Below are 230,686 nucleotides of genomic sequence, written 5' to 3' on the forward strand. Positions count from 1 at the left end.
TATGCACAGGGCGTCCTGGAGCTGTCCCGGGGTTCGGAGACATACGAGTTCGAGGACGAGGAGTCCGAGCGCCTGGCCGCCCACGACATCATCGACGCCGAGCGGATGGCCGAGCGACAGGAGGAGACCGATCACCGGAGCGCGGCCGAGCGGGCCGCCGCCGACCGGACCTGGGCGTTCGGCCACATCATCGTCGACGAGGCGCAGGAACTGTCGCCGATGGCGTGGCGGCTGCTGATGCGCCGGTCACCGACCCGCTCGCTGACCCTGGTCGGTGATCCGGCGCAGACCTCCGAGGAGGCGGGCGTCGGCTCGTGGGAGAGGATCCTGGAGCCGTACGTCGGCGACCGTTTCGAGCATGTGAGGCTGGGGGTCAACTACCGTACGCCTGCGGAGATCATGGAGCTGGCCGCCAGGGTCGTACGGGCTCAGGACCCCTCGTTCGAGCCGCCCGCGTCGGTGCGGTCCACCGGCGAGACGCCGTGGACGCGGGATGCCGGTGCGGATCTGGCGGGCGCGGTGGCGCGGGCCGTCGCGGAGCTGACGCCCGAGGAGGGGCGCCTCGCGGTGATCGCACCGCGAGCGCTGCACGAGGAGATCGCGGCCCCGCTCGACGGAGTCACGGCCGGCGCTGAACCCGACCTCACCCGTCCCGTGGTGCTGCTCGGCCCGCGTGAGGCCAAGGGGCTCGAATTCGACCATGTCCTGGTCGTGGAGCCGGGGCGGTTCGGGACCAGTGACCTGTACGTGGCGCTGACCCGTGCGACGCAGCGCCTGGGCATCGTCCACCGGGAAGAACTGCCCGAGTCGTTGCGCTGACCGCTGCGGCGCCGGGAGCATGAGGGTCGGTTCGACCCCGACGGAGGGTGTCGGTGAAACAGTGGCCCGAGGGCCCCTCAGCTGACCCGGAAGCAGCGTGGGAGCGGTACGACTCCGGTATGCGGGCGTTGCGAGAGGTGATCAGGGCCGACGTGCGCGCCGCGCACGTCGGCCTGGGAATCGTCATCGTCGCGAGTGTGATCGTAGGCGCGTTCGCGGGGCCCGTGGCCGGAGCCCTCGTGGCAGCGGCCTTTCCCGTCGTGTTCCTTGTGGCGCTGGCGGTCATGTTCCTTCGGGGACAGCCGTTCGGCAGCATCATTCGGCCGGCTTGAGTGGGTGGTATCTCGGCTTTTTGCCCGGCCAGCGGTGGGAGATGAACGGCGGGCGGTCGATCCACTCGAAACAGCGCAGGATGAATTCGGTGAAGGTGCCGGCGGTCTCGAACCACCCCCCGCTTTCGCCCTGGACGATGATGCGCCAGTCATCGGGGTCCGGTTCCAGCGCCAGGAAGAAGTACGAGTTGCCCTGCTCGTCGGATCCCCACTCGATCAGGCCGCCCTCCTCGGGGTGGAACGGCCACGGAAGCAGTTCGGGATCGGCTTCCTTCGGCCCTCTCTTGGGCCAGAGCCGCTCCGCTTCCTCCGCAGTGCCGTCCATCGGCCGGTCCAGCCACAGGTAACCGTCGACGGCGCCGGGGCCATAGAGGTCAAGGAACGCCTTGTAGTCCGACGGCAGCGCCAGCCCCAGGTGTGCCTCCGACGCTTCCCACAACGTCGGCCTCGCCCCCCAGGTTTCCGGTTCGCCCAGCCGCGCCCTCAACCGCTCCAGAGCCGTGACAGCCATGCCCTTCACTCCACTCCTTGTCGATGCTCAGCGCATCCTGTCCTCCCCGATCGGCCCGGGCCAACTGCCGAACGCCACCCGTCTTCGACAGGTACGGGCCGGCTCCACCCACGTGTGCGGGGTCCCCACCGTTCGCCGAACTTGAATCCGGTGCCCCGGGCGACGTTCGCGCAGCTTGCCGATGCCACCCTTGACCGTCGACGGACTCGCGTATGCCACCACCGGCCCCACCAGGCCGCGGCCGATGTCGAGAGTCTGGCGGGCCTCTGGCCGTCTCACTGCCTGGAACGCGGTCGAACACCACTCCCAGGCCGAATCGCGCTGTCAGAGCGCTTCATCGACGGCAGGGGATTCCGGCAGGGCCTGCTCCACCCAGATGGTCTTGCCGGTGGGCGTGTAGCGCGTGCCCCACTGCTGTGCGATCTGGGCGACGATGAACAGGCCGCGGCCGCTCTCGTCGTCAGCGGCGGCGTGGCGCAGATGGGGTGAGGTGTGCCCGGTGTCGGCGACCTCGCAGATGAGGGTCTGGTCGCGGATGAGCCGGACGTGGATCGGCCCCGCGGCGTAGCGGATGGCGTTGGTGACCAGCTCACTGACGATGAGTTCGGTGGTGAACGACAGTTCGTCGAGTCCCCACGCTCCGAGTTGCCCCATGGCCATGGCGCGGGCCTTGCCGACCATCGCGGGTTCCGCGGTCAGTTCCCACACCGCCACCTGATGCTCGCCGAGCATCCGTGTGCGTACGAGGAGCAGGACCGCGTCATCGTTCGCCGGCCCCGGCACCAGGGTCGCGACTGCGCGGTCACAGAGTTCTTCCAGGGAACGCCGGTGCTGGACGAGGGTTTCGGCGAGCAGGCCGAGGCCGACGTCGAGGTCGTCGGCGGCCGCCTGGACGAGGCCGTCCGTGAAAAGGGCGACAAGGCTGCCCTGCGGCAGCTGGAATTCCGTGGTCTCGTAGGGCAGACCCCCCAGTCCCAGCGGAGGGCCCGCCGGGAGTTCCGGGTAGGTGGTGACGCCGCTGTCCGGCAGGACGACCGCAGCCAGTGAGTGGCCGGCACGCGCCATGCTGCACTGTCCTGACACCGGGTCGTACACCGCGTACAGGCACGTCAATCCCAGGGCTGTGTCCTTCCTGGGCCGCGTGCGGCCCGCACCATGAACGGCCGCCCGCTCCTCGGCGGTCTGCTCGGCCAGGTCGTCCAGGCGCGACAGGAGCTCGTCCGGGGCGAGGTCGAGGCGGGCGAGGACACGTACACCGGTACGCAGGCGCCCCATGGTGGCGGCGGCGAGCAGTCCGTAGCCGGTCACCTCCCCGACGACCAGGCCGACACGCGTTCCCGACAGGGGGATGACGTCGAACCAGTCGCCGCCCACCCCGGACCGGCTGTCGGCGGGCACATAGCGGCTCGCCATCTCGACAGCGGTCCGCTGTGGCAGCCGGTGGGGCAGCATGCTGCGTTGAAGCCTGAGGGCCGCGGTGTGCTCGCGCGTGACGATGAGCATCAGCACGACACCGAGCAGCAGGGCTCCGAGGCCCATGACGGTCACCCCGCCCGTCCGTCCGATGAACGGCAGGTCGATGGAGGTCTCACCGTAGCCGGGGTCGGCGTAGACGTCGAAGGCGGCGTAGCAGAAGAGGAAGAGCATCATCAGCCCGCCCAGACCTGGCAGCAGCCCCTTGCACAGGAAGTCTCTGAGGCTGCGGGTGAGGACGCTGCGGAAGTACCAGACACAGGCGAAGCCGGTGAGGCCGTAGTAGAACGCGATCGCGAGGCCGACCGACTCGACGGAGTCGGCAAGGACGTTGCGGCTGACCGCCGTCAGGAGGACGTAGAAGCCGATGGAGGCCAGGCCCAAGCTGATCGTCGACCAGGTCGGGGTGAGAAATCTGCGGTGCAGCCGGGCGAATCGGGAGGGCACGGCCTTGTGCGCGGCCATGGAGAAGACGGTGCGGGCCATCGGGAGGATGGTGGTCTGGGTGGAGGCCACCGCGGAGGTCAGCACCATGAGGATCAGCAGTTTGGCAAAAAGGGGCCCCAGGCCGTTGCTGCCGAAGACGGCGTTGCCCAGGCCCGAGAGCACGTCGCCCGCGTTGTCCCTGTTGCCCAGCCCGATTCCGGTGGAGCCGACTCCGGCGAAGGCCTGCGCCGAGGTGGTGACCAGGACATAGATGATCAGCAGCAGCACAACGGAGATGACGGCGGCGCGCCCCGGGATGCGCGTGCTGTCCGCGGTCTCCTCGTTGACCGTGACGGCGGTGTCCCAGCCCCAGTAGATGAAGACGGCGGCGAGGATGCCCGTGGTCAGCGCTTCGACCGATGGCACGTGGAGGGGGTTGAACCAGGACGCGGAGACATGGATCGCCATCTCGGGATTACCGGTGTAGACCTTGACCAGGGCGGTGACGGCGAACAGCACCAGTACGGCCACCTCGAAGAACAGGAGCCAGCGCTGAACGGCAGCCGAGATCTCGATGCCGATGTAGCAGATCGCGGTCATCACGATGATCCAGACGACGCCCGCGATCGTGACCCACACCCTGTTTCCCGTGAGTGAGTCGTAGCCCAGGAGCCGGAAGCCGTAGATGCCGGCGATCTCGGCGAGGTTCGCCATGACGATGATGTCGGCGACGATGATGCCCCAGCCGCCCATCCAGCCGGTGCGCGGGCCGAAGGCACGGGTCGCCCAGGTGAAGGTGGTCCCGCAGTCGGCGTTGCTCGCGTTGAGTTCCTTGTAGGCGTACGCGATCAGGAGCATCGGGATGAAGGCCAGGATCGTGATGATCGGGGCCTGCAGGCCGACCCCCGCCACGATGAGGCCGAGCGTGGCCGCGATGCTGTACGCCGGGGCGGTGGACGCCAGGCCGATGGCAACGGAGGAACACAGTCCCAGGGCACCGGATTTGAGTCCTTTCCTGCCTGCGCCCGGGCCGAGCGCCAGAGGCGCGTCGGACGCCGCAGGCCTACGGGAGAGCTTCACACCGGATGCCAACCTCCTCATTTGCCTTCCGCCCACCATTTTCGCCGCAGGTGATGAGGCCTGCCACGGGAAACCGGCTGGATGACCTACGCGGCTGTCAGCAGGACCAGTGGGGGCGGATTGGCGACTGGCCCGTCCGGCGGGACGGCGGTCATACCGTTGGTGAGCGCGCCGGACCCCGGTCGTCGGCGGCCGCAGGGGTCGGCGGTAAGGCCCGCAGCGCAGAGGGCAGGTGGGTGCTCAGGACGGCCAGGACCGCGAGCGCGAAGGGGATGCCGGTGCCCATCGGCACCGCCGAGCCGTCCAGGCTTCCTTCGCCGACCGTGGCGGTGGCTGCGGAGACGGATGCCCGGACCGCCACGCCGGGCACACGGCGGCGATGACCGGCAGGGCTGCGGTGGCCGGCTACGGAGTTGGTCGACGACAAGTTCCCGATTCAGCTCGATCCGCGCGACCAGGAAGAACCCCCGTCACGGGCAGCCGCAGGCCGGGTAGCGCCTGCTGTCCGTAAGGCGAGGCCTCTCCGGTCTGCCAACCGTCTTGCGCTGGGATGACGACGGGGCCAGGGGGAGTATGGGGGTATCCGGAGCAGCAAGGAGACCGGCGCAGCCGAAGGCCGGCAGGAGGCCCGCGTCGGTTGGCAGGCGGAGGGAGTGCCTTGCATGAACAGCATCGAATCCTTCCCGGCCGACATCAGTCGGCTGCGCCCCGGGCGTTCACGCCCGGGTGGGCTGCTGGATCTGCTGACTGTCGCCGCGGTGGTGCTGGACGCCGACGGGCGGATCGCTTTCTGGAGCCCGCAGGCCGAGGAGCTGTTCGGCTATACCGCCCAGGAGGCTCTTGGCCAGTACGCGGCACGCCTGATGGTCCACGAGGAGCACCTGGATCTGGTGATCAAGCTGTTCGCCGAGGTGATGGACACGGGCCAGAGCTGGGCCGGTGCTTTCCCTATCCGGAACAAGGACGGCAGCACCCGGCTGGTCGAGTTCCGCAACATGCGGCTGCTGGACCCCCTCGGCGACGTATACGCCTTGAGTATCGCGGCCGACCACACCACCCTCCAGCAGGTCGAAACCGAGCTCGCGCTCTCCGAGCGGCTGGTCTCGCAGTCTCCGATCGGGCTCAAGGTCATGGACACCGACCTGCGGTACGTGACCGTCAACCCAGCCCTGGCCCACATCAACGGCCTGCCCGCCGCCGACCACATCGGCCGGAACGTCCATGAAGCCCTGCCCTTCCTGGACACCAAGGCCATCGAGTCCGTGATGCGCCAGGTCCTGGCAACCGGCATCCCCGTCCTGGACCGGTACGTCGTCGGACGCACCCCCGCCGAACCCGAGACCGAGCACGCGTGGTCCACCTCGTATTTCCGGCTGGAGGACCGCGTCGGGCGGGTGCTCGGTGTGGCTGCCTCGGTGGTGGACATCACAGAGCGGCACCGTGCGGCCACCGAGGCCGCACGGGCTCGCCGGCGCCTTGCCCTCATCGCCAAAGCCTCCGCTCGCGTCGGCACGACCCTGGAGGTGGACCAGACCGCCCAGGAGCTGGCCGAGGCCACGGTGCCGGACCTCGCCGACGTCGTCGCGGTGGACGTCCTCGACTCCGTCCTGGCCCTGCGCCGCTCGGCCGCGCCCGCGACCGGCCCGGAACTCTTCCGCGCCCTCGCCGTCGTAGCCGCCTATCCCACCGAGGTCGTCCGCGCCGCCGACAGGCCCGGAGACCTTGCCACCTATGGTGCTGACCGCCTGGTCACGCAGTGCGTACACACTGGTCGGCCGGTGCTGGTGCCGCACGCAACCGATCAGGATCTGCCCCGCATCGCCCGCGACCCGGCTGCCGCCGCCCTTCTGGCCCAGGCCGGCGTGCACTCGTATCTCGCGGTCCCACTGATCGCCCGCGGCGAAGTCCTGGGCGCCGTGGACTTCATACGTGCTCGCAATCCGCTGCCCTTCGACGAGGACGATGCCACCCTGGCCGGTGAGCTCGCCGGTCGCGCCGCGGTGTGCATCGACAATGCGCGTTGGTTCCAGAGCGTGCGCAACATCGCGGTCACCCTCCAACGCAGCCTGCTCCCGGATCACCCTCCGCACCACGCGGGCCTGGACGTCGCCTCCCGCTATGAACCCGCAGGAGCTGCCAGTGAGGTCGGCGGGGATTGGTTCGACGTCATCTCCCTGGACGGCGACAAGACCGCCTTGGTGGTAGGTGACGTGATGGGCAGCGGCATAGACGCCGCCGCGACCATGGGCCGACTGCGCACCGCGACGTGCACGCTGGCCGATCTCGACCTCGACCCGGCACAGGTGCTCCGACAGCTCGACAAGACCACCGCACGCCTGGAGCACTACATCGCCACCTGCGTCTACGCCGTCTACGACCCTCGCCGCTCGGAGTGCCACATTGCCACAGCAGGACACATGCCTCCCGTCCTCGTACGCACAGGCCATCCACCGGAACTGGTCGACCTGCCCACCGGCGTCCCCCTCGGCGTCGGCGGCGTCCCCTTCGAAGCCGGCACCGTCCGATTGGGGCACGGAGATCTGCTCGTCCTCTATACCGACGGACTGGTCGAAACCCGCGAACGTCCCATCGACGAGCGCCTGAAGACACTGCTCCAGCTGCTGGAAGGCCCCCAGCGCCCCTTGGAGGAGACATGCGACCGGCTCCTCAGTGCACTGCGCGACCCGGAGCACCACGACGACGTGGCTCTGCTCATCGCGCGTCCTCAGGCATAGCCGGTTGCGCGTCCGCCGTGTTGAATCACCCGGCGATCGGATCTCATACGACTCCGGCCGTCCTGCACGGCGTCGCCCGGCAGTGGCACTGCCGTCGCCGGACGCCATCCCCGACGCGCCGCTGACCTCCAACACGCCGGCCAAGCCTCGATGGCCGCGGCCGGCACCGCCGCTCCCAGGCCGCGTTCGGCTACGGATCCAGGACTCCGGTCCGCCTCGTGCCGCTGCAACGCAATCGCTCTGTCCCGCGCGAGCACCTCCTTCACCGAGACGGCCGCGCGCACGGCTTCGCCGAGCAGGTCCATCCGTCCCGTGAAGTAAGGGAGTTGGCGGGATTTCCGCAGAGAGCCGCCGTCGGACAGAGGAGTTGGAGGACGGTCCGTCGCGCGGCCCGGCTACAAGCGGGTGCTCAGCGGTTGCCCAGACCTGCTCAGTTGATCCCCTCACCCACCTCTGCGTGATCTTGTCCGGCGTGCCGGGGCGAGCCCGTCACGTCCGCCAACAGCCAGCGGATAATTTTGCCGCGAAGGAAAGATTGCCATTTCGGTAAGTTTTGCTACAGTGGCTGACATGACACAGGGAGACGACGCTCGCATCGGGCTGCGGGAGCGCAAGAAGCGGGAGACCCGCGTCGCGCTGAGCCAGGCCACGATCCGTCTGTGTGTACAGCGCGGGTGGGACAACGTGACAGTCGAGGACATCGCCGCCGCGGCGAATGTGTCTGTGCGCACCTTCCGCAACTACTTCTCCGGTAAGGCCGAGGCGATCGCAGCCAGTCATCTGGAGCGCATGCTGCGGATCGCCGACGAGCTACGCACACGGCCGGTCGCCGAGCCCTTGTGGGACTCGATCGTTCACGTCGTACAGGCCCAGTTCGCACAGGGAGACGAATCAGGCGCAAGGTCGTCCCACGACCAGCGCTGGAGGGACGGGCTCCGGCTCATGCTGGCCGAACCGGCGCTGCAGGGGGAGGTCGTCAAGGCGAACGCGGCCGCAGAAGAGGAACTGGCCAAGGCGATCGCCGAGCGGACCGGTACCGACGTGGCCCGTGACGTGTACCCGAAACTGGTTGCCGCGATGGTCGGCGCGGGCAGTGCCGTGGCCGTGGAGCACTGCCTGCGTACGGATCCGCCCGCCCCGCTCGTCCCGGTGTTGCGCGAGGTCTTCGACCGGATCGCCACAGGCCTTCATGTTCCCTAGCAAAACCGTGTAACCGATCCTGCCGGGCCGCTGTCGGGCCGATCCGTCCTGCTCTTCTTCGTCCACGCAAAAGGGGACACGTTCGTGATCAAGGATGTCGTCATCGTCGGAGGCGGCCCGAACGGGCTGATGCTTGCTTGTGAACTGGCCTTGGCCGGGGCACGGCCAGTCATTTTGGAGAGTCTTCCCGCGCCGAGCACGGAGCCGAAAGCGAACGGGCTGCTCGGCCAGGTTGTGAGAATGATCGACCGCCGGGGCCTGTACGAGCGCCTGAGCGGTACCCCGGGGCCGCCGCAGCCGAACTCCGCGTACTTCATGTTCGCCGCGATGGGCCTGAACCTGAGCCTGCTGGAGGACAGCCCGGTCTACGGCCTGCCGGCGCCGCAGCACCGCATCGTGCAGGTCCTGGAGGAGCGAGCCACTGAACTGGGCGTCGAAATCCGGCGGGGACACAAGCTCGTCGGCCTGTCGCAGGACGACGAGGTCACCCTGGACGTCGCGGACATGGACCGGGCCTACCGGCTGCGGGCCCGTTACGTCGTCGGCGCGGACGGAGCACACAGCATCACGCGCAAGCTGTCCGGCATAAATTTTCCCGGCATCACCTACGACCGGCGGACCAACCGGACAGCACACGCCACGGTCCCCACGGAGTGGGTGGAGCCCGAGACCGGCGCGTTGAGCGTGCCCGGCTACGGGACGATCCTGCCGTTCCTGCCCCACCGCACCGAGCATGGAGGGTTCTCGTACGCGCCGTTCCCCGGCCACCCGCCGCTGGTCAGCACTACAGAGTGGGACCAGCACCGGACAGAGGCTCCCATGAGCCTTGACGAGCTGCGGGCGAGCATCCGCCGCGTGCTCGGCGCCGACCTGCCGCTCGGCCCGCCGACCGGCGAGGGGCCCCACGTGCTGCGCAGGCTGAGCGGCGGGAACACCCGAGTGGCCGAACGATTCCGGGACCGCCGGGTGTTCCTGGTCGGCGATGCCGCCCATGTGTATACCTCAGGGGGCGGGCCCGGGCTCAACCTCGGCCTGCAGGACGCGATCAACCTCGGCTGGAAACTCGCCGCCGAGATCCGCGGCAGCGCCCCACCCGGACTGCTCGACAGCTACGAGACCGAACGCCGGCAAGCCGCTCACCGGATGGTCATGTACGCCCAGGCGCAGGCCGCGCTGACCGCGCCGGGCAGTGATGTCACCGCGCTGCGCGAGCTGTTCAACGAACTGCTCGGCCACCGGAACACCGTCCAGCACCTCGCCGACCTCACCGCCGGCACCGACATCCGTTACGACATGGGCTGCCACCACACGCACCCCCTGGTCGGACGGTTCGCACCGGACATGGAACTGCACACCCCGACCGGGGCGGTTCGGCTGACGGAACTGACCAGAACCGCGCGGCCATTGCTGCTCGACCTGACCGAAGACGCATCGGTTGCCGGGGCGCTGTCCGAGTGGCACGACCAGGTGGACATCGTCACCGCACAGCCCCAGCCGACCGCGTCTGCAGCCACCGCCCTGCTGCTTCGTCCCGACTGCTACGTGGCATGGGCATCGGCGTCATCCCGCCCGGACTCAGCAGACCTGGATGCGCTCCAGGCAGCCATGCAGCGGTGGTTCCGGCCTACGGAAACCCTCACAGCGGGCGAGGAAACGCAGAGGGACCTCAACCTCATTGAGCCGTCAATCACATGAGGAATCTGAGCACCCCTGGGGAACATCACGGATCAACCGACCTGCGGCAGGCCCTGAAGGCTTGAAGTGTGCTGTGGCCACGCGAACTGAGCGCTGCACTTGGCGACACAGGCCAAGTGCAGTGCGCAGTCACACCCGTTCGCGTGTCGCGGTCAACCCTGGCCATCCGCTGATCTGTCTCGCTCGACCGCGGAAGAGTATCCCGGCCGAGCCGGGGCCACTGGGCGGACGGCGTCCATCTGCGGATACGCCTGGAGGAAGCGAAGCCGCGGCCCGGGTGCTGAAGGGCGTACGCGCCGACGGCACGAAGGAACTGATCGCGATGACCGACGGACGGCTACCGCGAGTCGTCCGAGGCGTGGGCGGGCCCGCTGCGGGACTGCGCTCGCCGGGGCATGCGAGCCCCGTTCCTGGCCGTCGGCGACGGCGCGCTCAACGACGGGCACCGGATGATCACGGTCCGTACCAAGGACGCGGTCACCTTGTACGCCCGGTGCGGGATTGAATGCTCAGGCGGCCATGGCAGTGAGTTTCGACGGGTTCATCATCCACAGCACTCGGTCGATACCGTCTGCGGTGACGCTCACCGTGACAACGGCGAACACGCTCCCGTCACGGTACAGACGCACCGCAGCCCGGCCATTGGTCTCGACCGGCTCCACCGAGACACCAGACCAGAAGCTCTCGGCGAACGCGTGGATATATTTCGCCACACGGTGAGGGCCCACGACGGGGAACTTCGACGCCCGGACGGCGCCCCCGCCGTCCGAATACGAGACGACGTCCTTCGCGAACAGCTCCTCCAGTGCGGTCACATTCCCTGTCTGTGCGGCCGCCACGAACGCGGTCAGGAACCGCTGGTGCTCGGGGGCCGCGACACTTGCACGTTTCCCCGCGGCCAGATGCTTTCGCGCCCGGCTCACCAGCTGGCGCACGTTCTCATGCGTCTGACCGATGATCTCCGCGATCTGCTCATACGGGTAGTCGAACGCCTCCCGAAGCACGTACGCCGCCCGTTGCGTGGGAGTGAGTTTCTCCAGCAGCATCAGCACCGCGACCTCCAGAGCCTCCCCGCGCTCCGCTCCCAGTGCCGGGTCACTGCTGGTGTCGACCGGCTCCGGCAGCCAAGGGCCGACATAGGTCTCACGGCGGACCCTCGCGGATTGCAGGACGTTGATCGCGATCCTCGTCGTGGTCGTCGCGAGAAACGCCTGCGCGTTCTGCACCGTGGACCGGTCGTAGGTCTGCCAGCGGATCCAGACCTCCTGGAGGATGTCTTCTGCGTCGCTGACGCTGCCCAGCATCCGGTAGGCGATCCCGAACATGCGACCGCGGGCACCGCGGAACACCGCCTCTGCTTCCTGAAGGTTCTCGGCGTCTTCCGCTGGATCGTTCTTCGACGGCACTCTTCGAAACCCTTGCTACTCGACAAGCTTGCCGACGGTAGAGACCTTACGCATGAGCGCCGCGATGCCGTCGGGGATCGGCGGGACAGCCTCCCGTTCCACCAGCCCTGGACTGGACCACACCAGGTTGACCTGCAGCGATGGGTCGAGCTCCGGGTGGTCGGACCGTTGTGGCAGCCGCGGGCCGCGCGACGCTCGAGTGCGGCCTCGATCGTCGCGCGCGCCGCGAGCACCGCGGACTTCAAGTCGACGTCGTGGGCGATGTCCTGGAAGCCCGCGATGCCCGGGTGCATATCGGCGTCGGGCTGGACGCGGTGGAGTCGTCGGACGGGAGGTCGACACGGCCGAGCACTGGGGGTCGCGGCTGGTTCAGGAGAGCCAGTCGGTGTAGTGGGTGGGGGCGATGCGGGCGTCGTTCCGGGCGGTGAGGACATCACCGTGGACCGCGGCGAACATGCCGGCGGTGTCATCGGTGACGACGGAGCGCCCGTCGCCCTTGGCGGTGAGAGTGAGCCGGCCGAGTTCGTCGAGGGGATGGACGTCGGGGCCTGCGATGTGGAGTACGCCGTTGAGCGGGGTGCCGGCGGCGACTTCGGCGACGACGCGGGCGACATCCACGGCGGCGATCGGCTGGAGTGGCGTACGCGGCAGGCGGACGGTCTCGCCTTCGGTGGTCTCGGACATGACCGCGTCGATGAACTCCATGAATTGCGTGGCGCGGACGATGGAGTACGGGAGAGGGCCGGCCTTGAGGATGTCTTCCTGGAGCACCTTCGCCCGGTAGTAGTCCAGGTCGGGCACCTGATCCACGCCGACGATGGAGAGGATGACGAAGTGCCCGACGCGGCCCTTCTCACTCGCGGCGAGGAGGTTGTCCATCGACGTCCGGAAGAAGGCAGGCGAGGCGTCGTCGAAGGTTGGTGAATTCGTCAGGTTGATGACGGTGTCGGCGCCCGCCACGGCATCATCCAGACCCTGGCCGGTGATGATGTCCACGCCTGTGGACAGGGAATGCGGGACGGCCTGGTGGCCGGCCGTGTTCAGGTTCTTCACGACCAGCGACCCGATCAGCCCGGTTCCGCCGATGACTGCGAACTTCATTGCATGGTCCTCTCGTCGATGACGATGTCCGATATATGCCTTGGTGGCGCTAACTTCACCCAGGCCGCGCGGCCGACGCAACCGCACGGCTTCTCGCCCGCCTTTCTCGTCGAGCAGCGCCCAGCCGTATCGCGCGCCGGGCTCGTTCCGTCGTCGAAGCAGTTGACTGGCCGGCCCTCTGTGGCGTAGCCGGCGCGCTGGATGCCGGGCCGCGCCGCGATGACGAGACAGGCGCCGCACCGGCCATGCGAGTGCGATGCCTGTCCGGGGTGCCGTTCATGCGCGCCACCGGCAGTGATCTCGCAGGATCGGCGGGCGGGATGCGCGGCCGCCTGCGCTGTCAGAGGTTGGAGAAGCGGCCTGCCTGGGCGAGGATCTGCTCGGGGTCGTCGACCGGCGGGTAGATCCACAGCGTATTGATGTTCCGCTTGAGGGCCTTGGCGTCCTTGCCGGTCATCAGGACCGTGCGGTCCCAGCCCTGTGTGACCACGGCGCCGGCCGGACCGAGATCCAGGCAGGTGCTGTAGGGATCGGGGGTGAAGGGCAGCGGATCGGTTCCCAGGAGGTCGGCGGCCACGTTGTGTCCGGCGAATTTCCCCATCGGCTGGGCGTGCTGGCAGCTCTGCGTCGTGTAGTGCCCTTCCTCCGCGAGGGCGACGGCGGTGTCGCCGGCGGCGTAGACGTCAGGGACTCCCGTCACTCGCAGATAGGCGTCCACGCTCAGCCGTCCCAGCCGGTCGCGTTCTCCCGGGATCTGTGCCGTCAGAGAACTGGCGACCATTCCGGCCGTCCACACGACGGTGGCTGTGGGGATCACCTCAGCTGCTCGCCTGCTCGCCTGCTCGCCCGACGGCCCGCACAGTACGGGCCCCGGTGTCGATACCGGTCACAGTCGCCGTGACCCGGCGTACGCCGATGGGCCCGAGAACACGGTCCAGAGGCACCCGCTTGCTCTCCGGGTCCTCTTCGTAGAGACGGGGACGCACGACCACATCGTCACCACCGCTGACCAGAGTCACCCGCACCTCCTCACCTGCCTCACGCGTGGCTCGCACGGCTCCTGCCGCGCTCCACACGCCGGCGAATCCTCCACCGATGACAAGGATGTCCTTCATTCGTTCTCCTGTGCCGTGTTGACGTTTACGCACCATTGACAAGACGGCCGGGCAGAGTGTGACAGGAAGGAGAGTGTGACGTGCGTCCCCGAGTGGTCGGTCAGAACTGTGGCGGCGCCTTGCAAGGGCCCCAGTAGTGACGGTGCCGTGCGCGCCCCAGTCCCCGCGCGGGGTGATGTACTGGGCGGTGATCCCTCGCCGGAGGATCAGACGCCGGCCGCGTGCGCGTCGTGCTCGCGCGGCATCCGCATCACGGTTGCCGGGGACGGATGTTGGCCCTCTTCTTGCTGGTGGTGATGACGAGGGCTTGGCGATGTCGCGCAGGCTCATGTCCTGCTCGCGCAGGTGCAGTGCCATCCCTGTTCTTGCGTGGGTATCCCCGGCTTCAGCCGGGGAGGGAAACGCGTCCTAAGCCCGGAGGCGCGAAGCGCCGGAGTTCGCTCCGCCTCTGTCGTTGCGGTCAGATAGGCCGCTTCTGGCCTTCGATGTACTGGCGGATCACGGTCAGCGGTGCACCGCCGCATGATCCTGCGAAGTAGGAGCGGGACCAGAACACTGACCCCATGCCGATCCGGTTGATGCGGCCGGTGTACTCGGCCCGCAGGTACCGGGAGCTTACGCCCTTGAGGGAGTTGATCAGTTTAGACAGGGCGACTTTCGGCGGGTAGTGCACCAACAGGTGCACGTGATCCGCCTCGCCGTTGAACTCGCGTAGCTCTGTCCCGAAGCTGGCGCAGACCTCTCGCATGATCTCCTCGCACCGTTTGAGCATGGCGTCATCGAAGATGTCACGCCGGTACTTGGTGACGAACACCAAGTGTGCGTGGAGGGTGTAGGTGACGTGCCGTCCGGTGCGGATATCGGAATTTGGCTTCCAGCGTGGTGACATACGCCAAGCGTAGTATGATCAAGCGAGCCAACGTGGAAGGGGGTGGGTCGGATGATGCGAGCGTACAAGTTCCTTATGCGGCCCACCGTGGGCCAGACGATCGCACTGGGCGAGATGCTGCGCGATCACTGCTCCCTCTACAACGGTGCCTTGCAGGAACGCCGTGACGCGTACCGGCACGTATCGAAGACGAGCATCAAGTACGGGATGCAGTCCGCGCAGCTCAAGGAGATCCGGGTGCACGACCCGGAGCGTCAGGGCCGGTGGTCCTTCTCCTCCCAGCAGGCGACGCTTCGCCGTCTCGGCAAGGCATTCGCCGCGTTCTTCCGCCGCGTCAAGGCGGGGAAACGCCGGGCTACCCGCGCTTCCGTGGCGTGAACTGGTTCGACACGGTCGACTTCCCCAAGGACGGGGACGGCTGCCGCTGGGACTCCACTCCGCACGACCCGGTCACCCGCGTCCGCTTCCAAGGTGTCGGGCACGTCAAGGTCAACCAGCACCGGCCGGTGGTCGGCAAGGTCAAGACCGTGTCCCTCAAGCGTGAGGGCAAGCGCTGGTACGTGATCCTGACCGCCGAGCAGACCGCGCCTAAGCCGCTTCCCGCGACCGGCTCTGTGGTCGGCATCGACATGGGCATAGCCAACTTCCTTGCCGACTCGGGCGGCGAGTTCATCGAGAACCCCCGGCACGGGCGGAAGGCCGCCGCGAAGCTCGAAGCGGCACAGCAGGCTGTCGCTCGGTGCAAGCGCCGCAGCAACCGGCGTAAGAAGGCCGTCCAGAAGGTTGCGGACCTGCACCGAAAGGTCCGCCGTCAGCGCCTCGATCATGCACACAAGACCGCGTGGGGCCTGGTCCGCGAACACGACTTCATCGCGCACGAAGACCTTAAGATCCGCAACATGGTCAAGGCCCCCGCACCGAGGCCCGACCCCGACCGGCCGGGCAGCTTCCTGCCCAACGGGGCCGCCGCAAAGGCCGGACTCAACCACTCGATCTCGGATGCCGGATGGGGGGTGTTCCTGACGATCCTGCACGCCAAGGCTGAAAGTGCCGGACGAGACGTGATCGCTGTGGACCCCCGCAACACCTCCCGGACCTGCCCCGAATGCGGGCACGTCGCAGCGGAGAACCGGCCCACACAGGAGAAGTTCCACTGCGTCTCGTGCGACCACAGCGCGCACGCGGACACGGTGGGCGCCCTGAACGTTCTACGGGCCGGGCTGGTCCGTCGCGAAGCCGCACCGGCATAGCGAGAAGCCCCCTCGTTCACGAGGGGGAGGAGTCACGGGAAGCATGGACTCGTCTGCGACGCCGGCGCCGCCGCGATCGACGGCCATCACACAGGCGACCACCTATGAAACGCTGCCCGGTTCCCGTGCGCCGTACGGTGGGCCAACGGGTCGGTTCAGCCCCGGATCGGTTCTCGTGGTTCTCCGGCTCGTCCCCGAGGAAGGCGTCCAGGGACCTGGCCCACTGGAGCGCCACCGATGTGCCCCTTTCCCGAGCCGGCATGAGACGGTGCTGTGCCGTCGTACGTGAACCGCGTCCAGGCGAGTGATCACGCAGGCCCATGCCGCTGGTCGCCTTGCGTTGGGGTGAGGCCGGGCACAGCCTCGTAACGTCCAGGAAAGATGCCCAACACAGCGCGAGGAGCAATCGGCCATGGCGGTATGTGAAGTCTGTAGCAATGACTACGAGAAGGCATTCGAGGTGCGTGCGGCAGGGGTTGTTCACATCTTCGACAGCTTTGAGTGCGCCGCCCAACGGCTCGCTCCGTCCTGCGAGAACTGTCAATGTCGGATCCTGGGGCATGGCCTCCAGACAAACGGCCAGTTCTTCTGCTGCGCCCACTGCGCACGCCAGAAAGGCCACGCACAACTGGTTGACCACGCTTGAGCCAACGCCAGATTCCTGCCTGCAGCAGGTCGCCTCGGTGTTCGGTTGCAGACCGCCGCGCCACGAATCGTCATGGGCAGCCGAAGCCGCCCGTGACTTCGTTGAGTTGCAGCGGCGGTGACCGGTGGCCTGCTGTCCGTCGGACGGTCCCGACGGCGCGGGCTGAACCGTGGCCCATCGTGCCGTTACACCGATCCGCCGGCACGACCGGACGGCACCGCCCCGGGTCGGCCTGCCACCCGTCGAGGTCCTCGCCGGAAGCCATCCCACGCTGCGAGCGATGCCGCCGGCCAGATCCATGAAGTTCAGTAGTCGGGCGGCGAACTCCTCGGGGGCGGGTGTCTCTCGCCTGCCCGCAGTGACTGCGGTCAGCCGCTCGGACGCTGCGCGGCCCGGAAACCGCGAGCCGCTGGCCGGATACGCCCTTCATCGCCCTCGAGCCCGCGGGTTACTGCATCCAGCTGTCGGCGCCGGGGTCGCCGCCCTCCGCGCGTACGGCGAGCCGCTCGACGTAGTGCTTCCAGCCTTCCTCGTGCGCGGCGCAGGACTCCGGGGTGGGCAGGCCGCTGTGGACCAGCCGCAGCAACGTGCCGTCCGGAGTGGGTTCGAGGGTGATCTCCACGGTGCTGGACCCGGGCGCCACGGGCATGCCGCCCTCCTCCCAACCCCAGGTGAAGACAAGCCGGTTGGGTGGGTCGACCGAGAGGAAACGACCGGAGGCGACGTTCTCCCCGGTGACTCGCGTGCGGTAGGCGCCGCCCGGCTCGAAGGAGAACGTGCCGTCGGCGCCCATCCAGGACAGCCACTTCTCGCGGTCGGTGAAGAAGCCGAAGACGGTCTCCGGGCGGGCGGCGATGTGCCGCTCGAGCGTGACCGTGTCCGTGGGGGTGTTCATGGTGTGTTCTCGTTCCGTTCGGCCGCTTCGGCGAGACTGGCCAGGGCGTCGAGCTTGGCGCCCCACATCGCCTGGAGATAGTCGGCGAGCGGGCCCAGAGCCTCGCGGTCCGCCCGGTAGAACCTTTTGGTCCCGTCCTTCCGCAGCGTAACCAGGCCGGCGTCCCGCAGCACTTTCAGATGCTGGGAGACCGCGCCGAAGGTGACCTCGAAGCGGGCTGCGATGTCCCCGGCGGGCAGCTCGTCGTCCCAGATCAGCCGCAGAATCTCGCGCCGTCTGGGCTCGGCGATGACTTGTACCGCGTCCATGTTCCGAATTTTAGTCGACGCTTCAGTTTGCTATCCGGGGAGGGCTTATTTTAGTGTGAACTCAAATAGATCGCTTCCGCCGTACGACGGACGCATCACCCTTCAGGAGCTCCTCATGGCCGAGATCAACTTCCAGACCGACATCGCCGCCGATCGCGGCCGCGTACTGGCGGCGCTCAACACCCACGACGGCCTCACCGGCTGGTGGACCAACGATGTGAACCGCAAGGATGAGGTCCTGTTCTTCAACTTCCCCGGCGTTCCCGAGCCCTTCCAGCTCCGCCGCGAGAAGGCCGACGAGGACAGCGTCGTCTGGGTGAATATCGGCACTTTCCCTCCGCACTGGGCCGGCACCACCATTACCTGGGAACTGACCACGGGCCCCGACGGCGTCGGTACCCGCGTGGCCTTCTCGCACTCCGGCTTCACGGAGGGCGAATCCGAGCTGCCGATGATCAGTGACACCTGGGGTCAGCTGATGACCCGACTCAAGGGCTTCATCGAGACCGGCAAGCCCACTCCCTTCTTCACCGTCTGACCTGCCCGCACGAGACCAAAGACCAGGAGCCCGCCATGGATGCCGCACTCAACGAACTCGCCACCGCCTTTGCCGGTGTGGCCCGCGCCGTACACCCCGATCAGCTCGAAACACGCACCCCCTGCGAGAAGTTCACCGTCGCCGAGCTTCTCGGCCACCTCGCCGGAGTGCTGGCCGGCTCCGAGCGCGCCGCCCGCAAGCAGCCGCAGACTCCCGAGACCACGGCCGCCGAGCCCGCGGCCGTCGCCGATCTCGCCCTCAAGGCAGCCGCGGCCTGGGCCGAACCCGCCGCGTACGAAGGCATGACCGCCTTCGGCCCCGGCGAGATGCCCGCCCAGTTCGCTGCCGCGATCACTCTGCAGGAACTCGCTCTGCACGGCTGGGACCTGAGCCGAGCGATCGGCCGCACCTTCACCGTCAGCGAGGAGACCGCCGAGGTCACCTTGACTGTCGTCGAGCAGCTGGCCGAACAGGCCCGCGCCAATGGTTCGTACGGCCCGGCCCTCGAAGCGTCGGCCGACGGCCCCGCCTTCGACCGCGCCCTCGCGGCCAGTGGCCGCAACCCCGCGTGGGCGTAAAACCGCACGCCCTCCGCCCTTCCTTGCCTCCGGCCGTCCCGGTCGACCGCCGACCGGGACGGCCGGATCGGCGCAGCAACGGCCCCCATCGGTGACATCGCTGCTGCTCCAGGGGTGCGCCTCAAGCCGCGGTGAGGTGTCCGTGTGGGAGGTCGACCAGCAGGCTGGGGCTTCCGTCGCTCCTGTCGCGGCAGCAGCCCGGTGACGCGTGGCGCCGGCCCTTGGCGTGTGATCGACGCCTGCGAGCGCTGGGACGAAGTCGATGCCCAGCCCCCGTACGACGGATCCAGCTCCCCTTCCCCTCGGTCGCCCCGGACGCGCCGAGACGTTCGTGACGCGGGGCCGCCGGGGGGAGAGATCGGCATCCTGTGCCGGTCGGCACGCAGGAGGAGGCCATGCATCGGGGCTGTGCACGACTGCGGTCGACGTGCCGTTTCACGAGGGCCTCCCGGTCGCACCTGGTCATCTCGAGGCGTGCGCGGCAGCGGCCGCACCGCTGACCGGGGCCGGCCGGCCGCTCACTCCTGCACGCATCCGCGGCCATGCAGAATTCGCAGCGAGGCCGATCAACGATTCGTGCCACGCGCACGACGGACAACCGTGCGAAAGCCATCGCCCGGAGCGCCTGAATCGGTCTGTACCGCACGGTTCCGGTTCCGTCTGCGGGGCGCAGGGCCGGCATGGCTCGATGGCTGGTGAAGTCGTGCTGCGCCCTGTCCAGATCGCACTCGACGCGGTGGCACCTGCACCCCGGCGACACGCAAAGGGCCCTGCCTGATCGCTACAGGTAGGGGACCGCCCGAGCAGATTCGTCGGCACGAGCCGTCCGGGTTTCGCTGATGGTCGACGGACGGACGTCTGCTTCTGCGGGCAGTGCGTCATCCCGTTGGCAGTCGTGGCTCGTTCCGACCGGGACGCGGAGCTTCGTCCGACAGCCACGCCATGCCCGCATCAGAGGATTGTGGACCTGTTTCCTCGGTTCATCAGCCTTCAATCGGGCGAGCAGTTCTGTTCGGTCCAGATGGTCTTGCCGTTCTGGCTGTAGCGGGTGCCCCAGTGGTGGGCGAGTTGGGAGACGATGAACAGCCCTCGACCGCTTTCGTCCACGACCCGGGCGTGCCGCAGATGGGGTGCGGAGTCGCCGGCGTCCGTCATCTCGCAGGTGAGTGTGCGCTCCAGGATGAGGCGCAGTTGCAGGGGAGGGGCTCCGTAGCGCAAGGCATTGGTGGCCAGTTCACTGACGATCAGCTCCGCGGTGAAGGCCGTTTCCTCATCCAGGTTCCATTGGGCCAATTGGCGCCGGACAAGCGCCCGGGCTTCGCCGGCGGCTGTCGCGTCGGGGGTGAGTTGCCAGGTGGCCACGTGGCCGGAGGCGATGTCGGAGGTCCGTGCCAGGAGAAGGGCGGCGTCGCCTCGTGGGCGCTCGTTCCCCAGTGCGTAGACGACGTCGTCGCACAGGGACTGCAAGGAGCGGTCGGATCGACCCAGGACGCTCCGGAGCAGGCCGGGATCCGTCTCCGTCTCCGTCTCCGTCTCCGTCTCCGTCTCCGCCTCCGGGAGCAGGGCTGACGTGTAGAAGGCGAGGGTGCTGCCCTCGGCGAGTTCGAGGCTCGCGGAAGCCCTGGGCATGTTCTGGGTGCATCCCAGCGGGGGGCCTGCCGGAACATCGCAGACGCGGGTCGTGCCGTCGGGATGCACGACGATCGGTGCGGGGTGACCCGCACGGGCGATGGTGCAGATGCGGGTGAGGGGGTCGTAGACCCCGTAGACGCAGCTTGCCGTGAGCGTCTCCTTGTGGAGCGGGTCGGCGCACGGGAGCGCCGCGCGTTCCTCGGCGAGACGATCGGTCGTGTCGTGCAGTCTGGCGAGGAGTTCGTCGGGTTCCAGGTCGAGGGCGGCCAGCGCGTGGATGGCGGTGCGCAGTTGCCCCATGGTGGTGGCGGCGGAGATTCCGTTCCCGGACGCATGGCCGGTGACCAGAGCCGTGCGGGCGCCAGGCAGGACGATGGTGTCGAACCAGCTCGCGCCCCGGTCTGCGGGGAGGTGGAGCCACGCTGTGTCGAGGGCTGTTTGCGGAGAGGGGTTCTGGGGCAGGAGTCGGCGCTGGGTTGTGGCGGCGATGGTCCGCTCGCGGGTGAAGCGGCGGGCATTGTCGATGCACAGCGCGGTGTGGGCGGCCAGTTCGAGTGCGAGGCCGACGTCGTCCTCGCCGAAGGATTCGGTCTGCCCGCAGCGGTACAGGCTCATCAGCCCCAGCACCGTGCCGCGGAGCGTCAACGGTGCCGTGATGAGCGAATGTGCTCCCGCCGCGCGGATGGCCGCGGCCCGTGCCGGGTCCGCAGCCAACCACGCACTCTCGGCAGTCAGTTCCAGGAGCCGGGGGCGCAGGTCGGACAGAGCCCGTCCGAAGGGGGTCCCGTACGGAACGTTGCGTACATCGCCGAGCGGATGCACGGGCTCCGCGGCACGGCTGCGGAAGGCGGCACGCCGTAGGGGCACATCCCGGCTGAGCGGACCGAGTGGGGGGTCCTCACCCCGTACGACTTCGTCCACCACCTCGACCACGAGAATGTCTGCATACCTGGGCACCAGGACATCCGCTGCCTCCTGGCAGGTGGCAACCACATCGAGGGTCCGGCCGACGCATTCGCGAACATCGGCGAGGACAGAGGCGTGTGCGTGCGCCCGCTCCCGGTGGGTGACATCGACGGTGAAGATCGCAAGCCCGAGGACCGTACCTTGGTCGTTCCGAAGTCGGAAGGCGGATACGGAGAACACTCGCCCCCCGCCGTGATCAGCATCAAAATGAACGCGCACCAAGCGGTCGAGCGCCGGCAGGCCTTGCTCAAGTACTCGGCGGGCCATGGCTTCCTCGGCCGCAGGGTCCGCAAAGGGGTACGCCTCCGCGAGTGGCCGGCCCAGTACGCTTTCGGCCGTTACTCCGTGCATGGCCAGTGTGGCCGTATTGATGCGCACGACCCGGAGCTCGGGGTCGAGGATGTGCAAGCCGATGGGTGACTGGTTGAAAAGGGCCTCGATCCCACCGGCACTGATGCTGCTTGCACTGGTCCCGCCCGCGGGTTCCGCCGGCTGTCGCCCGATTTCCCAGGCCACAGCGCCGTCTCTCAGTACCGGCCGCACTCGCAACTCACACGTTGCCATGGGGCCGTCCCGGCAGCTCAGCCGTACCTCTTCCTCGCCGATACCGCCCTTGCAGACCGTGAAGAGCCCCGTTGCCGGAGAGCCCAGTACCTGGGACGCAGGCAGGCCCAGCAAGGACTCGGCCTCGTGGCTCCACTCCATGATCACGCCGGAACCATCGATGATCATGAGTGCGTCGCCTCTCACGGCCAAGGCACCTCCGTCGCCGTCGGGGCAATCACCCACCCTCACGGCGGTTGACCGCCCCGACCCTCGATGATCCCGCAGATGAGGCGCTGATCCCCATCTGCTGTTCTCAGTGTGCCGCGATGCGCCCGACGCGGCGATGTCGAGTCGCACCAGGTCACGACAGCCGTTGAGCCCGGACCGGTAATGGATCACTTACGTTGCGTGACCTGAGAACGGGCGGCTCGGAGCCGACCTGGCGCCGCCGCGGCGAGCACGGTTGTGTCGGCCGGTGCCGTCTCGGCCTGTCCGCCGCAGGGTGTCCGCGGTGCGACGGACGGCGTGCGCGGAGGCCGGGCCGCCTCACGCGGTGACCATGGGCGCAGGTCGACGCGGCCAACGAGTCCGACGTCGAGGGCTACCTCGCCGAGGTGGCCGGTCGGGCGGGGCGCCGGACGTGGTGCTGAACGCGATCGGTATCCAGGCCGTACAGGGCGTTCCGCTGCTCGAACTTTTCCTTACCGACTTCGTGTCCCCGACCACGGCCTGGGCGTCGTCGCAATTCCTCACCTCGCGCATCGCCGGACGACACATGGTCCAGCGTGGTTCGGGCGCCATTCTCACGCTCTCCGCGTCGCCGGCCACGCCGGCCATCGCGGGGACCGGTGGATTCGCGGTCGCCTGCGCGAGCGTCGAGGCGCTCAGCCGGACGCTCGCGGCCGATACTTGGGACCTGACGGCGTGCGGGTCGTCTGTTTAGGCCCCACCGCATCGCCGAGACGTTCATCGCGCCGGACCTGGACATGCCCGATGCCGAATTCCGTGCCTTTTGAAGGAATGACACTGTCGGCGTCGGGCCTGCCCCAGCACTCGCGGCGACGCGTTCCGCAGCCGACGAGGCCTGGTGTCAGGAGCCGTTGTCGTACCGGGTGGTTCTTCCGGTGGTCGAGCGGGGAATCCTGGTCGGATGGTCTCCCGGTGGCCGGACATGGAGATGACCAGGCATCCACGGTGGCGGTGAACGCCGGTTTCGCCCTCAGGTGCCCTCGTTCACCTCCAGCAGCGGCGTTTGTCGTTGAGTTCCAGCAGGTTAGTGGGGGCACCGGCTCGTGCACGTTCACGAGAGGTGACGGCAGTACGGTGTCGTCCTCGTCGGAACCCGGCGTCCACGTCCCGGACTTGGTGCTGAGTACCGGTACTCATGCGAGGTCCACCGCTCGAACCCCACACTGCGGCCATGACACAGATTTTCAAGAGGGGCACCCGCATGGGGTGCACCCGGGGGCGGTCCCACGTCTGGCGCGGCGCGGCACTGGCGGCGCTGTGCGCACTCGCGCTTACCGCCTGTGGTGCCGAGCGAGCGGGCGGCGGGGACCGTATCGAGGCCGGCCGCGGTGCTGCGGAGCCCGGTGCCCCCGAGCCCGGCGACTCCGAGTTCCTTGCGTTCATGGAACTCCTCCTCTCCGTCGCCGAACCGTGTCAGGCGGACCTTCCGAGCCAGGCGCCGCCGGTGGAGCCGGCTCCAACAGCGCCGCCCACCGCGCCCTTGCCCGAGCTCCCCCTCCCGGCTGAACCGCCGCCCACGGGTGAGCCCCGGACCGATGAAACGGCCAAGGGGAAAGTCGAGCTGGACTCCGTCGAGAAGTGCGAGGCACCCCTCCACGCCCGTCGCATCACCAAGGCGCTCAACCGCATGCCCGACCCGACGCCCTCGCGCGTCCGGGAGGCCCTGCGTGGTCTCGGCTACATCGACGAGCGGATCCACGGCCCGCAACGCTCCGGCGAAACCGTGGAGTTCATTCTCGACCTGCGGGTGATGGGCGGCCAACTGTGTCTGTCCGGCAGCGTCAGCGGTGCGAGGACCGCCATCGAACCGTATGGCGCCTCCCCGGAGGTCGGCTGCCCGGACGTACGACGCCGCGGATGAACAGCGGAGGACAGGCACCGCCGCCCGGCCGCGGCAGGAGCATCCCGATGCTGCCCTGGCAAGGACCCTGGTGACTTCAAGGCTGGGGTTCTGCGAAACTTCCGTGACGGTTCACCCTGCGTAGTCAGACGTTGAAGGCTTCATCGCTGGTGTGCGACATGGGACGAATCGTCAATCCGTCCGGCGGTTCCTCAGGAGGTTGAGCGTCTCAAGCGAGACGTCCCAGTCGTCGTCCCAGCTGTCGAGCAAGATGGCGCAGTGGACGATGGGTTGCAGTTCGTCGGGGTTTCCCAGGCTATCGGCGACTTCAGCCCAAATGAGGCAGGCGCCCGCAGTCGCGTCGCCCGAGGCCGGCCAGCAGCCAATCAAGACATGCTGCCGTTGCGGCCGTGCTCCGGGCCCCGACGCTTTTCGCCTCGTCGTTCATGTCCACCGACCCGCCCGTGGATCTGGGCGCCTCCCGAACACAACCGACTTCACAACCCGTGAATGAATCCGCTCAGGGGCTGGTTGCCGCTCGGGCCAGCCCTGAGGTGAACTCATCTGCGGTGAGGATGGCGTGGGCATAGGTCGGAGCGTTGAGCTCGAACGTCGCTTGCATCTCCTCAGGGCGGAAGGCGGCGATGGCGTCCTTGATCAGCGTGACGTGATAGCCGAGCTCCTGGGCGAATCGCGCAGTGGTTTCGATGCAGGTGTTCGCCCGCATGCCGATCAGCACGATCCTTGAGACGTGATGCTGTTTCAGCAGGAAGTCCAGGTCGGTGTTGGCGAAGCCGCTGGCGGACCAGTGTTCGTGCACGCGAAGTTCTCCCTCGCGCGGCTGGAAGTCCGGGTGGAACTCTCCGCCCCACGTACCCGCGGCGAAGACCTGCCCTTTGCGCGTTGCGTCCTGCGAGGCGGACAGATACGCCCACGTGTCGTAATCGCCTGGAGAAGTCCGTCGGTGGGGCACGAACAAGACGCGCATACGGGAGGCACGGGCGGCCGCCAGGACCTGACGCATGTGGCCGAGGAGGCCCACCTGCTCGGCAACTGCCTTTGTTCGCGGCCACAGCTTCCCGCCCTCGGACAAGAAGTCGTTGTACGGGTCAACCACAAGCAGTGCGGTCGTCGCGCCGGCGTATCCGGGGTCGTTCATACCAAGGCTCCCCTCGCGGGTGGTTCTGGACGGTGGCGGAACAATCGTCCATGAGGCACGGACGCGTCGCCCGGCCGGAGGTGGGTGGCGGTCAGCCCTTGAGGAAGTCCAGCAGTTCCGCGTTGAAGGCCTTCTCGTGCTCGCCGACCAGGCCGTGCGGGGCGCCGGAGTGGACGATGAGGGTCGAGTCCTTGATGAGTTCGGCGGACTTGGGCGCCGAGGCGACGAAGGGCACGATCTGGTCGTCGTCACCGTGCACGATCAGCGTCGGAACGTCGAAGCGCCTGAGGTCCTCGGTGAAGTCCTGCTCCGAGAATTGCTCGATGCAGTCGTATGCGCCCTTGAGGCCGACCTGCATGCTCCACATCCAAAAGGCCCGGCGCACCCCGTCCGAGCCGGTGGCCCCTGGCCTGTTGAAGCCGTAGAAGGGATCCGCGAGCTCCCAGTAGAACTGGGAGCGGTCGCCGGTGACACCCTCGCGAATGGCGTCGAACGCCTCGATCGGCAGGCCCTCCGGGTTGGTCTCGGTCTTGAGCATCAGTGGAGGCACCGCACCCAGCAGCACAGCCCCGGCGACGCGGCCGGTGCCGTGGCGGCCGATGTAGCGGGCCACCTCCCCGCCGCCGGTGGAGTGGCCGACCAGGACGGCGTCGCGCAGGTCGAGGGTGTCGATCAGCTGCGCAAGGTTGTCGGCGTAGGTGTCCATGTGGTTGCCGTTCCACGGCTGGCCCGAGCGGCCGTGCCCGCGCCGGTCGTGGGCGATGGCCCGGTAGCCGTTTTCCGCGACCAGGCGGAGCTGGCCGTCCCATGCGTCGGCGTTGAGAGGCCAGCCGTGGCTGAACACGACCGGCTGCCCACTGCCCCAGTCCTTGTAGAAGATCTCTGTCCCGTCAGCAGTGGTGAACGTGCTCATCGTTGGTTCCTCCCAGCTGACTTTCCCGAGCTGTCACACCGGCGACGGTCCCCGTCCCGCTCACGACCATGTATGTGCGGGTCCAGCTCCTGGGACGCTTCACCGATCGCACCCACCGCCACGGACGCTGCTCACGCTCCGCTCCGCCAGTCAGTTTCGACCATAGAACGCCACAGATCGGGGCGCCACGTTGAGCCGGATGGGGGGAGTGCCCCTCTGCCGACGGGCCGGCGCCGAGCAGTGGATCAGGGCCGTGCGCTGAAGGGGATGCAGACGGGCAGGTCATCGTTGATGGTGTAGTCGGTGCTGTGCCGTCTGCTGTCGGAGACGGAGGAGACGGTCACCCTGCGTGCTCGCGTCCGTCCCGCGGGCCGAAGGCTTCGAGAGCGTCTGCGTCGGTTGCGCGCGCGTGCAGAAAATAGTCGGCCCACTCCGCGATTTCGGGGTACGAGGAGTCCTGGCTGACCTGGGTGACGGCGGCCTCGATGTCGAAGTCGGTGACGCGCAGGTCGACGCCAGGGCCCAGGATGGCCCAGTGGGCTCCGCTTCGTCCGTAGGGCATGCCCACGCTGCCGGGGTTGATCACCAGCCGGCCGTGGGCCAGGCGGACGAATGGCATGTGGGTATGGCCGCAGACGACGGTGCGGATGTCGGTGTCGAGCCCACTGAACACTTCCTTCCAGCGATCGAGGCGCGAGTCGACCAGGACGACCTCTTCGTCGTCCCGGGGGGTGGCGTGGCAGAACAGCACCTTGCCCAGGCCGTGCACGGACAGGGAGAGTGATTGCGGCAGCCGGCCGAGGAGGTCGAGGTGGTCCTCGCGCAGCTGTTCGGCAGCCCAGGGGGCGATCGGATCGGGGATCGAGTGGCGCTGCCCGCGGCGGTACTCCAGAAGTTCGCGGTCGGCGTTGCCACTGATCCAGGTGACCCGGTCGCCGAGGCTGGTCAACAGGTCCAGGACCTGGGTCGGTTGCGGACCTGCGGTGATGTCGCCGGTGAGCACGATCTGATCAGCGGCGCTCACCTCCGGCTCGGCCAACACGGCCTCGAGCGCGGGCAGGACTTCGTGAATGTCGGAAAGGACGGCTACTCGGTTCAGCATGGTCACCACTGTGAGGTGAAGACAGCTGGGAAGTGAGAGCGTTCGCCTGACGCGAAGGACGAGGAGGGGCTGCTTCACCGTGCACGGTCACTGGAGGCGTAGTTTTTGTGAGCGCCTCTTACGAGGCGGAGAGTTCCGCTCACTGCGTCGCGTCCGCCCTGCTCAAGGCGTGGAAGGCACGATGTTGAGTACGTCGCCCGAGGAGAAGGCCGGGTCGACGATGCCGTTGGTCTGCGCGTCGGCGGTCGACTGGACCTCCGCGTCGTCGCGCCCCGGCAGGAAGTGGAACAGGTCGCCGGGGGAGGTGCGCTCCAGCCGGGCCCAGCGCTGTTCCGCCAGGGATGACGGGACGACCCTCAGCCGGGGAGATCGTCGCCCGTGATGGGACCCATGCCGACGATCACCCTTGCTCACCGGAAACGGTCCGGTGGAGTCTCCGCGGTGGCACGCTGACCGGCTGTACCTTTCCGACGGGACCTCTGGCGAGGTGATCGCCGCGCCGGGCCGGCCGGGGCGAGACGACTGCTCACCTCGGTGGCCCTGGACACCGGGACCGCCGATCCTGTGAGGACGGCGGCCGCGGGACCACATCACTGGTTGCGGCGATCGCCATGCCGACTGTGCGGTGGTGCCATCGCCGGTCTCCCGGTATCGGTCACACCGGTTCCTGGTCGGCTGTGGCCATCGGCCCGGCGAGTACTGATCTGGTGCACACGGTGAAGAGGGCGCCGCCGGGGTCGCTGATGACGGATTCGGTCCCGCCGCCGGGCGAGGGGGCCACGGCGGTTGCGGTTCCTCCTGCCGCGCGTGCTGCGACGATGGCCGATTCCACGTCGTCGACCTGGAAGTGCACGTGCCAGCGCGGCCGCACGCGGGGGTCGGGAGATTCCCCGACGCCGCCTCCGCGCAGGGTGGCCACAGTGTTCTTGCCCTGGCGGACGGTGACGGTGTCCTGCTCGTAGGCGTAGGTGACCTCGCAGCTGCCGGGTTCGCCGGAGGCCCAGTCGAAGATCTCGGCGTAGAAGATGGCGGCGTCGAACGCGTCACGGGTGCGCAGCTCGAGAAAGGCCGGTGCGTTGCCGCGGCCGGCCGACCAGGGTAGGGCGCGGCCTTCCCAGAAGCCGAATACGGCCCCGTCGCGGTCTGCTGCCATCACGCCCCGGCCCAGGCCGAAGCGCATCGGGCCGACGGCGATGGTGCCGCCGCGCTCACGGGCCCGGGCTGCGGTGACGTCCGCGTCCGCCACGGCGAAGTACGGGGTCCACGCCCCGGCCACCGGCAGGCCGGGCGCCACCTCAGCCAGCCCGGCCACCGGTCGCCCCTGAACAGAGGCGACCGAGAAACCCGTTCCCAGGCTGCCCGGGCGAAACTCCCATCCCAGAACGGTCGTGTAGAAGTCCTGCGTGGCGCGCAGGTCGCGGGTCATGAGGTTGACCCAGCACGGTGTACCGCACACCGGAGTGACGTGACGTGCAGGCGTCATCAGGATTCGTCTCCTCGCCCCCGCACGAGGGGCTGTCAGCGGCCGAGTGCCTCGCGCAGCTCCTGTTTGTTCATCGTCGAGCGGCCCTCGACGTTCTTCTTCTTCGCCTCTTCGTAGAGCTGGTCCTTGGTGGGTCCCTGCGCTCCGCGATGGGACCGTTCACCGCCACGCTGCGAGGCGGATTTCGGATCGCGCAGGGATGCCCTGCTCGCCGTTTTCGCCTCTCCCGAGCGGGCCCGCTCCTTGTTGACGGTGCGCGCGGCGATTTCCTTCGCACGCTCCTCGGAGACACCGCGCGTCTCGGCACTCTCCTTGATGTGCTCGTACTGCCGCTCCCGCTTACGACTGGATCCTGCCGGCATCACACCGCACCTTTCCTCCTGTCCGACCTGTGCGCGGCAGCTCGGGTGGCGATTCGAGCGCCCGCACCATCCCGTACCGGGCCACCCCATGCACTCCACGCATACGCCCACTACGCCCCGCACGCCACCCGGGACAGCGCCGGATTTCCCCGGACGGGCCCCGAGGGAAGGCCGCCCTGCGAGCCGCCATGGCTGGTGGGTGCTGCCGGCGGGTTCCCCTCGCTGCGCGACAGCCCGGAGTCGGCGCAGACTGGGGGTATGAACCCCTACGAGGGGCTGGCAACGGTGGAGCGCAGCGACGGGACCCTGGTCCGTGTGTGGGCCGAGGTCACCGTCGCCCAAGAGCACAGCGTGGCAGACCCTGACCGGCCCTGGACGGCCCGGCTGACCGCGCCCGGCGGCGAAGGCCTGCTGCTGCGGGGCGCCGTCAGCTTGATCCTCGAATCCGGGACCCGCTGGCCCGCCGAGGTCACCTACACCCAGCTGTCATCCGGCCCGCACTCCCCGAGCTGGACCGAGATCCAGGGCACCGGGCCCGCTGTGACCGTGCCCGGCGTGATCTCCGGCGACCATGCCCGGGACGACGCGCCAAAGCCCGGCGTGACGGGTCCCGGCGAGCGGCGAGGAACGGTTCTCCGGCCCGAACCGGACCCCGACCACGACGGAACCGTTCCTAACCAGTGTGCGTAAGTGAGTCTTGGACCCACTGTTGCGTGCTGGGCGCATCCCGAACGGTGTTGGATGCGCTGGGTTCCCGCGTTCGCTTCCCGCTCGGCGACGGTCCTCCAGGGGGTCGGTCCGTTGTGGGTGGGCGGGTTCCCTCACGCCCCCGGTGACCTGGTTCGGCCTGGACGGTCCGATGCCCCGCACGATCACTCCGGTCGTGTGGGGGCGGTGCCGTCCGACGCCGGATCGGATGTCCGAGGGCGCGTCGTCCGATCGCGATGCCGGCGGCATCGTGACGGGACATCTTTCGGTGGGGGGTGGTCAGCGGTTTCTGCCAGTGCTGGGCACCCCACATGCTGGTGTAGGCGGGGTCGACCGCGACGATCGCAAGCCCGTGTTCGGCGGCCATCGACACCAGCCGGGCCTTGAGCCTGCCGGTCGGGATGCCGGAGACGAGCTGCCGGAACCGTTTCCTGCGGCCGTGCTTCTCGCGGGTCTTCTCGGTGGTGAAGTCGAGGTCTTCGATGCCGATCGCGGCGACCCCGGCACGCACCGCCCAGTTAATCAACCGGGTCAGGGCGTGGCGGATCTGGGCGTCCCGGTGGCTGGCCGACCCGGACAGGTCGTAGCCGAAGCGGTGCGGCTCACCGACCGGGTTGCCGTGCCGGTCGAGGCGGTAGGCGGCGAAGTGGTCGGCGTTGGTGTCGACGCCGATCATGCCCCGGGCGCGGGCGGTCTCCAACGGGATGGTCTTCACGGCGGGGTGTTGCCAGGATGCGGTGAGGTACCAGCGGCCTCGCTCCGTGTCGAGGTGGATGCGGTAGGCGACGGCCCGGTGCGCGGTGATGCGGTCGGCCCATTCCGCGCCTCGGTGCGCGAACGCCACGGTGGAGGTGAGGGTGTACCGGCCGTGCTGGGCGTTGGCCAGGTGCGCGAGCGGGGCAGGCAGCCTGATCGACACCTCGCCGTCCGGGGTGACACGGATCGTCTCGTTCCCGAACCGCTTCCCCGACTCACCGTCGGCGGCAAGGAACCAGCGTTCCGCCTCCCACCGTTGCCGCCACCGGTCTTCGGTGAACTGGGCCTGGGTGAGGTGGTGGCGGGTGTTGAGGAGACGTTTCCCGCCCCGCACCACCCGGACCCGCCCGGCCTGCCAGTCGGCAACAGCCGCCGTGTGCCGCGCTTCCAGCATCGCAAGGCGGCGGGACTTGCGGAACCACTCGCCCTTGGAACGGTAGCCGCCCGCGGCCCGCCTCGTTCCGGGCTCCCCGAGCGGGAGGGACAGGCGGTGCCGCAACGTCCTGATCCCGGCCGCCAGCTTCTGGATGTGCGCCGCCTGGCAACGGCGCGCGAGCGCCCACTGACCGTGCGTGGCCTTGGTGATTGCACCCGCGATCCGCGACGACGACACCCCGGTCAGCTCCCGCTTACGCGCCGCCCAGGTCTCCGCACCGTGCTCCAGACCATCCGCACAGCGGGCCTTGAGATCACCGGAAGCCAGCGCGCCTTGATGCGCACCGACAGCACGCAGCACCCTCTCGTCCTCGACGGTCAGGTGCTTGAGACGATCCCGGACCGCCACCCCGCAAGGCCCGGGCACCACGAAGGAGGCCGTCAGCTTCCGTAGACCACCCACCACATCACCCCCTCCCCGGCCGGACACCTGCCACCGGACCCAACGAGCAGCAGCCACCAGGGTCACCCATTCGGCCCCGGAACCCCCGTTCCCACCCCCGCGAATGCACCGCCAGGACTCACTCCTGCTCACCACCACTCACTTCGACTCAGCAAACCGACAGCAGCTCACAACCCCCTGAAGACCTGGGCTCATGCCGCCTGGAGTGGCAAGGGCGACTATGTGTGAGGGGTGAGTTTGCGGGCTCCGGACCAGCTTCGCCGTGCGTCAGTGGCCTCGCGGCCCCATTGAGCCCTGCTCGTCACCATGCCCACTCGCTCTCCGCGGTCGATCATGCCGATTCCCGCTGGTTCCGTCGTGCGACGGACAGGCACATCCGCGACGCGGTGCAGGGCAAGGCGTGCGGTTTGCGGTCGTCCGAGGTGGGCGGATACTGAGATTCTCTCCCGCGACGACCTCGTACGGACCTTCGGCGCCTGGCGCCCCGGGCGGCTCACGGACGCGGGGGCCGCAGCCGAGTCCGTGCTCACCGACACGGGACTGCCGGCACAGATCGAGCGCTCCACACCGGCTGGTGCCGCGGCGGGTGCTGTCCGTCGAACCGGATGACCGACCTCGACTGCGAGCGCTGAGAGTCGAGGAGCACGGCCCTGATGCTGCCGGCCGATCGTTGAACTCCGTTGGATTCCTTGAACTCCGTTGAACCCCTTGCGAGTTGAACCATCGAGGCATTGTCGACCCGGAATCGTCAGGCCGACTGGACGCCCGAGTGGCGGTCCGCTTTGCAATGAAACAGGATGAATCTCCCCCCGGCCGGATCAGCTGCGCCAGTAGTTGTTCGCGGCTGCGATGGTGGCGAACTCCACGGCCACCACATGGGATGCCGCGATGAGGCTCTCGGGGGTCGTCGCGTAGTCCTGACGGCCGCCCTTGAGTACGTCAAGGTCCGGCTGAATATTGTGGATGGTGTGACGGGCGATCAGAAAGGCCAGTTCACGGCCCTCTTCGGGAGTCTGGGTGATCAAGCTGTTGCCGGGGACCTTGGTCAGCCCCTCGTCCGGGACTCGATTCATCATGATGTCGATCTATCGCATGTGCGGGGTGGTGAGCGGTCGGCACTCGGCCGCCCGCACGGTCGTCCCGTTCGGTGCTGCGGCATGTCCGGGGCGGCCGCGGCGGATGCGCCGGCGCGGCGGTGTGCAGGGGGTTCTACGGCCGATCAACGACCGGACCGCCGGGGTGTGTCCGGGGCGTCGTAGGGCGATGGCGAGCCCCGTTCAGTGCAGGTCCACTTCGAAAGGATGGCGACGGTCGGCGGGGCAGACGAAGATCCGCAGGTCGCCCCATCGCCCTACGATGACTCCCGTTTCGTCATCGCTGGCCACGGTGAACAGCAGTGTCATATCGGTCTCGCACGTGCGGCAACGGAAGACCATCGGGTGCGTCAGGTGCCAGGTCGGCCAGCCCCCGAGTTTCCAGCCCGCGAGACGAGTGATCACGTCGCCGCCGTTGCCGGTCCGGCGTACCAGCTCCTGCAGCGCAGGACGGATCTCCGACGGCAGTTGCTCTCGAAACGGGAAGTCGGTCAGCGACTCGCCGGTGAGGATGCACGGCTCCGGCAGATAACCGTCCTCGGAGTGCCGTGAGGGCGAGGGAGGGGCCTCCAGTGGGGTGTCGACGTCCGCGGCTCGCCGCCATCGCACCTCCACGATGGGGCTGACGTCGGCTTGTTGCGCGGGGGGATCCCAGTGTTCGTTGGGGCACCACAGAATCTGCAGGAGATCGCGGTCGGAGGGCCACCACGGCCCCGGCATGTCCCGCTCGAATATCTGGGCTACCGGCACCATGGCCGTAGCGGGGAGGCCCGCAGGTTCGATTTCGTCGGGCACGGCGCACGTAGGCCAGGGTTCGTCGCGCGGCCAGAGCAGTGGGCCGCCGATCGAACTGTTCTCCGGACCCGGTTCTCCCCGCTGGGGGTGCAGCACGATGGCTTCGCGCGCAAAAGGCGCAAGGCCCGGCAGAGCATGGAGTATCGCTTCGGTCGAAGGTCTCGGGAGGTATGTCATCGTGCCTTCTCGTCGCTGGCGAATGATCGCTCGTAACGTACAGGTCGGCAGTGACAGTGGTTCCCGACAGCGGGTCGTGGCCGGAGACGCACGGGTGGTGCTGAAGCGGTCGGCTGCACTTCCACCAGGGATGCCGGGATCGCACCTCGGACATGACCAGGTGGGTCGGGCTCGCGACGCCGAAACGACGGAGAGCGGGGGCGGACACCGGTCGTGACCGCGGTGGAGTACCGGCCCCGTGCGTGAGGTGCCCCGTGCGCGCCTGGCCCGACGGGGCTCTTCGCTGTCCGCGGCGCGCGGGGACGAGGAACTGCGCAGCACCCTGGAGCGTTTCGAGCGTCGTCTCAATGAAGCACTGTCGACCGCGATGCGACGGCTCGTCGGTGACGTGGCCGACCTTCGGCGGCAGGGGCAGGTCATGATGGGTACTGCCGTGTTGATCACCACCTCAGGAGCGCCGATGGCGAGTCGGGTCCACCAGCCGCTGGAGAACGCTGAGTTCGATTTTGTTCTGGCCAGGGCCGACGCACCAGTGCTTGCGTACTTCTGCGGGACCTGGGCGAAGGTGGCTGAAGTGTGCAGGGAGATGGATTCCCTCGTGCGCGAGATGGCCGACGCGTACGGGGAGCGGCTGACCGTCGTCAGGACCGACATGGTCCGGTGCGCGGAACCGACCCGACGCTACGGGGTCACCGGCGCGCCCTCGTTTCTCCTGATCAAGCAGGGGGAAGTGACAGCGACTCGGACCGGACCCATGAACCGGACGCAGTTGAGGGAGTTCCTGGACGCCAACCTCTGAATACTCCGCAACTCCTGACACGGAGTTGTACCGCGGCGCGCACGCGGACGCGCGGGGGTGCAGTCGGTTCAGCGCGTCCGAACGTGGAAGCTGTAGGGGTGAATACCTCAACCGGCGACGGCTCACCAGAACGCGCCGGCTACCGGCGATCGGCGGGGTCGCCGCGCGGCGAGGCCCGGCGCCGCGAACTGCTCGAACGGGTCACCGACGACCTCATGGTCAACGGGCTCGTGGGCTTCTCGCTCCGGCGTGCTGCGCGGGCCGCCGGCACCACACACAAGGTGTTGCTCTATTACTTCGACGGAGCCGACGACCTGCTCCGACAGGCGGTCCCGGGGCTGCGCGAGCGGCGCATCGGCAAGGCGTTCGCCACTGCCGCACAAGGGCCGGGCGGCGGGACGCTGGCGGACCGGGTGCGTGCCATGTGGCAGAACCTCGACGAAGAGGATGTGGGGCTGCGGCGGGTGCTCGACCAGCTCATCGGTCTGGCGATGTACGACCCGGTCCGCTATGCCGAGCTCGGCCGGGAGGCCTCGCAGCAGTATCTGCCCGCCCTGCTGTCCATTTGTCCCGAGGACTGGTCCGACCGACGCAGGCACGAGGTCGCGGAGATGATCCTCGCGACCCTCCGGGGCTTCCTGGTGGAGCGGGTGACCAGCGGCGGCACCGCAGGGGTCGCCGCGGGGTTCACAACTGCTGGGCAGACACGTCGTTTTGGCGAACATGGGCACGATTGGGTGAACGGTCTGACGATCTGCGGGTATGCCTGGCGGGTTGTGCGTAATGTTCTCGGTGCGATCTGGGACGCCGGGTGTGGCGTCAGCAGTCGGGGCCCCCGTGTCACCAGCGAGATGGTTCGGGGCCTCCCCGTCGCCTCTGGCCGCACCCATATGGCCAGGTCGTAGGGATTCCGCCCGCCCGGGACGGACCGCATACGGGATATGCGTCGCCGACCGGGACGCGAAAGCGGAGGACCAGTGCGCCCAAGACCGTTCGGGGCGTGCCGGTGAGCCAGGACTCACTCCTGCTCACTGCCCAGGAACGGTTCGAGGCGCTGATCCGTGCGCTGGAACGCGAGGAGGCCGCCGACCGATAGCTGACCCGTGCCGGAAAGCCGTGGTCAGGGTCTGCCTTGTGGAAAGGGTTGAGTGAATCTGTGTGCGGTGGCGGCCCTTGGGCGGTCCGCTTAGCGTTGCCGATGCAAGCAGACCCCCCGGCGAGAGGGAAATGGTGCACACGCCATGGCTGACAAACCCGCCGTAGTTCTGGTCCACGGCTTCTGGGGAGGCGCCGCCCACTGGGGCAAGGTCATCACCGAGCTGCACAGACGTGGCTTCGGCTCCCTGCACGCCGTGGAGATTCCGCTGACCTCGCTGGCCGACGACGCCGCACGCACGCGCAAGATGGTCCAGCAGATCGACGGGCCCGTGCTCCTGGTCGGGCACTCCTATGGAGGCGCCGTCATCAGCGAGGCCGGAGATCTGCCCAACGTGAAGGGTCTCGTCTACATCGCCGCGTTCGCCCCGGACGCCGGGGAGAGTCCCGGTGCGATCAGCCAGGAGATGCCGCCGGCCGCTGAGGAGAACCTCGCCCCGGACTCCGACGGTTACCTGTGGATCAAGCAGGACAAGTTCCACGAGAGTTTTGCGCAGGACCTGCCGGCCGACGAGACGCTGGTCATGGCCGTGACGCAGAAGGCTCCGCTGGTATCGACGTTCGGCGACAATGTCACCTCGGCGGCCTGGCGTGCGAAGCCGAGCTGGTACCAGGTCTCCACCGCGGACCGCATGATCCACCCCGACAACGAACGTCGCATGGCCCAGCGCATGAATCCGCGCAAGACCATTGAACTGGTTGCGGGGCACGCCTCGTTGGCCTCCCAGCCCGGCCCGGTCACGGACTTCATCGAAGAGGCGGCCGCAGGCTGATCACGGATACCGAAGGCGGGGGAGACGGGCAGTGCCTGCCTCCCCCGCCTTTCCCGCGTGGCTGTGCCACTGCACGACCAGCGACGGGCGACGGCTCCGAGCCGGTGAGCAGACGTGTCGTGCCGAACCGCCGCACGACACTCTGCACGGGGATCAGCCCTTGCGGGAGTTGACTTCTTCGGTGAGCTGGGGGACGACCTGGAAGAGGTCGCCGACGATGCCGTAGTCGACGAGGTCGAAGATCGGGGCCTCGGCGTCCTTGTTGATCGCGACGATGGTCTTGGAGGTCTGCATGCCGGCCCGGTGCTGGATCGCGCCGGAGATACCGGAGGCGATGTAGAGCTGCGGGGAGACGGACTTGCCGGTCTGGCCGACCTGGTTGGAGTGCGGGTACCAGCCCGCGTCGACCGCGGCGCGCGAGGCACCCACGGCCGCGCCGAGGGAGTCGGCGAGCGCCTCGATGAGTCCGAAGTTCTCCGCACCGTTGACCCCGCGGCCGCCGGAGACCACGATCGCGGCCTCGGTCAGCTCCGGGCGCCCGGTCGACTCACGCGGGGTGCGGGAGAGGACCTTCGTGCCGGTGGCCTGCGCGGAGAACGAGACCGCCAGGGTCTCGACCGCACCCGCGGCCGGGGCCGGCTCGACCGGCGCCGAGTTCGGCTTGACCGTGATGACCGGGATGCCGCGCGAGACACGCGACTTGGTGGTGAACGACGCCGCGAACGCGGACTGGGTGGCGACCGGACCCAGCTCACCGGCCTCCAGGTCCACCGCGTCCGTGATGATCCCGGACCCGATCCGGACCGCGAGCCGGGCCGCGATCTCCTTGCCCTCCGCGGACGACGGCACCAGCACCGCGGCCGGGGACACCGCATCGAACGCGGCCTGCAGCGCGTCGACCTTCGGCACGACCAGGTAATCGGCGAACTCCGGCGCCTCGGCGGTCAGGACCCTGACCGCACCGTGCTCGGCGAGCACCCCGGCGGTACCGGCCGCACCACTGCCCAGCGCGACCGCGACCGGCTCACCGATCCGGCGGGCCAGCGTCAACAGCTCCAGGGTGGGCTTGCGGACGGCACCGTCCACGTGGTCGACATAGACGAGAACTTCAGCCATGGGACTTCAATCTCCTGCGCAAACGAGGGTGAGAGGAACGTACGGGGCCGAACAGGCCGACAGGTCAGATGAACTTCTGGCCCGCGAGGAACTCGGCCAGCTGCTTGCCGCCCTCGCCCTCGTCCTTGACGATCGTGCCCGCCGTGCGGGCCGGACGCTGCGCCGCGGAATCGACCGCGGTCCACGCACCCGCCAGACCGACCTCGTCCGCGTCGATCTCCAGGTCCTCCAGGTCCAGGGACTGAACCGGCTTCTTCTTCGCCGCCATGATCCCCTTGAACGACGGATACCGGGCCTCACCGGACTGGTCCGTCACCGACACCACCGCCGGCAGCGACGCCTGCAGCTGCTCACTGGCACTGTCACCGTCCCGACGCCCGGTCACCGTGCCGCCCTCGACCTTCACCTCGGACAGCAGCGTGACCTGCGGAACACCCAGACGCTCCGCCAGCACCGCCGGCAGCACACCCATCGCGGCGTCCGTCGACGCCATACCGCAGATCACCAGGTCGTAACCCGTCTTCTCGACCGCCTTCGCCAGCACCAGCGACGTACCGATCACATCCGTACCGTGCAGACCGTCGTCCTCGACATGAACGGCCTTGTCCGCACCCATCGACAGCGCCTTGCGCAACGCGTCCTTGGCATCCTCCGGACCCACCGTCACCACAGTGATCTCCGCGTCGTCCGCCTCATCGGCGATCTGCAGCGCCTGCTCCACCGCGTACTCGTCGAGCTCCGACAACAGACCGTCCACATCCTCACGGTCCAGCGTCAGGTCATCGGCGAAGTGCCGGTCACCCGTGGCGTCGGGCACATACTTCACACAGACAACGATCCTCAAGCTCACGCCGGCTCTCCTACTTGGGTGTGGGTCCTGAGATGACCATATGGTACTCAGTACCCTCTGTAAAGGTACGTAGTGTCGAACGGTCGGTATTGGTGTTAGGTTCCGGGCATGACCGAGGCACGCAGACCAGTGAAGAAACCCCCCATGCGGGAGGTGCTCGCCGAAGCGGCGTTCCAGCTCTTCCTGGAACGGGGCTTCGAGCGGACCACCGTGGACGACATCGTTGCGCGGGCCGGGGTCGGACGGCGTTCGTTCTTCCGGTACTTCCCCTCCAAGGAGGACGTGGTCTTCCCCGACCACGAGCGCTGCCTCGCCGACATGACCGCGCTTCTGGAGGCGGCCGACGAAGGCGACCCGGTGAGCACGGTGTGCGATGCGGCCCGGCTCGTCCTGCGGATGTATGCGGCGAATCCGGAGTTCTCGGTCCAGCGCTACCGCCTCACGCGGGAGGTTCCCGGCCTGCGTACCTACGAGCTGTCCGTGGTGCGCCGCTACGAACGGACGATGGCCGAATACCTGCGGGGCCGCTACGTCGGCACGCCGGACGGCCCGCTGCATGCCGAGGTGATCGCCGCTGCCGTGGTTGCCGCGCACAACAACGGCCTGCGCTCGTGGCTGCGTTCGGGTGGCGAGGGTGACGCCGAGGCCGCGGTGGACCATGCCCTCGGTGTCGTGCAGGAAGTCTGGGGGGCGAAGGCCGCGGGCGCCGCAGGGTCGACCGCGGACGACGACGAGGTCGTCGTGGTGGTCGCCTCCAAGAGCACGCCGATGTGGCGTGTGGTGCAGAGGATCGAGTCGGCTCTCGCCGAGGACTGACCACAGAGAAGGAACTCAGTACCTTTACGTCTCGGCACTCAGTGCCATATGGTGCGTGTGCGTCTGTGTCGAGTCACGACGCTGACGCACCGAGCCGAGTTCAGGGGGTCGAGACGTGTCCCACTCCGTTTCAGAGATCGGTGCCGCACCAGCGGCGCAGGGTGAAGCCGGACTGATCTATCAGCTCTGCCGCTGGTGCGGCACCGCGTCCTTCAGGCGGCTTCTGTGCCCTGTGTGCGCGTCGAGCGATCTGGATTCCGTACGCAGTGACGGCCTCGGCGTCGTCGTGCGGACCAGCGTGGTGCACCGCTACACAGAGGCGGCACGTAATGAGTCCCTCGTCCGGCTGCCCGAAGGCTTCGTGTTCCGGTGCCGTGTCGTGGGCGCCGCGCCGCACCTGGTGCACGTCGGCGCGCGGGTGCGCCCTGTGGCGGAAGCTGCCCCGGAGACGGGCGAGATCGTCCTCGAACTCTGCGACCCCGGCGCGTATGCCGAATGGCAGTAGGCCGGTCCCCGAGGCAACCGGATGCCCCCGGACCCCTACGGCGGCTAGGGCTGTCTGTAAGTCCGGGCGCGGCTTCTACGCCTACGGCGACTGATCTCGCACTCGGTTGGCGATTGTGGGCCCGGGGCCGCCGTGGTCTTCCACGCTCTGCTCGCCGATGCCGGCCATCGCCGCATGGGCCGGGCACGGGCCTGCACGGTAGATCGGGGGTTGTCCGGCCATGATCCACCAGGCGATCCCTGGGGGCGTGTTCGGGAGGTCCTGTCCGCCTGCTCGCTGTACGGCGCTATCCCTCGAACGCTCCGTCGGCGCAGCTCGGGTTCTCCACCAGTACCGCTGTGTCCAGCGCTGCCGTGAGGCGGTTGAGGCGGGCCTGAAGATCGGTGATTTCGTCGAGACCGAAGCCGGTTGCCGCGGCGATCCGGCGGGGGACGGCGAGCGCCCGCTCGCGCAGTGCGGCGCCCTCGTCGGTGAGGTCGATGTGCACCGAGCGCTCGTCCTGGGCGCTGCGCTCGCGCCGTACCAGGCCCGCCGCCTCCAAGCGCTTCAGCAGCGGCGACAGCGTGCCGGAGTCCAGCCGCAGATACTTGCCCAGCTTCTTCACCGGCAGTTCGCCGTGCTCCCAGAGTGCCAGCATCACCAGGTACTGAGGGTAGGTGAGCCCGAGGTCCTTGAGCAGGACGCGGTAGATGCCGCCGAAGGCGCGTGAGGCGGCGTTCAGGGAGAAGCAGATCTGCTGGTCGAGGCGGAGGTAGTCGGCCTCGGACGGGGCTTCGCGGCTCGGGCCGGGCGTGAAGGTCATGAATCCAGCGTACCCCTGCAGGCCATTCAGTTGTGCACAACTTAATTGTGTGCTTTCCTGATGGGGAGGCGGCCGGACAGCGCCGCTGGAACATGACTTTCGAGAGGGATGGTTTCCATGGAAGCGCTCTACACCGCCGTCGCCACCGCCACCCACGGCCGCGAGGGCCGCGCCGTCACCCCCGACGGCAAGCTGGATCTGCAGCTGGCCATTCCGGTGGAGATGGGTGGGAGCGGCCAGGGCACGAACCCTGAGCAGCTGTTTGCCGCCGGTTATGCGGCCTGCTTCGCCAGCGCCCTGGGCCTCGTCGGCCGGCAGGCCAAAGTCGACGTCAGCGACGCCGCCGTGACCGGCGAAGTCGGCATCGGCAAGCTGGGGGAGGGTTTCGGTCTCGCGGTCACGCTGCGCGTGGAGCTGCCCGGGACCGTCGACGAGACCACCGGCCGCAAGCTGGTCGAGCAGGCTCACCAGGTCTGCCCCTATTCCAACGCGACTCGCGGCAACATCCCGGTCGAGCTCGTCATCGAGTAGTGGACTCCGGGCGGCGCAGGGCCGACGTCTGGGGCCGGGCCCCCTCCGCCGGCTCCACGTCTCACCCCGCCGCCTCCTCGGGCGGAGCGCGGTGCTTGCCTCGGGTCGCCGCCGCGACCCGAGGGTGGCCCTCCAGGTCGGGGCTGGAGAGGCGGGCCCGCCGGCCGACGTCGATCCGCCGGGCACCCTCCGAGGCGGGTTGACGCCCTGTATGGGCAGACGCTGACCGTTCGTCATCGACCTCGCCCGTACCTGCCCGCTTTCGCGTGCTGCTCAGCCGCGTATCCGGGGCCGGCGGGTCTGCTGGACCGGCCGGTGACCCGACCCCCGCCCGCCACTGACCGCGGGCCCTCCCGGGGAACCCAGGCGTGCCGCCATCCCCCGCCCCGGGGTGGCGGCACGCCACTCGCACGCTCACCGGCCTTGTTGCGGGGTGAGCCGCGCCGGGGCAGCGCGGACCGGACATGCAGAGGGGCCCTGTGGGAACGGGACGGCCTCCCGCTCCGGCCGGTAACGGATCGGATGGTCGACGTGGGTCTACGCGGGGAACATGTCGCTTTCGGTGGCGATCATGGCGACTTCGGCCAGGTCGTGCCGAACGACCTCCGCAGCAGTTCGGTGCTCGTAGGGGCCTGGCGGCTCGTCCCCGCATGGAGGGCAGTGCAGAGGCGCAGGCCTGCCGATGCTGTGCTGAACGTCCGTGGCCACACACCAGAAATTCCGTGTCATTTACATGTATATAATTGCGGAGGTCGCCGGGAAGCCGGGCAGGCAACTACGGAGAGGGCCAGGTAAGGGACGGTGCCGGACGCAGGAGACAACAGTGCCGGCCGGACGGAATCCTCTCCCGGATCCCGAACGGCCAGGACTTTTGCCGAGGCCCTGTGGTTTCCGGCGGCTCTGTTCCTCGGCTTCCTGTTCTGCTTTGCGCCTGCCCTGCACGCACCCCAGCTCCACCATGCGAAGGTGGCGATATCCGACTCGGCAACGGCGCGTCAGGTCGATGCTGCTCTGCAGCGGCAGTACCCCGGGGGCTTCGACATCGCCACCGTGTCGGGCCGGGAGGAGGCCCGTGATGCCGTACTCGACCGGACCGCTGTGGCCGGCTTCGTCGGGAGCCCGCGTGCGGAGCTGTTCGTGGCCCAGGGCAACGGGGCGTCCCTCGCGCAGGCGCTGACCAAGGACTTCACCACCGTCGCGGCCGGGCAGGGCCGGCAGCTCACAGTCCACGATGTGGCGCCCACGGAGAGCAAGGATCCCATGGGCACGACCGTCGTCTACTTCGGTATTGCCTGGAGCGTGCCCGGCTACATCCTCGCAACGACACTCCTGCGCGCTGTGACGTTCGACCGCCGCAGGAAGCTGCTGTCGATCGCAGGGGTAGCAGCCCTCTTCGCCATCGTCGGCTTCCTCGTCGGTGTGGGCCTGGGATACTTCCCCAACGACCCGGCGATCATGGCCATTGCGTTCCTGCTCACCACGTCCGTGGCCACCTTCGCCTCGGGGCTGGCGCCCTTTGCCAGGCACTTCTTCCCCGCGTTGGGCATGGGCCTGTTCATCGTGCTGAGCATCCCCACCAGCGGCGGCGTGGCCCCCGCCCCGCTGCTGCCGCCGTTCTTCCACTACGCCCATGCGGTCATGCCCCTCGCCAACGCGGTGGACGCCCTGCGCGGAGTGCTCTACTTCGACGGCGCGGGACTGCTCAAGCCCGTCCTCGTGCTGTGTGCCTGGATCACAGCGGGCGTGGTCCTGCTCGGTCTCGATGCCTGGCGGCACCACCACAAGGCGTCCCGTCGGCAGTCCGCGGCACGAGAAGATGTCGCTGAGCCACCAATGGACGATCCTTCCGTGGAAACGCCGACGCCCACCGCCCTGCCGGTCCACGCCCGCCACTTCGGCGAGACGGTGCCTGATCTGACGGGCACCGTTTGCGATGCCGAGCAGCGGCCGATACACCGTGCCTCGGTGACCGTCATGGACACCTCCGGCCGGCAGCTCGTGTCCACCACGACGAACGCACAGGGGCACTACGCCATCGCCGGCCTGCAGGAGGGCTACCTCAGCATCGTCGTCACTTCCGTCGGCCGGAACCCCGCGGTCCATCAGCGGGAACTGCGCTCCGGAGCAGTCGTCCGTGCCGATTTCGCCCTGCACGAAAGGGTTGGCACGCCTTCCCCGACTGCCATGGCCTAGACCAGTTCTTCGAAGCGGCCGATCGGCGCACCTTCGAGATGCTCGGCGATGAGAGAATTTCCGCCCGCTCGGAGCAGGCGTTGTTGAGGTCGAACAGGGGAGGCTTGCCCGAGTTCGCGTTGAAAACATCCGGCCCTGACTCGCCCTCGGCCCAGGTGACTCTGGACCGGATCGACGAAGCCATCCACGCCCAGCTCGGCGCCCCGTCGAGGGCACCCCTCTGGTCGTCGAGGTCGGGCATCGACACCCTGCCCACTCACCTCTGTCCGGGTCGCGTCGTGGGCAGCAATGGATGCTCACGGAAGCCGAGTTGGGGAGTGTGACATCGACGACACCGGATGCCCCGCAGGCGGTGACGCCGGTGCCGCCGGATGCCGGAGCGCACGCGGCTGCGAACGCCCCGGCCGCCCCTTGGTACCGCTGGGTCCATGGCTGATCCGGACCGGACACCGTGGCGGTTCAGCGCACCCTGATGGGTGAATGTCACGCCATGGTGGGCGCCGGGCAGCCCACGTCGGTCCCGTGGCTGGTTTGCTGCACCAGGAGACTGGCGCGACGCGCCGGGGGGACCTGCCGGCCGCCCCGGTGGGAGCGGCGCCCCGCCGGGTGCCGAGTCCACCCGCGAAGGACCGATCGAAGGAGCGTCGCAGTGACGACGATGGGCACAGCTGGGGCGGACGAGGCAGACGAGTCGTACGCGAACGAGCTGCCGGTACGGAGCAAGGAACCGGGCAATGTGGTCGTCAGGTGGATGACCACCACCGATCACAAGACGATCGGCACGTTGTACCTGGTCACCTCGTTCGCGTTCTTCGTCGTCGGCGGCGTGATGGCACTCATCATGCGTGCCGAGCTGGCCCGCCCCGGCACGCAGATCATCTCGAACGAGCAGTTCAACCAGTTGTTCACGATGCACGGCACGATCATGCTGCTGATGTTCGCGACGCCGCTGTTCGCCGGGTTCACGAACTGGATCATGCCGCTGCAGATCGGCGCGCCCGATGTGGCGTTTCCGCGGCTGAACATGTTCGCGTACTGGCTGTACCTCTTCGGCTCGATCATCGCCGTGGCCGGCTTCCTGACTCCGGCGGGGGCGGCGGACTTCGGCTGGTTCGCCTACTCCCCGCTGACCGACGCGGTCCATTCGCCCAGCATCGGCAGCGATTTGTGGATCATGGGCCTGGCCTTCTCCGGATTCGGCACGATCCTCGGTTCGGTCAACTTCATCACCACGATCATCTGCATGCGCGCACCCGGCATGACGATGTTCCGGATGCCCATCTTCGTGTGGAACGTTCTGCTGACCGCTGTGCTGGTCCTGCTGGCCTTCCCGGTGCTGGCAGCGGCCCTTCTGGTGCTGGAGGCGGACCGCAAGTTCGGGGCGCGGGTCTTCGAGGCGGCCAATGGCGGCGCACTGCTCTGGCAGCACCTCTTCTGGTTCTTCGGCCATCCGGAGGTGTACATCATCGCGCTGCCGTTCTTCGGCATCGTCACCGAGATCATCCCCGTCTTCAGCCGTAAGCCGGTCTTCGGCTACATCGGTCTGATCAGCGCCACCATCGCCATCGCGGGCCTGTCGATTACCGTGTGGGCGCACCACATGTTCGTCACCGGTGGTGTGTTGTTGCCGTTCTTCTCCTTCATGACGTTCCTGATCGCGGTACCGACCGGGGTGAAGTTCTTCAACTGGATCGGCACGATGTGGAAGGGATCACTGTCCTTCGAGACACCGATGCTCTGGTCCATCGGCTTTCTGGTGACCTTCGTCTTCGGTGGTCTGACCGGCGTCATCCTGGCCTCGCCGCCGATGGACTTCCATGTCTCGGACTCGTACTTCGTCGTCGCGCACTTCCACTACGTGGTGTTCGGCACCGTGGTCTTCGCGATGTTCGCCGGATTCCATTTCTGGTGGCCGAAGTTCACCGGCAAGATGCTGGACGAGCGGCTCGGCAAGATCACGTTCTGGACGCTGTTCGTGGGCTTCCACGGCACGTTCCTGGTGCAGCACTGGCTCGGCGCGGAGGGCATGCCGCGCCGGTACGCGGACTATCTCGCGGCCGACGGCTTCACCGCGCTGAACACGATCTCGACGATCTCCTCGTTCCTGCTCGGACTGTCGCTGCTGCCGTTCTTCTACAACGTGTGGAAGACCGCCAAGTACGGCAAGCCGGTCGAGGTCGACGATCCGTGGGGTTACGGCCGTTCGCTGGAGTGGGCGACCTCATGCCCGCCCCCGCGGCACAACTTCCTCACCCTGCCACGGATCCGCTCCGAATCCCCGGCGTTCGACCTGCACCACCCCGCCGTGCGCACCCTCGACGAGGCGCAGAACCACTCGCACACCGCCCCCGGGGGTCCGGGGCGGAATCCGGCGTGACGGAGCCCCGGCGAAAGGAGGACGAATGGACGACGACAAGGACAGTACCGCCCGCGGCCTGGCGCAGATGGAGGGCTACCTGCTGTGGAACGCCGAGGTCGAGGAGGCGCGCAGACGGGCTGCCCGGTTCACCGGCGAGCTGCCCTGGCTCACCACGGCCCAGCGTGAGGACGTGGAACGCGTCTACACGGCGGAGCGGGTTGCCGCATCCCGGGCGATGCTGTCCCGGATCTCGGCCCGCGCCATGGAACTGCGCGGCGAGTACAACGACCGCTACCGCGCGCTCAGAGCACGCTGCGTCGCGACCGCCGTCGTCACCGCATGCGCGGTCAGCTGCACCTGCACGGCCCTCACCCTGCTGACCCGCTGACCCCTGCCGTCGTCCGTTCCGCCGCCCGATCAGAGGTCACCCGAGAGGCTCTCAGCGGGCGAAGTCGGCCGCGGTTCGTGAGGATGAGGGGTGATGGGCGCGTGTGACCGGGCAGGAGTACGGGCGACCGCGCAGACCCGAGAAGGGACGAACACCGTGGCACGACCCAGGATTCTCGTCGTCGGCGCCGGATTTGGCGGGGTCGAGTGCGTACGCCGTCTGGAGCGCGGACTCAACCTCGGCGAGGCGGACATCGCGCTCGTCGCCCCGTTCTCTTACCAGCTCTACCTACCACTGCTGCCCCAGGTGGCCGCGGGCGTCCTCACCCCGCAATCGGTCGCGGTGTCGCTGCGCCGCAGCCGCCGGCACCGCACCCGGATCATCCCCGGCGGAGCGATCGGCGTGGACCCGAAGGCGAAGATCTGCGTCATCCGTAAGATCACCGACGAGATCGTCGACGAACCGTACGACTACATCGTCCTCGCCCCCGGCAGCGTCACCCGTACATTCGACATCCCGGGGCTGCTCGACAACGCCCGTGGCATGAAGACGCTGGCCGAGGCCGCCTATGTACGCGACCATGTGATCGCCCAGCTGGACCTGGCGGACGCCAGCCACGACGAGGAGGAACGGGCCTCCCGGCTGCAGTTCGTCGTCGTCGGCGGCGGCTACGCGGGCACCGAGACCGCGGCGTGTCTGCAGCGGATCACCATGAACGCCGTAAGGCAGTACCCCCGGCTCGACCCGAAGCTCATCAAGTGGCACCTGGTGGACATCGCCCCGAAACTGATGCCCGAGCTGGGGGACAAGCTCGGGCTCAGCGCCCTGGCAGTCCTGCGCGAGCGCGGCATCGAGGTATCGCTCGGCGTTTCCGTCGCCGAAGCCGGACCGGACAAGGTGACACTCACCGACGGCCGCGTACTGCCCTGCCGCACCTTGATCTGGACGGCCGGTGTCACCGCGAGCCCGCTGGTCGCCACCTTCGACGCCGAAACGGTACGGGGCCGGCTGGCAGTGACACCCGAGATGACCCTGCCGGGGTTCGACGGCGTCTTCGCGCTCGGCGATGCCGCCGCCGTCCCGGACCTGATCAAGGGTGACGGCGCGGTCTGCCCGCCCACCGCGCAGCACGCCATGCGCCAGGGACGCAGGCTCGCCGACAACCTGATCGCGACTCTGCGCCACCAGCCGCTGAAGCCGTACGCCCACAGGGACCTCGGGCTCGTCGTGGACCTCGGCGGCAAGGACGCGGTCTCCAAGCCGCTCGGTATCGAGCTGCACGGCATCACCGCGCAGGCCGTGGCCCGTGGCTATCACTGGTCGGCACTGCGCACCAATGTGGCCAAGGCCCGGGTCATGACCAACTGGATGCTCAACGCGATCGCCGGTGACGACTTCGTACGCACCGGATTCCAGGCCAGGCATCCCGCCACGCTGCGCGACTTCGAGTACACGGACGCCTATCTCACGCCGGCACAGGTCCGTGAGCACACGGCGTCGATGACCGCCCGCGGCTGATTTCGGAACTCCTCATCGGGTCCGGTCACATTCCTCCGGCGGCGCGTGTCATAGCACCGACGGACGGAGTTCCGTCGCTGTGACCGGCAGCAGAACACGCGACACGAGGAGCACGCCATGACCGCAGGCATCAAGACGATCATCTACCCCGTCAAGGACCTGTCCGGGGCAAAGTCCCTGTTCAACACCTTGCTGGGGGCGGAGCCCGTGATGGACGAGCCGTACTACGTCGGCTACCGGGTCGCCGGTCAGGACATCGGTCTGGATCCCCACGGCCACAGCAAGGGGATGACCGGTCCGCTCGCCTACTGGCACGTGGACGACATCGAGGCCGACGTGAAGAAGCTCCTCGAAGCGGGTGCGGAGACCGTGCAGGCGATCCAGGACGTCGGCGGAGGCAAGCTCACCGCCTCGCTGAAGGACGCGGACGGCAATGCGATCGGCCTCATCCAGCCCGCCTGAGTCCCGAGGTCCCGTCGCCGAACCGCTTCTGCGGGCGACGACGGATGTTCGGCGACAGGAGCTGGGCCCGCTGCTCCGTCGGAGCAGCGGGCCCAGCCGGCTGCGCGCTCAGGCGTCGAGGATCCGCACATCCAGCCGGCCGAGGTGATCGGCGTCGGCGAGGAGGTCGATCGAGACGATCCTGCCGTCCTCGACGGTGAAGTCGAAGACCACCCGCGGTTGCCCACCCGAAGTCCAGACGGCGCCCGGAACACCGTCGATCAGCGCCGACTGCGCCGCCTTGGCACGCCCCGAGAACGTGTCGGCGACCGCCTGGGCCCCGACGGCCGCGGCCGCGCCCGACAGGGCGGCCGCTGCGTCGACGCGCAGGACGACGTCGGGGTCGAGCAGGGCCAGCAGCGCCTCGAAGTCGCCCTCGCGCGACGCGGCCAGGAACGCGTCGACGACTTCGCGACGGCGGGCGGGATCCGACCCGGGGGCCGGCATCGGCACGGTGCTCTGGACGCGTCGGCGCGCACGGCTGGCGAGCTGGCGGGTCGCGGCGGGGGTGCGTTCCACAATGGGGGCGATCTCGTCGAACGGCACGGCGAACATGTCGTGCAGCACGAACGCCAGGCGCTCCGCCGGCGACAGCGTGTCGAGCACCACGAGCATCGCCAGGCCGACCGACTCGGTGAGCTCCGCCTGTTGTTCGGGACCGGTGCCGTCCTGGTGTCCCACGGCAGGTTCCGGCCGGTGCGTCTCCCAGGGGTCCTCACGCCGGGTGTCGCGGGCGCGCAGCATATTGAGCGACACGCGGGCGATCACCGTCGTGAGCCACCCACCGAGGTTCTCGACCGCTTCGGCGTCGGTGCGGGTGAGCCGCAGCCAGGTTTCCTGGACGGCGTCGTCCGCCTCGGCCGCCGATCCGAGCATCCGGTAGGCCACCGCCCTGAGCCGGGGCCGGTGCTGCTCGAAGCGCCCCGCCAGAAGTTCCTGTTCGTCCATCGGTCACGTTCCTTACGTCGCGCAGTGTCGTACGTGTGACCCATGGGACCAGCATGTTGTGACCGGGGGCGCACGCCGACACGCCGTCGGAACGCCCCGGACGGGGAGAGCAGGTTCACCCGGACGGTGTGCCCAGTCCTCCCCGTCGCGGGTGACCGGTCGTCGACTCAGTCGTTGCCCCCGTGGCCCGCGGTCAGCGCCGGGTTCCGTTCCACCACCGGCTCCAGAACGTCGTCGATGGCCTTGAGGAGGTCCGCGTCGAACGTCACGCCCGCCGCCTTCGCGTTCTCCGTGACCTGCTCGGGCCGGGAGGCGCCGATGATCGCGGCGGAGACGTTGGAGTTCTGCAGCACCCAGGCGACGGCCAGCTGCGCAAGGCTCAGACCGGCTTCGTCGGCGAGCGGCCGCAACTGCTGGACGCGCTCCAGGACGTCGTCGCGGAGCCACCCGGCGACGAAGTCCGCACCGCCCTTCTCATCGGTCGCCCGAGAACCGGCCGGAGGCGGCGCCCCCGGCTTGTACTTGCCCGTCAGCACGCCCTGGGCGATCGGCGACCAGACGATCTGACCGATGCCGAGCTCCTCGGAGGTGGGCACCACTTCGGCCTCGATGACCCGCCACAGCGCCGAATACTGCGGCTGGTTGGAGATGAACGGAACGTTCAGCTCGCGGGCCAGCCGGTGCCCGGCGCGCAGCTGGTCGGCCGTCCACTCGGAGACGCCGATGTAGAGGGCCTTGCCGGAGCGGACCACGTCGGCGAACGCCTCCATGGTCTCCTCCAGCGGCGTGGAGTGGTCGTAGCGGTGCGCCTGGTACAGGTCCACGTAGTCGGTCTGCAGTCGACGCAGGGAGTTGTCGATCGATTCGAGGATGTGCTTGCGGCCCAGGCCGCGGTCGTTCTGTCCTGGGCCGGTCGGGAAGTAGACCTTGGTGAACACCTCGATGCTCTCGCGGCGCTGGTCCTTGAGCGCCCGGCCGAGGACGGCCTCGGCGCGGGTCTCGGCGTAGACGTCCGCCGTGTCGAAAGTGGTGATTCCGGCGTCCAGGGCGGCGCGGATACAGGCGACGGCCGCGTCCTCCTCCACCTGGGAGCCGTGGGTGATCCAATTCCCGTAGGCGATCTCACTGATCGTCAGACCGCTGCGGCCGAGTCGGCGGAATTCCATATGCCTGCTCTCCCTGTGCTGATACGTGAACACGTCATGCTATGCCGAGGGTTCTGCTTCCGCCGGGAAGGTTCAGGCAGCGGGGACGGTGCCGCGGATGCGGCGGAGGAATGTCGCGTTGTCGGGGGTCTGCCGGATCCTGTCCAGCAGCACTTCGAGGGTCGCCTGCGCGTCCCGGGTGTGCAGTGCGCCCCGGAGACCTCGGACGGCGGTCAGTTCGGCGGCAGGGAGCAGCAGTTCCTCGCGGCGGGTGCCGGACTGCGGAATGTGCACGGCCGGGTAGACCCGCTTGTCCGCCAGCGTGCGGTCCAGCCGGAGTTCCATGTTCCCGGTGCTCTTGAGTTCTTCGAAGAAGAAGTCGTCGGCGCGGGAACCGGTGTCCACCAACGCCGTGGCGAGGATGGTCAGCGAGCCGCCCTCCTCGGTGAGCCGGGCGGCGCCGAAGAGCTGCTTGGGGCCGAGCAGGGCAGTGGCGTCGACGCCACCGCTGAGGGTGCGGCCACCGGCGGTGGCGGCGTTGTTGTGGGCCCGGCAGAGCCGGGTCAGCGAGTCGAGCAGGATCACGACGTCCTGCCCCTGCTCGACGAGCCGCTTCGCACGCTCCACCGCGAGTCCGGCGAGTGCGATGTGCTCCTTCGCGGGCCGGTCGAAGGTCGACGCGAGCACGTCACCCCGCACGGAACGGCGCATGTCGGTGACCTCCTCGGGGCGTTCGTCGAGCAGCACCACCATCAGATGGCACTCGGGGTGGTTGGCCGCGACGGCGGCGGCGATCTGCTGCAACAGCACGGTCTTTCCGGTCCTGGGCGGGGCGACGATCAGCCCGCGCTGTCCCTTGCCGACCGGGGCGACGAGATCGACGACGCGCGTCGCCGGACTGCCGCCGGGCGTCTCCAGGCGCAGCCGCTGCCGGGGGTGGAGGGGGGTGAGATCGGCGAAGTGCGGCCGGTCGCGCAGCGCCTGCGGGGTGCGTCCGTTCACGCGCTCGACCGCTGTGAGGGAGCGGGCCCGGTCGCAGGGTCCCTGGACGAGATCGCCCCTGCGCAGGCCGTACCGGCGGACGAGGCCGGCGGACACCTGCACGTCGACGGGGGACGGGTGGCCGCCGTCGGTGCGCAGGGCGCCGTGCCCCTGGCGCGTGATGTCCAGGACACCGGTGACGGTGGTGGGGGTCGGTTGCTGGTCGAGGGAGCGTTCGAGTGTGGTGGTCATGCGGGGTGGTCCTTTCGCGGACATGGCGAATGAGGGGCCCGGCGGGTGTGAGGGGCGGTGTGATCACGCCCCGGACGACGGGCAGGAAAGTCCGTACCGGACTGAAAGAAGGTGGTGCGGAAGGCTGCGCCGCCGGCCGGGAAGGACGGGAGGAACAGCATCAGAAAGGAGAACCGGCACCGGCGCCCGAAACTGGGGCGTACACACGTGCCATTTGCACTGTACCACCCGCCGGACGCGAATCGCGCCGGGAATACAGGAGGGGCGGTGGCCGACCCGCAGCCACCGCCCCTGACCTGCTCACCCGCGCCGACCGCGGTCAGCCGCCGAGCGCATGCACCTCGTTGAGGATCGCCCGCATCTGCGGTCCCGACTTCTGCGCGTAGTCGCCGCCCGTGTACCCCCACCAGTCCCAGCAGCCCTGCGGGTTGCCGCGCAGCAGGCTGATGTCGGTCTGCGGGTACAGGATCACCAGTTTGTTGGTGTCCGCGTACTCGTTGAGATGGGACTCGCGGGCGAACCGGTCACCGACGAACGTGTTGTCGCTGAGGCAGCCGTGCAGCGCGACGACCAGCTTGCACGCGGCCCCGGCCGCACAGGAGTCCGGCGTGTAGAGGAAGCTGCTGCTGCCCATGCTGTACCACTGGGCCAGCCCGCCCGGCACGTACCGGTTCTGGTCGTGCCTGCTGACGGTGCCCGACTGCGTGGCGGCGGGTGCGTTCACCTGTCCCAGCCAGTGGCCGAGCATCTCGCCCTGCGGGTCGTTCCCGCAGTTGATCAGGAACGGGTAGAACGTGGTGCCGCAGCTCAGGGGGGCGTTCGGAGTGGGCCAGCCGTGCCCCGCGGGGTCGGTGTCGTGGTACGCGGTCCGGGCGCCGAAGTCCCGGTAGAACTGCACCCCTTCATCGCTCACCGACGTCCGCACGAGGGGGTCCTTCGTGCCGTGGTACGTGTAGACGGGCTTGCCCGCGAGGTTCGACACCGGGTCGATCCGGCCCTCCGCCGACCAGCGCCGCGCGATCTGTTCGATGCCTTCCGGGTCGGTGGAGATCAAGCCCGTACCGCAGGCGACCAGGCCGACGACGATGCCGCCCTTGCCGCAGTAGTACGGGCCTGCGGCGACAATGCCCGCGCCCTTGAACGTGCCCGAGTAGGCGACCTGCAGCTGCGAGGCCATGAAGCCGCCGGAGGAGATCCCGGTGACATAGGTGTCGGTGATGTCGAGGCGGGGGAGGCCCGGTTCACCCGCATGGGCGGGGGCGGTGAGTCCCAGGGCCGCGGCCAGTGCGGCCGCGAGGGTGACGGCGGCGGCTCGCAGGGAGCGGAATTTCATCGTGCGCTCTCCTTCACTGTGGGGGGTCCGTTCGGGGAACGGAGACGGACGGGGCCATGGTTGGCCGTGCATCGCCCTCCGGGAAATGGAGGTGAGCCACGCCGTCGGCGCCCGATGAGTGGAGATTTTCTCCGTCGCGCGGGGGTCACTGCCGGAACGCTGCGGTATCACTGGCCGGGTGACGACGACTCGTACGACTGCCACCGCCGTTCTGCTCCGCCTGCTGTGCGAGGAAGCCGACGAGGCGGCGTTCCGCACGGTCGGCGCCGAACCGGAACTGGTCGGCGAAGCCCTGGAGATACGGTCCCGGCTTGCCGCTCACCGCCGCCGCGAGGCCGCGCTCGCCGGGCTCTACGAGACTGCCGGCGACCTTGCCTCGCTGCGCGATCTTGAGGACGTCCTGCAGGCCATCGTGCGCCGCGCCCGCACCCTCGTCGGCACCGACGTCGCGTACCTGCTGCTCTCCGACCCGGAGGAGGGAGACACGTACGTACGCGTCACCGACGGCATCACGACGGACGGCTTCAAGACCGGGAGACTCGCCGCAGGCACCGGTCTCGGCGGACTTGTCGCCGCGACCGCCGTGCCCTACCACACGGCCGACTACCCCAACGACGCCCGCTTCGAGCACACCCCGTACGTGGACGGCGTCATCGGCGCCGAGGGGCTGGTGGCCATCCAGGGCGTGCCGCTGAAATTCGGTGATCAGGTGTACGGCGTGCTGTTCGCCGCCAACCGCAGGGTGCGGCCGTTCTCACCCGACGAGGTCGACCTGCTCATTTCCCTCGCCAACCACGCCGCCCTCGCCATCGAGAACGCCACCCTCTTCGAGGAGGTCCGCAAGACCGCCGCCGTCCATGAACGGCTCACCGCCGTCGCCCTCGACGGCGGCGGACCGACGGGACTGGCCAAGGCGCTCGCCGAGGTGCTGCGCGGCAGCGTCCTCGTCCTCGACGCACAGGACCGGCCGCTCGCCGCAGCCGGCGTCGCACCACCCGAACGGGCAGCTCTCGTGGCGGAGATGGCACAGGCACGCGAGCGTCGCAGCTCCGCCGTACGCGGAACCTCCTGTGTCACACCGATCGTCGCCGCCGACGAGCACCTCGGCACGCTGCTGTTCGTACGCGGCGGACTCGACGCCTCCGACATCCACGCCCTCGAACGGGCCGCGCAGGCCGCCGCGTTGATGCTGCTCGGCGAGCGCACGGTCGCCGAGGCGGAGCACCGGCTGCGCGGCGAGATACTCGACGACCTGCTCGGCGCCCCGCACCGTGACCCCGAAGGGCTGGGCCGCCGGGCCGCGCTCGTCGGCCTCGACCTGGAGCGCGGCCACGCGGTGCTGGTGGCCCGTGGCGGGGACCACGGCCGACGCCGCCGCATCACGGAACTGGCGGGCGGTCATGCGGCCAGGTCCGGCGGTGTCGCGGGCGAGTACGGCGGCAACACCGTTGTGCTGCTGCCGGGCGCCGACGATCCCGGCGGCGCCGCCCGCACCCTCGCCGAAGCCCTGACCACCGCGACCGGACACCCCGTCACGGTCGGCGCGGAGCGGGCCGCACCCGGCGCCGCGGCTGTCGTCGAGGCACACCGCGACGCGGCTCGCTGTCTGGACGTACTGATCGCCCTGGACCGCGCCGGCGAGGGAGCGTGCCGCGAGGACCTCGGCATTCACGGCATCCTGCTGGGCCCCGCGGGCCGCGACGAACTCGACCGGTTCGTCCGCCGTACGATCGGCCCGCTGGTCGACCACGACGCGACCCGCGGCAGCGATCTCGTGCGGACCGCGCTCACCTACTTCACCTGCGACGGCAATCTCGGTCGTACCGCCACCGCTCTGTACGTCCACGTCAACACGCTCTACCAGCGCATCGACCGGATCTCGGCACTCCTCGGCCCGCAGTGGCGCCACGGCGACCACGGGCTCCAGGTCCACCTGGCCCTCACCATGCACCGCACGGCGGGGTGAGGGCCGAGGAACCGCGGATCAGCCGTCGCGCGCCTCGCCCCGGAACGCGGCGAGGATCTCCTCGGCGGCGAGTGTCGCCGTCAACTCTCCGTCGCGCACGCGCTGTTCGAGAGCCGGCGTGAGGGCGCGGACTTCGGGATGGCTGCGCAGACTGTCCAGCAGCTCGTCCCGGACCATCGTCCAGGTCCAGTCGACCTGCTGCTCGCGCCGCTTCGCGGCGAGCCGCCCCGTCGAGTCCAGCAGCGCACGGTGCTGCTCCAGCCGCTCCCACAGGGTGTCGAGACCGGTCGATTCACGGGCGCTGCACGTCAGCACGGGGGGAGTCCACGCGGCGTCGGCCGGGTGCATCAGCCGCAGTGCGCCCGCCAGTTCACGGGCCGCCGCACGCGCGTCCCGCTCGTGCGGACCGTCGGCCTTGTTCACCGCGATGGCGTCCGCCAGCTCCAGGACACCCTTCTTGATGCCCTGCAGCTGGTCACCGGTACGGGCCAGCGTGAGCAGCAGAAAGGTGTCGACCATCTGGGCCACGGCCGTCTCCGACTGGCCCACGCCGACCGTCTCCACCAGCACCACGTCGTAACCCGCGGCTTCCATCACCACGATGGACTCCCGGGTCGCCTTGGCCACCCCGCCCAGTGTCCCGGCGGTGGGGGAGGGGCGTACGAACGCCGCCGGATCGACTGCGAGCCGCTCCATCCTGGTCTTGTCGCCCAGGATGGAACCGCCAGTACGGCTGGAGGACGGATCGACCGCCAGCACCGCGACCCGGTGCCCGAGCCCGGTGAGCATCGTGCCGAGTGCGTCGATGAAAGTGGACTTCCCGACGCCGGGCACCCCGCTGATGCCGATGCGCCGGGCGTTGCCGGACTGCGGCAGCAGCTCGCGGAGCAACTGCTGAGCCAGCGCCCGGTGATCGGGGCGGGTGGACTCGACGAGAGTGATGGCGCGCGCGATGTGCGCCCGCTTCCCGTCGAGCACTCCCTTCACATAGCTGTCGATATCGATCGTCGGAGCCATCGGGTCAGCGGCTCACAGCTCATGGCCGAGCGCGGCACCGAGCCGCGTCACCAGATCGAAGGCGGCGTCGGGGATCACCGTGCCGGGCGGGAACACGGCCGTCGCACCCGCCTCGTGCAGCGCCTCGACGTCCTGCGGCGGGATCACCCCGCCCACGACGATCATGATGTCGTCGCGGCCTTCGGCGGCCAGCTCCTCACGGAGCGCCGGCACGAGGGTGAGATGTCCGGCCGCCAGCGAGGAGACACCCACGATGTGAACGTCCGCCTCGACCGCCTGCCGCGCCACCTCCGCCGGCGTCTGGAACAGCGGGCCGACGTCGACGTCGAAGCCCAGGTCGGCGAAGGCCGTCGAGATCACTTTCTGACCCCGGTCGTGGCCGTCCTGGCCCATCTTGGCGACCAGGATGCGCGGACGGCGCCCCTCCGCCTCCTCGAACCGGTCGACCAGCGTCCGGGTACGGTCCACGGAAGGTGACTCCCCAGCCTCGTTGCGGTACACACCGGAGATCGTACGGATCTGGCCGGCGTGCCTTCCATACGCCTTCTCCAGAGCGTCCGAGATCTCGCCGACCGTGGCCATCGCGCGGGCCGCGTCGACCGCGAGCGCCAGCAGATTGCCGTCGAGGCCCTGGCCGGGACCGCGCTCGGCAGCCGCCGTCAGTGCTCGCAGCGACGCCTCGCAGACCTCCTCGTCGCGCTCCGCGCGCAGCCGCCGCAGCTTCTCGATCTGCTGGGCGCGCACCGAGGAGTTGTCGACCTTGAGCACATCGATCTGCTCATCGGTCTCCACCCGGTACTTGTTGACCCCGATCACCGGCTGCCGCCCGGAGTCGATCCGGGCCTGCGTGCGGGCCGCGGCCTCCTCCACCCGGAGCTTCGGGATGCCCGCGTCGATGGCCTGCGCCATCCCGCCCGCCGCCTCGACCTCCTCGATGTGCTGCCACGCCCGTCGCGCCAGGTCGTACGTCAGCTTCTCGACGTACGCGCTGCCGCCCCACGGGTCGATGACCCGGCCGGTACCCGACTCCTGCTGCAGCAGCAGCTGGGTGTTCCGGGCGATCCGCGCCGAGAAGTCCGTCGGCAACGCGAGGGCCTCGTCGAGGGCGTTGGTGTGCAGCGACTGCGTGTGCCCCTGGGTGGCGGCCATCGCCTCCACACAGGTCCGTGTGACGTTGTTGAACACGTCCTGCGCGGTGAGCGACCATCCCGATGTCTGCGAATGGGTGCGCAGCGACAGGGACTTGGCGTTCTTCGGCTCGAACTCCTTGACCAGCTTCGCCCAGAGCAGCCGGGCCGCCCGCAGCTTCGCGATCTCCATGAAGAAGTTCATGCCGATGGCCCAGAAGAAGGACAGCCGCGGTGCGAACGCGTCGACATCGAGACCGGCGTCCCGCCCGGCCCTCAGATACTCCACCCCGTCCGCGAGGGTGTACGCCAGCTCCAGGTCGGCCGTCGCACCCGCTTCCTGGATGTGATAGCCGGAGATGGAGATCGAGTTGTAGCGTGGCATCTTCTGCGAGGTGTACGCGAAGATGTCGGAGATGATCCGCATCGAGGGCTTCGGCGGATAGATGTAGGTGTTGCGGACCATGAACTCCTTGAGGATGTCGTTCTGAATGGTCCCGGCCAGCTTCTCGGGCGGTACGCCCTGCTCCTCGGCGGCCACGATGTACAGCGCGAGTACGGGGAGCACCGCGCCGTTCATCGTCATCGACACCGTCATACGGTCCAGCGGAATGCCGTCGAACAGCTGGCGCATGTCGTAGATCGAGTCGATCGCCACGCCCGCCATGCCGACATCGCCGGTCACCCGCGGATGGTCGCTGTCGTAGCCGCGGTGGGTCGGCAGGTCGAAGGCGACGGAGAGTCCCTTCTGCCCGGCCGCGAGATTGCGGCGGTAGAAGGCGTTGGACTCCTCAGCCGTGGAGAAGCCCGCGTACTGTCGGATCGTCCAGGGCTGGTTGACGTACATCGTCGGGTAGGGACCGCGCAGATACGGGGCCATACCGGGGTAGGTGCCGAGGAAGTCGAGCCCTTCCAGGTCACGCCCGGTGTACAGCGGCTTGACCGAGATGCCCTCCGGCGTCTCCCACAGCAGATCGCCTTCGGGGTCGCCGGTGGACTCCTTCACCGCTGTGCGCCACTGGTCCTCGGACCCCTCGGCGCCGGTGCCCGGCCCGAGTTCGATGTCGGAGAAGTCGGGGATCCGCATTACGCCACACCCATACGGTCGAGAACGGAGGAGAGTACGGCCACCACATCGCAGCCCGCGAAGACGTACGCGTCGACATCGGGATACTCGGCGGGCCGGCCCGCGAGGAAGACCCGCTGCGCACCGGCCGCGCGCAGCGCCGAGGCCACGGCACCGGCCTGCTCGGCGTAGAGCGCGTCGCTGGAACAGAGCACCGCCAGACCTGCCCCACTGGCGGCGAAGGCTCCGGCGGCCGTCGACGCGTCCACCGACACCGGGTCGTGCACGGGCTCGATCCCGCCCGCCTGGAACAGGTTGGCGGCGAACGTGGCTCGCGCGGTGTGCGCCGACGCGGGTCCGAGCGCGGCGAGGAACACCCGTGGGCGGCTGCCCGTCGCCGCCAGATGGGCGTCCGACCGCGCGCGAAGCGCCTCGAACGCCTCGTCACGACGGACCACGGGCAGGCCGCCCGACGCGCCACCGGCGCCGGGAGCCGTCTCGCGCTCCACCGGACGCTCCGCCAGCTGAGGGAACTCACTGACCCCGGTGATCGGCTCCTTGCGTCGCGCCAAATCCTTGCTGCGCTCCGCCCAGGTGGCCGCCAGCCGCTCACCGACCAGGCCGGAGCCCAGCGCCGGGGCCTGGCCGCCCGCACGCTCGATCTCCTGGAAGAACGCCCAGGCTGCGTCGGCGAGTTCGGATGTCAGTCGCTCCACGTACCACGAGCCGCCCGCCGGGTCGATGACCCGGGCCAGATGCGACTCCTCCAGCAGGATCGTCGACGTATTGCGGGCGATGCGCCGGGCGAACGCGTCCGGCAGACCCAGCGCGTGATCGAACGGCAGCACCGTGACCGAGTCGGCCCCGCCGACTCCCGCGCCCAGACACGCCAGCGTTGTCCGCAGCATGTTCACCCACGGATCGCGCCGCGTCATCATCACCGGCGACGTCACCGCGTGCTGACGCTGCGCACCGGCGCCCGGAGCCCCGCACACCTCGGCCACCCGCGCCCACAGCCGACGTGCCGCCCGCAGCTTGGCGATGGTCAGGAACTGGTCGGCCGTCGCCGCGTACCGGAACTCCACCTGCGCGCAGGCCGCCTCGACGGAGAGCCCCGCCCCGGTCAGCGCACGCAGATAGGCCACACCCGTGGCCAGCGAACTGCCCAGTTCCTGGGCGGCCGAGCCACCGGCCTCGTGGTACGGCAGCGCGTCCACCGTCAGAGCCCGCAGCCCGGGGTACTCCTTCGCGCACCGCTCCGCCCAGTGCACGGCGGCCGTCAGATCCGGAGCATCGCCGCTGCGCGCCGCCTGCCCCAGCGGATCCGCGCCGAGACTGCCGCGCACCGATGCCGCGGCAACCCCGCGCGCCTGATACAGCCGGAGCAGTTCCGTTGCCGCGGCGTCGAGTTCACCGCCCGCGTCGATCGCGAGGGGAGCCAGATCGAGGTAGACACCGTCCAGCGCCCGCGCCAGACCGGACACCGGCACACCCGAGGTACCGCCGACCGTCAGCCACAGCGACGTGACACCGTTCTCCAGATCCGCGAGCACGGCCTCGTTCAGCCGGGCCGGATCCGTCAGGCTGTGCCGCTGCCTTACGTCCCAGCCGCCCGCCACGTTCCCCGCGGCCTTGCTGCCGCGGGTGAAGGGAGCGAAGCCCGGATATCCGGCATCGGGCGCGTCATCGCGCGAGGTGTAGAGAGGGCGGGTGATGAGCCCGTCCTCCACCGTGGTGGACAACGCTTCCTCGGCGGCCGAACCCGCGACATCCTTGCCCGACTTGCGCAGCACACCTTCGACAAGGCTCTGCCACTGCTCATGGGCTGGATCAGGGAACTCGGCGGCCAACGAAAGCCCGTCAGCAGGCAGGACCGTCATGCCTGGATGCTAGGCGAAGGCTCAGATGAGCAGCAGGGGGACCGCCTGTGACCTTGCCCTCTCCCAACGCGCTTGATCCAGTACGGACAGTGGCGTAGTCGGAGAGCCGTCGAGACCTTGGCGTTTCCTCAACCCGTGCCGGGATGTGCTCCACGGATCTGCCGCCTGCATCGCAGTTGCGAGATCATTCTCAATATCTTGTCGCATATGCGGTCCCGCGCGTGTGGGCGGGCGGTGCGCCTGCCGGGGGCCCTGATACGGCCCGCCGCTGGGTGACGCCGGAAGGGGCGCGACCCATCGCGCCGAAGGCGGATGACGTCTCACCGGCGGCCGGGACCTGGCACGTTCTCCATCGGGGCCGGTCAGGCAGGGAACGGCGAGGATGGAACGTGTGGCCTCATCCCGCGCGCGCCGGGGCCGCGCTCCGCCTCGGCGTCACCTCGCCGGCCCCGCACCGTCGCGGTGCCGCCTGGGCGGCCCGGAACGGCGCACTCTTTCGGCACCGGAGCCACCTGTCCAACACGGCGTATGGCCCCCGCACCCATGACGTCGCCCGGGGCGAGGCCCGCCGCGAGGCGCAGCAGCGGCTCGACGGGCCCGGGGTCGGCCACCCCGCCCACCGGTCGTCGTGGGTGGCGCGGATGCTCGGGCGCAACGCCTGGCCCGGTACCGGCGCGCCCGACGGGAGTCCCGCGCTCGCGGACGGTGGCGTCGTCGCCGACGAGGTAACGGAAGGGAAGCGGAGCCTCGTGATCATTGCCTCGGAGGCCACCCCCGTCGCGCTCCGCCCGTGGCGGCCGCAGAGGTCGCCGCCACGGGCAAATTGTCACAGTGCGGCGGTAAATAACCGAAGTTATGCTGCTGACATTCCATCCCTCACGAGAGGAAACGCCCGTGACTGTGGGACCAGTGGAGTACCTCGTCGTCGCATTCCCCGGCAGTCATTTCACCGGGGCCATCGCGCCGGCGCTGGCGGACGCGGTCGCCTCGAAGGCGGTGCGGATTCTCGACCTCACGTTTGTGTACCGCGCCGAGGACGGCACGCTCGACATGGTCGAACTGGAGGACCTGGACCCTGATGACCTGGTGTCCTTCGAGCCGGTCGAGGGAGTGGTCAGCGGCCTGCTGAACAGCGAGGACATCCGCGCCCTCGGAGAGAGCGTGCCGCGGGGCAGCTCCGCCGCGCTGATCGTGTGGGAGGACCTGTGGGCGGTACCGCTCACGGAGGCCGTTCGTGCCTCGGGCGGCCGGCTGGTGGCCCATGAGCGGATCCCGGCCGACGTCGCGGAAGCGGCAGTGGCCGCCTCCGGTTCCGCCGGCTGAACCCGCCCCGCCCGCCAACTGTCGTCATCACCGCATCGCACTGGAAGGGGCGCACATCATGCCGATTTTCCGAGGACCGGGCATGAACCGCCGCGGACCGGGACTGCTGGGCACGGTCGCGCGCACAGCCGTCGTCGCCGGAACCGCATCGGCGGTCGGTGGACGGGTCCAGAGGCGTCAGCAGGGGAAGTGGGGAGCCCAGGAGGTGGTCGCACAGCAACAGGTGGAGGAACAGCGGGCCGTACAACAGCAACAGTCCATGCAACAGCAGATGGCGCCGTCCGCGCCTGCGGCGGACGGCCTCCTCGACCGACTGGAACGGCTGGCCGAGCTGAAGAAGCAAGGCGTTCTGACCGAAGCCGAGTTCGAGGCGCAGAAGGCGAAGATTCTGGCAGGCTGACCCGGCCGCCGCCCACCGCCCCGTTCCCGGCGTTTTCCTTTGTCGATCTCCCGGCAGCCTGCGAGTTGATTCGGCCGAGCCGAATCAATTCATCAGCCGTGTCCGGAGTAAGGGGAAGTCCATCGTGCAGACCGCCAGGCCCGTTCCGGCAGCCACCGTCATCAATATGCGCGACCTCGGCGGCATTTCGTTGGGTCCCGACCGCCGCGTCCGGCCCGGTGCTGTAGTGCGCTCCGGTCAGCTCAGTGAGCTCGACACGGTGCACGACCCGGCAGTGACCGCCCTCGGTATCCGCACGGTCGTCGACCTGCGGACCGCGGATGAGCGCACGGCGGCCCCGGACCGTCTGCCGCCGGGAGCCCGGCTGTTCGTCGCCGACGTCCTCGGTGACAAGCCGGGCGTGGCACCCGCCCGGCTGCGCGCGCTGCTCGCCGACCGGGTGGCCGCGGACGAATTGCTCGGGGGCGGAAAGGCCGAGGAACTGTTCGCGCAGACATACCGGCAGATGGTGCTGTCGCCGGGCGCCTCGGCCGCGTACCGGGCCTTCGTCGAGACGGCCGCGGACGACGGGGCCCGTCCGGTGCTCTTCCACTGCACGGCGGGCAAGGACCGCACCGGCTGGGCCACCGCATTGCTCCTGCTGATGGTCGGGGCGTCGCGCGAGGTCGTACGTGCCGAGTTCCTTGCCGTGAACCCGGTGGTGCGGACCGCCTTCCGTCCGTATGTGCAGGGCTTCCTGGACGCAGGGGGCGACCCGGAGATCGCCGCCGCGATCATCGAGGTCCGCCCCCGCTATCTCGACGTCGCCCTGGATGCCATGGACGAGCGGTGGGGCGGACTCGACGGATATGTGCGTGACGGGCTGCGGATCCCCGAGCCCGTGGTGGAGCGGCTGCGAAGCCGGCTGGTGGTCTCCAACTGATCCCGGAACCGGTCGTCGACAGGGGATCCGCGGGTTGACTTGATACCCCTAGGGGGTATGTTGTTGGCCTGTCGGAAGCGCCCGCTTCCCCGTCGATGGAGGCCGTCATGAACAACGGACTGAAGATCACCGTCTTTGCCGCCGCGCTTGCCGCGACCTTCGGGACGGCGTACGGCGTCGGCAAGGGGGCCGACCCGCTGGTCTCCACCGGCGCTCACGCGCCGCAGCAGCACAGCGGCCACGGCGCCACCGGGCGGGACGGCGCCGCCGAGCACGGGCCCGGCGGACTGCAGATATCCGAGGACGGCTACACGCTGGCGCTCGACACGCCCGCGGTCGCCGCGGGCGGCCGAACCGGGATCCGGTTCGCGATCGAGGACGACGCCGGTCGCAAGGTCACCGCCTTCCGGCGCGAACACGGCAAGGAACTGCATTTCATCCTCGCCTCGCGCGACCTCACCGAGTACCGGCATCTGCACCCCGTCCGCGCGGCCGACGGCACCTGGTCGACCTCCGTCGATCTGCCGAAAGCCGGTGACTACCGGGTATTCGCGGACTTCACCCCGGCCGCCGAAGGCGCCGAGAACCTCACGCTGGGCGCGGATCTCCCGGTCTCCGGCACCTACCGCCCCGCCGCTCCGCCCGTCGCCCGCACCACGGCCGAGGTCGAGGGCTACCGGGTCGCCCTCGGTGGCGAACTCCGGGCCGGCCGGGAGAGCGAACTCGAACTGACCATCAGCCGCAACGGAAAGCCGGTCACCGATCTGCAGCCCTATCTCGGCGCTTACGGGCACCTGGTCGCCCTGCGCTCGGGCGACCTCGCCTATCTGCACGTCCACCCGAACGACGGCGGTCCCGGACCGGCGGTCTCCTTCACGGCGACGGCGCCCAGCGCGGGCACGTACCGCCTGTTCCTCGACTTCCAGCACGAGGGGAAGGTCCGCACCGCCGCCTTCACGGTCGAGGTGGAACCCTCGGTGAGGACCCGGATCGGGGCGAACAGCGGGCACCAGCACTGAGGGGTCGGCCCTCGGTATCGTGGGGGGACGGGATCATGGGTTCTCCGAGAGGGGCGTACGGTGACCGAGCGAAAACCCCCGGGCGTCAGCTTCGAATCATGGGTCGACAAGCAGATCCGCGATTCCGAGGAGCGCGGCGACTTCTCCCAACTGCCGGGTTTCGGCAAGCCGCTGTCCGATATCGACCGCCCGTACGACGAAGCCTGGTGGATCAAGGCGAAGATGCAGCGCGAAGGCGTATCGGTGCTCCCGCCGGCCCTGGCCCTGCGTAAGGAGGCGGAGGATGTGCGCGAGGCGGTGTCCGGAGCCCGTTCGGAGGCCGAGGTGCGCCGGATGCTCACCGAGGTCAACGAGAAGATCGAGGCGGCGATCCGGCGGCCGCCGCCGGGGCCGCTGCTGAATCTGCGCCCGTTCGACATCGACGCGGTGGTCGGGGAGTGGCGTGCCGGACGCGGCTCGGTGTAGCTAGGGCGGCGGTCCGTCCATTGATACGTAATACTCCCTCTATGAGATCGAGTGTTACGCCGTCGAGTGGCGAGGTGGGTCGCGGAGCGGTGCGGGTCCGGCAGGCGACGGTGAGCGACGCGAAGCGTCTCACCCGACTGGTCAGGAACTCCCGTGCCTACGAGGGGCCTTACGCGCCCATGGTCGCCGGATACCGGGTGGGAGCCGACTACATCGAGGCTCATCGGGTGTTCGTCGCCGTCGAGTCGGCAGAGTCCGGTTCCGGCCGCCTGCTCGGCTTCTACTCGCTGATCCTCGACCCCCCGGAACTGGACCTCATGTTCGTCGCCGACGACGCCCAGGGCCTCGGGATCGGCCGCCTGCTCATCGGGCATCTGTGCGGCGAGGCGCGGAATGCCGGACTCACCGGCGTCCGCATCGTCTCGCATCCGCCTGCTGAGGGCTTCTACCGCAGTGTGGGTGCCCGGCGGACCGGCACCGAGACGGCCCGTCCGCCCGCCGTGATGTGGGACCGGCCCGAGCTGATGCTCCCGGTCGGCTGACGGACCGCAGAGGGGTCCGGCCGGGACCCGGATACCCGGTCCCGGCCGAACACCTCGTGTGCCGGGCCCCGCTACGAGGCGAAGCCGCCGTAAGGACGCGTGATGATCTCCATGGCGTGGCCGGCGGGATCGAGGAAGTAGATGCCCCGTCCACCGTCATTGTGGTTGATCTCGCTCGGATGCTTCCGGTGCGGATCGGCCCAGTAGGTGATCCCGAGCTCCTTGATGCGGGCGTACGCCGTGTCGAACTCCGCCTCCGAGGTCAGGAAGGCGTAATGCTGTGCGGTGATCGATTCGGTGGGAATGGTCGCGAAATCCAGCGTGACCCCGTTCGCGGTGGCGACCGGGATGAACGGACCCCATTCCGCGCCGATTTCCAGACCAAGGATGTTCGCCAGGAATTCGGCGGATTCCCGGTTGTCCCGGGCGTGAATGATGGTGTGATTCAACTCGACTGACACTGTGGAATGCCTCCAACGGGCATCTCACGGGCACCTCCACGCCTCACCCGGCCGGTGACCGACGCGCGATGCCGTACCCAAGATCGTAGGCGAGCGGCGCCGGGCCGTCGAGTGAGTACGGCGGGAAGGGATACGGAACAGTTCCTTCCCAGCCGGTCTATGCGCCCTCCGCCACCTCCTCCACCTCCGTGACCTCCACGATCTCCGCAGTCGGGTTCCGGACGTCCGTGACCGTGAACAGTCCACCGTCCGGATCCAGCAGCGTGGCCTCGCTGCCCTCGGTCGTCGACCGCTCCTCGACGACCGAGCCGCCGTGCTCGCGCGCCGTGGACACCGCCGCCGCCACATCGTCCACCGGGAAGTGGACCTGCCAGTGCGGACGGATCAGCGGATCGGGTGCCGCCTCGACCGCCCCGGAGCTGATGCGGGCGAGCTGCCTGCCGCCGCACTCCACGATGACCTCGTCCTTTGCGTACGACACCTCGCAGCAGCCGGGGCGTCCGGTCGCCCAGTCGAGGACCTCACCGTAGAAGATCGCCGCTTCGAAGGCGCTCCTGGTGCGCAGCCGGAGCCATGCGTGCGAGTAGTTGTCCGGCGCCGGGGGAGAGGTCGCCGGCTCCGTGCGCTCCCAGAAGCCGAACACGGCGCCGTCGCGATCCGCCGCCAGAGCCCCGCGCCCCTTGCCGAGGGCCAGCGGCCCCACCGCGACCGTTCCGCTGCGTTCGCGGATGCGTGAGGCGGTCACGTCCGCGTCCGGAACGGCGAAGTAGGGCGTCCAGGCGACCGCGACCTGATAGGCGGTCGCCACCGCGGCGATGCCGGCCACGGGCACGTCGTCGCGGCGCGCCACGGAGAACTCCTGGCCCAGCTTGCCCGCACGGAAGGTCCAGCCCAGGACGGCGCTGTAGAACCCCTGCGCCGATTCCAGGTCGCGGGTCATGAGGTTGACCCAGCAGGGAGCAGCCGACCCTGTGAGCGCAGCCGGCGCGGACACCGTCCTGGGTTTGCTTCCGGTCATGGTCCCACTGCCTTCATCGGGTCTGCGGCATGCGTGTGCCGGTGGCCGTCGGGCCTCTACCAGCCTCACTTCGGTCGCCCGCTCCCGCAACACGCATCGGCGCGCGGGCCGCAGAAGCTCGCGGAGCTGTTCGGCGGTCGGACCGGGGACCGGAACGAGACACTCGTGGGGATCCGCCGACGGGCCGGGCAGGACAGTGGGCCCGGGCTTCCCCCGGTCACAGGGACGGAGTCGGTCGCGCCGGATTCCGCTTCAGTCGCGTGGCTCGTCCTTCTCCCGCGGAATGGGCTCGTTCCCGTGCTCCCGGGGAATGGGCTCGTTCCCGTGGTCACCGAGTTCGTAGGGCCAAAGTCCCCGTCCGTCGGCCGGGAAGCTGTCGTCACCGTGGATGTCGCGCTCTTCCAGGTGGGTCCGGTGGTCCGGCCGCGGCGGCTGCTCGTCGGGCCGGGGCGGCGGCAGTTCCTGGTCCCGGCGCCGCATTCCCAGCCAGAAAGCACCGATCAGCACGGCCACCAGGGCCACTCCGACAATCGGCATCACCACCCCGGTCGCGCCCCGTCCGTCCGCAAGGGGCAGGGCCAGGGCCAGGGGACTGAGGGCTCCGTTCGAAACGTCCATGCATGCCGAATACCCCGACACGAGGATGTCACTCGGCAATGTCTGTCAATTCATGTTTTAAGTGGACATAGGTTGAAAAAAGTTTCGTTGCTCAGTGGCCCGATGGCCGAGCGGTGGACATGCTTGTTCCTCCCTCTGGCGGAGCGGTCTGCCCGGACGTCGTTTCCCGTCGGGTTCGGCGGCGCGGGCTTCACCGCTGCCGCGCACATCCGCCGCCGTCCTTCTCGTGTCGCCGACACTCAGCCGTGGGGTGAGCCTGGAGAGGGTTCCCGATTCACCGATCAGTCCGTGGCGCGGCGCCGCGGAGCGGCCGTGCTCGGGAACCGCCGGGGCGGCCGCCGTCGGCGCCGGTCTCGCGCTGCTCGCGGGTTCGGCCCGCGCACGCTTCGGGATCTTCGCGACCGGCATCGCGTCCGCCGAGGATCCGGTCCACACCGCAGGTCCCCGGCGCGGCAACCTGCGGCAGAACTCCGAGCGGAAGGAACCCCGGTGAACAGCACACAGTCGCAGACGGAGGAGTATCGGCACGGAAAGGAGGTGTCGGTCGCCATCAGCGGATGCGCGAAGGATGACGCACGAACGGTCTTCGACGTCCTGCGGGCCGCCTTCGCCACTGACCGGGCTTTGGTGGACGTGCCGCAGGACCTGGCGGGAAAGCGCCCCACGGTATGGACCATGACCGTCGACGTGTCCGAGGCGCGGGTGGTCTCGGGTCCCGTCGTGCTGGGCGAGCCCGTGAAGGTCGATGTGCAGGGCGGTTACTGGGCGGTCGAGGAGCTCAGGAAACACCTGGCGGACGCCTTCACGGTGCAGGTCGTCGGAACGGTCTCCGGTGACCAGGAGGAGGAGGTGCGCCTGCGGCTGGAGAGCCGGTAGGGCGCAGAACTGTACCGGCGTGGGGGCGATGAACCCGAAAAGCCGATGCGCATCTGGTACAAAGCACGCAAAGTCACATTGATGAGAGGTGTGAGCGCGTGGATCCCACCAGCGAGCGGGAGAACAGTTCCGGACAGCTGGGGGAGACCCGCCACCGTTCCGCCGTGGCGCTGCACATCAACGGCACGCCACGGACCCTGACACTCGATCACCGCACGACCGTCCTGGACGCGCTGCGCGAACATCTGGGCCTCACCGGCGCCAAGAAGGGCTGTGACCACGGTCAGTGCGGGGCGTGCACCGTCATTGTCGACGGCCGGCGCGCCAACAGCTGTCTGCTGCTCGCCGTCGCGCACGACGGGGCCCGCATCACGACTGTCGAGGGCCTCGCCGACGGTGACCGGCTGCATCCCGTCCAGGAGGCATTCCTGGCCAGGGACGCCCTGCAGTGCGGCTACTGCACACCCGGTCAGATCTGCTCGGCCGTCGGCATGCTCGGTGAAGCGGCGGACGGCTTCCCGTCCCACGTCACCGAGGACGGCGGGGACGGTTCCGCCCCGGCGCGGCTCACCGCCCCCGAGATCCGGGAGCGGATGAGCGGCAACCTGTGCCGCTGCGGCGCCTACCCGCGCATCGTCGAAGCGATCGAGGACGTGGCGTCGTGAAACCGTTCGGATATCTGCGCGCCCGCACCACTGACGAGGCGGTCAGCGCGATGACCCGCCACCCGGGGGCCGTCTTCCTCGGCGGGGGCACCAATCTGATCGACCTGATGAAACTCGGTGTGGCGACCCCGGATCTCCTCGTCGACGTCAGGGGGCTGCCCCTGGACCAGGTGGCGGACACCTCCGACGGAGGTCTGCGCATCGGTGCGACCGTACGCAACAGTGACCTCGCCGCCCACCACGCCGTGCGCACCCGCTACCCCGCCCTGTCGCAGGCGCTGCTCTCCGGAGCCTCCGGGCAGCTCCGCAACACCGCCACGACCGGCGGAAACCTGTTGCAGCGCACCCGATGTCCGTACTTTCAGGACATCTCGAAGCCGTGCAACAAACGGGTACCGGGCATCGGCTGCCCCGCTCGTGAAGGCACCCACCGCGACCTGGCGGTCATCGGCCACTCCGAGGCATGTGTCGCCACCCATCCGTCGGACATGGCCGTCGCCCTGGCCGCCCTCGACGCCACGGTCCAGCTGTACGGGCCGGACGGCGAGCGGAGCGTACCCGTCACCGACTTCCACCGCCTGCCGGGAGACACTCCCGACCGCGACACCGTGATCCGGCCGGGCGAGCTGATCACCGAGGTGCTGCTGCCGCCGCGTCCCGAGGGCGCCGTCTCCGTCTACCGCAAGGCCCGCGACCGTGCCTCCTACGCCTTCGCGCTCGCCTCCGTCGCCGCGGTCGTCACCGCCCGCGACGGCCGCATCGAGCACGCAGCACTGGCCTTCGGCGGGCTCGCCCACCGCCCCTGGCGCGCCCGCGCCGCGGAAGAGATCCTCCGGGGCGCCGCCACCACCGACGACACCTTCACCCGGGCCGTGGACGCCGAACTGGCGGCCGCCCGGCCGCTGCGCGACAACGCATTCAAGGTGGAGCTCGCCCGCAGCCTGGCCGTCGACGCGCTGGCCGCACTCACCACCCGCAACTGAGGAAGTGGACTTCCCACCATGAGCGACGCGCCCCAGCCGCTGGGCAGCCCTGTGGTCCGCCTCGAAGGCCGGGACAAGGTCGTCGGCGCCGCCCGCTACGCCGCCGAGCACACTCCGCCGGGCTGTCTGTACGCCTGGCCCGTACCGGCCACCGTCGTACGCGGCCGGATCACGGCGATCCACACCGACGAGGCACTCGCCCTGCCCGGCGTGCACACCGTCCTCACCCATGAGAACGCCCCGAAGCTGAAGCAGCCGGACGACCCGGTCCTCGCCGTCCTCCAGGACGCCTGGGTCCCGCACCGGGGCCGGCACGTTGCGCTCGTGGTGGCCGACACCCTCGAATCGGCCCGCGCCGGAGCCGAGGCCGTCCGGATCGAGTACGAGAGTGCCGGGCACGATGTCCTGCTCGACGAGGACCACCCGGGCCTGTACACACCGCAGACGGTGAACGGTGGATACCCCGCCGTTCGCGAACGGGGCGACTTCGACCGCGCCTTCGCCGTGTCCCCCGTACAGATCGACGCCACATACACGCTCGGGCCCCTCCACAACCACCCCATGGAACCGCACGCCGCCACCGCCCATTGGACGGACGACGGGCAGCTGACCGTGTACGACTCCAGCCAGGGCACCGGAACGGTTCGCGACGCCCTGGCCACCGTGTTCGGGCTCCGGCCCGAACAGGTCACGGTCGTGTCCGAACACGTCGGCGGCGGCTTCGGCTCCAAGGGCACCGCGCGCCCGCAGGCGGTGCTGGCCGCCATGGCCGCGCGCCACACCGGACGCCCCGTCAAGCTCGCCCTGCCGCGGCGCGAACTGCCCGCCGTCGTGGGCCACCGAGCCCCCACCGTGCAGCGCGTCAGACTCGGCGCGGAACTCGACGGCACCCTCACCTCGCTCGCCCACGAGATCATCACCCACACCTCCACGGTCAAGGAGTTCGTGGAACAGGCGGCCGTACCGGCCCGCACGATGTACTCGTCCGAGCACAGCCGCACCGCCCACCGGGTGACCGCCCTGGACGTGCCCAGCCCCTCGTGGATGCGGGCACCCGGCGAGGCCCCCGGCATGTACGCGCTGGAGTCGGCCATGGACGAGCTGGCCGTGGCCCTCGGTATCGACCCCGTCGAACTGCGCCTGCGCAACGACCCCGCGTACGAACCCGACACCGGCCGCCCCTTCAGCAGCCGCGGCCTCGCCGCCTGCCTGGAGGAGGGCGCCGCACGCTTCGGCTGGTACGACCGCGATCCGAGCCCCGCGGTCCGAATGGAAGGCCCACTGCTGCTCGGTACGGGCGTCGCCTCCGCCACGTACCCCGTATACATCGCCGGCTCCAGCGCCTCGGCACACGCCGCCGCCGATGGCACCTACCGCATCAGGATCAATGCCACCGACATCGGCACCGGCGCCCGCACCGTCCTCGCGCAGATCGCGGCGTCCGCGCTGGACACCCCCGTGACCGACGTCCGGATCGACATCGGCAGCAGCGCGCTGCCCGAAGCGCCCCTGGCCGGCGGTTCCGCGGGTACGGCCTCCTGGGGCTGGGCCGTGCACAAGGCATCCACCGCCCTGGCACGCCACCTGCGGGAGCGCACCGGACCCCTGCCCGACGAGGGCGTCACGGTCACCGCCGACACCGCCCAGGACGCAGCGGTGGAATCCCCGTACGCACGGCATGCGTTCGGTGCGCACTTCGCCGAAGTCGCCGTCGACACCCGCACCGGTGAGGTCCGGGTGCGGCGCATGCTCGGTGTCTTCGCCGCCGGACGCATCCTCAACTCCCGTACCGCACGCTCCCAGTTCATCGGCGGCATGATCATGGGGCTCGGCATGGCACTGACCGAGGGCAGCACGATCGACCCCGTCTTCGGCGACTTCACGCAGAACGACCTCGCCTCCTACCACGTGCCCGTCTGCGCCGACGTCCCGGAGATCGAGGCGCACTGGATCGACGAGGACGACCCGCATCTCAACCCGATGGGCAGCAAGGGCATCGGCGAGATCGGCATCGTCGGGGCCGCGGCCGCCATCGGCAACGCGGTGCGGCACGCCACCGGAGCCCGGCTGCGCAACCTCCCGCTCACTCCGGACAAGCTGCTGCCGTATCTGCCCTGACGCCCGGTGAAGCGCGGGTGGACCACTGGTGGCCGCGTTCGACGCCGACTGGAAGCCGCAGGGCGGCCGGAGCGTGGGCATCGTGCTGGTCGGCGCCCCGGTGGCGCTCGGACTCGCGGCACTGATCTCGCTGCTGACCGTGGGCCGTACTCGCCTGCTCCTGGCGGTACTTCGAGGAGCCGCACCGACGGCACGCCGGGTCGTTCCCCGCCTCGGGGGCCGGCGGGGCTGCCGGCCGTCGCGCTCGGCGCCCATGCCGTAGGGCGCCCCGCGGCATGGGCGGCAGACCGGTGGACGGAGCCGCTGCGGCGCCTTCACTCGGGGCACATCGGCAACTACGTGACCTGTGCGCTCATGGGCATGACACTGCTCGCCACACTGGCCCTGCCCGCCCTCTTCCAGGGCCGAGCAGGCTTCCGGGGACAGCCTCCCGCCCCGTGGCCACGGCCCCGTCGGCCGACGTGTTGCGCAACCGGTCCTACCGGGTCACCCTAAGGAGTGACCTAACAGTGACATCTGCTCACTCTTTGTGTTCGGGGGGTCGTTGGTTCAACGAGCGAAGCAGGTGGGCCTCGATGTGAGGAGCCTCGACGATGACCGTTCCACTCGACCGGCACTATCTGGTCGAACTCCAGGTATCGGCAGAGCGCGTTACCCAGGTGCGACGGATCGTCGCCGCGCATCTGCGCCACTGGAGCCTCGAACTCCACATCCGGCCGGTGTGCCGGGGTGTGGAGGAGTTGCTGACCAACGTCCACCGGCACGTCGGTGACGACAACCATTGCGTCGTCGAACTCCGCTGGTCCGGACGGCACCTCACGGTCTCCGTCGCGGACAACAGTTCGGAGATGCCGCGGCTGCTCAGCACCGGCGGCGGTGGTCTCAGCCGTGTGATGGCCCTGAGCCACAGCTGGGGCACCTGCCGGACTCTCGACGGCAAGGTCGTCTGGTTCACCCGCTACGCCGAGGCGCCGCGGAGTACCGATCTGCTGCCCCGCACGCCGCTGCCCGGGGTACGCGAGTTCCTGCTGCCGCCCGTCTCCGAGCCCGCCCTCGTCTGACGCGGCCGCCGCTGCCGGCCCCACGAAACAGGCAGCGCGCATTCCGATCCGGACCGGTACGCGGGTCCGTACGCGAAGAAGACCGCCCTGCCCACCGGCGCGGATGACGTGCTCACAGCACACATGGTCCGCGCCGGTCGGGTATCCGCACGAGGGTCCGCGTTGCGCGACGGGGCGTGGCGAGGCACGGTCGAAGAACCGAGGCAAGGAGGCCACAGTCATGCCCATCGCGACGGTCAACCCCGCGAACGGCGAGACCCTCAAGACGTTCGACGCACTGGGAGCCGCGGAGATCGAACGCAGGCTCGCGGCCGCGGACACCACGTTCCGGGAGTACCGCACGACCGGGTTCGGCGAACGGGCCCGCCTGCTGAACCGGGCCGCCGACCTCCTCGACGAGGACCAGCAGGACATCGCCCGCACCATGACCACCGAAATGGGCAAGCCCGTCAGGGCGGCCCGTGCGGAGGCCGCGAAATGCGCCAAGGCCATGCGCTGGTACGCGGCCGCCGCCGAGGAACTTCTCGCGGACGAGCACCCGTCGGCCGGCGATGTGAGCGATGCCGGAGCCTCCCGGGCCTATGTCCACTACCGTCCGCTGGGCCCCGTCCTCGCCGTGATGCCGTGGAACTTCCCGCTCTGGCAGGTCGTACGGTTCGCGGCCCCCGCGCTCATGGCGGGCAACGTCGGCCTGCTCAAGCACGCGTCGAACGTCCCGCAGACCGCCTTGTACCTGGAGGACCTGTTCCGCCGGGCAGGTTTCCCGGCAGGCTGCTTCCAGACGCTGCTGGTCGGGTCCGGGGCGGTCGAGTCCATCCTGCGTGACCCCCGGGTCGTCGCCGCCACCCTCACCGGGAGCGAGCCGGCCGGCCGCGCGGTCGCGGCGATCGCGGGCGACGAGGTGAAACACACCGTGCTGGAACTGGGCGGCAGCGACCCGTTTCTCGTCCTTCCCTCGGCCGACGTGCGGCAGGCCGCCCGTACAGCGGTGACCGCCCGCGTGCAGAACAACGGCCAGTCCTGCATCGCCGCCAAACGGTTCATCGTGCACACCGATGTGTACGACGAGTTCGCCGAGGAGTTCACCGCAGGAATGCGCGCTCTGAAGGTCGGCGACCCGCAGCAGGAGTCCACTGACATCGGCCCCCTCGCCAGCGAACAGGGCCGCACCGACATCGAGGAGCTGGTGGACGACGCCGTAGGGCAGGGAGCGACCGTGCTCTGCGGTGGCAGCCGGCCCACCGGTCTGGGCGCGAGGCTGGACCGCGGCTGGTTCTATGCCCCCACTGTCCTCAGCGCGATCACCCCGGCCATGCGGATCCACCGCGAGGAAACCTTCGGCCCCGTCGCCACGCTGTACCGGGCCGCCGACCTGGGCGAAGCCGTGGCCCTGGCCAACGACAGCCCCTTCGGTCTCAGCTCCAACGTATGGACACGTGACCCCGACGAAAGCCGTCAGTGCGTGCGTGATCTGCAGGCGGGTGGTGTCTTCTTCAACGGCATGACGGCCTCCCACCCCGCACTGCCCTTCGGTGGAGTGAAGCGCTCCGGCTACGGGCGGGAGCTCGCCGGGCACGGGATTCGCGAGTTCTGCAATGCCACGACGGTCTGGTACGGACCCGAGGCGGACGAAAGCCGGTCCGCATAGCTGCCCCGTGACGCCGGCCCGTACTGCTTGCGACCCTGTCGAGGAGACGCACATGAGCGACGCCCGCACGCCTCACACCCGCACGGACGACGCCCGTGCACCGGACGCCTCTGCTCCGGCAGGGGCGTCCGGCCTGTCCGACGTCGAGGTATCGGCTCTTGACGCGCACTGGCGCGCCGCCAACTACCTCGCCGTCGGCCAGATCTATCTGATGTCCAACCCGCTCCTGAAGGAGCCGCTCGCCCCGGAGCACATCAAGCCCCGACTGCTCGGTCACTGGGGCACTTCTCCCGGACTCAACCTGGTCCACACCCACCTCAACCGTGTCATCAAGGCCCGCTCCATCCAGGCGCTCTGTGTTTGGGGCCCCGGCCACGGTGGTCCCGCCGTCCTCGCCAACGCGTGGCTGGAGGGCAGCTACTCCGACACATACCCCGATGTCAGCCGTGACGCGGCCGGCATGGGGCTGCTGTTCAGACAGTTCTCCTTCCCCGGCGGGGTACCGAGCCATGTCGCACCGGAGACACCAGGCTCCATCCACGAGGGCGGGGAACTCGGCTACGCCCTCACCCATGCCTACGGCGCCGCGTTCGACCACCCGGACCTGCTCGTCACCTGCGTCATCGGCGACGGTGAAGCGGAGACGGGCCCGCTCGCCGCGTCCTGGCACTCCAACAAATTCCTCGACCCCGTGCACGACGGGGCCGTCCTTCCGGTGCTCCACCTCAACGGCTACAAGATCGCCAACCCGACGGTGCTCGCCCGTCTCCCCGAGACGGAACTGGACGCACTGCTGCGCGGCTACGGGCACGAGCCGCTGTACGTCGGCGGAGACGATCCCTTCACCGTCCACCGGGCGATGGCCGACGCGATGGACAGGGCCGTCGACCGCATCGGGGAACTCCAGAGCGCCGCACGCACCGGCGGCGACACCGGCCGTCCCGCCTGGCCCATGATCGTGCTGCGCACCCCCAAGGGCTGGACCGGCCCCCGGGAGGTCGACGGGCTGCCCGTCGAAGGCACCTGGCGCGCCCACCAGGTTCCGCTGTCCGGCGTCCGGGACAACCCCGAACACCTGCGGCAGCTGGAGGCCTGGCTGCGCTCCTACCGGCCCGACGAGCTCTTCGACAGCGAGGGCAGGCCGACCCCGCAGGTCCTCGACTGCGTACCCGAGGGGACGGCACGCCTCGGCGCCACCCCGTACGCCAACGGCGGGCTGCTCCTGCGCGATCTGCCGGTGCCACCCCTTGAGGAACACGCCGTCGAGGTCGCCGAACCCGGCACCGTCCAGCACGAGCCGACGCGGGTGCTCGGCGGGCTCCTCGAAGATGTCATGGCCGCCACCGCCGGACGCCGCGACTTCCGCCTCGTCGGCCCCGACGAGACCGCGTCGAACCGGCTCGACGCGGTGTACGAGGCCACCGGCAAGGCCTGGCAGGCGCGGACGCTCCCCACCGACGAGCATCTTGCCCGCGACGGCCGTGTCATGGAGGTCCTCTCCGAGCACCTGTGCCAGGGATGGCTGGAGGGCTATCTCCTCACCGGCCGGCACGGACTCTTCTCCTGCTACGAGGCGTTCGCCCACATCATCGACTCGATGGTCAACCAGCACATCAAATGGCTGCGCACCTCACGCCGGCTGCCCTGGCGCCGCCCCGTCGCCTCCCTCAACTATCTGCTCACCTCGCACGTCTGGCGTCAGGACCACAACGGCTTCTCGCACCAGGACCCCGGGTTCGTCGACCACATCCTCAACAAGAGCCCCGAAGTCGTTCGGGTCTACCTGCCGCCGGACGCCAACACCCTGCTGTCCGTCGCCGACCACGCCCTGCGCAGCCGCGACTACGTCAATGTGATCGTGGCGGGCAAACAGCCCGGTTTCGACTGGCTCACCCTCGACGAGGCCCGGGCGCACTGCGCGCGCGGGGTCGGCGTCTGGGAATGGGCGGGTACGGAGGACGGCAGCCGTGAACCCGATGTCGTGCTGGCCTGCGCCGGGGACGTACCCACGCTGGAGACCGTCGCGGCGGCCGGGCTGCTCCGCCGCCATGTGCCGGAACTCGCTGTGCGTGTCGTGAACGTGGTCGACATGACGAAGCTGCTGCCGCAGAGCGAGCATCCCCATGGCATGCCCGACGCCGAGTACGACGCCGTCTTCACCCGGGACAAGCCGGTGATCTTCGCCTACCACGGCTATCCCTGGCTGATCCACCGGCTCGCCTACCGGCGGACCGGGCACGCCCACCTGCACGTGCGGGGCTACAAGGAGGAGGGTACGACCACCACGCCGTTCGACATGGTCGTCCGGAACGACCTCGACCGCTACCGGCTGGCCATGGACGTCATCGACCGGGTGCCCGGACTCGGCGTCCGTGCCGTGGCCGTGCGCCAGGCGATGGCGGATGTCCGCACCCGCCATCACGCGTGGATCCGTGAACACGGCACAGACCTGCCCGAGGTGGCCGACTGGACCTGGGACGGCTGACAACGCCCTGTCCGGACGGACCCCGAGGTGGATGTGGACCGACGGGGGCGAGCGCTCAGCGGCCGACCGCCCTGGCCAGTTGGGACTTCGTCATGTTCGAGCGTCCCTTGATGTTCTTCTTCCTGGCCTCTTCGTAGAGCTGGTCGCGGGTGGGGCCTTCGGCTCCGCTGCGGGGGCCCGGACTGCCGCCGCGCTGCGCGGACGAGAGGTCATGGACGAACAGATCGCTCGCGGTCCTCGACTCGCCGGAGCGAGCACGCTCCATGTGCACCGTGCGCGCCGCGATCTCCTCGGCCCGCTCCTCACTCACTCCGCGCTCCTGCGCACTCTCCTTGATGTGTTCGTACTGCCGCACACGGTTGGTACTGGATCCGGGTGGCATGGTGCGGTCACTTCCTCTCCCGGGGGCTGTGTCTTGTGCGGGACGGGGATCCGGGGCGCCCTCTCCAGTGTCCCAGCGGCTCCAGGGGCACGCATCGGATCGCCGCCCGTACGGGGCCTCGCGGCCGCCCGGGCAGCCGCGCAGCCGCCCTGGTCCTCATCCGCCCTCGAAGTGGCGAGGGCGCCGCGGCCCGCCGTCCGGAGGCTGTCCGCCGTCCTGCGTACCGCCGCACCCGCTCCGGCCCTGTTCACATGGGGTGCTTCCGCTGCGCAGAGACTCCTGCTCAGTAGCGCAGAGCTGCCGCGATCCGCCCGTGCTCCGCCAGCGAGTCGTCGGCGAGGAACACCACATCGGCGCCGCTGTCCAACGCCGCCTCGACGAGCTCGTCGACGATGTCCTCGCGGATCGTCCCGTCGGCGGTGCCCACGGTGCCCGCGGGCACGGGCTCCAGGTGCTCGTCCGTGACCCGCACGGTCTGCTGGAACTGCTCCTCCACCGCGACGAGAGCGGCCCGCCCCTCCCGCACGGCTGCCCACACCTCGTCGAGACCACCTGCGTAGGCACGGCGGCCGCGGGCGTCGTCGAGCCTGGACGCGACCTCCGCGGCGGCCTCTGTCCGGCGTTGGCCGAGAGCGGGTGCGAGTTCCTTGAGGAAGCCGCTCGGCGACAGATCGGCCGGCACCCCCTTCGTGACCCGGCCGACCGCCGGCTTGGTGGTCCCGCCGACCTCGTCCAGCAGGGCGAGGGCCGGGGCGAGACCGACCAGGTACACCGGTCGCGGATCGGCGGCCAGGACGGCACGCAACTTCTCGTCGACGGAGCGCAGGAAGATGCGCGTCTCCTCGTCGGAGAACGTGCTCGGCGTGTCCCCGATCTGCTCTTTGCGCTGCGGGTTCGGTTTCTCCTGCGGAACCGTCAGCGGGAACCCGCCAGTCTGCTCCTGGCGCACGGAGTCGGCCGTTCCGCTCCACAGTGTCGCGTGGTCGGCCGCGACGGTGAGTGCCCAGTACGGTTCGGCCAGGGCCTTCGAGGCCACCAGGTTCCGGGTCAGATAGGTGTCACTCAGGACCACCCGTTCGGGCGCCGTACGGGGAAGCAGCCAGATCTGATGCTCGTCCGCCGTGGCCAGGACGAGCAGACCGTCGAGCCTGCGGCGTGTATCGACCTCGTCGATCGCGCGGGCCAGCTGCGTCTTGATGGCCGCCCTGGCCTCCCGGGACACCGCGGGATCGGCGTCGAGCCGCCGTTCGGCTTCGGAGAGCAGGTTGCGCAGCCGTACGGCGTCCTGGGCGTTGTCCGGAGCCTGTCGGTGCGTCGGCATGGTCAGGGACACAGCCGGATAGGGCTTGGGCGCTCGCAGCTCCTGCAGCAGGCCGGCGGTCAGGGCGTCCGTATCCATAGTTCCCTCCGGAGGATTGCGCCCACTCCCGTGCAGAGCGGACGACTTCGACGAGTCAATTCATACCTTTTGATCCTAATATGAGCGAATTGCTTGACCTTGCCTCAGGAGGGATGTGCGATGTCCACGCTCACCGTGTGGAAGCCAGTCGGCCGAGGGCGCGGAGGACGTGGAGACCACGCTCAAGTCCCTGCAGAAGGAGGGGCTGATCAAGATCCTGGACGCCGCGGTGGTCAGCTGGCCGGCCGACAAGTCGAAGCCGAAGACCAAGCAGCTGCTCAACCTGGTCGGCGCGGGCGCCTTGAGCGGCACGTTCTGGGGAATGCTCTTCGGGCTGATCTTCCTGATGCCGCTGCTGGGCGCGGCCATCGGCGCGGCGGCCGGGGCGCTGGGTGGCAAGCTGGCCGACGTCGGCATCGACGACGACTTCATCGACGAGGTCAAGAAGCAGGTGACGCCCGGCACTTCGGCCCTGTTCCTCCTGACCACGAACGAGGTTCCGGACCGGATCAGCGGCGCGCTCCCCGGTGGGGGCGCCGAGCTCCTCCACAGCAACCTGGACACCCTCAGCGAGGCGCGGCTCCGTGAGGTCTTCGGCGACGACGCCGCGTGACCCGAGTGGAGGAGCCCGGTGGATCCGGGTTCGCCCGGTGCGTCCCCCGTCCTGCCGTATGCCGTCGACCCACTTTCCCGAGCAGACCCGGAGTGTCCGTGAACCAGTCCCGCCCCCTGCGGCGCACCCTCGGCGGCCGCACCGCCCGCCGCCTGACCCCCGCCCTGTTGGCCGCGGTGATCGTCGCCGGCACCGCCGCCTGCAACGGCTCCGGCACCACCGCGCCGGGCACGGCCAGGAGCACCCGTACGGTGTCCCCGGGCACGGCCGAGTCGCCGTCCGCGAGCGCCTCGCCGCGCACCCAGGAGGAGTTCGCGGCCTCGGTCTCCGCCGAGGTCGAACGCAACAGGCAGCGCGCGACCAAGCAGCTCGCAGGGGTGCAGGGTCAGGGGAACGCCGTGAAGGACGTCTCGGTGACCGGGCTGCCGGTCGCCAAGTCCGAGCAGTTCCGAAGCGCCCTGGTCCGCGTCACCAACCCCACCGACAAGCCGGCGTTCTACGCGGTCCGGGTGGAGTTCGTCGACGCGTCGGGGAAGGTCCTCGATTCCGTGGTGCTCGGCTTCGCGGACGCCCCGCCCGGCAGGACGGTCAGTGAACACGCGAACAGCCGTAAGGCAGCGGGCGTCAAGTCGTTCCCCCGGATCGCCCAGGCCGAGCGCAGCTGACGACGGGGGCGAGGTGAGCGCCGCCGCCGACGCAGTGACGGACGTCCTGCGGGAACTGCGCAGCCGGTTCATGGGGGAGAGGGCCGGAGAACTCATCGACTACATCCCCCAGTTGGCGCTGGCCGACCCGGACGCCTTCGGGCTGGCGCTGATCAGCATGGACGGCCACCGCTACAGCACCGGTGAGGCCGATGCCCCGTTCACCATGCAGTCCGTGTCGAAGCCATTCGTCTATGCCCTCGCGCTGTCCGTCCTCGGACTCGACGAGGTGTGCCGCTGGGTGAATGCCGAGCCCAGTGGCGAGGCGTTCAACGCCATCAGCCTGGAACGGGCGACCGGACGTCCGGCCAACGCCATGGTCAACGCCGGTGCGATCGTCACCACCGCGCTGATCCCGGACACCGCCGACGCTCCGAGGTTCGACCGCATCCTGGACTGCCTGAGCCGTTTCGCCGGACGGCAGTTGGACGTCGACGAGGCGGTGTACGCCTCCGAGGTCGCCACCGGCGACCGCAACCGCGCCCTCGCCTACCTGATCCGCAGCACCGGTCTGCTGCCCGTCGACCCGGTGGCGTCGGTCGAGACCTACTTCCGGCAGTGCGCGGTGCGGGTCACGGCCCTCGACCTCGCCGCGATGGCTGCGACGCTCGCGCACGGCGGGGTGAACCCGCTCACCGGTGAGGCGGTCGTCGAGGAAACGGTCGCCGCGCAGGTGCTCGCCGTGATGGCGACGTGCGGCATGTACGACGCCTCGGGCGACTGGCTGCTGCGAGTGGGGCTGCCCGCCAAGAGCGGGGTGTCGGGTGGTCTGATCGCAGCGGGACCGGCCCGGTTCGGCCTGGCGACGTACAGTCCGCCCCTCGATCCGACCGGCACCTCGGTGCGCGGACGCCGAGCGCTGGGGGCGCTCTCGGAGCGGCTCGGTCTGCACCTGATGCACAACCCGGCACTCGCCGGTTCGACCGTCACTCTGGTCACCACCGCCGACGACCTGCCGTCCGCCCCGACGGGGGAGCAGGAGCGTGCTCTGCGGGAGCAGGTGTCGGTCGTGGCCGCGCAGGGGGCGCTCGACTTCACCGCGGTGGAACGGGTGCTGTACGCGCTCGACGAGTCGCGGACGCAGGAAACCGCGTCCGTGGTGCTGGATCTGCGACAGGTGACAGGGGTGGACACCGTGGCCCTGGCGATGCTGCGGTCCGGACTGGAGCGGCTCGCGGAGGGCGGCCGGCGGACGGCGGTGGTCGACCCGGCGGGCCACTTGGCAGCAGTGTCCGCCGGCGAAGGTCCGACGGCGCCCCAGCGGTTCACCTCACGCGACGAGGCCGTCGAACGCGTTGCTCATGACCTGGAGCCCTAGGGGCGACCGGGGCGCCGACACCGGCGAGGGTACGGGCGAGGGTCCGGCCGGCCGTGCCCGTCATGCCTGCCGTACGCGCCGTCCGCTCGTCCGCGGTCACGTCGTCGGGCGGTTCGCCCGACGACGTGACCGCGTGCTGGACGAATCGGCCGTTCTACCAAATGGATTCGACCCATTCCGGGTGGTCGATGAACGGGTTCCTGTTGTGCTGGTACTGGTCGAATATGACGTCGTTGCGTCGCTTCTCGAAGGTGTCCGGCGGGTCTTCCTGGCTCCACTGCTTCAGCACGGAGAGCCTGCCGATGTTCGGCGCGGAGCCGTTGTTCACCTTCTCGTTCGGTTCGAGGTCGGCGAAGGCGTCGTCGCCCTCGTAGCGCACCGCCATGTAGAGGATCATGCGAGCGACATCGCCCTTGGCCGCATCGCGCGGCTCGAAGGAGTCGCTGTCGGTGTAGTTGCCCGGTGCCCCGCTCACCGCGCTGCCGCCGTTGTCGAAGTCCTTGTTGCCGCGGATGGAGTTGACGGTGACATCCTCCGGGCGAAGGTGGTGGATGTCGGTGCCGGGTCCGGTGGTGGTGCCGAAGTCGCCGTGCGACTTGGCCCAGACGTGCTCACGGTTCCACTGGCCGACCGAGCCCCCGTTGTCGCTCTTCGGCTCGGAGCGCCCGGAGTAGATCAGGATGACGTTCGAGGAGTTGGCGGGGTCCTGGTCGGTGTTCTTGAGCGCGTCCCAGACCTGGCTGTACGAGATCTTGGACTGGACGCTGATGATCGAGTGCAAGGCGCTCTTGAGCTGGGTGCCGGTCTTGCCGATCGCGCTCTGGTAGTACGTGTCGTCGAGCGTGGTGAGCGGCGTCGCGGCCGCCGGTGCGGTCCGGGGCGCGGCAGGTGCCGCCGGTGCGGCGGCGGCCGTGCCGGCGAGAACCGCGAAGGCGGCGAGGGTGGCGAGCAATGGGCGCCGGTGGTGATGGCGGCGACGGGACATGTGGGGTGTCCTCTCCGGGGCATGCGGCACCGCGACGCCGTCACGGGGTGGGGGACGGCGCCGTGGTGGTTGTGTGGTACGTGGTCAGCGGGAGCCTTCCACACGCACCGTGATCACGGTGTGAACGCTGCGTACTTATCATGTGCAGGTCAAGTGAACGCTTCGGATGCGCTCCTGGAGCCGCAGGGCGAGAATTGCCGCAAGGACGAGGAGGCGGCATGAGCGAAGACCCCGAATCCGTATCCGCATCCCTGGCCCGGGGGGTGACCCCGGACAGCCTCTTGCACACCGGCGGGAGCGACAATGCGTCGGCAGAGGACCTGGTGCTCGCCTCCGGGCGGGACCTGACTCCGCAGAATCTGGAGTGGGCACAGCGCCGGCTGGCACGAGAGGGCCGGGCGGCAATCGAAAAGCAGTTGCCTTAGAGGAACTCACAGTGGGCGGCCGGCGCGGCGGGGAGTGTGTGGGCGCTCCCCGCCGCTCGGCTAGCCTGAAGGCACAATGAACCGTTTGACGACGTCAAAGGGCGAGTACGAGCTCGCCCGCTACCCCGAGCACCCGCGCGACCCGTTCCGCGCCTGGGACGCTGCCGACGAATATCTGCTCCAGCAGCTGGAGGGGACCGACGGTGCGACCCCGGTCGAGCTGACCGGCACCGTGGTCGTGGTGGGTGACCGCTGGGGCGCCCTGAGTACGGTGCTGGCCGGGCACCACCCCGTACAGATCACCGACTCGTACCTCGCCCAGCGTGCGACGCTGGCGAACCTCGTCCGCAACGGCCACGACGAGGACGCCGTACGTCTCCTGTCGGCCAGGGACACCCCGCCGGACCGGATCGACGTCCTTCTCGTGCGGGTTCCCAAGAGCCTCGCGCTTCTGGAGGATCAGCTGCACCGGCTCGCGCCCGCCGTGCACGCCGGAACCGTCGTCATCGGCACCGGCATGGTGAAGGAGATCCACACCTCCACCCTCAAACTGTTCGAGCGGATCATCGGCCCCACCCGCACCTCGCTCGCGGTGAAGAAGGCTCGGCTGATCTTCTGCACCCCGGACCCGGCGCTGGCCCGTACCCCCAGCCCCTGGCCGTACCGGTACGAGCTGCCCGGCGACGTCGGCGCGGTCTCCGGCCGGACCGTGGTCAACCACGCCGGGATCTTCTGTGCCGAGCGCCTCGACATCGGCACCCGCTTCTTCCTGAACCATCTTCCCGAGCGCACCGGCCACGACCGCGTCGTGGACCTGGGCTGCGGCAACGGGGTCGTCGGCACCTCCGCCGCGCTCGCCAACCCCGGAGCGGCGGTCACCTTCGTCGACGAGTCCTACCAGGCGGTCGCGTCCGCCGAGGCGACCTTCTGTGCCAATGTCGGCGCGGACGCCGAGGCACGCTTCCTGGTCGGTGACGGGACGGCGGACCTGGTCCCGGGCAGCGTGGACCTGGTGCTCAACAACCCACCGTTCCACTCGCATCTGGCGACCACCGACGCCACCGCCCGGAACATGTTCCACGGGGCGCGGACCGTGCTGCGGCAGGGCGGCGAGCTGTGGGTCGTCGGCAACCGGCACCTCGGGTACCACACGCAGCTGCGCCGGATCTTCGGCAACTGCGCCACCGTCGCCGGCGACCCGAAGTTCGTCGTGCTGCGCGCCGTCAAGCGCTGACACCCCGGGTGCGGTTCCGCGGCCCTTCCGGATTCTTGCAACACGTTCTACTGTGTGCGCCGCCGCACACGGACGACGCGACCGCGAGACTCCTGGAGGGGCCGTGCACCTCGAATACACGCCTGAGCAGCAGCAGTTGCGCGCCGAGCTGCGCACGTACTTCGCCGGACTCGTTCCCGACAACGCCTACGCCAGATACGACGACCCCACCGTCCAGAAACGCTTCTACCGCGAGACGATCCGACGCCTCGGCGCCGACGGCTGGCTCGGCGTCGGCTGGCCCACGGAGTTCGGCGGACGCGGCCTGTCCCCGATGGAACAGTTCATCTTCTTCGACGAAGCGGCCCAGGCGGGCGTACCGCTGCCCCTGATGGCGCTCAACACCGTCGGCCCGACGATCATGCAGTTCGGTACCGACGAACAGAAGGCGTACTTCCTGCCGAAGATCCTGGCAGGCGAGATCGACTTCGCGATCGGCTACAGCGAACCCGACGCGGGCACCGACCTCGCGGCCCTCAAGACCCGCGCCGTACGCGACGGCGACACATATGTGGTCAACGGGCAGAAGATCTGGACGACCAACGGCGACACCGCCGACTGGGTGTGGCTCGCCGTCCGCACCGATCCCGACGCCCCGCCGCACAAGGGCATCACCATGCTGCTCGTCCCCACGAGCGACCCCGGCTACTCCTGCACCCTGATCAACACCCTCGCCTCGCACGACACCACTGCAAGCTACTACGAGAACATCCGCGTCCCCCTCTCCCGTCGCGTCGGCGACGAGAACAAGGGATGGCGGCTCATCACCAACCAGCTCAATCACGAGCGCGTCACCCTCGCCGCCCACGGCACCATGGCCATCCGCGCCCTCCACAACGTGCAGCGCTGGGCCGCCGGCACCGAGCTCGCCGACGGGCGCCGGGTCATCGACCTCGGCTGGGTCCGTGCCCTCCTCGCCCGGACCCACACCCGGCTCGACGCCATGAAGCTTCTCAACTGGCAGATGGTCTCCGCCGTCCAGCGGTCCACCCTCACCCCGCAGGACGCCTCCGCCGTCAAGGTCTTTGGCTCCGAGGCGCGACGCGACGCCTACGCCTGGCTGATGCAGATCCTCGGCTCGGCCGGACCGCTCAAGGAAGGCTCGGCGGGCGCCGTCCTGCACGGCGAACTCGAACGGGGATACCGGTCCGCGGTCATCTTCACCTTCGGTGGTGGCAACAACGAGATACAGCGGGAAATCATCTCGTGGATCGGCCTGGGGATGCCGCGCGTACGCCGCTGAGGGTTTGTGACCAGGCTCTTTAGTTGACACAAAAGCAGGCTAGTTGGCACCGAATATTGCGGCCGTTCCAAGGGATGTCCCGCAACTGATCTTGGCATGAAGGTTGGTTGTCAGGACTGGATCCTGGGGACCACTGGGGCGCTCCGTCGCCACGGTCGCGTCGTTCTCGCGGACTGTCCGGTTTGGTCACTTGGTGTCCAAGGTGACCCAGGGCGCGACGGGTGGCGGGCGGATCTGTCTGGGGAAATGGGCGGCAGAGTCCGCCTGCTATGGTGCGCCGATGTCAACGATCAAGAGGTTCCAAGTCACCTTTGACTGCGCAGAACCTGAGCGCCTCGCTCGTTTCTGGTGCGAGGTGTTGGGGTATGTCATACCGCCGCCACCGGAGGGGTTCGCCACCTGGGACGATTTCAACCGTACCCTGCCTCCTGAGGAGCAGGGTTCATGGTTCGCCTGCAGTGATCCCTCAGGCGTGGGCCCGCGCCTGTACTTCCAGCGCGTCCCCGAAGGCAAGATCGTCAAGAATCGGGTGCATCTCGACGTCCGGGTCGGCACCGGGCTCGTGGGGGACGAGCGCCTCGCCACGCTCGAAGCTGAGTGCGCACGGCTGGTCGCGCTCGGCGCCACCCATGTGCAAACGCTGTATGCCGATGAGGAAAACGAGTCGTGCATCCCAATGCTGGACATCGAGGGCAACGAATTCTGTATCGACTGAGCATTCTCCGAGCAGGGGAGGCGGGGAGCCGCCTCCCCGGGGCCGCTCTGGTCTCGTATGGGGCGGGAGTTACCCCGTGAGGGCGAGGTTGTGCAGCCGGGCGATGCCGAGCATGGCGGTGTGAACGCCGTCGCCTTTCAGACGGCAGTCACGAAGGATCTTCCATGCCTTCATCCGCGCGAAGGCGTGCTCGACGCGGGCCCGGACCTTGCGGTGGGAAGTGTTGTGCTCCTCTTTCCAAGCTGGCAGTTCGGTCTGGCCGCGTTCACGGCGGTGCGGGATGAGCAGGCCGGTGCCCCGATAGCCGCCGTCCGCGATGACCGTGGCCCGGCCGACGGCAGCCTTCGCACCAGAAAGTTCCCACGCCTTGCAATCGTTGCGGTTGCCCGTGACCGGTCGGCCGACGGCGACGACGAGTCGGGTATCGGCGTCGATGACGACCTGGTGGTTGGTCGAGTACCGGTAGTTCTTCGACTGCTCGGCAACCTGCGAGCAGGGGCGCCCGCACGGGGCCGTAACGAGCAGGCCCCGGTCAGCGGGGGCACTCGATGAGCTGCTCGGACCAGATCGTCTTGCGGTTCTGGCCATGGCGGCAGCCCCAGCGCTGGCCGAGTTGGGCGACGAGGAACAAACCGCGTCCTCCCTCGTCGGTGGTGTGGGCGCGCCGCAGGCGAGGCTGGGTGCCGCTGGAGTCGGTGACCTCGCACACCAGGACGTCGTGGCGAATCAGACGAAGTTCCGCAGGCGGACGACCGTAGCGGATGGCGTTGGTGACCAGTTCGCTGACGATGAGTTCGGTGGTGAAGGCGAGGTCCTCGAGGCCCCACGCGGTGAGTTGGCGGGTTGTCCATTCTCGGGCTTTGGAGACAGCGGCAGGGTCGGCCGGGATTTCCCAGTGAGCGGTGTCCTCCGCCGGGATGGCGCGGGTGCGTGCGAGGAGCAGCGTCGCGTCGTCGCGCGGCGCTTGGTCTGTCAGGTCGGCGAGGAGAGCCCGACCGGTTTCGTCCAGAGCGCGATCCGGACGGCAGGACGCGGCGAGGGCATCCGTCAGGCGCCGCAGGCCTTGGTCGATGTCGCGGTCGCGCTGTTCGACCAGGCCGTCGGTGCAGAGAGCGAGGACGCTGCCCGGCTCGAGGTCGATCACGGTGGTCTCATACGGCATGCCGCAGACGGCGAGTGGTGGCCCCGGGGAGATCGCGACGACTTCGGCGGTTCCGTCGGGCCGGACCAGGACGGGTGGCGGGTGCCCGGCACTGGCTATGGCGCATCGTTGGGTGACCGGGTCGTAGACCGCGTACAGGCATGTGCCGCCGATGATGTCGTGGTCGCCGAGTGGGGCTTCGGCCGCGAGGCGCTGGACCAGGTCCGCGATCCGGGTGAGCAGCTCGTCCGGTTCGAGTTCCAGGTCCGCGAGCGTCTGGATGGCGGCGCGCAGGCGGCCCATGGTGGCGCTCGCGGACATGCCGTGGCCGACGACGTCCCCAGCGACGAGAGCCAGCCGGAGAGAGGGGAGAGCGATGGCGTCGTACCAGTCGCCGCGGATTTCCGCTCCGTCGCCTGCGGGCAGGTAGACGCCGGCGGTCTCGGCTGCAGGGCTGTCGGTTGTGGCCGGGGGAAGGAGGCGCTGCTGCAGCACTACGGCCGCCCGGTGCTCGCGCGTGTAACGGCGGGCGTTGTCGATGGCGAGCGCACCCCGTGAGGCGATCTGTCTCATGAGATCCGCCTCGTCTTCGGTGAAGGGGTCGGATCGGCCGCATCGCCAGGCCGATATGGCGCCGAGCGTGAGTCCGCGGGCATGCAACGGTGCCACCATCACCGAATGGGCGTCCTTCGGGACGAGATACTCGACCAGCTGCGGGTCGCTGACCATGGCGATGAAGTCGTCGAGGCCGAAGACGACTGTCTCGCCGTGTCGGAAGCTGCGCAGGAGGGGGTGGTCGGGAAGGGGCGGGACGGGGTCGCCGCGCTTGATGCCGGCCGGCCACACTGCGGTGGCCGGCGCAAGCGCCGCGTTGTCCATGTCTCCACCGCACAGCTGCTTCGAGGGCTCTTCCCCGTCGAAAACGGAGCGCGCAAGGTCGACTGCGGCGAGATCTCCGAACGCGGGTACGAGAACGTCTGCAAGGTCCTGCGCGGTGCGCACGACGTCCAGGGAGCCTCCCACCTGCTCGGCCACCTCGCGGGCGAGATCCAGATGACGGCGGGCACGCAGATCGTCGGCACTGTCGATGTACAGGGCTGCGACCCTCGTGGGGCGTCGTCGCGCGTCCTCCAGACGGAAGGCGGACAGAGACAGCGCGTGCTGCCGCGCCGGATCGTGCCGCCAGCTCACTTGCAGGTTCCTGCGGACCACCGGGACACCGATTTCGAGCACTTGGCGCAGTACTGCCTCGAGGTTCTCGGCGTCCTCGGCACGAAGCACGTCGCGCAGCCGAGTGCCGGGTGCCACTGGACGGCCGTCGAGAGTGCCCGGCGTGGCGTTTGTTTGCAGGGTGGTGAGATCCGTGTCGTGCAGAGCGATCGTGATCCGGTTCTGTGCGGACAGTGCGCGCAAGAGCGTTGCGCCCTGCTCGTGGGCGGCGACGTGGTGTGTGGGTGCGACCAGGACGAGGACCTCCGCCGAGCCCTCCACCTTTGTGGTCCGGAAAGTGACATCGATGGTGTTGCCGCACTGGTGCCACAGCCGTACGCGGCCGGATTCCGGCATCTTCGTGGCGCCGCGCAGGTCGTCCGGGAGGTCGGCCACCAGTTCCTGCGCGGGGCGGCCGCGGACCTAATGGGCAATGAAGAGATGCCCGCTCCTCGCATAACCGGCCCGCCAGACTTGGACCGAGAGAGCGGAGTCACGCTTCGACGCAGGGAAGGCAGAGGACGGTACTGGGGGAACCGCACCGTAGACCAGGGGCTCGACCCCTGAGATGAGACTCGGTCCCCCGTATCGCCGTCTGCCCCGCCCTCTCGGCCGCGGTGCCGGACGCCGACGTCGGCGCGACGCCTACCGAACACCTGGGCTCAAGCCTCGAAGAAGACCGGCGGGTGCCGACGCTCGCGGCCGGCACCGTGACCGAGCACATGATCGGACCGTTGATGCTTGTGGTCCGAGCCGCCCGCAGGGAGCACCTCTTCCGTGTTCGGGAGCCGCCGAGCTCTCGCCAAGACCGAGGACCCTGCGGGTCGCTGGGGTCACGAACGGCTAATCGGATGACGGGCCATCGAGCCCTGCCATTAGGGAGACGCGTGCCCCGCACGGCTGTGACCAGCCACGGCAAGCAATTCGACCGAGAGGACGTGAACCGCTTTGAAGGTGTCCTGCGGCATCGACTGGGCCAGCGACCATCACGACGCCGCCATAGTCGACAACACCGGATCGTTACTGGCCAAGGCCCGGATCGACGACACCGCCGAGGGACTCGCCGAGCTCCTGCAGCTCCTCGCCGAGCACGGCGACACCGCCGAGGCCCCCGTCCCGGTGGCCATCGAGACCTCCCGCGGTCTGCTGGTCGCCTGCCTGCGCGCGGCCGGCCGCCCCGTCTACGCGATCAACCCGATGGCCGCCGCCCGCTACCGCGACCGCCACACCGCCGCCCAGCGCAACCTCTTCAACCGCATGCTCGGCTGCCTCCACCACTGCCTCACCCGCCGCGTCTGCTACAGCGAGACAGTCGCCTTCCCTGCACCCTCAGACGCTCAACTCACGGAGGCCGCTTGACAGATCTTCCGCATCGGATGTCTCGTCGCCCGCGATCCAGCCCACGCGGTGCCCAGCATCGAGGAACCGGCCGATCATGCGGACGGCCGGCTCCGGCTTGGTTGAGTGAGACGGGCCAACTGAGCGCTGTAGTTGGCCCGTGGGCGTTCTGGTTGGCCTCGCTGAGCGCCGCTGTCGGCCTGTAGCGCTGCGAGGCCCGGTGGCCTTCGGTGTCAGTGGCCCCGCGTACGGTCTGCGCATGGCTGATCAGGATTCTCCCTTGCCCTCGGTGCACGACTTCGCGACCTGGGAGCCCGTGCTGCGGCTTCTGCGGGACAGCGGCGCGAAGGAGCAAGCTGCCCCGTCCATCCGCGTGGCGGGTCGCATCGGCCGACAGGGATGGAGTCTGCCTCTGCGACGACAGCTGCCCCCGCCCGGTCGGGCCGCCCAGGTCGAGGACATGCGGGACGAGATCGAGGCGGTGGAGCGGGTGCATCACGCGCTCGCGGACGCCGGTGTCGATGACGTCTCGTTCACAGCGGAGATATCGCCGGCCGGGAAGACCGTGCTCCGTCTGCTCGGGCCCAGCCCCGCGGTGGAGCCCGGCATCGGCACCCCGCACCCTGGGGCGCTCATTCTGGTTGAGGGCGCCATTCCTCAGCCCTGGCGCTGTCTTCCCGATCCGGTGCCCGGGGCGGTGCCGGCCCCTTCGGCGGATCCGGCGTTGCTGGAGCGGACGCTCCGCGAGCGGTTGCCCGACGCCATCGGCGCGACGGAGGCGGAGATCGCCGCTGCGGAAGCGCGCCTCGGCGTCACCCTGCCCGAGGAGCTCAAGGCGCTCTACCGGGTGACACGGTCACGGTCGGAGGACTGGGGCGACGACTACGAGGCAGCGGAACGTGAATGCATGGCGGTCGGCTGCGAACTCTTCGCGTTGGACGACCTGTACATCGCCGACGCGTCGTCCCGCCACTGTCTTTGGAAGTTCGCGGCGAAGGAAGCGGTCGTCACCCCGCCCGACGCCGCGGTGCAGGGCCTGGTCGGCTCACCCGGTTGGATCGCCTTCGGGGACAACGGCGGTGGCGACCGGCTGGCGGTCGATCTGACACCCGGCCCGCGCGGACACGCCGGGCAGATCATCATCCTCAGCCACGAGGAGAACATCGGCGCCTGCCTGGTCGCCGACTCGCTCACCGACCTGGTGATGAACCAGCGCAGCAAGCGACGTGGCGGTGCGGGCGGAGACCAGCCGCCGACCGTGGCCCACGTCAATATCCGAAGGCTGCCAAGCATCGAGGTCGCCGCACACCCCGGCTTGGAGGTCCTGTCCATCGGCGTATGGGATGCTGAGCCACTCAGCCTTGCTCCGGTCACCGAGCTGCCCCGCCTGCGGACCCTTGCCGCCTACCCCGGCACGCTCGCCGATCCCCTGGAGATCGCCGAGCTCACCACACTGGAGTACCTGGAGCTCGGCCCGGATGAATGGCGCGTCCTCCTCGACGCGGGAGCCGTCCCGCACAGCCTGTCGGCCGCCGCCATCATGGTGAACGGCAACCAGGACCCCCTGCCCATCGTGGCCATCGCCAACGAAATCCTGGCCCTCTGGGACCGGCCCCAGATCATCCAGACCGTTCTCGAAGGCAACCTCGGCCCCATGTCTTAGCCGGCGGTGGCAAGCACCGCGTCGCACAGGACAACACGGGCGGCGTACGCTCCGCCGCCACGAGGCGCCCGCCCGGCGCGACGTCGACGGCGGCCGGGTCGGCGTCGCGGTCCTCGCCGGGTGCGACCGAGCCGGAGCGGGGCCTGGAGCATCAGCCCGGTCGCAGCGCATCCTGTGGGTGCAGACGCCATACGTGCGTACGCGGCCGAGCGGGAGGTACGAGCAGTGATGGTGGAAGCCGACCCGGGGCTCTTCGGTCCCGAATCCGTCACCTGGCAGTTGCACGGCGACCCGATGATGTGGATCGCCGGGGTGCGTGCCCTCTACCTCCAGGCGCTGCACCCGCGCGCCGTCCGCGGCGTCATGCAGAACTCCGATTTCCGCAAGGACGCCTGGGGGCGGCTGATGCGCACCGCCGGCTTCGTCGGCACCATCACCTACGGCACCACCGAAGCCGCCGAGAAGGCGGGCGCCCGCGTCCGCCGGATCCATCGGCTGCTCAAGGCCACCGACCCGGCGACCGGCGAGACGTACGGCGTCGACGAACCGGAGCTGCTGCTCTGGGTGCACTGCGCCGAGGTCGACTCCTACCTCCAGGTGCAGCTCCGCTCCGGCCAGAGGCTCAGCGCCGCCCAGGCCGACCGTTACATCGACGAACACCGCACCAGCGCCCGCCTGGTGGGCCTCGATCCCGACAGCGTACCCGCGACCACCGCCCAGCTCGCCGCCTACTTCGACCGGGTGCGCCCCGAACTCGCCGCAGGAGCCGAGGCGTTCGACGTCGACTCCTTCCTCCGCCGACCGCCCGTCCACGCCCTGTTGGTACCGGCGCGCGAACTCCTCTGGCGGCGCGTCGCAGCACTCGCCTACCAGTCACTTCCCCCTTACGCCCATGAGCTCTACGGGAGGGCCGCGCCGCCCCCGCACGCCGTCGACCGGCGGCTGCGTGCCACCGGCACCGCCCTGCGCTGCATCCCCTCACGGCTGCGCTGGCAACTCCCGCCCGGCCACATTGTGAAGGCGATGGAACGACTCGGTCCCGGCAGCCGCCCTACCCCCTCCAAACTCCGCAGCCGGGCAGCCATACTGAACGGGCCGGGGAGGGCGCAGCAGTAGGCGAAGCGACGGGGGCGACAGCACGCGATGGCGGACACCAGGCTGATCCAGAGCCGGTACCGGCTGCTCGATCTGATCGGGCGCGGGGGCATGGGCGAGGTGTGGCGCGCCCGCGACGAGTCGCTGGGCCGCCACGTGGCCGTCAAATGCCTCAAGCCGGTGGGGCCCCAGCATGATCAGTCGTTCACCCGGATCCTGCGCGAACGGTTCCGTCGAGAGGCACGGGTGGCCGCCGCCCTCCAGCACCGCGGTGTCACCGTCGTCCATGACTTCGGCGAGTACGAAGGCGTTCTCTACCTGGTGATGGAGCTCCTCGACGGGCGCAACCTCAGCCAGCTCCTGGAGGACAACAAGCAGCATCCGCTGCCGGTCCCGGACGTCGTCGACATCGCCGAACAGGTCGCCGACGCCCTCGGCTACACCCACCAGCAGGGCATCGTGCACCGCGACCTCAAGCCCGCCAACATCATGCGGCTGGCCGACGGCACGGTGAAGATCTGCGACTTCGGCATCGCCCGGCTCGGGCACGACATCGGCTTCACCTCCCGCCTGACCGGTACGGGCATCGCCATGGGTACCCCGCACTACATGTCGCCCGAGCAGATCAGCGGTGGCCAGGTCGACCACCGCAGCGACCTCTACTCGCTGGGCTGCGTCCTCTACGAGATCGCCACAGGGGTTCCGCCCTTCGACCTCGACGACGCCTGGGCCGTTCTCGTCGGACACCGCGACACCCAGCCGGAACCGCTCCGCACCCACCGCGCCGAACTCCCTGGCTTCTTCGACCGCGTCGTCCTGGAGCTGCTGGCGAAGACCCCGGAGGAGCGGCCCGCAGACGCGGGCGACCTGCGGCAGCGGATCGCCGTCGGACGCACCGGCGAACAGCGGCATCTTCCGGCGTCCGGACCTCCACGGCCGTCGGGACGCGTCCGGCTCGCCCCGCCGGTCCCCGTCGTACGCCCGGGACAGCAGCCGCCCGACGGCGAACCCCGGCTGCCGTCCTGGACCCGGGGCATGACCACCGGACACAAGGCGTCCGGCGCGATGCAACTCGGTCTCGCCCCGCCCGACCACTCCGCGGGCCTGACCGGCGAGTGGACCACCGGCACCGACCTGAGGGCCCTGACCGCGGGGCTGCCGTCCGCCCGGCCCGAGCGGCCCACCCCCTCCCCGGAGCTCCTCTCCACTCTCGCCAACCGGCACAGCGCGGGCCTCAACCTGGGCCGGCTCGGTCACTGGGAGGAGGCCGGCGAGGTGCACCGCGCGGTCGCCGCCGAACGCGAGCACGCCCTGGGCCCCGACCACCCCGACACCCTCTCCAGCCGGTACGAGGTGGGGTTCACCCTCAGCCGCACCGGGCGCGCCGCCGACGCGCTGCGCGAATTCGGGCGCGTCGCCCAGGGCCGCGAACGCACTCTCGGCCCCGACCACCCGGAGACCCTCGCCGCCCGGCAGGAGATGGCATACGTACTCGGCCAGCTCGGCCGTCACTTCGAAGCCCACCAGGTGTACGCCGCGGTGCTCGCCTCCCGGGAAAGGTCGATGGGCCCCGACCACCCCGACACCCTCCGCTGCCGCCACAACCTCGCGTTCAACCTCAGCAGGCTCGGGCGCCTGGAGGACTCGTACCGGATGTCCCGCGACGTGGCGCATGCCCGCACCCGGTTGCTCGGCGCGAGCCACCCCGACACCCTGGTCACCCTCTATGAGGTCGCGTACACCCTCGGCCAGTTGGGGCGCTGGACGGATGCACTGCAGACCTACCGGGAAGTCGCTCAGGGGCGCGTGCGAACCCTCGGCGCCGACCACCCCGACACGCTTTCGGCCCGCTACGAGGTCGGCATCAGTCTCGGCAGACTCGGCCGCAGCGCGGAGGCCCTGGAGCTCTACCGCGCCCTCGTCGACGACCGGACCCGGGTGAACGGCCCCGCCGACCCCGAGACGCTCCGGGCCCGCCACGGCCTCGGCGTCAACCTGGGGCGGCTCGCCCGCTGGGAGGAAGCCCTCGCCGAAGCACGCGACGTGTGCGCGATCCGGGAACGGGTCCTGGGCCCCGACCACCCCGACACTCTCATCAGCCGCCGCGAGGTCGCCGTCGGCCTCGGCTGGCTCGGCCGCTGGGCCGAAGCCCTCACCGTCTACCGGACGGTTGCCGAGGCCCGCGAACACGTCCTCGGAGCCGATCACCCCGACGCGCTCGCCAGTCGCAACGACGAGGCGCACTGCCTCGAACAGCTCGGCCGGGGCACGGAGGCCGTCGAGCTGTACCGCAGGGTCGCGGCGCTGCGCCAGCAGCGGGGCGTGCCCCCGCACTGACTGTGGACTCCCTGGGCCACGGCCTCTGGCCAGTGGCGATCATCCTGTGTTACCAAGGGCCATGCCCGCACCTGACACCTATGACGCAGTGATCGTGGGCGGCGGCCACAACGGTCTGGTCGCCGCCGCCTACCTCGCCCGCGCAGGACAGTCCGTCCTGGTCCTCGAACGCCTCGGGACCACCGGGGGAGCGGCCGTCTCGACCCGTCCCTTCGACGGGATCGACGCACGGCTGTCGCGCTACTCCTATCTGGTGTCCCTGCTGCCGCAGAAGATCGTCCGCGATCTGGGGCTGGACTTCGCCGTACGGAAGCGGACCGTCTCCTCGTACACCCCGACCGTCCGTGGCGGGCGAGCCACCGGACTGCTCGTCGGCGGGGACCGCACCCGGGAGTCCTTCGCCGCCCTCACCGGCGGGGAGCGCGAGTACGAGGCCTGGCAGCGCTTCTACGCCATGACGCGGCAGGTCGCCGAGAGGGTCTTCCCGACACTCACCGAACCGCTGCCCACCCGGGACGCGCTCCGCGACCGGATCGGTGACCCAGACGCCTGGCGGATGCTCTTCGAGGAACCGATCGGTGTGGCCGTCGAGGAGAACTTCGCCGACGATCTCGTACGCGGAGTCGTGCTGACCGACGCCCTGATCGGCACCTTCGCAGATGCGCACGACCCGTCGCTGCTCCAGAACCGCTGCTTCCTCTACCACGTGATCGGCGGCGGCACCGGCGACTGGGACGTCCCCGTCGGCGGCATGGGCGCGCTCACCGACGCCCTCGCGCAGGCTGCCCGGACGGCGGGGGCCGAGATCCGGGTCCACCACGAGGCGACCCGGATCGAGACCGACGGGACACGGGCCGAGGTCACCGTCGGCTCAGCCGAGGGCGAGCGGACGGTCGCCGCCCGCCGGGTCCTCGTGAACGCTTCGCCGCAGGCCCTGGCCGCACTTCTCGGCGACGAACAGCCGGCTCCTGCCGAGGGCGCCCAGCTGAAGGTGAACATGCTGCTGCGCCGGCTGCCCCGGCTGCGCGACCGTTCCGTCGACCCTCGCCAGGCGTTCGCCGGGACGTTTCACATCGCGGAGGGGTACGGGCAGCTGGCCGACGCCTACCGGGACGCGGCTGCGGGCCGGCTGCCCACGGCCCCGCCGTCGGAGATCTACTGCCACTCGCTGACCGACCCGTCGATCCTCGGTCCCGACCTCGCCGCGCGCGGCTACCAGACCCTCACCCTCTTCGGTCTGCACACGCCCGCCCGGCTCTTCGCCGCGGACAACGAGGCGACGCGCGCCGCCCTCCTCAAGGCCACGCTCGCCGAACTCGACGCGCATCTCGACGAGCCGATCGCCGACTGTCTGGCCGTCGACGGGAACGGCGAACCGTGCATCGAGGCGAAGACCCCGCTCGACCTCGAACAGGATCTGCGGCTGCCCGGCGGCCATATCTTCCACCGGGACCTCGCCTTCCCGTTCGCCACGGAGTCCACCGGCCGGTGGGGCGTCGAGACGGAGCACGCCAACGTCCTGCTGTGCGGGGCGGGCGCGGTGCGCGGCGGCGGGGTCAGCGGGGTCCCCGGCCACAACGCCGCGATGGCGGCGCTGGGCCGGTGACCCGTTCCCGTACCTACGGACCGAGGACGCCGCGCAGTGCGCCGAGCTTGCGCGGCAGGTCGTATTCCGCGCCGCCCTCGTGTCCGTTGTACGTGAACACCTCGATCTCGGCCGGACCCGCATAGCGGTGGTAGGCGGCGAACACCGTCGACGACGGGCAGATCTTGTCCATCAGCCCGACCGAGAACCACGCCGGAGCGGTCGCCCGTGCCGCGAAGTTGACGCCGTCGAAGTAGGACAGCGTCTCCATCGCCTCGTCGATCCGGAAGCGGTGCCCGGACAGCCAGCGGGCGATCTCCGCGTACGGACCCGCGTCCGTGATCTGCGAGGCGCGCCGGTAGTGGCAGAGGAACGGCACATCGGCGACAGCCGCCACCACGTCGTCCCGCAGCCCGGCGACGGCGAGGGCGAGACCGCCGCCCTGGCTGCCGCCGAGCACCGCGACCCGTGACGCGTCGACGGCCTCATGGGCCTGGGCCGCGTCGACGGCCCGCACCGCGTCGGTGATCAGCCGCCGGTAGTAGTGCCGGTACGGATCCTCGATGCCGCGGGTGAGGAAGCCCGGGGACGAGGAGCCATGGCCGTCGGGGCCGATGTCCGGGGTGTCCGCGGTGTTCTTGCCACCGCCGCCCTGTCCCCGGTTGTCCATGACCAGATGCGCGTAGCCGAGGGCGCTCCAGGTCAGCCAGGAGTACGGGATGCCCCGGCCGCCGTTGTAGCCGATGTACTGCACCACGGCGGGCAGCGGGCCCGAGCGGACGCGCGGCAGCATCAGCCACGCCTTCACCGGCTGCCCGCCCCAGCCGCGGAACGTCACGTCGAACACGTCGACGGTCGCGAACCCGGCGTCGTACGGGACGAACTCGGCGTCCAGGCCGTGGCGGCCGGTCTCGGTGAGCGTCTTCGCCCAGAACGCGTCGAAGTCCGCGGGTTCCTCAGGCTCCGGCCGGTAATCGCGCAGCCGCTCCAGGGGCATGTCGAACAACAAGGTCTAGCTCCTCTTCAGGGTGAGCGTGAGGGTTGCACCGTGGAGTTCAGTGGTGTCGGCCGTGATCCGGATGCCCTTGGCGGTGGACACGGCGCTCACGCCGGGATCGGCGGAGACGACGGACAGACCGCGCCGGCCGAGATCCAGCACGACAGCGGACCTCAGCTGGGTGGGATCGGACAGCGAGACCGTGACCGTCTTCCCCTCGGGCCGCACCAGCACCGACGCCGGCCCGTCCGAGGTGAGGTCCTGCGCGGTGCCCGCGGTCCAGAAGTTCGCCGCGAACAGGCCGTCCGCGCAGCGGCGTACCGCGTGCACGGCCGTGGAGTCGGCGACCAGCTTCACCGGCGGCGCGGCCGACCACAGCCTGGTGCGTTCGGCGGATGCGGCCGGCGCCTGAAGCCAGAAGTAGCCGGCCCCGTCCGGCGCGGTTCCGTGGTCCTGCCACAGCGTCAGATACGGGCGGGTGACAGGGGTGTCGGTGCCGTACTTGAGGTTGATCTCGCGCCAGGTCGCGGTGCGGTCCTCGCGCACGCCATTGACCTGGGCGGGCTCGGGGAAGATGTAGCCACCGGTTCCGGCGAGATGCAGCCAGCGGACCCGGTCGAGCCGGTCCGACCAGCCCGCGTCGGCGGGTACGGCCGTGCCGTTGACGAGGAGGGCGGCCCGCGGGTCGCGCAGCTTCCGGTTCTCCACAACCGTCTCGGCGGTGCCTGCGCCGGCGGTGATGCCGGAGCCGACGCAGGCGATCACGTCGTCCAGGCAGAACCAGCTCTTGAGGCCGTGCAGCGAACTCCCGAACGCGCGCAGCTCCATGCCGTACGCACCGAGTGTCGTTCCGGGCAGCGCGGCGCCGCCCGCCCAGTCGGCCGTGCTGGTGGTGCGCTGGCCGGCCGCGTCGGCGGGGCGGCCGGCGAGGACGGTGGTGCCGGACAGCCGGGTCGGGTCGACGGTCGGCCAGTAGTCCTCGCTGTAATGCCCGAGGTCGTCGGTGTAGAGCAGGACCATGCCGTCGGAGAGGTGCCAGGCGTGCAGGTTCTCGTTCTGGATGGACTCGTAGTTGTAGATCCTCGTCGAGTACGCCGAGATGCCGAGTGCGAACGAGGGCCGGTGGTGGGCCGCCTTGTCCATCCGCGGGTGCTGCTTGTGGGCGACCAGCGGGCCTCGCGCCGGGACGGGCGAGGCGATGATCTGCCGGGCGGCGATGAGCGTCGCCAGGTCGGTCGCGGCGAGGAAGTCCCGGTAGGTGTCCTCGGCGATCCACTGCTTGACCAGGGCGGTGAACCGGTCGGCGGTCTCTCCGGGAAAGCTCGGAATCAGCCGCACCACCGCTTCGATCACCGTCTGCGCCGAGACGTGGCCCTGCTTGCTGGGGCGGGCGATCTCGCGCCCGCAGACGGACGCCATGACATCGCCGCGGGCGATGAGCGGGTCGAAACCGTCGTCGACCCAATGCCGGACGTTGTCGAGATCGGGGTCGGTGACCGTCCATGCCGTACCGGCGAGCAGGTTCAGCAGCCGGGAGAGGTTGCTCAGGAGTTCCTTGCCGTAGCCACCGTTGTACGGGTGCTTGTAGTGCTGGAGGAACGAGCCGTCGGAGTAGAACCCCTCGCCGGTGCCCTCCGCGGCGGTGCTGGTGTCGTTGAACGCCAGCACACTGTTGGCGCCCGAACCCTCGACGTCCGACAGGGCGTCACGGACGCGGAGGAGATCGTCGCCGTTGTCGCGCAGCACCGCGTTGACAGCGACGACGGTGGAGATCCACACCCGATTGGCACCGGTCGCGATCTGCCGGTCGGCCCGCCACAGATTGGGGTCGGGCGTGTAGTGCCGGACTGCCGTGTTGATGAGGGTCAGCCGTTCCGTACCGAGCGCGTCGTACAGCAGGACGGTCGCGTCGTTGAGGGCGAGCGCGGAGCCGATCTCCCAGTCCCAGTCGTTGTCGAACCTGGTGTGCCCGGGGCCGTAGCGGTTCGTCAGCATCCAGTCGATGCCGGCCAGCAGCAGATCGCGCAGTGCGGTGTCGCCGTACTGGGGAGTGCCGGGGACGGCCCACGCGGTCGCGACCGTGGCGAGGCGCTTGAACGACGTGGTGACGTGGTTGGAGAGCGTGGTGCTGGTCAGATCGGGGAACAGACCGTCGGCTCGGGTCGGGTCGAGGCCCTTGGCGGAGGTGGTCGCGGCTTTACCGATCCGGGCCACCGTCGCCGCGATCTGCGAGTCCGTGAGGTCGAGTCCGGGGCCGCCGGTGAGCAGGGTGTGCCAGCGGGTGCGGAGCGCGGCGGCGCCTTCGGCGGCTTCCGCGGCGTGTGCCGTACCCGTGGTCGGGGTCAGGGGCAGCGCGGCGGCTGCGCCGAGCGCCGCCGCTCCCGTGAGAACGGTGCGTCGGGTGGTGCCTCGGTTCATGATGCGGGCCCTCACAGGAGGTGTCGTCGGTCGACGGCCGCGGCGAGCGCCGCATGGCCGGAGGGGTTGGGGTGCAGTCCGTCGCCGCTGTCGTGCGCGGGCAGCATCCGCGAGGGGCGGTCCGGGTCGCGGACCGCGGCGTCGAAGTCGGCGACGGCGTCGAAGACCCGCCCCGTGCGCACGGCCGCGTTGATCCGCTGCCGGACCGCTTCGAGCTCGGGCGTCCAGCGGGTCCAGCCCTCGAACGGGGTGATGGTCGCGCCGACGGCCCGCAGCCCAGCGTTCCGGGCGCGCAGGACGAGCTGTCGGTAGCCGGCCAGGAGGAGTGCCGGGTCGGTCTGGCTGGGCGGCTGCTGAAGGTCGTTGACCCCGAGATGGACGAGGACGGTGCGCAGCCCCGGCAGGGACAGCACATCGCGGTCGAAGCGGGCCTGACCGCCCGGCCCGAACCGGGCGTCGTCGAGCAGCACCCGGTTGCCGCTGATGCCGAGATTGGCGACGGCGGATCCGGGCAGCCGTCGCGCCAGCTGGTCCGGCCAGCGCAGATCGGCGTCGTCCGGCGTGCCGACGCCCTCCGCGATGGAGTCGCCGAGCACCGCGATCACCGGCCCGTGTGCGCCCGTCACTTCGACGCCCGTCAGCAGGAACACGGAGGTCGTGCGGGTTCCGTCGACGCTGTGCGAGGCATGCGTGTTGCGGTGGAAGGAGAGCGGTCCGGTGGGGCCGGGCAGCCGGGTCTCCACGGTCAGCCGGGCTGCGTCGGGGGTACGGAGACCGGCGACCGGATCACTCGTCAGGGAGGCGCCGGCGGCGACCCACGCCTGCTGGCGTCCGCCGAACGTCACCGGCTGCCCGCCCGCCGTCACCGGGCCGATCAGGACGGGTACGGTGCCGAACGCGTGCCCGTACCGCAGCCGGACCTGTCCGCCGGCCGACAGCCGCACGGTGGCGGTGAACGTCCCGTCGGTCAGTCCGGCGCTCGCCACGGCGTCGGTGGCGGTCGGCGCGGTCTGCGCCGTCGCCCAGGACGTCGTCCAGCGTGACCTGCCCACGCCGCTCCTCGGTGCCTCGGCGGCCTGCGCAGCCGGCGCCGTCGCGGCCGCCGCGGCGAGCCCTGCCGCAGCTGCCGTCAGTACCCCGCGTCTCGCGGGTCCCCGGCCGGTCACCGGGGGCACGCACCCGTCGGGGCGTACTCGCTGCCATAGGTGCCGACCGCGTCGCCGCCGGTGTTCCCGCTCATCGTGTTGGTGCAGACCGGTCCCTGCGGGGTGCGCATGAACTTGATGCCGCCGCCCGCGTTGCCGGTGATGGTGTTGCCGTAGACGCTGGTGCCGATTCCGTCCGTGGCGGTGTCGCCACCGAGCCGGATGCCCGCGCCGACGTTGTCGTGAATGGTGTTGTAGCGGAAGATGTTGCCGCTGCCGCGCGCGTCGAGCCCCCCGGAGCTGGAGTCCTTCTGACCGCTGCAGTCGTTGTACTCCACGTAGTTGTTGGTCGAGTTCTCCTTCACGTCGACGCACTCATTGCCCTGGGTGGCGATGGTGTTGTGGTGGATGCGGTTGTTCTTGCTGATGTCGGGGGCGGCGTCCGGGGCCCCGTTGGCGCCTTGCTGCTCGGGGGCCGTGCCGAGGTAGATGCCCTCACCGTTCTTGCCACCGCCGCCGAACTCGAAGTCGGCGACGCCGCAGTGGGTGATGGTGTTGCCCGAGATGTCGGCTCCGGTGACGAGATAGCGCACCCGCAGGCATTCGTCGGCGGCGTTCTTCAGCGTCATACCGGTGATGCGCAGCGCGCCCACACCATTGCCCGGAGTCGTGCTCATGACATATATGAGCTTGAGGCGGTACCCCGAGACATCGGTGGACGACCCGTGCAGCCCGTCCACGGTGAACCCGCTCAGTGTGGTCGAGTCGTGCTGCACCTGAATGATCCGGGCGTCCCCCGCCCCCTTCACCACGGCGGTCGAGGGGCCGGTGATCGTGACGCCGGAGCGCCTGGTCACCACGTCCTGCTTGTACGTACCGGCAGCGAGGTTCACCACCGCGCCCGTGGGCGCCAGGTCCACGGCCTTCTGGATCGTGGCGAGCGGGGCACCTGCCGACGTGCCCGCGTTCGAGTCGTTGCCCGACGGCGACACGTAGTACGCGGTCGCCGCCTCCGCCGCGACGGACGGCGGCGGGCAGGCGAGCGGAGCTGCCGCGGCGAGCGCGGCGACGAGAGTGGTGCGTAATACACGGCTCATGGGGTGTTCCTCCTGGGATCGGCGAAGGACAGAGCGAGCAGTACGGGAATGCTCGGGCCGAGAAGCAGCGGCCCCAGCGGTACGACGAGTGAGAGCAGCACGGCGGAGATCACCGCGCCGAGCAGTGCGGTGCCACGGGCGGCCGAGCCGAAGCCGAGCACCAGCGCACCGCGCGACCAGTCGCGGACGCGTCCGCGGGGCGTACGGCCCGCCTCGGCCGCCAGCGCCACATGGTGGATGACCGCTGCCGCCGCGATGCCCACCTGCGCGGCGAGCACCACGAACGTCCAGGGCTCCGAACGGCCCAGCAGATGGACGATGTTGGCCGCGAGGACGAGCGCCGCGGCGGTGGACGCCAGCGAGTGCCGCCACAGCGCGCGCCAGTACTGCGGGAATGCGGTGAACACCTGCGTGAAGCAGCGGCTGTCGCCCTCCGCGCGCCACCGCTGGAGAGCGTGTCCCATCGCGGCGAGCGCGGGCAGCCAGGTCACGACGCCGAGCGACAGCACCGCGAACGCGGCCCCGGCAGCGGCGGGATAGGCCACGAACTCCAGCCGGCGCAGCAGTGTCGGCCAGCCGGACAGGGCGCCGGCCCGCGGCTTCCGGGTCGAGAGGGTTGCCTGCATGATCAGCCGACCTTTCCTGTGTACGGCTCCGCGACATCGAGGAGCACGCGGCCGTTCAGCCGCAGCCGCGTGGCCGCGACCACGTACGGGGCGCTGTCACCGTCGCCGAGCAGCACGGCGGCCGCGTCGGCAACGACGTCGGCGGTACGGATCCGGCGGGCGACGGGGGCGAGCAGCACCGTTTCGCCGTCGAAGGCGACTCCGTGTCCCTCCACGCACGCGGCGTGCTCGCCCGGGCCGGACGCACCGGGCGTGATCGTGGTGAGGAACAGCCCGGAGACCGACCGCGCGGTCGTCGACCGCAGTGTGTGCAGCGTCCGGGTGAGACGCAGCTCCGGTGTGCTGGACGTCGGATTGGCCTCCACCTCGGTGACATCCGAGGTGACCGATGCGTCGTGGGGCGCGAACTGCCCCACCCGGGCCACGGCGGCGCCGGACCGGATCAGCCGTGTACCGTCCGGCTGCGGCTCGGTCGGCCGGTCGGTCTGGAGGAGGAACGTCCACTCCCGCTCCGTATCCGCCTCGGCGAGGTCCAGGAGCACCAGCCGCCCCGACGGGGTGAACACCAACGTCCGGTCGAGTCGCCGCACCCCGAGCTCCGGGTCGTACATCGCGGCGATCTCCGCCGTGGCGTGCGCCCAGCCGCAGTCGTCGTCGAGGAGCACATCGCGCTGCCGCGCCTGCCGCTCGAACGGGATGTCCTGGTAGACGTGGTAGCGGTCCTCGTCCGCGTAACCCTGCCCGTCCACCAGCAGCAGGTTGTGGTGCGCGGCCCGCTTCCGGTTGCTGTACCCCTCGTCCACCGCGAGGAATTCGCCCTGCGAGACCAGCACGAACGAACCCGAGTCGGGGTGGTGGTGCCCCTGGTTGAGCGTCTCCCAACCCCTCTCGGCCCGGTGCTTCGCGGAGGTCTCCCACGCCTTGTGACCGCCGCCCGGGCTTGCCTTGACGGAGACGAGCGTGGCGTCGTCGTCCCATCCCGTACGCGCCGCGAGCAAACCCAGATCCGGGAAGAACGCCCGGGTCGCGGTGGGCCGTGCGGCCGGGACGGACGGGTCGTACCAGAGGTATTCGAGGTACGCCTCCGGCAGGATCCCCGGCCGCACCCCGCTCTCCGACGCCTCCTTCCACAGGAGTTCGCCCGACGCCAGATCGCCCATCCACTGCGCCTCCGGGATGCCGTACTGGGCAGCGAGGCGGTAGTACAGGCCCGCGCTGTGCCCGCTGCGCCGGTCGTGGCAGTCGCCGTGGTCGACATTGCGGGCGAAGCCGGGGGCGGTCTGGTGCAGCCGATAGCGGAACGTACGGGAGAGGAAACCGCCGCGGTCCCACCAGTCGATGCCCTCCGCCTCCTGGAGGAGGTCCAGTTGGATCGCCAGGAACGGCACACCGTAGCGCCAGTAGACGACGCCCTCGGCGTGCGAACCGTCCTCCGGCATCAGATCGAGGACCGTACCGAGATTGTCCTTGGCGCGCCCGGTCCATTCCTCCTTGCCCAGCACGTAACCGGCCGTCGCGAGCCCTGCGTAGCAGATCCAGTTGTGGTTCTGCCAGTACGACGACGACCACCAGCCGCCCTCGCTCGCCACCGCAAACTCGTACATCCGCCGCCCCTGGAGCAGCAGCTTGTACCGCAGCAGCGCCCGCACCCCGTCCGGCAGATCGTCACCGATCCACCGGTAGGTGAGCGAGAGATGATGCAGCAGCCAGCCGGCGTCCAGATCGTGGTCCGGCATATGGGCCTTGCCCCAGTGCGGCAGCCGTACCGCCGCCTCGATCCAGCGACGACTCTCAGCCAGATGGGCCCGGTCGCCGCCGACCCGGTAGGCCAGCGCCGGGTTGGAGGCGGCGGGACCCAGCCAGGTGATGCTGGCCAGGGGATGCGTACGGGGCGGGGTCAGCCCGCGGTGGCGGGCGGCCTCCTCGTACAACCGCACCTCCTGCGCGGGACGCGGGCCGGGCGGCGGGGTCGCCGAGAGCAACAAGGGTCAGTCCTCCGTCCGGAACCGTGCCGTACTGCCGTCGGCCAGGCCGACCGTCAGTCCGTCACCGTCCAGCTGTACGTCGGTGACGGCGGGGCCTGCCGACGACGCCTGGTACACGGAGGCGAACACGACCCGCTGCGCGTCGGCGGTGAAGTCGACGCGGGTACGCATCCGTTGCGGATCGTCCGCCGGGCCCGGCCCCGGCCGGGTGACCGGACGGACCGGCACGCCGTCGGTGTGCGTGTGCCAGCCGTGCAGCGTCTCGTCGCCGTACCACGTGGTGCGCACGGGACCGACTCCCTGCAGCTGGACGTCCAGCGCGACGCCGGGGCGCAGCTGCGCGGTGAACTGCCGGGTGTCCTCGGCGGTCAGCGTCAGCAGGTCGACGAGAAAGCTGTCGCCGAACGCGATCCGTCGCACCGCCCGGACACCCTCGTACGCCTGGGTCACCTCGGCCGTGACGGAGGAACCGTCCGAAGCGAGCAGCTTCCCGGTGCACTCCGCCTGCTCGGCGCGGTCCGCCCGGAAGGCGGGATGTACCTCTGTGGACGCGTACAGATCACGGAACTCCGCGTGCGCATAGGGAACTTGGCCGGGGTCGGGCTGCCATGGAGTGGTGTCCCCGTAGAGATACAGCGACAGCTTGTCGCGATGGCCGTGCGAGCCGCCGTGCGGACCGAAGTCCAGCAGTGCGTGGATCCCCGCACCGTGCAGCACCGCATATCCGGCCTCGCCGAACACCGTGACCGGACCGGCCGCAGGGCGTACCGGCAGCGGCGGGCCCATGAACCAGCCGCCCAGTTCCCGGTCCAGCCCGTCGTCGTGTGCGCCGAGCTCGGCCCGGGCCCGCTCCGCCACCGCATCCAGGACGGGGGACGGAACCAACTGCTGGGCCAGCGCCACCAGTTCGAGCCACTCCAGGGCGAGAGGGCGACGCAGATACGGGCCGTCGTGCAGTGCGGGAAGAATGCCGCCCGGCGTGGCGATCGCCGCCAGTACATCCGTCATCCCGGCCAGCACTCCGATCACGTCGGACGGAACGGCCGCCGGGTCGGTCGAGCGCAGCGCCAGCAGCGCGGCCCGCAGTACGAACCCGTGGTAGTAGGTGCTGCCCTCCCACTCCCAGCCGTCGTCGGCGACCGCGACGCGCAGATGCGCGTACAGCCCGTGCTCGCCGTCGAGCCATACCTTCGCGCCGTCCCATTCCTCGCCGCGGGCCGCGGCGGCACCACGACTCGCCGCCACACCGGCGGCGTTGAGCCACGCGGTGTAGTTGGAAGCGAGATGCCCCTGGCCGGTCAGCACATCCCGGGCGTCCAGCGCGGCCCGTTCCAGATCGTCGAGGAGCGGCAGCACCGCGCCCAGACCGTCCGTGGACTCCTCGGCGAGCGTGATGACGGTGTGCCCGATGCCGACCGCCCAGATGGCATCGGTAAGGGCCTGGTGGAAGAGCCGGCCGCGCAGCATCCAGGTCTGCGCCTCGCCGTGCCGCTCGATAGCGAGCTCCGCGTACAGACCGGCGTACTCGACGAGCCGCGCCACCGCCTCCGCCCGCTCGCCCCGGTGGGCCAGCACCCGCAGATGCCGCGCCCACGCCTGGTGCGACAGCACCAGCCAGGCGCCGCGCACCGCCTCGTCGTCCACCCGGCAGCCGTACGAGCAGCGCGCACCGCCGTCCGGGAAGACCCCGGAGAGCAGATCACCGTGATCGAGCTCGACCCCGTGCGCCGGGCAGACGTACGCGTGCCACCAGCCGCCGCGCTCCCGCGCGATCCGCCTCAACGCGGCCATACGCCACCGTCGATGTCCACCGTGGTGGCGGTGAGGAAGCCGGACGACGGCGACGCCAGGTGGACGACGGCCGCTGCGACATCCTCCGGCGTGCCGGCCCGGCCCACCGGGATGCCTGCCTCCATCGCCTGCTGCGCCTCGGGCGCGGTGAACGTGTCGTGGAAGGCGGTGCCCTTGATGAAGCCGGGTGCGACGGTGTTGACCGTGATCCCGGTACCGCCGAGCTCCTTGGCCAGCCCCTTGGTGAAGCCGCGGATACCGGCCTTGGCCGCCGCGTACGCCACCGAGCCGGGACCGCCACCGTTGTGCGCGGCCAGCGACGACATGGTGATGACGCGCCCGGCGGGGGACTGCGTCAGGTGCGGCAGTGCGGCCCGCACGGTACGGAACGTCGACGTCAGGTTGGTCGAGATCACCTGGTCGAAGTGGTCGTCGGTCATTTCGGCGATCGTGGCGCGGCCGATCAGATGGCCCGCGTTGCAGACCAGGACGTCCAGACCGCCGAGGAATCCGGCCGCCTCCTCGACGACCCGGTCGACGTCCGCCGTCACGGTCACATCGGCCTGGAACGCCTTCGCCCTGCGGCCCAGAGCCTCGATCGCGGAGACCGTCTTCGCGGCCTCGTCGGCGGAGGAGTGGTAGTGGACGGCGACATCGGCGCCGGCCTCGGCGAGAGCGACGGCGATGGCGCGGCCGATGCCATGGCCCGCCCCTGTCACCAGTGCGCGGGAGCCGTTGAGATCAGCAGACATGGGGGTAACCCTTTCGATGACCGGCCGCTCGGGACCGGAACCGGTCACTTGAGACCGGCAGTTGCGAAGCCCTGCACGAAATAGCGCTGGCCGATGAGGAAGAGCACGACCATGGGGAGGGTGGCGAGCGTGGTGCCCGCCATCAGGAAGTGCCACTGGGGGCCGTTCTCCGTCTTGAAGACGGAGAGCCCCACCTGGATCACCCGCAGACTGTCCGTGCGGGTCACCAGCAGCGGCCAGAGGAAGTTGTTCCACGACGACTCGAAGGTCAGCAGCGCCACCGTGGTGAGCGCGGGCTTGACCTGCGGCGTCATGATCCGGGCGTAGATCCGGAACTCGCCCAGACCGTCGAGCCTGGCCGCCTCCTCCAGTTCCACCGGAAGGTCCAGATAGAACTGCCGGAAGAGGAAGACCGCGAACGGGGTGACGGCACCGGGAATGATCAGCGCCCACCAGGAGTCCAGCCAGCCGCTGCCGCCCTGGCCGAAGATGTCGTTCCCGCCGGCCAGCGGCATGAAGCGGACGATCAGGAACTCCGGCAGCACCTTGGTGTACGTGGGGATCATCAGTGCGGCGATGAAGAGGTAGAAGATGACCTCGCTGCCCCGGAACTTGATCCGCGCCAGCGCGTACCCGGCCATCGACGCCACGACCACGTTGATGAGGGTGTGGCTGAACGCGATGATGAAGCTGTTGCGCGCGTACGTCGCGAACGGCGCCGCCTTCAGCGCGTCGACATAGTTCCCGAACTCCCAGTGTTCCGGGAGCAGTCCGGCGTCCTGGGAGGCGATCTCCACCGGGGTCTTGAGCGAGGTGAGCACCATCCAGACGAATGGGGCCACCATCAGCAGTGAGACGACGGTGAGCGTCAGATAGAGCGCGATCCGGCCGACGGAGAGCGGCTTGCCCTTCGTCCGGGGCCGGGCCTTCTCCACAACCCCGGGCCTGTGAAGCTCAGTTGTGGCCACGGGTGCCTCCCATGATCCGCCGGTTGACCAGGGTGAAGCCCATCAGCAGCACGAACAGCACCAGTGACTGCGCGGAGGCGTAGCCGATGCGGAACTCCCGGAAGGCGGACTTGTAGATCTCGAACGTCATCATCGTGGTGCTGTTGGCCGGGCCGCCGTCGGTCAGGATGTAGATCTGGTCGAACGACTGGAACGCGCTGATCATCGACGTGATGAGCACGAAGAACGTCGCGGGCTTCAGCAGCGGCAGGGTGATCGAGAAGAACTGCCGCACCTTGGACGCACCGTCCACCGAAGCCGCCTCGTACAGCTCCTTCGGCAGGGACTGCAGCGCGGCCAAGTAGATGAGCATCTTCATGCCGATGCCCTGCCAGATGCCGACCAGGATCACCGAAGGCATCGCCCATGATGTCGACGACAGCCAAGCCGGGCCTTGGATCCCGAGGAACGACAGGAGTGTGTTCAGCAGCCCGTTGCCCGGGTTGTAGATCCACAGCCAGACCAGGGCGATCGCGACGGTCGCCGTCACCTGGGGAATGAAGACCGCGGTACGGAAGATGCCCCGCGCCTTCAGCCCGGTGTGCAGCGCCAGGGCCACGAGCAGCCCCAGCATCATGCCGAACGGAACGGTGAAGAAGGTGTAGATGACGGTGTTGACGATGGACTTGCGGAACACCGCGTCGTCCAGCATGTCCCGGAAGTTGTCCAGGCCCACGAACTGCGGCGCCGTCAGCACGTCGTACTTCGTGAAGGCCAGAACCACCGACGCGACGACCGGCAGGCCGATCCAGAGCGAGGCGTGCAGCAGCGCGGGCGCCACCATCAGCATGCCGGCGCGTTGCCTGCGGCGCCCCGGGCCGGTGGGTGCCCGGCCGGTGCGTTTCTTCGCGACCGTGTGCTCGGTCGGGGAAGGCGGCCGCGCGGGCCTCGCCTTCAATACGGATGTCGCTCCCACAGTGACGGGTCCTTACATCCGGCCGATGGCGGCCTCGGCTAGCCGGCCGAGTTCCGCGATGGCGTCCTTCGCTGACTGGTTGCCCACGATGGCGGGCTCCAGCGTGGGCTTGATCTTTTCGCGGATCTCCATCCAGGCAGCGGTGCCGCCCTCCGAACACGCGTCACCCATGCTCTGCAGGGAGAGATCGACGAACTTGTTCTCCTTCACATAGCTGGAGTCGCTGAGATCCTTCAGCCCGGGAACCGATCCTCGCTGCTTGGCCGCACCGAGGATCGACTCGGGCGTCGCGAGGTACTCGACGAGCGCACGGGCCGCCGCGGGGTGCTTGGAACTGGCGGACTGGGTGACCAGCGTGCCGCCCTGGAGCATCGCGGGCTTGCGGTTGGCGAGGACGAACGCCCCGAGCTTGTCGTCCTTGAGGAGTTCCGGATTCTGTTCCCCGACCTGCTTCCACAGGGCACTGCTCGTCATCATCATCGACGCCTTGCCGGTCTGTACGTTGGTCGGGGCCCCGAGGTCCGTCTTCTTGGCGTAGACGGCGGAGCCGTCCTTGATCAGGTCCTTGAAGAACTGCAGCGCCTCGACCCCGCGGGCGTCGGTGAACAGCACCTTCTTGCCATCGGCGCTGAACAACTGGCCGCCGTTGGCGAAGAGGAAGGTCTCCCAGCACTGGCGCAGATGGATGGAGAACGGGTCGAATCCGAACCGGCCGTTCTTGGTCAGCTGCTTGGCCACGGCGCGCAGTTCGGCCCAGTTCGCCGGGGTCTTCTTGATGCCGGCCTCGGCGAAGTGGTCCTTGCGGTAGACGACGATGCGGGTGTCGAGGACGACCGGCAGCGCGTACAGCTTCCCGTCGTACCGGGACGGCTCCAGGACCCGCTTCTCGTAGTCGTGCGCGGTGGCGAACTTCTCCGGCAGCTCGGCGATCGCCTTCTTCGCGGCGAACGGCGGGATCCAGCCCACGCCCATCATCAGCACGTCGGGCAGCAGACCGCCCGCGAGCCCCGTGGTGATCTTCTCGTTGAGCTGTTCGTACGTGGTGTAGTCCACGTTGACCTTGACGTCCGGGTACTTCTTCCGGAAGCCGCCGAGTATCTCCTTCTCCAACAGCGTCTTGCCGTCGGCGCCTTCGTAGATCGGGGTGAGCAGAGTGATCTCACCCTCGGCGGGGCCGTCGGCGGAGCCGCCCGCCGAAGTGCCGGTGCCGCACGCACTGAGGGCGGCGGCAGCGGTACCCGCGCCGATGGCAGCAAGCAACGACCGTCTTTTGAGTTCCATGGGACACCCCTTTTGAGGTGGAGACTGTGGATCGATCCAGCAATGACATCCCAACTATGGCTGGGAAACGCTGGTAAATCGATGCACTGATGCTAGGAACGCCTCAAGAGGGACGTCAACAGCTGATGCTCAAGAATTTTCGGGGAAGTTAACAGGTGTACCGGTGAAGAGAGTTCAGTAAATCGGTACACTAGTCTGGTGGAACGCGTTCCGAACCGGAGGTGGCATGAGCGGGGTAACGATCCATCAGGTCGCGGAGGCTGCGGGGGTCTCCGCGAGCACGGTCTCGAATGTCCTCAACGGGCGTACGGACCGTATGCAGGCGACCACCCTGGCCCGTGTCGAGCAGGCGATTGAGCAGCTCAGCTACCGGCCGAACCGTGCGGCACGGATGCTGCGCACCGGCCGGATCAAGGTCATCGGTCTGATCGTGCCGTCGGTGGCCAACCCCTTCTGGGGGGCGCTCGCCCGCGAGTTGGAGGCCATTGCGCTCGCCGAGGGCTACCACGTGCTGCTCTGCAACAGCGAGCGCGATCCGGCGCGTGAACTCAAGTACAGCGAGGAGCTGCTGGCCGACGGGGTGAGCGGAGTGGTGCTCTGCTCCTCACTGCCGTCGCTCGACCATGTGGCGCCGTTGCTCAGCCGCGGTCTGAAGATGGTCGCCTTCGACCGCACCGCCCAGGCGGGTGACCCCCCGTCGCTGGCCAGCATCAGCGTGGACAACGCGATGGGCGCCGAGCTCGCCACGCGTCATCTCATCGAACTGGGCCACCGGCGCCTCGCGTTCGTCTCCGGCTCGGTCAACAGCGTCAACCGTCGTGAGCGACTGCGCGGCTTCCGCGCGGCCCTGGAGTCCGCGGGGCTCGACCCGGCCGACGCGGTGGTCTGGCCGGGCGCCGACACCACCGAGTTCGGCGACAAGGACGCCGCCGAGCTGGGCCGTAACGCCGCCCGGGAGCTGCTGTCCGGACCGCGCCCGCCCACCGCGTTCGTCGCCATCAACGACATGTGCGCGATCGGGATCTGCCGGGGCGCGAAGGACGCCGGGCGCACCGCCGGACAGGACGTCTCGGTGGTCGGCTTCGACGACATCCTGCTCGCCGACCTCTTCGAACCGCCACTCACCACGGTCCGCCAGCCGCTTCCGGAGATGGCTGCCGAGACGTTTCAGCAGCTGAGGGCCCGGATCGACTCGGCGCCGGTGGCCGGGCGCTCGCTGCTCATCCGGCCGCGCCTGGTCGTACGGGAGTCGACGGCGACGGCGCCGGCCGCTGTGCCTGCCCCCGCATCCGCCTGAGCCGGACAGCGGGCAGGGCTGCGAGGAACGGCGAGGTCCGGGCAGCCGCGCCGGCCGGGAACGGACGGAGCAGGGCGCGACGATCCGGAGATCGCCACGCCCCGCGGCAAGCGGTGATGGATGCTCAGGAGGCGGTGCACACACGGATGGAGGGCGTCGCCGAGCTTCCGTTCGTCATGACGCTGAACCCGAAGGTCGTCGAGGCTCCCGCCGCCAGACTGCCGTTGCCGTTCGGCTTCATGGTCCTGATGTTGCCGCTGGTGTCCCAGCTGGGAGCGCCGTTCCAGGTCGTGGAGACTGTCTGCGGCGCGGTCCTGGTGTTCGGCAGGCGGCCGAGTGCGGCGCCGACGGCGTCGATGGCTCGGAGCTGGAAGCCGACTCGGGCGTGGGCACAGACGGTGTCGGTGACACCGATGGAGGCGAGCCGACGCGCGCGACGCGGCTCAGGCGCGCTGGTCGAGACCGGCGCTGAGCGGCGGCTGCGGCGCGTCGAGCAGCGAGGTGTCCACCTCACCGACGCCCCAGCCGTACGCGAGTTTGTGCACTTCCAGCACGAAGAACGAGTCGGTCGAGACGACTCCGTCGATGTGATGCAGTCTGCGGTTCATCAGGTCGGTGAAGTGGTTGGTGTCGCGGCAGATCACCTCCGCCATCACGTCGTAGGTGCCTGCCGTCATGATGACGTACGAGGTCTCGGGCAGCTCCCGCAGTCTTCGGCAGACCTCCTGGGCGCTGCCCGGCCTGACCCGGATGCCGACCATGGCGAACCGGTCGAAGCCGATGGTGAGCGGGTTTGCGATGCCGACGATCTGGAGGGTGCCGTTCTCCTCCATGCGCTGGACGCGGTATCGCACGGAGGAGGCGGGGATGTCCAGTTCTTCGGCGATCTGGCTGTACGGGCGGCGGCCGTCCGCTTGGAGTGCGGCGATGATCTGGCGGTCGGTGTCGTCCAGGGGGCTGCCACCCAGCGTGCTCATGCTGTTGCTCCGGCTCTCATGTACGGTCCGCCACGGTGTGCGGGCCTGGATCTTTGGTCGTACGGGCCTATCCTGCCCGGCTCAGGAGTCGAAGCCGAGGCCGAGTCGGTCCAGGGTGCGCAGCCACAGGTTGCGATGGCCGTACGTGTCCTCGCGGGCCATGGACCACCGGGTGGCCTCGACGCCGAGATGCCGGACCGGCTCCGGGGGAAGGGCACCGGAGGGCGGCGGATCATGGCGGGCCGGAGCCGTTCCGTGCGCCCGCCGGAGAGCAGGTCCAGCATGACCTGGGCGGGTACCTCGTTGCCGGCTCGGTGGGGCAGTGCGGGGCCGGGGCCCCGATGCTGTCGGGGCCCCGGTCGGCGGACGTTCGGATGAGCGGGGAGCTCAGAGACTGATGACGCCGGTACGGGTGTCGGTCATGTCCATCAGCGTCCACTTGCCGCCGATGCGGCCCCAGCCGGTGGAGCGGCTGCCGGCGCCGCCGAAAGGCATGTTGATGTCCCACCAGTTGTTGCTCTCGTTCACGACGACCTGGCCGACGGCCATTTCCTCGATGAAGCGGAAGGCGGAGGTCATGCTGCGGGTGAAGACGGCACCCTGAAGGCCCAGTTTGTCGTCGTTGGCGATGCGCAGAAGGTCGTCCTCGTCCTGCCCGGTGATGATCGGGACGACCGGGCCGAAGGACTCCTCGCGGGACAGCAGGCTGTCCTCGGGCACCCCGTCGACCACGGTGAACTCGTAGTAGAGGTCGGTGGGGTGCCCTGAAGCGCGCTTGCCGCCGAGCAGGATGCGCGCGCCGCGCTCGCGGGCGTCGGCCATGTGGCGGTCCATCTTGGCCGCGACGCCCTCGTTGTTGAGGGGGCCGAGAACCGTCTTGGGGTCGAACGGGTCGCCGAGGGTGATGCGCTGGGCCTCGCGGAGCACGGCCTCGACGAACTCGTCGTGGATGTCCGCGTGCACGATGACGCGTTCGGTGGCGCAGCAGACCTGTCCGGCGCACGGATAGGCACCGTCGACAGCGGCCTTGGCGGCGGCCTCGACATCGGCGTCGGCGAGGACGACGAGCGGCCCGTTGCCCGAGCACTCCATGATGGAGCGCTTGAGTCCGGCGGCGGACTGGATCTTCGCGCCGGTCGCGGTGGAGCCGATGAACCCGATCGCGTGGATGCCCTCGTGGCGTACCAGCGCATCGCCGGTGTCGCCCTCTCCGGGCACGATGTTGACGAGGCCGTCGGGCAGTCCGGCGGCGACGAACGCCTCCATCGCCTTGAGGACGGTGAGCGGGGTGTTGGCCGGCGGCTTGACGACATGGGCGTTGCCGGTGGCGAGACCGGGGGCGACGAACTCCGCGAGCATCAGCAGCGGGAAGTTCCACGGCGTGATGATGCCCCAAGTGCCCACCGGGCGCTGGAAGGTGAACATCCGCTTGGTGTTGTCGGTGGAGGGCAGCGTCTCGCCGTGCAGTCGTACGGCGTCCTCGGCGTGCAGGTGGAAAAGTTTGGCCGCCTCCTCGATGTCGGCGACGGACTCGGCGAGCGGCTTGCCCTGCTCCAGGGACTGGAGGTGGGCGAGTTCGTCCACGCGCTTGCCGAGTTCCGTACCGATGCGGTGGCAGAGCTCGGCACGGGTCCACACATTGGTCGCGGCCCAGGCGGGCTGGGCCTCGTTGGCGGCACGCACCGCGGCGTCGACGTCGGCGGCCGCGGGCAGCGGGAAGGTGCCCACGCGTTCGCCCGTCGCGGGGCTGATGACCTCGTGGGTGGTCCCGGAAGTGCCTTCGGTGTACGCGCCGTTGATGAAGAGCTGGTGCCGGTCGGCGGTCGGGGTGGTCATGCGTTGGCCTCTCTGTCCTGTCCTGACCGGGAAAGGGTGCATCGGCTCTGGGCCGCGCCGGCCCGGGTCCGGTGCGATGACTGGAGACTCGCTGGGCAATCAAGGACTGTCAAGACTGCTGAATGAGCAAAAGTGGAAGTCGATCATTGCTTTTTCGTGAGTATTGACAGGCATTTTTCGCCTCCTCTATAACGAGGCCTCATCGACTGTCATGTCTGCGCCCACTCTGAGGGGAACGCCATGTCATCCCAGCCACAGATCCCAGCCCCGTCCTCGTCGGACCCTTCGGACCCTTCGGACTCCTCGGGATCGGCGGGTGCGTCCGCCCCGGCACTGCCGAAAAAGATGAGCTGGTTCGACGGATTCGCGATGTCGCTGACCATGCCGGCGGCGCTCATCGCCTCGCTCGGCGCCTCCATCGGCGGACTCGGCGCCTGGGGTGCGATCGCCCTGTGGACGGCCTCGATGGTGCTGGCCACCGCGACGAACTGGATCTACACCGAGATGGCCGCGATGTTCCCCGATTCCTCTGGAGGGATCGCGCACTATGCGACCGAGGGCTGGAAGAAGCGGGCGCCTGTGGTGGGTCCGATCGCGAGCATCGGCTACTGGTTCCCCTGGACGACGGCCCTCGCCGTCTACTCCGGACTCATCGGCTCGTTCGTCCAAGCCCAGTGGTTCCCCGGCCAGGACTGGAGCGTGGAGTTCGGGCCGGTGAAGGTGGACTTCCCCATAGCCGTGGGCCTGCTCGTGATGCTGCTGCTGTTCGGCGCGGCGATGATCGGCCTGCACGTCGCCATGTGGGTCGTCTACGTCACCGGCGGTGCGCTGCTCGTGCCGCTCGCTGTGTTCATCGTCCTGCCGCTGTTCTCCGGTGACTGGAGCGCGCAGGGCCTGCACTGGAATCTGCACGGCGCCGCGGGGCTGCGCGAGGCGCTGGTGTGGCTGTACGTCATGGCGTGGACGTCGTTCGGTGTGGAGGTGTGCGCGACCTTCGCCCCCGAGTACAAGGACACGGTGCGCGACACCTCCCGGGCCCTGCGCGCCGGTGTGTTGTTCTCCCTCGGTGTGTTCATCCTGCTGCCACTGACCCTGTCGGGGTACGTCGGCGAGAAGGCCATCGGCGAGGAGCCCACCACCTTCTTCATCGGAGCCTTCCAGGACCTGGTGGGCGGCGCCTCCGACCTCATGGTGGTCTTCCTCGTCGCCTCGCTGCTGCTCATCATGATCACCGGTCTCGCGGACGGTTCCCGCGTGCTGTACGAGATGGGCAAGTCGGGGCTCACCATCAGGCAGGTGGGGGTGCTGAACAAGCGCGGTGTGCCGGCCCGGGCGCTGCTGGTGGCCCTGGTGCTCAATGTCTTCGTGCTGACGGTGCTTCAGACCCCGCTGGCCATCATCGTCACGGGCAACCTGGGATACATCCTCGTCCATGTGCTGGCGGTCTCCGGCTTCGCGCTGCTGCGAAAGGACCGTCCGGACGCCGTGCGTCCCATCAGGCTGCCCCGGTTCTTCGTGCCCCTGGCCTGGACGCTGGCCGGGTTCCTCACCGTGGTGCTGGTGGTGGGCGCGACCGGCTTCTCCATCACCGGATACGGCGGCTACACAGAACTGGGAGTGGCACTCGCCGTTCTGGTCGTGGCGGTACTGCTGTGGCTGTACCGGACCAAGGTGCAGGATCGGCACCTCACCGACGACCGCCCGGCCTGACCCGGCCGGCGCACAGGCTTCGGGCAAGCCGCCGGAAGCAGGCGTGAAGCGGACCCGCTGGCCGCGGAATCATCGCGATGGTGCTGTCGGACGCCCCGCTCTCACTGGGTTCACCGTTCCTCACCAGTGTGCGTGAGTGAGTGGTGGACCCACTGTTGCGTGCTGGGCGCATCCCGAACGGTGTTGGATGCGCTGGGTTCCCACTTTCGCTTCCCGCTCGGCGACGGTCCTCCAGGGGGCCGGTCCGTTGTGGGTGGGCGGGTTCCCTCGCGCCCGCGCCCGCGCCGCCGGCCCCGCCCGCGCGGGCGGGTGGGGCCGGCGGCTGCCGCGGTCGACGGCCTGGCGTTGCGGGCGACGCCTGTTACAGATCGATTGATGTTGCCGCGATCTGAAACGCGAGCAGCTCTGAGTCGGTTGTTCACGAGGCTGCCCTGACCGGGGGCCATCTGCGGATCAGTGAGTGCGTCGCCTCGCAGCGTGTCGTTATCGACATGTAATAAGCGTTACAGTAGAGCGCAATCCTTCGCCGTGTGTAACGTGCGGGACGTCCGTCGGCGGTGAATTCCAACCGCACGACAGTTCCGCGAGAGGGGCCCGTGTTGCACACTCACCCGATCCGCCGCGCCGTTGCGGCCGGTGCACTGTTGATCACATCGGCCATGACCGTGTCCGCATGCGGCAGCGGCAGCACCGACAGCGAGTCCGCCGCTCCCGCGGTCGACGCCACCGTCGCCGGTGTGCACATCACCAGGGATACGAAGCTCCATGCCGCGCTCCCTGCCGACGTCAGGTCCGCCGGCAAGGTCAGAGTCGCCACCGACGTCCCTTACGCGCCGTTCGTGATGTTCGTGACCGAGGGCAAGCCCGAGCTCACCGGCCTCGACTACGACCTGGGGCAGGCGCTCGGAGCCAAACTGGGGGTGCGATTCGCCTTCACCGCCCAGAAGTTCGACGGCATCGTTCCGGCCATTCAGGCCGGCAAGTTCGACGCGGTCATGTCGGCCATGACCGACACCAAGGAGCGCCAGCAGGTCCTGGACTTCGTGGACTACTCCGTGTCCGGCTCGGGCATCCTCGTCACGAAAGGGAACCCGGACCACATCTCCCGACTCGACGACCTGTGTGGCAGGAAGGTCGGTGCGGAGGCCGCCACCCATCAGCTGGACGTACTCAAGGCCCACCAGCCCGCGTGTGCGAAGGCGGGCAAGGGCCCCATCTCCATCCAGACATTCCCGAAGGATTCAGACGCCCAACTCGCCCTGCGATCACGGAAAGTAGCAGCCGACCTGCTGACCAAGCCGGCCGCGGGCTGGACCGCCAAGACTGCCGACGGCGGCCGGGCCTTCGCAGTCGTCAATGACCCCGCGGCGGCCGGCGGCTACGAGGCCACCCCCAACGGGATCGGCGTCACCAAACGCCTGCCCGGGCTCACCGACGCCATCCAGAAGGCCGTGCAGGCGCTCATCGACGACGGGACGCTCCGCAAGATCTGCGCCAAGTACGGTGTCGAGTCCATCGCGGTGAACGAAGCCACCAAGAACGCGGCGGTGTCCTGACATGACAGCCATGACCCCCGCCGGGACCATGAAGAGCGTTCCCGCACCGACCGCGCCCGCCCCGGACACCCTGACCGCCGTGCCGGTCCGGCACTGGGGCCGGTGGCTGGCCGCAGCGGCAGCCGTCACCGCCCTCATCGGACTCATCGGTTCCCTGGCCGGCAACAAGAATCTGCACTGGGACATCGTCGGACGCTACGTCTTCGCCGACCTCGTCTTCAGCGGACTGGTCACCACCTTGTGGCTCACCGCGGCCGCCATGGCGATCGGGCTCGGCCTCGGCGTCCTCGTCGCGGTGATGCGGCTGTCGTCCAACCCCGTACTCCGCGCCCTGGGAACCACCTTCGTCTGGGTCTTCCGCTCCACGCCCCTTCTCGTCCAGATCATCTTCTGGGGATACGCGGGCGCGCTCTACCAACAGGTGCTGATCGGCATCCCGTTCACCCACATCACGTTGCTGCAGGCCGACACCAACGCCCTGCTCACGCCCACGGTAGCCGCGCTCCTGGCGCTGGGGCTGAACGAGGCGGCGTACGCGAGCGAGATCGTCCGCGCCGGCATCCAGTCCGTCGACCCGGGACAGACGGAGGCCGCGCACTCGCTCGGCATGAGCCCGTCCCTCACCACCCGGCGCATCGTGCTGCCCCAGGCCATGCGGGTCATCATCCCGCCACTGGGCAACGAGACCATCAACATGCTCAAGATGACCGCGCTGGTCTCGGTGATCTCCGCCCACGACCTGATGTCCAACATCCAGGACGTGTACGCGCAGAACTACCAGGTCATCCCCATGCTCGTCGTCGCCTCCATCTGGTACCTGATACTCGTCACGGCCCTGAGCCTGCCGCAGTCCTGGCTGGAACGCAGGTACGGGCGCGGCATGGCCCCCGCCGCTGCCGTCGGCCCACTGCAACGCCTCGTCGCCGGAGCCCGGCTGAGCCTGTCCCGTACCACCCCCGCACCGACCGGACCGAAGGGATGAAGACAGTGGAGACGCCGATGGTGCACGCCGAGGGCGTGCGCAAACACTTCGGGAAGGTCGCCGTGCTCCAGGGCATCGACCTGACGGTGGAACGCGGCCAGGTCTGCTGCCTGCTGGGCCCCTCCGGCTCCGGGAAGTCCACGTTCCTGCGCTGCATCAACCACCTGGAGAAGCTCGACGGGGGCAGGCTGTCCGTCGACGGTGCGCCGGTGGGCTACCGGCAGCAGGGCAACCGGCTCCACGAGCTGAAGGAGCGCGAGATCGCCCGCAGCCGCCGGGACATCGGGATGGTGTTCCAGCGGTTCAATCTCTTCCCCCACATGACGGCGGTGCAGAACGTCATGGAGGCACCCGTGAAGGTCGCGGGCGCCACCAGGGCCGAGGCCCGCGAGGACGCCCTGCGCCTGCTGGACCGCGTCGGCCTCGCCGATCGCGCCGACCGATACCCTGCCCAGCTGTCCGGCGGCCAGCAGCAGCGTGTTGCCATCGCACGGGCCCTGGCGATGAAACCCAAACTGATGCTTTTCGACGAACCGACGTCCGCCCTGGACCCGGAGCTGGTCGGAGAAGTTCTCGACGTCATGCGTCAACTGGCCTCGGAAGGAATGACGATGGTGGTCGTCACCCACGAAATCGGGTTCGCCCGCGAAGTCGCGGACACGGCCGTCTTCATGGACGGTGGCGTCGTGGTCGAAGCGGGCGCCCCGCGGCAGGTACTCGGCGACCCGCGGCAGGAACGCACCCGTGCCTTCCTGTCGAAGGTCCTGTGAGCGCCCCCGTGCGGCAGCAGGGCACAGCGGCACGCACCGCGGCCCTGCTGCTCCCCGGCGCCGTCGCCCTGCACGACCGCTATCTGGCGGAGCTGGAGCACCTCGTCTCCATCGACTCCGGCTCGTACAGCCCCGACGGAGTCAATCAGGTCGCGGCATGGACCGTGCGACGCCTGACGTCCTTGGGCTTCGCGGTGGACCGTGTCCCCGTCACCGCCGAAGGCCGCGACACCCGTTTCGGTGACCTGGTCGTGGGCCGGTTGCGCGGACAACTGCCTGTGGAGCGTGGCGGAAGGTGCATCCTGCTCGCCGGGCACATGGACACCGTGTTCGACGACGGAACCGCGGCGGACCGGCCTTTCCGCCGAAGCGGGCCACTCGCCCACGGCCCCGGGGTCAGCGACGACAAGGGAGGACTCCTGGCCGGGCTCACCGCCGTGGAACTCCTGCTGCGCCGAGGGATGCTGGACTTCGCGGAGCTCGTCTTCCTGGCCACCCCCGACGAGGAGGTCGGCTCCCCGGCCAGCCGTCCGGTGACCGTGTCCCTCAGCCATGGCATCCACTACGCGCTGGGCCTGGAATGCGCCCGGGAGAACGGCGACCTCGTCGTCGCCCGCAAGGGCGTGGCGGACTTCGTGATCACCGTGACGGGGCGGGCCGCGCATGCCGGAATCGAACCGGAGCGCGGAGCGAACGCCGCACTGGCCGCCGCACATCTCCTCATCGAATGCCAGCAGATGAACGGGCGCTGGGGCGACGTCACCGTCAACGTGGGCATGATCAGGGCGGGCAGCCGCATCAACATCGTCTGTCCCGAGGCGGAGCTTCATGTGGAGGTACGGTCGTCGACGGATGCCGGCATCCGACACGCCCGTCAGGCGATCGAAGCGGCCGCCGCGAGCCTCTCCGTACCCGGCGCCACCGCCACCGTCCGGCAGACCGAAGCGATTCCGGCGATGGAGGACACCCCAGCGGCTCGTGCCATGCTCACCCATGCCCTGGAGGCCGGGAGGGAACTCGCCATCGACCTGGGTGCCGCAGCCACCGGCGGCGTCGGCGACGCCAACACCATCGCCGGAGCCGGTGTCCCCACCCTCGACGGCCTCGGTCCGGTCGGCGGCGGCGACCACGGCCCGGACGAGTGGCTCGACGTCACGACCGTTCCGCGCCGTGTGGCTCTGCTGGCAGCCCTGATCGTGGCGCTCGGCGACGCCGGAGGCCACTGACCGGCCCCCCGGATGCGGCCCGTCGTCCGTGCGGACACAGCTCGGGGCCGGGCGCCGCGTAATCTGAACCCCTTTGGAAAGGTGGCCCGGCCCATGTCCTCACTTGCCGAAGAGATCCGGCACCGCATCGGTGACCTCAGTCCCGCCGAACGCAAAGTTGCCCGGGTGCTGCTCGCGGGCTATCCGTCGGCAGGCTTCGAGACCGTGGCCACGCTCGCGGAACGGGCCGGCGTGAGCGCCCCCACGGTGATCCGATTCGTGAACAGACTCGGCTACAAGGGTTTCCCCGACTTCCAGGCGGCCCTGCGGGAGGAGCTCGACGAGCGCAGCGCCTCGCCGCTGGCTCTGTACAGCACCCGCGGGTACGGCACCACCCCGCCCCTGGTGCAGGAGGACGACGGCTCCGGAACGGCGCGTGCCGGCAGTGGCCAGGACGTCTTCAGTGCCGAGGTGGCCCGTACCCTGCGCGAGCTTCCCCCGCACGACGTGGAGGCCGCAGTGGCACTGCTCAGCCACCCCAAACGTCGGATCGTCCTCGTCGGCGGCCGGTTCACCCACCTGCTGGCGCAGTATCTCGGCCTGCATCTGATGCAGTTGCGGGGTGAGGTGGTGATCCTGCCGGACCGGGACGTGGAGAGGACCGCCGTGCTCGCGGGGCTGGGCAGGCAGGACGTCCTCGTGGTGTTCGACTACCGCCGTTACGAACCGGACAAGATCGTCATCACGGAGATGGCCAGGCAGTGCGGCAGCAAGATCGTCCTCTTCACCGATGCCTGGCTGTCGCCGGTGACCCATCTCGCCGATGTCGTCCTGCCCAGCCGGGTTGCGGAGCCGTCGCCGTACGACAGCATGGTGCCGACGCTGGCCACGGTCGAGACGGTTCTCGCGGGCGTGCTCGCCCAGCTCGGCGAGCAGGGGCGTGTCCACCTGGAGCACAGCGAGAACGTCGCCCGGCAGGCCGGGATCCAGCCGGTCGACCCCAAGCCGGAGGCCCCGGAGGCGGCCGGGAAATGACAAATAGTCACATGCCAATTCCGGGCCAGGAGCTGGATCACGAGGCGCTGGTGGTCCCCAGTTTTCGAAGCAGCCATCCGGCGCCTGTACCGTGGTCGGCGGGGGAGCGGAGGCCTGGATCGGCCGGCCCATTGAGGGCAGCCGCAGGACGGCCGACTTCCCCCTCTTCTCGCCGCCGCGGTGGAACGTCACATGGTGCGGCCCGCATTGACTGCTGCCGGGCTGCAACCATGTGCTGCTGAGATTGTTCGCCGGCCCCGAGAGGGCGGGCCCGTCCCCCATGGCCCCGGTGGGAAACGGGGACGGTCCGGGCAACGACTACGGATGCGCCGGTTTGCGGACCATGAGGAACGCCTGGGGGCCTGCGTCGTTCCAGCCGGCCTCGCGCACGAGCCTGGCGTCCACGAGGAGTCCGGCCCGACTCAGGAGCTCGGCCACACGCTCGGGTTCCAGCCAGTAGACGTCGAGCGCCAGTGCATGGCCGTACGCGTGGTCCAGATGCCGGATCTCGTCCCCGGCCTTGAAGGCCAGCAGCAAATGGCCGCCCGGGGCCAGCACCCGGTGGAATTCGGCGAACACCTCGGGCAACAGCTCGGGCGGCGTGTGGATGATGGAGTACCAGGCGACGATGCCGCCGAGACTGTCGTCGTCCAGGTCGAGGGCATTCATCGAACCCACGTCGAAACGCAGGTCCGGGTACGTCTTACGGGCCACCGCGACCATCTCGGGCGAGAGGTCGATGCCCCGTGCGGTCAGTCCCAGGGACTGCAGGTGTCCTGTCACCCGCCCGGGACCGCAGCCGATGTCGGCGACCGGTCCGGCATCGGAGGCCTGTACGAGTTCGACGAACGCGGCGAGCATCGCCCGGTCCAGCGGCCTGCGTCCGAGTTCCGTTCTCAAGAGCTCGGCGTAGTCGGCCGCGACGGTGTCGTAGGACGCCCGGGTGGTACGTACGTAGGTGGGTTCGGTCATGACGAAGGAGCGTAATGGCTCGGGAGCGGCCCCACATCAACGGATCGCAGTACGGAGTCCCCATGCCGATGCGGCCGCACGCCCGAAAAAGAAATGGGTTGCTCCCGCTCCCGCACGGCCCCACCATCTGCTCATGAACTCGATCACCGCCCTCCTGCCGACGACCCCTGCCACTCGACCGGTGCGGGTCCAGCAGCAGTCCGGCCGGTCACGGAGGCCGATTCCTCTCCCCGCGTGAGCGCCGCCCTGGTCGCGGGGCTGCTGGCCGGCTTCGGCATTGCCATGCCGGTCGGAGCGGTCGCGACCTATCTGGTGGCTCTCACCGCACGGACCTCCCTCGGAACCGGCGTCGCCGCCGCGCTCGGAGTCGCGACGGCCGACGGCCTCTATGCGCTGATCGCGGTCGTCGGAGGCTCCTCACTCACCCGTGTCATCGAGCCGGTCGCCCTGCCGCTGCGCTGGGCCTCGGCCCTGGTGCTCGTCGTCCTGGCGCTACGGAGCGCCACTACCGCGATCGGCCAATACCGCAAGCGGCACTCGGTGTCCGGGTCCGACCGGACCCCGCTCAGCCCCGCGCGCGCCTATCTGGGGCTGACGGGGATGACCCTCCTGAACCCCACGACCGTCGTCTACTTCACGGCGTTGGTGCTGGGCAGCCGGGCGACCGCCGCCGCCCCGGACCGACTGGAACAGTCCGTGTTCGTCCTCGCGGCGTTCGCCGCGTCAGCCGGCTGGCAGTTGCTGCTGGCCGGCGGGGGAGCGCTGCTCGGTCGCGTACTGACCGGCGGCCGGGGGCGGCTCGTCACCGCCCTGGCGTCCTCCGTGCTGATCTCAGCGCTCGCCGTCCATCTGCTCGTACCGGCGTCCTGACGCGCAACCAACCCGTCGAACCAGCGGCTGCCGGCCGGTCCGAACCGGCCGGCAGCAGCCGCTCTCAGTCGGCGGACACCGTCCACCCGTTCGCCTCGATGCGCCCGGCGTCGCCCGACCTGCCGTCGTCGAAGACGGTCCGGCCGTCGTCCTCGACCCGGATGCCGTCCACATACGCCCCGCGCCCGACGTACAGCTGATCGGTGGTGTACCGCCACCGCAGACGCACCTCCTTGCCCCGCCAGGCGGCCAGGTCCGCGTCGAGACGGTGCCAGACCCGGCCCGACCAGCCGGAGACGGAGCCCGCCGGATGCGGTTCCGGCTCCACCCGGTGGGAGCCGGACGTCGTCGCTGCGGTGGTGAAGGGCACCGGCTGCCAGGTCGTCCCGGCGTCCGACGAGGCCTCCAGGAAGAGGTAGTCGGAGCCCGGCTCGGTGTCCCACCACACCGCGCAGCTCAGCGCGGCACGCGAGGACGCCGGACGCAGAGCGGGCAGTGCGAGCGTGGCGGAGGCGGCGCTCGCCATGCCGGAGAACCAGGCGGTACGGCCCCGGGCGGGGCGCACCGCCACCGCACGCGCCATCTGGTTCGCGGTGGCGACCCGAGGTGCACTGCCGGAGCGCCATGTGCGAACCGGATGAACGGAGTTGCCGAGCACGATCAGGAACGAGTCGGTCGTCGGATCGAGGACCAGGCTCGTCCCGGTGAAGCCGGTGTGGCCCGCTGTGCTCGGGGTGGCCATCGCCCCCATGTACCAGTGCTGGTAGAGCTCGAAGCCGAGCCCATGGGCATCTCCGGGGAACGCGGTGTTGAAGTCGGTGAACAGGAGGTCCACCGAATCCTGGGAGAGGATCCTCGCGCGTCCGTAGACGCCGCCGTTGAGCAGCGTACGGGCGAGGATCGCGAGGTCCCAGGCGCAGGAGAACACTCCGGCGTGGCCCGCCACCCCGTCCAGGCTGTACGCGTTCTCGTCGTGCACCTCGCCCCAGACCAGTCCGCGGTCCAGGCCGGACCAGGGCAGCCGGGCGTCCTCGGTGGCCGCGATCTTCGGCTTCCAGGCGGCGGGCGGGTTGTAACGAGTGCGGTGCATTCCGAGCGGCGCGGTGATCTCCTCGCGGAGCAGCACATCCTGGGTGCGTCCGGTGATCTTTTCCAGGACCAGCTGCAGCGAGATGAGATTGAGGTCGGAGTAGAGATACACCGTGCCCGGCGGATTGGCCGGGACCTCGTTCCACAGCAGCCGCAGCTTCCCCTCCCGGGTCGGCTCCTTGTAGAGCGGGATCCAGGCACGGAACCCCGAGGTGTGCGTGAGCAGCTGACGGATCGTGACGTCCTGTTTGCCGCCTCCCGCGAAGTCGGGCAGATACGAGGCGACCTTCGCCTCCAGTTCCAGTGCCCCGCGCTCGATCTGCTGCACGGCCAGGATCGAGGTGAAGAGCTTGGACACCGACGCCAGGTCGAAGACCGTGTCCTCGGCCATCGCGATCTGCTGGTCCGCCGGGAACTCCACTCCGGTGTCGGTCTTGGCGTCGTACGCCGCGTACCGCACCGCCTTGCCGATCGGCCGGTGCAGCGCCACCGTGCCACCGCGCCCGGCGAGCAGCACCGCGCCCGCGTACCACGGGTGTTTGGGGGAAGCGGAGAGGAACCGTTCCGCCTCTGTGACCAGTTGGTCCAGTGGTCCCTGCAACAGCCCGGCGCGGGCGGCGGAACCGCGCCGCAGCGTCGGCCGCCCGTCGGCAGCCACATCCGAAGCGTCCACGGCGCTTGCTCCCGACGCCCCCGACGTTCCCGCCCCCGATTCCATGGCCGACGCCGTCTCCGCGAAAGGAATCGGTGCCAGGGCGAGTGCTCCGCCCAGTGCGAGCATCCCACCGCTCAGCCTGCGTCGGCTGATCCCTCTGCCGGTCGCGTCCTCGGTCATCCGGAACCCCTTCCTACCGGTTGAAAGTAACTTTCGTCATCCAGTCCTACGATGAAACTTCCTGCCGCCGCAGAGATTACTGTCACCCCTGCCGTCCCGGAGGTCCCCGGCGCCACAAAGAATCTGACACTGCATCAGAAAATCTCTTCCTTCGAATGTCCGACTGCGGCATCCTGCCGCCCATGGAGACGGAGCTGAGCAAGAAACTGGGAGTCGAGCACGCCATCTTCGGCTTCACGCCCTTCCCGGCAGTGGCCGCGGCGATCACCCGGGCCGGCGGATTCGGCGTACTCGGCGCGGTCCGCTACACGGCCCCCGACGACCTGGCACGTGACCTCGACTGGATGCAGGAGCACACCGACGGCAAGCCGTACGGCCTCGACGTCGTCATGCCCGCGAAGAAGGTGGAAGGGGTGACGGAGGCCGATGTGGAGGCGATGATCCCGGCCGGACACCGCCAGTTCGTCCAGGACACCCTCGCCACATACGGCGTCCCCGAACTCGCCGAGGGCGAGGCATCCGGCTGGCGCATCACCGGGTGGATGGAGGAGGTCGCCCGCAACCAGCTCGACGTCGCCTTCGACTACCCCATCAGGCTCCTCGCCAACGCCCTCGGCTCGCCCCCCGCGGACGTCGTGCAACGTGCCCACGACCGGAACGTCCTCGTGGCCGCCCTCGCCGGAAGCGCCAAGCACGCCCGGCACCACGCCGACGCGGGCATCGACATCGTCGTCGCCCAGGGGTACGAAGCGGGCGGTCACACCGGAGAGATCGCCTCCATGGTCCTCGTCCCCGACGTCGTCGACGCCGTGGGACCTCTCCCCGTCCTCGCCGCCGGAGGCATCGGCAGCGGACAGCAGATCGCCGCCGGGCTCGCCCTCGGCGCCCAGGGCGTCTGGCTCGGCTCGCTCTGGCTGACCACCGAGGAGGCCGACCTCCACTCCCGCGCACTGACCCGCAAACTCCTTGCCGCGGGCTCCGGCGACACCGTCCGCTCGCGCGCCCTGACGGGCAAACCCGCACGCCAGCTCCGTACCGAATGGACCGACGCCTGGGACGACCCGTCCGGCCCCGGCCCCCTGCCCATGCCGCTGCAGGGACTGCTGGTCGCCGAGGCCGTCTCCCGTATCCAGAAGTACGAGACCGGCGCACTGCTGGGAACCCCCGTCGGCCAGATCGTCGGAAGGATGAACACCGAACGCAGCGTGCAGGCCGTCTTCGACGACCTGACCCGCGGCTTCGAACGCGCCGTGGACCGGATCAACCGCATCGCCGGACGGAGCGCCGCATGAACCAGCCGCCCAACGGCTTCTGGGCCCAGGCCACCGCCGCCCCCGACCGTACGATCCTCGTCGCCCCCGACGGCGAGACCTGGACCGCAGGCCGGCTGCACGCCGCGGCGAACCGCCTGGTCCACGGGCTGCGCGCGGCCGGTCTCCGGCAGGGCGACGCGTTCGCCGTGGTCCTCCCCAACGGCGTCGAGTTCTTCACCGCGTACCTCGCCGCCTGCCAGGCGGGGTTCTATCTCGTCCCCGTCAACCACCACCTCGTCGGCCCCGAGATCGCCTGGATCGTCTCCGACTCCGGCGCCAAGGTGCTGATCGCGCACGAGCGGTACACCGACGCAGCGACATCCGCCGCCGACGAGGCGGAACTGCCCGTGAGCCACCGCTACGCCGTCGGCGCGGTCGACGGCTTCCGCCCGTACGCGGAACTGCTCGCGGAACAGTCCGACGCACCGCCCGAGGACCGAAGCCTCGGCTGGGTCATGAACTACACCTCGGGCACCACAGGACGCCCGCGCGGCATCCGCCGCCCGCTCTCCGGCAAGCTCCCCGAGGAGAGCCATCTCGGCGGCTTCCTCGGCATCTTCGGCATCAAGCCGTTCGACGACAACGTCCATCTGGTCTGCTCGCCGCTCTACCACACCGCCGTACTCCAGTTCGCGGGCGCCGCCCTGCACATCGGGCACCGCCTCGTTCTGATGGACAAGTGGGCGCCGCAGGAGATGCTGCGGGTCATCGACGCGCACCGCTGCACCCACACGCACATGGTCCCCACCCAGTTCCACCGCCTCCTCGCCCTCCCCGACAAGGTGAAGGAGCGGTACGACGTCACCTCGATGCGGCATGCCATCCATGGCGCGGCCCCCTGCCCCGACCACGTCAAACGCGCCATGATCGACTGGTGGGGCCGGTGCGTCGAGGAGTACTACGCGGCCAGCGAGGGCGGCGGCGCGTTCGCCACCGCCGAGGACTGGCTGAAGAAGCCCGGTACGGTCGGGAAGGCCTGGCCGATCAGTGAACTCGCCGTCTTCGACGACGACGGCAACCGCCTCCCGCCCGGCGAGCTCGGCACCGTCTACATGAAGATGAGCACCGGCGGCTTCAGCTACCACAAGGACCGGACCAAGACGGAGAAGAACCGCATCGGAGACTTCTTCACCGTCGGCGATCTGGGCGTCCTCGACGAGGACGGCTATCTCTTCCTCCGCGACCGCAAGATCGACATGATCATCTCGGGAGGGGTGAACATCTACCCCGCCGAGATCGAGGCCGCGCTCCTCAGCCACCCCGCGGTCGCCGATGCCGCCGTCTTCGGCATCCCGCACGCCGACTGGGGCGAGGAGGTCAAGGCGGTCGTCGAACCGGCCGAAGGACACCCCCCGGGCGACGGGTTGGCCGCCGAGATCCTCACCCACTGCGCCGAGCGGCTCGCCGGGTACAAACGCCCCAAGAGCGTCGACTTCATCGACACGATGCCGCGCGACCCCAACGGCAAGCTGTACAAGCGGCGACTGCGCGACCCGTACTGGGAGGGGCACCACAGAGCCCTCTGAGCGCCGGCGGCCCCGCACCGTCCGCCGAGCGCGCCCCGGTCACCTCTGGCAGCGTGTGGCTCATGAAAACGAGCGCGACGGTCCGGTCCCTGGCTACCCAGTGGACCGTGGTTGTGCCGATCGTCGCGGCGGTAGCGCTGGTGTTCAGCTGGGGGCGGGTGCTGCCGCCCTTCGCCGTCGCCGTCGTCGCGCTCTGTCTCGCGGGCGCCGTGCTCGCCGCCGTCCACCATGCCGAGGTGATCGCCCACCGGGTCGGCGAACCGTTCGGCTCGCTCGTCCTGGCCGTCGCCGTGACCATCATCGAGGTGGCCCTGATCGTCACCCTGATGGTGGACGGCGGCCCCAAGACGTCCGCGCTCGCCCGCGACACCGTCTTCGCCGCCGTGATGATCACCTGCAACGGCATCGTCGGACTGTCCCTGCTGGTGGGCGCGGTGCGTTCCCGCGTCGCTGTGTTCAACGCCGAAGGTTCCGGCGCCGCCCTCGCCACCGTCGCCACCCTCGCCACCCTCAGTCTGGTGCTGCCGACCTTCACCATCGGCAGACCGGGCCCCGAGTTCTCCACCGCACAGCTCGCCTTCGCCGCTGTCGCGTCCCTCCTCCTGTACGGGCTGTTCGTCGCCGTACAGACCGTCCGGCACCGCGAGTACTTCCTGCCGCTCACCCAGGACGGCCGGCTCAAGGAGGACGAGCAGCAAGCGGCGCTGCCCGGCCGGGGCGCCACCGCGCTCAGCGTCGCCATGCTGCTGATCGCGCTGGTCGCCGTCGTCGGCGACGCCAAGTCCGTCTCGCCGACCATCGAGTCCGGCGTGGAGGCGGCCGGGCTGCCGCAGGCGGTGGTCGGTGTCGTCATCGCCCTGCTGGTGCTGCTGCCCGAGACCCTCGCCGCGGTCCGGGCCGCCCACCGCGAACGCGTGCAGACCAGCCTCAACCTCGCCCTCGGGTCGGCCATGGCCAGCATCGGGCTGACCATCCCGGCCATCGCCCTGGCCTCCATCTGGCTGCCCGGACCGCTTCATCTCGGCCTCGGCGCCACCCATATGGTGCTGCTCGCGCTGACCGTGGTGGTCGGCGCGCTGACCGTCGTACCGGGACGGGCCACGTTGCTCCAGGGCGGCGTCCACCTGGCGATCTTCGCAGCGTTCGTCGTCCTCGCGATCAGCCCCTGACCGCATGCGATGACCGGCCCCTGACCGTCGGCAGCGATCGGCCCCTGGCCGCCCGGAAACGGTCAGGGGCCGATGTGCCCGCGGAGTGTGCTACCGGTGCTCGCGCACCCGCACCACCCGCAGCGCCGGCGAGCGCGCGATGTCCTTCTCGCAGAACCGGGATGTCACCCAGCGCTCACCCGAGAAGAGCTCGGTCTGGTCGCTGTAGTGCGGTGAGTTCGGGTTCGAGGACTGGGAGTACGTGAGCAGGGTGCGGGCCACCGGGCACGAGGAGCCGTCCCAGCCGACCGCCTGGATGTAGCTGGAGCCGGCCGAGACCTCGGTGTACCCGCCGGCCGTGGCGTCCCACACCGGTTCGGTCTTGTTCCAGACACCGAGGGATTCCGTACCACCGCCGACCGGGATGCGCTTCCCGTTCCGCACGACCGCCTGGTTCGCACCCAGCGGCGCGTCCGGAGCGATCCCGGCCGCCCGCAGTTCGGCCACCGCGTCGGCGAGCGCCGCGGTGACGCGCGGCGCCGCGGTGTTCAGCGTGTGCGGGGTACCGACCGGGTCGGTGGGGGAGAAGGGCACCTTCCACAGCTCGGCCGTCGGCACCGCTGTGGCCCTGCGCCAGAACCGGTCGAAGAGAAGTGCCCCCCGGCTGCCGGTGTCGAACTTCCGGTCCCAGCGTGCAAGCACGTCGCACGCCGCCGACACATCGACCGCCCTGCCGTCGCTGCCGGCCGCGGTTCCGCCGGGCAGCGCCGCACAGGCGCGCGCCAGGTCGGCCGCTGCCCGGTCACCGGCAGCGGCGCGGTTCGCGTACTGCTGTTCCTGCAGGTCGCCGACTGTCAGCCGGCCCTTCGCCGCCATCGCCGACACATCCTCGATCGCGCCGCGGGTCCGCATCGAGCGAGGCGTGCCGATGGTGCCGAAGACCCGTTCGTAGCCGGTCAGCGGTGCGTCGGCGTTGGTCAGCCAGGCGCTGTCGTTGGAGTTCTCGACGTACGGGGCATCCTTGACGGTCGGCATCCGGCCCGGCCCGAAGATGCCCGGCTGCACCGCGTCCGGGTCCGAACCGAGCGCGCAGTCGCTCCTCGATCCGTCCAGCACCGCGAGCCCTGACGACGGATACGTCGCTCTGCCGAGCGGGGTGGAGCACCGCTGCGCGAGATCGTCCGTGATCCGCGGCAGCACCTGCGACTGCGAGAAGAACGAATGGCCCGCGGAATCGGCGGCAACGGTGTTCACCCAGGGCAACCCCTGGGTACGCCGCAACGCGGCCTGGATGTCCGCGGTGCTGCGTGCCTTGCTGAACCCGAGACCCGTGTCCGCGGACCGCAGGTTCGTGGCGTTCGGGTCGTTCAACGCATACGCGGTCGTCGCCGTCCAGGGCAGCGGCAGCCCGGCACCGAGGGAGGTGAGGACCGGACCGTACCGGGTCCACCACTGGGTCCGGGTCACCGGGGCGCCGCCCTTCACCCCGACCGAGACCGTGCGCTTCGCCATGCGCTCCGGCTTGCCGTCCACCAGATACGCGGTCGGATCGGCCGGATCGAGGCTCAGCTGATGCAGATTGAGGGTGACACCCGTGGCGACGGTGTGGCTCCAGGCGATGTTCGCGTTGTGCCCGATCGACACGGTCGCCGAGCCGAGCAGCGAACCGCCCGCCACGTTCAGCTCCCCCGGGATGGTCTGCTGCGACTGCCAGAACCGCCGCCCGCCCTGCCACGGGTAGTGCGGATTGCCGAGCAGCAGTCCTCGCCCGTTCGCCGTCGTGCTGCCCCGGAACGCGACCGCGTTGGAGCCCATGTCGGCGTTCTGTGTGGACAGCAGCCGCTGCGCCGCCTTCGCCGCCTCGCCCGGTGGAACACCGGGCGACGCCGGTGCGCCCGTGGGCGGCTGCGCCGCCGTGATGCCGTCGATCCCGCGGCCCTGACCGCCCAGCACGGACAGCGCGAAGGCGCGGGTCGCGACATCCAGCATCGTCACCGGCCGCACCCAGACGGCTCCCCGGCAGGCCGGATCGCTGATCCGGTTCTGCTTCAGCCAGGCGTTGTAGCCCGCCGCCCAGCCGCGCTCCAGCTCCTTCACGTCAGAGCTCTGCCCCTCCGGGGCGGGCACTGTCAGCAGCTTCTCCACGGTGCCGCTGTCCTGGACCCCGCGGAAGTAGAGATCGCTGGAGAGATTGCTCGTCGCGGAGGACAGCGAACCGTCCGGAGCCGCGTCCGGACCGAAGTACCGCGACCGCTCGCCGCGCAGCGTCACAAAGCCGTCGGCGAGCGTGCACACCTGGTCGGCGGCCTGCGCCCATCCGTTGCCGAACCCGAGATCCGCGTAGTCCTTCGCCACGATGTGCGGAATGCCGTACTCGGTGTAGCGGATCACGGCGGACAGACCGCCGCCCGACGGATGCCGGGTGTGCGAGGCGTCGGCCACGGCCGGAGGCAGGGACGCCGACACGGTGAACAGTGCGAGACCGGACACCGCGAGAAGTCTCAGACGGTTACGGAGGGGCAAGGGTCCTCCCAACTGTGCGGGTGAGAAAGGCGGTTGCTCGGATGCCCCGAGACGCCAGGCGCAACTCAGCCAGCACGCGCGTACCGCTGTCAACAGCGGTACGCGTATCAGAACCCTTGACCGCCCGGTCCCGGCCGCCCAGGATCACGCCATGACAGGTGTACGCAGCTCCACAGTCGACGGCGTCGTGACCCGCAGCGCACGGCGCTCCCCCGAGCGCACCGCCGTGCGGTACGCCGACCGGTCCTGGACCTACCGGACGCTGGACACGGCAGTCAGCACCGCGGCGGCCGTCCTCCTCGCCGACCACGGCCTGCACCCCGGCGACCGGGTCGCCTCCTACGCCCACAACTCCGACGCGTACCTGATCGCGTATCTCGCCTGCGCCCGCGCCGGGCTGGTCCATGTGCCGGTCAACCAGAACCTCACCGGCGACGACCTGACCTACATCCTGGAGCAGTCGGGCAGCGCCCTCGTGCTCACCGACCCGGCACTCAGCGACCGCATCCCGGCCGGATTCGCCGTACGGCCGCTGCGCGACGCACCGGACTCCCTGCTCGGCGCGCTCGCCACCCCGCGCCCCTTCACCCCCGAGCGCGAACCCGCCGCCGGTGACCTCGTGCAGCTGCTGTACACCTCGGGTACCACCGCGCTGCCCAAGGGCGCGATGATGACGCACGGCGCCCTCGTCCACGAGTACGTCAGTGCGATCACCGCCCTCGACCTGCGCCCCACCGACCGGCCCGCCCACTCGCTGCCGCTCTACCACTCCGCGCAGATGCATGTGTTCCTGCTGCCGTACCTCGCGGTCGGGGCGGAGAACACCATCCTCGACGCGCCCGAAGCGGGCCGGATCTTCGACCTCGTCGAGGCCGGGCAGGCGGACAGCCTGTTCGCGCCGCCCACCGTCTGGATCGGGCTCGCCAACCACCCGGAGTTCGCGACCCGCGAGCTCGGCGGGCTGCGCAAGGCGTACTACGGCGCGTCGGTCATGCCGGTCCCGGTGCTGGAACGGCTCCGCGAGCGGTTGCCCGCGCTGGCCTTCTACAACTGTTTCGGACAGAGCGAGATCGGCCCGCTCGCCACCGTTCTCGGGCCCGAGGAGCACGAGGGCCGGATGGACTCCTGCGGCCGGCCGGTGCTCTTTGTCGAAGCACGGGTTGTCGACGAGCACGGCAAGGAGGTCCCCGACGGCACGGCGGGCGAAGTCGTCTACCGGTCACCGCAGCTGTGCGAGGGCTACTGGAACAAGCCCGAGGAGACCGCCGAGGCGTTCCGCGACGGCTGGTTCCACTCCGGCGACCTCGCCGTCCGTGACCCGGAGGGCTTCTTCACGGTCGTCGACCGGGTGAAGGACGTCATCAACTCGGGCGGTGTCCTGGTCGCCTCCCGCCAGGTCGAGGATGCCCTCTACGCCCACCCGGCCGTCGCCGAGACCGCCGTCGTGGGGCTGCCCGACGAACGCTGGATCGAGGCCGTCACCGCCGTCGTCGTGCTGCGCGAGGACGCCACCGAGCAGCAGCTTCTCGACCATGTACGGGAACGGCTCGCGCACTTCAAGGCCCCGAAGAAGATCCTCTTCGTGGACGAGCTTCCCCGCAACGCGAGCGGAAAGATCCTCAAGCGCGAGCTCAGGGATCGGTTCGCGCAGCCGTGACCCCCTGAGGGCCCTTCCGGAAGAAGGGCCCTCAGCGACGATCGCGCCGCAGCTGATGTCGAGACGGACCCCGTCATCGCGGCGGCCGGAGCGGACGTCAGGAATCACGCGGTGCTCGCGACGGCGGCGAGGACGGTGACCGGACCGGCGGGACGCCGGACGACTCGACGTGACGGCCCGGCTCCCCGGGAACACACGGCAGAAGTGGGCACCGCCGTCCCATTGCCTCAGTGTTCGCCGCGGTCGTCCACGATCCGCTTGAACTTGCCGACCGACCGCTCCAGCGTCTCGGGATCGACGATCTCGACCCCGACCGAAACCCCGATGCTGTTCTTGACCGCCGCCGCGATCGCCCGCGCAGCATGTGCCCGCTGGTCCCGTGTCGACTCCGCCCGCGCCTCCGCCCGTACCGTCAGCGCGTCGAGACGGCCCTCGCGGGTCAGCCGCAGCTGGAAGTGCGGTGCCACGCCTGGCGTACGCAGCACGATCTCCTCGATCTGGGTCGGGAAGAGGTTCACCCCGCGCAGGATCACCAGATCGTCGCTCCGCCCGGTGACCTTCTCCATCCGCCGGAAGACCCGGGCCGTGCCGGGCAGCAACCGGGTCAGATCCCGGGTCCGGTACCGGATCACCGGCATGGCTTCCTTGGTCAGCGACGTGAAGACCAGCTCACCCTCCTCGCCCTCCGGCAGTACCTCACCGGTGAACGGGTCGACGACCTCCGGATAGAAGTGGTCCTCCCAGATGTGCAGCCCGTCCTTCGTCTCCACGCACTCCTGGGCGACCCCTGGGCCGATCACCTCCGACAGCCCGTAGATGTCGACCGCGTCGATCGCGAACCGCTCCTCGATCTCCCGGCGCATCTCCTGTGTCCACGGCTCGGCGCCGAATATGCCCACCTTCAGCGAGGTGGTACGCGGATCGACGCCCTGGCGCTCGAACTCGTCGAGCAGCGTCAGCATGTACGAGGGCGTGATCATGATGATGTCGGGCCGGAAGTCCTGGATCAGCTGCACCTGGCGCGACGTCATGCCACCGGATGCCGGAATGACCGTGCAGCCGAGCCGTTCCGCCCCGTAGTGCGCGCCGAGACCACCGGTGAACAGGCCGTACCCGTACGCCACATGGACCTTCTGTCCCGGGCGGCCGCCTGCGGCCCGGATCGATCGGGCGACCACGTCCGCCCAGGTGTCCAGGTCCCGCTGCGTGTAGCCGACCACGGTGGGGCGGCCCGTCGTCCCGCTGGACGCATGGATGCGCCGCACCTGGTCCTCCGGCACGGCGAACATGCCGAACGGGTAGTTGTCCCGCAGATCCGCCTTCGTCGTGAACGGGAACCGGGCCAGGTCGGCGAGCGAACGGCAGTCGTCCGGGCGCAGCCCCGCCTTGTCGAACGCCGCTCGGTAGAAGCCGACATGGTCGTACGCGTGCTGCAGTGTGGCGCGCAACCGCTCCAGCTGCAGCGCCTGCAGCTCCGGGCGGGCGAGCCGCTCCGCCGCATCCAGCAGAGCTGTCATCCGGATGTTCCTCTCCCCGAGTGGACGACCGATCATTCGGTCGATCGTTATGGGAGCAGTAATTCAGGATGTCCCGCAGCATGGCAAGAGGGGGCGACGCATTCGTGCCCAGCCCCTCCGGTCCGCCGGTTACGCGTGGACCGGTGACCCCGCCCCGTGGCGGACCGCGGCACCGGCCGGGTTCCCCACCCGGGAGCCGTCCCACATCCTGGACACGCTCATACCGAACACAGCTGCATCACGGCAGGGGTCCTGTTTGGATGGCGTACATGCCGACCTTCCACGCATACGACGGGACCGAGATCGCCTACCACCTGCTGGGGGAGGGCGAGCCGCTGATCTGTGTGCCCGGCGGGCCGATGCGGGCCAGCGCCTATCTCGGCGACCTGGGCGGACTCGCCGCCCACCGCCAACTGGTGCTGCTCGATCTGCGAGGCACCGGGGACTCCGCCTTTCCGGACGCCCCATCGACCTACCGCTGCGACCGGCTCGTCGACGACGTGGAGGCACTGCGCGCCCACTTGGGGCACGAACGCATCGATCTCCTCGCCCATTCCGCGTCCGCCAACCTGGCCGCGCTCTACGCCGCTCGGCACCCGAAGCGGCTGCGCACGCTCACCCTCGTCACCCCCGGCACCCGCGCCGCTGGTATCACCGTCACCGACGAGGACTGGCGCGATGCCTCCGAACTGCGCCGTGACGAACCATGGTTCGCGGAGGGCCGAGACGCGCTGGAGTCCATGTGGGCGGGGCAGCGTTCCCTGGGTGACGCGTGGCCCGCGATCGAGCCGTTCACGTACGGACGGTGGGACGCCGCCGCGCGGGCGCACGCTGCCGCAGCACCCGGGCAGGCCAACTCCGACGCAGCGAAGGCCTATTACCAGGACGGTGCGTTCGACCCGGCCGACACCGTCGCCGCCCTGCGAGGCGTCACGGCGCCCGTGCTCGTCCTCGCGGGGGAGTACGACGGAGGACCCACCCCGGACCGCGCCGCCGAACTGGCCGCGCTGTTCCCGAACGCGGAGTTCGCCGTGCAGCGCGGCGCCGGGCACTACCCGTGGATCGACGACCCGGGCGCCTTCGTCCGCACCGTCAGCGCCTTCCTCGACCCCGAGGTGCGCAGCGTCCAGGCAGGAGGCATTCGCCTTGCCTACCGGGTGTGGGGCGAGCCGTCCGCTCCGCCCGTCGTCCTTGTCCACGGGCGCTGCGGGTCCAGCCGCACCTGGACGGAGATCGCGGAACAACTCGCCGCCGACCACCGGGTGTACGCGCTCGACTTCCGCGGCCACGGCCTCAGCGACTGGACCGGCCGCTACTCCTTCGAGCTGTTCCGCGACGACCTGCACGCCTTCCTGGAGGCCCGCAATCTTTCCGGCGCCACCGTCGTCGGACACTCGATGGGCGGCGTCGCCGCGTTCCTGCTCGCCGAACGGGACCCAGCGCTGATCGGCAGGCTCGTCCTCGAGGAGGCCCCGCCGCTCATCCCGCTCGATCCGCCGCGCCCGCCCGCCCAACGCCCCGACACGGAACTCGACTTCGACTGGCCGGTCGTCCCGTCGATCGATGCCCAGCTGAACGACCCGGACCCGGCGGCCCGCGAGCGCCTCGGCGAGATAGCCGCCCCGACCCTCATCATCGGCGGGGGTCCCGACAGCCACCTCGCACAGGACCAACTTGCCCGGATGGCCCGGCAGATCCCCGACTGCCGCCTGGTCACCATCGACGCCGGACATCTCGTCCACACCGCCCGGCCGGCAGAGTTCCTTGCGGCGCTGCGGTCGTTCGGCATGGACCGAGACATCGATGAACCGTTGGCCGACGGCGTCAGCCTCGGCTGAGCAGGGAGGCCAGCACGTCGTACAACGTCGTCTCCGGGTCGGTGACGGAACCTTCCGACCGCCAGGCCACGAAGGCGTCGGGGCGCACCAGCACCGCACCCTCGGCGCTCGTACCGTGCGCCTGTGCCCAGTCCGCCCCGTTCTCCGGCTCCAGGTCGGAGCCGGCGCCGATGCCGAACGCGTCGAGCCGCACCGAAAGCCGGTCGGCCACGCGCGCGGCCGCACGGCGCCACGCGACATCCGCGCCGTCGCTCAGCAACACGAACGACCGCTCGTACAGGTCCAGTGTCGACTTGCGCTCACCTGCCTGACGGACCCACAGATGTGGTGCCCGGGAGCCGGGGTCGCCGTTCAACCGCAGCCCTTGCGGCACCACCGGCTGTTCGGCGTCGACACCCACCACGGCGCCACGGACATAGCGGTAGCCCAGCGCCACCGGCAGCAGGCCGCCCTTCTTCCCGCCGCCCACGCCGGGAGCCGGGGCAAATCCGGGGTGGCTGTGCTCCGCGGAACGGGACGAGGCCCGCTCGCTCGTTGCCCGCGCCACGGGCAGCCGTTCCGCCTCGTAGGTGTCCAGCAGCCTCGGACCGGCCTCGCCGCGCAGCACGGCGGCGAGCTTCCAAGCGAGGTTGTGCGCGTCCTGGATACCGGTGTTGGAGCCGAACGCCCCGGTCGGCGACATCTCATGGGCGGAGTCCCCGGCGAGGAAGACTCTGTCCCGGCCGTACCGTTCGGCGACCCGCTCCGCGGCGTGCCACGGGGCCTTCCCGGTGATCTCCACGTCGATGTCCGGTGCACCGGTCGCCCGGCGGATGTGCTCCGCGCACCGCTCGTCGGTGAAGTCCTCCAGCGTCTCGCCCCGTTCGGGCTGCCACGGCGCGTGGAACACCCACTCCTTCTCGTTGTCCACCGGCAACAGAGCACCGTCCGCCGCGGGGTTGGTCAGGTAGCACACGATGAAACGCCGGTCGCCCACCACGTCGGCGAGCTTCCGCGAGCGGAAGGTGATGCTCACGTTGTGGAACAGGTCGCCGGGTCCCGACTGACCGATCCGCAGCTGCTCCCGGATGGGGCTGCGCGGGCCGTCGGCCGCGATCAGGTAGTCCGCACGGACGCTGATGTGCTCACCGGTCTCCCGGTTCTTCAGCGCGGCGTCCACCCCTGAGCCATCCGGGTCGAACGTCATCATCTCGGTGGAGAACCGGATGTCGCCGCCCTGCTCACGGGCCTGCGCCAGCAGCACCGGCTCCAGATCGTTCTGGCTGCACAGGCACCAGCCGCTCGGGCTGAACCGCGCCAGCCCGCCGCCCGGGTCGATCTCCTTGAACAGCCACTCCTGGTCGTCGCCGGTCAGCGAACCCGCCTGCAGGATCCCGTGATTTTCCGCGAGTACCGAAGCGGCCTTCCGAATCCGCTGTTCGGCTCCCGCCGTGCGGAACACCTCCATTGTCCGTACGTTGTTGCCGCGACCACGCGGGTGCGTGGAAGTAGCCGGGTGCTTCTCGACCAGCAGATGCTCGATGCCGAGCCGGCCGAGGAAAAGTGATGCGGACAGACCCACCAGGGAGCCGCCCACGATGAGGACGGGTACACGGAGGTCGACGTTCTCGTTCATCAGTTGCTCCAGCTCCGACGCCGTACAGATGCATTGTTCATGCCCTTGCGGGAGCCGTTCGGACGGCTCCCCGGCGGCTGCTCACCTGAACGGTTCATAAATCTCGCGTCGACCGGACCAGCGTTTCACGATCGGTCACGGAGACGCACCCCGCGGTGAGGGGGGCGGACGGCACGCATCCGCCGGGAGATTCCCCGCTCCGATTCCATTGGACAACCGACGGCCTGCCATCCACGTGGACGCCACGCCGTCTCGAAGGAGAACGACACATGACCACCCTTTCGGAACGGATCTCGCAGTCCGCCTTCGACGGCTCCAGGCTGCGGGTCGTTCTGCTGCTGGATCTGCACGACGGAGCCCAGAACCAATTCCTCGAGGCGTACGAGCACCTGCGCAATCAGGTGGCATCCGTACCCGGGCACATCAGCGACCAGCTGTGCCAGTCGATCGAGAACCCCTCGCAGTGGCTCATCACCAGCGAATGGGAGAGCGCACCGCCCTTCCTCGCCTGGGTCAACAGCGAGGAGCACGTCCAGACGGTCCAGCCCCTGCACAGCTGCGTACGCGACACCCGGTCGCTGCGCTTCTCCGTGCTGCGGGAGACCGGAAGCGCCTTCGAGAGCACCCCCGAGGCCGTCAAGGGCAACCTGCAGTCCGCCCCCCGGCTGGGCGACGGCGTGGTCCGCCACGCCCTCACCTTCACCGTGAAGCCCGGCAGTGAGGACGTCGTCGCGAAGATCCTCGCCGACTACGACTCCCCGAAGGCGCGGGTCGACGAGCACACCCAGTTGCGCCGTACCTCGCTCTTCATGCACGGAAACCGGGTCGTCCGGGCCGTCGAGGTCGAGGGGGACCTCCTTGCGGCGCTGCGCCACGTGTCCCGTCAGCCCGAGGTCAGGGCCGTCGAGGAGGCCATCAACCCGTACCTGGAGCAGGACCGGGACCTCAGCGATGAGAACTCCGCCCGGGTGTTCTTCACCCGGGCGGCTCTGCCCACGGTCCACCACGTCACCGCCGGCCGGCACAACGCCGCCGACATCCGCCGGCACGCGCTGTTCTACCAGGCCAAGGAGGGGTGCGGCATGGCGCTCGCCCGGCTGCTCGCCGGCAACGACGAGGAGGCGGCCGAGGACCGCAACAGCCCGATCGACAGCAGCACCATCTTCCAGCGCGACGACATCGTCGTGCGGCTCCTCGAAATGGTCGGCCCGCTGGACGCGCAGCCCGCTCAGGCGCTGGGCATCGACGACCCCGCCAAGGTGGCCAGGCTCGGACGACTCCTCGACGGCGGCGTCAACGCCGCGCCGACCAACGGCCAGGAGATCTCGCGCTTCCTCAAGAAGTCCGCGATGACCCTGATCACCGATCGGCGGTCCGCGGATTCCTGAACCGCGCGTCAGCACCCTGGGGGGTTCTCGCTCAACCCGTCAACACCACGCGCACTGCGCCAGGAGGAAAGCAGTCATGACCACGCACCGGCCACGCATCGTGGACCTCAGTGAGACCCAACCCAACCGCAGGCGCGGAGGCGACCTTCGCGCCATGCTCACGCCGACCGCGGTGGGTGCCACCAGCGGCTTCATGGGGCTGGCCATCGTGCAGCCCGGCGACCGCATCGGCGAGCACTACCACCCGTACTCGGAGGAGTTCGTGTACGTCGTGAACGGTCTCCTGGAGGTGGACCTGGACGGGGAACCGCATGCCATGCGGCCCGACCAGGGCCTGCTGATCCCTCCGCATGTACGTCACCGGTTCCGTAACGTGGGCGACGTGGAAGCGCGCATGGTCTTCCACCTCGGCCCGCTCGCCCCGCGTCCGGAACTCGGTCACGTCGACACCGAGAACACCGAGACCGCCGACCGGGCCGCGCCGCCAGAACGAACCGAGGCGGCTTCATGACCCGGCGCGTGGCGGTCACCGGCGTCGGTGTCGTCGCCCCGGGCGGAATCGGCGCGCCGGCCTTCTGGGACCTCCTCGCCAACGGACGCACCGCGACGCGCGGCATCACCCTGTTCGACCCGGTGGGATTCCGCTCCCGGATCGCCGCCGAGTGCGACTTCGACCCCGCGGCCCACGGCCTGGACGAGGACGAGATCGCCCGCTCGGACCGGTACGTCCAGTTCGCGCTCGTCGCCGCCAGGGAAGCCCTCGGCGACGCGGGGCTCGACCCGGAGAAGGTGGACCCCTGGCGCATCGGGGTGTCGCTCGGCACCGCCGTAGGCGGCACCACCCGACTGGAGCACGACTACGTCGCCGTCAGTGGCAGCGGCGCCCGCTGGGACGTCGACCACGGCCCGGCCGGCCGCCATCTGGAGCGGGCCTTCTCACCCAGTTCCCTCGCCTCGGCAGTCGCCGAGCAGGTCGGTGCGCACGGCCCGGTGCAGACCGTCTCGACGGGCTGCACCTCCGGCCTCGACGCGATCGGGTACGCGTTCCACTCCATCGAGGAGGGGCGGGTCGACGTCTGTATCGCCGGGGCGTCCGACTCGCCGATCACCCCGATCACGGTGGCCTGCTTCGACGCGATCAAGGCGACCTCCGCGAACAACGACGACCCGGAGCACGCCTCCCGGCCGTTCGACGCCCGCCGGGACGGCTTCGTCATGGGCGAGGGCGGAGCCGTACTCGTCCTGGAGGAGTTGGAACATGCCCGCGCCCGCGGTGCCACCGTGTACTGCGAGATCGCCGGCTATGCCACCTTCGGCAACGCCTATCACATGACCGGGCTGACCCCCGAGGGACTGGAGATGGCCGAGGCCATCAACCGGGCCCTCGGTCACGCCCGGATAGACGGCTCGCAGATCGACTACGTCAACGCGCACGGATCCGGCACCAAGCAGAACGACCGTCACGAGACGGCAGCAGTGAAGAGGGCCCTGGGCGCGCACGCCTACGAGGTGCCCATGAGCTCCATCAAGTCCATGGTCGGTCACTCACTCGGCGCCATCGGCGCCATCGAGATCGCCGCCTGCGTGCTGTCCCTGGTCAACCAGACAGTGCCGCCGACGGCGAACTACGAAACCCCGGACCCGGAGTGCGACCTCGACTACGTGCCGCGTGACGCACGGCCCCGGAAGCTGCGCAGCGTCCTGTCGGTCGGCAGCGGATTCGGTGGATTCCAGTCTGCTGTGGCCCTGACCAGAACAGGTGGGAGGACACCATGAGCACCCGAAAGGCCCGGCGCACTGTTGTCACCGGCATCGGTGTCGTCGCCCCCAACGGCACGACCACCGAGTCGTTCTGGAAGAGGACGCACGAAGGGACGAGCGTCCTCGACCGCGTCACCCGCGAGGGGTGCGAGCACCTGCCGCTGCGGGTCGCAGGCGAGATCAGGGGCTTCGACCCGGTGGACCTGATCGAGGAACGCTATCTCGTGCAGACCGACCGGTTCACGCATTTCGCGATGGCCGCAGCGGATCTCGCCCTCGACGACGCCCGGATCGGCCGGGCCGACTACGAGGGCGACCCGTTCGCCGTGGGAGTGGTGACCGCTGCCGGCTCCGGCGGCGGCGAGTTCGGCCAGCGCGAGCTGCAGCGGCTGTGGGGACAGGGGTCCAATTACGTCGGCCCCTACCAGTCCATCGCCTGGTTCTACGCGGCAAGCACCGGCCAGATCTCCATCCGGGGCGGATTCAAGGGGCCGTGCGCCGTCGTGGCCAGCGACGAAGCGGGCGGTCTGGACGCATTGGCGCATGCCGCACGGTCCATCCGCGGCGGCACCGACGCAGTGGTCGTCGGCGCCGCCGAGGCACCTCTGGCCCCGTACTCGGTCGTCTGCCAGCTCGGGTACGAGGACCTCAGCGTCTGCGACGACCCCGCCCGGGCCTACCGCCCCTTCACCGCGGACGCGTGCGGCTTCGTACCCGCCGAGGGCGGTGCCATGCTCGTGGTCGAGGAGGAGGCCGCGGCGAACCGCCGCGGGGCCCGGGTCAGGGCCGAACTGGCGGGCCACTCCGCGACATTCACCGGGGCATCCCGGTGGGAGGAGTCCCGGGAGGGGCTCGCCCGGGCGATCAGCGGTGCCCTGCGGGAGGCTGGCTGTGCGCCGGAGGAGATCGACGTGGTCTTCGCCGACGCCCTCGGCGTACCCTCCGCCGACCGCGCCGAAGCACTGGCCATCGCCGACGCGCTCGGCGGGCACGGCAAGCGGGTACCCGTGACGGCGCCCAAGACCGGTATCGGCCGCGCCTACTGCGGGGCGCCGGTGCTGGACGCGGCAGCCGCCGTACTGGCCATGGAGAACGGCCTGATACCTCCGACCCCGAACGTCGTCGACGTGTGTCACGAAATCGATGTCGTCACCGGCCGGGCACGCCCCGCCGAACTGCGGACGGCGCTCGTGCTGAGCCGCGGCCTCATGGGTTCGAACGCGGCCATCGTGCTGCGGCGCCCCACCGCTACCCACGCGTGAGAAGGAGAAGCCCTCATGAACGATCCACTGACCTACCAGGAGCTGGCTGCGCTGATGAAGAAGGGCGCGGGAGTCAGCGTCGACCCGCAGGAGATGGAGAGCCGGCCCGCGTCCGGCTTCGACGAGTACGGCCTGGACTCCCTCGGCCTCCTCGGCATCGTGGGCGTGCTGGAGAACCGGCACGGCAGGCCGCTCCCGGCTGACGCCGACCGGTGCAAGACGCCCCGTGAATTCCTCGACCTCGTCAACCACACCCTTATGACAGGAGCCTGAAGTGTCCGGACACACCGAGAACGAGATCACCATCGCAGCCCCTCTCGACCTGGTCTGGGACGTGACGAACGATCTGGAGAACTGGCCGCGGCTCTTCAGCGAGTACGCGGCCGTCGAGGTCATCGAACGGGACGGCGACAGGACGAAGTTCCGTCTGACCATGCACCCCGACGAGAACGGCAAGGTGTGGAGCTGGGTCTCCGAGCGCACCGTCGACCGCGCCGGCCGCAAGGTCGTCGCGCGCCGTGTCGAGCCGGGCCCGTTCCAGCACATGAACATCCGCTGGGAGTACTCGGAGGTACCCGGCGGCACGAAGCTCCACTGGGCGCAGGACTTCGCGATGCGGCCCGACGCACCCGTGGACGACGCGTGGATGACCGACAACATCAACCGGAACTCGCGTGTCCAGATGGAACTCATCCGGGACAAGATCGAGCAGCGCGACCGCGAGCGCCGTACGGCCCCGGTCACCGCCCGCTGACCCCCTGCCCGCCCATGGCCGGCCACCCCGCCGCCCCGGCGGGGTGGCCGGCCGGGTATCAGAAAGGCATCCTGCCCATGCATCACGCTCTGATCGTCGCCCGGATGGCGCCGGAGTCGGCGCCGGACATCGCCGAACTGTTCGCCGCCTCCGACGGCGGCGAACTGCCGCACCTCGTCGGAGTCAACCGGCGCAAGCTGTTCCAGTTCGGCGACGTCTATCTGCACCTGATCGAATCCGACCGCCCGCCGGGTCCGGAGATCGCCAAGGTGCACCAGCACCCGGAGTTCCAGGACCTCAGCGAGAGGCTCACCGCCTTCATCAGTCCGTACGACCCCCAGACCTGGCGTGGTCCGAAGGACGCGATGGCCCATGAGTTCTACCGGTGGGAGCGCGACTCCAGCGCCTGAGGCACACCAACGATCGCCCCGGGTCCGGCTTCAGAGCCGGACCCGGGGCGATTCCGTGAGGCGAAACGGTTCAGCTGGGCACGATGCACTCGAACGCGTGCAGATATCCGTTGACCGGGCTGATGTCGTCGACGATCAGCCCCGCTTCCTCCATCCGCCCGATCAGGCTCTCCTTGGTGTGCTTCGCACCGCCGACGTTGAGGAGCAGCAACAGGTCCATGGCGGTGGTGAACCGCATCGACGGGGTGTCGTCGACCAGGTTCTCGATGATCACGACCCGGGCACCCGGGCGGGCCGAGGCCATGACATTGCGCAGGGTCCTGCGCGTGCTCTCGTCGTCCCATTCCAGGATGTTCTTGATGATGTAGAGATCCGCCTCGACCGGGATCGCCTCGCGGCAGTCCCCGGCGACGATGCTGGTCCGTCCGGCGAGCGCTCCGCCGTCCCGCAGCCGGGCATCGGCGCGCGCGACCACGCCGGGCAGATCCATCAGCGTGCCGCGGACCTTCGGGTGCTTCTCCAACAGGCTGGCGAGCACGTGCCCCTGACCGCCGCCGATGTCGGCGACCTCGGACACCCCGGCGAGGTCGAGGAGTTCGGCGACATCCAGCGCGGACTGCATGCTGGAGGTGGTCATGGCCCGGTTGAAGATCTGCGCCGACTCGTGCGCGTCCTCGTGGAGGTAGTCGAAGAACCCCTTCCCGTACACGTCGGGGAAGACGCTCGTGCCGGAGCGCACCGCGTCGTCCAGCCGCGGCCAGACCTCCCAGGTCCAGGGCTCGGTGCACCACAGGGAGATGTACCGCAGGCTGTTCGGGTCGTCCTCGCGCAGCAGCCGGGACATGTCGGTGTGGACGAAACTTCCGTCGGCGGTCTCGGCGAAGATTCCGTAGCAGGACAAGGCGCGCAGCAGCCGACGCAGCGGCGCCGGCTCCGCGTTCACCTCCGCCGCGAGCTCGGCTGCGGTGGCCGGCGTCTCACCGAGCGCGTCGGCGACGCCCAGCCGGGCCGCCGCGCGCACGGCCGCGGCGCAGGCCGCGCCGAAGACGATCTCGCGCAGCCGCATTCCCGGCTGCGGGGTGTGCAGGGGAGTGGTGGGGATGGGGGTGGTGGTGCTCACGGTGGTCATACCGTCTCGCTTCTTCTCGTGCGGGGGGTCGCGGTCAGCACATGCCAGTCGGTGCGGACGTCGCGCATGTGTTGCCGACGAAGGTGTTGTTCCGTCCGGCTTCCTGGTTGGCCAGGTCCGCGGGCCGGTTTCCCAGCACCACATTGCGGCTGATGGTGTTGCCGGTGTTGTGGGCGCCCACGAAGCTCTTGAACAGCACGAGGCCGCCGGAGAGCGGGGTGGCGCCGACGTTGTTCCGGATCGTGTTGTCGCGCACCTTGGTGTCCACGGTGCCGGTGAGGACGATGCCGGAGCCCTGAATGGCGGGAAGCCGGGGGGTCGCCGCACAGAACTTGTTGTTGTCGGTGATCCGGTTGTTGTGGATGGTCATCACCCCGGCCTGCGGCTTGCCCTCGTCGCCGACGACGAACATGCCGCTGCAATTGCCGGTGGCGGTGTTGTCCCGGACGGTGAGGTTGCGGACCCGGCGGGCGGTGATGCCGATCCGGTTGTTCGTCAGCGTGTTGCCGCGGAGCTGCGTCCCGTGGGTGTCGGTGGCTCCACCCTCCTCGGCCACGGTGTTCGCGACGAAGATGCCGGCGTCGCCGTTGCCATGGGCGGTGTTGCTCCGGAGCTCGGAGCGGGTCGACCTCTCCTGGGCGATGCCCCAGACGCCGTTGGTGTCGGAGGTCACCTGCCGGACCTTCAGACCGTCGGTCCATGACGCCCAGATGCCGTTCTTCTTGAATCCGGAGACGGTGAGGGAGCGGATGCTCACACCGTCGACGGTGTGACCGGACGTGCCCAGTACGCAGACGCCGCTGCCGGCTTTCGCACAGGCGTTGCCGGTCTTGGTCCCGGTCGAGGCCGGCTTGATGACGGTCTTGGCCCCGGTGCCGCGCAGGGTCAGCCCCTGCTTCTTGATCAGGACGCTCTCGTGGTAGGTGCCGGGCTCGACGACGATGGTGTCACCCGTCCGGGCGGCGTCCACGGCGGCCTGGATCGACTGGCCCGGATGGACCGTGCGCACAGCCGGGGTGGCGGCGGAGACGGACGGTTCGGCGCAGGCCACCGCGGTGGCCGAGACGACTGCCATGCACACGAGGTTGGTGATGTGGCTTTTCCTCATGAGCCGAAGCTATGGGCGATCGCCGCCCACTGCCACGCAGGGTGAGCGGACGAGCGTATCCCGTGCCCGAATGGCTTACGACCGGACGGCCGCGTCGCACGTCCGGGGGGTGCTCGCGGTGTGGCGCATTCGGGTGGCTCGGCGCGTCTCAGCTCTGAGCCCCGCTGCCGGGCGCCACGACGGAGCGGGCCCACCGGTAGTCGGCCTTGCCGCTCGGTGAGCGCTGGATCTGCGGGGCGATCACCAGCTGCCGTGGGATCTTGTATCCGGCGAGACGGGTCCGGCAGTGCGCCTGGACGTCGTCGAGCGAGGGCTCGGCCGCCCCTTCCCGCAACTGCACGACCGCCGCCACGTGGTTGCCCCACCGGGCGTCGGGCACACCCGCCACCAGTGCGTCGTACACGTCCGGATGGGACTTGAGCGCCTGTTCGACCTCCTCCGGGTACACCTTCTCGCCCCCGGTGTTGATGCACTGGGAGCCGCGTCCGAGGACGGTGACGATCCCGTCCACGTCGACGGTCGCCATGTCGCCGAGCAGCACCCACCGCTCCTCGCCCTTGCGGAAGAACGTCTCCGCGGTCTTCTTCGGGTCGTTGTAGTAGCCGAGCGGCACGTGTCCCCGTTGGGCGATCCGCCCTGCCTCGCCGGGCGCCACCGGTTCGTACGTCGACGGATCGACCACCGCGGTGCGGGAGTTGACCTGGAGGCGGAAGCCGTTCTCCGGACCGGAGTCGGCCGTCGCCGTGCCGTTGAAGCCGGACTCGGACGAGCCGAAGTTGTTCAGCAGCATCACGGTGGGCACCAGCGACTGGAACTCTGCGCGCACGGAGTCCGACATGATCGCGCCGGAGCTGGAGACGGAGAACATGGACGAACAGTCGGTGCCCTTCAGCGGTCCCTTCAGTGCGTCGATCAGCGGCCGCAGCATCGCGTCGCCGACCAGCGACACGCTGGTGACCTTCTCCTTCTCGATCGTCCGGAGCACCTCCTCGGGGACGAACTTGCGGTGGATGACGACCCGCTGCCCGAAGTTGAACCCGATGAACGCGGTGAGCGTCGAGGTGCCGTGCATCAGCGGGGGAGTGGGGAAGAACGTGATGCCGTCTCCGCCCGCGGCCACCCGCTCGGCCAGCTCCTGCGGCGTCTTCACCGGTTCACCGGTCGGGGCGCCGCCGCCGAGGCCGGAGAAGAAGAGGTCCTCCTGGCGCCACATCACACCCTTGGGCATACCCGTGGTCCCACCGGTATAGATGATGAACTGGTCGTCGGCCGAGCGCGGGGCGAAGCCGCGCCCGGGATTCCCGGCCGCCTCGGCGTCGGCGAACGCCACGGCATCCGAACCGGGGGCGCCCGCCACCGGCGTGCCCACCCGTACGAGGTGACGGAGCTTGCGGGCCTTCGGCGCGGCGGCCGCGACCCGCTCGTCGAACTCGGCGTCGAAGACCAGCCCCGCCAGATCCGCATCGCGGTAGAGGTAGATCAATTCCTCTTCCACGTAACGGTAATTGACATTGACCGGCACCAGGCGCGCCTTGAGGCAGGCCAGTACGGTCTGGAGGTACTCGATGCCGTTGTAGAGGTGGAGGCCGAGGTGCTCTCCCGGCGTGAGGCCCGCGTCGATCAGGTGGTGGGCGATCCGGTTGGCGGCGGTGTCCAGCTCCGCGTAGGTGAGCCGGCGTTCCGCACCCGTACCGGGGTGGTCGAGGTAGACGAGCGCCTCGCGATCCGGGACCGCGTCGACGACCGACTCGAACAGGTCGGCAAGGTTGTACTCCACCGTTCCTCCTGACCCCGGGGCGCTGAGTGGCTCGGCGGTCATTAGAACGCCGACCGGTGCAACTGGGAAGAGGTGCCGTGGAAGAAAACTGACTGACTGTCAGGAAACTATTGAACTGAACCCCGACCTACTGCAACCTGTTCTAGATCTGGAGACGGGAGGCAGGCAATGGGTGGTACGGAACACCTCACCGTGCAGCGCGAAGGCGCCACACTGGTGCTCACCCTGAACAGGCCGGAGGCGAAGAACGCGCTCTCGCTGCCGATGCTGGTCGGGCTGTACGACGGCTGGCTGTCCGCCGACGAGGACGACGGCATCCGCTCCGTCGTCCTCACCGGCGCGGGCGGTACGTTCTGCGCCGGCATGGACCTCAAGGCCCTGGCGGGCAAGGGGATGGAGGGCGAGCAGTACCGGGACCGGATGACGGCCGACCCCGATCTGCACTGGAAGGCGATGCTGCGCCACCACCGCCCCCGCAAACCGGTCATCGCCGCAGTCGAGGGTCACTGCGTGGCCGGCGGCACCGAGATCCTGCAGGGCACGGACATCCGCATCGCCGGCGCGAGCGCCACCTTCGGACTCTTCGAGGTCAAGCGCGGACTCTTCCCCATCGGCGGCTCGACGGTCCGGCTGCCCCGCCAGATCCCCCGCACCCACGCCCTCGAAATGCTTCTCACCGGACGCCCGTACAGCGCCGATGAAGCCGCCCGTATCGGGCTCATCGGCCGAGTCGTCCCCGACGGCACCGCACTGGAGCAGGCCCTCGACGTCGCCGAGCGGATCAATGCCTGCGGCCCGCTCGCCGTCGAGGCCGTCAAAGCCTCCGTGTACGAGACCGCCGAGATGACCGAGACCGAGGGCCTCGCCGCCGAACTGAAGCGCGGCCGGCCGGTCTTCGCCACCGCCGACGCCAAGGAAGGCGCCCGCGCCTTCGCCGAGAAGCGCCCGCCCGTGTACCGGCGCGCCTGAGCCAAGGAGACAACCGTGCCCGACGTCCTCAGCGCACCGCTGGTGGTCGAGTTCCCCTTCACCCGCTCCCTCGGCCCCGTCCAGAGCGCCTTCCTCACCGGGCTGCGCGAGAGGACCGTCCTCGGCGTGCGGACCGCCGATGGAAGAGTCCTCGTCCCGCCCGTCGAGTACGACCCCGTCACCGCCGAGGAACTCCGCGAACTGACCGAGGTCGCCGCCACCGGCACCGTCACCACCTGGGCCTGGAACCCCGCCCCACGCCGCGACCAGCCCCTCGCCACCCCGTTCGCCTGGGTACTGGTCAAGCTGGACGGGGCCGGTACCGCACTGCTCCACGTCCTCGACGCGCCGGGACCTGGAGCAGTGCACACCGGCATGCGCGTCCGCATCCGCTGGTCCCCGGAGCGTACCGGCGCCATCACGGACATTGCCTGCTTCGAACCGTACGAGGGCGAGGTCGGTCAACCATCCCCGCACAACGGTGAGTTCGCGGATCCTGTCACCGGCGTCGTCACCCCGGCCCGCCTCGACTACACCTACACCCCCGGCCGCGCCCAGAGCGCGTACCTCAAAGCCCTCTCCGAGCAACGCACCGTCGGCGAGCGCTGCCCGTCCTGCCGCAAGGTGTATGTCCCGCCCCGCGGCGCCTGCCCCACCTGCGGCGTCGCCACCGCCGAACAGGTCGAGGTCGGCCCGCGCGGCACCGTCACCACCTACTGCATCGTCAACATCAAGGCGAAGAACCTCGACATCGAAGTGCCGTACGTCTACGCCCACATCGCGCTCGACGGCGCCGACCTCGCCCTGCACGGACGGATCGGCGGCATCCCGTACGACCAGGTGCGTATGGGACTGCGGGTCGAACCCGTCTGGACCGGCGAGGGCCGCCACCCCGACCACTACCGGCCCACCGGAGAGCCGGACGCCGACTACGACGTGTACAAGGAGCTGCTGTAGATGCGAGACGTAGCGATCGTCGCTTTCGCGCAGACGGATCATCTGCGGCGCACCGACGAACTCTCCGAAGTCGACCTGCTGATGCCGGTCCTCCACCAGGTCCTCGGCGCCACCAGTCTGAAGGCGAGCGACATCGGGTTCACCTGCTCGGGATCCAGCGACTACCTCGCCGGCCGAGCCTTCTCCTTCACCATGGCGCTCGACGGCGTCGGCGCCCACCCGCCGATCTCCGAGTCCCATGTGGAGATGGACGGTGCCTGGGCGCTGTACGAGGCATGGGTGAAACTCCAGACCGGCGAGGCCGACACCGCTCTCGTCTACGCGTACGGGAAGTCCTCTCCCGGCGAAGTGCGCGACGTCCTCACCCGTCAGCTCGACCCGTATTACGTCGGCCCACTCTGGCCCGACTCCGTCGCCCTCGCCGCACTCCAGGCCCAGGCGCTGATCGACGCGGGCCACACAGACGAGGCCGCCCTCGCCGCGATCGCCGACCGCAGCCGCGCCGCAGCCGCGGACAACCCGCACGCACAGCTTTCGGGTTCGGTCCCGGCCGGTGACTACCTCGTACAGCCGCTCCGCACCGGCGACTGCCCGCCGGTCGGCGACGGCGCCGCCGCCGTGATCCTCGCCGCCGGTGACACGGCACGCGCCCTGTGCACCCGCCCCGCCTGGATCCGGGGCATCGACCACCGCATCGAGGCCCACAGTCTCGGGGTGCGCGACTTGACCGACTCGCCGTCGACCCGCCTCGCCGCCGAACGCGCGGGGGCCTTCGAAGGACCGGTGGACACCGTGGAGCTGCATGCCCCGTTCACGTCGCAGGAGGTCGTGCTGCGCAGGGCGCTCGGACTCGACGCCGGCGTCAGCGTCAACCCGTCCGGAGGGGCGCTCGCGGCCAACCCCGTCATGGCTGCCGGGCTGATTCGGCTCGGCGAGGCCGCGGCCCGCATCCAGCGCGGCGAGTCGGACCGGGCGCTCGCTCATGCCACCTCCGGGCCCTGCCTGCAACAGAATCTGGTCGCCGTCCTCGAAGGGGAGGCAGCTCATGCCTAAGGAGCCCGTGGCCGTCGTCGGCATCGGCCAGACCAAGCATGTCGCCGCCCGCCGGGACGTCTCCATTGCCGGTCTGGTCCGCGAGGCCGCCGTCCGAGCCCTGCAGGACGCCGCACTGACCTGGGCGGACATCGACGCCGTCGTGATCGGCAAGGCGCCGGACTTCTTCGAGGGCCTGATGATGCCGGAGCTCTATCTGGCCGACGCCCTCGGTGCGGTCGGCAAACCGATGCTGCGGGTGCACACCGCGGGCTCGGTCGGCGGCTCCACCGCACTCGTCGCGGCGAATCTGGTCTCCGCACGCGTGCATCGCACCGTCCTCACCCTGGCCTTCGAGAAGCAGTCCGAGTCCAACGCCATGTGGGGCCTGTCGCTGCCCATCCCGTTCCAGCAGCCGTTGCTCGCGGGGGCGGGCGGCTTCTTCGCCCCGCACGTGCGCGCGTACATGCGTCGCACGGGAGCGCCCGACACCGTCGGCTCGCTCGTCGCGTACAAGGACCGGCGCAACGCGCTGAAGAACCCGTACGCGCACATCCACGACCCGGACATCACTCTGGAGAAGGTCCAGGCGGCACCGATGCTCTGGGATCCGATCCGCTACTCCGAGACCTGCCCGTCCTCGGACGGCGCGTGCGCGATGATTCTCACCGACCGGGCCGGCGCGGACCGTGCACCGCATCCGCCCGCCTGGGTGCACGGCGGGGCGATGCGCAGCGAACCGACCCTCTTCGCGGGCAAGGACTTCGTGTCACCGCAAGCAGGCAAGGACTGCGCCGCCGATGTGTACCGTCAGGCCGGGATCGCCGACCCGCGCAGGGAGATCGACGCCGTCGAGATGTACGTCCCGTTCTCCTGGTACGAGCCGATGTGGCTGGAGAACCTCGGCTTCGCCGACGAGGGGGAGGGCTGGAAGCTCACCGAGTCCGGCGTCACCGAACTCGACGGCGATCTGCCGGTGAACCCCTCGGGCGGAGTGCTCTCCACCAACCCCATCGGTGCCTCCGGCATGATCCGCTTCGCCGAGGCCGCCCTTCAGGTACGCGGGCAGGCGGGCGAACACCAGGTGCCGGACGCCCGCAAGGCGCTCGGCCACGCCTACGGCGGCGGGGCGCAGTTCTTCTCCATGTGGCTGGTCGGAGCGGAACCGCCCACCGGCTGACCCGGCTGCCGTCCCGGGCCGGCCGAACCACCCTTGGCCGCGGCCTGTCCGGGACCGCCGACGGTGGCTAGGCTTTGGCCGGGACGACGAGCGGGAGGAGCCGACGTGGCGGAGAGCACCACCACCCAGCAGCCCTTTGCCGGCTGGGACAAGCCGGACCTCGATCTCAGCAACGCGAACTGGCAGCCGGGCACTCAGGGGGCCGGGGATGTCCAGATCGCCTTCGTCGAGGGATTCATCGCGATGCGCAACGCCGGCAGACCCGGCAGCCCTTCGCTGATCTTCACGCCGGCCGAATGGCGGGCTTTCGTGGTGAACGCCCGCGACGGCGAGTTCGACCTCACCTGACGTCCGGCCTCACGCGAGGGCCGCCCTGCTCAGGGCCACAAAAGTTCGCGCACCCAACCCTTTTCCATTGCACGGTAGTTGCGCCGGGTGTGGTTGCGCTGCGGGAAGGTGGGCGCGGCGAGAGCGCGGTCGGCAAGATCGCGCCCCTTGACGCTGCCCGCGTCCGAGGCGAATTCCCAGCCCCGGGCGGAGACGTTCTTGAGGATCAGGGCGCGCGCGGTCGGGTTTCCGCCGCGCCCGCCGTCGCGAGAGTCATGGCGTGCGGTTCACGGACACCTGCGTCGAGTGCGTGGAGCAGCCACTCGGTGTAGAGCTCGGTCGGAGTCTTCGGGGCGGTCCGTGGATCGAATACGGGCAGGTCGCCCCCGAAGACCTCGATGTCGCGCAGCAGCTGACGCACCTCGGTCATGGCGAGGCCCTCCCCAAGATCAATGGCCGACGCCGAAGCTGCCATCCCTCTTCTTCGGAGGGAATCCCCGCCTTCGGGCGGGGAGGGAATCCGATCCTGAACCCTGCGGCGCGGAGCGCCGCAGTTTCGTTCCGGAATGCCTCGCCCGCGGAGCTGCGCTCAGTCGGGCCGCTTCTGGTTCTCGATGTAGTCCTTGACCACGTGGAGGGGTGTGCCGCCGCATGACCCCGCGAAGTAGGAGCCGGACCAGAAGCGGCCGTGCATGATGGCCTGGTTGGCGTGGCCGGTGAACTCCTGCCTCAGCCGGCGCGAGGACACGCCCTTCAAACTGTTGACCAAGTTCGACAGGGCGACCCTCGGCGGGTAATGCACGAGCAGGTGCACGTGGTCTTCTCCGCCGTTGAACTCGATCAGGTCTGCCTCGAAGTCCTCGCAGACTTTTCGCATGATCTCTTCGCAGCGTGTCAGCATCTCGTCGTTGAAGACGGTCCGCCGGTACCTGGTGACGAACACCAAATGCGCGTGGAGGTGGTGGACGACGTGACGGCCGCGCCGTACATCGGGGTTTGGTTCCCAACGTGGTGACATGAACCAATGCTACGGTTAAGGTCGATTCGAGCCGGAGGGGGTGGGCTGAATGATCCGTGCGTACAAGTTCCTCCTGCGACCCACCGCCCGGCAGGACCAGGCCCTTCGCGAGATGCTGCGCGATCACTGCTCGCTCTACAACGGCGCGTTGCAAGAACGCCGTGACGCCTACCGGCACAGCTCGAAGACGACGGTCCGGTACGGGCAGCAGTCCGCCCAGCTCAAGGACATCCGGGCCTTCGACCCGGAACGTCAGGGCCGTTGGTCGTTCTCGTCGCAGCAGGCCACCTTGCGCCGGCTGGACAAAGCGATGCAGGCGTTCTTCCGTCGGGTCAAGGCCGGCCGGACGCCGGGGTATCCGCGCTTCCGTGGGGTCAACTGGTTCGACACGGTGGAGTTCCCCAGGGACGGAGACGGCTGCCGTTGGGATGCCACCGCGCACGACCCGGTCACGCGTGTGCGTCTGCAGGGTGTCGGGCACGTCAAGGTGCACCAGCACCGGCCGGTGGCCGGCCAGGTCAAGACGATCAGCGTCAAGCGCGAAGGGCGGCGCTGGTACGTCATCCTCACCGCCGACCAGGAACAGCCCGAGCCGCTGCCGGCGACCGGCAGCATGATCGGCATCGACCTGGGCATAGCGAACTTCCTCGCCGACTCGGGCGGCGAGTTCGTGCCCAACCCGCGTCACGGGCGAAAGGCCGCAGCGAAGCTCGAAGCAGCTCAGCAGGCACTGAGCAGGTGCAAGCGCGGAAGCAAGCGCCGCCGCAAGGCCGTGGAGACGGTGGCACGTCTGCACCGCAAGGTGCGGTGCCAGCGCCTCGACCACGCCCACAAGACCGCCCTCGGCCTCGTGCGGGAACACGACCTCATCGCGCACGAAGACCTCAAGATCCGCAACATGAGCAAGGCCCCCGAACCGAAGCCCGACCCCGACAAGCCGGGCAGCTTCCTGCCCAACGGGGCCGCCGCGAAGGCCGGGCTGAACCGCTCGATCGCCGATGCCGGATGGGGGGTGTTCCTCGCGATCCTGAACGCAAAGGCTGAGAGTGCCGGGCGGGAAGTGATGGCCGTGGACCCCCGCAACACCTCCCGGTGATGCCCCCAGTGTGGGCATACCACCAAGGAGAACCGGCCCACACAGGAGACGTTCCACTGCGTCGCCTGCGGCCACAACGCGCACGCGGACACCGTCGGGGCTCTCAACGTCCTACGGGCCGGGCTGGTCCGTCGCGAAGCCCAACCGGCATAGCGAGAAGCCACCCCGTTCACGGGGTGGAGGAGTCACGAGCTCGTGTCCGAATCCGGCTCGCACTCGGCCTCGCCCTCACCATCCGTCACGACGGACGACGCGGCGTCGCCGACGACCTCGACACCACCGCGGGGCTGACCGCCTGGGTGCGCGAGCGGCCCGACCTGCTCGGGCTCGGCCGGGCAGGTGAGGGCTGGACAGCCGACGAGGAGATCCTGGCCGTACGGTCCCTGCGCGCCGTCGTCCCGGCGCTCTTCGCGCGTGCCTCCGCCCCGACGGGCCGAGCCCCGCCGACCCGCGCAGCCCGATGCCCGTGCCGCAGGCCCTCGACCGGCTCAACGCCGCGGCCGATGCCGTCCCGATCGTCCCGCACCTGGAGTGGCCGGACGGCGGCCGCCCCTCGCCTCCGGGCCACCCGACCGGGGGTACGCCGCGGGGGACGCCTTGCCCGCTACCCTGGCCCGCGCCGCGATCGGCTTCCTCGCCGGACCGGACCGTGCCGCTCTGCGCGTCTGCCGGGCCCCCACGGTGCGTCCGCTGCTTCGTCAAGGAGCACCCGGGCAGGAGTGGTGCACACCGTCCTGCGGCAATCGCGCCCGCGTGGCCCGCCGGCCCGAGCGGGGGCACCGCACCCCGCACTCCCAGATGGCGCAGTAGCGTGGTGATCATGACTGGCGAGCGTGATCTTCGAACCCTGCTGAGCGGCCTGCGGCCGGAGCTCAATCCCGGCCGGTACGTCTTCACCACGGTGGCCGGCGGCGCAGTCCCCGCCGGAGTCACTCCCGTGGTGACGGTCGCCGAGCCCGAGGGGCTGACCCTCGTGATCGCGGAATCGGAAGCCCTCGCCGCAGGGCTTGCGTACGACTATGTGGCGGCCTGGATCACCCTGCGCGTCCACTCCGCCCTGGACGCAGTCGGACTCACCGCAGCCGTGGCGCTCGCCCTCACGGACGCGGAGGTCAGCTGCAATGTGGTGGCGGGCTACCACCACGACCACCTGTTCGTCCCCCACGCGCGTGGCACCGAGGCGGTGAGTGTGCTGCAGGCCCTCGCCGCGGAGTCCGACGGGAGGGTCTCCGGTCCCGGCTCCGCAAGGTGAGCCGGGACACGTAACATGTCTGCATGTCCTTCCTCCGCCGCCGTAGCGCCGCCACACCCGCGGGCCCGGATTTCGACGTCCTGGCCATGGACCCGGGCGACTGGCCCGGAAATCTCGGCGCCGGTCTGCTGCCCGCCCCCGACGGGAGCTGTCAGGGCGTCTTCCTGCGGTACGACCTGTTCGGCGGCCGCGGACCCGCGATGATCATCGGCAATCTCCCGGAGGGCTCGCCCGCCCGCGAGACCGAGGAGGGTCAGGTCCCCTTCGAGGTCGCGCAGCTGCTGCTGGCCCTGGAGAACGACGAGCCGGTCGAGGTGACCGGCACCGATGACATGCCCGTGATGCAGGGCGACAATCTGCTGATCGTCAGGCGCGTCAAGCTCTCCGAGACCCGGATCTCCTGCGTCCAGTTCGACCGCAGCGACGGGGTGCTCGTCACCATCGCCAGCTGGGACCGGCCGATCACCGATGATCTGTACACCCTGCTGAAGCCGCTCCCGGCCGAGCTGTTCCAACAGGGCTGAAACGTCCCTGCTTCTCCGACCCCGGCATCCCGCAAGGGCCGTCCGTGCAGATCGGGCGGCCACGGGGTCACTTCTGTCCACGTATTCGCAGCCTCTGCCCGAGAGGCTGCTTTGTCATGTGCCTTGTCCGAGTAGTCATCGGACCTTTTCATCGTCGGCCGCCTCGCCGTGGACCGCCCGGGACAGGTCACCTTCACGCTGCGCTACACCTCGCTGCGCAGCGACTTCACGACCGCCGCCGCCGGGGACCGGCTCACCGTAAGGGGCGCGCTCCAGGACAACGGGCTGCGCTGCGAGGCCCAGGTCAGAGTCCGTACCAGCGGCGGCACCGTCACTGCCGGAGCCGGTGGCACGCTCACCGTCACCGGCGCGGACAGCGCCTGGTTCGTCCTCACCGCAGGCACCGACTATGCCGACAGCTACCCCGCCTACCGCGGCGACGACCCGCACAAGACGGTCACCCGCACCGTGGACAGCGCGGCCGGGAGGCCGTACGAAAAGCTCCGCGACGCCCATGCGCGCGACCACGGCGCGCTCTTCGACCGGGTCGCCCTCGACATCGGCCAGCAGCTCCCCGATCTGCCGACCGACCAGCTGCGTGCCCAGTAACTGCGCGCCCGCGGCGGCTTCACCGTCGACATCGAATGGTCCGCGAGGCAGGCCCGCCGCGTGGTGATCACGGCGAGCCGCAGCCGCGAAGTGACCGTCCGCAGCTCACTGTTCGCGAGCGGCAAGAAGGTCTTCAAGGCCCGTGCGGGCGGCCGCTACACGCTGGTCGCCGAGGGCTGAGCGAACAGCGCGGTCACCCGCGCCGCCGAGATGCCGAGCCCCGTGGGACCACTGAGGTGCCACGGTGCGCCGGTACCGCGCCGCAGATCCTCCTCACGGTAGCGCCGGCAGTCCCGGTGCCAGATCAGGATGCCCGCGATCCAGTGCTTGAGCTCCTGGACATAGCCCGCCAGGATCTCCCTCGCCTCGGCGCCGAGCCCGAAGTCGTCATAGAGGAGAGGGAGTTCCTGCTCGGCGACATGGAGGAACTGGCGGAGCCGCGAGTTCATCAGGTCGTGCACGATCGCCACCCCGGTCGGATAGTCGACGCCGAAGAAGTTCTGCACGACCAGGACGCCGTTGTGCACCTCACCCTCGTACTCGATCTCCTTCTGGTACGAGAACAGGTCGTTGAGCAGCATCGCGTAGTCCGCCGCCGCGTTCTCCAGGGAGCGCAGCGGGCCGCTCCGGTAGATCGCCTCCGGCACCTTCCTGCCGTGACCGAGCCGGCACAGACTCATCGTGAGATCCGAACCGAACGTCAGCCGCCGCATCTCGATGTAGTCCACCGGATCCGGGATCCGGTTCTGTGCCTGATTGGCCAGCTCCCACAGCCAGCCGGCCGTCATCGACTCGATGGCCGTACGGAACGCACGTCGCCCGCTGTCGTCCATCGGGGCCGAGGTCCGTTCCCAGAGATCGGCGAGGCCTCGCTCCAGAGCGTTCACCGGCTCCGGCACCGCGGAACCGTCCAACGGCATGAACAGCGACAACCGTTCATGTGCCAGCCGCGCCCCGGCCAGGTCACGAGGCCGCCCGTGCACCACCGGGAACCAGTCGTCGCCGTACGTCCCCCAGGTCAGCCACTGCGAGGAGAGGTCCAGCTCGTCGGGCGTCGCGTCCGGATGCAGACCCGCCGCGCACAGCGGCAGATCGATCGCGACGAGCCGCTCCTCGTCCCAGATGTGCGAGCCCGGCACGCCCGGCTGTGCCTCCAGGATCCCCATCCGGCGCGACCAGTCGACGAGCCGGACCCGGGCCCCGTCCAGATACGGACTGAGCGTCGTGCCGAACGGCAGGTCGAAATCGGGCAGCAGTGACGGACCGACGCGCTGGTACGGCACATGGGTGTGGGTGCGCAGCCGCGCCGACTCCGAACGTGGAGTGAACCGGATCGACGCCGCGGACATACCGAAGCCGAGGACGGCCTCACCGGCCCCGCCGTCGTTCATGTAGCGGCTGGAACGCATGTGCCACTCATGGCCGCCGGACTGCCAGTCCTGCAACCCCTTGACATAGGCGAGCACCGCAGCGGTCTGTGCCGGATCGAGCCCCTTCTCCGCGCACAGCGGCCCGAGTTCCGTGAGCGCGGTGTTCTCGAACTGCTGGAGCCGCGAGGTCAGCAGGTCGTTGACCGCCTCGGCCGCATCCTGCGTGGAGCAGCCCAGGAACGTCTCCAGTACCAGCACACCGTTGCTGTTCTCACCCTCGTCCTCGACCTCCCGCTGGTACGAGAAGAGGTCGTTGCGCAGATGCACTCCGTCGGAGAAGGCATCCCGCAGCACCCGCAGTGCCCGCTCGTCGGCCACCGACTCGGGCACCTCTGCGCCCGCCGCGTACTCCACCAGACCCGCGGACCAGGGGGCTCCGCCCACCTTGCGACGCATCTCGATGTACTCGACGGGATTGGCGATGCGCCCCTCGTTGATATTGGCGAGCTCCCACAGCGACTCGTAGAGCAGATTCTTCGTCGCCTCCGCGAACCGGGCCCGCCAGGCGTCGGACATGCCCGGCACCGTCCGCGCCCACAGGTCGGCCAGCCCCGCCTCGACCGGATTCGTCGGCTCCGGTGTCGGCGCCCCACGCTCCATCGGCATGAAGGCGGGCAGCCGGTCCAGATACTTCTTTCCGCCCTCCCGGTCCGGGGTGCGCTTGAACAGCTCCAGGAAGTGGTCGTCGAAGAAGAACACCCACACATACCAGTCGGTGATCAGCGACAGGGCCTCCGCCGAGCAGTCGGGATGGGTGTACGCGCAGAGGAGCGCGTAGTCATGGGAGTCGAGGTCCTTCACCTCCCAGATGCCGGACCCCTCCAGCATCCCTATGCTGCGCGCCCAGGTCCTGGTGTGCTGTCGGGCCTCCTCGACATGGGAGTTGAGCCGCGCCGGATACGGAACATAGAAGTCCGGCAGGGTGAAGGGCTGAGCCATGTGCGTCCGGCCTTTCCGGGAGTCTCCGCGCGAGGCCGCGCGTCGTACCTGTCGTGTCCGCGCGAGCACTACCCCTGGGCCGTCCGGGGCACGCACACCCGGAATTAGTCACACAAAAGGTGCGTCCTGGTAGGAGGTGGCGACACGCTCCGGCGCCTGGCCGCCGCTTGCGTAAAACCCAGGTAACGGCCCACCGCCAGAAACCCGTTGCCTCTTTCCCGTCGCAGGTCAGAGACCCTGCCAGTGGTCTGGTCCAGTGGCTCGACCGGCAACCCCCGATGCGCTCTTGACGCGCCATCACCTCAGGTCACAGAGTGTGCGCCCATAGCGGAACAGTGAGATCGGACCACGTACGACTTTCCATGCGCACAGCTCCAAGAAGGGTTGTCATGACGTCCAAGCAGAGGACCAGACTCACGCTCGCCCTGACCACCGTCGGCGCCCTGAGTCTCGCGCTGCTCACCCCCGCGGCGCAGGCAGGCGCGGACGGGGTGCGGCCCGAGTGTCCGCGCGGCCTCGACTGCGACTGGGTCCCGGCGGCCTACCAGCAGACCGGCGATCCGGCCGACAAGGAGACGTACGGCAACTACGACACCGCGGACCGGCCGCACAGCAACAAGATCAAATTCATTGTTCTGCATGACACCGAGGAAGACTTCGATACCACCCTGAAGATCTTCCAGAACCCGCTGAAGCAGACGTCCGCCCACTACGTGGTGCGCTCGGGCGACGGTCATGTCACCCAGATGGTCAAGGACAAGGACGTCGCCTGGCAGGCGGGCAACTGGTACGTCAACACCCACTCGATCGGCATCGAGCAGGAGGGGGTCGCCGTCGAGGGTGCGAAGTGGTACACCCCCGAGATGTACAACTCGACGGCGAAGCTGGTGCGTTACCTCGCCGACAAGTACGACATCCCGCTCGACCGGCAGCACATCATCGGCCACGACGGCGTGCCGCCCACCAGTGCGGCCGGTACCAGGAACATGCACTGGGACCCGGGTCCCTACTGGGACTGGAACCGCTTCATGGCACTGCTCGGCAAGCCGACGACCGTGCCGAGCGCCCCGAAGAGCAGCCCGCTCGTCACCGTCAGTCCTCGGTTCGAGGACAACCAGCAGGCCTTCCGCGACTGCGAGAAGGGCGTCGACCTGCCGGTCCAGGGCAGCAGTGCCGTCCCGCTCCACACCGAACCCTCCACCGACGCACCGCTCTTCTCCGACCCCGGACTGCACACCGACGGCTCGCCCGGCACGAACTGCGCTGCCGACTGGGGCAGCAAGATCAGCGCGACCCACCAGGCGGTCGTCGCGGACCATGCGCCCGGATGGACGGCGATCTGGTGGTACGGCAAGAAGGCCTGGTTCCAGACCCCGGCGCACACCCGGACCACCGTCCCGACCGCCGGCTACGTCGTACGCCCGAAGGAGGGCCGGACCGAGGTGCCGGTGTACGGGGTGGCCTACCCGGAGAAGTCCGAGTACCCCGCGGACTTCGCGGACAAGCGGGCCGGGACGCCGCTGCCGTACACGATCAAGGCCGGGCAGTCGTATCCCGGCGGGGGCGAGGCGCCGACCGGGTTCTTCTACGCCCCGACGATCGATGCGTCGTACCCGCTGGACCACTCCTACTTCCAGGGCCAGGAGAAGTATGTGACGGTGCAGATCGGGCACCGGGTGGCCTTCGTGAAGGCGTCCGACGTGGATGTGGTACCGGTGCGGTGAGGGCCGGGGGCGGGGCGTCCTACGGGCCCCCCGCCCCCTACCCCCGTCCCCCCGCTACCTCCCGATCCACCTGCCGCGGCGACAACGCGTGCTCGATCGCCAGGATCCCCGCCCCCACCGCCGCCGCATTCTCCCCCGTACGGCTCGGCTCGATCCGCAACAGCTGCGTGGCCAGGCGATGCGAGCGCCGGTACACCGCTTCCCGTACACCTGCGAGCAGTTGATCGTGCCCGGCGGCATCGAGTGGGCCGCGGGCCACAAGCCCGGCGACTCCACCGGCAAGTCCGGCTACGCCAACATCCCTGTCACCGCCGGGAACACCGCCCCCAAGGTGACCATCGACTTCCCGGTCAGCGGCAAACTCATCGAGTTCGGCGACAAGATCCCGTACAAGGTCACCGTCACGGATCCCGAAGACGGCCCGGTCGACTGTTCCAAGGTCACCGTCAACCCGGCCCTGGGACACGATGACCACGAGCGCGGACGCTCCCGACGGCACTCTGCTCGCCACCACTCCGGTTCCCCATACCGGCGGCTGGGACACCTATCGGTCCACCCCGGCCGTACTCGTCAAGGAACTGAAGGGCACCCACAAGCTGTACCTCGTCTTCACCTTGCCGCAGAACAACTCCTTCGACGTGGACGCGGTCGACTTCAGGAGCTCCTGACCCTCCGCCCCGTCCGACAGAGCACAGCACGCACAACAGCCTCCCGCGGGCCCGTTGTGTCGGCATCGGACCCGCGGCAGGCATTTCCCGGACAGCGCAGCGTCAACGAGTGCCGACCGCGGCACGCACCGCCCGCCGGGCCATCGCGCAGTCGTCATGCAGCCGACGCAGCAGCAGCCGCTGCTCCTCGCCCGACGGCAGCGCACCCGGCCGGTCCTGAATCCCGACCGTGGCCACGCCCTCCCTCATGGCCCGCTGCACCGCCGTCTCGTACGTACGGATCTCCCGTGTCAGGACGAGCATCAGGTTCACCAGGAACGCATCCCGCGCCGCAGGCCCTGCCGCCTGCGCCAGCTGGCTGATCTGCCGCCGCGCCACCGGCGCGTCACCCAGCACCGTCCACAGCGTTGCCAGGTCGTACCCCGGCAGGTACCAGCCCGCGTGCTCCCAGTCCACCAGCACCGGACCCGTGGGCGACAGCAGGATGTTGGAGAGCAGGGCGTCACCGTGGCAGAACTGCCCCGTGCCCTGGCGGCCGCCCGCATGCGCCAGACCGTGCAGCAGCTTCTGCAGGTCACCCAGATCACGGTCGGTGAAGAGCCCCAGCTCGTGGTAGCGCGCGATGCGGGATGCGTAGTCCAGCGGGGCCTCGAAGAGCCCCGCGGCCGGTCGCCACGCGTTGACCCGGCTGATCGCGCCGAGCGCGGCCCGCACATCGGCGCGGGGCGGAGCCTCCGTCGGGTGCCTCGTCAGCGACGCCACCCGTCCCGGCATTCGCTCGATGACCAGGGTGCAGTTCTCGGGATCCGCCGCGATGAGCCGCGGTACCCGGACCGGCGGGCGGTGCCGGACGAACGCCCGGTATGCCGCTATCTCGTGGCGGAACCGCTCGGACCATGCGGGAGAGTGGTCCAGTAAACACTTGGCGACCGCCGTCGTGCGCCCGGTTGTGCCGACGATGAGTACCGAACGCCCGCTGCGCCGCAGCACCTGGACCGGATTGAACTCCGGGCAGATCCGGTGCACCGAGGCGATCGCCATTCTCAGCTGTGCACCCTGCGGGCCGGACAGGTCCAGCCGCCCGCTGAGGGGGCCGGCACCCGGTCCCGCCGGCCTCCGGGGCCGGACCGTGCCGGGAGCCGGCGGTGCGGCGCGGCGGTCGAGGTATGGTCCGCCGCCCGCCCCCAGCGGACGCAGCGGCCGGGGCGGGGCGGACACGGAGGACGATGCTGTGTACATGGGCGAGACAGATCCCTTCGTGCGCCGACAAGTTGCCTGCACCGCCCCGGCCGGCGGCCGTTCGGCACCCTGGGGAGTACCTAGGGCTGCCGGACGGGGTGGCGCTTTCCTACCTGACACCGGATCGCGGGTTGCGGACCATCTGGCGGACCCTGGCGAACCCTGGCGAATAGTCGCAACGCATCTGACAGGGGGTTAGTGTCAACACAGCCGAGAACCTGGGGGCTTGACGTGACCGGAGAACCCAACACCCGCCTGTCTGACCTGTTCGGCCTTGCCGGCTGGTCCAAGGGCGAACTCGCGAGAATGGTGAACCGGCAGGCGGCGGCCATGGGCCATCCGCAGCTGGCCACCGACACCTCGCGGGTGAGGCGTTGGATCGACATGGGGGAATCCCCACGCGATCCCGTGCCCGAAGTGCTGGCTGCCCTGTTCACCGAGCGGCTCGGTCGTGTCGTGACCATCGAGGACCTCGGGTTCGGCCGGCGCGGGCGTGTGGGGAAGCGGCGAGAGGTCGGGACGCAGGACAATCCCGACGAACTGCCGTGGGCGCCCGAACGGACGGCAGCGGTCCTCACCGAATTCACGGGAATGGACCTCATGCTCAACCGACGCGGCTTGGTGAGCGCGGGCGCCGCGCTCGCCGCAGGATCGACCATCACCGGCCCCATGCACGACTGGCTGCACAGCGACCCTGTTCTGGCGGCCGACGCTCCACGGATCGACGATCCCCTCTACGCGGACCAGGCCGGTTTCGACCGGTACGAGGCCGCCCCCGTCGGATCGGAGGAGATCGATGCGCTGGAGCGGTCCGTCGAGGTGTTCCGCGCCTGGGACGCGTCCCGGGGCGGCGGACTCCAGCGCAAGGCCGTCGTGGGCCAGCTCAACGAGGTGGGCGGCATGCTCGCCTACCGCCACCCCGACCATCTGCAGCGCCGCCTCTGGGGCGTCGCCGCCAACCTCGCTGTTCTCGCGGGGTGGATGTCCCACGACATCGGTCTGGAACCCACCGCCCAGAAGTACTTCGTCATCGCCGCCCATGCGGCGCGCGAGGGAGGCGACCGTCCGCGCGCGGGCGAGGCGCTCTCCCGGGCGGCCCGTCAGATGGTCCACCTGGGCCGTCCCGAGGACGCCCTGGACCTGATGAAGCTGGCCAAGTCCGGTTCAGGGGACATGGTGCTGCCACGCACCCAGGCGATGCTTCACACCATCGAGGCGTGGGCACAGGCATCCATGGGCCGCGGGCAGGCCATGCGCCGCACGCTCGGCCAGGCCGAGGAGCTCTTCGTATCGGACAAGGGAGATGTCCCGCCGCCCAGTTGGATGCAGATGTTCGACGAGGCGGATCTGCACGGCATGCAGGCGCTGGCGTTCCGTACGCTCGCCGAGCACGAACCGGCGGCGGCGATCATCGCCCAGCGCCATGCCAAGCAGGCACTGGAGCTGCGCGTCAACGGGCGCCAGCGCTCCAAGATCTTCGACTACATCTCGCTCGCCTCGGCGTGCTTCATCGCCGACGACCCGGAGCAGGCCGACCGTTACGCACGGCTTGCCCTGGTGACGATGGGGGAGACCTCCTCGCACCGCACCTGGGACCGACTGCGCGAAATGTACCGGCTCACCGGCCAGTTCGCGGGATACGCGAAGATCCAGAACCTGCGCGAGGAGATCGAGCTCGCCATGCCGCAGAGTTCGGTCATCAAGCGACCCAGGCGTTCGGAGATCTGATCGGCCGACGCCGCGAAGAGGAGGAGCGCCGACAACCCACCGCCGAGCACGGCATGCGTAAGGGTCTCGTTCGTCTGCGTTCCTGTGCCGTGCCGTGTTTCGCTCTGCTCTCGTGCTCCGGCGGCCTACCGGGCGTTCACGCCCCGATGCGGGCGACCAGCACGCATGCGTCGTCCAGGCGCTCGGTCCCGCCGAACTCCTCGACGACGGTACGTACGCACTCCTGTGCCGTACGGGCCTCGGCGAAGCGCGGTGCGAGACCGAGCAGTGCCTCCGGGCCCGCGCCCCGGTCACTTCGGCGGGTCAGTCCGTCGGTGTGCAGAACCAGCACATCACCGGGCAGCAGGTGCACTTCGTCCTGCTCGTACGCGACCCCGGACGCGGCACCGAGCAGGACCCCGTCCGGCGGGGGCAGCGGGCGTCCCGCTCCGTTGCGGAAGAGCAGTGGCGCGGGGTGGCCGGCCTGCGACCAGGCGAGGGTGCCGGTCGCCGGGTCGAAACGGCAGCACACCGCGCTGCCGAGAGCGGGCTGGGCCGACGATTGGAGTAACTGGTTGAGATGGCCCATCAGAGCGCCCGGCTCGATGCCGGCGACGGCCATGCCGCGCAGTGCGCCCAGCAGCATCGCCATGGCTGTGGTGGCGGGGATGCCATGACCGGTCAGATCGCCGACCGTGAGGAGCGTCCTGCCGTCGGGCAGCTCCAGTGCGTCGTACCAGTCGCCGCCGATCAGGGCGCTGGAATCCGAAGGCAGATAGTGCGACGCGACATCCAGTGCGCCAGGTCCCTGTTGCGGGAGGCGAAGCGAGCCGCGCCACGGGGGCAGCACGGTCTCCTGCAGCTCGACCGCCATCCGTCGTTCGGTCTGCGCCATGTGCTGATGGCGCCGGATCGATTCACGGGTCCGGCCCACCATGCGCTGGCTGCGGCGCAGTTCGCTCACATCGCGCAGAACTGCCCACATGGAGGCGGTGCAGCCGTCCGCGTCGAGGACGGGCTCGCCCATCATGTGCAGGGTGCGCATCCGGCCGTCGGCCCGCAGAATGCGGAACTCGCCGTCTATCGGCTTCCCGTCGACCAGGCAGGCCGTCACCAGAGAGGTGAGCAACGGCTGATCCTCGGGAAACAGCACGGACGGAAGTTCGTCCAGCGACAGTGGTCCCGCCTGTGGGGACCGGCCGAAGATCTGGAAGAGCTCGTCCGACCAGCTGACCTCGTCGGTCAGCAGATTCCACTCGGCGCTGCCCACACGGCTGAGCAATGAACCGGGTTGCGGCTCGTCGAAGGGCTTCTCCTGGGCGGCCTCCGGCTCCTCGGCGAGCTGCTCCGCATCCCCCGGCGGCAGACCTTCCTTCAGTTGTCCCAGATGCGCGCCGAGATCGTCGAGATGATGGACCGCCAGTTCGCAGAGCGCACGCTGCCAGAGCAGCTGCGGATCGTCCTCGTCTATCAGGACGGTGTCGCGCCGTACCGCGTCCACGTCGCCGCGCAGCCGAAGGGTCTGGTCGATCAGCACATCGACGGCATCGCGTTCGGGCGGCTGCGGGGCGGGGCGGTCCGCGGACAGATGGGGCGGCATCTCGTACTCCGATACAGGCACGGCACAACCAGGTCTGAAAGGTGACCGATGACGACTGTGGCACAGGCTGAGGAAGCCCGTAAGCGATTTGGCAACACTCGACACGTTGTTGCATCTGGCATATGCCATAGGCTGCCTGGGTGGCGGATTCTTCGAACGGCCTTGCTGTCGCAGGGAGTTGATGCAAGTCATCCGGCGTGTGCGGCGCCGCGCGCGCCGTAGTGCGCCGGGTCCCGCAGGTCGCGCCGCACCCGGTCCAGGCATATGCGAGGAGCCCCTGTGGACGTGCAGGGGCTCCGGGGGCAGTCGTTGCTGTGCTGGGCGCAGCGATCAACGAGCGTCGTCGCTCTTCGTGCCGTCCGCGAAGAGCGACGGATGGGCGCCCGCCACCTCCTGCAGCACCTGAACCTGCGCTTCCGGCGCGAGGTTCGCGAGATTGAGATCCCAGTGGATCTCGTCGGCACCGAGCGACGAGGCCTGCTCGATCTCGGCGGGCAGGCCGGCGAGGAACGTGCCGACGGGATCGGGGGTGTCTCCTCCCGTACGTTCATCACCCGAAGCACCAGCGGACCCGCCCCGCCCGCGTCCCGGTACCAGCCGACAGCGGCGCGGGCCACGCCCCGGTCCAGGACCCCGCAGACGAGCCCGGCGTCCAGGCGCGCGGCCCGTTCCACGGCGGCGCGGGCCACTTCGTCGATCAGCAGCGGCAGTGTGCCGCGGTACGGGTTCGGCCCGATCGTCGCGACCGGCACGGGTGTACCGCTTGCCCGTATGGGGGACGGGGGCCGGCGCCCAGCAGGCCTGTATGACGGCAATGTGCTCCTCGAACCCGTCACCCCCGGTACGCCGTCGGTGTACCCGTCGCGGTGAAGGCCGGTCTCCGGGCCGGCACGACCGGCGGCTGGAACAACGCGTTGACGATGCCGGTCGTCAGTCGGATGCGCCGGGTGTGCGCCGCGGCCCACGTCAGCATTTCGATCGGCTTCCATACATACGACTCCGGCGGCCGCGCCTCATTGCGCCAGTCGGGACCGGCGGGCAGCAGTAGCCGCTCGTTGACGGACACGCTGTGGAAGCCGAGCCGCTCGGCGGCGCTGGCGATGGTGGCCACGGCTTCCGGGCCCGCGTACGGGCCGAAGCATCGCTGCGCGCCGGTGTCCGGGGCGGGAATGTCACCGGACCCACCCGCGTTACAGCACCAGAACGAAAACGACACCCATTCCCACAAGTTGCGAATGGGGTCGGTGGAAGCGACCGGAGGTGCCCATGGCACGCAGTGAAACCCGCCCCGTCGTCACTCTGAGGTCGACGGCCGGTACCGGACAGACCTATGTGACCCGCAAGAGCCGCCGCAACAACCCCGACCGGCTGGTGCTGCGCAAGTACGACCCCGCCGCGGGGCAGCACGTCCTCTTCCGCGAGGAACGCTGACCCGTCGAGCCCGACCGGCAGTAGCAAGCCCCCTCCGCAGCAGCAAGGAAGGAACGCGCATGAAGCCCCGCATCCACCCCGTCTCCCGTCCGGTCGTCTTCCGCGACCGCGCCGCGGGGGTCGCCTTCCTGACCCGCTCGACCGCCGACTCCGACCGGCGCATGGAGTGGGAGGACGGCACCAGCTACCCGGTCATCGATGTGGAGACCTCGTCGGCGAGCCACCCCTTCTACACCGGCACCCATCGGGTGCTGGACACGGCGGGCCGGATCGAGCAGTTCCGGCGCCGCTACGGGACCACGGCGCCCGTCGGACGCTGAGGCTCGTGTGTCGCGTCACAGTGGGCGCTACGGATTCGAGGGAAGGGAATCCAGTGGTTTATCGTTCACCTAAGTGTGGATGACGCGCACAGCGCCCACCCCCGAGCCGCCCCGGCTGGATTCCCCCGATCCGGCCGGGGCTTCTCTCTGCCTGTCCGCCCCTCACCTCCGTGACGCGCGCCCCGGTACCACCTCGACCAGCAACGCACCTGCCGCCGGCACCGCCGCAACCGCGGCTGCGGCGCCCGGCCAGAGCCGTACCGTCAATGCCGTGACCGCCGCACCCGCCACGACGGCGAGAAGCCGGCCGATCACCCAGCCGTCCCCCTTGCGCAACGCACCCAGCGCCACGCGGCCGACGAGGGAGGTCAGCGTGCCGGTGAAGTAATTGGTCGGCGTCGGGCGGATACGGCCCTGAATCCCCATCGCCAGGGCAATGATCGCCAGCAGCCCCAACCGGTCCCTGTCGGACGTGATCAGGTCGAGCCCCCACACCACGGCTCCGGCCGCGAGTAGCGCCACCTCGACCACCAATATCACCGACAGCCGGTACCGCAGCCGCTCACTCATCCACGCACCGCACGCGACCCCGCAGCCGTACGCGACGAGCGCGGTCACGACATGCAGCGCCACCCCGTCCTCCCCGGCACCGGCGGCGGAAACACCCAGCAGTACCAGATTGCCCGTCATCACCCCGGCGAAGACCTGGCCGACGCAGATGAAGACGAACGCATCCGCCGCCCCGGACGCGGCGGAGAGCAGTATCAGGACCCATTCGCTTCGCGGATCGCGCACGGAGCCCGTGCTGGGCCGGCCGATGGGCACGGTGGGAGTGGACACGCCTGACACCCTAGGGTTCCGTGGTGTGCACAGACACACACACGTCGCGCGATTCCACAACTCCCGCCACGTCGGCGGATAGCAGGGCGCCGCCGGCGACATGCGCTTCTTCCTGGCGGATCCCGCCGCAGCTCACGCTCCGTACGCGGCTACGCGGCCGACCGGCTCGGCGTGGACGACGCATGGGTGGCAGCGCTGCGCCGTAACCTCCTCGAACCGGCCGGGACCCGTCAGCCGGCGGAGCGCGGTACGGGACATGCGTCGCCGCCCAGGACGCGAAAGCGGAGGACCAGTGCGCCCAAGACCGTTCGGGGCGTGCCGGCGAGACAGGACTCACTCCTGCCCACTGCCCAGGAACGCTACGGAATCCGGCCGTTCGGGGTCCGACAGGGACAGCGGATCGTCAAGCGGGCCTGCCCCGTCCTTTCCTGGCCCGCTGGGGCATGGAAGGCCGTTCCCCAGGTGTGGCCGTGGTCGATGAGGGCATCCGGGTGCCATGACTGCAGAGGTGAACCGTACAGAGCGGCGACGGAGGGTGTGGGGAGCCACGCTGCTGCGTGCGCTCGTGCTGGTGGCTGCCCTCGTGGCCCTGACCGCCTTCTCCTTCGCTCTGGCGAAGGTGACGCTGACCCCGTCATCGGCGTCGGAGGACCTCGTCCGGTCCAACCTTCGGCCGGGAAGATCGCTGCGGCAGTACGCCGAGGACTACACCTTCCTCGCGGCCTGCAAGCAGGCCGGCGGAAACCTGCTGCTGGGCGTCCCGTTCGGCATCCTGCTGCCGATTCTTGTGCCGCGCCGGCTCCGGATGCTGCGCATGGTCCTGCTGACAGTGACGGTGATGGTGGTGATCGAACTCGTCCAGGGCGCCCTGGTCACAGGGCGCGCCTTCGATATCGATGACGTGATCCTCAATACGAGCGGTGCGCTGCTCGGATATCTGCTGGTGGGGCGGCGGATCAGCCATCGCTATCACGTGCTGGCGAACGGAACGACCAAGGCGGAGGCGGCTGCGCAGCCGAAGGTCGAGCCTGGTCCCGAGCCGAGGTCCAGGCGGAAGCCTGCGTCGAGGTCCGAGCCGAAGTCCACGTCCAAGTCCAAGCCGACGCCCAAAGCCAAGTCGAAGCTGACCTCCACGTCCAAGCCCAAGTCCAAGCCGAAGTCCAAGCCGAAGTCCAAGCCCAAGGCCCGGAGCGGGGCCGCGACCGGCCGAAGCGCGTCCGGGCTGGTTGCCTCCGGTCGCGCCCTGTTCGGCCGGCTGCTGACCCGTGACCGGTGATGGGTGAGCCGGGCCCGGGCGGGGGAGCGTCCGGACCCGGCCGTCATGGTTCCTAGAGCGCTGGGTAGGCGTTCTTCATGAGCTCCTGGAACTGGGCGGAGAACCACTGCCCGGAGAGCGGGGCGTCGGGGAGCGCGCCGGACATGCTGTTTCCGTTACGGGCGTTACCCGTGTACGTCGGGTCGCACATCCGGTCGAATCCCTTGCCCTCATCGTTCGGGATCGCCTTGCTGGAGCCGTCCGACTCGCCCGGCGGCTTCATCCAGACGTAGGCGTCGATCCCTGTCTCGGGGGCGGCCTGCGGTCGTTCGCCGAGCCCGGCCCCGGACTGGTTGCACCAGTTGCCCATCCCTGTTCTTGCGTGGGTATCCCCGGCTTCAGCCGGGGAGGGAAACGCGTCCTAAGCCCGGAGGCGCGAAGCGCCGGAGTTCGCTCCGCCTCTGTCGTTGCGGTCAGATAGGCCGCTTCTGGCCTTCGATGTACTGGCGGATCACGGTGAGCGGTGCACCGCCGCATGATCCTGCGAAGTAGGAGCGGGACCAGAACACTGACCCCATGCCGATCCGGTTGATGCGGCCGGTGTACTCGGCCCGCAGGTACCGGGAGCTTACGCCCTTGAGGGAGTTGATCAGTTTAGACAGGGCGACTTTCGGCGGGTAGTGCACCAACAGGTGCACGTGATCCGCCTCGCCGTTGAACTCGCGTAGCTCTGTCTCGAAGCTGGCGCAGACCTCTCGCATGATCTCCTCGCACCGTTTGAGCATGGCGTCATCGAAGATGTCACGCCGGTACTTGGTGACGAACACCAAGTGTGCGTGGAGGGTGTAGGTGACGTGCCGTCCGGTGCGGATATCGGGGTTTGGTTTCCAGCGTGGTGACATACGCCAAGCGTAGTATGATCAAGCGAGCCAACGTGGAAGGGGGTGGGTCGGATGATTCGTGCGTACAAGTTCCTTATACGGCCCACCGTGGGCCAGACGATCGCACTGGGCGAGATGCTGCGCGATCACTGCTCCCTCTACAACGGTGCCTTGCAGGAACGCCGTGACGCGTACCGGCACGTATCGAAGACGAGCATCAAGTACGGGATGCAGTCCGCGCAGCTCAAGGAGATCCGGGTGCACGACCCGGAGCGTCAGGGCCGGTGGTCCTTCTCCTCCCAGCAGGCGACGCTTCGCCGTCTCGGCAAGGCATTCGCCGCGTTCTTCCGCCGCGTCAAGGCGGGGAAACGCCGGGCTACCCGCGCTTCCGTGGCGTGAACTGGTTCGACACGGTCGACTTCCCCAAGGACGGGGACGGCTGCCGCTGGGACTCCACTCCGCACGACCCGGTCACCCGCGTCCGCTTCCAAGGTGTCGGGCACGTCAAGGTCAACCAGCACCGGCCGGTGGTCGGCAAGGTCAAGACCGTGTCCCTCAAGCGTGAGGGCAAGCGCTGGTACGTGATCCTGACCGCCGAGCAGACCGCGCCTAAGCCGCTTCCCGCGACCGGCTCTGTGGTCGGCATCGACATGGGCATAGCCAACTTCCTTGCCGACTCGGGCGGCGAGTTCATCGAGAACCCCGGCACGGGCGGAAGGCCGCCGCGAAGCTCGAAGCGGCACAGCAGGCTGTCGCTCGGTGCAAGCGCCGCAGCAACCGGCGTAAGAAGGCCGTCCAGAAGGTTGCGGACCTGCACCGAAAGGTCCGCCGTCAGCGCCTCGATCATGCACACAAGACCGCGTTGGGCCTGGTCCGCGAACACGACTTCATCGCGCACGAAGACCTTAAGATCCGCAACATGGTCAAGGCCCCCGCACCGAGGCCCGACCCTGACCAGCCGGGCAGCTTCCTGCCCAACAGGGCCGCCGCAAAGGCCGGACTCAACCACTCGATCTCGGATGCCGGATGGGGGGTGTTCCTGACGATCCTGCACGCCAAGGCTGAAAGTGCCGGACGAGACGTGATCGCTGTGGACCCCCGCAACACCTCCCGGACCTGCCCCGAATGCGGGCACGTCGCAGCGGAGAACCGGCCCACACAGGAGAAGTTCCACTGCGTCTCGTGCGACCACAGCGCGCACGCGGACACGGTGGGCGCCCTGAACGTTCTACGGGCCGGGCTGGTCCGTCGCGAAGCCGCACCGGCATAGCGAGAAGCCCCCTCGTTCACGAGGGGGAGGAGTCACGTGGATACGCCGGTCGTAGCGGCCGCCGTTCACGTAGGTGTCGACGCTGGTGGTCGCCCCCGGACCGGTGGGCCGGGCGGTGCCGCCCCAGCCGTTGCGCGAGGTGTCGATCAACATGCCGATGCCGGAGTCGAAACCGACCGAGACGAGCTTGTTCCGGAAGCCCTGGGCGAAGGACAGTTCGTCCGTGTAGCGGTTCCAGTCGACCCACGTCGACTGACGCACGGAGACGCCGTTGACCGAGTCGTCGATCGTGAAATTGTTCTCCTTCAGCGCGCTGTAGTTGGCCGTGTTGGTGATGAAGCCGGCGACGTCGTCGACTGTGGCGCCCTCGGCGGTCGCCGCCTGCTTGAAGGTGTCGGCGGATGCGCCGAAGTTGTCGTCCCAGCCGATCCAGCCGTGGTGACCGGCGTCGATGTAGTTGTAGACGTTCGGGACGTCGCCCAGCTTGTTCAGGGCGTAGCCGACGCCCTTCACGTAGTTGCCGTTGGACTTCATCGTGTCGCACGCGGGGGTGGCCGTGGCCCGGCTGCCGGTGTTGGTGACGAGGTTCGGCAGCGAGTCGATCTCGATCGTCGTGACGATGCGCAGGCCCGCGTACTTCGCGTTGCCGAGGATCGCGGCGATCGGGTCGATGTAGTCCGACTTGTACCTGTCGATCTCGTCGGGCCCGAGTTCGCCGTTGGACGCGAGCGCCGCGCAGGCGGAACAGGTTGCGCAGGTGCGGTAAGTGTGGGGGGTGTCGCATGAGCGACTCCTTGCAGCAGTCGCCAACAGCACCGCGGCGCAGGCCGCCACCCTCGATTGCAGCACGGATACGGGCACACGCCGGGCAAGCGTGAGGCCGGACCGGCCGAGACCGCGCCTTCGTACGTCGACACCTTCCGGCGCGGGCCGCGGGAATCGGTCCGGGCGACGGTCACTCACCCGACCTGCGGCACTTTCACGTACTACGGTAGGGACCGGGTTCACGTATGACGGCAGGGACCGGGCCGGGGGTCCAGACGTATCCGGGCGGAGGCCCGGCATCGGCTCTTCACCCGCCATCGGTTCTGGGAACAGGCGGAATTCGGGCTCGCGATGGGGCGTACGCCGACCTCCTGGAGTGACGTGACCACATGACGACGGACCCGGTCATCGGGGGACGACCGATGGCCGGGTCCCGCCCGGTCCGGCGCGGCCCGTTCGGACACCCGATCGGCCCGTGGCCGATTGCGGGCCCCCACCGGCGGGCCGAGCGTGGGGTGACGTCGTAGGTGCCGATGGCGTACGCATCGTCCGCCGAGGAGGAGCGACATGACTGACGCCCGATGGACGGGCCCCAGGGGAGCGGACGTGGGGGAGTGGCTCCCTGTGCTCGACCTCGTCGAGCCGGCGAGGCAGCGCCGGCTCACGGTGCTGGTGCGGCTGTTCCTGCTGATCCCGCACTTCATCGTGTTGTTCTTCCTCTACATCGCGGCCTTCTTCACCACCATCGCGGGCTGGTTCGCCGCCCTGGTCCTGGGGCGGCTGCCCGAACCGGTCTTTCGCTTTCTCGCCGGATATCTCGGCTACCAGACGCGGGTCGGCGCGAGCGCGATGCTGCTGATCGACCGTTATCCGCCGTTCGCCTTGACGCCGCCGCCGGACTATCCGGTCCAGATCGAGCTCCGGCCGACGGAACTCAACCGGCTGGCCGTCTTCTTCCGCCTGATCCTGATGATTCCGGCAGCGGTGGTGTCCGGACTCGCCACCTCCGGCTGGTGGGCGCTGTCCTTCATCTGGTGGCTGATCACACTGATCCTGGGACGCATGCCCCAGCCCCTCTTCGAGGCCTCGGCCGCGACACGCCGGTACGAATTCCGCTTCGACGCCTACTTCATGATGCTCACCCCGGCCTACCCCAAGGGGTTCTTCGGCGAAGAAGCTCTTTCCGTACCCGAGCAGCAGCCTCGCTCCGCCACCCGGCCGCTGATCATGAGCGGAGCGGGGAAGGCCCTGCTGATCCTCTTCCTGGTGGTGGGCGTGGCCACGAACATCACCACCTCCGCCACGACCGACTGGTCCTCGGACAGTACTGACGGCTGGTGAAAGGCTGGCAGGATCCGGTGGCCGACGGGCATGATCTGGCGATGACATGGACAGCGCCAGACGCAACGCGCAAGCCCGGATCCCTCGTCGCCGGTGAGCGGGAGATGCTCACGGGATATCTCGCATGGTTCCGCAGCACCCTCCTGCAGAAGTGCGCCGGCCTGAACGGTGAGCAGCTTGCCGAACAGACCGTACCGCCGTCCAACCTCACCCTTCTCGGGCTGCTTCGCCATATGGCGAAGGTCGAACGCACCTGGTTCCGCGAGCGTTTCGCCGGCCAGTCGCTTGACCCGATGTACGACCCCGCCAGGGGCAAGGACGCGGACTTCGAGAACCTGGACCCGGCGTGCGCCGCCGACGACTATGCGCGCCTGGTCGAGGAGTGTCGACTGGCGGACGCCGTCATTGCCGACGCCTCGCTCGACGACACCTTTGTCCACGGCGGTGAGGTCTTCTCGCTGCGCCTCGTGCACGTCCACATGATCGGGGAGTACGCGCGCCATATCGGCCACGCCGATCTGGTGCGGGAGCGGCTGGACGGGGTGACGGGGGCCTGAGGCGGCGCCGAACGACGACTGTCCAGTTGGCTCGGGGCGGTTCGGACCGGCTGTGCGGGGGACTGTCCGGCCTCCGAGAGCGTTTCGCCGGCCGTTCGCGTGCCCCCTGGTGACCTGCGTGGCCCAGGTCCTCAGACGACGCCGCTGATCCCCGTGTCCTGGTGTTTCGTGTGCGGCCGCGCCGTGCACGGCCCGGGAGCCGGATCGAGCAGGGCGATGTCGCCGGCCATGGCGGCGAAGCGGCCCTCGCTGATCCCGGCCGCCGCCATCCGGCGCCGCAGGGCCGCCGCCAGGGCTGTGGAGGCCTCGGCGGCCGCTGCCAGGCCCGCAGGCGTGAGGGCGGCGTACGTCACCCGGCGGTCGGCCCGGGAGGGCCTTCGCTCCACCAGGCCCGCCTCGCTCAGCCGGTCGACCACCTTGGTGGTACCGGCGGTGGAGAACCCCATCAGCTGGGACAGCTGATTCATCGGCGCGGCATGGTCAGGCACCGTCAGCAGGTACCAGAGCACCTGGACCGACGAGGAGGCGGAGTGTGAGGCCCGTTCCACGTCCTCCAGCAGCTGATCGCCCAGCCGTCGCAGCCCGCTGTGCAGGGTGTTCCACTGCAGCAGTAGTGCTGCGTCTTCGGCCCTGGGGCAGCCGTCCGTCTTTTCAGCCGGTGTGGTGTCTGCCATGGGTCCGGTCCCCCACCCTTCCGACGTGCAGTGATCTCTGCAAGAGTACGTCAACGCGCTAATATCTCACTGGCTACCTAATTGCCAGCGTTAGGTTTACTCTTCAATCAAGCGCAACGCCGCCACCTATCTGGAGAGCTCTGATCTCATGACCAATCCCGCCGAGACCACCCCCTCGACCGAATCGGCCGCCACCAGCAGCTGGACCCTGGACCAGGACGCGACCACCGTCGCGCTGCGACACAAGACGATGTGGGGTCTCGTCAACGTCAAGGGCGCTTTCACCGGCGTCACCGGCGAGGGCGAGGTCGGCGCCGACGGCTCCGCGCATGGCTCCGTCACCCTCGACGCGACCTCCCTCGACACCGGCCACGCGAAGCGTGATGCCCATCTGCGCTCGGCCGACTTCTTCGACACGGACCGATACCCGACGCTCGTCTTCACCGCCGAAAGCGCCACCCCCGATGCCCGCGGCAACGTGGAGGTGGCCGGACAGCTCACCGTCCACGGCACGACCCGGCCGCTCGCCTTCTCGGCCCGCACCACCGAGTCCACCGCGACGGCGGTCACCCTGACCGCCGAGATCGACGTCGACCGTGCCGATTTCGGGCTCACCTGGAACAAGGGCGGAATGATCAAGGGGTCGGCGACCCTCTCGCTCACCGTCCGATTCGTACACCTTCCGGCCTGAGCAGGTGCGTTTCGTCAGTGCTCCCGCTCGCCGCACACGGCGGGAAACACCACCGCGCCCGCCGGCAGCGCCCCGGGCGGGACACCGACGACACGCAGACACGCCTCGCAGCTCGCGTCCATGGGCGGATATTCGACCCGGACCGCATCGAGACAGGTGACACCGTCGGCGGTGTGCAGTTCGGCGGGGTGGGAGCCGTCCGGAACGGTGCCCGCCAACACCCCGAAGGCCGACGTGCCGCTGCCCGCCCCGACACAGTCGTCGATGACGAAGCGCCAGTGCCCGGCCGCGTCGGCGAGCAACGACGTGCCGGCCCTGCCGTGACCGGCGAGCAGCTCGCGCCGCGCACGGATGTGGTCGGCGAGTGCACAGCAGACCGGGACCGCCGCGCCGTACGGTGTGCCGATCCGGGTGTCCCCGGCGAACGGGTACGACGACAGGGCCTCGTCGAGCAGACCCAGCGCCGCCCGTCCGGCCGACGGGTGCCCGGCCTCCACGATGTCCAGGAGGATCGGCGCCGCGATCACGGCCGCAGGGAACACGGCCCCGCTGTGGCCGTGCACCAGGCCGCCGCCCGCGAGCCGCGATGCCGCTTCCGCCACGGCCACCAGCCCTGCGGCGGACGCGAGATCGCGCAGCCCGGACGCGGCGTCGCCCGGCCGGTACCACCCTGCGCGGCCCGGCACGGCAGCCCAGTCCACGGCGTCGATCGCTTCCAGTACCCCCGTCAGCACACCGGCATCGTCCCACGGTTCAGTGCTCGGCGGCTTTCCGGCAGGCCGGTGGGGACTGACACCGGTCTGCTGTTGACCGCCGGCGGTCTGTCCCTGTCCCCAGTGCTGATGGCCCTGTCCACGGGACTTCGCTCAGCCCGTGCGGTCCGTCAGTCCCGGGAGACGAACCGGGCGACACCGTCCCCGGCAGCGATGTGAAGGTGCAGGTGCCGGTTGTGCTGCTCATCGCCGTCTCCACGACCACGTCGATCTCGATCCTCCGGGGGATGACTTCGGCGCAGTACCAGTCGGGTTCATCCATGTGAGGGCTCCTGGGGCAGGTGCGATAGGCGGGCTGTGGGCCTTGGCACGATCCGCAAGGGGCCGGGCCACCGCTCCTCACCTGCGTACCGCTTCGAGCGTCTCCAACGGCCGGTCGTGCGGCGCCGTCCGGCGTGATGGACGACGCCCCACCTGCCGCCAGCAGGGCCGCACACGGTCGTACCGTCCGCGGTCCACGTCGTGCATCGCGTCATGTCGCATCCGACCGTCCCAGCACCATGCCCGAAACTACGCCCGGTGCGGCAGGGTTTTGGTGGCAGGGCGGCGCTGAGGTACGACTTGCTACGGCGTCACCATCGCATCAGAAGCCACGGGAGGCAGCGCATGTCACGTCCGGTCACCATCGTCACGGGGGGAAGCCGGGGTATCGGCGCCGCTACGTGCCTCCGCTTGGCAGCTGACGGGCACGATCTGGTGTTGGGATACGTCAAGAACGCGACGGCCGCCAAGGAGACCGCGGACGCGGTGCGCGCGGCGGGAGGACGCTGTGTGACCGTTCAGGTCGACACGTCCGAAGAGTCCGACGTCGAGCGGTTGTTCGACACGGCGACGGCCGAACTCGGCGCGGTGACCGGGCTGGTCAACAACGCCGGTGTGACGGGCCCGCTGGGACGGCTCTCGGACGCCCGCACCGCAGATCTGCGACGCGTGGTCGAGGTCAACCTCCTCGGTTACCTGCTCTGTTGCCGCAGGGCTGCACGCGACATGGCGGCGCTGGGCTCCGGCGCCATCGTGAACGTCTCCTCCGCGGCCGCGACCCTCGGCAGCCCCGGCGACTATGTGCACTACGCGGCGACAAAGGCGGCCACCGATGCACTGACCATCGGCCTGTCCAAGGAACTCGGCCCGATGGGTGTCAGGGTGAACGCCGTCGCCCCCGGCATCACGAACACCGAGATGCATGCCGAGATGGGGGACCCCGACCGGCCCGCGAAGTCCGCCTCGCAGATCCCGCTCGGCAGGCCCGGCGAACCGGACGAGATCGCCGCCGCCATCGCGTGGCTGCTGTCGGCCGATGCCTCCTACACCACCGGTACGGTGCTGAGGGTCTCCGGCGGCCGCTGAACCGATGCGGTGCCCGCGCACGGGGCCGTGGGCACCGGCATGGTCCAGGATTCACCGCGCGGTCCACGAGCGGCCGCGTGGAGTCGCTTTGCCTCCCTGGAAGACCGCGCTGGGGACAGCCGGAAGAGGTGGGGCGCCGGCCGCGCCGTGGGTAGGGTGCCGCCGCGCCCTGCACCCGGTCGTTCGGGGTCCCGCCCCTCCCCGAGGGGCGGGACCCGTTCACGCCGGCTCAGGCGATGTACTGCACGTAAAGCGAATACCCCACCGCGTAGTTGCCGGTGCAGCTGTACGAGCTCGCACCGTCGTAGTGCACGTACATCGCGCCGGTGTTCTGGCAGTCGGACAGGAACCGGTACGTGGCGATGTACGTCCCGCTCGCCGCCTCTGCCGGGCTCGCCACCGCGGTCGCCAGACCCATCGATGCCGTTGCCGCGAGCGCCAGTCCCGCAATCCGTCGTGTCATCCTCGACATGCCCCACCCCGTTCGTCTACTGATCGCGTGCGAGCCCTCATGCTCCCCACCGAACGGAAGAAGCGTCAAGATCTCTTGCACAGTGCACAATTGAGTCACACTCGCATTCCGCGTCAGCGCCCGACGAGGAAGTTCCCGGGACTGACCGGATCTGGGCGCGCGCACCCGAAAGCGGTCCCTCTCAAGTCGACCTGCGTACATGCCGACGACCCGACGGATCCGCGCAGTGTGGATTGGTGGCGATCGGGCGGAGGCCACCGACGTCTCGAACGGACGATGCTGATGCACCGTCGTCGACCTCGGTGTCCCGGCCGTGTGACCTGTGGTCAGGTCAAGGACCCGGACGGCGTCCTGTACCAGGTGAGCAAAACGGTGAGGCGTGTGCCACACGTGGACGGTCGGACAGGCGGGCAGCACCATGGAAGGGAACGATGTTTACGGGTAGGCGAGTAGCCGGGCGGGCTGTTGCGGCGGTTGCCGCTATGGCCGTCTGCGGCCTGTTGACCAGCTGCGGCGGTGAGCTTCAGCAGGCAGAATCCGCAGGCACCGGCGCTCCACGCGTCGATGCCGCCCGGAAGTCCGACCAAGGCATTCGGCGGGACAAGAAGCTTGTCCGGGAGTACTTCCCCGAACTGGGTGACTTCGAGGCGGTGGTGTGGAAGGGAGAGATTCTCGGAGACGCCCGGTCGGTGGTGCCCGGCCCCTCGGACTTCCAGGTCTCCGGGGTGGTCCATCTCGGCGACGGTGACGCCGCGAGACTGCGGCGGGACTACGCATGGAAGTCCGAACCCGGTACGCCAGTGGTGCTGTCGGATATCCGGCCCGAGGTGCCGAAGGGCGCCGACTGGCAGACGAGTGAGGACTTTACGCTCAACATCACCGATGACCACTATGCGGCCACGTTCTACGCGGACTTCGACCGGAAGATCGTAGTCTTCGACGCCCGGAACCCGGAGCGTCACAAGACTCCGTAGATCGTTGCCTTGGTCCTGCCGGTCCGCTGCTGTCACAGCCGCGGACCGGCAGGGCTCTTGCGGTGATTCGGACAACCGTGGACCTGGGCAGCGGACAGCGGCTCGGGTTTCCCGGGAAGGGCCATGCCACACCTTCGCAGAAGGCGGGTTGAGCGATAGGGGCGGCCCATCCGACTCACCACGCAGGTCATCGTCTCAGGTCCTCGTCGACGCTTCACTCGACATGGTGCCGTCCGCCCACGTCCTTCGGCGCGCCGGAGGGCCACCGCCATTCCGACGGCCGAGCGGACGAGCACCCTCATCGGTCCCCCGCGCCCCGGGCCACCGTCTCTGCGCGGACCAGCATCCGTCGATCATCCCCGTGCGTGAGAGGCGCACGCAGTGCAGGAAGAGGTGCGGCTCGGGTACCGCCTCAGGGTGGGACGGGGTGAACACACTGTTCTGCTCCCACTCGACGGCCAGGCCTGCCCCGGTCACCACCGAGGTGAACTCATCCGCGCCGAAGCTGGTCACGTGCACCTTCTGGCCCATGAATACAGCGCCGACATCCTCCACATCCAGCGGCACCGTCGCCACGACCAGGTGCCCTCCGTGCCTCAGCGACCGCCCGAGCCGGTGCAGCAGCCGCGACTGTTCGGCCCGTGACATCTGCAGGAGCGAGAAGTACACACAGACAGCGTCGAAACTCTCGTCCTCCAGCACCAGTTCACGGATGTCGGCGCACTGGAAGGTCGCCCCGGGCACCTGATGGGCCGCGAGGTCCACCATTACCGGCGAGACATCGACCCCCAACACGTCATGACCGGCGTCGGCCAGGCTCTGTGCGGTCGGCCGGCCCGTTCCGCTGCCTACGTCCAGGATCCGGCTGTGCGGGGCGAGTCGGGTCAGTAGGCGTTGCAGCGAGGCCCGGTGCGCCGCCGAGCCGGCGAAGGCTCGCTCGTAGTCGGCACCGAGAGCGTCGAACACCGTCGCGGCCGTGGGGCGGAGCTGGTCATCCATCGAGGCGTTCCCTCCGAGGGCGGGCGAACGGTTCCCCGGAATCGTTGCACCGTTCACGACAACCTTCAACGCGCCCAGGCCGGCCCGCCCGCACAGCACTCTGCGCAACGCGCTGCGCCGCCGGTGGTCCCGCCGAGAGGCCACCGACGGCGCAGCCGTACGGTCAGGCGCCGGATGCCTCCAGCATGGCGCCGCGCTCCACGACCTTGATGCGTTCACGGCCCTGTTCCGCACCGAGAGCCTGCTCGTGAGCGTCCAGGCGGTGCCAGCCTTCACGCGTGGTGTAGCGGACACCGCGCGCCTTGAGGAAGGCGACGACCGCGTCCGGATCAGGCTGCGTCGGGGCCGGCAGCAGGCCCGCGGCCCGGTCCTCCAGCAGACAGGCGACCGTTTCGTTGGCGTCGCCCTTGGTGTGGCCGATCAGGCCGATCGGTCCCCGCTTGATCCACCCGGTGACGTACACCGAGGGCATCGGCTCCGCACCCTCGACAACCCGTCCGGCGACATGAGGGACCGTGCCGGAGGTGGGGTCGAACGGAAGCTTCGGCAGTTCATCCGAGTAGTACCCGACCGCTCGGTAGACGCTCTGGACATCCCAGTCGGTGAATCGTCCCGTGCCGCGGACGTTGCCGGTGCCGTCCAGCTCCGTCCGCTCCGTCCGCAGGCCGACCACGCTGCCGTCGTCCCCGAGAACCTCGACCGGGGACTCGAAGAAGTGCAGGAACAGCTTGTGGGGCCGGTCGCCCACGTCCCGGATGGCCCAGTTCTCCAGGGTGGAGGCGACCATGTTCGCCTGCTTGTTTCCCCGCCGGGTCTCGACCGATCCCGCGTCGTACTCGATGTCCTCGGGGTTGACGATGACCTCGATGTTGGGGGAGTGGTCCAGCTCCCGCAGCTCCATCGGGGAGAACTTGGCCTGCGCCGGACCGCGCCGCCCGAAGACGTGCACCTCCAGCGCCTTGTTCGCCTTGAGGCCTTCGTACACGTTCGCCGGGATCTCCGTGGACAGCAGCTCGTCCGCGGTCTTGGCGAGCATGCGCGCCACGTCCAGGGCCACATTGCCCACCCCGAGAACGGCGACCTTCTCGGCCGTCAGCGGCCAGGTGCGCGGCACCTCGGGGTGCCCGTCGTACCAGGAGACGAAGTCGGCCGCACCGTAGGAGCCGTCGAGGTCGATCCCCGGTATGTCGAGGGGGCGGTCCGCTTCGGCGCCGGTGGAGAAGATCACCGCGTCGTAGAAGGAGCGCAATTCGTCGAGGCCGATGTCATGGGGGTAGTCGACGTTGCCGAACAGCCGCAGCTGCGGCTTGTCCAGTACCTGGTGCAGCGCGGTGACGATGCCCTTGATCCGGGGGTGGTCAGGGGCCACTCCGTAGCGGATCAGGCCGAAGGGGGCGGGCATGCGCTCGAACAGGTCGATCGATACACCCGGGTCCAGTGCGCACTCGGATTTCAGCAGCGCGTCGGCTGCGTAGATACCGGCGGGGCCGGCTCCGACAATGGCGACGCGGACAGGGCGTGTCATGGGGTTGTTGTTCCTTCGTTCCATGGGGCGGTTGAACGCGGGCAGAGAGCAATGGAAGTAAGGCTTGGCTTAGTACTCTCCACCGCACACGCTATGTCCTGCCCCCACCGGCCCTCCGACCGGGGGGTCATCCGGGAGGTGACAACCCCGCTTGCCCGCCTCCGCGCCGACCGCTCGGCAGAGCCCGACATGCAGCCCGGTGTTCCCGAGCGACCACGGACGCACCTGCGGAAGTCACTTGTTCCATGGGGTCTTCCGTCGCGACGGTCGACCGCCCGGCCGGTGGCGACGCCGCGTACCGATGCAGGCCGGACGTTGAACAGCCACATTCGGGTTCTGTCCCTGAACCGCCCACGCACACCGGGTGGTCGCTTCCGTGAGGGGTCTGCCGCCAGGCCGAGCAGCTGATCCACGGGACCCGGCGTTGCCCTCCACCCGGTCGCTCCAGCAGGATGAGTGGGAATGGATCATGCCGGAGCGAAGGGGAACGCATGGCTGACCAGTGGGTGAGGCTCGAACTCGATCTGACGACATGCCCTGTGCAACGCTTCGAACCGTATCTGGAGGCGTGTCGCGTAGCCGGTATCCGATTGACCACGCTGGCAGCGTTGGGCGACACCCCGGACCATCGCCGCATGCTCTATGAGCTGAACAAGGAGTGTTCCGCCGACATCCCGGACAGGGGTGAGTTCTACACATTCGACGAATACGTCCAGCAGCGGATCGAGGTCCCGTCCTATGACCCACGCGGCATTGTGATCGCTCTGGACGGCGACACATGGATGGGGATGTCCGCGTCGTCGAAACACAGCGGTTTCGTCTTCAACGAGATGACGGGTGTGAGAGCCGGCTATCGCGGCCGTGGCATCTCCGTCGCGATGAAGGCGTTCGGTCTGAGCTTCGCGGAGCTGTGTGGCGTAACTACGGTCCGCACTTTCCATCACCCCGCGAACGCGAATGCCATCGCCATGAACCGGACGATGGGCTACGTCGACGCGGAGTGGGAGCTATGACCGGGGTCGGACAGTTCGGCAGCCGGTGAGTGTTCCTTGCCGCCGACAGCGGCAGCCGTCGGCTCACCACCGGTACGCCGGTCACGTGCTGCGGTGCGGCCGCTTGTGACCCGCCGTCGGTCAGCGGGGCGGGGGTGGGCTCAGGGCCGGCCGTTCGGCTACGGCCACCTGTGCCGCGCGCATCAGGTGTGCGCCGACCCGGTAGCCGGGGCGCAGCACCTCGATGCGGGTCGCGCCGGTGGTGCCGGAGGCGGTGGTGGAGGTGAGGGCTTCGTGGATGTGGGGGTCGAATGGTTCGCCTGCCTCGCCCACGCTGTGCAGGCCCAGCGCAGCGAGGTGGGACTCCAGAATCCCGGCGACCTGGTGGAAGCCACCGGTGACGTCGCCCTGGGCGCGGGCCCGGTCGATGGCGTCCAGGACGGGCAGCAGCCCGGCGAGGACATTGGCGACGGCCGCCTCCCGGATCGCGAGGCGGTCCCTCTGCACACGTTTGCGGTAGTTGTCGTACTCCGCCTTGACCCGCTGCAGGTCCGCGGTGCGCTCGGCCAGGTCCGCCTCCAGCTGCCGGATGCGTTCCTCGGGGCCGGACGGACTGTGGGCGGCGCGGCTGCCGGCAATCGGCGGGCCGGCCGTCGCCGCCGTGTGCGCCGACGGTGTGGCCTCCTGACCTTCAGGTCGGCGGGGCCGGAGAGCGACGGGATCGATGCTCCTGCGGTCGCGGATGACCACGGGGGGTGGGAGATCCGGACGCGGGGGCTGGGCCGGCTGCTTCATCACGTGCCTCCCTTCGCGGTGTCGTCGTCCACGATCTCCGCGTCCACGACGTCCTCCTCGCCGCCCTGTCCGGCGCCGGCAGCAGGACCGGGGGGCTGATCCGTCCGGGCCTGCGAGTAGAGGGCGGTGCCGATCTTCTGAGTAGCGGTGGCTGCTCGTTCCACGGCGGAGCGAAGGGCGGCGGTGTCGTCGCCCTTGAGTTTCTCCTTGACGTCGGCCAGCGCGTTCTCGACGTCCGTCTTGACGTCCGCGGGGATCTTGTCGGCGTTCTCGGCCAGGAGCTTCTCGGTGGTGTACACGAGGTGTTCGGCGCTGTTACGGGTGTCGGCGGCCTCCTTCTGGCGGCGGTCCTCCTCCGCGTGGGCCTCGGCATCGCGCATCATCCGCTCGATGTCGTCCTTGGGCAGCGCGGAACCACCGGTGATGGTCATCTTCTGTTCCCTGCCGGTGCCGAGGTCCTTCGCGCCGACGTGCATGATGCCGTTGGCATCGATGTCGAAGGTGACCTCGATCTGCGGGAGGCCGCGTGGGGCCGGGGGCAGGCCGGTCAGGTCGAACACGCCGAGCTTCTTGTTGTAGGCCGCGATCTCGCGTTCGCCCTGGTAGGCCTGGATCTGGACGGACGGCTGGTTGTCCTCGGCCGTGGTGAAGATCTCCGAGCGTTTGGTCGGGATCGTGGTGTTGCGTTCGATCAGTTTGGTCATGATGCCGCCCTTGGTCTCGATACCCAGGGACAGCGGGGTGACGTCCAGCAGCAGGACGTCCTTGACCTCGCCCTTCAGGACACCGGCTTGCAGGGCTGCGCCGATCGCGACGACCTCGTCCGGGTTCACACCCTTGTGCGGGTCCTTGCCCGTCAGCTCCTCCACCAGTCCCGTGACGGCGGGCATCCGGGTGGAGCCGCCGACCAGAATGACGTGGTCGATGCCGGAGACCTTGATCCCCGCGTCCTTCACGGCCTGATGGAACGGGTTCTTGCAGCGCTCCAGGAGGTCCGCGGTGAGCTGCTGGAACTGGGCACGCGTGAGCTTCTCGTCGAGGTGCAGCGGGCCCTCGGCGGAGGCGCTGATGTAGGGAAGATTAAGGGTCGTCTCGGTTGCCGCGGACAGTTCGATCTTCGCCTTCTCCGAGGCCTCGCGCAGCCTCTGAACGGCCATTTTGTCCTTGCCGAGGTCGACCCCGTAGTTGTTCTTGAACTGTTTCACCAGGTGGTCGACGATCCTCTGGTCCCAGTCGTCGCCGCCCAGGTGGGTGTCGCCGTTGGTGGACTTCACCTCTACGACGCCCTCGCCGATGTCCAGGAGGGACACGTCGAACGTGCCACCGCCGAGGTCGAAGACGAGGATCGTCTGTTCGCTCTCCTTGTCCAGGCCGTACGCCAGGGCCGCAGCGGTCGGTTCGTTCACGATCCGCAGTACCGTCAGACCGGCGATCTCCCCGGCCTCCTTCGTGGCGGTGCGCTGCGAGTCGTTGAAGTACGCGGGCACCGTGACCACGGCGTCGCTCACGTCCTCACCCAGATAGGCCTCCGCATCGCGCTTGAGCTTCTGCAGGACCCGCGCGGAGATCTCCTGCGCGGTGTAGCGCTTCCCGTCCACGCTGCCGGAGTCCGGGAACCGCCAGGCCGCCTCACCCATGTGCCGCTTCACCGACCGGGCGGTGCGCTCCACGTTGGTCACCGCCTGCCTCTTGGCGACCTCGCCGACCAGCACGTTGCCGCCCTTGGCGAATGCCACAACGGACGGGGTTGTCCGGGCGCCCTCGGCGTTCGGGATCACAGCGGGTTCGCCGCCCTCCAGAACGCTGACGACAGAGTTCGTCGTACCGAGGTCGATACCGATCGAGCGTGCCATGATCCCGCTCCTTCTCATGCTTCCCGCCGGGCAGGTGCCAGGGCTGCTCCGCGGCACCTGGGGCGCGGCGTCCGGGCCCGGCGAATCGCGGTCGGCAACCGCACCGGCCGGTTCGGCCTCGAACGTGCCTTTCACCCTCAGATTCCGGGATACGTCGACTGCCCGCCGCTGTCAACGCGGCCCTGCGCAGAAGCTTCAAAACAACGCCATCTGACCGTGAGCGCGGAGACCGAGTGGGGCCTCAGACCGCACTCGCCGCGTCCGAAGGGGAGCCCCTCATGACCTCCATGTTGCGTTGATGACCCGACCGACCGAGACCGACCCTGCCCCCCGACGGCGGCCTGATGACCCTCGACATCGGAGGCGGGCACGGCGCCCGCGTCGGCCACCTGTCGCCGTACGGTTCCGTCAGGACGCCGCGCCGTGGCTTCATGGCTCGTGTCCGGACTGCATATGCCGGGTCCGGGCGATGAGCAGGGCTACGTCGTCGTGGTCGTCCCGGTGGCGCAGCGCGCCCAGCAGGAGGTCGCAGGTCTCTTCCAGAGGACGGCGGGGGTTGCTGAGCAGGTCGGTGAGTGCCTGGAGGCGGGCATCGATGTCCTGGTCGCGGGTCTCGACCAGCCCGTCGGTGTAGAGGACCAGTTCGTCGCTGATACCCAGATGGAACTCGATCGTCTCGAAGGGAACGCCGCCGACACCCAGAGGGGCTCCGGTGGGCAGGTCGAGCAATTCCGGCACCTGACCCGGCCGGGTCAGCACGGGAGGCAGATGGCCGGCAGTGGCCATGCGGCAACGCAGGAGGTGCGGGTCGTAGACGGCGAAGACGCAGGTGGCCATGGCGCCGTCCAGACCCACGGCGATGTCGTCGAGCTGAGTGAGGACAGCATCGGGTTCCAGCCCGAGTGCGGCGAGGGTGCGAGCGGCGATGCGCAGCTGGCCCATGGTCGCGGCCGCGTTGATGCCGCTGCCCATCACATCGCCGACCACCAGCGCGGTCTGCTCACCGGGCAGCGGGATGACGTCGAACCAGTCCCCGCCGGCCTCGTCGGCCGCCGCAGCGGGCTGGTACCGGTAGGCGATCTCCAGCCCGGGCCTGGAGGCGGGCTCGGAGGGCAGCAGGTGGCGCTGCAGGGTGAGCACGGCGCGGCGTTGACGCTGGTACCAGCGGGCGTTGTCGATGGATACCGCCGCGCGGGCGGCGAGTTCGACAGCGAGGACTTGGTCGTCGTGGTCGAAGGGCTGCTGATTGCGGGCGCGTTTGAGGTCCAGCACGCCGAGGACCTCACCGCGGGCGATCAGCGGCACCGCGAGGTAGGAGTGCAGGCCCGCCTCCTTCAGCAGGGTGGCGGCCTCCGCGTCGCGGGCGATGCGGACAAGGTCGCTCTCCCGCACGCGGGACACCAGGACGGGGCGGGCGGATCTCGCGCTCTGGGTGACCAGCCGGGTGGCGTCGTAACTCGCCAGCTCGCCGACCGGGTCGGCGGCCCGGATTGCCGGCGTGGGGTAGGCGGTCTTCACCGCGAGCGCACGGAACGACGCCGTGTCGCCGTCGTCGTGGGGTTGCGTGCCCCCCAGTACGGAGTCGAGGACGTCGACGGCGACTATGTCGGCGAACTCCGGAACGACGATGTCGGCCAGCTCCCGGGCGGTGACCTCGAGGTCGAAGGAGGTGCCGATCCGCGCGGACGCGTCGGCGATCAAGGCCAGGCGCCGCCGGGTCCGGACGGCGGCGGCAGCTGCCTGCAGCTGCTCGGTGACGTCCACGACCGAGGTGGCCAGTCCGATCACCTGCCCGGACGCGTCCTCCAGCCGGTAGAACGACACACGCCAGGCGTGCTCCGTGTCGGGGTCGGCCGCGGTGCGGCCGGTGGTGAACTGGTTCAGCCGAGGTACGCCGTCCGCAAGCACGCGCCGCATCGCCGATTCGGTGGCGTCGGCGTCCAGGAACGACAGCACCTCGCCGACGCGTCGGCCCAGGTGCTGCTCGGCGGGCAGGCCGTTGATGCGCTCCAGCGCCGGGTTGACCAGCACGTACCGCAGGTCGGTGTCCATGACCGCAAGGCCCATCGGGGATTGCGACACCAATCGCATGGACAAGGCCAGATCACGCTCCACCCGTTGCAGCGTGGAGTGGTCGGAAGCAATGCCCAGTGCGTAGAGGTGGCCGTGCTCGTCCTCGAGACGCATGTTGCGGAATTCGGCCAGTCGGGTGCTGCCGTCCTTGTGGCGCACCGGGAATACCCCGGCCCAGGCCCCGCAGCCCGCCATCACCTGCGCGAACAGGGACATCACCTGCTCCCGATGCTGTTCCTCGATGAGCAGGTAGATCGCGCTGCGGCCCAGTGCCTCCCCGGCGGTGTAGCCGAACAGTTCCTCGGCCTGCGGGCTCCACAGAGCGATCCGGCCCTCGGCGTTCAGGACCACCGCGGCCACACCCAGCACATCGAGCAGCCCGCCCGGAGCGGCCGAAGGATCAGCCGCCCCCGGCGCAGCGTCGCCCAGCAGGCCGTCGGCCTCAGTCACGGCCGGACCCTCCTTCCCCTCAGAGGTCCATCACGCCGCCCGCGCGAACCGCCTCGCCGCCCTGGCTCCCGTGCATAGCTTTCAGTGTGTCCATCGTCCACCTACCGGCTGGCACCGGCAGATCCGAGCCCGGATTCGGGGCCGTCGCCCGTAGGGGGTGTTGCCGGGGCGTCGGACCGCGATGGACGGCCTCCTGACGCCATCGATCCACCGGCATCGACGGCTGTACGGAACCGCCCGTACTGCGATCAGCCGGTGACGCTCGTCGCTCTCCTTGCGACACAGGAAGCCGCCCACCCCACGATCACCAACCGCGTCACCGACATCACCGCGCTGAGGCGACTCCCATGGGCATCGCCTGACCTCACCGATCACCGGGTTCGCCGATGTGACGGCCGGAGGGCCCACATCTTCAGGCCATCGAGCGCAACTCGTCCAGTTCGCTGCCGATCGCATCCCGCAACACATCGTGCTGCGGACCGAGCCTGAACTGCTCGTCGTGCCACCGGTCACGCGGATAGAGCCACACCGGCGCACCCACCAGATCGGCCGGTTCCCACTCGAACCGTGGCCAGACATGCGCATGCAAGAAGGGGTCCGTGTTTTCCAGGATCTCCAGATTGACCCGCCGGAAGGCAGGGCCAAACTGAACGTCGCCGATCACTCCGAAACCCGACTCCAGCCGCCGCAGTACCGTCGGGTTCTCGCCACGAAGAGCGGCCCCGATCCGATCCGTACGCCATTCACCAGTCATGGCCGAAACCTACCCAGAGGTGATCAAGGATCGCTCTCCGTTCCCCACCCTCCTCACACACTTCAAGGACCAAGCAAGTGAGGCGAGCAGCGACCCCGGCCGTATTCAAGGCTCTGACCGGGAGGTGCGTGCCATCGCCGGGCTGTTCCTGCGATGGCTTCACCCGTGGCCGAGGTCGATCTGTACGCGGCGATGTGTCGTGACGCCCGGTCCCGCCGGTCGAACCGGGCTCTCCAGCGGAAGTGCGGTGTCGGGTTTCTGGCGATGCAGTAAGCGTTGTCGTCGGCGGCAACGCAAGCTGTCCAGGTGACCAAGCCGGAAGCTGAGGAGGACAGCTGACGGCCGCCAGGTATCGGACAGGCGGGCAAGAGCTGCAGCGATGACTGTCCATCGCCGCCAACAGCTCCTGAGCCGCCGTCATCCCGGGGACACCGTCCTCAGCCGGCAGCTCCGTCGTTCACCGCCCACTTCCGACGACTTCGTGAGCTTCCTTCTGCACCTCCATGCGCGGGAGCTGCGTGTGACCCAGGGGAGGGATTGGGGCAGAATCTATGCTCTTACCCGGCTGGCCCGGGATTCCAGGTAGCGTTGCTCGGCGATGCTGGCGGTGGACTTCGCGGCGCGCCGGTAGTGCTCGTACGCCCCGGCCGTGTCGCCGGTCTTTTCCAGCAGATGCGCCCGTACGGACAGCAGCCGGTGGTGCCCGGCCATCCGCTCGTCCCTGTCCAATGTGGACAGCAGGGCCAGCCCGGCCGGCGGGCCCTCGGTCTCGGCGAGCGCGATTGCCCGGTTGAGGGTGACCATCGGGTTGGGCGCGATCCGTTCCAGGATCAGGTAAAGGGTGTGCACCTGCGGCCAGTTGGTCTCCTCGGTCGTGGCCGCGTCGGCGTGCGTGGCGGCGATGGCGGCCTGCAGCTGGTAAGGCCCCAGCGCCGGGCCGGCCAGCGACGCCTTGACCAGCTCGGTGCCCTCGTCGATCAGCGTGCGATCCCACTTGGTACGGTCCTGCTCGTCCAGCGGCACCAGGTCGCCCGCCGCGGTCGTACGTGCCGGCCGGCGGGCGTGGGTCAGCAGCATCAGCGCGAGCAGCCCGGTCACCTCGCCGTCCTCGGGCAGCTGCGTGTGCACCATCCTGGCCAGCCGGATCGCCTCGTGCGCGAGGTCGGCGCGGTGCAGCTCACTGCCCGAGGAGGCGGTGTAGCCCTCGTTGAAGATCAGATAGAGCACGTGCAGGACGACCCGTAGCCGCTCCTCGCGCTCCGCGCCGTCCGGCAGACTGAACGAGCTGCCGGCGGCCTTGATGCGCTGCTTGGCCCGGCTGATCCTGGCCGCCATCGTGGCCTCCGGCACCAGGAATGCGCGGGCGATCTCGGCAGTGGTCAGGCCGCCGACCGCCCGCAGCGTCAGGGCGGTCTGGGAGGCCGCGGTCAGCGTCGGATGGCAGCACAGGAGCAGCAGGACGAGCGTGTCGTCGGTGTCCGGTACGTCCTCGGGCACCACCTCGGTGGCCGTCGCCGACTCCCGCTCACGGCGCGCGTGGTCACTGCGCATCTGGTCGATGAGCCGCCGGGACGCGACAGTCACCAGCCAGCCGCGCGGGTTGTTCGGCACTCCCTCGGCCGGCCACTGCACGGTGGCGGCGAGGACGGCCTCCTGTACGGCGTCCTCGCACCCTTCGAACTGGCCGTGTCGACGTACCAATGCGCCAAGGACCTGCGGCGTGAGCTCACGCAGCAGGTCCTCGATGGGTCGTGCTGTCATGCCTCCAATTGTCCGTCAGCGAACATCACCTGCCGCACCTCGACCCCGAGACCCTCGATCGTCGTGTCCGGGATCTGCGATGCCAGTTCGATCGCCCGCTCCTTGTTCTCGCAGTCGATCAGGTAGAAGCCGCCCAGATACTCCTTGGACTCCAGGAAAGGTCCGTCGGTCACCACCGGCTGGCCGTTGCGTACGGACACCACAGCGGCCTGTGACGGATCGACCAGCGCCTGCGTGGTGATCAGCTCGCCGGACTTCTTCAGCGCCTCGATGAACCTGCCGTGGCCGTTGCCGATCGCCGCCTTCTCCTCGTCGGTCAGGGCGTCCAGCACGGCCGGGTTGATATGCAGGCTGATCAGGAACTTCATCTTGTACTCCTCGTGGTTTGCGGGCCCCGGCTGGGCCCTTCGACCGGTTGGTCGGAGCCGTCGCCGTCGTCTTGACATCCCCCGCCCGAACGTTCGCATGAGTTTTTCGCCGTCGCATCGCCCGGACCGCGAGGTCGTCATTTCTGGTGACGCCCCACCGTGGCAGACGCGAGAGATTTCCTTCCGTACCGATGTCAAGAAGCTCTCGACCGCTCCGACCAACCGGCGAAACGTCGAGAGAACAGGGAGTTTCGGATATGCGAGTCAACCGGGCGTGGCTGGGACTGGTCGTCCTCATGCTGCCGACATTGCTCGTCGCGATGGACATGACGGCGTTGCTCCTCGCGCTCCCACGGCTGAGCGCCGACCTGGGTGCCACCAACGTCGAGCAGCTGTGGATCAGTGACAGCTACGGATTCATGGTGGCCGGCATGGTCATCACGATGGGTACGCTCGGCGACCGGATCGGCCGTCGACGGCTGCTGATGATCGGCGGAGCGGCGTTCGCGGTGCTGTCGGTCGTGGCAGCCTTCGCGGCCGACCCGCTGACACTGATCGTCGCGCGTGCGCTGCTGGGCGTCGCCGGCGCGACCCTGGCGCCGTCCACACTTGCCTTGATCACCAACATGTTCCGCGACGAACGGCAGCGCGGGCAGGCCATCGCGATCTGGGCGACCTGCCAGTTCACCGGCGGCGCGCTCGGACCCGTACTCGCCGGATTCCTGCTCCAGCACTTCTGGTGGGGATCGGTGTTCCTGGTTGCTGTACCGGCGATGGCGTTGTTGCTGCTCACCGGGCCGGTCCTACTGCCGGAGTACCGCAGCGACCGGGCCAGCCGGCTGGACCTGGCCAGCGTCGGTCTTTCGCTCGTGGCAGTACTTTTGATGGTCTACGGCATCAAGCAGTTGACCGTCGAGAGCGAGCCGGCCGGTTCGGCGGTGGCCCTCGTCGTCGGCGCAGCCATCGGATTCCTGTTCGTACGCCGACAACTGCGGCTGGAGACGCCGCTGCTTGACCTGCGACTGCTCCGCAACCGCCCGTTCACGGCCGTACTCGTCGCGCTGGTCTTCGCCGGCATCGCCATGGCCGGTACGGGCCTGCTGGTGACCCAGTACCTGCAGAGCGTGCTGGGCTACTCGCCGTTCGCGTCGGCGGTGCTGTTCGCTCCCATGGGCCTGGGCGTGGCGGTCGGCACCATGGCCGCGCCGGCGCTGGGCCGGCGGATGAAGCAGACGACCGCGATCGCCGGCGGGCTGGTGGGGTCGGCGCTGGGCAGCCTGCTGCTGGTCGGCGTCGACGGTGCGAGCGCCCTGCCGCTGGTGATGATCGGCATCGCCGTACTGGCGCTGGGCACCGGCCCGCTGTTCGCGCTGGGCACCGGGCTGGTCGTCGGGTCCGTACCGCCGGAGCGCGCCGGCTCGGCGGCGTCGATGTCGGAGACCGGCAACTACTTCGGCGGTTCTCTCGGCTTCGCGCTGCTCGGTGTGGTGGCCGCAGTGGTCTACCGCAGCCGGATGGACGGCACATCCGACTCGCTGGCCGGCGCGGTCGCCGCCACCGAGCGCCTGCCCGCCGGCCAGGGCGCGGAACTGCTGCACACCGCGCGGGAGGCGTTCACCACCAGCCTGCACGTGACGGGCGTCGTCGCCGCGGTCATCTTTGCCGGGCTGGCCGTACTGATCCTGACCATGCGCCCGGCAACCCGGACCACCCCGGCCGCACTCCCCGCCTACGAGGCGACTCGCTCATAGAATCCTGCCGACAGATCTCGCCCTCCCGGCGCAGCCGCGCGTCGCCCAGGAGTCTTTCGGGCGGCTGGACCACGACCTTCACTGACCCCCGTCCCCGTGCCGCCATCGTCGACCGCCTCACCTCCAACGGCACCATCGTCGATTCCGGCGCCGACGCCCACCGCCTCTCCGGTACCCGGGCACGAGCAGAAGAGCCCTCTGCGGACGGCTGAGAGGGTCCTGGGGGCCTGCGTGCTCGGGATACGACCGTCCGTGATGTGCCGACATCGAATGCCCCTACGACATGGCGAGCGTATTGTCCATATATGTGCGACGTTCGGTTCGGCTGGTGCGACATGCCATCGCCGGCACCGGCAGGTCGTGGCCGACGTTCTTGCCATCCGGTACATCGGCAGGTGGCCTGGCGGGCCCGGCGCCGTCGGAGGGAGGGCGCAGAGGCTCGGCAGGCGATGCTGCTCGTCGGTGCGGAGCAGCTGGAACGGGTACAGGCCCCTGCGCAGCAGGTGAGTGGCCTTCCCCCAGCGGGAGACTGCCACTGCGCTGCTGTGCCGGGGATACCTGGACCGACCGGGCTCCTGGTACGCGGGGCAGTCCAGGCCGACGGGCGGGCCGGGGTCGGCCGGTCAAGGACCGCCGCCGGCCTCGGCATCAGAGCTGAAGCCGCCCGGAATCACTACGGGCGCGTGAGGGGACCCCGGCCCGGTGTCGCCGAGGGAGGGTGAGAGCGTGCGGGAGGCGGCGTTCACCCCCGCAGCGGGTTCAGGCCTGGAGTTGCTGGACCCCGCTCTGATCCGGGTCGTGCATGAGACCGGTGCGTCTGTGGGCGTGATGTACCTGCTGCCGTCGGGCGAGACGGTACTGCGGATGGCATTGCTGACGGGGGTTCCGCCGCAGATCGTCGCACCATGGGCACAGGTGGCGCTGACAGCCCCGATTCCGGTGGCCGAGGCCGTACGCGAGCGACGCGTGGTGTGGGTCGGTAGCCGTGAAGAGATGGCACGCCGCTACCCGAGGCCCGCGCTCGTGGTGCCCTACCACTTTGCGGCAGCCGCAGCCCCGATCACCACAGGCGACACCGATCGGGGCGGGCTGGTGCTGCTCTGGCCCGGTTCGCATCCGCCGCAGCTGTCCGAGCACGAGCGTCATGCGATCGACGTCTTCTGCCGCCACACCGGGCTGCTCCTGCAGCGGGCCGCCGACAGCGACCACCCGGTGCTGCCCGGATCCGAGCCGCGGGTGCTGTCGGCGTACCGCTCCTACACTCCGTGTCCGGGCGAGGCAATGGCCGCGGTCGACTTTGCCGAGCGCTTGCCCGGGGGCTGCTGCGCGCTGGACCTGGAAGGCCGGATCTCCTTCATCACCACTGCCGCTGCAGAACTGGTCGGAGCGGACATCCCCGACCTGCTGGGCGCGCTCCTCTCGGAAGCGCTGCCCTGGCTGGATGACCCAGTCTTCGAAGACTGTTACCGATCTGCGGTGGTCAGCCGCCAAATCACGTCCTTCACCGCCCGGCGCCCGCCGGATCGCTGGTTGTCCTTCCAGCTCCATCCGGATGCCTCCGGTATCAGTGTCCGTATCACTCCCGCCCCCACGGGCCATGCCGAGGACACTCCAGAGGCGCAGTGCATCACGTCGCCAGCTACGCCAAGCCGGGCAGGGGAGGCCTACCACCTGCTGCACCTGGCCGCCACGCTCACCGAAGCCGTCGGCGTGCAGGACGTGGTCGACCGGGTCCCCCGCCAGATCATGCCCGCCTTCGGTATCCAGGCCCTCGCCCTGATGACCGCGGAGGAAGGCCGCTTGCGGATCGTCGGCCACCGCGGCTACACCACCGAACTCATGGACCGCTTCGACGCCGCCCCCCTGACCTCACACACCCCCGCCGCGCGCGTCCTGGCCACCGGCGTTCCTGCCTTCTTCGCCACCTTCGCGGACCTGAAACGCGCCTACCCCCCCGCCGTCCTCCAGGACGACATGGCTGCCTGGGCGTTCCTGCCCCTCACTGCCTCCGGCCGCACCATCGGCTCGATGGTGCTCGCCTACGACCGGCCCCACCCCTTCGCCACAGAAGAACGCGCCATCCTCACCTCGATCGCCGGGCTGATCGCCCAAGCCCTGGAACGCGCCCGCCTCTACGACGCCCAATACCAACTCGCCCACAGCCTGCAGGCCGCGCTGCTGCCCCACGCCCTGCCCCAGATCCCCGGCCTGGAGCTGGCCGCCCGCTATCTCCCGACCACCCACGGCGTGGACATCGGCGGCGACTTCTACGACCTCATCCGCCTCGACGAAACGAACGCCGCCGCCGCCATCGGCGACGTCCAAGGCCACAACGTCAATGCCGCCGCCCTCATGGGCCAGGTCCGAACCGCAGTCCACGCCACTGCCGGCGTATCCCCCGGCGAAGTCCTCGCCCACACCAACCACCTGCTCATCGACCTCGACCCGGGCCTCTTCACCAGCTGCCTCTACATCCACCTCGACCTGGCACACCACCGTGCCCGCCTGTCCACCGCCGGCCACCCTCCACCGCTCCTGCGTCACCCCGACGGATACACCGAAGTCCTCGACCTGCCGCCCGGTCTCGTGCTCGGCATCGATCCGACCGCCGACTACACGACCACCGAGATCGCCTTGCCTCCCGGCACCGTGCTTGCTCTCTATACCGACGGACTCGTCGAAGCCCCCGGCATGGACATCGAGGACGCCATCGCCGGCCTCGCCGAGCATCTCGCACGAGCCCCGGGCGAGACGGCGGAGACCCTCGCCGACAACCTCGTCCACTACGCCACGCAGGGCGCACCCCGCAACGACGACATCGCCCTGCTCGTCATCAACGTGCAACGGACCGGCGGATAACACGAAACAGCGCACAGCGCCCCGCGCGAGGGGCCGCCCTCGAATGCTTCACCTTGTTCATCGCGCGCTCGACGGTGTTGCGCTTCTTGTACCGCGCTTTGTCGGAGCCCCGTGGGCGTCCGCCACCCGACCCCTTACGCAGACGGGCGGCCCGGCTGTCGGTCTTCTCGGGGATGGTGTGCCGGATGCCACGGCGTCGCAGGTACTCGCGGCAGGGTCCGTTGCTTCAGGTCTTGTCCGTCGCGAGGCTGTCCGGCTTCGACCGGCTTCCGTGGCGAAGTACATCCGTTCCGTTCAAGCAGCGCCGTCATCCAGTTCGACCACGCCACCTTGTCGGCGGACCTCACCGAACGTCGACGGCCCTGACACCATCGGCGTGGTATCAGGGCCGTCCCGCGGGTCCGGCGTGGGGCACCGGATTACTGCAGTTATCTAGCACATTGCAGCAGAGGGGATGTAAGGGACACGCGGGCTCGAAGCGACGTGACCCCTTACGAGCGATGGATTCACCAGGCGCTTGGCCGATGGCCCGGCTGAGCTGCCTCTTCGTTCCGGGCCAGTGACTGTTTCGATCGACGGCCTGGGCCATGGTGGCGATCGCAGGACGTCCATGGCATGCCGACGCCGCCCTGGTCCGCGAGAGGGGTGTGGTCGGTCGTTGTGGCGGTCGGGGTGGTGGGGTGGGTGCCGGTGACTGGTGTTCAGGGCGGTGGGGTGAGGTTTTTCGGTGTGCGGGGCCGGGCGACATGCTGCCGACAGGGTGATCGGGCGTCATCAAGTCGCCCAGAAGGCCTAATCGTGTGCCAAATAAGCTTACTTTCACATGTATTGACGGAGTGTCATGTGCCGATCGATGGGCGGTGCGGGGCGCGCGTACACCCGGTCGGCCCCCTGGTGATACGTCCGAGATGCCAGCTAAAGGCGCCATAAGTACGTTCGTCACAGGCCGGTTGCCCGGCCGACCCTCAGAGACAAGGGAGAAGTGACATGAAGACGCGTACCGTCGCCATGACCGCTGCCGTAGCAGGCGCAGCGGTTCTGGCTACTACCGGCATTACGTATGCCTCGGCTACCGGGTCCGCCCCGGCAGTTCAGCAGGCTGCTCCGGCTGTTGCTCCGCTGGCTGACGGCGGGAACGGGAACGGGAACGGGAACGGGAACGGGAACGGGAACGGGAGGGGGAACGACGGCGGCAACGGTGGCGGCAACGAGGGCGGCTACGGTGGCGGCAACGGTGGCGGCAACGGTGGCGGCAACGAGCGTGGCGGCAACGGTGGAAAGGGGAACGAGGGCGGCTACGGCGGCGGCGGCGGCGGCGGTGGCTACGGCGGCGGCAACAACCGTGGTGGCTATGGCCACAAGGAGGAGGGCCGGATCTTCATCAACGAGCGGTCGTACTCGGCTCGCGGTGAGGATGGCTGCATCACGGTGGTGAGCGGTCTGGGTGCCCGGAGCTTCAACGTCCGTAACGACAGCCGTCGGACCGTTGAGTTCTTCCGTGGGGCGACCTGCGACAACGGTTCCCCGGTTGCGACGGTCGGTCCCTGGAGCACCAGCAACGGTGTCTTCACCCGTCAGCACATCCGTGGCGGCGTGTTCGTCAAAAACGGTGTCGTGGGCAGCTTCCGGGTGGTCCGGGACCACTTCGACAAGGAGTGGTAAAGGGCCACTGCGGCCAGTGGTAAATATCCTCCGCAGCACACGGAAACTCCGGCCCGTCGGAATCGGGCCGGGGTTTCCGGCATGCGGGGGTACCCCTCGGCACACACCCGGAACCGCACAGCCACACCTACGCCCACAACACGCATGGTGCCGGCAGGCGGCAGCGTCGCGTCGTAGTCATCGTGACGTGGCATCGGACACCAGGCGCTGGACTGTGACGGTTCCGGCCGGCCGCTCTGTGCCAGGCGCACCTGTCACGGGAGGAAGCGGAGACCGTCTGCGGCTGGACGGTGCTCGCGCCCCTGTCTCTCGACGAGGAGATCTGGTTGCCCATCAACTCCGGCTACACGGATTCGACCATGGTCGTCGGCGCTCCGCAGGCGCTGGCAATAGCGGAGAAGCTGGCGGCAGCTGTCGACCTGCCAGCCGAGACCCCGGCGATGTGCGACAACCTCGACCTGACCGCGTGGTTCATGGACGGAGCGGCGAAGGAACTGGCCGCCGTTCGACCGGGACCGTGGGGCGATGACCTGGACACAGCCTTCTACGTCGCACTGTTCCTGCGCGCTGCCCAGCATCCGATCCGGCGTGGCTGCCCCATCGTCTACACCTGATATTTGTCCTCGGTCCCGCTGGTCTCCTGACGCATATCTCTCACAGCAACGTGATGACGGAAGTTGAGTCAGGACGATGAAGGGCTACCAGGGCCGCTACGCGCTTTCCACGAAGCTCCGGAGCGGGCTGATCGAGGCGTCGGCAGCGATTCCTGCCGCTTACGACCTGGTGCACGAGCAAAAGGGGACTCTGCGGTCGACTGAACAGGTCCTGGGGACTCTGCGGGCTCGGGCTGTGACCGCCTGTGACGTGCCCACATCGGGGCGGAGGTGCCTGGGCAGGCCGGACGAACAGCCGCAGCCCCGAGCACCACAGGCGATACCGATCGGGGCGGGCTGGTGCTGCTCCGGCCCGGCTCGCATCCGCCGTAGCTGTCCCAGCGCGATGGCCCGCCTGGCCGCTGCCACCTACGCCGCCGCTGTCTGTAGGCGGTCGCCACTGCCGCTTCACTACCGGTAGAGGAGACAAGCGAAGCCTCAAAAGGGTACAAATGTCGTATGAGTGAGAAATCGGAAAATCTGCATGGCGTAGACGAGTGGGCCGACCGCATCCGGGACGCCTCGTCCGGGGCCGATGCCCAGGCTGTCCGCAAGGTCGTCAGCGACATTTACCGCGCGGCCCAGGATGAACTCGACAAGAAGCGGGCGCAGGCTGAGTACGAACGCGAGGAGTAGCCGTTCGAGCTCACTCCGTGTCCGGAGTTGAGTCGAGGGGACGTGCGACGTCCGGAACGGCAGGACCGGAGGTTGTCCGCCGTCGCCCGCCGGATCGATGCTGATCGTGAAGGTGCTGGTCATGGCGAAGACGGCGGTCTGCGCGGTGGCCAGGAAGGAGCCCTTCCTCTCGTCCGGCCCGGCCCACGCGCCGGTGTCGTGGTGCCGGTGAGATGGCGTTCAGTGCAGCGGTGCGCGTTCCACTGCCGGTGACCGGGCGACCGCGTTCACCGAGTTGTCGGTTGCTGCCGCTGCGAGGAGACCGAGATCCGGCTGCAGGGCGGTTACCCCGGGGCGCACGACAAACGACCCTGTCTTCGGCATCGTCGGCGCGAAGTGCTTGGCCGGCATGATCGGACCAGCAACCTTCGTGTGGACGGGCAGCAAGATTACCTCCGGGCTCGTCCCGGATCTGTGAATGAATCCGGAGGGGAGGGCCTCACTCTTCGGATGCTGTCACGATCTACGGGGGGCTTGTCGCTTCCCGGGCCTCGGTCGACTCCGTGAACCGGTCCCGCAGTCTTCGTATCCGCTGGGTGGCCAGTGCCGACATCCGATCAGGCCTTCCTCGCCCCAGGCTGTGCGACCATCTGCCGGCAACGCCTGCGTCCCGCATTGCGTCAGGAGTTCAAGACGCCTGCTTGCCGGCCTGCCATTCCGGCGCAAGGACCGACCAGATCTCCTCGTCGTGCCGCTTCCCCCGGTGAAGGTAGCTCTCCCGCAGTACACCGTCTTTGGTCATCCCGAGCCGCCTGGCCACAGCGATGCTGGCCTCATTCGCTGCCGAGACCCACCAGTCCACGCGGTGGATGCCCCGTTCCTCGATCGCCCAATCGATGATCACGCGCGCGGCCCGGGTCACCAGGCCCTTGCCTACCGCCGACGGCTCCAGCCAGCAGCCTGCCTCGGCCGTGCCCTGCTTGACGTCCATGGTCCGGAAGAGGACCGCGCCGACCAGTTTGTCGTCCGTCCAGATGCCGTAGAGCCGACCGGCGTCGGCCGCGGTCTTGTCTGCGTACGCCTGGAGGAACACCCGGCTCGACTCCAGGTCAGTGACGACGTCGGGTAGCGCGTTGTGCTGCCCGATGAACTCCCGTCCTCGGTCGATGTGGGCCAGGAACTCCTCGGCCCGCCACGGCTCGAGCGGGCGCACCTCGGCGCCGTCGTCGCCCAGGGATATCGCGTACATCGTCACCTTCCGCGGTCGGTATCAGCGCACACTGTGAAGGGATCTTCTCACGGGCCTCTGCGGTGGCGCGGCCTCGGCGGCCCGGTGTCCCAGGCCGGTCCGGGTGGCGAAACCTGTGCTCCTCTTCAGGAGCAGCGGCTCGGCCCACTCCCGCGGCTCGTCCGGCACGATCCGCGGCGACATGCCCACGGCCCATCAACGGACAACTCGCCTCCCAGTGGCAGTCGGCAAGGCCGCAGCCGCTTGATTGCGTGAGCGCCGCTTATGCATGGGTGGCCAGAGGTCCTGAAACTTCGTTGACCGCTGCGTGGGAGAGGACGGCCCAAGTGGCGCATGGCGGGAATGGGGAGGCGACGGCGATTTCCCCTCGGGAGCTGTTGGCGGACGCCGCTATGGCGGATATGGCCGTGTGGCTGGACACCGAGGGGGTGGGGGCGTACGCCGCCGTGGTGTCGGTGGGTGCGGGTGCGGGCTTTCCGAGTGGGCGGCACACAACGGCGTGCATTACCAGACCGCGTGGACCTGGGCGAAAGAGGGCCGTATGCCGGTCCCGGTCGTCCAGACGCCGTCGGGTGCATGGCTGGTGACCGAGCCCGCCCCGCAGGCCGCCGGGCGGGTCGTGGGGTACTGCCGTGTCTCGTCCGGTGACCGGAAAGCGGACCTGGAGCGTCAGGTCGCCCGAACCGTGCAGGGCGCAACGGCTCACGGTCGCTGACGTGGTGACGGAGGTCGGCTCCGGCTTGAACGGGTGCCGTCGCAAGCTGCATCGCCTGCTCGCCGACCCAGGCGTGGGGACGATCGTGATCGAGCATCGGGACCGCCTCGCCCGGTTCGGCGTCGAGCATCTCGAAGGAGCCCTCTCGGCCGCGGGACGACGCCTGGTCGTCCTCGACTCAGCCGAGACCGCCGACGACCTCGTACGAGACATCACCGGGGTCCTAACCTCGATGTGTGCCCGCCTGTACAGCCGCCGCTCCGCGAGGAATCGCGCCGCCCGGGCCGTCGCCGCCGGCGAAGAGGCGGCCGGGTGAAAAAGTTCAAGCCGCAACCGGGCTTCGTCGTGAAGGCACACAAGCTGGCGCTGGACCCGAATGCCACGGCCAACCGCCATCTGCACTCGCACGCAGGCGCCGCGCGGGCCGCGTACAACTGGGCAGTCGCGTACGTCACTGCCGTGTGGTGGCAGCGCAAGTCCGAGCAGTCATATGGCATCCCCGAGGATGAGCTGATCGAGTGGCGGTCGTGGTCGTTGCCTTCGCTGCGGAGGGCGTTCAACGAGGACAAGCGCACCAACCCGCGTTTCGTCGGCTGGTGGGAGGAGAACTCCAAGGAGGCGTACAACACCGGTCTTGCAGGTGCGTCGGCTGCGTTCGAAAACTACGCGAAGTCGAAGAGCGGTAAGCGCAAGGGTCCAAGGATGGGCATCCCCCGCTTCAAGTCGAAGCGGAAAGCGCGCCTTACCTGCCGGTTCACTACCGGAACGATCCGTATCGAGCCTGACGGACGACACGTCACCCTGCCTAGGATCGGCACCGTCCGCCTGCACGAGAACCGAGCTGACCTGCGGGCCGTGATCGACGCGGGGAACATGCGCATCCTGTCCGCGACCGCACGTCTCGACCGGGGCCGCTGGTTCGTGTCGCTCCAGGTCCAGGAGAAGCACGAGCTGGTCAAGGTTGCCCGCCCGGATGCAGCGGTCGGTATCGACCTCGGCATCAAGACCCTCGCGGTCCTCGCGGACAGCGAGGGTGTCCTTGGCGCAGAGCCCAACCCACGCCACCTCGACCGCGCGCAGAAGCAGCTGCGCCGCGCCAGCCGGGTTGTCTCACGTCGCCGCGGCCCAGACCGGCGCACCGGGCAGCAGGCCTCCCGCCGCTGGGAGAAGGCCAACCAGGCGCGGAATAAGATCCATCACCGGGTCGCGAACCTTCGCGAGGACACCCTCCACCAGATGACGACCCGCCTGGCCTGCGAGTACGGCACGATCGTCGTCGAATACGTGGGCGTCGCCGGAATGGGCCGCAACCGGCGCCTGTCCCGCCGTGTCGCGGACGCCGCGTTCGGCGAGATCCGACGCCAGCTCACCTACAAGACCCGCCGGCGTGGCACGCGACTCGTTGTCGCCGACCGCTGGTACCCCTTCTCGAAGACCTGCTCCCGCTGCGGTGCGGTGAAAATCAAACTGCCCCTCAGCATGCGCGTCTTCGAGTGCGACAACTGCGGCCTCGTCCTGGACCGGGACGCCAACGCCGGACACAACCTGGTCGCCCTCGCGGCCCGCACCACAGGTACCGGAGCGGCCGGAGACCTGGACCTCGCCAAGGCGAAGTCGAAGCCCCGTGGAGCCGACCGGAAGACCCGCGTCACCCGCCCGCGCCGCAAGGCCGGGACGGGGCGGGCGGATGGCGCGATCCCCGGCCCCCGGGCCGGGAAGGAAACGGGAGACCGTCAACAGGACACCAGGGCGCAACCCGCGCTCCGGTGAGACCGTTACGGACCATTCCGGCGGAAACGCCGGGATTGCTGAGATCACTTGATGATCAAAGCAACGGTGTGTTGGCTGTGGCGGGATGGTGATGGGCGGGGCGATGGGGCGCTGGGTGATGGTTGTTCAGGGTGGTGGTGGGGTGTGGTCTTTGGGTGTTGTGGGGGGTGGTGGGTTGGGGTGGGGTGCTGCCGAGAGGGTGAGGGGGTGGGTGCATGTCGCCCGGAAGGGCTAATCCTGTGCCAGGAGGGCTTACTTGCTTATTATTTGATGGTCCGTCAGGTAGTCGTGGAGTGGGTGGTGGGTGGGGTGCGTACACCCGGTCGGCCCTGTGGTGTCACGCCGTGGATCTGTCCCGATATGACAGGTAATGAGGCGATAAGTACGTTCGTCTCAGGTCGGCTGCCCAGCCGGCGTCTCTGAGACAGGAAGAAGTGACATGACCATGCGTACAGTCGCTGTAACCGCTGCCGTAGCAGGCGCAGCGGTTCTGGCTACTACCGGCATTACGTATGCCTCGGCTACCGGGTCCGCCCCGGCAGTTCAGCAGGCTGCTCCGGCTGTTGCTCCGCTGGCTGACGGCGGGAACGGGAACGGGAACGGGAACGGGAACGGGAACGGGAACGGGAACGGGAACGGGAACGGGAACGGGAACGGGAACGGGAACGGGAACGGGAGGGGGAACGGGAACGGGAACGGGAACGGGAACGGGAGGGGGAACGACGGCGGCAACGGTGGCGGCAACGAGGGCGGCTACGGTGGCGGCAACGGTGGCGGCAACGGTGGCGGCAACGAGCGTGGCGGCAACGGTGGAAAGGGGAACGAGGGCGGCTACGGCGGCGGCGGCGGCGGCGGTGGCTACGGCGGCGGCAACAACCGTGGTGGCTATGGCCACAAGGAGGAGGGCCGGATCTTCATCAACGAGCGGTCGTACTCGGCTCGCGGTGAGGATGGCTGCATCACGGTGGTGAGCGGTCTGGGTGCCCGGAGCTTCAACGTCCGTAACGACAGTCGTCGGACCGTTGAGTTCTTCCGTGGGGCGACCTGCGACAACGGTTCCCCGGTTGCGACGGTCGGTCCCTGGAGCACCAGCAACGGTGTCTTCACCCGTCAGCACATCCGTGGCGGCGTGTTCGTCAAAAACGGTGTCGTGGGCAGCTTCCGGGTGGTCCGGGACCACTTCGACAAGGAGTGGTGAGGGGCCACCTCCAAAGGTGGTAGAGCAGGGTCTGCATGACATGGAAACCCCGGCCCGTCGGAATCGGGCCGGGGTTTCCGGCATGGGGGCGCCTGTGGGCGGGGGGCCCGTTCGGGGCGGTGGTACGCGCGGCGGGTACCCGGTGCCCTGTACATCGGCTTCCGCCATACTAACTTGGTCTTTAACCTCGGAGGTCGAACGATTCCTCGTACTTGAACACCCGGTCTGGCAGCCGCCGTACGCGAGGGCGGCCTTCGGCTGAGCAGTTCATTGCGTGACCGCTGACAATCCGCGAGGAGCCCCTGGAGGGCCAGGTGTCCGCCCGCGAGCGCGGCCGTCACGGCGGGCCCGCTCAACGATCTTTCCCCGAAGCTCCCCACCGGGACAGCCGGCTGTGGTAGCCCGGTGATCAATCTCGGCGCTACTTTCTGTTCCTCAACCACTCACATCCGAAGCAGGCCCACGCCGCGACCGACAGCGGCCGCACCGCGATCGGTCGCAGCTCGACCTCGCCAACCGCCTTGACTTGGGCATCCCGATCCTGGACGCAGCCAAGTTTCTCGTCCACCCGCCCCGACTCGCGACCGCCAAGCCGTGGCCGACCTCGTCCGTACCACGCCAGGCCCCCTCCTCTGGTGGTGACACCCTGAACGCGACGTGGAGCCCAGACCTCAGGGTCAGGGGACGAGGACGGTCAGGGAAGTGCTGGTGAGCTCGAATCCGAGCTTCTCGTAAAGATGACGGGCGCGATTGCCGTCACTCACCACCAGCGCCATCTCTGTGAGACCGCAGGACGCGGCGTCTGCCAGCATCCGGCGCAGAAGCACGGAGCCAAGACCGGCATAGCGGGGATCTGGCCGGCGGAAGACGGTCGCGATCCACGGAAGGCCGTCACGGTCCGTAATGATGACTCCGGCGATCACGCGGTCTGCTTCATCTATCGCCAGAGTGCTGCAGGGCATGACCGGGCCCAGCACTTCGCCGGTCAGCAGCGGGGCCAGCTGTGTGTCCAGCGCTTGTTCGTCGCTTCCGTGCGAGTGATCCGGATGTTCGGGAGAGAAGGCAGCCCGCCACGCCGGGAACAGGTCACGGGCCGGACGGTCGCAGGGAGCGATGTGGAGTCCGTCGGGCAGGTTGATGGTTGACCACTCAGACGGGGAAGGGTCGGAGACCAAGTCAAAGTGCATGCTGTGGGCGTGTCGGCTGCATCGGCTCAGCAGCTTGATGGGGGGCTTCTTCGCCCATCCGGCAGTTGGCCAGGTCCGGGTCAAACGCGGGGCGTGACCACCTTCCGGACCACGTTGACCCGCAACTCGCCGGCCGCGCTCAGCGGTCTGCCGGCCGGCTTCGCCGCTCCCACGGTCCGCCGGGCTCCTGTCTGCTGCCGTCCGACCGGAGGCCGGCCCGGCGGCGGAGGTGGGCGTGCGGCGATCGACCGCACTCCGGCCGGTTTCGAGGAGCTTCACGGTGGCGACGGCCGTGGCCGGAAGACGGCGTCGTTCACACAGGTGGCGAAGAGGCGACACGCATCACAGGTCCTCTCCGGCCGGCGCGAGACGGGCCTCGGCCGCGTCCCAGGCGGCAGGGTCGCCGCCGGGCGGGTAGTGGCGCAACTGCTGGGTGTCCGCGACCAGTCGGCGCATCGAGGAGAGGTCGCCGACCAGACCGGCGGCCCTGGCCTGGACGAGGACGTTGCCGAGCGCGGTGGCTTCGGCGGGGCCCGCCACCACCGGCAGCCCGCAGGCGTCGGCGGTCAGCCGGCACAGCAGCTCGTTGCGCGAGCCGCCGCCCACCAGATGGACCTGGGTGATGTCGTGGTCGGCGAGCCGCGCGGCCTGCCGCAGGACCCGGCGGTGGGCCAGCGCCAGGCTCTCCACGATGCAGCGCACCAAGGCGCCCTGGCTGTCGGGGACAGGCTGCCCGGTGCGGCGGCAGTAGGCGCGGATCTGCTCCGGCATGTCACCGGGGGCGAGGAACTCCGGCGCGTCCGGGTCGACCACCGACACGAACGGCCGAGCCCGGTCGGCCTCGGCGAGCAGCTCGGGCAGCCCGGTCGGCAAACCCTGCGCCGCCCAGGTGCGGCGGCACTCCTCCAGGAGCCACATGCCCATGATGTTGCGCAGGTAGCGGATGGTGCCGTCGACGCCACGCTCGTTGGTGAAGCCTGCCTTCCGGGACTCCTCGCTCAGGATGGGGGCGTTCAGCTCCAGTCCCGCCAAGGACCAGGTGCCGCAAGAGATGTACGCGAAACGGGGGTCGGCGGCCGGTACCGCGACGACGGCGGAGGCGGTGTCGTGTGAGGCGACCGTGGTCACCGGGGTGCTGGTGCCGAGCCCGGTGTACGCGGCGACGTGCGGCAGCAGGGTGCCCGCGGAGTCACCGGGTGCGCGCAGCGGCGGCAGCAGGCCGGGGGCGAGGGAGAGCCGGTCGAGGAGGTCGGGGCGCCAGGTGCCGGTGCGGGCGTCGAAGAGTGCGGTGGTGGAGGCGTTGGTCTCCTCGGCGCCGACGGTTCCGGTCAGCCAGTGGATGAACAGGTCGGGGACGAGCAGCATGGTGCGGGCGGCATCCATCTGGGCGGTGCCGGCCGCGGAGGCGAGCTGGAAGACGGTGTTGAAGGACAGGTGCTGAAGGCCCGTGATCCGGTACAGCTCCTGGGCGTCGATCCGGGAGAACACGGTGTCGGCGGCACCGTCGGTGCGGCTGTCGCGGTAGTGGAAGGGGTGCCCGAGCAGCGCGCCGTCACGGTCCAGCAGCCCGTAGTCCACCGCCCAGCTGTCCACCCCGACGGAGGCGATCCGGCCGTCGGTACTGCGGGCGGCCTGGCGCAGCCCGTCGAGGACCCCCTGGAAGAGGGCGAGTACGTCCCAGTGCAGCCCGTCGGACAGCCGCACCGGTGTGTTGGCGAACCGGTGCAGCTCGGTGAGGACGAGCCGGTCCGGCGCGACCTCGCCGAGGACGACTCGTCCACTGGTGGCACCCAGGTCGGCCGCGGCGAACAGGGCGGGTGACGCGGAGGGGGATGGGGTGGTGGTCATGAGGTGGCTCCTCCGCGGGGCGTGCGGTGGTGTCGATGGGGGAGGGCGGGGCCGGGGCAGCGTGACGTGGCCTTGCTGCCCCGGCGGGGAACCGGGCGCGCGGGGCCCCTGCTGTCCTCGGGCCCGTGGGCGTGGGCGCACGGGGACGTCCGGACGGCCTGTGCGGTGGTGAACCGTCCGGACGTACCCCGTGCGGGGGAAGCCGGGGCCGACGGTGCGGGGTCGGCGCCGGCGGGGTCGGCGGGCTGTCACCGGGCCGGGCGCGATGTGCCCGGCCCGGTGACAGCGTTTGCGTTATCGCAGGAAGGCGGCGGCGACGCCGGCGTCGACCGGGACGTGGAGGCCGGTGGTGTGTGTGAGGTCCCCGCCGGTCAGCGCGAACACCGCGTTCGCGACGTGCTCGGGGAGTACCTCGCGCTTGAGCAGGGTGCGCTGGGCGTAGAACTCGCCGAGCTTCTCCTCCTCGATGCCGTAGGTCGCCGCGCGCTGCGCGCCCCAGCCGCCGGCGAAGATTCCGGAGCCGCGGACCACGCCGTCCGGGTTGACGCCGTTGACGCGGATGCCGTGCTCGCCCAACTCGGCCGCCAGGAGCCGTACCTGGTGGGCCTGGTCGGCCTTGGTGGCGGAGTAGGCGATGTTGTTGGGGCCGGCGAAGACCGCGTTCTTGGAGGCGATGTAGACGATGTCGCCACCCAGTTCCTGCTGGAGCATTACGCGGGCCGCCTCGCGGGAGACGAGGAAGGAGCCGCGGGCCATGATGTCGTGCTGGAGGTCCCAGTCCTTCGCGGTGGTCTCCAGCAGGGGCTTGGAGATGGAGATGCCCGCGTTGTTGACGACCAGGTCGACGCCGCCGAAGGCCAGTACCGCTGCCTTGAACGCGTCGGTGATCTGTTCCTCGGAGGTGACGTCCACGGTGACCGCGACGGCCCTGTCGGGACCGCCCAGCTCGTCCGCGACCGCCTGCGCGTTCGTCGCGTCGAGATCCGCGATCACGACGCAGGCGCCCTCGGCGGCCAGTCGGCGGGCGATCGCCCTGCCGATGCCGCTGCCCGCGCCCGTCACCAGCGCGACGCGTGTGGCGAGCGGCTTGGGCTTCGGCATCCGCTGGAGTTTGGCCTCCTCCAGGGCCCAGTACTCGATGCGGAACTTCTCCGATTCCTCGATCGGCGCGTACGTGGAGACGGCCTCGGCTCCGCGCATCACGTTGATCGCGTTGACGTAGAACTCGCCGGCCACGCGCGCGGTCTGCTTGTCCTTGCCGAAGGAGAACATGCCGACGCCGGGGACGAGCACGATCGCCGGGTCGGCGCCGCGCATCGCGGGGGAGTCGGGCTCCGCGTGGCGCTGGTAGTAGGCGGCGTACTCCTCGCGGTAGGCGGCGTGCAGTTCCTTCAGACGGGCGGCCGCCTCGTCCAGGGGCGTGGCCGGTGGCAGGTCGAGGACGAGCGGGCGGACCTTCGTACGCAGGAAGTGGTCCGGGCAGGAGGTGCCCAGCGCCGCGAGCCGGGGGTGCTCGGCGCGGGCGAGGAAGTCGAGGACGACGTCGGAGTCGGTGAAGTGGCCGACCTGCGGGCGGTCCTGCGATGCGAGAGCCCGGATGTACGGTGCCAGGGCCGCGGCCCTTTCCCGGCGCTCCGTCTCGGACAGGGCCTCGTACCCCTCAACGACCGGCCCGAACGGCTCGGCCCTGCCGTGTTCGGCGAGGAAGGTTTCGGCGGTGCGGATGATGTGCAGCGAGTTGCGCTCGCATTCCTCGGCCGTGGCACCCCAGGCGGTGATGCCGTGACCGCCCAGGATGCAGCCGATCGCCTGCGGGTTGGCCTCCTTGACCGCCGCGATGTCCAGGCCGAGCTGGAAACCGGGGCGGCGCCAGGGCACCCACACCACGCTGTCGCCGAAGCACTCGGCGGTCAGCTTCTCGCCGTCGGCGGCGCAGGCCAGTGCGATGCCGGAGTCGGGGTGCAGGTGGTCGACGTGGGGCGCGTCCACCAGGCCGTGCATCGCGGTGTCGATGGACGGGGCGGCGCCGCCCTTGCCGTGCGCGCAGTAGTCGAACGCGGCAACCATCTCGTCCTCGCGCTCCACACCGGGGTAGACGTCGGTGAGGGCGCGCAGCCGGTCCAGGCGCAGCACGGCCAGACCGGCCTCGGTCAGGGTGCCGAGGTCGCCGCCCGACCCCTTGACCCACATGAGTTCGACGTCGCCGCCGGTGACCGGGTCGGTCTCGGTGCCCTTCGCGGAGGTGTTGCCGCCCGCGTAGTTGGTGTTGCGGGGGTCGGCGCCGAGCCGGCGGGACCGGGCCAGTAGGGCCGCGGCTTCGGGATGGGGAGCCATGTTCCTAGTCCTTAAGAGAGAGTGTCTGCTTGTGCTCGGAAGCCCCGAAGGGCGCGGGGAGCCGCGGCGCCGGCCGTGCGGCTCCGTCGGGGCGCGGGGAACCGTCCCGCCTTGGCGGGCGGCCGTGCGGCGGATCCGTGCCGTTGTGGCGGGACCGCCGCACGCTCGCGGTCCCGTGGCGGCCCGGCCGAATCCGCCGCGGCGCTCACGCGCCCCAGCCGGCCTGCTGCCCGCCGACCCGCTCCTCGGCGATTTTCGCCGCCCAGCCGGAACGGTGGTACGCGGCGACCGGGTCCGCGTCCAGGCCCACCTCCTCGCGCACCTCGCCCAGCAGCGGACGTACGTCCGTGTTGTAGGCGTCCATCAGCACGGCGTTCGCGGCGAGCACATCGCCCGAGCGCTGGGCGGCCGTCAGCGCCACACGGTCGACGAGCAGCGCCTTGGCCGTAGCCTCCTGGACGTTCATCACCGAACGGATGATCGCCGGGATCTTGGCCTCGATGTTGTGGCACTGGTCGAGCATGAAGGCGACGTCCGGGGTGAAGCCGCCGCCGCGGATCACCTCGTACATGATCCGGAACAGCTGGAAGGGGTCGGCGGCGCCGGCCATCAGGTCGTCGTCCGCGTAGAAGCGGGAGTTGAAGTCGAAGGCGCCGAGCTTCCCCTCACGCAGCAGGGTGGCGACGATGAACTCGATGTTGGTGCCCGGGGCGTGGTGCCCGGTGTCGACGACGACCTGAGCCCTGTCGCCCAGCTTGAGGCAGTGGGCGTACGCCGTGCCCCAGTCCGGCACGTCGGTCGTGTAGAAGGCGGGCTCGAAGAACTTGTACTCCAGCAGCAGCCGCTGGTCGTCGCCGAGCCGCTCGTACACCTTCGCCAGGCCCTCGGCGAGCCGGTCCTGGCGCTCGCGGACGTCGTCCTGGCCGGGATAGTTGGTGCCGTCGGCGAACCACAGCTTGAGGTCCTTCGAACCGGTCGCATCCATGATGTCGACGCATTCGAGGAGGTGGTCCAGGGCCTTGCGGCGGACGGTGGCGTCCGGATGGCAGACACTGCCCAGCTTGTAGTCGTCGTCCTGGAAGGTGTTGGAGTTGATGGTGCCCAGTTTCAGGCCGCGCTCCTTGGCGTACGAGGCGAGCGCCGCGTAGTCGTCGACCCTGTCCCAGGGAATGTGCAGCGCGACGGTCGGCGCGGCCCCGGTGAACTCGTGGACCTTCGCCGCGTCGTCCAGCTTCTCCCACGGGGTGCGTGGCACTCCTGCCTGGGCGAACACCTTGAAGCGGGTACCGGAGTTGCCGTAGCCCCAGGACGGCGTCTCGATCCGCTGTCCGGCGAGTGCGGCCTTCACGGCAGCGATGTCAGTCATGTTCACCTCGGGAAGTGCGACAGCCCGGAACTGGGCCGACAGACACACAAATGTGTGAATCGATTCATTACACGGGAAAGCTAGCCCCGAGTTTCGTGGGCGTCAAGGGTCTCCGCTGAAGGCCGCCGCGTTACGCAATCGTGTTATTGGCCTTCCGCGGCCTTCGGGCAGGCTCTATTCCGTACAGGTCATGGGGGAATGGCCGGTGGACTTGCTTGCCTTCTCCTGTTTCGCCCCGTTGCGTAGAAGTCGACCCCTTGACCTGAGGAGCGGGCAGGGCTAGCTTCCGGGCAACCTCACTGAAACATTTCATGCCGGGTGATCGCATCGGCACGGTTCGGCGTGCACAGATCCCCTGACCGACCCTGACCCCCATGGAGAGACACATGACGCAACCCGAACCGGATGCCACTCCGGTCCTCGCGCTGGAGGAGGTGAGCAAGTCCTTCGGCGCCGTCCGGGCCCTGCGCGGAGTCTCCCTGCGGCTGTACGCCGGAGAGGCCCACGCCCTCGCCGGCGAGAACGGTGCGGGCAAGTCGACCCTGATCAAGGCCTTGGCCGGCGTGCACCGGCCCGACACCGGTACGGTGCTGCTCGACGGATCACCGGTGGAGTTCCACGGCCCGGCCGACGCCCGTGACGCGGGCGTCGCCGTGATCTACCAGGAGCCGACGCTCTTCCCCGACCTGTCGGTCGCCGAAAACATCTTCGTGGGCCGCCAGCCGACCCGCTCCTTCGGCCGGGTCGACCACCGCGCGGTGAAGCAGGCCGCCGCCGACCTCTTCGCCCGCCTCGGAGTCGACCTCGACCCGGAACAGCCCGCCCGCGGACTGTCCATCGCCGACCAGCAGCTCGTCGAGATCGCCAAGGCGCTCTCCTTCGACGCCCGCGTGCTGATCATGGACGAGCCGACCGCCGCCCTCACCGGCAGCGAGGTGTCCCGCCTCTTCGGCGTCGTCAGGACGTTGCGCGAGCAGGGCGCCGCCGTGCTGTTCATCTCGCACCGCCTGGAGGAGATCTTCGAGCTGTGCCAGCGGGTGACCACCCTGCGCGACGGCACCTGGATCAGCAGCGAGCCGCTGGCCGGACTCACCGAGGACGACCTGGTGCGCCGCATGGTCGGCCGCGACCTCGACGAGTTGTACCCCAAGCAGGAGACCGAGACCGGCGAGGCGGCGCTCACGGTGCGCCGGCTCACCCGTGAGGGCGTCTTCACCGACGTGTCCTTCGAGGTGCGGCGCGGCGAGATCGTGGGCCTGGCCGGACTGGTGGGGGCGGGTCGCAGTGAGGTGGCGCGGGCTGTGTTCGGCGTCGACCGCTGGGACGGCGGCGAGGTCGAGGTGCTCGGCCGGAAGCTCAAGCCGGGTGCTCCGAGCCTGGCCATGGCTGCGGGCCTCGCCCTCGTCCCGGAGGACCGCCGCGCCCAGGGCCTGGTGATGGACATGTCCATCGAACGCAACATCGGGCTCACCGGCTTCGCCGAAACCACCCGCGCCGGCCTGATGAACCGCCGGGCCGAGCGCGACCGCGCCGTCGACTGGGCCGTGAAGCTCCAGGTGAAGTACGCCCGACTGGCCGATGTCGTCGGCACCCTGTCGGGCGGCAACCAGCAGAAGGTCGTCCTGGCCAAGTGGCTCGCGACCGCGCCCCAGGTGCTGATCGTGGACGAGCCGACCCGCGGCATCGACGTCGGCACCAAGGCCGAGGTGCACCGGCTGCTGTCCTCGCTCGCCGCCGAGGGCGTCGCGGTGCTGATGATCTCGTCCGACCTGCCGGAGATCCTCGGCATGGCCGACCGGGTCCTGGTGATGCACGAGGGCCGCCTGGCCGCGGAGATACCGCGCGCGGAGGCGACCGAGGAGACCGTGATGGCGGCGGCCACCGGCCGCGCAGCCCGAGGAAGGGACGCGGCATGACCACGACCGCCGAACCGGTGCGGAGCGCACCCGCATCCCGGGCCGCCGGCGCGCGCACCCTCATCGACAAGATGTTCAAGGCGCGCGAACTGGCAGTCCTCGCCGTGCTCGTGGTGATGCTCGGCACCACCCAGATCTACAACGGCGAGTTCCTGTCCGAGCAGGGCATCAAGGACCTGCTGCTCAACGCGACCATCCTGGCCCTCGTCGCCACCGGCCAGGCCGTCGTGGTGATCACCCGGAACGTCGACCTGTCGGTCGGCTCGGTGCTCGGCATCTCCGCCTTCGCCGCCGGCAACTACCTGAACGGCGGGGGCAGCCCGCTGCTCGCGGTACTGCTCGCAGTCGCACTCGGAGCGCTCTTCGGGCTTCTCAACGGCGCCCTGGTCAGCCTCGGCAAGGTGCCCGCCCTCGTGGTCACCCTCGGCACCCTCTACATCATCCGCGGCATCGACTCCATCTGGGTCGGCTCCCGTCAGATCACCGCGGACGCGCTGCCCGAAGGCTTCGTCGGCTTCGGCCACGACGGCATCTGGGCGGTTCCCTACCTCGCCCTGCTCGCCCTCGTCGTACTCCTCGCGGTCGGCTACTACCTGCGCAGCTACCGCAGCGGACGCGACCTGTACGCCTTGGGCTCCAGCCCCGAGGCGGCCCGTCTCGCGGGTGTACCGGTCCGGGGCCGCATCATGACCGCGTACGTTCTGTGCGGCGCCCTCGCCGGACTCGCCGGCGCCCTCTACCTCGCCCGCTTCGGCAACGTCGACTCCGCCACCGGCAACGGCTACGAACTCACCGTCGTCAGCGCCGTCGTGGTCGGCGGCGTCGCCTTCACCGGCGGCTCCGGAAGCGTGTACGGAGCGGCGCTCGGGGCCGTCCTGCTCACCTCCATCAACAGCGTGCTCCCCGCGATCGGCGTCAGCTCGGTCTGGGTCACCGCGATCAACGGCATCCTGCTGCTGCTCGCCATCGCCGTCGACCGGATCCTGGCCCTGCGGGTCGCCGCAGTGCTGCGCAAGAAGGCCGCACAGATGAGGAGTGCCCGCCATGACTGACACCACTACGAAGGCCACGGCCCGGCGCGGCCTCGGCGGCGCGGTGCGCTGGGACACCGCGGTGGGCGCCCTGTTCGTCGTCCTGCTGCTGTGCTCCTTCTCGTTCGTCGACAACTTCGGCAACGCGCTCAACGTCTCGTTCCTGATCGGCAACACCCTGCCGATCGCCCTGATCGCGCTGCCCATGACGCTGCTGGTGGTCTCCGGCGAGGTCGACCTTTCGGTGGGCTCCACGGCGGGCCTGTCGGGAGCGGTGATGGGTGCCCTGTGGAACGAGGGCATGAGCATCGAGACGATCATCCCGCTGTGCCTGCTGCTCGGTGTGGTCTGCGGTCTGATCAACGGACTGCTCGTCACCCGCCTCGGCCTGCCCTCCCTCGCCGTCACCATCGGAACCATGGCCGCCTACCGGGGCATCGCCCAGATCATCCTCGGCTCCGACTCGGTCACCGACTTCCCCTCCCAGTACCTGGACTTTGGGGCGGGCCGGATCGGCGACACCTTCATCCCGTATGCCGCACTGCCGTTCCTGGTGCTGCTGGCCATCGCGGTGGTCGTCCTGCACGCCACCCCCGTCGGGCGTTCGCTGTTCGCGATCGGCGCCTCCGAGGAGGCCGCCCGGTTCGCCGGTATCCGCGTCAAGCGCCTGAAGCTGTCCATGTTCGTCACCACCGGTCTGCTCTCCGCGCTCACCGGTGTCTTCTGGGCCCTGCACTACGCCAGCGCCCGCTACGACAACGCCACCGGCCTCGAACTCTCCGTCATCGCCGCGGTCCTGCTCGGCGGCATCGACTTCGACGGCGGCAAGGGCACCCTCGGCGGCGCGATCGCCGGTGTGTTCCTGCTCGGCACCCTGCAAAACGTGATGAGCCTGCTCAACGTCTCCGCCCAGTCCCAGATCGTCGTCACCGGTGTCCTGCTGGTGGTCTCCGTCCTCGCCCCGCGCGTCGGCCGGCAGATCGCCCAGAGCAGGGCTCGCAGAAAGGCGACCGCGGTTCCCCTGAGACCGCCGGCCGCCACCTCCTGAAGGGGCTGCCGACACCGTCGGCAGCCCCTGCGGGGAGGCGGAGCGACACCGTCCGCCGCGCCCCGAACCAGGCAACACCCCCGTACAAAGCCGTACTTCGCAACGATAGGACCCTCATGTCTCTCGCCACCGTCAGAACCCGTCGACTCACCCTCGCCGTCGCCACTGCCACCGTTCTCGCCCTGGGCGCCACTGCCTGCGGCGGCACCACCAAGAACGACACGGACAAGAAGTCCGGTTCCGCCGTGACCGGAAAGGCCGACGCCAACGCGGAAACCAAGAAGGGCCTGAAGATCGCCTTCCTGCCCAAGCAGGTCAACAACCCGTACTTCACCATCGCCGACACGGCCGGCAAGAAGGCCGTCGAGGAGCTCGGTTCGACCTACCAGGAGGTCGGCACCAGCAGCGGCACCGACACCTCCGGCCAGGTCTCCTACGTCAACACCCTCACCCAGCAGCAGGTGAACGCCATCGCGGTGTCCGCCCAGGACCCCGGTGCCCTGTGCACTGCGCTGAAGCAGGCGATGAAGAACGGCGTCAGCGTCGTCACCTACGACTCCGACACCAAGACCGACTGCCGCCAGGTCTTCGTCTCCCAGGCCTCCGCGGAGGACCTCGGCCGTACCCAGGTCCAGCAGATGGCGAAGCAGATCGGCGGCAAGGGCGAGATCGCGATCCTGTCCGCCGCCCAGACCGCCACCAACCAGAACACCTGGATCGACTTCATGAAGGAGGAACTGAAGAAGCCCGAGTACAAGGACATCAAGCTGGTCAAGGTCGCCTACGGCGACGACGACGCCCAGAAGTCCTTCCAACAGACCCAGGGCCTGCTCCAGGAGTACCCCGACCTGAAGGGGATCATCTCCCCGACCACCGTTGGCATCAAGGCCGCCGCCCAGTACCTGTCCGGCTCCAAGTACAAGGGCAAGGTCAAGCTGACCGGCCTGGGCACCCCCAACGACATGCGTGCCTACGTCAAGAACGGCACCGTCGACGCCTTCGAGCTGTGGGACCCGAACAAGCTCGGTGAGCTCGCCGCCCGCACCGCCGTCGCCCTGCAGTCGGGCCAGATCACCGGCGCCGAGGGGCAGACCTTCAAGGCCGGCGGCATGGGGACGTACACCATCGGCAAGGACGGTGTGGTCTCCCTCGGCAAGCCGACCGTCTTCGACGCGAAGAACATCGACCAGTACAAGTTCTGATCCCAGCACAGGTGGGGCCGCTCCGCCGCGACCGCGGAGAAGCGGCCCCACCCCCGTACGCACCCACCAAGGACATGACATGCAGCGTGTCTGCTTCCTGCTCAAGGTCAGGCCCGACCGGGCCGAGGAGTACCGCGAACGCCACCGGCACGTGTGGGCCGAGATGCGCGAGGCACTCTCCGCGGCCGGCTGGCACAACTACTCGCTCTTCCTGCGCGAGGACGGTCTGCTGGTCGGCTATCTGGAGACCGAGGACTTCGACGCGGCCCGCGCCGCCATGGACGCCACCGACGTGAACGCGCGGTGGCAGGCCGAGATGTCCGAGTTCTTCGAGGAGCTGGACGGCCGGGCACCCGACGCCGCCATGCTCCCCCTCACGGAGGTGTTCCACCTGCCATGAGAACCGGGCTGGGCTTCTCCGGGACGGACGGCTCCTTGCCGTTCCCGCCGACCGACGGCCCCGTCATCCGCGGAGCCGACCGGGAAGGCGCCTTGGCGAGACGTACGACGGGCAACCGGTCCGCAGTCGGAATCAAGGACGTGGCACGGGAGGCGAAGGTCTCCGTCGGCACCGTCTCCAATGTGCTCAACCGCCCCGAACGGGTCTCCGACCGGACCCGCCGCCATGTTCAGCAAGTGATCGCCCACCTCGGCTACGTCCGCAGCGAGTCGGCCCGCCAACTGCGAGCGGGCCGCAGCCGTATCGTCTCGCTGCTGGTCCTGGACATGGGAAACCCGTTCTTCGTCGACGTCGTGCGCGGGGCCGAACGCACCGCGCGCGACGCGGGACTGGCCGTCATGGTCTGCAACAGTGGCCAGAGCGTCCAGGAGGAGGCGGACTACCTCGCACTCTTCGCCGAGCAACGGGTGCGCGGGGCACTGGTCACCTCCGCCGACTCCAGCGGCCATACGCTGCGCGAGTTCCGCCGGTTCGGCATTCCCTTCGTGGTCGTGGACCGGGTGGACGGCAACGAGGAGGGCTGCTCGGTCGCCGTCGACAACGTGGCAGGCGGCGCCCTGGCCATCAGACACCTGACGGCCGCAGGCCACCGCTGGATCGCCTTCGTCAGCGGGCCCGAGCACCTCAAACAGGTGCAGGACCGGCGGGCGGGCGCCCTGAAGGCCCTCGACGAGGCGGGGCTGCCCCACGAGGCACTGCACGAACTGCCCACCGACCGCCTCGACGTGGCCGCGGGCCGCGACGCCGGAGCCCGCCTGCTGGGGCTGGCGCGGCGGCCCACCGCGGTGTTCTGCGCCAACGACCTGCTGGCCCTGGGGGTGCTCCAGACGCTGTACACCGCGGGGGTGAGAGTGCCCGACGACATCGCCATCGTCGGTTACGACGACATCGAGTTCGCGGCCGCGGCCACCGTGCCGCTCACCTCGGTGCGTCAGCCCGCCTACGCCATCGGCTCCATCGCCGCCGACCTGCTGCTGCAGGAGACGGGGGAGAAGGCCGGCGAGCACCGGCACGAACACGTGGTGCTCCCGCCGGAGCTGGTGGTACGGCAGTCGAGCACGGCCGGCGGCTGAGGAACGCCGGGGCCACGGAGCACCACCATCGGGGTCCGCAACGCCGGGGTCCGGAGCGCCGGGGTCCGCAATGCCAGGCCGGGAAACACCGGGGTTGCGAGCTGCTGTCGGTTTGCTGCGCTGAAGTGAGTTGGAGCGAGCGGGAGTGAGCCTCTGTCGGCGGGTTCATGGGGGGAACGGGGGTTCTGGGGTCGAGTGTGTGACCTTTGGTGCCTGTGTTCGTTGGGCTGGGTGGCAGGTGTCCGGCCTTGCGGGAGGGGGTGATGTGGTGGGTGGTCTGCGGAAGTTGGCCGTGCCCTTCGTGGTGCCCGGGCCTTGCGGGGTGGCGATCCGGGACCGGCTGGGGCACCTCACCCCCCACGACGAGATGGTGCTGCGCGCGGTCGGCGAGCACCAGGGTGCGCTGGCTTCCCGTGATCTCAAGGATCGCTGTGCGGATGGCCACGATCACAGCGCTCAGACATGGGCGGCGCGTAAGCGGGAGCTGACGGCACGGTCGTCGTCGCGGATCGCGGGTGCGATCACCAAGGCCACGCACGATCAGTGGGCGCTGGCCCGGCGTTGCCAGGCCGCGCACGTGAAGAGCCTGGCGGCCGGGATCAGGACGTTGCGGCATCGGTTGTCCCTCCCGATCGGGGAGAAGGGCACCAGGCGCGCGGCGGGTGGCTACCGCTCCCGGGGTGAGTGGTTCCGCAAGTCCCGCCGCCTCGCGGCACTGGAGGACCGGCACACGGCGGCTGTTGCCGACTGGCAGGCCGGACGGGTCCGAGTGGTGCGGGGCGGGAAACGTCTCCTCAACACCCGCCACCACCTCACCCAGGCCCAGCTCACCGAAGACCGGTGGCGGCAACGGTGGGAGGCGGAACGCTGGTTCGTCGCCGCCGACGGTGAGTCGGGTAAGCGGTTCGGGAACGAGACGATCCGTGTCACCCCGGACGGCGAAGTGTCCATCAAACTGCCTGCCCCGCTCGCGCACCTGGCCAACGCCCAGCACGGCCGGTACACCCTCACCTCCCGCATCGCATTTGCGCACCGGGGTGGGGAGTGGGCCGACCGCATCACCGCGCACCGGGCCGTCGCCTACCGCATCCACCTCGATACGGAGCGAGGCCGCTGGTATTTCACCGCGTCCTGGCAACGCCCCGTCGTCCAGACCATGCCGTTGGAGACTGCCCGCGCCCGGGGCATGATCGGCGTCGACACCAACGCCGACCACTTCGCCGCCTACCTTCTCGACCGGCACGGCAACCCGGTCGGTGACCCGCACCGCTTCCCCTACGACCTGTCCGGCACCGCCGCTCACCGCGACGCACAGCTCCGCCACGCCCTGACCCGGTTGATCAACTGGGCCAAGCAGGCTGGCGTCGCCGCGATCGGCATCGAAGACCTCGACTTCACCGCCGAGAAGACCCGCGAGAAACACGGCCGCAGGAAACGGTTCCGGCAGCTCATCTCCGGCATGCCCACCGGCAAGCTCCAGGCCCGACTGGTGTCGATGGCCGCCGAACACGGCCTGAGCATTGTCGCGGTCGACCCGGCCTACACCTCCCAGTGGGGTGCCCAGCACTGGCAGAAACCGCTGACCACCCCCCACCGAAAGATGTCCCGTCACGATGCCGCCGGTATCGCGATCGGACGACGCGCCCTCGGACACCCGGTCCGGGATGGGGTATCCCCTGCTCGAACGGAGTTGAGAGCTTGGGGAAGGACGGCACCGCCCCCACACGACCGGAGTGATCGTGCGGGGCATCGGACCGTCCAGGCCGGACCAGGTGACCGGGGGCGTGAGGGAACCCGCCCACCGACAACGGACCGTGCCCACGAAGGGCCGTCGCCGAGCGGGAAGCGAAAGCGGGAACCCATTGCATCCAACACCGTTCGGGATGCGCGCAGTACGCAGCGGTGGGTCCAAGACTCACTTATGTGCACTGGTTAGGAACGGTCCGCTTCCCGAAGCCGGGAGAGCGGACCCCGGTGTTCCGCATTCCGCCGTGCCCGCGCCGCCCGGCCGCCCCGGCCACCACCCGTTCTCCGCCCTCCCCGTACAACACGGCGGGCCGGGGCGGGGACACCTGGTCCTCCGCCCCGGCCCGCGCGCTCACCGCGGTGCCGTGCTCACGCGTGCACGGTCGCGGTCCCGTACGGCACCACCCGCACCGGGCCCAGCAGCCCGTACGCCTGACGTGTCGCGGCGCCGAACACCGGCGCGTCGGCCACCCGCAGCCGGTTCAGCAGCGTCGTCGCCACCTCCACCTCGACGGTGTTGGAGCCCTGCCGCAGCCGCGAGCCCAGGTCCACCACCCGCGTCACCTGGTCCGCCGGCGGAAGGTCTCGGCCGTTGACGCGGATGCGGAAGGTGTCGCAGACCTCGCCCAGCTCCAGCCGCGCCCCGGTCCCCTCGGTCCACTCCTCGCCCAGGGTGAACGCGGCGCGGTAGGTACCCACGCCCGACACGTCCTCCAGACCGGTGATCTGCGACCACGGCAGAAGCCCGTCCGGCAGCGACAGCTGGTGCCGCACACGGACGGTCTCGGTGGCCTTCGAGCCCGGCTGCCAGTCCTCCACGTCCAGCTTCCACGACTCCAGGGCGAACGGCGCGGGCACAGTCCGGACGACGGCGTTCACCGAGCGCCCGTTGTCGAACGTGGTGCGGTAGGCGCCCGCGGCGACGGCCCGCACCTCGAACGTCCGGCTGTCGGCGGTGACCACCTCGTCGGCGTGGGTGGCGGTGACGTGCCGGGCAAAGACGCCACCGGTGGGCCGGGACAGCCGCACGATGCTCACGGCACCGGGCGCCAGGTCCACGGTGAGACGGATCCGTCCGTCCTCGGTGCGGGTGTACGCGGCGAGCGGCGTGACCGAACCGGTCCACGGGTCCAGCAGGTGGGGGACTGCCCCGCGGACATGGGCGGTCAGGGTGACATCGTGACGGATCCGGGAACCCGTCGACCCCTTCTTGCTGACCGCGTCGTTGGCGAAGAAGAAGTAGTCCGTGTCGTCGTCCCGGCGGTGCGCGTGCAGCAGCATCGATGTCTCGGCGTACTCCACGTCGCGCCGCAGCCCCAGCGCCTCGATGGCCTCGGGCACGTTGGGACGGTCCGCGACGGTGTGCACGGTGGGCCGCTTCTGCAGCTCCACGAGCAGCTCGCGCAGCCGGGTGTTGTCGTCCGCGGCGGCGGGCATCCCGGGCACGTGCGCGTCCGACCAGTTGCCTATCAGGATGATCGCGAGACCCGCGTCCGCGTAGGCGACCAGCCGCCGGGCCACATCGAGCTGGAGCGTGTGTTCACGGCCGCTCATGACGTCGCCGTCGACGACGAGCGCCTTGCAGGAGGGGCCGTCGGGGGCGAACCGGCCGTTGCGCACCACGGCACTGGGCAGGTCGAGCAGACGCGGGCTGAGGAAGGTGTGCGTCCAACCGACGGGCACGCCGTCACCGGTGAACCAGGGCGCCCCGAGCCCGGAACCCGCGTAGCCCTTCTGTCGCAGCACCCCCACATCGACCTGGTTGACCCCGGTCTGCAGCACCTGCTGGATCCTGGCCAGGCAGTCGGCGACGATGTCGGCGTGCTGCCAGGTGGGCTGGCGCGGGCCCCAGGCCTCGCCGTACCCGGCACCGCCTCTGTATGGCGAGAAGGCGGCGAAGCCCGGCCAGGCGGCGCCGGGCGCGTCGGCGTAGGCGAAGCCGTGGAACACCGCCTGGTTGACGCCGGCCGCGTACTGGATGACCAGCTTTTTCAAGGTGGCGGACCAGGTGGTCGAGTAGGCGCCGTTGGCCACACCGCCGGCCTCGTTCGACAGGACGAGACGGCCGCCCATGTCCCGGCCGCCCGCCAGGCACCGGAAGTCGTCCAGGTTCTTGAAGCCGAGGGACTCGCCCTCGGGGATGTCCAGGATCGCCGCCTTGTAGATCGCGTCGGTCTCCAGGCCGTACGGCTGGATGCGCAGCTTCAGGCCCAGAGTGTGCGCCCAGTTCTGCAGCGGACGCAGGTGGTGCTCGACGTACAGCTCGGTGATGACGTCCATGACGTCGCTGCGTACCGGCTTGTCGACGGCCGGGCCGAAGCTGAAGACGGGCTTCTCCTTCTTCTCGACCACGGCCGCCAGGTACGGCAGCAGCGAGTACCCCTTGCGGCGCTCGAACTCGGCGGGCAGCTTCGGCGTCCACAGGGTGGCGTCGGTCTCCAGCTCGATGGAGTCCTCGAACAGCGCGCCGCCCACGTCGCGCAACAGCGACCGGATCGCCGGGGTGAGGATGTGCTCTTCCCAGAAGCCGGTGACGGCGCCGGTGCCCGCGTCGCTGAAGTGGTCGACGACGTAGGAGAGCGGGGTGGTGTGCGCCGGGCCCTCTGGGCGCTGGCCGGAACCGCGCTCCCAGTAGGCGACGACCAGCCAGCTGCCGTCGTCGGGCGCGGTCCAGGTCAGGGTGGAGCCGCTCACTGCCGAGGTGAGGTCGGTGACGCTGGACTGGTCCAGGACGACGGGGACGGCGCCGGCCGAGCTGCCCGTGGCGACCCGGACGGCCTGCACCAGCAGCGGTCGCTGGACGGTGACATCCTCGGAGGCCTCGGACACGGCGGCCGGAAGCGGCCCCGAGTAGGTCTCGCCCGGAGCCACCACGGCCTGGCCGTGCGCGAGTTCCTTGGCCGCCGCGGTGCTGTCCGGGGTGATCGAGGGAACCGCGGCCGGCCAGGCCGGGCCGACCGTCAGGTCCACCACCACGTCGTGCCGCTTCGCGGCCCGCAGCGCGGCCTCGACGGCCGCCGTCCACGCCGGGGTGCCCCAGCCGTAGCGCTGGGCGTCGATCTGCTGGCTGAGGCTGTGGGTGACGGCCGCGATTTCCACGCCGCCGAAACCGGCGGCGGCGATCCTCCCGATCTCGTCCGCGATCTCACGGGTGTTCACCAGCGCGTCGGGCCACCACCAGCGGAACTTGGGGCGCACGCCGGACGCGGGGTCGCCGAAGCCGCGCGGCACGGTGCTGCCCTTGCCTTCCTCCGCCGCCGCGGGAACTGCCGTCAGGGGCAGGGAAGTCGCGGCCGCACCGGCCAGGGCCCCCATCGTCAGTACGGTTCGCCGTCGCAGGCTCATGTTGCTCCTTGTCGGGCCCACCGGGGCGTGAAGCACCGGGACCTGGAACGCAGGTTCATTTGAAACGCCGTTCAAACGATTCAATTAACGCGCCGGAAATCTACGTGCTCGGTGTACTCAACGCAATAGGGGTGAAGAAAAGAGCTGCTGCGTACATCTTGACGCGCGGCGATCCCGCCCCCAGAGTGGCCGTCATCCAAAAAAACGATTCAACTCTTGCTGTGCAGAGGAGTCGCCGCATGCCACGACAGAACCCGACGCGAAGACGCTTCGTGATCGGAACCGGGGTGGCGATCGGAGCTTGGGCGGTCGCCGGGGCGCCGGCCGCGGCGACCGACGGCCCCGGGCCCCGGGCCGGGGCCACGCCCTCCAGCCCCACGCTGGCCGAGTTCGCGCCGGGATCGGTACGGCTGCTGGACAGCCCCTTCCGCGACAACATGCGGCGCACCTGCGCCTACCTCGAAGCCGTCGACATCGACCGTCTCCTGCACACCTTCCGCACCAACGTCGGCCTGCCGTCGAGCGCGCAGCCCTGCGGCGGCTGGGAGGCACCGGGCGTCCAGCTGCGCGGCCACAGCACCGGCCACCTGCTGTCCGGCCTCGCGCTCGCGCATGCCGGCACCGGGGACCACCGGTACGCGGACAAGGGCCGCCGTATCGTCGACGCCCTGGCGGAGTGTCAGTCGGCGTCCCCCGCCGCGGGATACGGCGAGGGCTACCTCTCGGCCTTCCCCGAGCAGGTCTTCGCCGACCTGGAGGCGGGCTCGAAGCCCTGGGCGCCGTACTACACCATCCACAAGATCATGGCCGGTCTCCTCGACCAGTACCAGCTGTGCGGGAACGAGCGGGCCCTGGGCCTCCTCGAAGCCATGGCAGCCTGGGCCGACCGCCGCACCGCCCCGCTCACCCCGGATCAGCTCGACCACGTGCGACGGGTGGAGTGGGGCGGCATGAACGACGTGCTCGCCGCCCTGCACCTGGCCACCGGCAGCCAGGCGGCCCTGCGCACGGCCCGCCGCTTCGACCAGGAGGACCTGTTCGGCCCGCTCGCCGAGGGGCGCGACGAGCTGAACGGCCGGCACGCCAACACCGAGATCGCCAAGATCGTGGGCGCGGCCCGGATGTACGAGGCGACCGGCGAGCAGCGCTACCACGCGATCGCCTCGAACTTCTGGGACATCGTGGTCCACGACCACTCGTACGTCATCGGTGGCAACTCCAACCAGGAGTTCTTCGGCCCGCCCGGCGAGATTGTCAGCCGGCTGTCCGAGGAGACCTGCGAGAACTGCAACACGTACAACATGCTCAAGCTGGGGCGGCGGCTGTTCCTCCACGACCCCGCCCGGGCCGAGCGCATGGACCACTACGAATGGGCCCTGTACAACCAGATGCTCGGCGAGCAGGACCCCGACTCCGAACACGGCTTCGTCACCTACTACACCGGCCTGTGGGCGGGGTCGCAGCGTCAGCCCAAGGGCGGTCTGGGCGCCGCGCCCGGAAGTTACAGCGGCGACTACGACAACTTCTCCTGCGACCACGGCACCGGCCTGGAGACCCACACGAAGTTCGCGGACAGCATCTACTTCCACTCGGCCCGCGCCGGCCGCCCCGAGCTCTACGTCAACCTCTTCATTCCCTCCGAACTGCACTGGCAGGAACAGAAGGTGACGATCCGCCGGGAAGGCGGTGGATATCCGGAGTCCGGGCGGGTCCGGCTCACGGTCACCGGCTCGCCGTCCCGGTTCCGGCTGCGGATACGGATACCGGGATGGCTCGCCGACGGCACGCGCCGCCGGACCCTCCGCATCACCGTCAACGGCCGCACCGTCGACTGCGACGTCAGGCCGGGGACGTACGCGACCCTCGACCGGCAGTGGCGGTCCGGTGACACCGTCGAGATGACCCTGCCCCGCGAGGTCGTGGAGCGCCCTGCCCCGGACAACCCGCACGTGGTGGGGTTGTCCTACGGACCGCTGGTGCTGGCCGGCGAGTACGGGACGACCGGGTCCGTGACGATCCCCGCCCTTGAGGACGGCCCGATACGGCCCGCTGCGGACGGGGGGACCGCGTTCACGGCGCGCGCGGACGGGAGGCCGGTCACCCTGCGGCCCTTCCACCAGGTCCACCACCAGCACTACAACGTCTACTTCGCGCGCCCGCCCCGCCAGGACGACCCGCGAGAAATCGCCCGCTACCTGCTCGACGAGGGCGCCGGCACCGCCGTCGCCGACACCACCGGACACCACCCCGACGGCCGGCTCGCCGAGGGCGCGGCATGGACCGCCGGACGCGGAGCGGCCGGAGCGGTGGCCCTGGACGGCGCGGGCGGCCATGTCGTGCTGCCGCGCGGCCTGTTGACCGGCCTGACCGAGCTCACGGTGAGCGCCTGGACGCGCCTGGACTCGGTGGCCAACTCGGCACGGATCTTCGACCTCGGCTACCACAAGAGCACCTACCTCTTCCTCGCCGCCCGCACCGGAACGGGCTTCCCGCGGGCCGCCCTCAAGATCGCCGGGATGGCGGGCGAGGACGTCGTGGACTCCGGCCAACCGCTGCCGCAGGGCCACTGGGTCCATGTGGCGCTCACCCTCGGCGGCGGCACGGGAGTGCTGTACATCGACGGGGCCGAGACCGGCCGCAACGAGGCCATGGTCTGCTCACCCCTGCTGCTCGGCGACACCAGCCGCAACTACCTGGGGCGTTCGCAGAACGCCACCCACCCCTACCTGCACGGTGCCGTGGCGGACTTCCGCATCCACAACCGGGTGCTGTCGCCGCAGGACATGGCGGCGCTGGCACGCAGATGAGACCGTCCCCCGACGGCTGAGGGCCGTCCGGCCGAGGACCGCCGGGCCCTCTGCCGGCCGGGGCCCCGCCGCGATCCGGGCTTGCCCCGTGGACGACGGCCGGGCGCCGTCGTCCACGGGCACGACAGATCGTCATTCCTCTGTGCCGTCACGCATCACGCGTGGCGTGCCGTCCTTGCGCCACCCGTCACAGAAAGCAGAACGCACAGCCATGCCGCATATGTTCAGCTCTCCCGAAGGCGCCTCCCGTCTGACCCGGCGCCGCTTCGTGACCCTGGCCGCGCTCACCGCCGCCACCGCCACCGGCGGCCTTCTGAACGGCCTGCCCGCGATCGCGTCCGGGGCCCCCGACGGGACCTCCCTGCAGGCCTTCGGCGACATCGACTTCGTCAACCCAGGCCGCGACAGCCGGCCCGCCGTGTACTGGTACTGGAACGGCCCGGTCACCAACGAGCTCGTCGACACCCAGATGGCCGACCTCCGCTCCAAGGGCATGTACGAGGTCATCGTCTTCCCCTACGACAACGCCGAGATGCAGCCCGCCTTCTTCACCGAGGGCTGGTTCGACGTCATCGAGCACGTGCTGACCACCGCCGAGAAGACCGGCATGAAGGTGTGGCTGTTCAACGACAACCACTTCCCCAGCGGCCGGGCCGGCTACTTCATCACCCAGGGCGGCACCGTCGGTTCACGCACCTACCGGGCCCGCCCCGACCTGCGCCTGAAGGGCCTGTGGCGCTCCACGCACATCGTCCAGGGACCGACGAGCGCGCGCCCGACCCGGACCACCGGTGTCGGCGTCGACACCGGGAGCCTGGTGGTCGACGCGGCGGTCCTCGCGGGCCCCGCCGTGCTGAGCGACAGCGCCGGATGGGGCGACTGCACCGTCTCCGGCAGCGTCAAGCCCGACGTCATCGCGGCCGGAATGCTGGTGAAGGCCTCGGCGACGGGCGAGAACGCACTGCTGGTGGAGTTCGAGCAGACCGGTGTCGTCACCATCAGCCGGGTCGCCGGCACCATGGTCACCCAGCTCGCCCGGTCCACCCGCACCGACGGCTTCAACAAGACCAAGTTCCACACCCTGGCCGTCAAGGTCACCGGCGCCACGGCCACCGTCACCCTCGACGGCAAGGACAAGGGAACCGTCACCGACGAGACCCTGGTCCAGGGCGGCGTCGGCGTGCACGCCCGGGACGGGCAGCGCTCCCTGTGGGACAACCTGACCGTCACCGCCGCCGACGGCACCGCCCTCTACCAGCAGACCTTCGACCAATCGTCCGCCGCGGGCGACTTCACCGTCCGGGACCTGCCCGAGGACGCCGCCCGCCCGGTCGCCGCCACCGCCCGCCTCGTGGGCTCCACCGACGTCGGCGACCTGGTCGAACTCACCGGGCACCTCGATGGCACCTGGCAGGTGCCCGCGGGGCGCTGGCAGATCGACCTGTTCGGCGGGGCCACGCTCACCGACGACTCCAAGGGCTACACGCGCGGGTACGCCGACCTCCTCGACGACGAGCCCGTCGAACTCTTCCTCGACATCGTGCCTGGGGAGTACTACCGCCGCTTCCGCCGCTTCTTCGGCTCCGTGATCAAGGGCTTCTGGGACGACGAGCCGTTCATCGCCTCCGCCGCCCCGCACCCCTTCAAGCGCCGGCCCTGGTCGCCCACGCTCGCCGCGGAACTGAAGGCCGTCGGCGCCGAGCCCGGCGCCGCCTACGCCAGCGCCTTCGACGACCTCGGCGAACAGGGCCGGATCCTGCACGGCCGCTACTGGGAGGCCGTCTCCAACCGGTTCGCCCAGTACTTCGCCAAGCAGGCCACCTGGTACGGCGACCGCGGCGTGAGCCTGATCACCAACCCCCTCTACGACGAGACGGCGCCCTCCAAGCGCATGCAGTCCACCGGCGACCTGCACAAGATCAACCAGTGGGCGCAGGTCCCGGGCGGTGACGCGATCACCGCCGAGTACGAACTCGACACGCCCACCATGGACCCGCGCAACCCCGCCTCCGTCGCCCACCAGATGGGGCGCCCGCGCGTGCTGATGGAGGCCTTCGGCAACATGGGCTGGCAGGTCGCCCCCGACTTCATGCGGGCCCTGCTCGGCGCGTACGCGACTCGCGGCATCAACTTCACCGCGCTGCACGCGCTGTGGACCGACGAGACCCATGTCTACTTCGCACCGCCGTTCGGCCCCCGCAACCCCTGGTGGTGGGCAATGCCTCCGATCACCGCCTGGATCGGGCGGGTCATGGAGCTGGCCCGCGGCACCTCCGGCGCCCGCACCGCGCTGCTGCAGCCGCAGCGTGCCGCCGAACAGTTCACCGCCACCGCCCGCCAGGGCGAGGTCGACGCCGCCTTCGACGAGACCGCGTTCGCCCTGGAGCGCGCCCAGGTCGACTTCGACCTGGTCCACGAGGGCGCCCTGGCCGGTGACCCAAACCTGCTCGCGCACGCCGAGCCGCGCGACAGTGCGCTCCGGGTCGGCGAGGCCTCCTACGACATGGTGGTGCTGCCGGTGACCCCGGTGCTGGAGACGGCCGCGGTGCACACCCTGACCTCGTTCGTCCGGGGCGGCGGCACCCTCATCGCCGTGGGCGACCTGCCCGCCCTCGCCGCCGACGGGGACAACACCACGCTCAGACGTTCCCTCGCGGAGCTCTTCCCGTCCGGCACCGGCAGCCGCACCGTCGGCCGGGGCAAGGCCGTACGGGTCGCGGACGGCGCCGGGCTCGGCGCCGCCTGCCAGGCGGCCGGCGCCGCAGCGGCGGTACTCGAACCGGCCGCCGAGGCCGTACGCGTGCTGCGCACCCGGCGCGGCGAGGACGTCGCCTTCCTGTTCAACAACGAGAGCGGCACGGCCGTCACCACCCAGGCCCTGCTGCCCGCCCAGGGCGTGCCCGAAGTGTGGGACCCGGCGACCGGCGCCACCGGCCCCGCCCTCGTGCGCGGCCTGCCCACCTCCAAGGGCGTCCGGGTGCGCCTCACCCTGTCCCCCTACGAGACCCTCGCGGTCGTGGTGCGCCGGAAGGCCGAGGACACCCCCTACCTCACCGAGACCGGCGGCCTGCCGGTCACCGGCATCACCCGGCACGGCAACAGGCTGCGGGTGACCGCCCTGGGCGAGGCCCCCGGCACATACCGCCTCACCGCCCGCGACGGCAACCACATCCGCACCGGGACAGCCCGCGTCACCGAGCAGCTCACCCCCATCGCCCTCGACGGCGACTGGACGCTCACCCTTGCCCAGGAAGGCGCCGAACCCGTCACCCGCCCCCTGGCCGACTGGAGCGACATCGCCCGCCTGTACTCGGGCAGCGGCACCTACACCAAGGACGTCACCCTCGACGCCCGCGCCCTGGCCGGGCGGCACCACATCCTCGACCTCGGCACGGTCCGCGAGGTCGCCGAGGTCACCGTCAACGGGCACAAGCTCGCCCCGGCCCTGTGGTCCCCCTACCTCGTCGACGTCACCGAGGCCCTCAAGCCGGGCGTCAACCAGCTCTCGGTACGGGTGTCCAACACCCTCTCCAACGAGCGGAACAAGCCCCTGCCCTCCGGCCTGCTCGGCCCGGTGAAGCTGCTTCCGCGCCTGCCGCTCACGGTCGAACTGGACTGACGCCCGGACCGTACCGGTCACCCCTTCTTTCCGACGTACCCGTGGAGTTCCGCATGTCTCGCACATCCCGTACACCCCGCACGTCAAGACGATCCCTCGTGCTCGCCTCCGCGCTGACCGCCCTGGTCACCACGGCGCCCTTCGCCCCGCCTGCCGCGGCCTCCCCGCTGCAGGGCACGGTCACCGCCGAGCAGTTGCGCACCCAGCACCTCAGCAACGCCCTCGGCATCGACGACACCACCCCCGACCTGAGCTGGCGGCTCACCTCCCGCGGCCGCGACACGGCCCAGACCGCCTACCGCATCCAGGCCGCCACCACCCGCGACCGGCTGATGTCGGCACGGCCCGACCTGTGGGACTCCGGCAAGGTCGAGTCGTCCGTCCCGCAGGCCACCTACGCCGGCCGCGCGCCCGGCTCCCGCACCCGCGTCTACTGGAGGGTCCAGCTCTGGTCCCGCGGCGGCTCACGCCCCGGCAACTGGAGCAGCCCCGTCGTCTTCGAGACCGGCCTGACCCGCGCCGCCGACTGGTCCGCGGACTGGATCACCAACGACGACTGGCAGCTGAGCAAGCACACCGTCGAACCGGTCACCGTCAAGGTGCCCCGGACCACCGCCCGGTACGTCCGTCTCGACGTCACCGCGCTGGGCCTGCCCCTCGCCGACGACTTCCCCGCCCTCGCCCACCGGCTCCAGCTCGCCGAGATCGAGGTGCGCGACAGCGACGACCCCGGCACCGACCTCGCCCAGGGCGCCACGGTCACCGCCTCCGAGTCGGACACCGAACGCAAAGTGTGGGAGCCCAAACTCGCCACCGACGCCGTCACCAACAGCGCCTGGAACCAGGCAGCCGGCTACTCCAGCCTGCCGCACACCGGCTCCGACGTCTCGGACGCACCCGTCACCGTCACCCTCGATCTGAAGGTGACCAAGACCTTCGACCAGGTCGTGCTGTACCCGAGGGCCGACGTCCTCACCGACGACGGGCAGGTGCCCGGCTTCCCCGTCGACTACACGCTGTCCACCTCCGACGAGCCCGGCAGCTCGTACACCCGGGTGGCACAGGTCACCGGCCAGAAGCCGCCCAAGCCCTACCTGCCCTCCGCACTGCCGCTGTTCGCGAAGGACTTCACCCTCCCGAGGAACATCCGGTCGGCCCGCCTCTACATCGCCGGACTCGGCGTGTACGACGCCAGTGTCAACGGCGCACCGGTCGGCGACGCCGTCCTGGAACCCGCCAACACCGACTTCGCCGACCGAGTCCAGTACGCCACCTACGACGTGACGAACCGGCTGCGCAGCGGCGACAACACGCTGGCGGTCGAGCTGGGCAACGGCATCTCCAACCAGCTCAGCACCGCCGACCGGTACCGCAAGCTGTACGGCAACCGGAGCGACCCCAAGCTGATCGCCCAGCTGGAGGTGACCCTCGCCGACGGCACCGTGCGCCGCATCGCCACCGGCGACGACTGGCGCACCACCCTCGGCGCCACCACCTCCTCCAACTGGTACGGCGGCGAGGACTACGACGCCCGGCGCGAGATCCGTGACTGGGACGAGCCCCGGGGCGACCACTCCCACTGGGACCGGGCCGTCACCCTCGGCACCGACTCCGCCCCGGCCGCCCTGAGCGCCCGTGAGACGGAACCCGTCCGGGTCGTCGAGACACTCAGCGGCAAGGAGGTCGACGGGGCCGCGGAAGGCAGCCGGATCTTCGACCTCGGCCGCAACATCGCCGGCTGGCCGGAGATCACCGTCTCCGCCCCCGAAGGCACCACCATCCGCGCCTACCCGGCCGAGAGCCTCAAGGGCGGCCACGCCTACCAGTCCATCAGCAACGTCGGCGGCCCGCTGTGGGACAGCTACACCACCGGCAACGACAAGCGGTCCGAGACCTGGCACCCCAAATTCAGCTACCACGGCTTCCGTTACATCGAGATCAAGGGCCTGCCCAAGGACGCCACCGTCTCGGTGAACGGCAAGGCGCTGCGGGCCGACAACGACTCCGCCGGCTCCTTCTCCAGCTCCGACGAACTGATCAACGGCATCCACTCGCTCATCCGGCGCTCCGTCGAGGGCAACATGATGAGCATCCTCACCGACTGCCCCAGCCGTGAGAAGCTCGGCTGGCTGGAGCAGGACCAGCTGGTCTTCCCCACCCTCGCCGCCAACTACGACATGCGCGCCTACCTCCGCAAGATCGTGCGGGACATGGCCGACGCACAGACCAGTGAGGGCCTGATCCCCTCCACCGTCCCC

190 protein-coding genes and 17 pseudogenes (2 of these 207 running past the window's edge) are annotated in these 230,686 nt (G+C 69.4%); 118 read left to right on the forward strand and 89 right to left on the reverse strand.

The window, feature by feature from the left end; genetic code table 11:
* Window positions 1–819: the end of an AAA family ATPase gene (locus OG972_RS38180; RefSeq protein ID WP_266990987.1), read on the forward strand. It extends 1,392 nt beyond the left edge of the window; the window shows 819 of its 2,211 coding nt (coding positions 1,393–2,211); its start codon lies off the left edge, out of view; it ends in the stop codon at window positions 817–819.
* A 119-nt stretch (window positions 820–938) separates the two neighbouring features.
* Complete coding sequence (locus OG972_RS38185) at window positions 939–1,151, forward strand: hypothetical protein (RefSeq protein ID WP_266989372.1); 213 nt, start codon at window positions 939–941, stop codon at window positions 1,149–1,151.
* On the opposite strand, the gene OG972_RS38190 is transcribed toward OG972_RS38185, so the two are convergent.
* The 3 genes and pseudogenes from OG972_RS38190 to OG972_RS38200 all read right to left on the reverse strand — a co-directional run.
* A complete protein-coding gene (locus OG972_RS38190) occupies window positions 1,135–1,662 on the reverse strand; it encodes an SMI1/KNR4 family protein (protein ID WP_266989374.1) in 528 nt (175 codons plus the stop codon). The genes OG972_RS38185 and OG972_RS38190 overlap by 17 nt on opposite strands.
* A 324-nt stretch (window positions 1,663–1,986) precedes the next feature.
* On the reverse strand, window positions 1,987–4,641 hold the full coding sequence (locus OG972_RS38195) for an amino acid permease (protein WP_266989376.1): 2,655 nt from the start codon (window positions 4,639–4,641) through the stop codon (window positions 1,987–1,989).
* Between the two features lie 211 nt (window positions 4,642–4,852).
* A pseudogene (locus OG972_RS38200) lies at window positions 4,853–5,105 on the reverse strand (Na+/H+ antiporter NhaA); the annotation flags it as partial.
* A gap of 198 nt (window positions 5,106–5,303) precedes the next feature.
* On the opposite strand from OG972_RS38200, the gene OG972_RS38205 reads away from it, so the two are divergent.
* The 4 genes and pseudogenes from OG972_RS38205 to OG972_RS38220 all read left to right on the forward strand — a co-directional run.
* Window positions 5,304–7,376 (forward strand): SpoIIE family protein phosphatase, encoded by a 2,073-nt coding sequence (locus tag OG972_RS38205; RefSeq protein WP_266989378.1) that lies wholly within the window; start codon window positions 5,304–5,306, stop codon window positions 7,374–7,376.
* 570 nt (window positions 7,377–7,946) lie between these two features.
* Window positions 7,947–8,576, forward strand: coding sequence for a TetR/AcrR family transcriptional regulator (locus tag OG972_RS38210; protein ID WP_266989380.1), 630 nt, complete (start codon window positions 7,947–7,949; stop codon window positions 8,574–8,576).
* An 84-nt stretch (window positions 8,577–8,660) separates the two neighbouring features.
* Window positions 8,661–10,271, forward strand: a complete 1,611-nt coding sequence (locus OG972_RS38215; RefSeq protein ID WP_266989382.1) for an FAD-dependent monooxygenase — start codon at window positions 8,661–8,663, stop codon at window positions 10,269–10,271.
* A gap of 221 nt (window positions 10,272–10,492) precedes the next feature.
* Window positions 10,493–10,705 (forward strand): annotated as a pseudogene (locus OG972_RS38220) (transposase); the annotation flags it as partial.
* Between the two features lie 75 nt (window positions 10,706–10,780).
* On the opposite strand, the gene OG972_RS38225 reads toward OG972_RS38220, so the two are convergent.
* The 6 genes and pseudogenes from OG972_RS38225 to tnpA (OG972_RS38250) form a co-directional block, all read right to left on the reverse strand.
* On the reverse strand, window positions 10,781–11,677 hold the full coding sequence (locus tag OG972_RS38225) for an RNA polymerase sigma-70 factor (RefSeq protein WP_266989384.1): 897 nt from the start codon (window positions 11,675–11,677) through the stop codon (window positions 10,781–10,783).
* Window positions 11,678–11,692: 15 nt separating this feature from the next.
* Window positions 11,693–11,970, reverse strand: a pseudogene (locus OG972_RS38230) (succinate dehydrogenase); the annotation flags it as partial.
* 76 nt (window positions 11,971–12,046) lie between these two features.
* Window positions 12,047–12,778, reverse strand: coding sequence for an SDR family oxidoreductase (locus tag OG972_RS38235; RefSeq protein WP_266989386.1), 732 nt, complete (start codon window positions 12,776–12,778; stop codon window positions 12,047–12,049).
* 340 nt (window positions 12,779–13,118) lie between these two features.
* On the reverse strand, window positions 13,119–13,595 hold the full coding sequence (locus tag OG972_RS38240) for an FAD-dependent oxidoreductase (RefSeq protein WP_266989388.1): 477 nt from the start codon (window positions 13,593–13,595) through the stop codon (window positions 13,119–13,121).
* Between the two features lies 1 nt (window position 13,596).
* On the reverse strand, window positions 13,597–13,893 hold the full coding sequence (locus OG972_RS38245) for an FAD-dependent oxidoreductase (RefSeq protein ID WP_266989390.1): 297 nt from the start codon (window positions 13,891–13,893) through the stop codon (window positions 13,597–13,599).
* A 460-nt stretch (window positions 13,894–14,353) separates the two neighbouring features.
* Entirely contained in the window at window positions 14,354–14,782 is a 429-nt protein-coding gene (tnpA, locus tag OG972_RS38250; protein WP_266989392.1) for an IS200/IS605 family transposase, read from the reverse strand.
* Between the two features lie 51 nt (window positions 14,783–14,833).
* Between tnpA (OG972_RS38250) and OG972_RS38255 the strand changes: the two are divergent.
* Both OG972_RS38255 and OG972_RS38260 read left to right on the forward strand, forming a co-directional pair.
* Window positions 14,834–16,032, forward strand: a pseudogene (locus OG972_RS38255) (RNA-guided endonuclease InsQ/TnpB family protein).
* Window positions 16,033–16,444: 412 nt separating this feature from the next.
* A complete protein-coding gene (locus tag OG972_RS38260) occupies window positions 16,445–16,678 on the forward strand; it encodes a hypothetical protein (protein WP_266989394.1) in 234 nt (77 codons plus the stop codon).
* Window positions 16,679–17,126: 448 nt separating this feature from the next.
* Here OG972_RS38260 and OG972_RS38265 read toward each other — a convergent pair whose 3' ends face one another.
* Together OG972_RS38265 and OG972_RS38270 are read right to left on the reverse strand one after the other, a co-directional pair.
* Complete coding sequence (locus OG972_RS38265) at window positions 17,127–17,573, reverse strand: SRPBCC domain-containing protein (protein ID WP_266989396.1); 447 nt, start codon at window positions 17,571–17,573, stop codon at window positions 17,127–17,129.
* Complete coding sequence (locus OG972_RS38270; RefSeq protein WP_266989399.1) at window positions 17,570–17,881, reverse strand: helix-turn-helix transcriptional regulator; 312 nt, start codon at window positions 17,879–17,881, stop codon at window positions 17,570–17,572. Before OG972_RS38270 ends, OG972_RS38265 begins: the two co-directional genes overlap by 4 nt.
* A gap of 115 nt (window positions 17,882–17,996) precedes the next feature.
* Here OG972_RS38270 and OG972_RS38275 point away from each other — a divergent pair, with 115 nt between their 5' ends.
* Both OG972_RS38275 and OG972_RS38280 read left to right on the forward strand, forming a co-directional pair.
* Window positions 17,997–18,419 carry an SRPBCC domain-containing protein gene (locus OG972_RS38275; protein WP_266989401.1) on the forward strand — a complete coding sequence of 141 codons (423 nt, stop codon included), beginning with the start codon at window positions 17,997–17,999 and terminating at the stop codon, window positions 18,417–18,419.
* Window positions 18,420–18,454: 35 nt separating this feature from the next.
* On the forward strand, window positions 18,455–18,997 hold the full coding sequence (locus tag OG972_RS38280) for a TIGR03086 family metal-binding protein (protein ID WP_266989403.1): 543 nt from the start codon (window positions 18,455–18,457) through the stop codon (window positions 18,995–18,997).
* Window positions 18,998–19,987: 990 nt separating this feature from the next.
* Here OG972_RS38280 and OG972_RS38285 read toward each other — a convergent pair.
* Window positions 19,988–22,345, reverse strand: coding sequence for a SpoIIE family protein phosphatase (locus tag OG972_RS38285; RefSeq protein WP_266989405.1), 2,358 nt, complete (start codon window positions 22,343–22,345; stop codon window positions 19,988–19,990).
* 436 nt (window positions 22,346–22,781) lie between these two features.
* On the opposite strand from OG972_RS38285, the gene OG972_RS38290 reads away from it, so the two are divergent.
* A complete protein-coding gene (locus tag OG972_RS38290) occupies window positions 22,782–23,084 on the forward strand; it encodes an SDR family oxidoreductase (protein WP_266989407.1) in 303 nt (100 codons plus the stop codon).
* A gap of 477 nt (window positions 23,085–23,561) precedes the next feature.
* Window positions 23,562–24,251 carry a hypothetical protein gene (locus OG972_RS38295; RefSeq protein ID WP_266989409.1) on the forward strand — a complete coding sequence of 230 codons (690 nt, stop codon included), beginning with the start codon at window positions 23,562–23,564 and terminating at the stop codon, window positions 24,249–24,251.
* A 499-nt stretch (window positions 24,252–24,750) separates the two neighbouring features.
* Here OG972_RS38295 and OG972_RS38300 read toward each other — a convergent pair whose 3' ends face one another.
* The 6 genes from OG972_RS38300 to OG972_RS38325 all read right to left on the reverse strand — a co-directional run bounded on the left by OG972_RS38300 (window position 24,751) and on the right by OG972_RS38325 (window position 29,249).
* Window positions 24,751–25,389 carry a cysteine hydrolase family protein gene (locus tag OG972_RS38300; protein WP_266989411.1) on the reverse strand — a complete coding sequence of 213 codons (639 nt, stop codon included), beginning with the start codon at window positions 25,387–25,389 and terminating at the stop codon, window positions 24,751–24,753.
* A 91-nt stretch (window positions 25,390–25,480) separates the two neighbouring features.
* Window positions 25,481–26,302 (reverse strand): alpha/beta fold hydrolase, encoded by an 822-nt coding sequence (locus OG972_RS38305; RefSeq protein ID WP_266989413.1) that lies wholly within the window; start codon window positions 26,300–26,302, stop codon window positions 25,481–25,483.
* Window positions 26,303–26,642: 340 nt separating this feature from the next.
* Window positions 26,643–27,404, reverse strand: a complete 762-nt coding sequence (locus OG972_RS38310) for a metallophosphoesterase (RefSeq protein WP_266989415.1) — start codon at window positions 27,402–27,404, stop codon at window positions 26,643–26,645.
* 162 nt (window positions 27,405–27,566) lie between these two features.
* Window positions 27,567–27,818, reverse strand: coding sequence for a hypothetical protein (locus tag OG972_RS38315; protein WP_266989417.1), 252 nt, complete (start codon window positions 27,816–27,818; stop codon window positions 27,567–27,569).
* 241 nt (window positions 27,819–28,059) lie between these two features.
* Window positions 28,060–28,887, reverse strand: coding sequence for a VOC family protein (locus OG972_RS38320; RefSeq protein WP_266989418.1), 828 nt, complete (start codon window positions 28,885–28,887; stop codon window positions 28,060–28,062).
* A gap of 35 nt (window positions 28,888–28,922) precedes the next feature.
* Window positions 28,923–29,249 (reverse strand): plasmid stabilization protein, encoded by a 327-nt coding sequence (locus tag OG972_RS38325; RefSeq protein ID WP_266989419.1) that lies wholly within the window; start codon window positions 29,247–29,249, stop codon window positions 28,923–28,925.
* A 258-nt stretch (window positions 29,250–29,507) separates the two neighbouring features.
* On the opposite strand from OG972_RS38325, the gene OG972_RS38330 reads away from it, so the two are divergent.
* Window positions 29,508–29,939 carry a hypothetical protein gene (locus OG972_RS38330; protein ID WP_266989420.1) on the forward strand — a complete coding sequence of 144 codons (432 nt, stop codon included), beginning with the start codon at window positions 29,508–29,510 and terminating at the stop codon, window positions 29,937–29,939.
* Here OG972_RS38330 and OG972_RS38335 read toward each other — a convergent pair.
* From OG972_RS38335 to OG972_RS38345, 3 genes are all read right to left on the reverse strand, one after another.
* Window positions 29,923–31,551, reverse strand: a complete 1,629-nt coding sequence (locus OG972_RS38335; RefSeq protein WP_266989422.1) for a transposase — start codon at window positions 31,549–31,551, stop codon at window positions 29,923–29,925. The genes OG972_RS38330 and OG972_RS38335 overlap by 17 nt on opposite strands.
* An 818-nt stretch (window positions 31,552–32,369) precedes the next feature.
* Complete coding sequence (locus tag OG972_RS38340) at window positions 32,370–32,627, reverse strand: hexameric tyrosine-coordinated heme protein (RefSeq protein WP_266989424.1); 258 nt, start codon at window positions 32,625–32,627, stop codon at window positions 32,370–32,372.
* A 201-nt stretch (window positions 32,628–32,828) separates the two neighbouring features.
* Window positions 32,829–33,398 (reverse strand): hypothetical protein, encoded by a 570-nt coding sequence (locus OG972_RS38345; protein WP_266989426.1) that lies wholly within the window; start codon window positions 33,396–33,398, stop codon window positions 32,829–32,831.
* A gap of 457 nt (window positions 33,399–33,855) precedes the next feature.
* Between OG972_RS38345 and OG972_RS49355 the strand changes: the two genes are divergently transcribed.
* The 3 genes from OG972_RS49355 to OG972_RS38360 all read left to right on the forward strand — a co-directional run bounded on the left by OG972_RS49355 (window position 33,856) and on the right by OG972_RS38360 (window position 36,344).
* The gene (locus tag OG972_RS49355) at window positions 33,856–34,416 is read left to right on the forward strand and encodes a thioredoxin domain-containing protein (protein WP_323135927.1); all 561 of its coding nucleotides are present in this window, start codon (window positions 33,856–33,858) and stop codon (window positions 34,414–34,416) included.
* Between the two features lie 98 nt (window positions 34,417–34,514).
* The gene (locus OG972_RS38355; protein WP_266989428.1) at window positions 34,515–35,321 is read left to right on the forward strand and encodes a TetR/AcrR family transcriptional regulator; all 807 of its coding nucleotides are present in this window, start codon (window positions 34,515–34,517) and stop codon (window positions 35,319–35,321) included.
* A 336-nt stretch (window positions 35,322–35,657) separates the two neighbouring features.
* Window positions 35,658–36,344, forward strand: a complete 687-nt coding sequence (locus tag OG972_RS38360; protein WP_266989429.1) for an alpha/beta hydrolase — start codon at window positions 35,658–35,660, stop codon at window positions 36,342–36,344.
* Window positions 36,345–36,497: 153 nt separating this feature from the next.
* On the opposite strand, the gene OG972_RS38365 is transcribed toward OG972_RS38360, so the two are convergent.
* Window positions 36,498–37,460, reverse strand: a complete 963-nt coding sequence (locus OG972_RS38365) for an electron transfer flavoprotein subunit alpha/FixB family protein (protein ID WP_266988726.1) — start codon at window positions 37,458–37,460, stop codon at window positions 36,498–36,500.
* Window positions 37,461–37,524: 64 nt separating this feature from the next.
* Window positions 37,525–38,310, reverse strand: coding sequence for an electron transfer flavoprotein subunit beta/FixA family protein (locus tag OG972_RS38370; RefSeq protein ID WP_266988725.1), 786 nt, complete (start codon window positions 38,308–38,310; stop codon window positions 37,525–37,527).
* A gap of 108 nt (window positions 38,311–38,418) precedes the next feature.
* Here OG972_RS38370 and OG972_RS38375 point away from each other — a divergent pair, with 108 nt between their 5' ends.
* The gene (locus tag OG972_RS38375) at window positions 38,419–39,126 is read left to right on the forward strand and encodes a TetR family transcriptional regulator (RefSeq protein WP_266989430.1); all 708 of its coding nucleotides are present in this window, start codon (window positions 38,419–38,421) and stop codon (window positions 39,124–39,126) included.
* A 136-nt stretch (window positions 39,127–39,262) separates the two neighbouring features.
* Window positions 39,263–39,631: a Zn-ribbon domain-containing OB-fold protein gene (locus tag OG972_RS38380; protein WP_266990991.1), complete on the forward strand. Its 369-nt coding sequence runs from the start codon at window positions 39,263–39,265 to the stop codon at window positions 39,629–39,631.
* Between the two features lie 286 nt (window positions 39,632–39,917).
* Here the strand turns inward: OG972_RS38380 and OG972_RS38385 are convergent, their stop codons facing one another.
* Window positions 39,918–40,433, reverse strand: coding sequence for a MarR family winged helix-turn-helix transcriptional regulator (locus OG972_RS38385; protein WP_266989432.1), 516 nt, complete (start codon window positions 40,431–40,433; stop codon window positions 39,918–39,920).
* A 117-nt stretch (window positions 40,434–40,550) separates the two neighbouring features.
* Between OG972_RS38385 and OG972_RS38390 the strand changes: the two genes are divergently transcribed.
* The 6 genes from OG972_RS38390 to OG972_RS38415 all read left to right on the forward strand — a co-directional run bounded on the left by OG972_RS38390 (window position 40,551) and on the right by OG972_RS38415 (window position 47,884).
* Window positions 40,551–40,964 (forward strand): organic hydroperoxide resistance protein, encoded by a 414-nt coding sequence (locus OG972_RS38390; protein WP_266989434.1) that lies wholly within the window; start codon window positions 40,551–40,553, stop codon window positions 40,962–40,964.
* Window positions 40,965–41,930: 966 nt separating this feature from the next.
* Window positions 41,931–43,157, forward strand: a complete 1,227-nt coding sequence (locus OG972_RS38395) for a carboxypeptidase regulatory-like domain-containing protein (RefSeq protein WP_266989436.1) — start codon at window positions 41,931–41,933, stop codon at window positions 43,155–43,157.
* Window positions 43,158–43,806: 649 nt separating this feature from the next.
* Window positions 43,807–45,534, forward strand: coding sequence for a cytochrome c oxidase subunit I (gene ctaD / locus OG972_RS38400; RefSeq protein ID WP_266989438.1), 1,728 nt, complete (start codon window positions 43,807–43,809; stop codon window positions 45,532–45,534).
* A 25-nt stretch (window positions 45,535–45,559) separates the two neighbouring features.
* Window positions 45,560–45,904 (forward strand): hypothetical protein, encoded by a 345-nt coding sequence (locus tag OG972_RS38405; RefSeq protein WP_266989440.1) that lies wholly within the window; start codon window positions 45,560–45,562, stop codon window positions 45,902–45,904.
* Between the two features lie 156 nt (window positions 45,905–46,060).
* Window positions 46,061–47,422: an NAD(P)/FAD-dependent oxidoreductase gene (locus OG972_RS38410; RefSeq protein ID WP_266989442.1), complete on the forward strand. Its 1,362-nt coding sequence runs from the start codon at window positions 46,061–46,063 to the stop codon at window positions 47,420–47,422.
* A gap of 117 nt (window positions 47,423–47,539) precedes the next feature.
* On the forward strand, window positions 47,540–47,884 hold the full coding sequence (locus OG972_RS38415; RefSeq protein ID WP_266989444.1) for a VOC family protein: 345 nt from the start codon (window positions 47,540–47,542) through the stop codon (window positions 47,882–47,884).
* Between the two features lie 108 nt (window positions 47,885–47,992).
* Here OG972_RS38415 and OG972_RS38420 read toward each other — a convergent pair whose 3' ends face one another.
* From OG972_RS38420 to OG972_RS38435, 4 genes are all read right to left on the reverse strand, one after another.
* Entirely contained in the window at window positions 47,993–48,871 is an 879-nt protein-coding gene (locus tag OG972_RS38420) for a sigma-70 family RNA polymerase sigma factor (RefSeq protein WP_266989446.1), read from the reverse strand.
* A 167-nt stretch (window positions 48,872–49,038) separates the two neighbouring features.
* The gene (locus OG972_RS38425; RefSeq protein ID WP_266989448.1) at window positions 49,039–50,037 is read right to left on the reverse strand and encodes an aldo/keto reductase family protein; all 999 of its coding nucleotides are present in this window, start codon (window positions 50,035–50,037) and stop codon (window positions 49,039–49,041) included.
* A 72-nt stretch (window positions 50,038–50,109) separates the two neighbouring features.
* Complete coding sequence (rho, locus tag OG972_RS38430) at window positions 50,110–51,249, reverse strand: transcription termination factor Rho (RefSeq protein ID WP_266989450.1); 1,140 nt, start codon at window positions 51,247–51,249, stop codon at window positions 50,110–50,112.
* Window positions 51,250–51,568: 319 nt separating this feature from the next.
* A complete protein-coding gene (locus OG972_RS38435) occupies window positions 51,569–52,582 on the reverse strand; it encodes a PHB depolymerase family esterase (RefSeq protein WP_266989452.1) in 1,014 nt (337 codons plus the stop codon).
* 178 nt (window positions 52,583–52,760) lie between these two features.
* Here OG972_RS38435 and OG972_RS38440 point away from each other — a divergent pair, with 178 nt between their 5' ends.
* On the forward strand, window positions 52,761–54,548 hold the full coding sequence (locus OG972_RS38440) for a GAF domain-containing protein (RefSeq protein ID WP_266989454.1): 1,788 nt from the start codon (window positions 52,761–52,763) through the stop codon (window positions 54,546–54,548).
* A gap of 18 nt (window positions 54,549–54,566) precedes the next feature.
* On the opposite strand, the gene meaB is transcribed toward OG972_RS38440, so the two are convergent.
* The 3 genes from meaB to mutA are packed head-to-tail and all read right to left on the reverse strand — an operon-like array spanning window position 54,567 to window position 59,638.
* Complete coding sequence (gene meaB / locus OG972_RS38445; protein ID WP_266989456.1) at window positions 54,567–55,565, reverse strand: methylmalonyl Co-A mutase-associated GTPase MeaB; 999 nt, start codon at window positions 55,563–55,565, stop codon at window positions 54,567–54,569.
* Window positions 55,566–55,577: 12 nt separating this feature from the next.
* The gene (gene scpA / locus OG972_RS38450; RefSeq protein WP_266989458.1) at window positions 55,578–57,779 is read right to left on the reverse strand and encodes a methylmalonyl-CoA mutase; all 2,202 of its coding nucleotides are present in this window, start codon (window positions 57,777–57,779) and stop codon (window positions 55,578–55,580) included.
* Window positions 57,779–59,638, reverse strand: a complete 1,860-nt coding sequence (gene mutA, locus OG972_RS38455; protein ID WP_266989461.1) for a methylmalonyl-CoA mutase small subunit — start codon at window positions 59,636–59,638, stop codon at window positions 57,779–57,781. Before mutA ends, scpA begins: the two co-directional genes overlap by 1 nt.
* Before the next feature lie 393 nt (window positions 59,639–60,031).
* Between mutA and OG972_RS38460 the strand changes: the two are divergent.
* The 7 genes and pseudogenes from OG972_RS38460 to OG972_RS38490 all read left to right on the forward strand — a co-directional run.
* Window positions 60,032–60,408 (forward strand): annotated as a pseudogene (locus OG972_RS38460) (hypothetical protein); the annotation flags it as partial.
* 124 nt (window positions 60,409–60,532) lie between these two features.
* A complete protein-coding gene (locus tag OG972_RS38465) occupies window positions 60,533–60,961 on the forward strand; it encodes a DUF6325 family protein (protein WP_266989463.1) in 429 nt (142 codons plus the stop codon).
* Window positions 60,962–61,019: 58 nt separating this feature from the next.
* Window positions 61,020–61,361 (forward strand): SHOCT domain-containing protein, encoded by a 342-nt coding sequence (locus OG972_RS38470; protein WP_266989465.1) that lies wholly within the window; start codon window positions 61,020–61,022, stop codon window positions 61,359–61,361.
* 124 nt (window positions 61,362–61,485) lie between these two features.
* Window positions 61,486–62,283 (forward strand): tyrosine-protein phosphatase, encoded by a 798-nt coding sequence (locus OG972_RS38475; RefSeq protein ID WP_266989467.1) that lies wholly within the window; start codon window positions 61,486–61,488, stop codon window positions 62,281–62,283.
* A 107-nt stretch (window positions 62,284–62,390) separates the two neighbouring features.
* On the forward strand, window positions 62,391–63,302 hold the full coding sequence (locus OG972_RS38480; RefSeq protein WP_266989469.1) for a hypothetical protein: 912 nt from the start codon (window positions 62,391–62,393) through the stop codon (window positions 63,300–63,302).
* Window positions 63,303–63,362: 60 nt separating this feature from the next.
* Window positions 63,363–63,767, forward strand: coding sequence for a DUF1992 domain-containing protein (locus tag OG972_RS38485; RefSeq protein WP_266989471.1), 405 nt, complete (start codon window positions 63,363–63,365; stop codon window positions 63,765–63,767).
* 41 nt (window positions 63,768–63,808) lie between these two features.
* The gene (locus OG972_RS38490) at window positions 63,809–64,309 is read left to right on the forward strand and encodes a GNAT family N-acetyltransferase (protein ID WP_266989473.1); all 501 of its coding nucleotides are present in this window, start codon (window positions 63,809–63,811) and stop codon (window positions 64,307–64,309) included.
* 71 nt (window positions 64,310–64,380) lie between these two features.
* On the opposite strand, the gene OG972_RS38495 is transcribed toward OG972_RS38490, so the two are convergent.
* The 3 genes from OG972_RS38495 to OG972_RS38505 all read right to left on the reverse strand — a co-directional run bounded on the left by OG972_RS38495 (window position 64,381) and on the right by OG972_RS38505 (window position 66,406).
* Window positions 64,381–64,770 carry a VOC family protein gene (locus OG972_RS38495; protein ID WP_266989475.1) on the reverse strand — a complete coding sequence of 130 codons (390 nt, stop codon included), beginning with the start codon at window positions 64,768–64,770 and terminating at the stop codon, window positions 64,381–64,383.
* A 157-nt stretch (window positions 64,771–64,927) separates the two neighbouring features.
* Complete coding sequence (locus OG972_RS38500; RefSeq protein ID WP_266989477.1) at window positions 64,928–65,788, reverse strand: VOC family protein; 861 nt, start codon at window positions 65,786–65,788, stop codon at window positions 64,928–64,930.
* Window positions 65,789–66,040: 252 nt separating this feature from the next.
* On the reverse strand, window positions 66,041–66,406 hold the full coding sequence (locus tag OG972_RS38505) for a DUF6479 family protein (RefSeq protein ID WP_266989478.1): 366 nt from the start codon (window positions 66,404–66,406) through the stop codon (window positions 66,041–66,043).
* Window positions 66,407–66,740: 334 nt separating this feature from the next.
* Between OG972_RS38505 and OG972_RS38510 the strand changes: the two are divergent.
* The 9 genes and pseudogenes from OG972_RS38510 to OG972_RS38550 all read left to right on the forward strand — a co-directional run.
* A pseudogene (locus OG972_RS38510) lies at window positions 66,741–66,899 on the forward strand (polysulfide reductase); the annotation flags it as partial.
* Window positions 66,896–67,282 carry a hypothetical protein gene (locus OG972_RS38515; protein ID WP_266989479.1) on the forward strand — a complete coding sequence of 129 codons (387 nt, stop codon included), beginning with the start codon at window positions 66,896–66,898 and terminating at the stop codon, window positions 67,280–67,282. The pseudogene OG972_RS38510 and the gene OG972_RS38515, both read left to right, overlap by 4 nt.
* A gap of 137 nt (window positions 67,283–67,419) precedes the next feature.
* Window positions 67,420–67,947 carry a 2Fe-2S iron-sulfur cluster-binding protein gene (locus OG972_RS38520; RefSeq protein ID WP_323135966.1) on the forward strand — a complete coding sequence of 176 codons (528 nt, stop codon included), beginning with the start codon at window positions 67,420–67,422 and terminating at the stop codon, window positions 67,945–67,947.
* Window positions 67,944–68,930: a xanthine dehydrogenase family protein subunit M gene (locus tag OG972_RS38525; RefSeq protein WP_266989480.1), complete on the forward strand. Its 987-nt coding sequence runs from the start codon at window positions 67,944–67,946 to the stop codon at window positions 68,928–68,930. Before OG972_RS38520 ends, OG972_RS38525 begins: the two co-directional genes overlap by 4 nt.
* Before the next feature lie 18 nt (window positions 68,931–68,948).
* On the forward strand, window positions 68,949–71,048 hold the full coding sequence (locus OG972_RS38530; protein ID WP_266989482.1) for a xanthine dehydrogenase family protein molybdopterin-binding subunit: 2,100 nt from the start codon (window positions 68,949–68,951) through the stop codon (window positions 71,046–71,048).
* Window positions 71,049–71,076: 28 nt separating this feature from the next.
* A complete protein-coding gene (locus tag OG972_RS38535) occupies window positions 71,077–71,310 on the forward strand; it encodes a hypothetical protein (protein WP_266989484.1) in 234 nt (77 codons plus the stop codon).
* A gap of 331 nt (window positions 71,311–71,641) precedes the next feature.
* On the forward strand, window positions 71,642–72,109 hold the full coding sequence (locus tag OG972_RS38540) for an ATP-binding protein (protein ID WP_266989486.1): 468 nt from the start codon (window positions 71,642–71,644) through the stop codon (window positions 72,107–72,109).
* 220 nt (window positions 72,110–72,329) lie between these two features.
* On the forward strand, window positions 72,330–73,757 hold the full coding sequence (locus tag OG972_RS38545) for an NADP-dependent succinic semialdehyde dehydrogenase (protein WP_266989488.1): 1,428 nt from the start codon (window positions 72,330–72,332) through the stop codon (window positions 73,755–73,757).
* Window positions 73,758–73,809: 52 nt separating this feature from the next.
* Window positions 73,810–76,242 carry a phosphoketolase gene (locus OG972_RS38550; protein WP_266989490.1) on the forward strand — a complete coding sequence of 811 codons (2,433 nt, stop codon included), beginning with the start codon at window positions 73,810–73,812 and terminating at the stop codon, window positions 76,240–76,242.
* 55 nt (window positions 76,243–76,297) lie between these two features.
* On the opposite strand, the gene OG972_RS38555 is transcribed toward OG972_RS38550, so the two are convergent.
* Window positions 76,298–76,624: a plasmid stabilization protein gene (locus OG972_RS38555; RefSeq protein WP_266989492.1), complete on the reverse strand. Its 327-nt coding sequence runs from the start codon at window positions 76,622–76,624 to the stop codon at window positions 76,298–76,300.
* Window positions 76,625–76,907: 283 nt separating this feature from the next.
* A complete protein-coding gene (locus OG972_RS38560) occupies window positions 76,908–78,023 on the reverse strand; it encodes a chemotaxis protein (protein ID WP_266989494.1) in 1,116 nt (371 codons plus the stop codon).
* A gap of 169 nt (window positions 78,024–78,192) precedes the next feature.
* Between OG972_RS38560 and OG972_RS38565 the strand changes: the two genes are divergently transcribed.
* From OG972_RS38565 to glsA, 3 genes are all read left to right on the forward strand, one after another.
* Window positions 78,193–78,636, forward strand: coding sequence for a DUF1269 domain-containing protein (locus OG972_RS38565; protein ID WP_266989496.1), 444 nt, complete (start codon window positions 78,193–78,195; stop codon window positions 78,634–78,636).
* A 98-nt stretch (window positions 78,637–78,734) separates the two neighbouring features.
* A complete protein-coding gene (locus OG972_RS38570; protein ID WP_266989498.1) occupies window positions 78,735–79,301 on the forward strand; it encodes a hypothetical protein in 567 nt (188 codons plus the stop codon).
* A gap of 13 nt (window positions 79,302–79,314) precedes the next feature.
* The gene (gene glsA / locus OG972_RS38575; protein ID WP_266989500.1) at window positions 79,315–80,658 is read left to right on the forward strand and encodes a glutaminase A; all 1,344 of its coding nucleotides are present in this window, start codon (window positions 79,315–79,317) and stop codon (window positions 80,656–80,658) included.
* Between the two features lie 154 nt (window positions 80,659–80,812).
* Here glsA and OG972_RS38580 read toward each other — a convergent pair whose 3' ends face one another.
* Window positions 80,813–81,643, reverse strand: a complete 831-nt coding sequence (locus OG972_RS38580; RefSeq protein WP_266989502.1) for an endonuclease I family protein — start codon at window positions 81,641–81,643, stop codon at window positions 80,813–80,815.
* Between the two features lie 218 nt (window positions 81,644–81,861).
* On the opposite strand from OG972_RS38580, the gene OG972_RS38585 reads away from it, so the two are divergent.
* The 4 genes from OG972_RS38585 to OG972_RS38600 all read left to right on the forward strand — a co-directional run bounded on the left by OG972_RS38585 (window position 81,862) and on the right by OG972_RS38600 (window position 85,299).
* The gene (locus tag OG972_RS38585; protein ID WP_266989504.1) at window positions 81,862–82,068 is read left to right on the forward strand and encodes a hypothetical protein; all 207 of its coding nucleotides are present in this window, start codon (window positions 81,862–81,864) and stop codon (window positions 82,066–82,068) included.
* A 76-nt stretch (window positions 82,069–82,144) separates the two neighbouring features.
* Window positions 82,145–83,302, forward strand: a complete 1,158-nt coding sequence (locus OG972_RS38590) for a methyltransferase (protein ID WP_266989506.1) — start codon at window positions 82,145–82,147, stop codon at window positions 83,300–83,302.
* Window positions 83,303–83,405: 103 nt separating this feature from the next.
* Entirely contained in the window at window positions 83,406–84,584 is a 1,179-nt protein-coding gene (locus OG972_RS38595; protein ID WP_266989508.1) for an acyl-CoA dehydrogenase family protein, read from the forward strand.
* Window positions 84,585–84,864: 280 nt separating this feature from the next.
* Window positions 84,865–85,299, forward strand: coding sequence for a VOC family protein (locus OG972_RS38600; RefSeq protein WP_266989510.1), 435 nt, complete (start codon window positions 84,865–84,867; stop codon window positions 85,297–85,299).
* Between the two features lie 69 nt (window positions 85,300–85,368).
* Here the strand turns inward: OG972_RS38600 and OG972_RS38605 are convergent.
* Window positions 85,369–85,785: pseudogene (locus tag OG972_RS38605) on the reverse strand (transposase); the annotation flags it as partial.
* Window positions 85,786–85,831: 46 nt separating this feature from the next.
* Window positions 85,832–88,045, reverse strand: coding sequence for a SpoIIE family protein phosphatase (locus tag OG972_RS38610; protein ID WP_266989512.1), 2,214 nt, complete (start codon window positions 88,043–88,045; stop codon window positions 85,832–85,834).
* 552 nt (window positions 88,046–88,597) lie between these two features.
* Between OG972_RS38610 and OG972_RS38615 the strand changes: the two are divergent.
* From OG972_RS38615 to OG972_RS38635, 5 genes and pseudogenes are all read left to right on the forward strand, one after another.
* Window positions 88,598–88,891 (forward strand): annotated as a pseudogene (locus OG972_RS38615) (transposase); the annotation flags it as partial.
* A gap of 355 nt (window positions 88,892–89,246) precedes the next feature.
* Window positions 89,247–90,650, forward strand: a complete 1,404-nt coding sequence (locus OG972_RS38620; RefSeq protein ID WP_266989514.1) for an SMI1/KNR4 family protein — start codon at window positions 89,247–89,249, stop codon at window positions 90,648–90,650.
* 228 nt (window positions 90,651–90,878) lie between these two features.
* Complete coding sequence (locus OG972_RS38625) at window positions 90,879–91,766, forward strand: oxygenase MpaB family protein (RefSeq protein ID WP_266989516.1); 888 nt, start codon at window positions 90,879–90,881, stop codon at window positions 91,764–91,766.
* A gap of 27 nt (window positions 91,767–91,793) precedes the next feature.
* Window positions 91,794–94,082, forward strand: coding sequence for a serine/threonine-protein kinase (locus OG972_RS38630; protein ID WP_266989518.1), 2,289 nt, complete (start codon window positions 91,794–91,796; stop codon window positions 94,080–94,082).
* 61 nt (window positions 94,083–94,143) lie between these two features.
* The gene (locus OG972_RS38635) at window positions 94,144–95,688 is read left to right on the forward strand and encodes an NAD(P)/FAD-dependent oxidoreductase (RefSeq protein ID WP_266989520.1); all 1,545 of its coding nucleotides are present in this window, start codon (window positions 94,144–94,146) and stop codon (window positions 95,686–95,688) included.
* Window positions 95,689–95,701: 13 nt separating this feature from the next.
* Here OG972_RS38635 and OG972_RS38640 read toward each other — a convergent pair whose 3' ends face one another.
* Genes OG972_RS38640 through OG972_RS38690 form a run of 11 tightly spaced genes read right to left on the reverse strand, consistent with a single transcriptional unit; the run spans window position 95,702 to window position 109,682 of the window.
* Complete coding sequence (locus tag OG972_RS38640) at window positions 95,702–96,676, reverse strand: alpha/beta fold hydrolase (protein ID WP_323135928.1); 975 nt, start codon at window positions 96,674–96,676, stop codon at window positions 95,702–95,704.
* 3 nt (window positions 96,677–96,679) lie between these two features.
* Complete coding sequence (locus OG972_RS38645) at window positions 96,680–99,082, reverse strand: polysaccharide lyase 8 family protein (RefSeq protein WP_266989522.1); 2,403 nt, start codon at window positions 99,080–99,082, stop codon at window positions 96,680–96,682.
* Between the two features lie 11 nt (window positions 99,083–99,093).
* Window positions 99,094–100,248 (reverse strand): SGNH/GDSL hydrolase family protein, encoded by a 1,155-nt coding sequence (locus OG972_RS38650; protein WP_323135929.1) that lies wholly within the window; start codon window positions 100,246–100,248, stop codon window positions 99,094–99,096.
* Window positions 100,245–101,324 carry a right-handed parallel beta-helix repeat-containing protein gene (locus OG972_RS38655; protein ID WP_266989526.1) on the reverse strand — a complete coding sequence of 360 codons (1,080 nt, stop codon included), beginning with the start codon at window positions 101,322–101,324 and terminating at the stop codon, window positions 100,245–100,247. The genes OG972_RS38650 and OG972_RS38655 overlap by 4 nt, the downstream gene beginning before the upstream one ends.
* A complete protein-coding gene (locus OG972_RS38660) occupies window positions 101,321–101,950 on the reverse strand; it encodes a hypothetical protein (protein WP_266989528.1) in 630 nt (209 codons plus the stop codon). The genes OG972_RS38655 and OG972_RS38660 overlap by 4 nt, the downstream gene beginning before the upstream one ends.
* A 2-nt stretch (window positions 101,951–101,952) precedes the next feature.
* Window positions 101,953–103,935, reverse strand: a complete 1,983-nt coding sequence (locus OG972_RS38665) for a hypothetical protein (RefSeq protein WP_266989530.1) — start codon at window positions 103,933–103,935, stop codon at window positions 101,953–101,955.
* Window positions 103,936–103,938: 3 nt separating this feature from the next.
* Window positions 103,939–105,726, reverse strand: coding sequence for a heparinase II/III family protein (locus OG972_RS38670; protein WP_266989531.1), 1,788 nt, complete (start codon window positions 105,724–105,726; stop codon window positions 103,939–103,941).
* A complete protein-coding gene (locus OG972_RS38675; RefSeq protein WP_266989533.1) occupies window positions 105,714–106,478 on the reverse strand; it encodes an SDR family NAD(P)-dependent oxidoreductase in 765 nt (254 codons plus the stop codon). Before OG972_RS38675 ends, OG972_RS38670 begins: the two co-directional genes overlap by 13 nt.
* A gap of 44 nt (window positions 106,479–106,522) precedes the next feature.
* Entirely contained in the window at window positions 106,523–107,446 is a 924-nt protein-coding gene (locus tag OG972_RS38680; RefSeq protein WP_266989535.1) for a carbohydrate ABC transporter permease, read from the reverse strand.
* Window positions 107,433–108,401 (reverse strand): carbohydrate ABC transporter permease, encoded by a 969-nt coding sequence (locus tag OG972_RS38685; RefSeq protein ID WP_266989537.1) that lies wholly within the window; start codon window positions 108,399–108,401, stop codon window positions 107,433–107,435. The genes OG972_RS38680 and OG972_RS38685 overlap by 14 nt, the downstream gene beginning before the upstream one ends.
* 12 nt (window positions 108,402–108,413) lie before the next feature.
* Complete coding sequence (locus OG972_RS38690) at window positions 108,414–109,682, reverse strand: ABC transporter substrate-binding protein (RefSeq protein ID WP_266989539.1); 1,269 nt, start codon at window positions 109,680–109,682, stop codon at window positions 108,414–108,416.
* 226 nt (window positions 109,683–109,908) lie between these two features.
* Between OG972_RS38690 and OG972_RS38695 the strand changes: the two genes are divergently transcribed.
* Window positions 109,909–110,979 carry a LacI family DNA-binding transcriptional regulator gene (locus tag OG972_RS38695; RefSeq protein WP_266989541.1) on the forward strand — a complete coding sequence of 357 codons (1,071 nt, stop codon included), beginning with the start codon at window positions 109,909–109,911 and terminating at the stop codon, window positions 110,977–110,979.
* A gap of 124 nt (window positions 110,980–111,103) precedes the next feature.
* Here OG972_RS38695 and OG972_RS38700 read toward each other — a convergent pair whose 3' ends face one another.
* From OG972_RS38700 to OG972_RS38715, 4 genes and pseudogenes are all read right to left on the reverse strand, one after another.
* Window positions 111,104–111,493 (reverse strand): hypothetical protein, encoded by a 390-nt coding sequence (locus tag OG972_RS38700; protein ID WP_266991070.1) that lies wholly within the window; start codon window positions 111,491–111,493, stop codon window positions 111,104–111,106.
* Entirely contained in the window at window positions 111,423–111,956 is a 534-nt protein-coding gene (locus OG972_RS38705; RefSeq protein WP_266989543.1) for an Lrp/AsnC family transcriptional regulator, read from the reverse strand. Before OG972_RS38705 ends, OG972_RS38700 begins: the two co-directional genes overlap by 71 nt.
* Window positions 111,957–112,037: 81 nt before the next feature.
* Window positions 112,038–112,249, reverse strand: a pseudogene (locus tag OG972_RS38710) (FAD-dependent oxidoreductase); the annotation flags it as partial.
* A gap of 94 nt (window positions 112,250–112,343) precedes the next feature.
* The gene (locus OG972_RS38715) at window positions 112,344–113,792 is read right to left on the reverse strand and encodes an aldehyde dehydrogenase (RefSeq protein ID WP_266989545.1); all 1,449 of its coding nucleotides are present in this window, start codon (window positions 113,790–113,792) and stop codon (window positions 112,344–112,346) included.
* A 345-nt stretch (window positions 113,793–114,137) separates the two neighbouring features.
* Between OG972_RS38715 and OG972_RS38720 the strand changes: the two genes are divergently transcribed.
* The 6 genes from OG972_RS38720 (at window position 114,138) to OG972_RS38745 (ending at window position 121,050) form a co-directional block, all read left to right on the forward strand.
* Window positions 114,138–115,502, forward strand: a complete 1,365-nt coding sequence (locus tag OG972_RS38720) for an APC family permease (RefSeq protein ID WP_266989547.1) — start codon at window positions 114,138–114,140, stop codon at window positions 115,500–115,502.
* 659 nt (window positions 115,503–116,161) lie between these two features.
* Window positions 116,162–117,058 (forward strand): ABC transporter substrate-binding protein, encoded by an 897-nt coding sequence (locus OG972_RS38725; RefSeq protein ID WP_266989549.1) that lies wholly within the window; start codon window positions 116,162–116,164, stop codon window positions 117,056–117,058.
* 1 nt (window position 117,059) lies between these two features.
* Window positions 117,060–118,040 (forward strand): amino acid ABC transporter permease, encoded by a 981-nt coding sequence (locus tag OG972_RS38730; RefSeq protein WP_266989551.1) that lies wholly within the window; start codon window positions 117,060–117,062, stop codon window positions 118,038–118,040.
* A 17-nt stretch (window positions 118,041–118,057) separates the two neighbouring features.
* On the forward strand, window positions 118,058–118,810 hold the full coding sequence (locus OG972_RS38735; protein ID WP_266990997.1) for an amino acid ABC transporter ATP-binding protein: 753 nt from the start codon (window positions 118,058–118,060) through the stop codon (window positions 118,808–118,810).
* Window positions 118,807–120,036 carry a M20/M25/M40 family metallo-hydrolase gene (locus OG972_RS38740; RefSeq protein ID WP_266989553.1) on the forward strand — a complete coding sequence of 410 codons (1,230 nt, stop codon included), beginning with the start codon at window positions 118,807–118,809 and terminating at the stop codon, window positions 120,034–120,036. The genes OG972_RS38735 and OG972_RS38740 overlap by 4 nt, the downstream gene beginning before the upstream one ends.
* Before the next feature lie 93 nt (window positions 120,037–120,129).
* Window positions 120,130–121,050 (forward strand): MurR/RpiR family transcriptional regulator, encoded by a 921-nt coding sequence (locus OG972_RS38745; RefSeq protein ID WP_266989555.1) that lies wholly within the window; start codon window positions 120,130–120,132, stop codon window positions 121,048–121,050.
* 318 nt (window positions 121,051–121,368) lie between these two features.
* On the opposite strand, the gene OG972_RS38750 is transcribed toward OG972_RS38745, so the two are convergent.
* Window positions 121,369–122,022: a class I SAM-dependent methyltransferase gene (locus tag OG972_RS38750; protein WP_266989557.1), complete on the reverse strand. Its 654-nt coding sequence runs from the start codon at window positions 122,020–122,022 to the stop codon at window positions 121,369–121,371.
* 234 nt (window positions 122,023–122,256) lie between these two features.
* On the opposite strand from OG972_RS38750, the gene OG972_RS38755 reads away from it, so the two are divergent.
* Complete coding sequence (locus tag OG972_RS38755) at window positions 122,257–122,892, forward strand: LysE/ArgO family amino acid transporter (RefSeq protein WP_266989559.1); 636 nt, start codon at window positions 122,257–122,259, stop codon at window positions 122,890–122,892.
* A gap of 64 nt (window positions 122,893–122,956) precedes the next feature.
* Here the strand turns inward: OG972_RS38755 and OG972_RS38760 are convergent, their stop codons facing one another.
* Window positions 122,957–124,816, reverse strand: coding sequence for a serine hydrolase (locus OG972_RS38760; RefSeq protein ID WP_266989561.1), 1,860 nt, complete (start codon window positions 124,814–124,816; stop codon window positions 122,957–122,959).
* Between the two features lie 182 nt (window positions 124,817–124,998).
* Here OG972_RS38760 and OG972_RS38765 point away from each other — a divergent pair, with 182 nt between their 5' ends.
* The 3 genes from OG972_RS38765 (at window position 124,999) to OG972_RS38775 (ending at window position 128,824) form a co-directional block, all read left to right on the forward strand.
* Window positions 124,999–126,108 carry a nitronate monooxygenase family protein gene (locus OG972_RS38765; protein ID WP_266989563.1) on the forward strand — a complete coding sequence of 370 codons (1,110 nt, stop codon included), beginning with the start codon at window positions 124,999–125,001 and terminating at the stop codon, window positions 126,106–126,108.
* On the forward strand, window positions 126,105–127,655 hold the full coding sequence (locus OG972_RS38770) for an acyl-CoA synthetase (protein WP_266989565.1): 1,551 nt from the start codon (window positions 126,105–126,107) through the stop codon (window positions 127,653–127,655). The genes OG972_RS38765 and OG972_RS38770 overlap by 4 nt, the downstream gene beginning before the upstream one ends.
* 62 nt (window positions 127,656–127,717) lie before the next feature.
* Entirely contained in the window at window positions 127,718–128,824 is a 1,107-nt protein-coding gene (locus OG972_RS38775) for a calcium:proton antiporter (RefSeq protein WP_266989567.1), read from the forward strand.
* Between the two features lie 90 nt (window positions 128,825–128,914).
* Here the strand turns inward: OG972_RS38775 and OG972_RS38780 are convergent, their stop codons facing one another.
* Entirely contained in the window at window positions 128,915–131,326 is a 2,412-nt protein-coding gene (locus OG972_RS38780; protein WP_266989569.1) for a penicillin acylase family protein, read from the reverse strand.
* Between the two features lie 151 nt (window positions 131,327–131,477).
* Between OG972_RS38780 and OG972_RS38785 the strand changes: the two genes are divergently transcribed.
* A complete protein-coding gene (locus tag OG972_RS38785) occupies window positions 131,478–132,983 on the forward strand; it encodes an acyl-CoA synthetase (protein ID WP_266989571.1) in 1,506 nt (501 codons plus the stop codon).
* Window positions 132,984–133,210: 227 nt separating this feature from the next.
* Here OG972_RS38785 and paaK read toward each other — a convergent pair whose 3' ends face one another.
* Window positions 133,211–134,500 carry a phenylacetate--CoA ligase PaaK gene (gene paaK / locus OG972_RS38790; protein WP_266989573.1) on the reverse strand — a complete coding sequence of 430 codons (1,290 nt, stop codon included), beginning with the start codon at window positions 134,498–134,500 and terminating at the stop codon, window positions 133,211–133,213.
* A gap of 269 nt (window positions 134,501–134,769) precedes the next feature.
* Between paaK and OG972_RS38795 the strand changes: the two genes are divergently transcribed.
* Window positions 134,770–136,338, forward strand: a complete 1,569-nt coding sequence (locus tag OG972_RS38795; RefSeq protein WP_266990999.1) for an alpha/beta fold hydrolase — start codon at window positions 134,770–134,772, stop codon at window positions 136,336–136,338.
* Here OG972_RS38795 and OG972_RS38800 read toward each other — a convergent pair.
* Complete coding sequence (locus tag OG972_RS38800; RefSeq protein ID WP_266989575.1) at window positions 136,325–137,953, reverse strand: FAD-dependent monooxygenase; 1,629 nt, start codon at window positions 137,951–137,953, stop codon at window positions 136,325–136,327. The genes OG972_RS38795 and OG972_RS38800 overlap by 14 nt on opposite strands.
* Before the next feature lie 269 nt (window positions 137,954–138,222).
* Between OG972_RS38800 and OG972_RS38805 the strand changes: the two genes are divergently transcribed.
* The 7 genes from OG972_RS38805 to OG972_RS38835 all read left to right on the forward strand — a co-directional run bounded on the left by OG972_RS38805 (window position 138,223) and on the right by OG972_RS38835 (window position 143,528).
* A complete protein-coding gene (locus tag OG972_RS38805; protein ID WP_266989577.1) occupies window positions 138,223–139,341 on the forward strand; it encodes a SchA/CurD-like domain-containing protein in 1,119 nt (372 codons plus the stop codon).
* Window positions 139,342–139,417: 76 nt separating this feature from the next.
* Window positions 139,418–139,852, forward strand: a complete 435-nt coding sequence (locus OG972_RS38810; RefSeq protein WP_266989579.1) for a cupin domain-containing protein — start codon at window positions 139,418–139,420, stop codon at window positions 139,850–139,852.
* Complete coding sequence (locus OG972_RS38815; protein WP_266989581.1) at window positions 139,849–141,117, forward strand: beta-ketoacyl synthase; 1,269 nt, start codon at window positions 139,849–139,851, stop codon at window positions 141,115–141,117. Before OG972_RS38810 ends, OG972_RS38815 begins: the two co-directional genes overlap by 4 nt.
* Window positions 141,114–142,364, forward strand: coding sequence for a beta-ketoacyl synthase N-terminal-like domain-containing protein (locus tag OG972_RS38820; protein WP_266989583.1), 1,251 nt, complete (start codon window positions 141,114–141,116; stop codon window positions 142,362–142,364). The genes OG972_RS38815 and OG972_RS38820 overlap by 4 nt, the downstream gene beginning before the upstream one ends.
* 15 nt (window positions 142,365–142,379) lie before the next feature.
* On the forward strand, window positions 142,380–142,637 hold the full coding sequence (locus tag OG972_RS38825) for an acyl carrier protein (RefSeq protein ID WP_266989585.1): 258 nt from the start codon (window positions 142,380–142,382) through the stop codon (window positions 142,635–142,637).
* 1 nt (window position 142,638) lies between these two features.
* A complete protein-coding gene (locus OG972_RS38830) occupies window positions 142,639–143,118 on the forward strand; it encodes an SRPBCC family protein (RefSeq protein ID WP_266989587.1) in 480 nt (159 codons plus the stop codon).
* A gap of 77 nt (window positions 143,119–143,195) precedes the next feature.
* On the forward strand, window positions 143,196–143,528 hold the full coding sequence (locus OG972_RS38835; protein WP_266989589.1) for a TcmI family type II polyketide cyclase: 333 nt from the start codon (window positions 143,196–143,198) through the stop codon (window positions 143,526–143,528).
* A 70-nt stretch (window positions 143,529–143,598) separates the two neighbouring features.
* Here the strand turns inward: OG972_RS38835 and OG972_RS38840 are convergent, their stop codons facing one another.
* From OG972_RS38840 to OG972_RS38850, 3 genes are all read right to left on the reverse strand, one after another.
* Window positions 143,599–144,657 (reverse strand): methyltransferase, encoded by a 1,059-nt coding sequence (locus OG972_RS38840; RefSeq protein WP_266989591.1) that lies wholly within the window; start codon window positions 144,655–144,657, stop codon window positions 143,599–143,601.
* Between the two features lie 34 nt (window positions 144,658–144,691).
* A complete protein-coding gene (locus OG972_RS38845; protein WP_266989593.1) occupies window positions 144,692–145,765 on the reverse strand; it encodes a nitrous oxide reductase family maturation protein NosD in 1,074 nt (357 codons plus the stop codon).
* Window positions 145,766–145,913: 148 nt separating this feature from the next.
* Window positions 145,914–147,542, reverse strand: coding sequence for an acyl-CoA synthetase (locus OG972_RS38850; protein ID WP_266989595.1), 1,629 nt, complete (start codon window positions 147,540–147,542; stop codon window positions 145,914–145,916).
* Window positions 147,543–147,710: 168 nt separating this feature from the next.
* Between OG972_RS38850 and OG972_RS38855 the strand changes: the two genes are divergently transcribed.
* From OG972_RS38855 to OG972_RS38875, 5 genes are all read left to right on the forward strand, one after another.
* Window positions 147,711–148,511 (forward strand): crotonase/enoyl-CoA hydratase family protein, encoded by an 801-nt coding sequence (locus OG972_RS38855; protein WP_266989597.1) that lies wholly within the window; start codon window positions 147,711–147,713, stop codon window positions 148,509–148,511.
* A gap of 15 nt (window positions 148,512–148,526) precedes the next feature.
* On the forward strand, window positions 148,527–149,468 hold the full coding sequence (locus OG972_RS38860) for a Zn-ribbon domain-containing OB-fold protein (protein WP_266989599.1): 942 nt from the start codon (window positions 148,527–148,529) through the stop codon (window positions 149,466–149,468).
* A complete protein-coding gene (locus OG972_RS38865) occupies window positions 149,469–150,521 on the forward strand; it encodes a thiolase domain-containing protein (RefSeq protein WP_266989601.1) in 1,053 nt (350 codons plus the stop codon).
* Window positions 150,514–151,680, forward strand: a complete 1,167-nt coding sequence (locus OG972_RS38870; RefSeq protein ID WP_266989603.1) for a thiolase domain-containing protein — start codon at window positions 150,514–150,516, stop codon at window positions 151,678–151,680. The genes OG972_RS38865 and OG972_RS38870 overlap by 8 nt, the downstream gene beginning before the upstream one ends.
* A 105-nt stretch (window positions 151,681–151,785) precedes the next feature.
* On the forward strand, window positions 151,786–152,028 hold the full coding sequence (locus OG972_RS38875) for a DUF397 domain-containing protein (protein ID WP_266989605.1): 243 nt from the start codon (window positions 151,786–151,788) through the stop codon (window positions 152,026–152,028).
* A 205-nt stretch (window positions 152,029–152,233) separates the two neighbouring features.
* Here the strand turns inward: OG972_RS38875 and OG972_RS38880 are convergent, their stop codons facing one another.
* Entirely contained in the window at window positions 152,234–152,437 is a 204-nt protein-coding gene (locus tag OG972_RS38880) for a hypothetical protein (protein ID WP_266989607.1), read from the reverse strand.
* Window positions 152,438–152,596: 159 nt separating this feature from the next.
* Window positions 152,597–153,025: an IS200/IS605 family transposase gene (tnpA, locus tag OG972_RS38885; protein WP_266989609.1), complete on the reverse strand. Its 429-nt coding sequence runs from the start codon at window positions 153,023–153,025 to the stop codon at window positions 152,597–152,599.
* A 49-nt stretch (window positions 153,026–153,074) separates the two neighbouring features.
* Here tnpA (OG972_RS38885) and OG972_RS38890 point away from each other — a divergent pair.
* The 6 genes and pseudogenes from OG972_RS38890 to OG972_RS49365 all read left to right on the forward strand — a co-directional run bounded on the left by OG972_RS38890 (window position 153,075) and on the right by OG972_RS49365 (window position 156,686).
* Window positions 153,075–154,274: pseudogene (locus tag OG972_RS38890) on the forward strand (RNA-guided endonuclease InsQ/TnpB family protein).
* 444 nt (window positions 154,275–154,718) lie between these two features.
* On the forward strand, window positions 154,719–154,931 hold the full coding sequence (locus OG972_RS49360; protein WP_323135930.1) for a hypothetical protein: 213 nt from the start codon (window positions 154,719–154,721) through the stop codon (window positions 154,929–154,931).
* Between the two features lie 10 nt (window positions 154,932–154,941).
* Window positions 154,942–155,373 carry an ACT domain-containing protein gene (locus tag OG972_RS38905; RefSeq protein WP_266989613.1) on the forward strand — a complete coding sequence of 144 codons (432 nt, stop codon included), beginning with the start codon at window positions 154,942–154,944 and terminating at the stop codon, window positions 155,371–155,373.
* A gap of 23 nt (window positions 155,374–155,396) precedes the next feature.
* Complete coding sequence (locus OG972_RS38910) at window positions 155,397–155,897, forward strand: hypothetical protein (RefSeq protein WP_030928952.1); 501 nt, start codon at window positions 155,397–155,399, stop codon at window positions 155,895–155,897.
* A gap of 150 nt (window positions 155,898–156,047) precedes the next feature.
* Complete coding sequence (locus tag OG972_RS38915) at window positions 156,048–156,506, forward strand: glycoside hydrolase N-terminal domain-containing protein (protein WP_323135967.1); 459 nt, start codon at window positions 156,048–156,050, stop codon at window positions 156,504–156,506.
* Window positions 156,507–156,686, forward strand: a complete 180-nt coding sequence (locus tag OG972_RS49365) for a glycoside hydrolase family 95-like protein (RefSeq protein ID WP_323135968.1) — start codon at window positions 156,507–156,509, stop codon at window positions 156,684–156,686.
* On the opposite strand, the gene OG972_RS38920 is transcribed toward OG972_RS49365, so the two are convergent.
* Complete coding sequence (locus OG972_RS38920) at window positions 156,662–158,875, reverse strand: terpene synthase family protein (protein ID WP_266989615.1); 2,214 nt, start codon at window positions 158,873–158,875, stop codon at window positions 156,662–156,664. The two genes, OG972_RS49365 and OG972_RS38920, sit on opposite strands and share 25 nt — an antisense overlap.
* A 389-nt stretch (window positions 158,876–159,264) precedes the next feature.
* On the opposite strand from OG972_RS38920, the gene OG972_RS38925 reads away from it, so the two are divergent.
* Both OG972_RS38925 and OG972_RS38930 read left to right on the forward strand, forming a co-directional pair.
* Window positions 159,265–160,599, forward strand: coding sequence for an N-acetylmuramoyl-L-alanine amidase (locus OG972_RS38925; RefSeq protein ID WP_266989617.1), 1,335 nt, complete (start codon window positions 159,265–159,267; stop codon window positions 160,597–160,599).
* A 268-nt stretch (window positions 160,600–160,867) separates the two neighbouring features.
* Window positions 160,868–161,267: pseudogene (locus tag OG972_RS38930) on the forward strand (carbohydrate-binding protein); the annotation flags it as partial.
* A 102-nt stretch (window positions 161,268–161,369) separates the two neighbouring features.
* Here the strand turns inward: OG972_RS38930 and OG972_RS38935 are convergent.
* Window positions 161,370–162,506: an aminoglycoside phosphotransferase family protein gene (locus tag OG972_RS38935; protein WP_266989619.1), complete on the reverse strand. Its 1,137-nt coding sequence runs from the start codon at window positions 162,504–162,506 to the stop codon at window positions 161,370–161,372.
* Window positions 162,507–162,737: 231 nt separating this feature from the next.
* On the opposite strand from OG972_RS38935, the gene OG972_RS38940 reads away from it, so the two are divergent.
* Window positions 162,738–164,234, forward strand: a complete 1,497-nt coding sequence (locus tag OG972_RS38940) for a hypothetical protein (RefSeq protein WP_266989621.1) — start codon at window positions 162,738–162,740, stop codon at window positions 164,232–164,234.
* 136 nt (window positions 164,235–164,370) lie between these two features.
* Here the strand turns inward: OG972_RS38940 and OG972_RS38945 are convergent, their stop codons facing one another.
* The gene (locus OG972_RS38945; RefSeq protein WP_266991001.1) at window positions 164,371–165,813 is read right to left on the reverse strand and encodes a PP2C family protein-serine/threonine phosphatase; all 1,443 of its coding nucleotides are present in this window, start codon (window positions 165,811–165,813) and stop codon (window positions 164,371–164,373) included.
* Between the two features lie 279 nt (window positions 165,814–166,092).
* Here OG972_RS38945 and OG972_RS38950 point away from each other — a divergent pair, with 279 nt between their 5' ends.
* Complete coding sequence (locus tag OG972_RS38950) at window positions 166,093–166,683, forward strand: hypothetical protein (RefSeq protein WP_266989624.1); 591 nt, start codon at window positions 166,093–166,095, stop codon at window positions 166,681–166,683.
* Here OG972_RS38950 and OG972_RS38955 read toward each other — a convergent pair.
* On the reverse strand, window positions 166,646–167,029 hold the full coding sequence (locus tag OG972_RS38955) for an LLM class flavin-dependent oxidoreductase (RefSeq protein WP_266989626.1): 384 nt from the start codon (window positions 167,027–167,029) through the stop codon (window positions 166,646–166,648). The genes OG972_RS38950 and OG972_RS38955 overlap by 38 nt on opposite strands.
* Window positions 167,030–167,079: 50 nt before the next feature.
* On the opposite strand from OG972_RS38955, the gene rpmG reads away from it, so the two are divergent.
* Together rpmG and OG972_RS38965 are read left to right on the forward strand one after the other, a co-directional pair.
* Window positions 167,080–167,244, forward strand: a complete 165-nt coding sequence (gene rpmG, locus OG972_RS38960; protein WP_266989628.1) for a 50S ribosomal protein L33 — start codon at window positions 167,080–167,082, stop codon at window positions 167,242–167,244.
* Between the two features lie 59 nt (window positions 167,245–167,303).
* Complete coding sequence (locus tag OG972_RS38965) at window positions 167,304–167,564, forward strand: type B 50S ribosomal protein L31 (RefSeq protein ID WP_266989629.1); 261 nt, start codon at window positions 167,304–167,306, stop codon at window positions 167,562–167,564.
* A gap of 162 nt (window positions 167,565–167,726) precedes the next feature.
* Here OG972_RS38965 and OG972_RS38970 read toward each other — a convergent pair whose 3' ends face one another.
* Window positions 167,727–168,404, reverse strand: coding sequence for a YoaK family protein (locus tag OG972_RS38970; RefSeq protein ID WP_266989630.1), 678 nt, complete (start codon window positions 168,402–168,404; stop codon window positions 167,727–167,729).
* Between the two features lie 496 nt (window positions 168,405–168,900).
* On the opposite strand from OG972_RS38970, the gene OG972_RS38975 reads away from it, so the two are divergent.
* Window positions 168,901–169,680 (forward strand): VanZ family protein, encoded by a 780-nt coding sequence (locus OG972_RS38975; protein ID WP_266989632.1) that lies wholly within the window; start codon window positions 168,901–168,903, stop codon window positions 169,678–169,680.
* A gap of 52 nt (window positions 169,681–169,732) precedes the next feature.
* Here the strand turns inward: OG972_RS38975 and OG972_RS38980 are convergent.
* Together OG972_RS38980 and tnpA (OG972_RS38985) are read right to left on the reverse strand one after the other, a co-directional pair.
* Window positions 169,733–170,041, reverse strand: a pseudogene (locus OG972_RS38980) (glycoside hydrolase family 6 protein); the annotation flags it as partial.
* A 91-nt stretch (window positions 170,042–170,132) separates the two neighbouring features.
* Window positions 170,133–170,561 carry an IS200/IS605 family transposase gene (gene tnpA / locus OG972_RS38985; protein WP_266988239.1) on the reverse strand — a complete coding sequence of 143 codons (429 nt, stop codon included), beginning with the start codon at window positions 170,559–170,561 and terminating at the stop codon, window positions 170,133–170,135.
* 51 nt (window positions 170,562–170,612) lie between these two features.
* Here tnpA (OG972_RS38985) and OG972_RS38990 point away from each other — a divergent pair.
* Window positions 170,613–171,810: pseudogene (locus OG972_RS38990) on the forward strand (RNA-guided endonuclease InsQ/TnpB family protein).
* A 33-nt stretch (window positions 171,811–171,843) separates the two neighbouring features.
* Here OG972_RS38990 and OG972_RS38995 read toward each other — a convergent pair.
* Window positions 171,844–172,548: pseudogene (locus OG972_RS38995) on the reverse strand (glycoside hydrolase family 6 protein); the annotation flags it as partial.
* Between the two features lie 102 nt (window positions 172,549–172,650).
* Between OG972_RS38995 and OG972_RS39000 the strand changes: the two are divergent.
* The 3 genes from OG972_RS39000 to OG972_RS39010 all read left to right on the forward strand — a co-directional run bounded on the left by OG972_RS39000 (window position 172,651) and on the right by OG972_RS39010 (window position 174,473).
* The gene (locus tag OG972_RS39000; protein ID WP_323135931.1) at window positions 172,651–172,824 is read left to right on the forward strand and encodes a glycoside hydrolase family 48 protein; all 174 of its coding nucleotides are present in this window, start codon (window positions 172,651–172,653) and stop codon (window positions 172,822–172,824) included.
* Between the two features lie 318 nt (window positions 172,825–173,142).
* Window positions 173,143–173,916, forward strand: a complete 774-nt coding sequence (locus OG972_RS39005; RefSeq protein WP_266989634.1) for a DUF4389 domain-containing protein — start codon at window positions 173,143–173,145, stop codon at window positions 173,914–173,916.
* A gap of 41 nt (window positions 173,917–173,957) precedes the next feature.
* Window positions 173,958–174,473 (forward strand): DinB family protein, encoded by a 516-nt coding sequence (locus OG972_RS39010; RefSeq protein ID WP_266989636.1) that lies wholly within the window; start codon window positions 173,958–173,960, stop codon window positions 174,471–174,473.
* 131 nt (window positions 174,474–174,604) lie between these two features.
* Here OG972_RS39010 and OG972_RS39015 read toward each other — a convergent pair whose 3' ends face one another.
* On the reverse strand, window positions 174,605–175,147 hold the full coding sequence (locus tag OG972_RS39015) for a MarR family winged helix-turn-helix transcriptional regulator (protein WP_266989638.1): 543 nt from the start codon (window positions 175,145–175,147) through the stop codon (window positions 174,605–174,607).
* A gap of 148 nt (window positions 175,148–175,295) precedes the next feature.
* Between OG972_RS39015 and OG972_RS39020 the strand changes: the two genes are divergently transcribed.
* Complete coding sequence (locus tag OG972_RS39020; RefSeq protein WP_266989640.1) at window positions 175,296–175,838, forward strand: YceI family protein; 543 nt, start codon at window positions 175,296–175,298, stop codon at window positions 175,836–175,838.
* Between the two features lie 14 nt (window positions 175,839–175,852).
* Here the strand turns inward: OG972_RS39020 and OG972_RS39025 are convergent, their stop codons facing one another.
* On the reverse strand, window positions 175,853–176,572 hold the full coding sequence (locus OG972_RS39025) for a hypothetical protein (protein ID WP_266989642.1): 720 nt from the start codon (window positions 176,570–176,572) through the stop codon (window positions 175,853–175,855).
* A 645-nt stretch (window positions 176,573–177,217) separates the two neighbouring features.
* On the opposite strand from OG972_RS39025, the gene OG972_RS39030 reads away from it, so the two are divergent.
* Window positions 177,218–177,958 carry an SDR family oxidoreductase gene (locus OG972_RS39030; RefSeq protein WP_266989644.1) on the forward strand — a complete coding sequence of 247 codons (741 nt, stop codon included), beginning with the start codon at window positions 177,218–177,220 and terminating at the stop codon, window positions 177,956–177,958.
* Between the two features lie 229 nt (window positions 177,959–178,187).
* On the opposite strand, the gene OG972_RS39035 is transcribed toward OG972_RS39030, so the two are convergent.
* Entirely contained in the window at window positions 178,188–178,421 is a 234-nt protein-coding gene (locus OG972_RS39035) for a hypothetical protein (protein ID WP_266989646.1), read from the reverse strand.
* 491 nt (window positions 178,422–178,912) lie between these two features.
* Here OG972_RS39035 and OG972_RS39040 point away from each other — a divergent pair, with 491 nt between their 5' ends.
* Window positions 178,913–179,404 (forward strand): hypothetical protein, encoded by a 492-nt coding sequence (locus OG972_RS39040; protein WP_266989648.1) that lies wholly within the window; start codon window positions 178,913–178,915, stop codon window positions 179,402–179,404.
* 372 nt (window positions 179,405–179,776) lie between these two features.
* On the opposite strand, the pseudogene OG972_RS39045 reads toward OG972_RS39040, so the two are convergent.
* Together OG972_RS39045 and OG972_RS39050 are read right to left on the reverse strand one after the other, a co-directional pair.
* A pseudogene (locus OG972_RS39045) lies at window positions 179,777–180,403 on the reverse strand (class I SAM-dependent methyltransferase); the annotation flags it as partial.
* A gap of 163 nt (window positions 180,404–180,566) precedes the next feature.
* On the reverse strand, window positions 180,567–181,928 hold the full coding sequence (locus OG972_RS39050) for an FAD-dependent oxidoreductase (RefSeq protein WP_266989650.1): 1,362 nt from the start codon (window positions 181,926–181,928) through the stop codon (window positions 180,567–180,569).
* A 491-nt stretch (window positions 181,929–182,419) separates the two neighbouring features.
* On the opposite strand from OG972_RS39050, the gene OG972_RS39055 reads away from it, so the two are divergent.
* Window positions 182,420–182,941 (forward strand): GNAT family N-acetyltransferase, encoded by a 522-nt coding sequence (locus OG972_RS39055; RefSeq protein ID WP_266989652.1) that lies wholly within the window; start codon window positions 182,420–182,422, stop codon window positions 182,939–182,941.
* Window positions 182,942–183,061: 120 nt separating this feature from the next.
* Here the strand turns inward: OG972_RS39055 and grpE are convergent, their stop codons facing one another.
* From grpE to OG972_RS39085, 6 genes are all read right to left on the reverse strand, one after another.
* Window positions 183,062–183,715, reverse strand: coding sequence for a nucleotide exchange factor GrpE (gene grpE / locus OG972_RS39060; protein WP_266989654.1), 654 nt, complete (start codon window positions 183,713–183,715; stop codon window positions 183,062–183,064).
* Window positions 183,715–185,568, reverse strand: a complete 1,854-nt coding sequence (gene dnaK / locus OG972_RS39065; protein WP_266989656.1) for a molecular chaperone DnaK — start codon at window positions 185,566–185,568, stop codon at window positions 183,715–183,717. Before dnaK ends, grpE begins: the two co-directional genes overlap by 1 nt.
* Before the next feature lie 429 nt (window positions 185,569–185,997).
* Window positions 185,998–188,070, reverse strand: a complete 2,073-nt coding sequence (locus OG972_RS39070; protein ID WP_266991003.1) for a SpoIIE family protein phosphatase — start codon at window positions 188,068–188,070, stop codon at window positions 185,998–186,000.
* A gap of 433 nt (window positions 188,071–188,503) precedes the next feature.
* Window positions 188,504–188,845 (reverse strand): diadenosine tetraphosphate hydrolase, encoded by a 342-nt coding sequence (locus OG972_RS39075; RefSeq protein WP_266989658.1) that lies wholly within the window; start codon window positions 188,843–188,845, stop codon window positions 188,504–188,506.
* Window positions 188,846–189,394: 549 nt separating this feature from the next.
* Window positions 189,395–190,606: an RNA polymerase sigma factor gene (locus OG972_RS39080; RefSeq protein ID WP_266989660.1), complete on the reverse strand. Its 1,212-nt coding sequence runs from the start codon at window positions 190,604–190,606 to the stop codon at window positions 189,395–189,397.
* Window positions 190,603–190,974 (reverse strand): YciI family protein, encoded by a 372-nt coding sequence (locus OG972_RS39085; RefSeq protein WP_266989662.1) that lies wholly within the window; start codon window positions 190,972–190,974, stop codon window positions 190,603–190,605. Before OG972_RS39085 ends, OG972_RS39080 begins: the two co-directional genes overlap by 4 nt.
* A 257-nt stretch (window positions 190,975–191,231) precedes the next feature.
* Between OG972_RS39085 and OG972_RS39090 the strand changes: the two genes are divergently transcribed.
* The 6 genes and pseudogenes from OG972_RS39090 to OG972_RS39115 all read left to right on the forward strand — a co-directional run bounded on the left by OG972_RS39090 (window position 191,232) and on the right by OG972_RS39115 (window position 198,535).
* Window positions 191,232–192,725 (forward strand): MFS transporter, encoded by a 1,494-nt coding sequence (locus OG972_RS39090; protein ID WP_266989664.1) that lies wholly within the window; start codon window positions 191,232–191,234, stop codon window positions 192,723–192,725.
* Window positions 192,726–192,784: 59 nt separating this feature from the next.
* Window positions 192,785–192,937: pseudogene (locus tag OG972_RS39095) on the forward strand (AAA family ATPase); the annotation flags it as partial.
* 490 nt (window positions 192,938–193,427) lie between these two features.
* Window positions 193,428–195,584, forward strand: coding sequence for a SpoIIE family protein phosphatase (locus OG972_RS39100; RefSeq protein ID WP_266989666.1), 2,157 nt, complete (start codon window positions 193,428–193,430; stop codon window positions 195,582–195,584).
* A 987-nt stretch (window positions 195,585–196,571) separates the two neighbouring features.
* A complete protein-coding gene (locus tag OG972_RS39105) occupies window positions 196,572–197,246 on the forward strand; it encodes a hypothetical protein (protein WP_266989668.1) in 675 nt (224 codons plus the stop codon).
* A 290-nt stretch (window positions 197,247–197,536) separates the two neighbouring features.
* Entirely contained in the window at window positions 197,537–197,860 is a 324-nt protein-coding gene (locus OG972_RS39110; RefSeq protein ID WP_323135932.1) for a hypothetical protein, read from the forward strand.
* Window positions 197,861–198,358: 498 nt separating this feature from the next.
* Window positions 198,359–198,535, forward strand: a complete 177-nt coding sequence (locus OG972_RS39115) for a hypothetical protein (RefSeq protein ID WP_266989670.1) — start codon at window positions 198,359–198,361, stop codon at window positions 198,533–198,535.
* Between the two features lie 667 nt (window positions 198,536–199,202).
* Here OG972_RS39115 and OG972_RS39120 read toward each other — a convergent pair.
* On the reverse strand, window positions 199,203–199,763 hold the full coding sequence (locus OG972_RS39120; RefSeq protein ID WP_266989672.1) for a GNAT family N-acetyltransferase: 561 nt from the start codon (window positions 199,761–199,763) through the stop codon (window positions 199,203–199,205).
* 499 nt (window positions 199,764–200,262) lie between these two features.
* On the opposite strand from OG972_RS39120, the pseudogene OG972_RS39125 reads away from it, so the two are divergent.
* The 3 genes and pseudogenes from OG972_RS39125 to OG972_RS39135 all read left to right on the forward strand — a co-directional run bounded on the left by OG972_RS39125 (window position 200,263) and on the right by OG972_RS39135 (window position 203,446).
* Window positions 200,263–200,794, forward strand: a pseudogene (locus tag OG972_RS39125) (IS607 family transposase).
* A complete protein-coding gene (tnpB, locus tag OG972_RS39130) occupies window positions 200,791–202,248 on the forward strand; it encodes an IS607 family element RNA-guided endonuclease TnpB (protein WP_266989674.1) in 1,458 nt (485 codons plus the stop codon). Before OG972_RS39125 ends, tnpB begins: the two are co-directional and overlap by 4 nt.
* A gap of 439 nt (window positions 202,249–202,687) precedes the next feature.
* Window positions 202,688–203,446 (forward strand): hypothetical protein, encoded by a 759-nt coding sequence (locus tag OG972_RS39135; protein ID WP_266989676.1) that lies wholly within the window; start codon window positions 202,688–202,690, stop codon window positions 203,444–203,446.
* A gap of 677 nt (window positions 203,447–204,123) precedes the next feature.
* Here OG972_RS39135 and OG972_RS39140 read toward each other — a convergent pair.
* From OG972_RS39140 to rhaI, 4 genes are all read right to left on the reverse strand, one after another.
* Complete coding sequence (locus tag OG972_RS39140; RefSeq protein ID WP_266989678.1) at window positions 204,124–204,717, reverse strand: GNAT family N-acetyltransferase; 594 nt, start codon at window positions 204,715–204,717, stop codon at window positions 204,124–204,126.
* Window positions 204,718–204,975: 258 nt separating this feature from the next.
* Window positions 204,976–206,481 (reverse strand): rhamnulokinase family protein, encoded by a 1,506-nt coding sequence (locus OG972_RS39145; protein ID WP_266989680.1) that lies wholly within the window; start codon window positions 206,479–206,481, stop codon window positions 204,976–204,978.
* Between the two features lie 294 nt (window positions 206,482–206,775).
* Window positions 206,776–208,815, reverse strand: a complete 2,040-nt coding sequence (locus tag OG972_RS39150; protein ID WP_266989682.1) for a bifunctional aldolase/short-chain dehydrogenase — start codon at window positions 208,813–208,815, stop codon at window positions 206,776–206,778.
* A gap of 205 nt (window positions 208,816–209,020) precedes the next feature.
* A complete protein-coding gene (rhaI, locus tag OG972_RS39155; RefSeq protein ID WP_266989684.1) occupies window positions 209,021–210,181 on the reverse strand; it encodes an L-rhamnose isomerase in 1,161 nt (386 codons plus the stop codon).
* Between the two features lie 386 nt (window positions 210,182–210,567).
* Between rhaI and OG972_RS39160 the strand changes: the two genes are divergently transcribed.
* From OG972_RS39160 to OG972_RS39190, 7 genes are all read left to right on the forward strand, one after another.
* Entirely contained in the window at window positions 210,568–212,097 is a 1,530-nt protein-coding gene (locus OG972_RS39160; protein WP_266989686.1) for a sugar ABC transporter ATP-binding protein, read from the forward strand.
* A complete protein-coding gene (locus OG972_RS39165; RefSeq protein WP_266989688.1) occupies window positions 212,094–213,149 on the forward strand; it encodes an ABC transporter permease in 1,056 nt (351 codons plus the stop codon). Before OG972_RS39160 ends, OG972_RS39165 begins: the two co-directional genes overlap by 4 nt.
* Window positions 213,142–214,176 (forward strand): ABC transporter permease, encoded by a 1,035-nt coding sequence (locus OG972_RS39170; protein ID WP_266989690.1) that lies wholly within the window; start codon window positions 213,142–213,144, stop codon window positions 214,174–214,176. Before OG972_RS39165 ends, OG972_RS39170 begins: the two co-directional genes overlap by 8 nt.
* Before the next feature lie 116 nt (window positions 214,177–214,292).
* Window positions 214,293–215,378, forward strand: a complete 1,086-nt coding sequence (gene rhaS, locus OG972_RS39175; RefSeq protein WP_266989692.1) for a rhamnose ABC transporter substrate-binding protein — start codon at window positions 214,293–214,295, stop codon at window positions 215,376–215,378.
* 79 nt (window positions 215,379–215,457) lie between these two features.
* Complete coding sequence (locus OG972_RS39180; protein WP_266989694.1) at window positions 215,458–215,778, forward strand: L-rhamnose mutarotase; 321 nt, start codon at window positions 215,458–215,460, stop codon at window positions 215,776–215,778.
* Window positions 215,775–216,911, forward strand: coding sequence for a LacI family DNA-binding transcriptional regulator (locus OG972_RS39185; RefSeq protein ID WP_266989696.1), 1,137 nt, complete (start codon window positions 215,775–215,777; stop codon window positions 216,909–216,911). The genes OG972_RS39180 and OG972_RS39185 overlap by 4 nt, the downstream gene beginning before the upstream one ends.
* Window positions 216,912–217,179: 268 nt before the next feature.
* Window positions 217,180–218,847 carry an IS200/IS605 family accessory protein TnpB-related protein gene (locus OG972_RS39190; RefSeq protein ID WP_266989698.1) on the forward strand — a complete coding sequence of 556 codons (1,668 nt, stop codon included), beginning with the start codon at window positions 217,180–217,182 and terminating at the stop codon, window positions 218,845–218,847.
* 179 nt (window positions 218,848–219,026) lie between these two features.
* Here the strand turns inward: OG972_RS39190 and OG972_RS39195 are convergent, their stop codons facing one another.
* Window positions 219,027–222,002 (reverse strand): glycosyl hydrolase, encoded by a 2,976-nt coding sequence (locus tag OG972_RS39195; RefSeq protein ID WP_266989700.1) that lies wholly within the window; start codon window positions 222,000–222,002, stop codon window positions 219,027–219,029.
* Between the two features lie 239 nt (window positions 222,003–222,241).
* Here OG972_RS39195 and OG972_RS39200 point away from each other — a divergent pair, with 239 nt between their 5' ends.
* The 3 genes from OG972_RS39200 to OG972_RS39210 form a co-directional block, all read left to right on the forward strand.
* Window positions 222,242–224,809 (forward strand): beta-L-arabinofuranosidase domain-containing protein, encoded by a 2,568-nt coding sequence (locus OG972_RS39200; RefSeq protein ID WP_266989702.1) that lies wholly within the window; start codon window positions 222,242–222,244, stop codon window positions 224,807–224,809.
* Between the two features lie 220 nt (window positions 224,810–225,029).
* The gene (locus OG972_RS39205) at window positions 225,030–228,428 is read left to right on the forward strand and encodes a glycosylhydrolase-like jelly roll fold domain-containing protein (protein WP_266989704.1); all 3,399 of its coding nucleotides are present in this window, start codon (window positions 225,030–225,032) and stop codon (window positions 228,426–228,428) included.
* A gap of 53 nt (window positions 228,429–228,481) precedes the next feature.
* Window positions 228,482–230,686, forward strand: partial view of a family 78 glycoside hydrolase catalytic domain gene (locus tag OG972_RS39210; RefSeq protein WP_266989706.1) — the 5' portion only. Its footprint extends 1,056 nt past the window's final position; the window shows 2,205 of its 3,261 coding nt (coding positions 1–2,205); the start codon lies at window positions 228,482–228,484; the stop codon falls past the right edge of the window.

Origin of the sequence: Streptomyces sp. NBC_01669 (genome assembly GCF_026339735.1) — a bacterium.
GTDB classification, from domain to species: domain Bacteria; phylum Actinomycetota; class Actinomycetes; order Streptomycetales; family Streptomycetaceae; genus Streptomyces; species Streptomyces yanii.

Excerpts from the sequence above, each read along its gene's own strand:
- OG972_RS38185 (WP_266989372.1), top strand. The coding sequence starts at position 939 with ATGCGGGCGTTGCGAGAGGTGATCAGGGCCGACGTGCGCGCCGCGCAC.
- OG972_RS38190 (WP_266989374.1), bottom strand. The coding sequence starts at position 1,662 with ATGGCTGTCACGGCTCTGGAGCGGTTGAGGGCGCGGCTGGGCGAACCG.
- OG972_RS38205 (WP_266989378.1), top strand. The coding sequence starts at position 5,304 with ATGAACAGCATCGAATCCTTCCCGGCCGACATCAGTCGGCTGCGCCCC.
- OG972_RS38210 (WP_266989380.1), top strand. The coding sequence starts at position 7,947 with ATGACACAGGGAGACGACGCTCGCATCGGGCTGCGGGAGCGCAAGAAG.
- OG972_RS38235 (WP_266989386.1), bottom strand. The coding sequence starts at position 12,778 with ATGAAGTTCGCAGTCATCGGCGGAACCGGGCTGATCGGGTCGCTGGTC.
- OG972_RS38245 (WP_266989390.1), bottom strand. The coding sequence starts at position 13,893 with ATGAAGGACATCCTTGTCATCGGTGGAGGATTCGCCGGCGTGTGGAGC.
- tnpA (WP_266989392.1), bottom strand. The coding sequence starts at position 14,782 with ATGTCACCACGCTGGAAGCCAAATTCCGATATCCGCACCGGACGGCAC.
- OG972_RS38260 (WP_266989394.1), top strand. The coding sequence starts at position 16,445 with ATGGCGGTATGTGAAGTCTGTAGCAATGACTACGAGAAGGCATTCGAG.
- OG972_RS38265 (WP_266989396.1), bottom strand. The coding sequence starts at position 17,573 with ATGAACACCCCCACGGACACGGTCACGCTCGAGCGGCACATCGCCGCC.
- OG972_RS38270 (WP_266989399.1), bottom strand. The coding sequence starts at position 17,881 with ATGGACGCGGTACAAGTCATCGCCGAGCCCAGACGGCGCGAGATTCTG.
- OG972_RS38275 (WP_266989401.1), top strand. The coding sequence starts at position 17,997 with ATGGCCGAGATCAACTTCCAGACCGACATCGCCGCCGATCGCGGCCGC.
- OG972_RS38280 (WP_266989403.1), top strand. The coding sequence starts at position 18,455 with ATGGATGCCGCACTCAACGAACTCGCCACCGCCTTTGCCGGTGTGGCC.
- OG972_RS38295 (WP_266989409.1), top strand. The coding sequence starts at position 23,562 with ATGACACAGATTTTCAAGAGGGGCACCCGCATGGGGTGCACCCGGGGG.
- OG972_RS38300 (WP_266989411.1), bottom strand. The coding sequence starts at position 25,389 with ATGAACGACCCCGGATACGCCGGCGCGACGACCGCACTGCTTGTGGTT.
- OG972_RS38305 (WP_266989413.1), bottom strand. The coding sequence starts at position 26,302 with ATGAGCACGTTCACCACTGCTGACGGGACAGAGATCTTCTACAAGGAC.
- OG972_RS38310 (WP_266989415.1), bottom strand. The coding sequence starts at position 27,404 with ATGCTGAACCGAGTAGCCGTCCTTTCCGACATTCACGAAGTCCTGCCC.
- OG972_RS38320 (WP_266989418.1), bottom strand. The coding sequence starts at position 28,887 with ATGACGCCTGCACGTCACGTCACTCCGGTGTGCGGTACACCGTGCTGG.
- OG972_RS38325 (WP_266989419.1), bottom strand. The coding sequence starts at position 29,249 with ATGCCGGCAGGATCCAGTCGTAAGCGGGAGCGGCAGTACGAGCACATC.
- OG972_RS38330 (WP_266989420.1), top strand. The coding sequence starts at position 29,508 with ATGAACCCCTACGAGGGGCTGGCAACGGTGGAGCGCAGCGACGGGACC.
- OG972_RS38340 (WP_266989424.1), bottom strand. The coding sequence starts at position 32,627 with ATGATGAATCGAGTCCCGGACGAGGGGCTGACCAAGGTCCCCGGCAAC.
- OG972_RS38345 (WP_266989426.1), bottom strand. The coding sequence starts at position 33,398 with ATGGTGCCGGTAGCCCAGATATTCGAGCGGGACATGCCGGGGCCGTGG.
- OG972_RS38360 (WP_266989429.1), top strand. The coding sequence starts at position 35,658 with ATGGCTGACAAACCCGCCGTAGTTCTGGTCCACGGCTTCTGGGGAGGC.
- OG972_RS38365 (WP_266988726.1), bottom strand. The coding sequence starts at position 37,460 with ATGGCTGAAGTTCTCGTCTATGTCGACCACGTGGACGGTGCCGTCCGC.
- OG972_RS38375 (WP_266989430.1), top strand. The coding sequence starts at position 38,419 with ATGACCGAGGCACGCAGACCAGTGAAGAAACCCCCCATGCGGGAGGTG.
- OG972_RS38385 (WP_266989432.1), bottom strand. The coding sequence starts at position 40,433 with ATGACCTTCACGCCCGGCCCGAGCCGCGAAGCCCCGTCCGAGGCCGAC.
- OG972_RS38390 (WP_266989434.1), top strand. The coding sequence starts at position 40,551 with ATGGAAGCGCTCTACACCGCCGTCGCCACCGCCACCCACGGCCGCGAG.
- OG972_RS38405 (WP_266989440.1), top strand. The coding sequence starts at position 45,560 with ATGGACGACGACAAGGACAGTACCGCCCGCGGCCTGGCGCAGATGGAG.
- OG972_RS38415 (WP_266989444.1), top strand. The coding sequence starts at position 47,540 with ATGACCGCAGGCATCAAGACGATCATCTACCCCGTCAAGGACCTGTCC.
- OG972_RS38420 (WP_266989446.1), bottom strand. The coding sequence starts at position 48,871 with ATGGACGAACAGGAACTTCTGGCGGGGCGCTTCGAGCAGCACCGGCCC.
- OG972_RS38425 (WP_266989448.1), bottom strand. The coding sequence starts at position 50,037 with ATGGAATTCCGCCGACTCGGCCGCAGCGGTCTGACGATCAGTGAGATC.
- rho (WP_266989450.1), bottom strand. The coding sequence starts at position 51,249 with ATGACCACCACACTCGAACGCTCCCTCGACCAGCAACCGACCCCCACC.
- OG972_RS38435 (WP_266989452.1), bottom strand. The coding sequence starts at position 52,582 with ATGAAATTCCGCTCCCTGCGAGCCGCCGCCGTCACCCTCGCGGCCGCA.
- meaB (WP_266989456.1), bottom strand. The coding sequence starts at position 55,565 with ATGGCTCCGACGATCGATATCGACAGCTATGTGAAGGGAGTGCTCGAC.
- scpA (WP_266989458.1), bottom strand. The coding sequence starts at position 57,779 with ATGCGGATCCCCGACTTCTCCGACATCGAACTCGGGCCGGGCACCGGC.
- mutA (WP_266989461.1), bottom strand. The coding sequence starts at position 59,638 with ATGACGGTCCTGCCTGCTGACGGGCTTTCGTTGGCCGCCGAGTTCCCT.
- OG972_RS38470 (WP_266989465.1), top strand. The coding sequence starts at position 61,020 with ATGCCGATTTTCCGAGGACCGGGCATGAACCGCCGCGGACCGGGACTG.
- OG972_RS38480 (WP_266989469.1), top strand. The coding sequence starts at position 62,391 with ATGAACAACGGACTGAAGATCACCGTCTTTGCCGCCGCGCTTGCCGCG.
- OG972_RS38490 (WP_266989473.1), top strand. The coding sequence starts at position 63,809 with ATGAGATCGAGTGTTACGCCGTCGAGTGGCGAGGTGGGTCGCGGAGCG.
- OG972_RS38500 (WP_266989477.1), bottom strand. The coding sequence starts at position 65,788 with ATGACCGGAAGCAAACCCAGGACGGTGTCCGCGCCGGCTGCGCTCACA.
- OG972_RS38505 (WP_266989478.1), bottom strand. The coding sequence starts at position 66,406 with ATGGACGTTTCGAACGGAGCCCTCAGTCCCCTGGCCCTGGCCCTGCCC.
- OG972_RS38530 (WP_266989482.1), top strand. The coding sequence starts at position 68,949 with ATGAGCGACGCGCCCCAGCCGCTGGGCAGCCCTGTGGTCCGCCTCGAA.
- OG972_RS38540 (WP_266989486.1), top strand. The coding sequence starts at position 71,642 with ATGACCGTTCCACTCGACCGGCACTATCTGGTCGAACTCCAGGTATCG.
- OG972_RS38545 (WP_266989488.1), top strand. The coding sequence starts at position 72,330 with ATGCCCATCGCGACGGTCAACCCCGCGAACGGCGAGACCCTCAAGACG.
- OG972_RS38550 (WP_266989490.1), top strand. The coding sequence starts at position 73,810 with ATGAGCGACGCCCGCACGCCTCACACCCGCACGGACGACGCCCGTGCA.
- OG972_RS38555 (WP_266989492.1), bottom strand. The coding sequence starts at position 76,624 with ATGCCACCCGGATCCAGTACCAACCGTGTGCGGCAGTACGAACACATC.
- OG972_RS38560 (WP_266989494.1), bottom strand. The coding sequence starts at position 78,023 with ATGGATACGGACGCCCTGACCGCCGGCCTGCTGCAGGAGCTGCGAGCG.
- OG972_RS38580 (WP_266989502.1), bottom strand. The coding sequence starts at position 81,643 with ATGTCCCGTCGCCGCCATCACCACCGGCGCCCATTGCTCGCCACCCTC.
- OG972_RS38585 (WP_266989504.1), top strand. The coding sequence starts at position 81,862 with ATGAGCGAAGACCCCGAATCCGTATCCGCATCCCTGGCCCGGGGGGTG.
- OG972_RS38590 (WP_266989506.1), top strand. The coding sequence starts at position 82,145 with ATGAACCGTTTGACGACGTCAAAGGGCGAGTACGAGCTCGCCCGCTAC.
- OG972_RS38600 (WP_266989510.1), top strand. The coding sequence starts at position 84,865 with ATGTCAACGATCAAGAGGTTCCAAGTCACCTTTGACTGCGCAGAACCT.
- OG972_RS38620 (WP_266989514.1), top strand. The coding sequence starts at position 89,247 with ATGGCTGATCAGGATTCTCCCTTGCCCTCGGTGCACGACTTCGCGACC.
- OG972_RS38625 (WP_266989516.1), top strand. The coding sequence starts at position 90,879 with ATGGTGGAAGCCGACCCGGGGCTCTTCGGTCCCGAATCCGTCACCTGG.
- OG972_RS38630 (WP_266989518.1), top strand. The coding sequence starts at position 91,794 with ATGGCGGACACCAGGCTGATCCAGAGCCGGTACCGGCTGCTCGATCTG.
- OG972_RS38635 (WP_266989520.1), top strand. The coding sequence starts at position 94,144 with ATGCCCGCACCTGACACCTATGACGCAGTGATCGTGGGCGGCGGCCAC.
- OG972_RS38645 (WP_266989522.1), bottom strand. The coding sequence starts at position 99,082 with ATGAACCGAGGCACCACCCGACGCACCGTTCTCACGGGAGCGGCGGCG.
- OG972_RS38655 (WP_266989526.1), bottom strand. The coding sequence starts at position 101,324 with ATGAGCCGTGTATTACGCACCACTCTCGTCGCCGCGCTCGCCGCGGCA.
- OG972_RS38660 (WP_266989528.1), bottom strand. The coding sequence starts at position 101,950 with ATGCAGGCAACCCTCTCGACCCGGAAGCCGCGGGCCGGCGCCCTGTCC.
- OG972_RS38670 (WP_266989531.1), bottom strand. The coding sequence starts at position 105,726 with ATGGCCGCGTTGAGGCGGATCGCGCGGGAGCGCGGCGGCTGGTGGCAC.
- OG972_RS38675 (WP_266989533.1), bottom strand. The coding sequence starts at position 106,478 with ATGTCTGCTGATCTCAACGGCTCCCGCGCACTGGTGACAGGGGCGGGC.
- OG972_RS38690 (WP_266989539.1), bottom strand. The coding sequence starts at position 109,682 with ATGGAACTCAAAAGACGGTCGTTGCTTGCTGCCATCGGCGCGGGTACC.
- OG972_RS38695 (WP_266989541.1), top strand. The coding sequence starts at position 109,909 with ATGAGCGGGGTAACGATCCATCAGGTCGCGGAGGCTGCGGGGGTCTCC.
- OG972_RS38705 (WP_266989543.1), bottom strand. The coding sequence starts at position 111,956 with ATGAGCACGCTGGGTGGCAGCCCCCTGGACGACACCGACCGCCAGATC.
- OG972_RS38715 (WP_266989545.1), bottom strand. The coding sequence starts at position 113,792 with ATGACCACCCCGACCGCCGACCGGCACCAGCTCTTCATCAACGGCGCG.
- OG972_RS38720 (WP_266989547.1), top strand. The coding sequence starts at position 114,138 with ATGAGCTGGTTCGACGGATTCGCGATGTCGCTGACCATGCCGGCGGCG.
- OG972_RS38725 (WP_266989549.1), top strand. The coding sequence starts at position 116,162 with ATGACCGTGTCCGCATGCGGCAGCGGCAGCACCGACAGCGAGTCCGCC.
- OG972_RS38730 (WP_266989551.1), top strand. The coding sequence starts at position 117,060 with ATGACAGCCATGACCCCCGCCGGGACCATGAAGAGCGTTCCCGCACCG.
- OG972_RS38735 (WP_266990997.1), top strand. The coding sequence starts at position 118,058 with ATGGTGCACGCCGAGGGCGTGCGCAAACACTTCGGGAAGGTCGCCGTG.
- OG972_RS38745 (WP_266989555.1), top strand. The coding sequence starts at position 120,130 with ATGTCCTCACTTGCCGAAGAGATCCGGCACCGCATCGGTGACCTCAGT.
- OG972_RS38750 (WP_266989557.1), bottom strand. The coding sequence starts at position 122,022 with ATGACCGAACCCACCTACGTACGTACCACCCGGGCGTCCTACGACACC.
- OG972_RS38760 (WP_266989561.1), bottom strand. The coding sequence starts at position 124,816 with ATGACCGAGGACGCGACCGGCAGAGGGATCAGCCGACGCAGGCTGAGC.
- OG972_RS38765 (WP_266989563.1), top strand. The coding sequence starts at position 124,999 with ATGGAGACGGAGCTGAGCAAGAAACTGGGAGTCGAGCACGCCATCTTC.
- OG972_RS38770 (WP_266989565.1), top strand. The coding sequence starts at position 126,105 with ATGAACCAGCCGCCCAACGGCTTCTGGGCCCAGGCCACCGCCGCCCCC.
- OG972_RS38775 (WP_266989567.1), top strand. The coding sequence starts at position 127,718 with ATGAAAACGAGCGCGACGGTCCGGTCCCTGGCTACCCAGTGGACCGTG.
- OG972_RS38785 (WP_266989571.1), top strand. The coding sequence starts at position 131,478 with ATGACAGGTGTACGCAGCTCCACAGTCGACGGCGTCGTGACCCGCAGC.
- paaK (WP_266989573.1), bottom strand. The coding sequence starts at position 134,500 with ATGACAGCTCTGCTGGATGCGGCGGAGCGGCTCGCCCGCCCGGAGCTG.
- OG972_RS38795 (WP_266990999.1), top strand. The coding sequence starts at position 134,770 with ATGCCGACCTTCCACGCATACGACGGGACCGAGATCGCCTACCACCTG.
- OG972_RS38800 (WP_266989575.1), bottom strand. The coding sequence starts at position 137,953 with ATGAACGAGAACGTCGACCTCCGTGTACCCGTCCTCATCGTGGGCGGC.
- OG972_RS38805 (WP_266989577.1), top strand. The coding sequence starts at position 138,223 with ATGACCACCCTTTCGGAACGGATCTCGCAGTCCGCCTTCGACGGCTCC.
- OG972_RS38810 (WP_266989579.1), top strand. The coding sequence starts at position 139,418 with ATGACCACGCACCGGCCACGCATCGTGGACCTCAGTGAGACCCAACCC.
- OG972_RS38815 (WP_266989581.1), top strand. The coding sequence starts at position 139,849 with ATGACCCGGCGCGTGGCGGTCACCGGCGTCGGTGTCGTCGCCCCGGGC.
- OG972_RS38820 (WP_266989583.1), top strand. The coding sequence starts at position 141,114 with ATGAGCACCCGAAAGGCCCGGCGCACTGTTGTCACCGGCATCGGTGTC.
- OG972_RS38825 (WP_266989585.1), top strand. The coding sequence starts at position 142,380 with ATGAACGATCCACTGACCTACCAGGAGCTGGCTGCGCTGATGAAGAAG.
- OG972_RS38835 (WP_266989589.1), top strand. The coding sequence starts at position 143,196 with ATGCATCACGCTCTGATCGTCGCCCGGATGGCGCCGGAGTCGGCGCCG.
- OG972_RS38840 (WP_266989591.1), bottom strand. The coding sequence starts at position 144,657 with ATGACCACCGTGAGCACCACCACCCCCATCCCCACCACTCCCCTGCAC.
- OG972_RS38845 (WP_266989593.1), bottom strand. The coding sequence starts at position 145,765 with ATGAGGAAAAGCCACATCACCAACCTCGTGTGCATGGCAGTCGTCTCG.
- OG972_RS38855 (WP_266989597.1), top strand. The coding sequence starts at position 147,711 with ATGGGTGGTACGGAACACCTCACCGTGCAGCGCGAAGGCGCCACACTG.
- OG972_RS38865 (WP_266989601.1), top strand. The coding sequence starts at position 149,469 with ATGCGAGACGTAGCGATCGTCGCTTTCGCGCAGACGGATCATCTGCGG.
- OG972_RS38870 (WP_266989603.1), top strand. The coding sequence starts at position 150,514 with ATGCCTAAGGAGCCCGTGGCCGTCGTCGGCATCGGCCAGACCAAGCAT.
- OG972_RS38880 (WP_266989607.1), bottom strand. The coding sequence starts at position 152,437 with ATGACCGAGGTGCGTCAGCTGCTGCGCGACATCGAGGTCTTCGGGGGC.
- tnpA (WP_266989609.1), bottom strand. The coding sequence starts at position 153,025 with ATGTCACCACGTTGGGAACCAAACCCCGATGTACGGCGCGGCCGTCAC.
- OG972_RS38905 (WP_266989613.1), top strand. The coding sequence starts at position 154,942 with ATGACTGGCGAGCGTGATCTTCGAACCCTGCTGAGCGGCCTGCGGCCG.
- OG972_RS38910 (WP_030928952.1), top strand. The coding sequence starts at position 155,397 with ATGTCCTTCCTCCGCCGCCGTAGCGCCGCCACACCCGCGGGCCCGGAT.
- OG972_RS38920 (WP_266989615.1), bottom strand. The coding sequence starts at position 158,875 with ATGGCTCAGCCCTTCACCCTGCCGGACTTCTATGTTCCGTATCCGGCG.
- OG972_RS38925 (WP_266989617.1), top strand. The coding sequence starts at position 159,265 with ATGACGTCCAAGCAGAGGACCAGACTCACGCTCGCCCTGACCACCGTC.
- OG972_RS38935 (WP_266989619.1), bottom strand. The coding sequence starts at position 162,506 with ATGTACACAGCATCGTCCTCCGTGTCCGCCCCGCCCCGGCCGCTGCGT.
- OG972_RS38945 (WP_266991001.1), bottom strand. The coding sequence starts at position 165,813 with ATGCCGCCCCATCTGTCCGCGGACCGCCCCGCCCCGCAGCCGCCCGAA.
- rpmG (WP_266989628.1), top strand. The coding sequence starts at position 167,080 with ATGGCACGCAGTGAAACCCGCCCCGTCGTCACTCTGAGGTCGACGGCC.
- OG972_RS38965 (WP_266989629.1), top strand. The coding sequence starts at position 167,304 with ATGAAGCCCCGCATCCACCCCGTCTCCCGTCCGGTCGTCTTCCGCGAC.
- OG972_RS38975 (WP_266989632.1), top strand. The coding sequence starts at position 168,901 with ATGACTGCAGAGGTGAACCGTACAGAGCGGCGACGGAGGGTGTGGGGA.
- tnpA (WP_266988239.1), bottom strand. The coding sequence starts at position 170,561 with ATGTCACCACGCTGGAAACCAAACCCCGATATCCGCACCGGACGGCAC.
- OG972_RS39005 (WP_266989634.1), top strand. The coding sequence starts at position 173,143 with ATGACTGACGCCCGATGGACGGGCCCCAGGGGAGCGGACGTGGGGGAG.
- OG972_RS39010 (WP_266989636.1), top strand. The coding sequence starts at position 173,958 with ATGACATGGACAGCGCCAGACGCAACGCGCAAGCCCGGATCCCTCGTC.
- OG972_RS39015 (WP_266989638.1), bottom strand. The coding sequence starts at position 175,147 with ATGGCAGACACCACACCGGCTGAAAAGACGGACGGCTGCCCCAGGGCC.
- OG972_RS39020 (WP_266989640.1), top strand. The coding sequence starts at position 175,296 with ATGACCAATCCCGCCGAGACCACCCCCTCGACCGAATCGGCCGCCACC.
- OG972_RS39030 (WP_266989644.1), top strand. The coding sequence starts at position 177,218 with ATGTCACGTCCGGTCACCATCGTCACGGGGGGAAGCCGGGGTATCGGC.
- OG972_RS39035 (WP_266989646.1), bottom strand. The coding sequence starts at position 178,421 with ATGACACGACGGATTGCGGGACTGGCGCTCGCGGCAACGGCATCGATG.
- OG972_RS39040 (WP_266989648.1), top strand. The coding sequence starts at position 178,913 with ATGGCCGTCTGCGGCCTGTTGACCAGCTGCGGCGGTGAGCTTCAGCAG.
- OG972_RS39050 (WP_266989650.1), bottom strand. The coding sequence starts at position 181,928 with ATGACACGCCCTGTCCGCGTCGCCATTGTCGGAGCCGGCCCCGCCGGT.
- OG972_RS39055 (WP_266989652.1), top strand. The coding sequence starts at position 182,420 with ATGGCTGACCAGTGGGTGAGGCTCGAACTCGATCTGACGACATGCCCT.
- grpE (WP_266989654.1), bottom strand. The coding sequence starts at position 183,715 with ATGAAGCAGCCGGCCCAGCCCCCGCGTCCGGATCTCCCACCCCCCGTG.
- dnaK (WP_266989656.1), bottom strand. The coding sequence starts at position 185,568 with ATGGCACGCTCGATCGGTATCGACCTCGGTACGACGAACTCTGTCGTC.
- OG972_RS39075 (WP_266989658.1), bottom strand. The coding sequence starts at position 188,845 with ATGACTGGTGAATGGCGTACGGATCGGATCGGGGCCGCTCTTCGTGGC.
- OG972_RS39080 (WP_266989660.1), bottom strand. The coding sequence starts at position 190,606 with ATGACAGCACGACCCATCGAGGACCTGCTGCGTGAGCTCACGCCGCAG.
- OG972_RS39085 (WP_266989662.1), bottom strand. The coding sequence starts at position 190,974 with ATGAAGTTCCTGATCAGCCTGCATATCAACCCGGCCGTGCTGGACGCC.
- OG972_RS39090 (WP_266989664.1), top strand. The coding sequence starts at position 191,232 with ATGCGAGTCAACCGGGCGTGGCTGGGACTGGTCGTCCTCATGCTGCCG.
- OG972_RS39105 (WP_266989668.1), top strand. The coding sequence starts at position 196,572 with ATGAAGACGCGTACCGTCGCCATGACCGCTGCCGTAGCAGGCGCAGCG.
- OG972_RS39115 (WP_266989670.1), top strand. The coding sequence starts at position 198,359 with ATGAGTGAGAAATCGGAAAATCTGCATGGCGTAGACGAGTGGGCCGAC.
- OG972_RS39120 (WP_266989672.1), bottom strand. The coding sequence starts at position 199,763 with ATGTACGCGATATCCCTGGGCGACGACGGCGCCGAGGTGCGCCCGCTC.
- OG972_RS39135 (WP_266989676.1), top strand. The coding sequence starts at position 202,688 with ATGACCATGCGTACAGTCGCTGTAACCGCTGCCGTAGCAGGCGCAGCG.
- OG972_RS39145 (WP_266989680.1), bottom strand. The coding sequence starts at position 206,481 with ATGACCACCACCCCATCCCCCTCCGCGTCACCCGCCCTGTTCGCCGCG.
- OG972_RS39150 (WP_266989682.1), bottom strand. The coding sequence starts at position 208,815 with ATGGCTCCCCATCCCGAAGCCGCGGCCCTACTGGCCCGGTCCCGCCGG.
- rhaI (WP_266989684.1), bottom strand. The coding sequence starts at position 210,181 with ATGACTGACATCGCTGCCGTGAAGGCCGCACTCGCCGGACAGCGGATC.
- OG972_RS39160 (WP_266989686.1), top strand. The coding sequence starts at position 210,568 with ATGACGCAACCCGAACCGGATGCCACTCCGGTCCTCGCGCTGGAGGAG.
- OG972_RS39165 (WP_266989688.1), top strand. The coding sequence starts at position 212,094 with ATGACCACGACCGCCGAACCGGTGCGGAGCGCACCCGCATCCCGGGCC.
- OG972_RS39170 (WP_266989690.1), top strand. The coding sequence starts at position 213,142 with ATGACTGACACCACTACGAAGGCCACGGCCCGGCGCGGCCTCGGCGGC.
- rhaS (WP_266989692.1), top strand. The coding sequence starts at position 214,293 with ATGTCTCTCGCCACCGTCAGAACCCGTCGACTCACCCTCGCCGTCGCC.
- OG972_RS39180 (WP_266989694.1), top strand. The coding sequence starts at position 215,458 with ATGCAGCGTGTCTGCTTCCTGCTCAAGGTCAGGCCCGACCGGGCCGAG.
- OG972_RS39185 (WP_266989696.1), top strand. The coding sequence starts at position 215,775 with ATGAGAACCGGGCTGGGCTTCTCCGGGACGGACGGCTCCTTGCCGTTC.
- OG972_RS39195 (WP_266989700.1), bottom strand. The coding sequence starts at position 222,002 with ATGAGCCTGCGACGGCGAACCGTACTGACGATGGGGGCCCTGGCCGGT.
- OG972_RS39200 (WP_266989702.1), top strand. The coding sequence starts at position 222,242 with ATGCCACGACAGAACCCGACGCGAAGACGCTTCGTGATCGGAACCGGG.
- OG972_RS39205 (WP_266989704.1), top strand. The coding sequence starts at position 225,030 with ATGTTCAGCTCTCCCGAAGGCGCCTCCCGTCTGACCCGGCGCCGCTTC.